Origin of the sequence: Paenibacillus sp. FSL P4-0081 (assembly GCF_000758565.1) — a bacterium.
Classification (GTDB): domain Bacteria; phylum Bacillota; class Bacilli; order Paenibacillales; family Paenibacillaceae; genus Paenibacillus_AQ; species Paenibacillus_AQ phytohabitans.
The window spans coordinates 980418-1211103 of sequence record NZ_CP009280.1; the positions used below are offsets into that span (position 1 = coordinate 980418).

The 230686-nt window shown below is 52.6% G+C and carries 177 protein-coding genes, 14 tRNA genes, 3 rRNA genes and 2 pseudogenes (2 of these 196 only partly in view); 140 read left to right on the forward strand and 56 right to left on the reverse strand.

The features are described from left to right. On the forward strand, positions 1 to 1583 hold the final stretch of the coding sequence (locus P40081_RS04265) for a hypothetical protein (protein WP_042133578.1). 1780 nt of this gene lie to the left of the window's left edge; the window shows 1583 of its 3363 coding nt (coding positions 1781-3363); its start codon lies off the left edge, out of view; it ends in the stop codon at positions 1581 to 1583. Positions 1584 to 1626: 43 nt separating this feature from the next. Then, positions 1627 to 2238: a pyroglutamyl-peptidase I gene (pcp, locus tag P40081_RS04270; protein ID WP_042133580.1), complete on the forward strand. Its 612-nt coding sequence runs from the start codon at positions 1627 to 1629 to the stop codon at positions 2236 to 2238. Here pcp and P40081_RS04275 read toward each other — a convergent pair. Beyond that, a complete protein-coding gene (locus P40081_RS04275; RefSeq protein WP_042133582.1) occupies positions 2207 to 2656 on the reverse strand; it encodes an acetyltransferase in 450 nt (149 codons plus the stop codon). The two genes, pcp and P40081_RS04275, sit on opposite strands and share 32 nt — an antisense overlap. Before the next feature lie 95 nt (positions 2657 to 2751). On the opposite strand from P40081_RS04275, the gene P40081_RS39710 reads away from it, so the two are divergent. From P40081_RS39710 to P40081_RS04330, 12 genes are all read left to right on the forward strand, one after another. Further along, positions 2752 to 2874 (forward strand): hypothetical protein, encoded by a 123-nt coding sequence (locus tag P40081_RS39710; protein ID WP_269323228.1) that lies wholly within the window; start codon positions 2752 to 2754, stop codon positions 2872 to 2874. 481 nt (positions 2875 to 3355) lie between these two features. Beyond that, positions 3356 to 4483: an ROK family transcriptional regulator gene (locus P40081_RS04280; RefSeq protein ID WP_042133584.1), complete on the forward strand. Its 1128-nt coding sequence runs from the start codon at positions 3356 to 3358 to the stop codon at positions 4481 to 4483. A 268-nt stretch (positions 4484 to 4751) separates the two neighbouring features. Then, entirely contained in the window at positions 4752 to 6263 is a 1512-nt protein-coding gene (locus P40081_RS04285; protein ID WP_042133586.1) for a sugar ABC transporter ATP-binding protein, read from the forward strand. 10 nt (positions 6264 to 6273) lie between these two features. Continuing rightward, complete coding sequence (locus tag P40081_RS04290; RefSeq protein WP_042140737.1) at positions 6274 to 7308, forward strand: ABC transporter permease; 1035 nt, start codon at positions 6274 to 6276, stop codon at positions 7306 to 7308. 78 nt (positions 7309 to 7386) lie between these two features. Then, on the forward strand, positions 7387 to 8388 hold the full coding sequence (locus tag P40081_RS04295; protein ID WP_042133588.1) for a sugar ABC transporter substrate-binding protein: 1002 nt from the start codon (positions 7387 to 7389) through the stop codon (positions 8386 to 8388). Positions 8389 to 8435: 47 nt separating this feature from the next. Beyond that, positions 8436 to 9476 (forward strand): NAD(P)-dependent alcohol dehydrogenase, encoded by a 1041-nt coding sequence (locus P40081_RS04300; RefSeq protein ID WP_042133589.1) that lies wholly within the window; start codon positions 8436 to 8438, stop codon positions 9474 to 9476. Between the two features lie 287 nt (positions 9477 to 9763). Further along, the gene (locus P40081_RS04305; protein WP_042133591.1) at positions 9764 to 10399 is read left to right on the forward strand and encodes a glycoside hydrolase family 11 protein; all 636 of its coding nucleotides are present in this window, start codon (positions 9764 to 9766) and stop codon (positions 10397 to 10399) included. Positions 10400 to 10613: 214 nt separating this feature from the next. Then, entirely contained in the window at positions 10614 to 11453 is an 840-nt protein-coding gene (locus P40081_RS04310; protein WP_042133594.1) for a formylglycine-generating enzyme family protein, read from the forward strand. A 111-nt stretch (positions 11454 to 11564) separates the two neighbouring features. Next, on the forward strand, positions 11565 to 13847 hold the full coding sequence (locus P40081_RS04315) for a helix-turn-helix domain-containing protein (protein ID WP_042133596.1): 2283 nt from the start codon (positions 11565 to 11567) through the stop codon (positions 13845 to 13847). Between the two features lie 299 nt (positions 13848 to 14146). Continuing rightward, positions 14147 to 15106: an ABC transporter permease gene (locus P40081_RS04320; protein WP_081969822.1), complete on the forward strand. Its 960-nt coding sequence runs from the start codon at positions 14147 to 14149 to the stop codon at positions 15104 to 15106. A gap of 15 nt (positions 15107 to 15121) precedes the next feature. After that, positions 15122 to 15994, forward strand: a complete 873-nt coding sequence (locus P40081_RS04325) for a carbohydrate ABC transporter permease (RefSeq protein WP_042133598.1) — start codon at positions 15122 to 15124, stop codon at positions 15992 to 15994. Positions 15995 to 16065: 71 nt separating this feature from the next. Next, positions 16066 to 17739 (forward strand): ABC transporter substrate-binding protein, encoded by a 1674-nt coding sequence (locus tag P40081_RS04330; RefSeq protein WP_042133600.1) that lies wholly within the window; start codon positions 16066 to 16068, stop codon positions 17737 to 17739. 235 nt (positions 17740 to 17974) lie between these two features. On the opposite strand, the gene P40081_RS04335 is transcribed toward P40081_RS04330, so the two are convergent. Beyond that, positions 17975 to 18391 carry a VOC family protein gene (locus P40081_RS04335; RefSeq protein ID WP_042133602.1) on the reverse strand — a complete coding sequence of 139 codons (417 nt, stop codon included), beginning with the start codon at positions 18389 to 18391 and terminating at the stop codon, positions 17975 to 17977. A 489-nt stretch (positions 18392 to 18880) separates the two neighbouring features. Here P40081_RS04335 and P40081_RS04340 point away from each other — a divergent pair, with 489 nt between their 5' ends. Further along, positions 18881 to 20473: a glycosyltransferase family 39 protein gene (locus tag P40081_RS04340; protein ID WP_042133604.1), complete on the forward strand. Its 1593-nt coding sequence runs from the start codon at positions 18881 to 18883 to the stop codon at positions 20471 to 20473. Next, a complete protein-coding gene (locus tag P40081_RS04345) occupies positions 20439 to 20711 on the forward strand; it encodes a hypothetical protein (RefSeq protein ID WP_042133606.1) in 273 nt (90 codons plus the stop codon). The genes P40081_RS04340 and P40081_RS04345 overlap by 35 nt, the downstream gene beginning before the upstream one ends. Positions 20712 to 20750: 39 nt before the next feature. On the opposite strand, the gene P40081_RS04350 is transcribed toward P40081_RS04345, so the two are convergent. Then, positions 20751 to 21278, reverse strand: coding sequence for a ClbS/DfsB family four-helix bundle protein (locus tag P40081_RS04350; RefSeq protein WP_042133608.1), 528 nt, complete (start codon positions 21276 to 21278; stop codon positions 20751 to 20753). Positions 21279 to 21345: 67 nt separating this feature from the next. Then, positions 21346 to 21906 (reverse strand): histidine phosphatase family protein, encoded by a 561-nt coding sequence (locus tag P40081_RS04355; RefSeq protein WP_042133609.1) that lies wholly within the window; start codon positions 21904 to 21906, stop codon positions 21346 to 21348. A 66-nt stretch (positions 21907 to 21972) separates the two neighbouring features. On the opposite strand from P40081_RS04355, the gene P40081_RS04360 reads away from it, so the two are divergent. Both P40081_RS04360 and P40081_RS04365 read left to right on the forward strand, forming a co-directional pair. Beyond that, positions 21973 to 22890: an AraC family transcriptional regulator gene (locus P40081_RS04360; RefSeq protein ID WP_042133611.1), complete on the forward strand. Its 918-nt coding sequence runs from the start codon at positions 21973 to 21975 to the stop codon at positions 22888 to 22890. Positions 22891 to 22914: 24 nt separating this feature from the next. Beyond that, positions 22915 to 23487 (forward strand): GNAT family N-acetyltransferase, encoded by a 573-nt coding sequence (locus P40081_RS04365; RefSeq protein ID WP_042133613.1) that lies wholly within the window; start codon positions 22915 to 22917, stop codon positions 23485 to 23487. Positions 23488 to 23565: 78 nt separating this feature from the next. Here the strand turns inward: P40081_RS04365 and P40081_RS04370 are convergent, their stop codons facing one another. Together P40081_RS04370 and P40081_RS04375 are read right to left on the reverse strand one after the other, a co-directional pair. Further along, positions 23566 to 25341 carry an ABC transporter ATP-binding protein gene (locus tag P40081_RS04370; RefSeq protein WP_042133615.1) on the reverse strand — a complete coding sequence of 592 codons (1776 nt, stop codon included), beginning with the start codon at positions 25339 to 25341 and terminating at the stop codon, positions 23566 to 23568. Beyond that, complete coding sequence (locus P40081_RS04375; protein ID WP_042133617.1) at positions 25328 to 27103, reverse strand: ABC transporter ATP-binding protein; 1776 nt, start codon at positions 27101 to 27103, stop codon at positions 25328 to 25330. The genes P40081_RS04370 and P40081_RS04375 overlap by 14 nt, the downstream gene beginning before the upstream one ends. A gap of 233 nt (positions 27104 to 27336) precedes the next feature. On the opposite strand from P40081_RS04375, the gene P40081_RS04380 reads away from it, so the two are divergent. Then, complete coding sequence (locus P40081_RS04380) at positions 27337 to 28716, forward strand: amino acid permease (protein ID WP_042133619.1); 1380 nt, start codon at positions 27337 to 27339, stop codon at positions 28714 to 28716. A gap of 354 nt (positions 28717 to 29070) precedes the next feature. On the opposite strand, the gene P40081_RS04385 is transcribed toward P40081_RS04380, so the two are convergent. Then, positions 29071 to 30057 carry a DUF4003 family protein gene (locus P40081_RS04385; RefSeq protein WP_042133621.1) on the reverse strand — a complete coding sequence of 329 codons (987 nt, stop codon included), beginning with the start codon at positions 30055 to 30057 and terminating at the stop codon, positions 29071 to 29073. Between the two features lie 170 nt (positions 30058 to 30227). Between P40081_RS04385 and P40081_RS04390 the strand changes: the two genes are divergently transcribed. Together P40081_RS04390 and P40081_RS04395 are read left to right on the forward strand one after the other, a co-directional pair. Continuing rightward, complete coding sequence (locus tag P40081_RS04390; protein ID WP_042133623.1) at positions 30228 to 32615, forward strand: GH36-type glycosyl hydrolase domain-containing protein; 2388 nt, start codon at positions 30228 to 30230, stop codon at positions 32613 to 32615. Positions 32616 to 32685: 70 nt separating this feature from the next. Then, positions 32686 to 33141, forward strand: coding sequence for a putative immunity protein (locus P40081_RS04395; RefSeq protein WP_231575283.1), 456 nt, complete (start codon positions 32686 to 32688; stop codon positions 33139 to 33141). A 57-nt stretch (positions 33142 to 33198) separates the two neighbouring features. Here the strand turns inward: P40081_RS04395 and P40081_RS39715 are convergent, their stop codons facing one another. After that, the gene (locus P40081_RS39715; protein ID WP_269323229.1) at positions 33199 to 33330 is read right to left on the reverse strand and encodes a hypothetical protein; all 132 of its coding nucleotides are present in this window, start codon (positions 33328 to 33330) and stop codon (positions 33199 to 33201) included. Between the two features lie 281 nt (positions 33331 to 33611). Between P40081_RS39715 and P40081_RS04400 the strand changes: the two genes are divergently transcribed. The 6 genes and pseudogenes from P40081_RS04400 (at position 33612) to P40081_RS04425 (ending at position 44044) form a co-directional block, all read left to right on the forward strand. Continuing rightward, positions 33612 to 34634 carry a LacI family DNA-binding transcriptional regulator gene (locus tag P40081_RS04400; RefSeq protein ID WP_042133626.1) on the forward strand — a complete coding sequence of 341 codons (1023 nt, stop codon included), beginning with the start codon at positions 33612 to 33614 and terminating at the stop codon, positions 34632 to 34634. 429 nt (positions 34635 to 35063) lie between these two features. Continuing rightward, the gene (locus tag P40081_RS04405; RefSeq protein ID WP_039292428.1) at positions 35064 to 36317 is read left to right on the forward strand and encodes a PTS ascorbate transporter subunit IIC; all 1254 of its coding nucleotides are present in this window, start codon (positions 35064 to 35066) and stop codon (positions 36315 to 36317) included. Between the two features lie 57 nt (positions 36318 to 36374). Next, positions 36375 to 36716, forward strand: a complete 342-nt coding sequence (locus tag P40081_RS04410; protein WP_042133628.1) for a cupin domain-containing protein — start codon at positions 36375 to 36377, stop codon at positions 36714 to 36716. Positions 36717 to 37050: 334 nt separating this feature from the next. Further along, positions 37051 to 42081, forward strand: coding sequence for an AAA domain-containing protein (locus P40081_RS04415; RefSeq protein WP_042133630.1), 5031 nt, complete (start codon positions 37051 to 37053; stop codon positions 42079 to 42081). Positions 42082 to 42165: 84 nt separating this feature from the next. Further along, positions 42166 to 43005 (forward strand): annotated as a pseudogene (locus tag P40081_RS04420) (aldo/keto reductase). A 142-nt stretch (positions 43006 to 43147) separates the two neighbouring features. Beyond that, the gene (locus P40081_RS04425) at positions 43148 to 44044 is read left to right on the forward strand and encodes an SDR family oxidoreductase (RefSeq protein WP_042133632.1); all 897 of its coding nucleotides are present in this window, start codon (positions 43148 to 43150) and stop codon (positions 44042 to 44044) included. An 847-nt stretch (positions 44045 to 44891) separates the two neighbouring features. Here P40081_RS04425 and P40081_RS04430 read toward each other — a convergent pair. Continuing rightward, the gene (locus tag P40081_RS04430; RefSeq protein WP_042133634.1) at positions 44892 to 46085 is read right to left on the reverse strand and encodes an IS256 family transposase; all 1194 of its coding nucleotides are present in this window, start codon (positions 46083 to 46085) and stop codon (positions 44892 to 44894) included. A gap of 426 nt (positions 46086 to 46511) precedes the next feature. On the opposite strand from P40081_RS04430, the gene P40081_RS04435 reads away from it, so the two are divergent. From P40081_RS04435 to P40081_RS04465, 7 genes are all read left to right on the forward strand, one after another. Next, complete coding sequence (locus P40081_RS04435) at positions 46512 to 47213, forward strand: ABC transporter ATP-binding protein (protein WP_042133636.1); 702 nt, start codon at positions 46512 to 46514, stop codon at positions 47211 to 47213. 13 nt (positions 47214 to 47226) lie between these two features. Next, the gene (locus P40081_RS04440) at positions 47227 to 49794 is read left to right on the forward strand and encodes an ABC transporter permease (protein ID WP_042133638.1); all 2568 of its coding nucleotides are present in this window, start codon (positions 47227 to 47229) and stop codon (positions 49792 to 49794) included. Between the two features lie 629 nt (positions 49795 to 50423). Continuing rightward, positions 50424 to 52166 carry a peptide-binding protein gene (locus P40081_RS04445; protein ID WP_042133640.1) on the forward strand — a complete coding sequence of 581 codons (1743 nt, stop codon included), beginning with the start codon at positions 50424 to 50426 and terminating at the stop codon, positions 52164 to 52166. A 123-nt stretch (positions 52167 to 52289) separates the two neighbouring features. After that, on the forward strand, positions 52290 to 53261 hold the full coding sequence (locus P40081_RS04450) for an ABC transporter permease (RefSeq protein WP_039306525.1): 972 nt from the start codon (positions 52290 to 52292) through the stop codon (positions 53259 to 53261). A 59-nt stretch (positions 53262 to 53320) separates the two neighbouring features. Next, positions 53321 to 54280: an ABC transporter permease gene (locus tag P40081_RS04455; protein ID WP_052422169.1), complete on the forward strand. Its 960-nt coding sequence runs from the start codon at positions 53321 to 53323 to the stop codon at positions 54278 to 54280. Continuing rightward, positions 54247 to 55263, forward strand: a complete 1017-nt coding sequence (locus tag P40081_RS04460; RefSeq protein WP_042133642.1) for an ABC transporter ATP-binding protein — start codon at positions 54247 to 54249, stop codon at positions 55261 to 55263. The genes P40081_RS04455 and P40081_RS04460 overlap by 34 nt, the downstream gene beginning before the upstream one ends. After that, entirely contained in the window at positions 55260 to 56285 is a 1026-nt protein-coding gene (locus tag P40081_RS04465) for an ABC transporter ATP-binding protein (RefSeq protein ID WP_042133644.1), read from the forward strand. The genes P40081_RS04460 and P40081_RS04465 overlap by 4 nt, the downstream gene beginning before the upstream one ends. Before the next feature lie 129 nt (positions 56286 to 56414). Here P40081_RS04465 and P40081_RS04470 read toward each other — a convergent pair whose 3' ends face one another. Continuing rightward, positions 56415 to 57062: a TetR/AcrR family transcriptional regulator gene (locus P40081_RS04470; protein WP_042133647.1), complete on the reverse strand. Its 648-nt coding sequence runs from the start codon at positions 57060 to 57062 to the stop codon at positions 56415 to 56417. Between the two features lie 173 nt (positions 57063 to 57235). On the opposite strand from P40081_RS04470, the gene P40081_RS04475 reads away from it, so the two are divergent. The 3 genes from P40081_RS04475 (at position 57236) to P40081_RS04485 (ending at position 60257) form a co-directional block, all read left to right on the forward strand. Further along, entirely contained in the window at positions 57236 to 57988 is a 753-nt protein-coding gene (locus P40081_RS04475) for an SDR family NAD(P)-dependent oxidoreductase (RefSeq protein ID WP_042133649.1), read from the forward strand. 140 nt (positions 57989 to 58128) lie between these two features. After that, the gene (locus P40081_RS04480) at positions 58129 to 59580 is read left to right on the forward strand and encodes a hypothetical protein (RefSeq protein WP_042133651.1); all 1452 of its coding nucleotides are present in this window, start codon (positions 58129 to 58131) and stop codon (positions 59578 to 59580) included. 23 nt (positions 59581 to 59603) lie between these two features. Then, complete coding sequence (locus tag P40081_RS04485; protein ID WP_042140741.1) at positions 59604 to 60257, forward strand: M48 family metallopeptidase; 654 nt, start codon at positions 59604 to 59606, stop codon at positions 60255 to 60257. A 23-nt stretch (positions 60258 to 60280) separates the two neighbouring features. Here P40081_RS04485 and P40081_RS04490 read toward each other — a convergent pair whose 3' ends face one another. Together P40081_RS04490 and P40081_RS04495 are read right to left on the reverse strand one after the other, a co-directional pair. Beyond that, entirely contained in the window at positions 60281 to 61165 is an 885-nt protein-coding gene (locus P40081_RS04490; RefSeq protein WP_042133653.1) for a GNAT family N-acetyltransferase, read from the reverse strand. Positions 61166 to 61178: 13 nt separating this feature from the next. Continuing rightward, on the reverse strand, positions 61179 to 61766 hold the full coding sequence (locus P40081_RS04495; protein WP_042133655.1) for a GNAT family N-acetyltransferase: 588 nt from the start codon (positions 61764 to 61766) through the stop codon (positions 61179 to 61181). Between the two features lie 279 nt (positions 61767 to 62045). On the opposite strand from P40081_RS04495, the gene P40081_RS04500 reads away from it, so the two are divergent. The 6 genes from P40081_RS04500 (at position 62046) to P40081_RS04525 (ending at position 67748) form a co-directional block, all read left to right on the forward strand. Beyond that, complete coding sequence (locus P40081_RS04500; protein WP_042133657.1) at positions 62046 to 63971, forward strand: asparagine synthase-related protein; 1926 nt, start codon at positions 62046 to 62048, stop codon at positions 63969 to 63971. A 29-nt stretch (positions 63972 to 64000) separates the two neighbouring features. After that, positions 64001 to 64126 carry a paeninodin family lasso peptide gene (locus P40081_RS38190; RefSeq protein ID WP_039306512.1) on the forward strand — a complete coding sequence of 42 codons (126 nt, stop codon included), beginning with the start codon at positions 64001 to 64003 and terminating at the stop codon, positions 64124 to 64126. 116 nt (positions 64127 to 64242) lie between these two features. Further along, positions 64243 to 65178 (forward strand): phosphoenolpyruvate carboxykinase (ATP), encoded by a 936-nt coding sequence (locus P40081_RS04510; protein WP_042140742.1) that lies wholly within the window; start codon positions 64243 to 64245, stop codon positions 65176 to 65178. Between the two features lie 2 nt (positions 65179 to 65180). Further along, positions 65181 to 65480 (forward strand): lasso peptide biosynthesis PqqD family chaperone, encoded by a 300-nt coding sequence (locus tag P40081_RS04515; protein ID WP_042140743.1) that lies wholly within the window; start codon positions 65181 to 65183, stop codon positions 65478 to 65480. Beyond that, a complete protein-coding gene (locus P40081_RS04520; protein WP_042133659.1) occupies positions 65477 to 65935 on the forward strand; it encodes a lasso peptide biosynthesis B2 protein in 459 nt (152 codons plus the stop codon). Before P40081_RS04515 ends, P40081_RS04520 begins: the two co-directional genes overlap by 4 nt. Positions 65936 to 65948: 13 nt before the next feature. Further along, positions 65949 to 67748 (forward strand): ABC transporter ATP-binding protein, encoded by a 1800-nt coding sequence (locus tag P40081_RS04525; RefSeq protein WP_042133661.1) that lies wholly within the window; start codon positions 65949 to 65951, stop codon positions 67746 to 67748. A 477-nt stretch (positions 67749 to 68225) separates the two neighbouring features. Here the strand turns inward: P40081_RS04525 and P40081_RS38195 are convergent, their stop codons facing one another. Both P40081_RS38195 and P40081_RS04530 read right to left on the reverse strand, forming a co-directional pair. Then, on the reverse strand, positions 68226 to 68378 hold the full coding sequence (locus tag P40081_RS38195; protein ID WP_156118524.1) for a hypothetical protein: 153 nt from the start codon (positions 68376 to 68378) through the stop codon (positions 68226 to 68228). Then, positions 68359 to 69549 (reverse strand): nucleotidyltransferase domain-containing protein, encoded by a 1191-nt coding sequence (locus P40081_RS04530; protein WP_042133662.1) that lies wholly within the window; start codon positions 69547 to 69549, stop codon positions 68359 to 68361. The genes P40081_RS38195 and P40081_RS04530 overlap by 20 nt, the downstream gene beginning before the upstream one ends. A 330-nt stretch (positions 69550 to 69879) precedes the next feature. On the opposite strand from P40081_RS04530, the gene P40081_RS04535 reads away from it, so the two are divergent. Further along, complete coding sequence (locus P40081_RS04535; RefSeq protein WP_042133665.1) at positions 69880 to 70590, forward strand: DUF554 domain-containing protein; 711 nt, start codon at positions 69880 to 69882, stop codon at positions 70588 to 70590. Between the two features lie 156 nt (positions 70591 to 70746). Here P40081_RS04535 and P40081_RS04540 read toward each other — a convergent pair whose 3' ends face one another. Continuing rightward, positions 70747 to 71688: an NADP-dependent oxidoreductase gene (locus tag P40081_RS04540; RefSeq protein ID WP_042133667.1), complete on the reverse strand. Its 942-nt coding sequence runs from the start codon at positions 71686 to 71688 to the stop codon at positions 70747 to 70749. Between the two features lie 246 nt (positions 71689 to 71934). Here P40081_RS04540 and P40081_RS04545 point away from each other — a divergent pair, with 246 nt between their 5' ends. The 5 genes from P40081_RS04545 (at position 71935) to P40081_RS04565 (ending at position 76392) form a co-directional block, all read left to right on the forward strand. Next, the gene (locus P40081_RS04545) at positions 71935 to 73188 is read left to right on the forward strand and encodes an MFS transporter (RefSeq protein WP_039306503.1); all 1254 of its coding nucleotides are present in this window, start codon (positions 71935 to 71937) and stop codon (positions 73186 to 73188) included. Positions 73189 to 73323: 135 nt separating this feature from the next. Then, positions 73324 to 73764, forward strand: coding sequence for a HEAT repeat domain-containing protein (locus P40081_RS04550; RefSeq protein ID WP_042133669.1), 441 nt, complete (start codon positions 73324 to 73326; stop codon positions 73762 to 73764). Positions 73765 to 73840: 76 nt separating this feature from the next. After that, on the forward strand, positions 73841 to 74800 hold the full coding sequence (locus P40081_RS04555; protein WP_042133671.1) for a DUF561 domain-containing protein: 960 nt from the start codon (positions 73841 to 73843) through the stop codon (positions 74798 to 74800). Between the two features lie 20 nt (positions 74801 to 74820). After that, complete coding sequence (locus tag P40081_RS04560) at positions 74821 to 75393, forward strand: hypothetical protein (RefSeq protein ID WP_042133673.1); 573 nt, start codon at positions 74821 to 74823, stop codon at positions 75391 to 75393. 108 nt (positions 75394 to 75501) lie between these two features. Then, positions 75502 to 76392 carry a CPBP family intramembrane glutamic endopeptidase gene (locus tag P40081_RS04565; RefSeq protein WP_042133675.1) on the forward strand — a complete coding sequence of 297 codons (891 nt, stop codon included), beginning with the start codon at positions 75502 to 75504 and terminating at the stop codon, positions 76390 to 76392. Between the two features lie 158 nt (positions 76393 to 76550). Here the strand turns inward: P40081_RS04565 and P40081_RS04570 are convergent, their stop codons facing one another. Then, a complete protein-coding gene (locus P40081_RS04570) occupies positions 76551 to 78086 on the reverse strand; it encodes an acetate--CoA ligase (protein ID WP_042140744.1) in 1536 nt (511 codons plus the stop codon). Positions 78087 to 78381: 295 nt separating this feature from the next. Between P40081_RS04570 and P40081_RS04575 the strand changes: the two genes are divergently transcribed. The 3 genes from P40081_RS04575 (at position 78382) to P40081_RS04585 (ending at position 80776) form a co-directional block, all read left to right on the forward strand. Further along, a complete protein-coding gene (locus P40081_RS04575; RefSeq protein ID WP_042133677.1) occupies positions 78382 to 79209 on the forward strand; it encodes a methyl-accepting chemotaxis protein in 828 nt (275 codons plus the stop codon). 189 nt (positions 79210 to 79398) lie between these two features. Then, on the forward strand, positions 79399 to 79938 hold the full coding sequence (locus P40081_RS04580; protein WP_197074382.1) for a GNAT family N-acetyltransferase: 540 nt from the start codon (positions 79399 to 79401) through the stop codon (positions 79936 to 79938). A gap of 121 nt (positions 79939 to 80059) precedes the next feature. Then, positions 80060 to 80776 carry a stalk domain-containing protein gene (locus tag P40081_RS04585; protein WP_042133678.1) on the forward strand — a complete coding sequence of 239 codons (717 nt, stop codon included), beginning with the start codon at positions 80060 to 80062 and terminating at the stop codon, positions 80774 to 80776. A 157-nt stretch (positions 80777 to 80933) separates the two neighbouring features. Here the strand turns inward: P40081_RS04585 and P40081_RS37240 are convergent, their stop codons facing one another. Further along, positions 80934 to 81059, reverse strand: coding sequence for a DUF4023 family protein (locus tag P40081_RS37240; RefSeq protein WP_076248006.1), 126 nt, complete (start codon positions 81057 to 81059; stop codon positions 80934 to 80936). Positions 81060 to 81338: 279 nt separating this feature from the next. Between P40081_RS37240 and P40081_RS04590 the strand changes: the two genes are divergently transcribed. From P40081_RS04590 to P40081_RS04690, 20 genes are all read left to right on the forward strand, one after another. Beyond that, positions 81339 to 81986, forward strand: coding sequence for a TetR/AcrR family transcriptional regulator (locus P40081_RS04590; protein ID WP_052421666.1), 648 nt, complete (start codon positions 81339 to 81341; stop codon positions 81984 to 81986). 40 nt (positions 81987 to 82026) lie between these two features. Then, a complete protein-coding gene (locus P40081_RS04595) occupies positions 82027 to 83202 on the forward strand; it encodes an Acg family FMN-binding oxidoreductase (RefSeq protein ID WP_231575284.1) in 1176 nt (391 codons plus the stop codon). A 504-nt stretch (positions 83203 to 83706) separates the two neighbouring features. Further along, positions 83707 to 85264, forward strand: a 16S ribosomal RNA gene (locus P40081_RS04600). 300 nt (positions 85265 to 85564) lie between these two features. Further along, positions 85565 to 88493 (forward strand): 23S ribosomal RNA (locus tag P40081_RS04610). Positions 88494 to 88570: 77 nt separating this feature from the next. Further along, positions 88571 to 88687: ribosomal RNA gene (rrf, locus tag P40081_RS04615) — 5S ribosomal RNA — on the forward strand. The 16S, 23S and 5S rRNA genes sit together here with 14 tRNA genes alongside, the layout of an rRNA operon. A gap of 63 nt (positions 88688 to 88750) precedes the next feature. Beyond that, positions 88751 to 88827: transfer RNA gene (locus tag P40081_RS04620), tRNA-Ile, on the forward strand. A 3-nt stretch (positions 88828 to 88830) separates the two neighbouring features. After that, positions 88831 to 88906 (forward strand) — tRNA-Asn (locus P40081_RS04625). Positions 88907 to 88909: 3 nt separating this feature from the next. Further along, positions 88910 to 88999: transfer RNA gene (locus tag P40081_RS04630), tRNA-Ser, on the forward strand. A gap of 146 nt (positions 89000 to 89145) precedes the next feature. Continuing rightward, positions 89146 to 89220 (forward strand) — tRNA-Glu (locus tag P40081_RS04635). Positions 89221 to 89336: 116 nt separating this feature from the next. Then, positions 89337 to 89412 (forward strand) — tRNA-Val (locus P40081_RS04640). A gap of 33 nt (positions 89413 to 89445) precedes the next feature. Beyond that, a tRNA-Met gene (locus P40081_RS04645) sits at positions 89446 to 89522 on the forward strand. 4 nt (positions 89523 to 89526) lie between these two features. Further along, positions 89527 to 89604: transfer RNA gene (locus P40081_RS04650), tRNA-Asp, on the forward strand. Positions 89605 to 89698: 94 nt separating this feature from the next. Further along, positions 89699 to 89773: transfer RNA gene (locus P40081_RS04655), tRNA-Gln, on the forward strand. A gap of 27 nt (positions 89774 to 89800) precedes the next feature. Next, a tRNA-Lys gene (locus P40081_RS04660) sits at positions 89801 to 89876 on the forward strand. A gap of 16 nt (positions 89877 to 89892) precedes the next feature. After that, positions 89893 to 89976 (forward strand) — tRNA-Leu (locus tag P40081_RS04665). A 7-nt stretch (positions 89977 to 89983) separates the two neighbouring features. After that, positions 89984 to 90058, forward strand: a tRNA-Gly gene (locus P40081_RS04670). A 10-nt stretch (positions 90059 to 90068) separates the two neighbouring features. Next, a tRNA-Arg gene (locus tag P40081_RS04675) sits at positions 90069 to 90145 on the forward strand. 153 nt (positions 90146 to 90298) lie between these two features. Continuing rightward, positions 90299 to 90372 (forward strand) — tRNA-Pro (locus tag P40081_RS04680). 12 nt (positions 90373 to 90384) lie between these two features. Beyond that, positions 90385 to 90455: transfer RNA gene (locus P40081_RS04685), tRNA-Gly, on the forward strand. A gap of 218 nt (positions 90456 to 90673) precedes the next feature. Further along, on the forward strand, positions 90674 to 91624 hold the full coding sequence (locus P40081_RS04690; protein WP_042133682.1) for a helix-turn-helix transcriptional regulator: 951 nt from the start codon (positions 90674 to 90676) through the stop codon (positions 91622 to 91624). Between the two features lie 93 nt (positions 91625 to 91717). On the opposite strand, the gene katA is transcribed toward P40081_RS04690, so the two are convergent. From katA to glgP, 3 genes are all read right to left on the reverse strand, one after another. Further along, a complete protein-coding gene (katA, locus tag P40081_RS04695; RefSeq protein ID WP_042133684.1) occupies positions 91718 to 93169 on the reverse strand; it encodes a catalase KatA in 1452 nt (483 codons plus the stop codon). A 340-nt stretch (positions 93170 to 93509) separates the two neighbouring features. Beyond that, positions 93510 to 94034 carry a discoidin domain-containing protein gene (locus P40081_RS04700; protein ID WP_039310145.1) on the reverse strand — a complete coding sequence of 175 codons (525 nt, stop codon included), beginning with the start codon at positions 94032 to 94034 and terminating at the stop codon, positions 93510 to 93512. A 390-nt stretch (positions 94035 to 94424) separates the two neighbouring features. Continuing rightward, positions 94425 to 96041, reverse strand: coding sequence for an alpha-glucan family phosphorylase (gene glgP, locus P40081_RS04705; RefSeq protein WP_042133686.1), 1617 nt, complete (start codon positions 96039 to 96041; stop codon positions 94425 to 94427). A 320-nt stretch (positions 96042 to 96361) separates the two neighbouring features. Between glgP and rbsK the strand changes: the two genes are divergently transcribed. The 6 genes from rbsK (at position 96362) to P40081_RS04735 (ending at position 102280) form a co-directional block, all read left to right on the forward strand. Continuing rightward, a complete protein-coding gene (gene rbsK, locus P40081_RS04710) occupies positions 96362 to 97303 on the forward strand; it encodes a ribokinase (RefSeq protein WP_042133687.1) in 942 nt (313 codons plus the stop codon). A gap of 324 nt (positions 97304 to 97627) precedes the next feature. Further along, a complete protein-coding gene (gene aroD / locus P40081_RS04715) occupies positions 97628 to 98392 on the forward strand; it encodes a type I 3-dehydroquinate dehydratase (RefSeq protein WP_042133690.1) in 765 nt (254 codons plus the stop codon). Positions 98393 to 98835: 443 nt separating this feature from the next. After that, the gene (locus tag P40081_RS04720; RefSeq protein WP_042133691.1) at positions 98836 to 99528 is read left to right on the forward strand and encodes a response regulator transcription factor; all 693 of its coding nucleotides are present in this window, start codon (positions 98836 to 98838) and stop codon (positions 99526 to 99528) included. Next, entirely contained in the window at positions 99525 to 100889 is a 1365-nt protein-coding gene (locus tag P40081_RS04725) for a sensor histidine kinase (RefSeq protein WP_042133693.1), read from the forward strand. The genes P40081_RS04720 and P40081_RS04725 overlap by 4 nt, the downstream gene beginning before the upstream one ends. After that, entirely contained in the window at positions 100886 to 101518 is a 633-nt protein-coding gene (locus P40081_RS04730) for a PepSY domain-containing protein (protein WP_052421668.1), read from the forward strand. Before P40081_RS04725 ends, P40081_RS04730 begins: the two co-directional genes overlap by 4 nt. Positions 101519 to 101710: 192 nt before the next feature. Beyond that, positions 101711 to 102280 carry a PepSY domain-containing protein gene (locus P40081_RS04735; RefSeq protein ID WP_052421669.1) on the forward strand — a complete coding sequence of 190 codons (570 nt, stop codon included), beginning with the start codon at positions 101711 to 101713 and terminating at the stop codon, positions 102278 to 102280. A 73-nt stretch (positions 102281 to 102353) separates the two neighbouring features. Here P40081_RS04735 and P40081_RS04740 read toward each other — a convergent pair whose 3' ends face one another. Next, on the reverse strand, positions 102354 to 103118 hold the full coding sequence (locus P40081_RS04740; protein ID WP_042133695.1) for a MerR family transcriptional regulator: 765 nt from the start codon (positions 103116 to 103118) through the stop codon (positions 102354 to 102356). A 341-nt stretch (positions 103119 to 103459) separates the two neighbouring features. Beyond that, positions 103460 to 104212 (reverse strand): 3'-5' exonuclease, encoded by a 753-nt coding sequence (locus P40081_RS04745; protein WP_042133697.1) that lies wholly within the window; start codon positions 104210 to 104212, stop codon positions 103460 to 103462. Positions 104213 to 104401: 189 nt separating this feature from the next. Between P40081_RS04745 and P40081_RS04750 the strand changes: the two genes are divergently transcribed. The 3 genes from P40081_RS04750 (at position 104402) to P40081_RS04760 (ending at position 110587) form a co-directional block, all read left to right on the forward strand. Further along, positions 104402 to 105061: a hypothetical protein gene (locus tag P40081_RS04750; protein ID WP_042133699.1), complete on the forward strand. Its 660-nt coding sequence runs from the start codon at positions 104402 to 104404 to the stop codon at positions 105059 to 105061. A 98-nt stretch (positions 105062 to 105159) separates the two neighbouring features. Then, a complete protein-coding gene (locus P40081_RS04755) occupies positions 105160 to 105579 on the forward strand; it encodes a hypothetical protein (protein ID WP_042133701.1) in 420 nt (139 codons plus the stop codon). Between the two features lie 28 nt (positions 105580 to 105607). Then, positions 105608 to 110587, forward strand: coding sequence for a DUF4132 domain-containing protein (locus P40081_RS04760; protein WP_042133703.1), 4980 nt, complete (start codon positions 105608 to 105610; stop codon positions 110585 to 110587). A 557-nt stretch (positions 110588 to 111144) separates the two neighbouring features. Here the strand turns inward: P40081_RS04760 and P40081_RS04765 are convergent. The 4 genes from P40081_RS04765 to P40081_RS04780 all read right to left on the reverse strand — a co-directional run bounded on the left by P40081_RS04765 (position 111145) and on the right by P40081_RS04780 (position 117107). After that, entirely contained in the window at positions 111145 to 112713 is a 1569-nt protein-coding gene (locus P40081_RS04765; protein WP_052421670.1) for an ABC transporter substrate-binding protein, read from the reverse strand. Between the two features lie 31 nt (positions 112714 to 112744). After that, positions 112745 to 113638, reverse strand: coding sequence for a carbohydrate ABC transporter permease (locus P40081_RS04770; protein WP_042133704.1), 894 nt, complete (start codon positions 113636 to 113638; stop codon positions 112745 to 112747). A gap of 17 nt (positions 113639 to 113655) precedes the next feature. Continuing rightward, complete coding sequence (locus tag P40081_RS04775) at positions 113656 to 114645, reverse strand: ABC transporter permease subunit (RefSeq protein WP_042133706.1); 990 nt, start codon at positions 114643 to 114645, stop codon at positions 113656 to 113658. Positions 114646 to 114782: 137 nt separating this feature from the next. Further along, complete coding sequence (locus P40081_RS04780) at positions 114783 to 117107, reverse strand: helix-turn-helix domain-containing protein (RefSeq protein ID WP_042133708.1); 2325 nt, start codon at positions 117105 to 117107, stop codon at positions 114783 to 114785. 314 nt (positions 117108 to 117421) lie between these two features. Here P40081_RS04780 and P40081_RS38205 point away from each other — a divergent pair, with 314 nt between their 5' ends. From P40081_RS38205 to P40081_RS04810, 6 genes are all read left to right on the forward strand, one after another. Then, positions 117422 to 120514, forward strand: coding sequence for a fibronectin type III domain-containing protein (locus P40081_RS38205; protein ID WP_197074331.1), 3093 nt, complete (start codon positions 117422 to 117424; stop codon positions 120512 to 120514). Positions 120515 to 120766: 252 nt separating this feature from the next. Further along, positions 120767 to 122959 (forward strand): right-handed parallel beta-helix repeat-containing protein, encoded by a 2193-nt coding sequence (locus P40081_RS04790; RefSeq protein WP_042133710.1) that lies wholly within the window; start codon positions 120767 to 120769, stop codon positions 122957 to 122959. After that, the gene (locus tag P40081_RS36180) at positions 122925 to 125270 is read left to right on the forward strand and encodes a YyaL domain-containing protein (RefSeq protein ID WP_052421672.1); all 2346 of its coding nucleotides are present in this window, start codon (positions 122925 to 122927) and stop codon (positions 125268 to 125270) included. Before P40081_RS04790 ends, P40081_RS36180 begins: the two co-directional genes overlap by 35 nt. 121 nt (positions 125271 to 125391) lie before the next feature. Beyond that, on the forward strand, positions 125392 to 127782 hold the full coding sequence (locus P40081_RS04800; RefSeq protein ID WP_042133712.1) for a helix-turn-helix domain-containing protein: 2391 nt from the start codon (positions 125392 to 125394) through the stop codon (positions 127780 to 127782). Between the two features lie 126 nt (positions 127783 to 127908). Then, entirely contained in the window at positions 127909 to 128268 is a 360-nt protein-coding gene (locus tag P40081_RS04805; RefSeq protein WP_042133714.1) for a nuclear transport factor 2 family protein, read from the forward strand. A 37-nt stretch (positions 128269 to 128305) separates the two neighbouring features. Next, positions 128306 to 128503, forward strand: a complete 198-nt coding sequence (locus P40081_RS04810) for a DUF4177 domain-containing protein (RefSeq protein WP_042133716.1) — start codon at positions 128306 to 128308, stop codon at positions 128501 to 128503. Between the two features lie 366 nt (positions 128504 to 128869). Here the strand turns inward: P40081_RS04810 and P40081_RS04815 are convergent, their stop codons facing one another. From P40081_RS04815 to P40081_RS04840, 6 genes are all read right to left on the reverse strand, one after another. Next, positions 128870 to 129655 (reverse strand): spermidine synthase, encoded by a 786-nt coding sequence (locus tag P40081_RS04815; RefSeq protein ID WP_156118526.1) that lies wholly within the window; start codon positions 129653 to 129655, stop codon positions 128870 to 128872. Continuing rightward, complete coding sequence (locus P40081_RS04820) at positions 129627 to 131123, reverse strand: response regulator (RefSeq protein ID WP_042133718.1); 1497 nt, start codon at positions 131121 to 131123, stop codon at positions 129627 to 129629. The genes P40081_RS04815 and P40081_RS04820 overlap by 29 nt, the downstream gene beginning before the upstream one ends. Positions 131124 to 131174: 51 nt before the next feature. Beyond that, positions 131175 to 132986, reverse strand: a complete 1812-nt coding sequence (locus tag P40081_RS04825) for a sensor histidine kinase (RefSeq protein ID WP_042133719.1) — start codon at positions 132984 to 132986, stop codon at positions 131175 to 131177. A 25-nt stretch (positions 132987 to 133011) separates the two neighbouring features. After that, positions 133012 to 133845: a carbohydrate ABC transporter permease gene (locus P40081_RS04830; protein ID WP_042133722.1), complete on the reverse strand. Its 834-nt coding sequence runs from the start codon at positions 133843 to 133845 to the stop codon at positions 133012 to 133014. A 2-nt stretch (positions 133846 to 133847) separates the two neighbouring features. Beyond that, entirely contained in the window at positions 133848 to 134741 is an 894-nt protein-coding gene (locus tag P40081_RS04835) for a carbohydrate ABC transporter permease (RefSeq protein ID WP_042133723.1), read from the reverse strand. A 249-nt stretch (positions 134742 to 134990) separates the two neighbouring features. Further along, a complete protein-coding gene (locus P40081_RS04840) occupies positions 134991 to 136343 on the reverse strand; it encodes an ABC transporter substrate-binding protein (RefSeq protein ID WP_039310194.1) in 1353 nt (450 codons plus the stop codon). Between the two features lie 292 nt (positions 136344 to 136635). Here P40081_RS04840 and P40081_RS04845 point away from each other — a divergent pair, with 292 nt between their 5' ends. The 13 genes from P40081_RS04845 (at position 136636) to thrC (ending at position 154097) form a co-directional block, all read left to right on the forward strand. After that, positions 136636 to 139173, forward strand: a complete 2538-nt coding sequence (locus tag P40081_RS04845) for a beta-mannosidase (RefSeq protein WP_042133726.1) — start codon at positions 136636 to 136638, stop codon at positions 139171 to 139173. Positions 139174 to 139499: 326 nt separating this feature from the next. Beyond that, entirely contained in the window at positions 139500 to 139646 is a 147-nt protein-coding gene (locus tag P40081_RS38210; RefSeq protein ID WP_156118527.1) for a hypothetical protein, read from the forward strand. A 183-nt stretch (positions 139647 to 139829) separates the two neighbouring features. Continuing rightward, complete coding sequence (locus P40081_RS04850) at positions 139830 to 141983, forward strand: alpha-galactosidase (protein ID WP_042133728.1); 2154 nt, start codon at positions 139830 to 139832, stop codon at positions 141981 to 141983. Between the two features lie 1256 nt (positions 141984 to 143239). Continuing rightward, positions 143240 to 143584, forward strand: coding sequence for a hypothetical protein (locus P40081_RS04855; RefSeq protein WP_039310202.1), 345 nt, complete (start codon positions 143240 to 143242; stop codon positions 143582 to 143584). A gap of 315 nt (positions 143585 to 143899) precedes the next feature. After that, on the forward strand, positions 143900 to 144991 hold the full coding sequence (locus tag P40081_RS04860; protein WP_042133730.1) for an ABC transporter substrate-binding protein: 1092 nt from the start codon (positions 143900 to 143902) through the stop codon (positions 144989 to 144991). 2 nt (positions 144992 to 144993) lie between these two features. Continuing rightward, positions 144994 to 145965, forward strand: a complete 972-nt coding sequence (locus P40081_RS04865; RefSeq protein WP_042133732.1) for a nucleoside hydrolase — start codon at positions 144994 to 144996, stop codon at positions 145963 to 145965. After that, positions 145958 to 146776, forward strand: coding sequence for an ABC transporter permease (locus P40081_RS04870; RefSeq protein ID WP_039310210.1), 819 nt, complete (start codon positions 145958 to 145960; stop codon positions 146774 to 146776). Before P40081_RS04865 ends, P40081_RS04870 begins: the two co-directional genes overlap by 8 nt. 4 nt (positions 146777 to 146780) lie before the next feature. After that, positions 146781 to 147569, forward strand: a complete 789-nt coding sequence (locus P40081_RS04875) for an ABC transporter permease (protein ID WP_042133734.1) — start codon at positions 146781 to 146783, stop codon at positions 147567 to 147569. A 30-nt stretch (positions 147570 to 147599) separates the two neighbouring features. Further along, entirely contained in the window at positions 147600 to 148673 is a 1074-nt protein-coding gene (locus P40081_RS04880) for an ABC transporter ATP-binding protein (RefSeq protein WP_042133735.1), read from the forward strand. Positions 148674 to 148695: 22 nt separating this feature from the next. Then, positions 148696 to 150417, forward strand: coding sequence for an adenine deaminase (locus P40081_RS04885; protein ID WP_042133737.1), 1722 nt, complete (start codon positions 148696 to 148698; stop codon positions 150415 to 150417). A 936-nt stretch (positions 150418 to 151353) separates the two neighbouring features. Continuing rightward, complete coding sequence (locus P40081_RS04895; protein ID WP_042133741.1) at positions 151354 to 151899, forward strand: hypothetical protein; 546 nt, start codon at positions 151354 to 151356, stop codon at positions 151897 to 151899. Positions 151900 to 151993: 94 nt separating this feature from the next. Next, complete coding sequence (locus P40081_RS04900; RefSeq protein ID WP_042133743.1) at positions 151994 to 152488, forward strand: CYTH domain-containing protein; 495 nt, start codon at positions 151994 to 151996, stop codon at positions 152486 to 152488. A gap of 220 nt (positions 152489 to 152708) precedes the next feature. Then, complete coding sequence (thrC, locus tag P40081_RS04905) at positions 152709 to 154097, forward strand: threonine synthase (protein ID WP_042133745.1); 1389 nt, start codon at positions 152709 to 152711, stop codon at positions 154095 to 154097. Between the two features lie 442 nt (positions 154098 to 154539). Here the strand turns inward: thrC and P40081_RS04910 are convergent, their stop codons facing one another. Beyond that, positions 154540 to 155826, reverse strand: a complete 1287-nt coding sequence (locus tag P40081_RS04910) for a PucR family transcriptional regulator (protein ID WP_042133747.1) — start codon at positions 155824 to 155826, stop codon at positions 154540 to 154542. A gap of 119 nt (positions 155827 to 155945) precedes the next feature. Between P40081_RS04910 and P40081_RS04915 the strand changes: the two genes are divergently transcribed. The 7 genes from P40081_RS04915 (at position 155946) to P40081_RS04945 (ending at position 163955) form a co-directional block, all read left to right on the forward strand. Then, complete coding sequence (locus tag P40081_RS04915; protein ID WP_042133750.1) at positions 155946 to 157886, forward strand: oxidoreductase; 1941 nt, start codon at positions 155946 to 155948, stop codon at positions 157884 to 157886. A 24-nt stretch (positions 157887 to 157910) separates the two neighbouring features. Next, positions 157911 to 158732, forward strand: coding sequence for an acetoacetate decarboxylase family protein (locus P40081_RS04920; RefSeq protein ID WP_052421673.1), 822 nt, complete (start codon positions 157911 to 157913; stop codon positions 158730 to 158732). Positions 158733 to 158809: 77 nt separating this feature from the next. Then, on the forward strand, positions 158810 to 159583 hold the full coding sequence (locus P40081_RS04925) for an SDR family NAD(P)-dependent oxidoreductase (protein ID WP_197074332.1): 774 nt from the start codon (positions 158810 to 158812) through the stop codon (positions 159581 to 159583). 314 nt (positions 159584 to 159897) lie between these two features. Beyond that, positions 159898 to 160884, forward strand: a complete 987-nt coding sequence (locus P40081_RS04930; RefSeq protein WP_042133752.1) for a Gfo/Idh/MocA family protein — start codon at positions 159898 to 159900, stop codon at positions 160882 to 160884. Positions 160885 to 160939: 55 nt separating this feature from the next. Further along, entirely contained in the window at positions 160940 to 161815 is an 876-nt protein-coding gene (locus P40081_RS04935) for a radical SAM/SPASM domain-containing protein (RefSeq protein ID WP_042133754.1), read from the forward strand. Positions 161816 to 161916: 101 nt separating this feature from the next. Beyond that, positions 161917 to 162591: a response regulator transcription factor gene (locus P40081_RS04940; protein ID WP_042133756.1), complete on the forward strand. Its 675-nt coding sequence runs from the start codon at positions 161917 to 161919 to the stop codon at positions 162589 to 162591. Then, entirely contained in the window at positions 162588 to 163955 is a 1368-nt protein-coding gene (locus P40081_RS04945) for a sensor histidine kinase (protein WP_042133757.1), read from the forward strand. The genes P40081_RS04940 and P40081_RS04945 overlap by 4 nt, the downstream gene beginning before the upstream one ends. 887 nt (positions 163956 to 164842) lie before the next feature. On the opposite strand, the gene P40081_RS04950 is transcribed toward P40081_RS04945, so the two are convergent. Beyond that, entirely contained in the window at positions 164843 to 166036 is a 1194-nt protein-coding gene (locus P40081_RS04950; protein ID WP_042133759.1) for an IS256 family transposase, read from the reverse strand. Positions 166037 to 166675: 639 nt separating this feature from the next. Between P40081_RS04950 and P40081_RS04955 the strand changes: the two genes are divergently transcribed. Next, positions 166676 to 167614, forward strand: coding sequence for an alpha/beta fold hydrolase (locus P40081_RS04955; protein ID WP_042133762.1), 939 nt, complete (start codon positions 166676 to 166678; stop codon positions 167612 to 167614). A gap of 96 nt (positions 167615 to 167710) precedes the next feature. Here the strand turns inward: P40081_RS04955 and P40081_RS04960 are convergent, their stop codons facing one another. Together P40081_RS04960 and P40081_RS04965 are read right to left on the reverse strand one after the other, a co-directional pair. Next, a complete protein-coding gene (locus P40081_RS04960; RefSeq protein ID WP_042133764.1) occupies positions 167711 to 168214 on the reverse strand; it encodes a hypothetical protein in 504 nt (167 codons plus the stop codon). Between the two features lie 344 nt (positions 168215 to 168558). Beyond that, positions 168559 to 169563 carry a LacI family DNA-binding transcriptional regulator gene (locus P40081_RS04965; RefSeq protein WP_042133765.1) on the reverse strand — a complete coding sequence of 335 codons (1005 nt, stop codon included), beginning with the start codon at positions 169561 to 169563 and terminating at the stop codon, positions 168559 to 168561. 491 nt (positions 169564 to 170054) lie between these two features. On the opposite strand from P40081_RS04965, the gene P40081_RS04970 reads away from it, so the two are divergent. The 10 genes from P40081_RS04970 (at position 170055) to P40081_RS05015 (ending at position 184954) form a co-directional block, all read left to right on the forward strand. Further along, a complete protein-coding gene (locus P40081_RS04970; protein ID WP_042133768.1) occupies positions 170055 to 171416 on the forward strand; it encodes an ABC transporter substrate-binding protein in 1362 nt (453 codons plus the stop codon). A 138-nt stretch (positions 171417 to 171554) separates the two neighbouring features. Beyond that, positions 171555 to 174440: an extracellular solute-binding protein gene (locus P40081_RS04975; protein ID WP_042140759.1), complete on the forward strand. Its 2886-nt coding sequence runs from the start codon at positions 171555 to 171557 to the stop codon at positions 174438 to 174440. 54 nt (positions 174441 to 174494) lie between these two features. After that, on the forward strand, positions 174495 to 175367 hold the full coding sequence (locus tag P40081_RS04980; protein ID WP_081970408.1) for a carbohydrate ABC transporter permease: 873 nt from the start codon (positions 174495 to 174497) through the stop codon (positions 175365 to 175367). Positions 175368 to 175372: 5 nt separating this feature from the next. After that, positions 175373 to 176272 carry a carbohydrate ABC transporter permease gene (locus tag P40081_RS04985; RefSeq protein WP_042133769.1) on the forward strand — a complete coding sequence of 300 codons (900 nt, stop codon included), beginning with the start codon at positions 175373 to 175375 and terminating at the stop codon, positions 176270 to 176272. A 13-nt stretch (positions 176273 to 176285) separates the two neighbouring features. Beyond that, a complete protein-coding gene (locus P40081_RS04990; protein WP_063779777.1) occupies positions 176286 to 177794 on the forward strand; it encodes an NHL repeat-containing protein in 1509 nt (502 codons plus the stop codon). Then, a complete protein-coding gene (locus P40081_RS04995) occupies positions 177775 to 178395 on the forward strand; it encodes a YIP1 family protein (protein ID WP_042133771.1) in 621 nt (206 codons plus the stop codon). Before P40081_RS04990 ends, P40081_RS04995 begins: the two co-directional genes overlap by 20 nt. Positions 178396 to 178409: 14 nt before the next feature. Continuing rightward, complete coding sequence (locus P40081_RS05000; protein WP_042133773.1) at positions 178410 to 180989, forward strand: DUF5696 domain-containing protein; 2580 nt, start codon at positions 178410 to 178412, stop codon at positions 180987 to 180989. After that, positions 180986 to 181885, forward strand: a complete 900-nt coding sequence (locus tag P40081_RS05005) for a carbohydrate ABC transporter permease (RefSeq protein ID WP_042133775.1) — start codon at positions 180986 to 180988, stop codon at positions 181883 to 181885. Before P40081_RS05000 ends, P40081_RS05005 begins: the two co-directional genes overlap by 4 nt. Before the next feature lie 24 nt (positions 181886 to 181909). Next, positions 181910 to 182920 carry a carbohydrate ABC transporter permease gene (locus P40081_RS05010; protein WP_042133776.1) on the forward strand — a complete coding sequence of 337 codons (1011 nt, stop codon included), beginning with the start codon at positions 181910 to 181912 and terminating at the stop codon, positions 182918 to 182920. A 102-nt stretch (positions 182921 to 183022) separates the two neighbouring features. Continuing rightward, positions 183023 to 184954 carry a cellulase family glycosylhydrolase gene (locus P40081_RS05015; RefSeq protein ID WP_063779778.1) on the forward strand — a complete coding sequence of 644 codons (1932 nt, stop codon included), beginning with the start codon at positions 183023 to 183025 and terminating at the stop codon, positions 184952 to 184954. 89 nt (positions 184955 to 185043) lie between these two features. Here the strand turns inward: P40081_RS05015 and P40081_RS05020 are convergent, their stop codons facing one another. Beyond that, positions 185044 to 185877, reverse strand: a complete 834-nt coding sequence (locus P40081_RS05020) for a helix-turn-helix transcriptional regulator (protein ID WP_042133778.1) — start codon at positions 185875 to 185877, stop codon at positions 185044 to 185046. 117 nt (positions 185878 to 185994) lie between these two features. Between P40081_RS05020 and P40081_RS05025 the strand changes: the two genes are divergently transcribed. After that, positions 185995 to 186837, forward strand: coding sequence for an NAD-dependent epimerase/dehydratase family protein (locus P40081_RS05025; RefSeq protein WP_042133780.1), 843 nt, complete (start codon positions 185995 to 185997; stop codon positions 186835 to 186837). 177 nt (positions 186838 to 187014) lie between these two features. Then, positions 187015 to 189099 (forward strand): class I SAM-dependent methyltransferase, encoded by a 2085-nt coding sequence (locus tag P40081_RS05030; protein ID WP_042133782.1) that lies wholly within the window; start codon positions 187015 to 187017, stop codon positions 189097 to 189099. Positions 189100 to 189185: 86 nt separating this feature from the next. On the opposite strand, the gene rarD is transcribed toward P40081_RS05030, so the two are convergent. The 3 genes from rarD to P40081_RS05045 all read right to left on the reverse strand — a co-directional run bounded on the left by rarD (position 189186) and on the right by P40081_RS05045 (position 191641). Further along, a complete protein-coding gene (gene rarD, locus P40081_RS05035) occupies positions 189186 to 190064 on the reverse strand; it encodes an EamA family transporter RarD (protein WP_042133784.1) in 879 nt (292 codons plus the stop codon). Positions 190065 to 190257: 193 nt separating this feature from the next. Then, positions 190258 to 190608 (reverse strand): nuclear transport factor 2 family protein, encoded by a 351-nt coding sequence (locus P40081_RS05040; RefSeq protein ID WP_042133786.1) that lies wholly within the window; start codon positions 190606 to 190608, stop codon positions 190258 to 190260. A gap of 115 nt (positions 190609 to 190723) precedes the next feature. Then, entirely contained in the window at positions 190724 to 191641 is a 918-nt protein-coding gene (locus P40081_RS05045) for an AraC family transcriptional regulator (RefSeq protein ID WP_042133788.1), read from the reverse strand. Between the two features lie 127 nt (positions 191642 to 191768). Between P40081_RS05045 and yicI the strand changes: the two genes are divergently transcribed. The 3 genes from yicI to P40081_RS05060 all read left to right on the forward strand — a co-directional run bounded on the left by yicI (position 191769) and on the right by P40081_RS05060 (position 196032). Continuing rightward, positions 191769 to 194090 (forward strand): alpha-xylosidase, encoded by a 2322-nt coding sequence (gene yicI / locus P40081_RS05050; RefSeq protein WP_042133790.1) that lies wholly within the window; start codon positions 191769 to 191771, stop codon positions 194088 to 194090. A gap of 394 nt (positions 194091 to 194484) precedes the next feature. Beyond that, positions 194485 to 195660, forward strand: coding sequence for an SGNH/GDSL hydrolase family protein (locus P40081_RS05055; protein WP_042133792.1), 1176 nt, complete (start codon positions 194485 to 194487; stop codon positions 195658 to 195660). An 87-nt stretch (positions 195661 to 195747) separates the two neighbouring features. Then, positions 195748 to 196032 (forward strand): hypothetical protein, encoded by a 285-nt coding sequence (locus P40081_RS05060; protein WP_052421674.1) that lies wholly within the window; start codon positions 195748 to 195750, stop codon positions 196030 to 196032. 52 nt (positions 196033 to 196084) lie between these two features. Here the strand turns inward: P40081_RS05060 and P40081_RS39210 are convergent, their stop codons facing one another. The 3 genes from P40081_RS39210 to P40081_RS05070 all read right to left on the reverse strand — a co-directional run bounded on the left by P40081_RS39210 (position 196085) and on the right by P40081_RS05070 (position 199815). Next, positions 196085 to 196180 (reverse strand): YjcZ family sporulation protein, encoded by a 96-nt coding sequence (locus P40081_RS39210; RefSeq protein ID WP_231575287.1) that lies wholly within the window; start codon positions 196178 to 196180, stop codon positions 196085 to 196087. 138 nt (positions 196181 to 196318) lie between these two features. Then, positions 196319 to 197980: a response regulator transcription factor gene (locus P40081_RS05065; RefSeq protein ID WP_042133794.1), complete on the reverse strand. Its 1662-nt coding sequence runs from the start codon at positions 197978 to 197980 to the stop codon at positions 196319 to 196321. Beyond that, a complete protein-coding gene (locus P40081_RS05070; protein WP_042140763.1) occupies positions 197977 to 199815 on the reverse strand; it encodes a cache domain-containing sensor histidine kinase in 1839 nt (612 codons plus the stop codon). The genes P40081_RS05065 and P40081_RS05070 overlap by 4 nt, the downstream gene beginning before the upstream one ends. A gap of 134 nt (positions 199816 to 199949) precedes the next feature. On the opposite strand from P40081_RS05070, the gene P40081_RS05075 reads away from it, so the two are divergent. The 4 genes from P40081_RS05075 (at position 199950) to P40081_RS05090 (ending at position 205252) form a co-directional block, all read left to right on the forward strand. Then, entirely contained in the window at positions 199950 to 200831 is an 882-nt protein-coding gene (locus P40081_RS05075) for a carbohydrate ABC transporter permease (RefSeq protein WP_042133796.1), read from the forward strand. Further along, complete coding sequence (locus tag P40081_RS05080) at positions 200832 to 201665, forward strand: carbohydrate ABC transporter permease (RefSeq protein ID WP_039305922.1); 834 nt, start codon at positions 200832 to 200834, stop codon at positions 201663 to 201665. Between the two features lie 58 nt (positions 201666 to 201723). Then, the gene (locus P40081_RS05085) at positions 201724 to 203025 is read left to right on the forward strand and encodes an ABC transporter substrate-binding protein (RefSeq protein ID WP_081969826.1); all 1302 of its coding nucleotides are present in this window, start codon (positions 201724 to 201726) and stop codon (positions 203023 to 203025) included. 214 nt (positions 203026 to 203239) lie between these two features. Further along, entirely contained in the window at positions 203240 to 205252 is a 2013-nt protein-coding gene (locus tag P40081_RS05090; protein ID WP_331281705.1) for a beta-galactosidase, read from the forward strand. Between the two features lie 28 nt (positions 205253 to 205280). Here P40081_RS05090 and P40081_RS05095 read toward each other — a convergent pair whose 3' ends face one another. Next, a complete protein-coding gene (locus P40081_RS05095) occupies positions 205281 to 205517 on the reverse strand; it encodes a hypothetical protein (protein WP_144026175.1) in 237 nt (78 codons plus the stop codon). A 150-nt stretch (positions 205518 to 205667) separates the two neighbouring features. On the opposite strand from P40081_RS05095, the gene P40081_RS05100 reads away from it, so the two are divergent. Both P40081_RS05100 and P40081_RS39995 read left to right on the forward strand, forming a co-directional pair. After that, complete coding sequence (locus P40081_RS05100) at positions 205668 to 206582, forward strand: LysR family transcriptional regulator (RefSeq protein ID WP_042133800.1); 915 nt, start codon at positions 205668 to 205670, stop codon at positions 206580 to 206582. A gap of 271 nt (positions 206583 to 206853) precedes the next feature. Beyond that, positions 206854 to 207037 (forward strand): annotated as a pseudogene (locus P40081_RS39995) (IS1182 family transposase); the annotation flags it as partial. Positions 207038 to 207488: 451 nt separating this feature from the next. Here P40081_RS39995 and P40081_RS05105 read toward each other — a convergent pair. Further along, positions 207489 to 208325 (reverse strand): AraC family transcriptional regulator, encoded by an 837-nt coding sequence (locus P40081_RS05105; RefSeq protein WP_042133802.1) that lies wholly within the window; start codon positions 208323 to 208325, stop codon positions 207489 to 207491. Between the two features lie 118 nt (positions 208326 to 208443). Between P40081_RS05105 and P40081_RS05110 the strand changes: the two genes are divergently transcribed. Next, positions 208444 to 210474: a beta-galactosidase gene (locus P40081_RS05110; RefSeq protein ID WP_042133804.1), complete on the forward strand. Its 2031-nt coding sequence runs from the start codon at positions 208444 to 208446 to the stop codon at positions 210472 to 210474. 63 nt (positions 210475 to 210537) lie between these two features. Here P40081_RS05110 and P40081_RS05115 read toward each other — a convergent pair whose 3' ends face one another. The 4 genes from P40081_RS05115 to P40081_RS05130 form a co-directional block, all read right to left on the reverse strand. After that, the gene (locus tag P40081_RS05115; RefSeq protein WP_042133806.1) at positions 210538 to 211737 is read right to left on the reverse strand and encodes a Ger(x)C family spore germination protein; all 1200 of its coding nucleotides are present in this window, start codon (positions 211735 to 211737) and stop codon (positions 210538 to 210540) included. Then, positions 211730 to 212833: a GerAB/ArcD/ProY family transporter gene (locus tag P40081_RS05120; protein ID WP_042133808.1), complete on the reverse strand. Its 1104-nt coding sequence runs from the start codon at positions 212831 to 212833 to the stop codon at positions 211730 to 211732. The genes P40081_RS05115 and P40081_RS05120 overlap by 8 nt, the downstream gene beginning before the upstream one ends. A 32-nt stretch (positions 212834 to 212865) precedes the next feature. Next, positions 212866 to 214539 (reverse strand): spore germination protein, encoded by a 1674-nt coding sequence (locus P40081_RS05125; protein WP_442950221.1) that lies wholly within the window; start codon positions 214537 to 214539, stop codon positions 212866 to 212868. 280 nt (positions 214540 to 214819) lie between these two features. After that, positions 214820 to 215557 (reverse strand): hypothetical protein, encoded by a 738-nt coding sequence (locus P40081_RS05130; protein ID WP_042133812.1) that lies wholly within the window; start codon positions 215555 to 215557, stop codon positions 214820 to 214822. Positions 215558 to 215805: 248 nt separating this feature from the next. Between P40081_RS05130 and P40081_RS05135 the strand changes: the two genes are divergently transcribed. Both P40081_RS05135 and P40081_RS05140 read left to right on the forward strand, forming a co-directional pair. Beyond that, positions 215806 to 216363 carry an SLOG family protein gene (locus P40081_RS05135; RefSeq protein ID WP_042133814.1) on the forward strand — a complete coding sequence of 186 codons (558 nt, stop codon included), beginning with the start codon at positions 215806 to 215808 and terminating at the stop codon, positions 216361 to 216363. 13 nt (positions 216364 to 216376) lie between these two features. Continuing rightward, the gene (locus P40081_RS05140) at positions 216377 to 216697 is read left to right on the forward strand and encodes a YciI family protein (protein WP_052421675.1); all 321 of its coding nucleotides are present in this window, start codon (positions 216377 to 216379) and stop codon (positions 216695 to 216697) included. Positions 216698 to 216715: 18 nt separating this feature from the next. Here P40081_RS05140 and P40081_RS05145 read toward each other — a convergent pair whose 3' ends face one another. Then, positions 216716 to 218173 carry an amidase family protein gene (locus P40081_RS05145; protein ID WP_042133816.1) on the reverse strand — a complete coding sequence of 486 codons (1458 nt, stop codon included), beginning with the start codon at positions 218171 to 218173 and terminating at the stop codon, positions 216716 to 216718. A 208-nt stretch (positions 218174 to 218381) separates the two neighbouring features. Here P40081_RS05145 and P40081_RS05150 point away from each other — a divergent pair, with 208 nt between their 5' ends. Next, the gene (locus P40081_RS05150) at positions 218382 to 219284 is read left to right on the forward strand and encodes a DUF6612 family protein (protein WP_042133818.1); all 903 of its coding nucleotides are present in this window, start codon (positions 218382 to 218384) and stop codon (positions 219282 to 219284) included. A gap of 83 nt (positions 219285 to 219367) precedes the next feature. On the opposite strand, the gene P40081_RS05155 is transcribed toward P40081_RS05150, so the two are convergent. The 4 genes from P40081_RS05155 to P40081_RS05170 all read right to left on the reverse strand — a co-directional run bounded on the left by P40081_RS05155 (position 219368) and on the right by P40081_RS05170 (position 223219). Then, positions 219368 to 220108 carry a hypothetical protein gene (locus P40081_RS05155; protein ID WP_042133820.1) on the reverse strand — a complete coding sequence of 247 codons (741 nt, stop codon included), beginning with the start codon at positions 220106 to 220108 and terminating at the stop codon, positions 219368 to 219370. A 437-nt stretch (positions 220109 to 220545) separates the two neighbouring features. Beyond that, on the reverse strand, positions 220546 to 221040 hold the full coding sequence (locus P40081_RS05160; protein WP_042133822.1) for a hypothetical protein: 495 nt from the start codon (positions 221038 to 221040) through the stop codon (positions 220546 to 220548). A gap of 98 nt (positions 221041 to 221138) precedes the next feature. Next, positions 221139 to 222551, reverse strand: coding sequence for a sensor histidine kinase (locus P40081_RS05165; protein WP_042133824.1), 1413 nt, complete (start codon positions 222549 to 222551; stop codon positions 221139 to 221141). Beyond that, entirely contained in the window at positions 222539 to 223219 is a 681-nt protein-coding gene (locus P40081_RS05170; protein ID WP_042133826.1) for a response regulator transcription factor, read from the reverse strand. Before P40081_RS05170 ends, P40081_RS05165 begins: the two co-directional genes overlap by 13 nt. 189 nt (positions 223220 to 223408) lie before the next feature. Here P40081_RS05170 and P40081_RS05175 point away from each other — a divergent pair, with 189 nt between their 5' ends. The 6 genes from P40081_RS05175 to P40081_RS05200 all read left to right on the forward strand — a co-directional run bounded on the left by P40081_RS05175 (position 223409) and on the right by P40081_RS05200 (position 228052). Beyond that, positions 223409 to 224125: a YceI family protein gene (locus P40081_RS05175; RefSeq protein ID WP_042133828.1), complete on the forward strand. Its 717-nt coding sequence runs from the start codon at positions 223409 to 223411 to the stop codon at positions 224123 to 224125. A gap of 615 nt (positions 224126 to 224740) precedes the next feature. Continuing rightward, positions 224741 to 225070 (forward strand): nucleoside triphosphate pyrophosphohydrolase, encoded by a 330-nt coding sequence (locus P40081_RS05180; RefSeq protein ID WP_156118529.1) that lies wholly within the window; start codon positions 224741 to 224743, stop codon positions 225068 to 225070. Between the two features lie 105 nt (positions 225071 to 225175). After that, positions 225176 to 226174: a Gfo/Idh/MocA family protein gene (locus P40081_RS05185; RefSeq protein ID WP_042133831.1), complete on the forward strand. Its 999-nt coding sequence runs from the start codon at positions 225176 to 225178 to the stop codon at positions 226172 to 226174. Then, the gene (locus tag P40081_RS05190; protein WP_042133833.1) at positions 226167 to 226541 is read left to right on the forward strand and encodes a hypothetical protein; all 375 of its coding nucleotides are present in this window, start codon (positions 226167 to 226169) and stop codon (positions 226539 to 226541) included. Before P40081_RS05185 ends, P40081_RS05190 begins: the two co-directional genes overlap by 8 nt. Continuing rightward, positions 226538 to 227461 (forward strand): ADP-ribosylglycohydrolase family protein, encoded by a 924-nt coding sequence (locus P40081_RS05195; protein ID WP_042133835.1) that lies wholly within the window; start codon positions 226538 to 226540, stop codon positions 227459 to 227461. Before P40081_RS05190 ends, P40081_RS05195 begins: the two co-directional genes overlap by 4 nt. An 84-nt stretch (positions 227462 to 227545) precedes the next feature. Then, a complete protein-coding gene (locus P40081_RS05200) occupies positions 227546 to 228052 on the forward strand; it encodes a hypothetical protein (RefSeq protein WP_144026173.1) in 507 nt (168 codons plus the stop codon). Between the two features lie 501 nt (positions 228053 to 228553). Here the strand turns inward: P40081_RS05200 and P40081_RS05205 are convergent. Together P40081_RS05205 and P40081_RS05210 are read right to left on the reverse strand one after the other, a co-directional pair. Continuing rightward, positions 228554 to 229255 carry a class I SAM-dependent methyltransferase gene (locus P40081_RS05205; RefSeq protein ID WP_042133840.1) on the reverse strand — a complete coding sequence of 234 codons (702 nt, stop codon included), beginning with the start codon at positions 229253 to 229255 and terminating at the stop codon, positions 228554 to 228556. Positions 229256 to 229290: 35 nt separating this feature from the next. Beyond that, positions 229291 to 230400, reverse strand: coding sequence for an ATP-binding protein (locus P40081_RS05210; RefSeq protein ID WP_042133841.1), 1110 nt, complete (start codon positions 230398 to 230400; stop codon positions 229291 to 229293). A gap of 283 nt (positions 230401 to 230683) precedes the next feature. On the opposite strand from P40081_RS05210, the gene P40081_RS05215 reads away from it, so the two are divergent. Next, positions 230684 to 230686, forward strand: the 5' portion of a protein-coding gene (locus P40081_RS05215) for a Na-translocating system protein MpsC family protein (RefSeq protein ID WP_179093602.1). It continues 372 nt past the right edge of the window; the window shows 3 of its 375 coding nt (coding positions 1-3); the start codon lies at positions 230684 to 230686; its stop codon lies beyond the right edge, outside the window.

Consider the following 230686-nt stretch of genomic DNA (forward strand, 5'->3'; position numbering starts at 1 on the left):
GAGTTAAGGAACTTTTGGCCTCGGATAAATCGTATATTACGATCCATGAAGTGTTCCGGCACCTGCACTTGAAGCGTCAGGAGTGGCTCGATCCATTCATTTCGGGGGCTGTGATCAAAGGCAGGTTCCTGTCAGGCAAAACGATTTATCCCGTGCCGGCGGAGAGCGGATTCTACCGGTGGCTGCCGCGTCAGCAGCAAGCTTACAGTTCCCTCTTAGCGAAAATTGCGGATGATCCTAAGCGCAGTCTGTCCGAACGTGCAAGAGTGATCAGGATTATGGCCGGTATGCCTGATCTTGGCCCGGACAGGCTGCTTGGACTGGTACAGGATGGGGAAGTCGCTGTAGCAGAGGCGGCGCTTCATGCCCTGTCACTGCTGGAAGAGCCGGAGAAGGTGCTCCCCGTGCTGCTGGACAATCTGGATGGAGACCGGGCACGTGTAGCGATGTACTCCATACCAAGGTGCATCCGCAGAGTGAATCCGGTGTTATTGGTTACCTTGCTGAAGGAGCTGCTAAACCGGGATAAGCTGAAGATTACGGTCCGGAAAGAAGCCATCCGCTTGCTGGGCGCGTATAGAAGTGAGGACAGCCTTCCGCTGCTCCTGAACGAGCTCGGCAAACCAAGCGCCCATAAGGATGTGATCATCGCCATAGGGCATGCTGCAAAGCAGCTTTTGGATGATGAACGCAGCTGGGAGATTCTAAGGGCCATCGCTGCTTCCCCGCAAAGTGATATCGCACTAAGCTTATTATCCCAGCAGCCTAATGCTCTTCCGCTTGACTATAGACCGCGCTATCTGGCCTTAATCATTGAGATTGCCAATCATCCGGATACATCCGTTGGCAGGTATGCTTTTGCTGCTATGATTTGGTGGACTAATGTAAATGAAGATGTGATTGCTGCTGCCGCTGCTCAGGCGATTACGGACCTGGAAGACAGCACGAGATGGGAAGCTGCGGTGAACACGCTGATCGAAACCTGCCGCGACGGCAAGGTCAACGAGGTTGTAATTGGTGTTTGCCGGAAGCTGGCCGGTACAGGGATAAGCGGGGATTGGAATGCAGCTGCGGGAAGAGATTTGCCTCACCGGCAGCGCCTCCAGAAATTAATTAACCAGCTGACCTCGTTGCCGAAGAATACACGGATCCATCTTATCCCTTTGTACCTGGGACTGATCGCCTGCCACGCACCCGATGAGACTTTACAGCAGCTTGTGATGAAGTTGTATATCGCAGCCATGGACTGGAATAACGTGGTGGAATCCGCCGCGTATCTGAACCGGTTGGTTGATGGTATGTCAGATCAGCCGCAGCTGTTAAGCGAAGCGTACAGCCAGATCGCCCATAGTATACAAGACAGCGCAGGATACTGGAATCCGGAGATTCTGCTCGAAATTGTGGATGTGCTAGGAGCTGAACAGCGTTACGAATCCCCGTATATGGGACTTTCATTGCTGGAAGTAGCAGGACAGGCTCTACATTGGAGCCCGGAACCGGCAGAGCGTTTGCGGTCGTTCAGAAATCACACGAACCTTGCGGTCCGCTCGCGTGCGCTGAATATTTGGACAGCGAGGGAGTAGAGGTTAAGCTGACATGATCAGAAAGAAAGAGAGGCTACACGCTATGAAAATCCTTATAACAGGCTTCGAGCCGTTTGGCGGAGAGCTTGTCAATCCTTCGCTGGAGGCGGTACAGCGTCTGGAGAATTACATTGGCGGTGCGGAGATCATCAAGCGGTCTCTGCCCGTGGTGTTCCAGAAATCGGTGGAGACACTGATCGGGTATATCGGGGCCGAAAGGCCGGATGCGGTGGTCTGTATCGGACAGGCGGGCGGGGTCAGCGGCATTACGGTGGAACGGATTGCCGTTAATCTGATGGATGCTTCCATTGCCGATAACGAGGGCTGCCAGCCGGAGGATGTGCCGGTCTGCGCGGACGGACCGAATGCCTATTTTTCCAGCCTGCCTGTCAAAAGAATGGTTCAGACGATCAAAGACAACGGCCTGCCGGCCTTCCTCTCGAACAGCGCTGGAACTTATGTCTGCAACAACACCATGTACGGTCTGCTCCATCACATTGAGCAACATTATCCGGCTATGCGCGGCGGCTTCATCCATGTGCCCTATATCCCTGAGCAGGTGCTCGATAAACCGGGCAAGGCCAGCATGGCGCTGGGTGATATTGTTAAGGCTACCCGGATTGCTATATCTGTGATAGCTTCATATGCAGAATAGGCCAAGGCTGGCCTTGTTCATCCCGTTCAGACCGGTCATAGACCTGGAATCCCAGATGCTCGTAGAATCCGAGAGCCTGGGGATTTTGCTCATTCACATCCACGTAGAGTACGTTTAGAGTGTGCAGGGCATAAGTGACTAGCTGCTTACCAATGCCTTGTCCTCTGACGGCGGGGTCTACGAACAGCATTTCAATCTTCTGCTCCTGAACGCCGATGAAGCCGAGATAATGCTCCTGACCGGTATAGGCAAGCAAATGGGAGATATGTCCGATACCTTGATGAACCAAGGGACGTAATCCTTCAATATCCTGTTCTGTTAGGAAAAGATGCGTGGCACGGACCGCTGATTCCCAAATGTCCAGCAGCTCTTGTGATATATTCTGATCTCTATCTGTAATTTTTTGAATCCGGTTCATAGGCTCCTCCTGGCAATTTTGCTATGATTATAGCATACGACAAGGAATGGATTCTGAGGCTGATTTCATATATAACTGAATCGAGATGACGCGGCTTGAGACCAACGGTTAACCTGATTAAGTTTGGCGGAATCACATTCATTCTTTCCGGCATTCTCTTTTTTGCCCAGTATCTGTTTATGATGCCTATGCCTGCTCCCCCGCTGCCGGATGCTTAGCTGTTGTCCTGGCTTCATTCAGGCTCAACCGTTCGCTGTCATTTCTACCCTACTAAATCCTGCACGAAATACAACATTTCTCTATTAATATCAGTCCTATTCGGGAATTGTTGTATAAAAGGCAGGATTTCGCCTTCCAACAGGCGGTTGAGCAGGACAATTCTTGTAATTCATACAACAATTCTGACGAGGTGCCTATTATTTAGGGAGCAGAGTTGTAATACGTACAACATTAGGGTGTTTATGCGGTTGAATGTAATAGTCCAGCTAGTCTAGGGGCCGTAATTCGGACAAAACAACGCAATCCGGTGTGCAAGTGTGAAAAGACTAATGACGGGGAAATAAATACTTGATACAATGACCGTATATTAGTGAAAATATTCACAATTATAACATACATATGATTGCAAAAACGGATGTGATTGTATATTATATTTATATACATTATTAAAGTACATTTATAAAAGTCGGAGGCTATATAATGGCGACACATCGCTTGAACAGTATGGAAGTTAAAAAGATGAACCGGAACGCCATTTACCGATATCTGTATCACCGTGAATCTACTTCTATTCAAGAGATTGCGCAGGCGCTCAATCTAAGCCTGCCTACAGTTACCCAGAATCTTAAAGAGCTGCAGGAAAGAGAGCTGATCGAGGAGACCGGGTTGTTCGAATCCACCGGCGGCCGCAAAGCCAAGTCGATGGCCTGCAACAGTGTGGCGAGATATGCCATCGGGCTGGATGTGACCCTGAATCATGTGGGGATAGTCATCATTGATCTAAGCGGCAGAATCGTTAAGAATGTCAGAAACCATTTCCCCTTCGCGAACAGCGAGGTTTATTTCCAGGGGGTGGGCAAGCTGGTGGAGGATTTTGTGGAAGATTGTCAGCTTGACCGCAGCCGGATTCTGGGCGTGGGAATTGCGCTGCCCGCGATTCTGTCCGATGACCGCCAGACGGTGAGCTATGCCACGGTTATTGATTTCAAGGGGGGAAGTGTCCAGCGGTTCGCGGAATTCATCCCTTATCCTTGTATTCTCAGCAATGATGCGAATGCGGCCGGCTTCACCGAATTGTGGGGGGAGCAAGACATTCACAATGTAGTCTATTTATCCCTTAACAACAGCGTGGGCGGTTCAATTATAGTTAGTAACCAGATCTACGCCGGTCAGAACCACCGTGGCGGAGAGTTCGGACACATGACGATTATGCCTGAGGGCCGTACCTGCTATTGCGGGCAGAAGGGCTGTGTGGATGCCTATTGCTCAGCTAGAATACTATCGGACAGCACCGGGGGCAGCATTTCTGAATTTTTCCGGCTGTTGCGGGAGGGGAATGAGCCGCAAAAGGCTATATGGCAGGAGTACCTTGGCTACCTGGTGATTACAATTAACAACCTGCGGATGCTGTACGATTGCGATGTAATTCTCGGCGGTTATGCCGGAGCGTACATGGAGGAATACATTGATGGTCTCCAGGCGCTCGCGGCCCGGAAGAACACCTTCGAGCAGGACGGCACCTACCTCCGGGTCTGCAAATACAAGCTGGAGGCTACCGCCGTGGGAGCTGCGCTGGAACTGGTAACGGAGTTTATTGACAGCATCTAGATATACCCTTAATCAAAAGAATATCGTGTTCTTCTCCCGCTCCTCCGGAAGAGGGACGGTGCTGCATCTGCGGCTCCGCCCTCTGCCGGAGGCGTTTTTGTATGTCCGCCTTCAGAAAACCGCTAATTGAATGCGTTTCCATCACGCTTTAAGTTTTTGTTGACTTCAATACAAAACTGGCTATAATCTTATTTAGAAGGTTTTATAAAAGTACTTTAGTAACAATTGGAGCAGGCGGGAAATCAGTTCATCATTTGGGGGGAAAGGAATGGAACAGAGCATTAAACTCAGGGTGTCACAGATCGAGAAGTCCTTTCCGGGGGTCAAGGCGTTAGACAAGATTGATTTCAAGGTAAGAAAAGGTTCGGTGCATGTCCTGTGCGGCGAGAACGGTGCAGGTAAATCAACCCTCATGAAGATCATCAACGGCATTCACCAGCCGGATGGCGGGCAGATCTTCATAGACGAGAAGCCCGTCAGAATCAGCAACCCGATTCAGGCACGGAGCCTGGGGATTTCGATGATATTCCAGGAGCTGAATTATGTGCCGGAAATGACAGTGGAAGAGAACATCTTCCTCGGGAATCTGCCGGCGAACCGGTTCGGCAAGGTGGACTGGAAGCAGGTCAGAGCGCGTACCAAGGAGCTGCTGCGTGCAGAGAATCTGCCGTATTCCCCGACTACCCTGCTCAAGGACCTGACGGTGTCCGATATTCAGATGCTGGAAATTATGAAAGCGATTTCGTACAAGTCAGATATCATCATCATGGATGAGCCTACCTCTGCGATTACCCACGAGGAAGTAGATAAGCTGTTCGTGAAGATCAGGGAGCTGCAGGCCCGGGGCGTCAGCATTATCTACATCTCGCATAAGCTGGACGAGATTTTTCAGATCGCCGATGAGATTACCGTATTCCGGGACGGAACGGTAGTGGAGAGCCATCCCAAGGAGAAGCTGGACATTGAGACGGTGATCTCGCTGATGGTCGGCCGCAAGCTTACCAATACCTACCCGAAAGAAGAGGTAGAGATTGGCGACACCTTGCTGAAGGTAGAGAATCTGAGCGGTCACGGCGGTTATGAGAATGTAAGCTTCCATGCGCGCAAGGGGGAAATGGTCGGCTTCGCCGGACTGATCGGGGCAGGGAGAACCGAGGTGATGCGTTCGCTCTTCGGGCTTGATCCCATCGCCTCCGGGCAGGTGTACATCAAGGGCCGCGAGGTCACAATCAAGAACGTGGAGCAGAGCATCAGGCATGGTATGGTCATGCTCTCCGAGGACAGACGCAGATACGGGATCATTCCTATGCGGTCGGTGAAGGAGAATACGACCCTGTCTTCCCTGAAGAGCGTGTTCTACCGCTTCCGGCATCATGCCAAGGCCGAGCAGGATATCGTGTCGGAGATGTTCCAGAAGATGCGGGTGAAGACACCCTCGATGGATACAGTTATCGCCTCGCTGAGCGGAGGCAACCAGCAGAAGGTGGTGCTGGCCAAATGGATGATTCTGGGTCCGGATATTCTTATTCTGGATGAGCCTACCCGGGGCATCGACGTGGGTGCCAAATACGAAATCTATAAGCTGATGACCGATCTGGTCAAGGAGGGCAAGGTCGTCATTATGGTCTCCTCCGAGCTGCCCGAGCTGCTGGGGATGTGTGACCGGATTTACGTGATGGCCAAGGGCACGATTACCGGGGAGATCAGCCGGGAGGATTTCACCCAGGAGCAGATTATGAAGTACGCCACCGGAACGATTACATCAAATGAGGTGAACTGAATTGAAAGAGATGAATTGGAGCCAATTCTGGAGCACATTTAAAAAGACGTACAGCATCTATCTGGTGCTGCTGGCATTATTTATTGTCTGTTCTTTTGCCAACCCGAACTTTCTGTCCATTAATAACCTGACCAACATCTCCACCCAGCTGGCGGTAACTACCATCCTGGCGTTTGGCCAGACCCTGCTGATTATCAGCGGGATGCTGGATTTATCGCAGGGCTCTGTGCTGGCCCTTTCCGGAGTGTTTGCTGTATCCGCTTACAAATCTACAGGTTCCTTTACAGCCGCTATTGTAGTCGGCATCGTGACCGGCGTGGTGTGCAATATTGTCAATGCCGTGATGGTCAGCACCTTCAAGACGCCGCCCTTCATTGCGACACTGGCCATGCTGACGATGGCCCGCGGGGTTGCCCTCCTCTTCACCAAAGGACAGAACATCCTGCAGCTGGGGGATTTCACCGTCCTCGGCCAAGGCTCCATCGGCTTCATTCCTATCCCCGTGCTATTTCTGATTGCCTTTGCCCTTATCACCTGGTACATCTTGCGGCACACCAGGTTCGGACGCTCGCTGTTTGCAGTGGGCGGGAATGAAGAAGCGGCTACGGCTTCAGGTATCAACGTATCCAAGGTCAAATACACCGCTTTTATCATCAACGGTATCTTCGTAGGGGTTGCCGGAATTCTCTTCATGTCCCGGGTGAATGCCGGGCTTCCCAACGGTGCAATCAACTATGAATTCACGGCGCTGACGGCGGCGATCATCGGGGGCACCAGCTTCTCCGGCGGAATCGGTTCGGCGGGCGGCACCCTGGCTGGCGCCTTCATTGTAGGCTTCCTGGATAACATCATGAACCTGACCAATGTCGACTCTTACATGCAGCAGATTATCCGCGGGGCCATCATTGCGCTGGCGGTAATCTACGATATCCGGTCCAAGAACCGCAGAACCAAGAACACACTTGGCAGAATTGAAGACAAGAATGGCAAGAACGGCAAGAGCAGCGGACTCAAGAGGGAGCAGAGTCCGGGAATCGCCAAGTGACCCGGTACAGGTAAGAGGATGTCCAGGCAACCGGATTAAACAGCGGCGCTGTTTAAAATAAATAAAAGGGGAAAAACAATGAGAAAAACATGGATCACCTTAGTTTCGATGCTGTTGGTACTGGGATTGCTCGCAGGCTGTGGCAACTCGAATACGGCAAGCTCATCCGATTCAGGAGCGCAAGGAAGTAACAGCGGTGAGAAAGTATATAAGGTTGCCTATATCGCCCGCGCGCAGTCGGACTCCTTTGCCGCCTGGCTTGCCAACGCCGTGAAGGAAGAAGCCAAGAAATATCCGAACATCAAGCTGGAGGTCTTCGACGGGCAGGCCAGTGACGATAAAGAGAATTCCATGATCGAGAATGCCATCACCAACAAGTTCGACCTCGTCATTGTGCAGCCGAATAACGGTGAGGCCCAAAGACCTTACGTAGAGAAGGTAATCAAAGCTGGTATTTATGCCATCACCACTAATGCACGCATCTCCGGCATTGAAGGAGCATCCACTGTGGATGCCGATCCTTACGAGCAGGCCGGAGTCAATGCCCGCGCAGCGCTGGAACAGATTCCGCAGAATGCCAAGGTCGTAGTACTCAACGGCCCGTCCGGGAACTTCCACGCCGATAAGCGGAGAGAAAGCTGGCAGAAGGAATTCTTCGACAAACGTCCGGATGTGCAGATCGTCGGCGAACAGATCGCGAACTGGAACAAGGATGAAGCGATGAAATATATGGAGGACTGGGTTCAGGCCAACGACAAGATCGACGCGGTAGTTTCCATGAACGACAATATGGCGGCAGGCGCGATTGAAGCGGTTAAGGATAATGCCAAGTTCAGCAGCATGCTGGCTTATGGAGTGGATGGAACGGCTGAGGCGTTTCAGCTGATCAAGGAGGGCAAGATGACCTCCACTTGTCTGCAGAATGCTTTTGAGCTGGCAGAGAAGCTGCTCGATACCAGCAACAAGCTGCTGACCGGCGCGGAGAAACAGATCGACACCGATATCGGTAACCCGCTGATTGCCAAGGATAATGTGGATGAGTATATCGCATTGCTGGAGAAGGCAGAGGCCTTGAAGTAATTCAGATGGTTATACAGAACGCTAATGCCCCTGAGGAGGAGAAACTTGTGAAGAACAGAGCCTTTTATATGACAGAGCTGAAGAAGCTGGAAATGAATGAAATTGATATGCCGGTAGCCAAAGAGGGCGAGGTTGTTGTAAAGCTGGAATATGTCGGGATTTGCGGCTCAGATGTGCACTATCTGGAGTATGGCCGGATCGGTGACTTCGTGGTCGACGGAGATTTCATCCTGGGGCATGAATGTGCCGGAGAAGTGGTGGAGCTGGGACCAGGGGTGAAGCATCTGAAGGTGGGGGACCGGGTTGCGCTGGAGCCTGGAGTGACCTGCGGCCAGTGTGAGTTCTGCAAGAGCGGCAAGTATAATCTCTGTCCGGATGTACAGTTTCTGGCGACTCCGCCTTACCATGGCTGCCTGATGGATTACATGGCTTTTCCGGAGAACATGGCCTTTAAGCTGCCGGACAACGTATCTTCGGAAGAAGGGGCATTGGTGGAACCGCTGGCGGTGGGCCTGCATGCTGCGGCACAAGGTGGAATTAAGCTGGGTGACCGTGTCGTGATCCTCGGAGCGGGGTGCATCGGGCTTGTCACACTTCTGGCCTGCAAGGCGTACGGAGCAACGGATATTGTGGTCGTAGACATCATTGAGAAGCGGCTGGAAGCGGCGAAGAAGCTGGGCGCCTCCCTGGTTATCAATGCGAAGCAAGAGAATGTGTTGGATGTCATCGCTGCACTGACAGACGGTCAGGGCGTGGATAAGGTCATTGAAACCGCAGGAAGCGAGCATACCGTGAAGCAGACCCCTTATCTGGTCAAAAGAGGCGGAACGATTGTGCTCGTCGGACTCGCAGCCAAGGATATCATCGACTTCGACTTCATGCAGATTATGTTCAAAGAAGCCGATATCAAATCGGTATTCCGTTACCGCAACCTGTATCCTGCCGCCATTGGAGCGATTGCCGGCGGTAAAATTGACGTCAAGGGTATCGTGACCCATGAATTCAACTTCGAGGATACCCAGAAGGCTTTTGATTTCGTCATCAATAACAAGGAAGATGTGGTGAAGGCCGTAATCAAGATGGGCTGATGGATCCATAAGATTGCTGATGCAGAGCCGTCCTTTAATGGGGCGGCTTTTTTAATTGATAAGTTATGCCGTCTCGTCTCCATAAGACCTATAAAAAGTGGGATTAAACCTTTAATTTGCAGAGAGAAATGTAAACGCTTACCTTATATAATTTACTCGTGAAGGAGGACAAGTAAATATCTGGGAGATAACTCAGGATAAGTTAGATTCTGCGGACAGAGGCTACGGGCAAGTGAGGGCGGGGAAGAAAGGCTGTACACAACAAATTATTCTTAGGAGGTAATTCAATGTTTAAGCTAAACAAGAAAATTCTAACGGTATTCATGGCAGCCACAATGAGCTTCAGCGCGTTTGCAGCGACCTCAAGTGCAGCAACAGATTATTGGCAGAACTGGACTGATGGCGGAGGTACAGTCAATGCTACGAACGGAACAGGCGGGAATTACAGTGTGAACTGGTCCAATACCGGCAATTTCGTGGTCGGCAAAGGCTGGAACGTTGGATCGCCAACACGAACAATCAACTACAATGCAGGCGTCTGGGCGCCGTCCGGCAACGGGTATTTAACCCTGTACGGCTGGACAAGAAATTCACTCATCGAATATTACGTTGTTGACAGCTGGGGTACTTATAGACCTACCGGAACGTATAAGGGCACCGTGACCAGTGACGGGGGCACCTATGATATCTATACCACTATGCGCTACGACGCGCCTTCCATTGATGGTAATGCCACATTCCCTCAATACTGGAGTGTAAGACAGTCGAAGAGAGCGACGGGAAGCAATTCTGCTATCACTTTCAGTAACCATGTTAACGCATGGAAGAGCAAAGGGATGAATCTGGGAAGCAGCTGGTCCTATCAGGTGCTTGCAACAGAAGGCTATCAGAGCAGCGGCAGCTCTAACGTAACGGTGTGGTAACAGGCGGCTGACAGGCACTAACCGGGTTCCGGTTATTCAGAAAGACGGCTGATCATTGATAGGACTGAGGCCTGCCGGTCACACAGCCGGCGGCCTTAATAAGCCAGCTATATAGGCTGAACTCCACATGAAATCTCTATAACTACTGTGCTTCCTATATAGAGGCTATCAGCAGGTCCGTACCTTTCCCAATCGGTTCAAAGGAGATATATCCATGCGAAAACTATCGATTGTCTTTTTAATAGCGTTAACGGGTATTGCCGCTGCCTGCTCGCAGGAGAAGCCTGCCAGGGAAGAGCGTCTTGTATGGGTCGAGGGCGGTGCCTTTGTAGACACAAAATCCAATTATTACGGAACAGATGTGACCCTCCCTGATTTTTATATCAGTAAGTATGAGGTGACTCAACAAGAATGGCTGGAGGTGATGGGGAATAACCCTTCCCAGTTTCAGGGGGATAATCTGCCCGTAGAGAGTGTAACCTGGTATGATGCTGTGGAGTACTGCAATCAACGGAGTATGAAAGAGGGCCTGAAGCCCTATTACAATATAGACAAGAACACTGTTGATCCGAATAATACAAGCGACAGAGATTTCATGAAATGGACCGTAACGGTCAATGCAGGAGTGAACGGCTACCGTTTGCCGACTGAAGCGGAGTGGGAATATGCAGCAGGTGGAGGACAGATGAGCAAGAGCAGCAGCTATAGCGGAAGCAGCAAGGCTGATGAGGTAGCCTGGTATTGGAGGAATTCCGGGGATCAATTCTTAACCGGGGATTGGAACTGGCCGGCGATCGAGAATAACCATAACCAGACGAAAATTAGCGGCCTCAAGAAACCCAATGAGCTGGGGCTTTACGACATGTCAGGTAACGTGAGGGAATGGTGCTGGAACTGGTACGAAGGCCCGGACAGCAACAGCGGCTCCCTCAGACTGGTGAAGGGCGGCGGGTGGATCGGCGGCGTTAACAATACAGAGGTATCTTTTCGGGGCAAGTTTGAGGGGAGCAGCAGGGGAAATGACCAGGGTTTTCGTGTGATCCGCAGTGAGTAAATAGCCAAACCTGCTTAAACTGTACATCAGATTTCAAATTGTACATATGAAGCTTACCCCAATTTCATTTATGATTGAAATGTACAAAAAAGGGAATTAGGGGGATTGCAATTGAATTTGGAAAGGGGTCACTTCACACAAAGTGTAGTTTTCCGGTTAATTGTCTCGTATGCGGTGATTCTGTGCATACCTGTCATTCTTAGTGTGATCATCTATGGTCAGACGAGAGAAGTTGTGAAAAATGAGATTAAGCTGGCAAGCAGAGCGATGCTTCAGCAGGTAAGATATATTGTGGACGGGGAGCTGCTGCAGACAGAGAGCCTTGCTACGCAGCTGGCCGTTCATTCCGAAGTGAAAGGCTTTCTGTCTTCATCCACACCTGATAACGCTTACAAAATATACGGGCTGAAGCAGGAGCTGGGCAAAATGTTATCTGCCAACAACTTCATTAAGGAGATTAACTTATATTCGAAACCGCTGCAGTCGGTGCTTTCCAGTGAGACCTATATAGAAGAACAATCTTTTTATGAGATGAAGCTTCAGACGGATACGTTCGCTTACGATGATTGGCAGCAGCTTATGGGCCAGCATCATTCGGGTGAATACGTGCTGCTTCCGCTCAAGAATCCGGATAAAAAAGTTACGTATACCCCGTTCTATATCCGTTCGTTGCCGATTCAGGCGACTGCCGAACTAACAGGCGCACTCATCATACCGCTTAATGTGGAGAAGATGATGACGATGCTCGCGAATATCGACTGGGTAGAGCGGGGCCGGGTATTTATTATGGACACAAACGGCCAGATTATGATTCAGAATGCTGGAGATACGCTGATCGAACCTTCGGCTTATCAGGAATGGAATGACCGCGGCACCGGCACCTTTACGAGCACCTTTCAGGGAGTTAAATCGATGATCACCATCGAGTCGTCCGATACGACAGGCTGGAAGTATATCAGCGTGTTTCCGACCGATGTCTTCTGGGAGCATATCGGGGGAATGCGGACGATGAACATGTACGGATTATTGCTGTGCTTTGCGGTAGGCAGTGCGGTTATCTATTATTTCGCCCGCAAAAACTATGATCCGATCAAAGAGCTGGTCAGCGTATTCAACCGCAATCCGGCGCAGGGCACCGGTGAATACCTGGATGAATATACCTTCATCCGCAGGAATGTTCTGGAGACGATCAGGGAACGGGATGATACGAACAATAAGCATGATCAACAGCTGCGCGTGCTGCAGAATTACTATTTAGGGAGGCTCCTGAAAGGTCAGGCCGACCGTAACGTCCCGTTCACGGAGCTGGCGAAGATGTATAAGCTGAATTGGACGACTGATCATTTCGCAGTGCTGCTGTTCTATATCGATAGCGATGACGATGGGATACAGGATCTCGCGTTATCCCAATTTATTGTATCCAATATTGTTGCCGACCTGGTCAGCAATCATTGGACGATCAATTTCACAGATATGGACGGCATGCTGGCGGCGGTCGTGAACGTAGCTCCGGAGCGTGCAGAGCACTGGAAGGATGATATCGAGGATGATCTGGCCCAAGCCTACGAATTCATTACTCTCCGGTACAAGCTCCGCTTCACCACAGTGGGCAGTGAGCTGCAGACAGGTCTGAACGGCGTGAATCTCGCGTTCCTTCAAGCCCTGGAAGCCCAGGAATACCGCAGCGTGCTCGGAGATGAGATGCTGATCTGGTATGGAAGCATCAAGCCAAGCGCCGGCAGTTATTTCTTCACGGTGAATGACCAGATGATGCTGATCAACTTCCTGAAGGCCGATGAATTTGATAAGGCCAACGAGATGATTAATAGTATCTTACAGCAAGCGTTCCAAAGAGAGAGGTCGCATGAAATTTCGAAATGCATCCTGCTTGATGTAGCGGCTACGATGATTAAGGCCATTCCTGATCAAGAGCAGGCCAGCATCGCCTGGGATGAATGGCGGCCGCTCAAGCGGCTGCTGTCCTGCAGCACGAAGCCTGAATTCGAGCAGGAGCTGCTCGATATCTTTGAGCGGGTATGCACGGTGCTCCGCAGTAAGCCTAATCTGCAGACGAGTGCCGGTATCGGCGAGAAGGTTACAGCGTTCGTGCAGGAGAACTACAGCGACAAGAACCTGAGTGTGTCACAGATCGGCGATCATTTCGGATTGACGCCGCAGTATGTATCCCGGTTGTTCCGCGAACAGACAGGGCAGGTCGGACTGCGTGATTATATCAGCCAGAGCCGGGTTGAAGCAGCCAAGGTTCTGCTGCTCGAAGGGGCCAGCATCGACGATACCGCCGAGAAGGTTGGATTCGCCAGCAGCCATGCGTTTATCCGGGTATTTAAGAAGTATGAAGGGATTACGCCGGGGAAATACAAGGCGATCCAGTGAAACAGGATAGTGAAACAGGATAGTGAAGCAGAGTGACAGATGATCTCCGGTTGCCGGAGGTCATCTTTTTTGGTTTCCAGAGCGGAAATACGCGAAACCGTCTATCCGTTTCAAGATGTCAACCGCCATTTGCAGGTTAACGTACATCATTTCCGGTATTGAACATTGATGAGCCGCCGGGTTAGCAAGTACATTGATGGAGCAGAAAGCGATTACATCCGGACGGCCGCGAACCCGCCCGCAAGCGTCAGGCAGCCGTCACTGCTAGAGTGAATTATTCGTGAGGAAGTGATGATGACATGGCAGTTCCTGCTAAAGCCAAGACAGCAGGCATGATTCCACGCAAGAAGGCGGACAGAATTCCCTTATGGAAGCATGTTAAACAAGAATGGAAGCTATATTCGTTTCTGGTCATCCCGGTAATCTACTTCATTATTTTCAAGTATGCGCCGATGCTGGGGAACATTATTGCTTTCCGGAAGTACAGAGGCGGGCCTAATATCCTGGGTACGGAATGGGTCGGGTTTACGTACTTCGAGATGTTTATGAAGGATCCGACATTTTGGCGGGCTTTTTTCAATGATCTTACTTTAAGTGTTAGTTATCTGCTGGTAAAATTCCCTGTTACTTTGTCATTTGCGCTTCTGCTTAACGAAATACGGAGGATCAAATGGAAGAAATTCGTCCAGACGGTATCCTATCTTCCGCATTTCATCTCCATGGTTATCGTCGCAGGGATGATTAAAGAGGTGGTTTCTTTAACGGGCCCCCTGAATAGCGTTCTGACGTCCTTTGGACTGGAAACAATCTCCTTCATCTCCCTGCCGCAGTGGTTTCCGGTGATCTATGTTACCTCCGGCGTCTGGCAGAGCCTGGGCTGGGGAACGATTCTCTATCTGGCCGCGATGACCGGCATCGATCCATCATTGTATGAGGCAGCGAAGATTGATGGCGCTAACCGCTTCAAGCTGGCGAAGCATGTGACCATTCCCGGCATTCTGCCGACGATTATGGTGCTCCTGATTCTGGATATCGGCAGTATTCTGGGTTCCAATTTCGAGAAAATCCTGCTGCTGTACAATCCGCTCACCTACGAAACCGCTGATGTTATCTCTACCTATGTGTACCGGATGGGGATCACCGGAGGGAACTTCAGCTATGCGACAGCGGTAGGCTTGTTCGAAGGGATTATTGGACTGATCCTGGTGACGATTGCCAATACCGTATCCAAAAGAACTACGAAATCAAGCCTGTGGTAGAAAGGAGCCGAACCCGTGAAGCGAACCTCAACCTTTAACTTGTTTAACATTTTGAACAGTATATTTATGATTCTGATTGTCATCTTCACCTTATATCCATTCGTCTATCTCGTAGCCCAGTCCTTCAGTTCGGAAGCCGCTATCTATGCAGGCAAGGTGACCTTATTCCCGGTAGAATTCACGACCAAAACGTATGAGGTGATCTTGAGCAAGCCGGATTTCTTCCATTACTACTGGAACACCATTGTATATTCCGTAACAGGCACTTTAATCGCGGTGGCCGCAACGGCAGTGATATCCTATCCGCTGTCCAAAGAGAAGCTGAGGCTCAACAAATTCTTCATTCCATTCGTACTATTCACGATGTATTTCGGAGGCGGGCTCATCCCGAACTATATTCTGGTGGCCAAAACTTTAGAGATGCGGGATACGATCTGGGCGATTGTCATTCCGGGGGCGATCAGCGCCTTCAATGTCATCCTGATGAAGACGTTTTTTGCCAGCCTGCCTTATGAATTAGAAGAAGCGGGAAGAGTTGACGGTCTGGGGGTATTCGGGATTTTCACCAAAATCATTCTGCCGTTATCGAAGCCCATTCTGGTAACCATTATGCTGTTCGTGATGGTCGGCATGTGGAACAACTGGTTCGGACCGTCACTCTATCTGCAGTCGAAAGAGAAATGGCCGGTCGCCCTATATCTGAAGCAAATCATCGACAACGCGGTCAGTCCGACCGAAATCGGGGCATCCTCCGATCAGACGAGCCAGATTGCGGCTAGCATCAAATCAACGGCCATGGTGTTAACCTCACTGCCTATCATCTGCGTGTATCCTTTCGTGCAGAAGTATTTCGTACAGGGCATGATGATCGGCGCGGTCAAAGGATAAACGGTATAACCGGAGGGGGTTATGGCCCTCTCTGTTATATATAGCTCTATACACAAAAAGGGAGGCAAACAATGAGATTCAGTAAACCACTTGCAATGGCATCGCTGGCGTTGATGTTGTCTATGACAGCTTGTTCATCCGGAAATAAAGAGGCTTCGGGCACCAGTAATTCCACAGCACCGAATGCTGCGGGTACGAATGCCCCTGCAACAGCCGGGGCGGAAGATTATACCTTTGGCGCAGATCAGACCTTCCACTCGAATGAACCGGTAACCTACTCCATGATGTACAGCGACCATGAGAATTATCCATATAATAAAGACTGGCGGCTGTGGAGTGCGATCCAGGAGAAAACGAATGTAAACTTCGATCTGGCCATTACGGCAAGAACCGAATATGAGAACCAGAAATCCCTGCTCGTGAACAGCGGAGATGCTCCTTATATTATTCCCAAGACTTATGATGAATCCGCTTTCGTGGCCACAGGCCAGATTGTACCTGTCAGTGACTGGGTGCAGTACATGCCGAACTATATGAAGGCCGTGAAGGATTGGGGAATGGAGGAGGACCTGAAGGCTAAGCTCAAGGAGGACGGCAAATATTACGTGCTTCCAGGCATGTGGGAGATTGCCGGCGGCGGTTATTCCTACATTATCCGCAAGGATGTGTTTGAGGCTGCGGGAGTGGATGTTGAAGGCCAGCAGGGCAACTGGACCTACGAAGACTTCTATGAAGCGATGAAGAAGGTCAAGGACTTCACAGGCAGCAATTATGTCATCTCTGACCAGTTCAAGGGAGATTCCGCACTGAACATTGCTGCGGTTCAATATGGCGTTACTGCCGGCTGGGGATTATCCAACGGTCTGGTCTTTGACCAGGATAAGCAGCAGTTTGTTTTTGCCGATGCCTCCGATGACTTCAAGGACTATCTGGGTTACTTCAACAAGTTAGTCAATGAAGGCATTATGGACCCTGAATCCTTCACTCAGGAAGATGATGCGGCACAAGCCAAGTTCTTCAAGGGTGACACCTACGTGATCAGCGGAATCTATCAGGTTATGGCCGATTTCAAGAGCAAGATGCAGGTTCCGGATAGCGAGCTCTACATGATCACCCAGCCGGGCGGCCCGAAAGGGAAGCTGCAGGTTGAAACCTCCCGTCTGGAGAACGGAATCATGATCAGCCAGAATGCGCTGGATGACCTGGGCGAAGAAGAGTTCATTAAGATGCTCCGTTTCGTCGACTGGTTCTGGTACTCTAATGAGGGTCAGATGCTCAGCTTATGGGGCGTAGAAGGGGAGACGTATACACTGGATGCAGACGGAAATGTAGTGCTGAATCCGGATATCTATTATAACGGAATCAATGAAGGTGCTGCTAAGCAGCTGAATGTGGATTACGGCTTCGCCGGCGGGATGTTTGCCTACGGCGGCTCTGAGAAGCTGAAGCTGTCCAAGATGACCGATGGGGAGAAAGACTTCGTGAGCCGCGTCCAGTCGACACGGGATACCCGCAAGCTGGCACCGCCGATCATGGCTACTCCTGAAGAGAATGAGCAGATGAAGCTGATCTCGACGCCGCTGATGGATTACGTCAAGACCATGACGCTCAAGTTCGTGACCGGCCAGGAAAAGCTGGACAACTGGGACCAGTATACGGCTCAGGTTGAAGCGAATGGCAGCACGCGGTATACGGAGATGGCCAATGACATTTTTGCGAAGACAAAGAGTCTGTTAGGGTATTAATGATTAACTCGCTTAAGTAAATAGATTCAAGCACGGCAGATCCCCTTCAGGCAGACTTTCCGGCAGCAGCATCTTAGGATGCGGTGGCTGGAGAGGGCTTGGAGGGGATTTCTATGTGTATTCCTAATAGTCAGCATCCATTCTCTATTAATGCTGTCATAGTAGCACAACATATTTGGAAAATATTGCACTTTCCTGATCAGTTATTGCTGATTATTGTCGTTAGGGTGCACGGCTATGCCTGCTCCGTCATAAGCCCCCAGCGAAATTCAAATTTGTCTATGACGGAAGCCATGCAGGAACTATAGGTTGTGCTGCGTAAGGGCTGAAGGATACTCCCCTCCCTCGTTAGAACCTCGTAAGCCAGCTTTACCTGAGCCTCAGCTTCAAAAGTAACCGTGAGAAAGAATGAGCGGCTTCCGGCAGATTGCAGTTCAAGCTCATCTGCCAGCATCAGGCGCTGCTCACCAATATAAGCCTCTGAATGATATACATAGCTGAGCTGTTCGCTGGTGAAAGGGATATCCCAGTCCCGTTTGTCTGCGTCAGAGTAGTGCAGGATATAGTTTGTTCTTAAGTCAAAAGCCTGCGTGTATAAAGCGATCGCCTCTTCACATTGCCCGTTAAAGTGCAGGGTGGGGGTAATTGGCATCGGGGTCATCTCCTGGTAAGAGAATTGTTTTATTATACATATTTTAACATCATAAATCGTGAAAGAAAAACAGATCCAGGAGGCAACCTGAAGGGTTAGTAATATATAATCCTGCACCAAATACAACATTTTCCTCAATAAATTGGCCGATTTTCAAAATTGTTGTACAGAATGCAACATTTCTCCTCCTACTGGCAGTTCAGCGGGGGGATTCTTGTATTTTGTACAACAATTCTCCCAAACACCCGGTTATCTACGACTCGAAGTTGTAATACGTACAACATTATTATTTTCTGAGGGTGAAATTGTGGGATTTACTCTGCTGCTGGGCGGGGGAGCGTGCTATCCAGCTTTATCCATGTATATTGGCGCACCTGAAATTCACCTTAACCCCATCTTCATCTGTTATTCAGGTTCGGTGTTTATACTACTTCTATAAATCAAGGCATGTGCGGATGGAGAACGGACGCTGCCGTAGAGGAGGTTAACATGGTAAAAGGAATCCAGCGAATTTTATACGTCCTGCTTGCCTTTTTCATAGGGCTGTTTATTGCTTCCTCCTTCTTTATCAGGGCGAAATATAACTATGCAATCTATGGTGATACAACAGTGCTGGAGAAACAGAATCTCTTGCTCTTTATCCTGCTGATCGCAGCCGTTCTGGGACTGAGCTATGTGCTGTACAGGCTCTGTCTGAAGCTTAATAAATATAGCAGGCAAATAGTCATCCCTGCGGTCCTGTTATTATCTGCCGCCATTCAACTCGTGATCATCTTCCTGTTCACCCGCATGCCGACGGACGATTCGCAAACGGTGCTGTCGCTGGCGTGGGATATGCTGTACAACAAGGATTATTCATCCTTCCAGCAGGGCGGATATCTGTATATGTTCCCATTCAATTTCTCAATCGTTCTGTACCTGAAGACGCTGCTGTTCCTGTTCCCGGACAATTATCTGGTCATCAAAAGCTTCAATATCCTGTTCTCGCTGGTCACCACGCTAATGATCTACCTGCTCTACAAAGAGCTGAATACCAAGTCCCGATCGAATGACTATGGTGTCCTGGTAATTGCCGCGACCTATATTCCATCCTTGTTTATGAGCAACTTTATCTATAATGATGTGATTGCAACCGCTCTGCTGACCAGCGCTTTGTACTTTGCCGTTACGTTCATCCGCAGAAGATCCATGAAGGATATCGTGTTCGCGGCCATCCTGCTGGCCATCGGCAACTATTTCCGGAGTACCGGCATGATCTTTCTGATTGCCGTGCTCATCTGCCTGCTAGTTAACCTGCGTCATCTTGGGCTGAAAAAAGCCATCGCCTCCATAGCCATAACACTGCTGATATTTAACATTCCGGGCTGGACGCAGAACGCTGCGCTCCAGGCCACAGGTATCGTGGACGAATCGCCGTCCAGCAATGCTGCGCCGGTCTATATGTGGCTGAATATGGGGATCAATCTGGAGACGCTCGGCTTCTGGGATAACCGGGAGAGCTATAATATCTATCAGCAGGATGCCGGATACAATAAAGCGGAGAGTGTGGAGCTGTTCAAAGCGTCCATCAGCAATAAGCTCTCTGAGGCTACTCTAGGGGAGCTTGCCGGAATGTATTATAAAAAGCTCGTATGGATCTGGACCGAAGGAACGTATCAGTTTGAACGGTACGGCATCGGGAATGATGGAACCTCTATCGGCGGCGGGGGACGAAACGGCTTTGTGATGGACCGCTATATCTATTCCACCTCTGCATCAGAGCTGCTTAAGGGAGATTCGAATTACCGGAGCGGGCTGCAATGGGTGGTGTATATGCAGAATTTACTGATGTATGGCTTTATTCTCTTCCGGCTGATCAGTAGTATTCGGGCTAAGCGGTATGCGGAAACCTCTTTGGTGCTGGTGATTCTGGGCTTCATCGGCTTCTATCTGCTCTGGGAGATCAAGGCCCGGTATATTTATCCGGTATATCCGCTGCTGATTGTTTTATCCTATATGGGCTTTAAAGATGTCTATGAACTTCTGACCACGAAAAGGGGGCTTGGGCATGCGGCTCAACATGCGGCTAAAGATGCAGACTAAGAAATTTCGCATCACCTTACTCATTGCTGTGCTTAGCTGTTCGCTGGTGCTCACCTCTTGTGAGGCAATTACTGCCCAGAAGATCTCAAGTGACGATTTCAACTCCAGGTCGGGCGGGTTCCCCGGCATGAACGGCGGCACGAATTTCAATGGCGGCGGCCGGGGGATGGATCAGGGAGGCACGCGCAGAGGCGGCAGTCAGGGGACGGATAGGGGAACGGGCAGCAGCCAGCAATAGAGAGCAATAGCCAGCAATGAGCCGGCCGGGTAGTGGAGGTTATGCCAGCGTGGCGGGGAAATGCTTTTTCCACTTTCTGATCTTCCCCCGGAAGGATTTGAACGGAGCTGCTGAGTTGATGTGAATCCACCGGGCCATGGGCCAGTTGTCCTTGGTTCCGGTCCATTTACGTGAGCCCTGGATGAACAGCTCTTCTTCCGTTAATGTGCTGACCCAGTCCAGCCACTGCTGCTCTGATTGCCGGAATAGGCTGCGCAGTTCAGTCAGTGAATACTCAGAATATGTGCTGTAAAAGGACTGATATAATCCGCCCAGCTCATTCCACTTATAATCCTGGGCGGGCATTAGGAAGGCCTGTCCTTCCAGCTCTTTCTGATCCCAGCTCCTCACCAGCTCCAGCCATCCCAGCTGATAGGCGATGATCTCGGCGGGGGTTTTATCCACTTCAGGAATTCGCGTATCCTTATACTTATCGTCAATACCGTCATACTCGGCGTCCAAGAGCAGGTAGAGGGTATGGATCGTTTCCATCAGCTCCTGTTTGGACGAATATTCATAGCTTGCCATAGCGCTCACTCCTTTACATTGGTTATACCATAGAGCTGTGACAGCAGTCTGTCCAGTTTAACCAGAGTCAGGTCCTGTTCCAAATCCGCTGCACGCCGGTAAGTGTGTCTCCATTGAAGCTTAGCTTATAGATATCCGGCATATCCAGCTGCTTCCAGAAGCCGTAATCATAACGCTTATCCAGCGCATTCATGATTAAGACCATAATGTTACCGTGAGTCCCGATGACGGCGTTACTGCCTTGGTATTGCTGCAATACTTTGTGGAGTGCCTGAACTCCCCTGTCCTGGGCAATCAGGTTAGATTCTCCGCCTTCCCAGGCAAAAGAGGGATTCTCCCATACCTTCGCAACGGCCTGGCCGAAGTCACTGACGGGTCCGCCGGACAATAATCGTTCTCTGAAATCCTCTTCGATTACAGGTTCAAGGCCCAGGGGGCCGGCCAGTCCTTCAATGGTCTGTATTGCCCGTTTATAGGGACTGGAGATCAGGACATGAATATTCTCTTGGATGAGCAGTCCGCTGACCTTCCGCGCATCTGCTTGTCCGCGTTCAGATAAAGGTCTGTTTAATTCATCGGCAGAATAAGCCGAGTGCGCATGCCTTACCAAATACAAATTTGTAACCATTATTTATCACCTCATCTGCTAATATTTGTAATGCATTGTATCATGAATGAAGCGGGGAATTCAGCGATGAATCTTGATTATAGAGAGCGGATCGATAAGGTCATTGCCTACATAGAGGAACACAGCAGTCAGCCGCTTAAGCTCGATACGCTGGCGGAGATCTCCCATTTCTCCAAATATCATTTCAGCAGAATATTCACAGCTATGGTCGGTGTGACTCCCATGGCCTTTGTAAACAGGAAGCGTATACAGCACTCACTGGTGCTGCTGACCGAAACGAATAAGACTATTCTGGAGGTTGCAGGTCAAAGCGGTTTCGAATCGGTATCGGTCTTTAATGCCCATTTCAAACGGTATTATGGCTGTACACCGGGCAGTATCAGGAACAGCAGCCGGAGAAATAGCAATTTCGCATCATCCCTCAGCAATATGCAGGCAGAATCAGCTTCCCTGGCAGATTACAATAGAGCAAGAAGTAATCCGCTGTTAAGGAGGGCTTGGGATAGTATGGTAGAAATCAGGCAGATCCCTGAGGTTGAAGTTGCTTATATCAGGCATATTGGAAGTTACCTGGATACGTATAGCGCATGGGACAAGCTAAGCCGCTGGGCATACCAGCGGGGTATTCATGGAGGGAATCAGCAGTTTATCGGAATATCGTTGGATGACGGGGATCTCGTAGAGGAGTCTGCGTGCCGGTATGATGCCTGTGTCACCCTTCCGGAAGGGTTTGATCGGGAGACGCACCGGCTGCAGGTGGAATTCAAGACAGTATCCGGCGGCATGTATGCAGTGTATTCATACTACGATACGGTGGACAAATTGGTTCTCGCGTATGACAGCATGTTCAGTGTATGGTTGCCCCGCAGCGGATATGAAGCGGACGACAGGCCCTGCCTCGAATTCTGTCTGAATGATCCCATGAAGGATCAGGAAGGCAAGTGTAAGGTTGATTTGTATATCCCCATTAAGCAGCGCGTATAAGTTTCGGAGAATGGAGTGGCGGGAATGAATTTGGATGTTGTATTTGAACGGTTTCCTGTACTAAGATCAGATGAACTTGTATTGAACAGAATTGAGGAGACTCATCTGGACGAGCTGTTTGATATTTACAGCAACGATAGAGTTTTTGAATATTGCGGGATCATCCCGAAGCATAACAAGGCTACAGTCAGCAATATGATAGGACATTTTGAACGGGACTACGCCAAAAGATCAAGGATCAAGTGGGGCATCTTTGCCAGTGGTGAGGAGGGTCGTCTGCTCGGAATTATTGAAGCCTGTGATTTCAATCAGAAGGTGAATATGGTGACGATCGGCTACTTCCTGGCGGAAGCCCATTGGGGGCAAGGCATTGCCTCTAAGGCTGTTGAAATCCTGCTGGATTATATCTTCAGGGAGGTTCAGGTGAACAGAATTCAGGCCGAAGTCATGCTGATGAATGAACCGTCCAAGAAGGTGCTCCTGAAGACCGGCTTCATCAAGGAGGGGATGCTGCGGCAAGCCGCCTTGTGGTCAGGCAAAGGAATTGTCGATCTGGAGATATACAGTATGCTTAGGGAAGATTATATTCAGGTGTGAAAATAAGAAAAAAAAGCTCAGGCCCGTTAATAGGCTTGAGCTTTTTGATGCGTTAAGAACTAAATTTGCGGGGGAGGCTTATGCTTCCATCTTCTGCGCCGTATAGAGCCGGTGGTAGAGGCCGCGGCGGGCGATCAGCTCATCATGCGAGCCGCTTTCCGCAATGCCCTTATTCGAGACATACATGATGCGGTCGCAGTTCTTCACGGTGGACAGCCGGTGCGCGATGATGAACGAGGTACGTCCCTTAAGCAGCTCATTCAGACCCTTCTGGAGCAGACGCTCGGTCTGCGCGTCAATGGAAGAAGTGGCTTCATCCAGAATGAGAATGCGCGGATTGGCCAGCAGGGTTCTGGCGAACGAGATGAGCTGCCGCTGTCCCTGGGACAGCTTGGAGCCGCGCTCATTAACCTCCGTCAGGTAGCCCTGGTCAAATTCACGGATGAAATCATCGGCGCAGACAGCCTTCGCAGCGGCGATGACCTCTTGCTCGGTGGCATCCGGTCTGCCGTAGCGGATATTATCCAGAATCGTTCCCGAGAAGATGAAGCTGTCCTGCAGCATAATCCCCATCTGGCTGCGCAGCGATTTCAGCGTGATCCCGGCAATATCCTGCCCGTCGATCAGGATTCTGCCGCCGGTAAGGTTATAGAAGCGCGAGATCAGATTGACGACCGTAGTTTTACCTGCACCGGTCGGACCGACCAGGGCGATGCTCTCTCCGGCTGCGACATCGAAGGAGATGTTCTCCAGGATGTTCAGCCCCGGATCGTAGGCGAAGGTTACATCGTCGAAGGTAACCCGGCCCTGAACGGGCGGCAGCTCCTTCGCCCCGGGAATATCGCTGACGGTAACCGGCTCATCCAGCGTTTCGAAGATACGCTCTAGATAGGCTACCGCATTGATGAAGTTATTGTACAGCTGGGATAGATTCAGAATCGGCTGCCAGAAGCGGGCGGCATAACTGCTCATCGCGAGAATGACACCAAGCGTCATGCTCTGCGGGTTCAGAGTCAGCAGGCCGACCAGGAAAATCATTGCCGTAACCATGGTAGACAAGTTATCGACAGTAAACGGAATAAGCGTGTTGTAACGCAGCGCCCGCATCCATTCCGTGCGGAAATTACCGGCCAGGCGCGTAAAGACGCCCTCATTGCGCTGTTCCCGGGAGAACATCTGGGTTACACCGATACCGCTGATACTTTCCTGCAGATAGGCGTTCAGATTGGAGCTTTTGTTCGATACCGCCTGCCATGCCCGGCGCTGCCGGGTTTTGATGAGCAGCATGACACCGAGGAATACAGGCAATCCGGCAAGGATGACGAAGGAGAGCCGGACATCAACGGCGAACATGAAGGCAGCGATGAAAATCAGATTCACGATTTCCAGGATAAAGTTAATAATTCCGTTCGACAATACGTCGGATACCGCATTAACGTAGTTTACAACCCGGATCAGGATCTTGCCCTGCGGCCGGTCATCGTAATATTTGAACGGCAAATCCTGCAGATGCTTGAACAGATCGGTACGGATATCGAAGATAATATCCTGCCCGACACTGGTCATAATCCGTGAGCGGATAGTAGCCAGAATTACGCTGACCACAATGGTCGCCAGCATCAGCGCGGACCAGCCGACCAGCGCGCCCATATCTTTGGCGGGAATGGTTACGTCTACCACATGCTGCATAATCAGCGGGGCGGATAGGGCGATAGCCGCTGACAGTGCGCTAAGCACGAATGCGAGAATCATCGGTTTCTTCTTGCGTCTGATATAGACCATAGCCCGCCGGAAATGCTTAATATTAAACGGCGATTCCAGATTCTCATCGACATCGAATTTATTCCTGGCCACTCTCGGTCACCTGCCTTCCAATGCCCTCGTTCTGCAGCATGAATACATCGTAGTAATACCCCCGCTTGGCCAGCAGCTCGGCGTGGGTGCCTTCCTCAATCAGACGGCCGCCCTCTAAGATCAGGATGCGGTCTGCCTGGGCGGTAGTGGATACCCGCTGTGCAATGATAATCTTCGTGCAGGGATACTCCAGCTCACGCAGACTCCGCTGAATATGCTCCTCCGTCTCCAGATCGACCGCAGACGTCGTATCATCCAGGATCAGGATTGGACGGCGGACTGCCAGCGCGCGGGCAAGCGCAATACGCTGCTTCTGTCCCCCGGACAAGCCGACACCGCGTTCGCCGACTACCGTGTCATAGCCTTCCGGCATTTTGACGATGAAGTCATGGGCTGCTGCGAGGCCGGCATAGGCCTGCGCTTCTTCTTCCGTAAGCTCAGGGTCGCCATAAGCGATGTTGCCGTCGATCGTATCGGAGAACAGGAGGACGTCCTGCGTAGCCATCCCGATATTCCCGCGCAGTTCATCAAGCTCAAGCTCACGGACATCTCTGCCGTCTACCAGCACGCGGCCTCCGGCCACATCGTAGAACCGGGGGATCAGGTTGATCAGCGATGTCTTGCCTGAGCCTGTTGCGCCCATAATGGCGATCGTTTCGCCGGGTTCAATCGTGAAGCTCAGATCATCCAGCACGGTAGCGCTGTCATATTTGAACCGGACATGCTCGAACTCAATCCGGCCCTCATAGCGGCGGCTCTCTGTGACATTGTGCTCGTTCACAATAGCGGGGCGGGCATAATAGATATCAACGATTTTGGATAAGCTGGCAAAAAAGCGCTGGATATCATTGATAATAATCCCGATATTGCGCATAGGGTTGGATACCGCCCAGATAAGCGAAGAGAAGGCTGCGAATTCACCAAAGGTGATCCGGCCGTGCATCAGGAAGTAACCACCGGCCAGCATCAGGATGACGTTGAAGGCTTGGGCGAAGGACTCCAGATAAGGAAAGTAATCGAGCCAGACGAGGGCCGCCTTCTTGTTCGCCACAGAGTAGTTGACGTTCTTCTCCGTGAATTTGGCAATCTCAAACTCTTCACGGGCGAAAGCTTTGACTACACGGTTGCCTGAAATGTTCTCCTGGGTCGTCGTGTTAAGCTGGGACAGCCGCTCGCGCAGATCAATGTACATGGGACGGACACGTTTGGCGAAGATAAAGGCCACGACAAAAATCGGTGGCGACAGGATCAGCATCCACAGCGTCAGCTGGACATCGATCGTAAGGAAATAAATAACGGCCGCCAGAAAAATCGTCAGCGATTCAATGATCGTCTTGAAAATCCACGCCATCGAATGCCGGACCATATCCAGATCGCCTGTCATCTTGGTCATAAGATCACCGGTACGGTTGCGGTCATAATACTCCCGGTCCTGCCCCTGAATCTTGTTGTACAAATAAATGCGGATGTTGTACATCATATTCTGGGAGGATATTTCGTACTGCATGGTCGTTAGATAAGCCAGACCTGTACGGAGCAGGGAAAAGCCAATCATGCCCAGGCAGAGCGCGATGAGCAGACCCCTCTCTGTAGCAAGATTCTGCCCTGCATGGTCGCCGGCTATAAACGTATCGACGATACGCTGGCTGAGGTAAGGGTTCACAATCGTTAGACTTGAGCCCACTACCGAGAGACAAAGTGCCACGATATACCGTGCCCGGTTGCCCTCCAGGTTTTGCCACAGCCATTTAAGTTCAAACATCTGATCACCTGCTTCTGTTTTTCTTATTTCGTGTGAATAAATCAAAGTGATTATAACACTATGAAACAAAATGTATAGGTTTACAGCTAATTTTCTTGTTACAATCGACCGAACTTTTGGTGGAGTAATTCTGCATTGCGTTAATGTATGTCACAGCTTACAATGATTCTGACATACTATGATAGTTTTGCGTTCTACATAGGCAAGGAACATATATGAGGGGGAGCATTTTTTTGGAAACGAAACAGTTAACAAGAGGGCTTAAGCCGCGCCATATCGAGCTGATCGCACTCGGCGGTACGATTGGTGTAGGGTTGTTCATGGGCTCTGCAAGTACGATTAAATGGGCGGGGCCGTCGGTGCTGCTGGCCTATCTTTTGGCGGGAATAATCATGTTTTTTGTGATGCGGATTATGGGGGAGATGCTGGTGCTCGAACCGGTCACCGGCTCCTTCGCCACCTTTGCCCACAAATACATCAGTCCGCTGGCCGGATTTCTCACTGCCTGGAGCTATTGGTTCCTCTGGGTGACTGTAGGCATGGCGGAGGTTACGGCAATCGGGATTTACGTGGGATATTGGTTCCCGGACATACCGCAGTGGATTCCGGCTCTGATTGGTGTAGGTATTATTGCGGCAGCCAATCTGGCAGCTGTGAAATTGTACGGGGAGTTTGAATTCTGGTTCGCGATGATCAAGGTGGTCGCCATTGTCGTGATGCTGGTGATTGGAACGGGAGTAATCTTCTTTGGTCTGGGGAACGGCGGACAGCCGCTCGGCTTGTCGAACCTGTACAGCCATGGAGGCTTTTTTGCGGGAGGACTGAAGGGCTTCCTGTTTGCGCTCTGTATTGTCACGGCCGCCTATCAGGGGATTGAGCTGGTGGGCATTACCGCAGGGGAAGCCGAGGATCCTAAGCAAACGCTACGAAAAGCGATCAAAAATATCATCTGGCGTATCCTGATTTTCTATGTGGGGGCAATCTTCATCATTGTAACAATCTATCCATGGAACGAAATTGGCGGAATCGGCAGTCCATTCGTGATGACCTTTGCCAAGGTGGGAATTGTCGGCGCTGCGGGCATCATCAACTTTGTCGTGCTGACAGCGGCCATGTCGGGCTGCAACAGCGGAATCTACAGTGCGGGCAGAATGCTGTACACCTTAGCCCAGAACGGGCAGGCTCCGAAGTTCTTCGGGAAGGTCTCGGCAAGCGGGGTGCCCAGAAACAGTATTATTACAACCATCTCCCTGCTGCTGGTCGGGGTGCTGTTCAACTACCTTATGCCGGATTCCAAGCTGTTTCTCTATATTTACAGCGCCAGTGTGCTTCCGGGAATGATTCCTTGGTTCGCTCTGGCCTTCAGCCAGTTCCGGTTCCGGGACAAGTGGAAGGGCGAAATGGCAGATCATCCGTTCAAGTCGCGCCTGTTCCCGATAAGCAACTACATTATCATTATCTTCCTGTCGCTCGTGATCGTCGGCATGTGGTTCAACCCGGACACACACCTGTCGCTGATTGTGGGGGCTTCGTTCCTGGCCATTGTTGTTGCCGGCTATTATGCCTTCGGCATTGGCAAGCGTGAGCGTCCGGAGGAGGCGGGGGAAGCTTAGATGATAATAAAGAGCCTGTCTCCAATAAACTGGGGACGGGCTCTTTTTCTGGAACCACTTTTATAGAAATGTCGCCGGAATACATCCCGGCAGAATTGAGACTTTTAGGTAAACACTGTATCGGCCTAATGTTGTACGTAATGCAACTGACTTTGGCTCATAGTTACCCGTGTGTTTGAGAGTATTGTTGTACATAATACAAGAATTTTCCCGTCATACTGCCTGAAACTGAAGAAATGTTTCATTTTGTGCAACAATTCTGGTTTACGGCCGATTTTTCGAAGAAAATGTTGTATTTGATGCAAGAATTCCATCACATAACCGGTCTCTGCCACACACGGCAGGCCTATAAATCTAATTCGAAGCAGACGAGGCTGCCGCAGCAGATGCGGCTGCAACCGCAATTGCCGTCTGCTGGGCAATGATGATGTTGGTAAGGCTGGTAGATAACGCGGAAGTGATAATGCCGCTTTTCACGTCGTCTACATACGTATAGGACACCAGTGCAGCAGACAGCAGGAGCAGCTCCTGCTTGTTAATCGACCAATTTCCGAAGCCCTTCCGGGTGCGCAGTAACTCATACGTCTCCGAGACATCGCTTACCAGCTCTTTCTGTTCATAAGGGAGCAGCGACAGGATGCCAAGCGAAGGAAGGGTATATTCCTTGTCCATCCGGATGTCCTGTGCACGGAAGGCCTCACGCAGGCTGAGCACCCGTTCTACAGATCCGCCATCTTCCTCCCCAAGCAGCATTACCTGTGTCAGAGCCTGAACGCTGTTGCCGGAGAAAAACTCAGGCTTCAGAGCTACATAGAGCTGTTCCAGGCGCTCTACTCCGTGCTCGATTCCGATATTGGAAATTCCGAGCATGGCAGCGAAGATATAGTCATCCTGTCCAGTCAGGAAAGGGTGCTTCGCTCTCATACCATCGAAGAATGCCTTCGTGCGTTCGATCACCTGGATATATTGCTCGGATGTAGTGTGGGCAGCAATCTGATAGGCGGCAATAACGAGATAGTCAGAAGCCCTGAATTTGACATCCTTCATCAGCTCATACACGGCTAACGTTTCGGCAAGCTGCTGCTCCGGTTTAGCAGAAAGAGAGAGCAGGGTGGCAATACTGATGGCGGAAGTCCCGCGGAAGGAAGAGAACATCCGGGTGTTCTCCTTGATCAGCGCATGGTGCGCACGGATCGCTTCAGGATCGGCTGTTTTGTTCTCCACGGTGTAGAGCAATGCCGCCAGGCGGTTCACCTGAACATTTTGCCAGGAGAATTCTTTCTTGATTCTCTGTGCATTTTCAGCGAACAATTCAAGTCTTGCCAGGTATTGTTCCTTCATCGGGTACACCTCTCATTTATACTTGGACACTTGGGCTAATTCTACTATACAAACCCAAATGATGAAAATGAATCTAATCTCATAGACTTGCCGTGTAACCTATGAGAGCGTATTCTTGAACATAGAGAAGGTACATCAGCGCATTATAAACCTGGAAGAGAGGCATGAGAATGATAAGAGCATCTGAAGATAACGAGTATTATGAGTTGTCGAGCCCGACAATTCTGCCCAAGGCTTCAGGATTTCTATGGAATGAGCAGATGATGATTCATATGAATTGCCGCGGGTATGCGGTAGCCCAGTTCATGCAGCCCGAGCCTGCCAAGTACTCCTATGCCCCGAATCTGGAAGCCAAGACCTTCATGCAGCCGGAGCAGCCCTATTATGCCCACCATCCCGGCCGGTTTGTCTATGTGAAGGATGAGGAGAGCGGTGAGCTATTCTCTGCCCCGTATGAACCCGTACGTATGCCCCCTGATCACTATACCTTTGCAGTAGGCAAACATAATATTGTGTGGAAAATAGAGAAGAGCGGTATCGCCATCGAGATGACGCTGAGCCTGCCCAAGGATGAGCCGATGGAGCTGTGGCGGGTGAAGGTAACCAATCTGTCTTCTGCTCCACGGAAAATAAGTATCTATCCCTACTTCACCATCGGCTACATGTCATGGATGAACCAGTCCGGCGAGTATAAGGAAGCTTTGCAGGGAATCGTCGCTACAGCCGTTACTCCTTACCAGAAATATCAGGAATACGACAGAATCAAACACCTGAAGGACAAGACCTTCCTGCTGGCTGATCACGCTCCGGCATCCTGGGAGGTGAACCAGGAAGCATTCGAAGGGGAAGGCGGGATCAGCTCGCCGTCAGCGCTGAGAAGCAGTCTGCTATCCCGGGGAGAATCCCGTTACGAATCGCCGGTTGCAGTTCTGCAATATCGGCTCGGCCTCGAGCCAAGTGAAGAGCGCGAATACCGGTTCATCTTCGGTCCGGCTCAGACAGAGCAGGAGATCGCTGATATCCGCCAGCGGATGTTCCAGAATGCTGATGCCGACGGCGAAGACGGATTCGAGCTTGCAGAACGTGAATATGCGGAATACATCCGCGAAGGCAGAGGCTGCATTGAGATCACGACTCCGGATGCGGATCTTGATAATCTGGTCAACCACTGGCTGCCCCGGCAGATGTACTATCACGGGCAGACGAACCGCCTGACGACAGACCCCCAGACCCGTAATTATCTGCAGGATAATATGGGCATGAGTTATATTAAGCCGCAGATAGCCAGGCAGGCTTTTCTGACTGCTCTAAGCCAGCAGGCGGTAAGCGGAGCCATGCCGGATGGCATTATTTTGCATGAGGCTGCTGAACTGAAATATATTAATCAGGTCCCGCACACGGACCATTGTGTCTGGCTGCCCATTTGCCTCAGTACCTATCTGGATGAGACGGATGATTACAGCATTCTGGAAGAGGTTGTCCCTTATGCGGGGAGTGAGGAAACCGGATCAGTCTTCGAGCATATTGACCGGGCGATGCACTGGCTGATTCATGAGCGGGATGAACGGGGTCTGAACTATATCAATCAGGGTGACTGGTGTGACCCGATGAATATGGTAGGCTACCGGGGCAAGGGAGTATCCGGATGGCTGACGATAGCTACGGCTTATGCCTGCATGATCTGGGCGGATATCTGTGATCACAGCGGCCGGCTGGAGGCTGGCAAGGCATTCCGCCTTGCGGCGGATGAGACGAATGCGGTCGTCAATCAGTATTTCTGGGATGGTGAGTGGTACGCACGGGGAATCACCGATGACAATGTCGTGTTCGGAATTAGTGAGGATAAGGAAGGGCGGATCTTCATTAATCCGCAAGGCTGGGCGCTGCTCAGCGGTGCGGCCGATGAAGAGAAGCGGGAGAAGCTGATGAAGTCGGTCACGGAGCAGCTGGAGACACCCTACGGAGTGGAAAAGCTGGCACCCTCCTATACCGCCATGCGGGAGGATGTAGGCCGGGTCACGCAGAAGCATCCGGGCACTGCCGAGAACGGGGCAGTCTATAATCATGCTGCAGCGTTCTATATCTATGGCCTGTATGCGGTAGGAGAGCAGGATCAGGCGTACCGCCTGCTGCGCAAAATGCTCCCGGGACCTGACATCGGGGATATCATCAGACGGGGCCAACTGCCTGTCTTCATCCCCAACTATTACCGCGGTGCTTACAAGCAATTCCCGAAGACTGCCGGACGCTCCAGCCATCTGTTTAATACTGGCACCGTTCCGTGGGTATACCGCTGCCTGATAGATGGCCTGTTTGGACTCCAGGGCATGCGCGAAGGACTGCAGGTGAAGCCGCAGCTCCCTTCCGATTGGCCGGAGGTTACGGTTAAGCGTAACTTCAGAGGTGCCGGGCTGCATATCAAGATGCAGCGTGAAGCGGGGGTTAAGGCGACAGAAGTCTATCTGGACGGCCAGTTAGCGGAGGGTGGTATTCTTAAGGATCTGGAACCAGGTATGGAGTATACTGTGCTGGTCAAGCTTCCGCCTGACAATGCCTGATAGAAATGAATACTAACCGAAGGGCCGGAATCTCAGGAAGATTCCGGCCTTCTTCCAAGGGAGGAATATAGTGAGAGCGAAACTGGCCGCGGGCGGACTGGATAAGTCCATCGCCGCGCTTGCAGGCACAAGTAATCATCAAGTGTTAGCGCTCTGGGCTGCCGACTGCGCCGAGCGCGTGCTGCCTTATCTGGAGGCAGCATGCCCGGAAGACAACCGGCCCCGGCAAGCGGTTGAAGCCGCGCGGGCCTGGGTGCGCGGTGAGCTTAAGATGGCCGCAGCCCGCCAGGCAGCGTTTGCCGCTCATTCAGCGGCACGTGACGCCGGTCCGGCAGAGGCTTGCGCTGCAGCCCGCGCAGCCGGACATGCTGCGGCAACTGCGCATGTCGCCGCCCATGCAGTGCATGCCGCAACCTATGCCGTCAAGGCTGTTCATGCCGCGGCGGCCCCTGACGGAGCGGAACTCGCCGTCACGCAGGAGCGTGAATGGCAGTACCGGCATCTGGCCCAGCTTAACGAGGACTGATTAGTTGAGGGGGAGGACTGGTAGAAGTCCTCCTGCGATCCTTTTGGCGGCAGTCAGTTACACTGACTTGAAATCCTGCACTAAATACAACAATTCCTTGATTAAATCGACCGTAATCAGAAATTGTTGTACAAAAGGCAACATTTCTCCTCTTGCAGGCGGCTTAGCGGTAGAATTCTTGTATTTCATACAACAATTCTCCCAAACACCCAAATATGATTGAATCAAAGTTGCAAAACGTACAACATTTATGATTTATTGCTTTGCCGGCTGCAAAAGATCCCGCGATTCGTTTAAAGAATGAACTCTGAACAAACTGTGTCGTTCCCGCCTGGGCAAATTTATGCCTGATTTCCTACCCGCCCAAGAAAGTATATAATACAGTAGAACTCACATGCGTCGTGAAAACACTTTGGCACACGGGCGAAGTGTCTTTTTGCATAAGGGAAAGTGTTGTAGGGGGCTGGATCATGGCAGTTACGATGAAGGAAGTTGCCGAACTTGCAGGGGTATCCAAAAGTACGGTTTCGCAATTTCTGAACAAGAGATTCAACTATATGAGTGTGGATACGAAGAAGAAGATTGAAGAGGCCATTGAAGAGCTTAACTATATTCCCAATGAGGTGGCCCGCAGTCTCAAGCATAAGAAGACGTTCATTGTAGGTGTGATTTCCTCAACCATTCTATCAAAATTCACTACGGAGGTTGTGCGTGCCATCGAGGATGAATGCCAGCTGAAGGGGGTGCAGGTGATCGTCTGCAACACTGATGATGACCCGCTCAAGGAGAAGAAATACGTTCAGTCGATGATTGCGCGGCAGGTGGACGGCCTGATTATTTTTCCGACGGAAGAGAATAAGAAGATGTATTCCTCGCTGGTTAAGAATGGTTATCCATTTGTATTTGTTGACCGTAAAATAGATGATATCAGCGTGGACACCGTACTGCTCAATAACGAAAAAGCCAGCGAGCTGGCAGTCGAAGCCTTCGTCCTTCATAACCATACCCAAATAGGAATCATCACCTTCCCGCTTGGCAAAAAGGCAATTACCACGCGGGTTGAGCGCTTGTCCGGTTACAGAAATACGCTGGAGAAGCATGGTCTTCCGGTGAATGAGAGCTATATCAAAAGCGGCAGGCTGGACGAAATGCCGGCGCTGATCGGGCAGCTGTTCCATATGGACAATCCGCCTACTGCTATCATCGCCACCAATGACATGATTCTGGAGCAGGTGCTGATCTACGCCAAGAATAACCGCTTAAGCATACCGGAGGATTTCTCCCTGATCGGGATCGATGATGTATCCTTTGCGTCCTTCTACAATCCGCCGATTACGACCATATCCCAGCCAAGCTTTGAAATGGGGAAGAGGAGCGCCCGGCTGCTGCTGGATCTAATTGACCAGAAGGAAGAGGAGCAGGCAGGGCGGCCCGAGCTGGTCCGTTTGAACCCTAAGATTAACCATAGGGAATCGGTCCGCACGCTGGATTGAATGATTAGTAGCATAGATTATTGCTTCGCGTAGCTTACTTTCTTTTGGACCGGAGACAGAACCGGAGAAGGAGAGTAAGTCTTTTTTTGCTTTGGAAACGGTTTTATTTTTTCTGTTGCAAAAAGCAGATATCACGTTATAATGATCGTATGATTCGAGTAATGAATACCCTTGCATTCCTGATTGTTCCTGTTTTTAACAATGATAGCGTGTTCTTTTGAAGAGGGGGAACCGGATGGCGGTTAATGAGTGAAGTGTTTGATTCTGGTTGTGATTTTGTTCACAAACAAACGGAGTAGTTTTATTGCACAATGTTAAGGCATGTTGTTTCATGGTTTACGGGAAGACCAAATTTTTTTGGAATTCTACTAAATCGATTTAGTAACGAGTTTAAAACTATAACTTTGAGAAAGAAGTTGGAGACCCGCCATGCATATGTTTATGAGTATTATCAAAGAGCCATCAATTATTATTGCCATTGTGACGCTTCTCGGCCTCATCTTCCAGCGTAAGAAGATTCCTGAAATTATTACGGGCACAACCCTTTCCTTCATGGGCTTCACCATGATCAAAGTAGGCGGCGGTATCCTGGGCGGCGTGCTCACCAACTTCAGCAAAATGTTCTCATATGCCTTCCACCTCAAGGGTGTTGTGCCGAGTAACGAAGCGATCATGGCGCTGACCATTGATCAGATTGGTGCAGACGCTGCGCTGATCCTGCTGTTCTCCATGATTCTGAACATTGTGCTTGCACGGGTAACGAAGTTCAAATACATCTATCTGTCTCTGCACCTTGTTCTGTTCATGAGCTTCGCCGCTACTGCGGTTATGAAAGGTCTGGGGCTAAGCTCAGTAGTGACTGTTATTGTCGGTTCCCTGGCCATAGGCAGTTACATGGCGGTATTTCCTTATCTGCTGCGCAATGCCAGCCGGAACATCATCAAGTCGGATGAATATACCATCGCTCATGCTTCCATGACCTCCTACATCATCGGTACGTACCTGGGCAAAGTGTTCGGCAACCGTGAGAATGATACGGAGAACATTAAGATTAACGACCGGATCAGCTTTTTGCGCGATCCCAATGTGGCTACTACCTTAACGATGCTGGTGCTGCTGCTGGTGTCAGGACTCGTCGCCGGTGCTGATTTTGTTAACGAATTATCGGATGGCAAGGAATATATCGTCTTCATTCTGGAGCAGGCTGCAATTTTCGCCGCCGGGTTGTATATCGCCAAAGCCGGTGTTAAGCTGTTTACTACAGAAATCGTCCCTGCCTTCAAAGGCTTCTCCCAAGTGTTCGCTCCGGGCGCAATCCCAGGTGTGGATGTCCTGGTCCTGTTCGACAAATCGCCGAATTCCGCTTTGGTCGGATTCCTGGTCAGCTTCTTTACGGGTGTGGCCTGCGTGTTCCTGTTCCCGCTCGTTGGATTGCCGGTAATTGTTCCTGGAATTATGGCCTGCTTCCTGGCCGGCGGTGCTGCTGCGATCTTTGGGAATTCCAGCGGAGGCTTCAGAGGGGCTGTCATTTCCAGCTGTCTGAACGGTTTCCTGCTGTGTCTGCTGCCTGCTCTTACGTTGCCGCTGTTCTCCTACCTGGGAGCTGAAGGGGTAACATTCGCTGATCCGGACTTCACTTCTTTGTCGGTTATCCTATGGGGGATTTTCCGCTGGTTCCATTAATTTTTTTGCACACTAACTAAATCGATTTAGTGACTATTGAATAGGAGGTATTATTTTATGTTTTATCACGATCAAGAGATTCAGGCTGTAACTGTAGACAGCAATACTACCCGTAAGGTGCTCGCTCACAGCGACCAGATTATGTATACGAAGGTGATGTTCGCCCAAGCCCAGGAAGGAGAAATCCCGCTGCACAAGCATGTGCATGAACAGGTTACCTATGTGCTGCAGGGCAGCTTTCAGTTCATGATCGATGACGGTGAAACGCAGGATGTACAGACCGTCAAGGCTGGCGACAGTATCCACTTCCCGTCCAATGTGCTTCACGGCTGTATCCCGCTGGAGGATGACGGCGTTCTGTTAGATGCTTTTACACCGGCACGGGCGGATTTTCTCTAGAAGAGTAATTGAAAAGCAGATAAAGCTGATGAGGGGCGCGGGGAATCCGCGTCTCTTTTTTTGGAAATAATTATAATATGGGGTCTACACAAAATACCTGATTAAACATCGTAGTTAAAGCCACACCTTGCGGGGGTATTTGAAAATATAAGAATTTATATGTTTCACATGATAAATTATCCTTCTATTTCTCGCTGAAACGGTACCGTCCTTTAAAGACGGTACCGTTTCTACTTGGTATGAAAATACTGGTATTGTAACCTGGCCGATTATATTATAATTAGTTCAAAAAACAGGATCTTTGTCGCAAAAAGACAGAGAAGAAGGGCTTTGTATGGGAATTAGTGAAGATCTGCGAATCGCAGCGAAACAGAAGCTTATTCAGGTATTCACCTATCTGCAGGCTCTGCACCAGCTGAAGCAGCCGATAATCAAGCATATATCCGGGCAGTTATGGTCGCAGTCCCTTGCGGATCTGCCGGTTCATTCTAATGTGACCTGTGATTTCACAGAGGGGATAAGTCCCTCTGAACGTATAGACGAGGAGATGCCTGAGGTTCTGCTGCGCGTGAAGCGGCCTGACCGGACCGCCTGTCCGAAGCCGCCGGAGCTGCTGCAGCGCTGGCTGAAGCCGGATTGGGAGAAAATTCATACCCGCCCGGAACGGCTGGAGAGCATGGACAGCTACCGGGAAGCTGCGGATTCCGGGGAATATGAGGCTTATGTTGAACGTTTCGATCAGGACGAAGAGAGAGTGCGGCTCTGGGAGAATTGGACTCAGGAGCGTGAGGCCTGGCAGGAGCGGGAGTGGCCTGTCCGCAGAACGATTAAGTTGTTCGAGGATTTGTACATGCTCTATTCGTGGATTGAGCGGGAGCGGGACGCTGTGGAGCTGATGATCGGCGATGGGATTCTGCACTGGGAGCTTACACCGGAGACGATTCACCATCCGGTGCTGCTACAGAGGATCGAGCTTGTATTCGATCCTGAGGGACCCGAATTTACAGTTATAGCCTCCGAAGCCGCCCCCGAATTTCATGGCTCCTTGTTCAGAGATGTGCCTGAAGTCAGTCCGGGGTCGATTAAGAAATGCACCGCGGATTTGCTCGAGGCTGCATGCTCCCCCTTGGATTTCACGGATACGGATGAATATTTGCGCAAAGTATCCGGATACTTGTCTGCCCAGACTGCGTTTATTCCTTATAATAGAACATCTGCACAACCGGCTCAGGACAAGACAGCAGTGTATATCCGGAGAGAACCGGTTATTTTCCTGCGCAAGCGGTCGGCCGGTTTCGATCATGCCTTCGAAGAGATCATACAGGATTTACAAGATAGAGAGGAACTCCCGCAGGCGATTGCCAGAATTACCGGCATTGATCCGGGGGAGGCTTCGGACGGAACGCAGGTTTTTTCGTATTCGAATTTGAATGTGAATGGTGAGAACGAAGAGATTCTGTTCACCAAAGAAGCGAACTCTGAGCAGCTGGATATTGCTCTTAAGCTGGGCAGATACGGTTCTGTTCTGGTGCAGGGCCCGCCGGGTACCGGGAAGACGCATACGATTGCCAATCTGCTGGGCCATTTCCTGGCGGAAGGCAAAAGCGTACTGGTCACCAGCCACACCTCAAGGGCACTCGCCGTGCTGCGTGACAAGGTGGCAAGGCCGCTTCAGGATCTGTGTGTCAGCATGCTGGATGATGCCAGCGGGCAGAAGCAGCTGGAGAATTCCATCGATAAGATTACTTCCACCTTAAGCTCCATATCCATTGAACAGACGGAAGCGGAAGTAGAGCAGCTGACTGCCGGACGCAAATCCATTCTGGAGCAGATCAGAGGCATTGAAGACAGATTGCGGCTCTCCAGAGAGAACGATTACCGGTCTATTGTTATTTTTGGCACTTCCTTCGATCCATCCGCAGCTGCCAAAATGATCTCCGCAGGCCGGCATACGATGGAGCTGGTGCCGGGAAGGATAGCGGCCGGACAGGCTTGTCCGCTTACCCCTGACGAGCTGGAACAGTTATATAGAAGCTCTGGGGAAATCAGTGCGCTGGATGAAGCGGAATTCCGGTACTTACGCAATCGTATAGAACTGCCTGTCACTCCTGAAATTTTCCATGAGCTTGTGCTGGAATATCAGACACTGTCCACTACAGATACCGTCAGACATCTTCCTTACTTCAAGCCCGGTATGGCTGTACATCCCGGGAAGCTGAACGCCGCTCTCCAGCAGCTGCGTGAGGCGTTTGGTGCCGTTACTGAGGAAGAGTGGAAGCTGAATCTGATCTCGGCAAAAGATAATGATAAGCACGATTGGACCGATCTGCTGGAAGAAGTGGAGAAGTGGCTTGAGCTATACCGCGCCGCCAGAACTGCGCGGTACAGATATGGTTTTGAACATTTGGCCGATACGGATCTGCAGCCGCTGCTGCCTGTACTGGAGGAGATGAAGCGGTATCTGGAAGACGGGGGGAAGCTGAGCACGTTCCAGCTGTTGCTTAAGAGACCGTGGAAGAAGGCCTGCGAGCTTATAGCGCCTCCCGGCAAAGGAATTGAAGAGGTCAACGCTGCCTACCTGGAGGCTCTGCTTACTGTCGGTACGTATCAGGCGCAGCGGGCCAAGTCCGTCATCCGCTGGAAGCGTCAGGTTACGGACGGGGGCGGATATGATCTGGCCCGGTTCGGACCGCAGCCCGAAGAGTATATGGATAACATTATTCAGGAGATCCGCAGCCTGCTGGACTGGCGGCAGACAAGCTTTGATCCGCCGCTTCAATCCCTCGAGAGCGAGGGGCTGCTGTGGAATGTTCTGCTGAACGCCAAGCCTATGACGGTAGGCAAACATATGGATTGGATTCATATGCGGGAGCTGGTAGAGCAAGAGCTTCCTTCTATTATAGGTGCCAATATTAATGCAGAGAAATGGAGAACAGTTAAAGAGCAGATCGCGGAAGCAGGCAGGGCTGCAGAGTCGCTGGCAGATTCGCGTTCCGCTATAGCCTGCCGGCTGCAGGAGAGTGTAGAGCGGCTGGACCCGCAGTCCTATGAGCAAGCGTATCAGGCAGTTCAGCAATTATGGGATAAAAGTGCGCGGATCAGCCAAAGGGAAGAATGGCTGGAGCGGTTGCAGCAGAGTGCTCCGGATTGGGCGGAGGCGCTCAGGCACAGAAGCGGAATCCACGGAGAGCACCGGGCCCCCAATGGACTTGAAGCGGGTTGGCTGCTTAAACAATTGGATATGGAGCTTGATCAGCGGGCGGGTATCTCCGCACAACAACTTCAAGAAGAACTGGTGGAGATTCGTAAAAAGTTCAAAGCGGCCACACTTCAATTAGTGGAGAAGAAGGCCTGGCTGGCGCTTGCCCGGAAAACTACGCTGAAGCAGCAGAACGCTCTTCACGGCTGGAAGCTGCTGATGAAAAAAGCCGGCAAGCGTACGGGAAAAGCGGCTCCCCATCTGCTTGCCGAAGCCCGGAAGCTGATGCCGGTCTGCCAGACGGCTGTTCCTGTCTGGATTATGCCTACGTACAGAGTGGTCGACAGCTTCACTCCGTCCGAGAACCGGTTTGATGTGGTTATCGTGGACGAAGCCAGCCAGGCAGATATTATGGCGTTGACAGCACTGTATCTGGGCACACAAATTGTCGTGGTAGGTGATGATGAGCAGGTGAGCCCGGAGGCCATCGGCCAGCGGCTGGATGAGACCAGAAGACTGATGGATGCCCATCTGGAGGGGATTCCCAATGCCGCACTTTATGACGGCAGCACCTCAATTTATGACTTAGCCAAAACCTCATTCGCGGGCATGACGCAGCTTAGGGAGCATTTCCGCTGTGTGGAGCCGATTATCCAGTTCAGCAACCTGCTCTCCTATAATGGTTCCATTCTTCCGCTCCGCGATGCCGGCGGAGTAACCACGAAACCGTATACCGTGGAATACCGGGCCCAGGGCGGGAGCCGGGACGGTAAACGCAATGAGGCAGAAGCAGAGGCCATTGCTTCGCTAATTCTGTCTGCTATCCAGCTGGAAGAATACAAGGATGCTACATTTGGCGTGATTACGCTGCTTGGCGAAGAGCAGGCCATTCTGATTGACCAGTATTTGCAGAAGTATATTCCGGCAACGGAATACAAGCGGCGGAAGATTCGCTGCGGCAACTCCGCCCAGTTTCAGGGGGATGAGCGCGATATTGTGTTCCTGTCCATGGTGGACGCTTCAGAGGAAGCTGTGCCTCTGCGCCTCATCTCTGATCCGGGGAACCGCACCAAGAAAAGGTATAACGTAGCTGTAAGCCGCGCCCGCGACCAGCTATGGCTGGTGCACTCACTTGATTCCGTAGCCCAGCTCAAAGAAGGGGATTTGCGGAAACGGTTAATTGAATATGTCAGAAATCCGTATGCAGCGGATGAAACGTATAAACAGCAGGAGCCCGTGCTGGAGTCCGAATTCGAGCGGCAGGTTATGCGGCGGGTGCTGGATGAAGGCTATAGAGTACTGCCTCAATGGAAAGTAGGGGCGTACCGGATTGATATGGTTGTTGAAGGCGGCGGGAGACGTCTGGCGGTGGAATGCGACGGAGACAAATGGCATCCGGCAGAGAAGTTTAAGGAAGATATGGACAGACAAGCCATACTGGAACGCCTTGGCTGGAGTTTTGTGCGGCTTCGGGGCGGTGAATATTTCCGGAATCCGGAGCAGGCGCTGCAGCCGCTGTTCCGCAGACTGGAGGAGCTCGATATTCCCCGTGAGCTTCACCGGCAGGAGGCGGATGCGGATGACGGGGATGCCGGACAACCTGCGCTGAAGACGGTTATCGTAAACAGGGCAGCGCAGATCCGGCGGGAATGGCAGGAGCTTGAACGCGAACCTGGTGTTGAAGATTCGAGCTCTCCGGGGTCAGCGGCGGAGCCGGCGGGGTTCATTGCTGCGGAGCAAGTGCACGAGGAGACGGCGGAATTCTTTTATCAGGAAATCAGCCGGCAGCCGAATTTGACGGACTATTGGACGGAAGAAATGCGAAGCAGGGAAGAAGACAGACAGGCGGTGCTGGAGCAGGAGCTTAGCTTGCTGGAAGCGGATGCGGGTCTGGAGCTTCCTTACTGGCAGGGCTTAACAGCGGACAGTGCTGAATTGGGAGAGGACGGGGACTCCGGCTCCGGATTTAACCTGGTGGAATATTTGCACAGCCGGGGTCTGCAGTTTGTAGATACCAGAGATCAGGACGGTGCAGTCTGGATCATTGAAGACCTGAACCTGATCCGCTATTTGCCGGAATTACGGCGGAAGGCTGTACCGTTTAATTATCTGAAGGAAGGGGTGTATGCTACCCGCTGGAGAGCCGCCTGGTATAGCAGATCATGAGAATAATGATATGGGGCTTTTTGATATTACCCTCATTCTCTGCGATAATGTAAGCAACTATCTTAATAGGGAGGCTGCATCATCATGGCAAATCACATTCCAGAAGTAGTGTTGAACGACGGATTGAAAGTGCCTGCGATTGGCTTTGGAACGGCGTGGATTAAAGGCACGGAGGGAGTACAGCATCTGAAGACTGCCCTTGATTTGGGCTACCGCCTGATTGATTCAGCATTTAACTATGAGAACGAAGGCGTTGTCGGGGAAGCAGTGCGGCAGAGCGGAGTGCCCAGAGACCAGCTGTTCATTACCTCCAAGCTGCCGGGACGTCACCACAAGTATGATGAGGCGATCGTGACCGTTCAGGAATCGCTGTACCGCGCGGGACTTGATTATTATGATCTGTATCTGATCCACTGGCCGAATCCGAAGGTGAACCTGTATGTAGAAGCATGGCAGGCACTTATCGATGCCCAGAAGCAGGGGCTGATCCGCTCGATAGGGGTAAGTAATTTCCTGCCGGAGCATCTGGATCGTCTGGTTTAGGAAACAGGCGTAGCACCGAGCATCAATCAGATTGAGCTGCATCCGTATTACAATCAGGCAGAGCAGCGTGCTTACCACGGGAAACACGGGATTATTACAGAATCCTGGAGTCCGTTGGGACGCGGCACGGAGCTGCTGAAGAATGAACAGCTCGGCGCAATTGCCGCAGCGCACAATAAATCCATCTCACAGATTGTTCTGCGCTGGCATGTGCAGCTGGGTGCAGTTCCGATTCCGCGATCCTCTTCGGAAGAGCATCAGCGGGAGAATATTAATATTTTCGACTTTACGCTGTCAGACGAAGAGATGAAGCGGATTGCGGAAATCCCGGCAACCGGACCGCTGTGGGATCAGGACCCTGCGGTGTACGAAGAGTTTTAAGAAGGGTTGAATGGGAAGTGTTAAGCCTCTTGCTTATTTAGCAGGGGGCTTTTTCATATTCCTGGTCATACATAATTCGTTTAGGAAAATGGGAAGCTGGTTACATAGAAAGAGTCAGAAGCCTACAGAGGAGGAATACACAATGAGCGATCAGTATACGATTCAGGACCCTGCGAAGCAGTATGAAAAAGCTACGCCTGAGTTTGAACAGCAGCAGCCGAGTCCCGGCCTGGAGAAGAAGATGCATCCGCGTCCCGATGACGGGGCGGGAACGTACCGCGGCAGCGGACGGCTTACCGGCCGCAAGGCTGTTGTAACCGGAGCGGACAGCGGAATCGGGCGGGCGGTAGCCATTGCTTTTGCCCGTGAAGGAGCTGATGTGGTTCTTGCCTATCTGCCGGAGGAAGAAGCTGACGCGAAGGAAGTTGTCCAACTGGTGGAGGAAGCCGGCCGCAAAGCCGTTGCTGTGCCAGGCGATCTGAAGGACGAGAAGTACTGTGAACAACTGATTGAGGAGGCCGTGGAAGAACTGGGCGGGATTGATATCCTGGCCAATATCGCGGGCAAGCAGCAGTTTGTACCGGATATCGCTGATTTGACCACCGAGCAATTCGATGCAACCTTCAAGACCAATGTATATGCGCTGTTCTGGCTCTGTAAAGCGGCGGTGAAGCATATGAAGCCGGGCAGTACGATCATTAACACTGCTTCCATTCAGGCTTATGAGCCTGCGCCGATTCTGCTGGATTATGCCACCACCAAAAGCGCAATTAACACCTTCAGCAAATCGCTGGCTCAGCAGGTAGCTGCCAAGGGAATCCGGGTTAATGTTGTAGCACCTGGACCTGTATGGACTCCGCTTCAGGTAAGCGGCGGACAGCCGCAGGAAGCGCTGAAGGATTTCGGAGCCAAAACACCACTCGGCCGTCCCGGCCAACCGGCTGAAATGGCCCCGGCCTATGTATTTCTGGCCAGCCAGGAATCCAGTTATGTCAGCGGCGAGACTTTGAATGCTAACGGCGGCATGCCGACACCTTAAATCAGCGTATATGCTCAAACCTCCGCAAGGAGGTTTTTTGTTATATTTGGAAATTATGAAATTCATCTGTAATGGATAAAGTCGGTCGGATTAGGAGCAGATTCGTCTGACGGACGAATGTGTTCTTATAGCAGGATTCCCAGTGAATCCGCCGGAAGTGGGCGATATGGAGAAATCGAAGGGATAAGTCCCTCTAAATCCGCCGAAAGTGAGCGGCATGGGGAAATTAAAGGGATAAATCCCTCTAAATCTGCCGAAAGTGGGCGGTACGGGAAAATCAAAGGGATAAATCCCTCTAATACCGCCGGAAGTGGGCGACATGGGGAAATTAAAGGGATAAATCCCTCTAAATCTGCCGAAAGTGGGCGATATGGGAAAATCAAAGGGATAAGTCCCTCTAATACCGCCGAAAGTGAGCGGCATGGGGAAATTAAAGGGATAAATCCCTCTAAATCTGCCGAAAGTGGGCGGTACGGGAAAATCAAAGGGATAAGTCCCTCTAAATCGGCCGAAAGTGGGCGGTACGGGAAAATCAAAGGGATAAATCCCTCTAAATCTGTTGAAAGTGTGCGATATGGGAAATCGAAAGGATAAGTCCCTCTAAATCCGCCGAAAGTGGGCGGGAGGCGGAAATGAAGAGCAAAAGTGCCCCTGATTTCATCGAATGCAGGCAAAAGGAGAAAATGAAGAGCATTAGTGCCCCTGAATCCGCCGAAAGTGGGCGGGAGGCGGTAGCGTCAAGAAGTTTGTGTAAGAGAGTAGAAGTACCTCCCCGGGTTACGGGTTGGGGGTGCAGGTGTTTCTGGGGGTCGGGGGAACCCCGACCCCCAGAAACTGGATTCATCCGCTATTCTTCTTCGGGTGTGGGCAAGGAAGGGTAGCGTGCTTCAAATAACTCGTTTAGCTTCTTTTTGACGGGTTCCATCCCAAAGCCAGGAACGACCCGCTGCCCATGACGTTCATTGTAGTCAAGCATTTCGAGATACACGATTTTCTCTGCTGCATCCATATTCGTCAAACTGTTCATCGGTTTAAGGCGTTTGCGGATTTCCTTGTTCATTCGCTCAATCGGATTCGACGTATAGATCGCTTTGCGAATGGGCTCCGGGTACCTGTAGAACGTCAGGAGTGTGCACAACTGCTCCTCCCAGGACTTCATTTCTTTCGAATACAGCTTGTTCCACTTGGCTTTGACCGTATCAAAGTTAGCCCGGGCCACGACCTCATCCGGTGCGGTATACACGGTCTTCAGGTCTTCAAGGACATCGGTTTTGTGCTCGATCCGGATTTTGGGGAACGTGGCCCGCACCTTGTGCACCACACAGTGCTGCACATCCGCCTGCGGGTACGTCTCTTTAAACGCCGCATCCAGCCCGGGAAGCCCGTCAAACACACCGAGCAACACTTCCTGCGCTCCACGGTCGTACAGGTCTTTCAGCACCTCCCGCCAGCCGTTCGAACTCTCTTGACCGCCGACGTAGAACCCTAGGATTTGACGTTGTCCCTCTTCGTCAATCCCCATCGCAAAATAAACGACCTCACCGCGGACCGTACCCCGTTTGAGCTTCACGTACAGCCCATCCAGGTAGATCACGCTGTAGCGCTTGCTCAGCGGCCGTTTCTGCCACTGGTGGATGTCGTCCAGGACGGTAGCCGTAATGTTGCTAACGGTCGTTGGAGAGTAAAGGCTTCCAAACATACTTTCAATAAACCGGGCCACATCCCGCGTCCCCATGCCGCTTTTATACATCTGGATGACCGCTTCCTCCAGCCACCCGTCCCGCCGCTGGTACGGCTCAAACATCTGAGTTTGAAACAATCCTTGGCGGTCGCGGGGGACCTCCAGGTCCTCTAGATTGCCGTATTTCGTGTGCAGGTTTCGGGTGTAGTATCCGTTACGGCTATTGCGTGTACCTGCTTCCTCGCTCGCCATGAACGCCTGCATTTCTGCACGCATGATGGACTCCAAGTGGTCTTTCACAAAATCGTTAACAAGTTTTTCAAATAGATTATTCAGTGAGCTTTCGGGTAAAATAGTCATTGGTAGGGTTCCTCCTTGGTGGTTTCGCAATCCTGAGGATACCCTACTTTTTTGTTGCCTGACTAGGCTCCAAATACTGGTACACAACTTATTTTACGCCATCCGGGAGGCGGAAATGAAGAGCAAAAGTGCCCCTGATTTCACCGAATACGGGCAACAGGAGAAAATGAGGAGCATTGTGGAGTAGCCTTTATATCTACATAAGCTGCACAGCCCGCATAACCGCATAGGCTCCAGCTTGATTTAGCCGTTAGGGTAATTTTGTTCTGATTCCGTTATTCCGGCAAGGAACGGGGCACGGGATTGCCGCATAATCCCGCTTTTGTATTTATAGGGGGCTCTTGTGCTAAACTTGAGAGCAGGGCTGCATTGCCGGCATGTATGCCCAAGCAAAGGCGGTTTGTGGAGAAGACAGGAGGAGATGGCATGGCGTTTGTTACTGTGAAAGGCGAATATAAGCGGTATAAGATGGGGGAGACCCTGATTGTAGCCAATGACGGAATTGATTTTGAAATTGAACAGGGCGAGTTCGCTGTGATTGTAGGTCCCAGCGGAGCGGGGAAATCGACGGTGCTTAACATACTGGGCGGGATGGATTCCGCCGACGAAGGCCAGGTCATTGTGGACGGTACCGACATCGCTCGTTTCAGCGCCAAAGAATTGACCGGCTACCGCCGTAATGACGTGGGTTTTGTGTTCCAGTTCTATAATCTTGTGCCCAATCTGACGACGCTGGAGAATGTTGAGCTGGCATCCCAGATCTCTCCGCGTGCGCTGGATGCCCGCAAGGTGCTGGAGGATGTAGGACTTGGAGAGCGGCTGAATAACTTTCCGGCCCAGCTGTCCGGCGGGGAGCAGCAGCGTGTCGCCATTGCCAGAGCGCTGGCCAAACAGCCGAAGCTGCTGCTCTGCGATGAGCCGACAGGTGCGCTCGATTACAATACCGGCAAACAGGTACTGAAGCTGCTGCAGGATACCTGCCGCAATACCGGAACCACGGTTATTGTCATTACGCATAACTTGGCTATTGCACCGATGGCGGACCGGGTTATTGAAATCAATAACGCGAAGGTACGGAAAATGGTGAGGAACGCAACACCGGTATCCGTGGAAGATATTGAATGGTAAGGAGCCGGAGGACATGAAGAAACGGGCATTATGGAAGGATGTTTTTCGGGAAATCCGTCATACGAAAGCAAGGTTTCTCTCGATTTTTGCGATTATTATGCTGGGGGTAAGTTTTTTTGCCGGGATCAAATCAGCGGGGCCGGATATGCTGGATACCGCAGCGACTTATTATAAGGATCATAGGCTGATGGATTTACGCGTTCAGTCCACTTATGGGCTGACAGAGAAGAGTATTGATAATCTTCGGGACATTCCCGGAGTGAAGACTGTTCAGCCTGTGTACAGCTCGGATGTGTTTCTTGGTGAGAGCGGACTGATTGCTAAGGTGTATTCCTATGCTGACGATAATGAACTGAACGGGTACAAGATTACCTCCGGGCATCTGCCTGAGGTATCCGGGGAGATCGTACTTGACGCTTATCTGCTGCAGGAGGAGAAGTTCTCGCTGGGAGATTCAATTACCTTCAGCGGCGAGGCAGGGGATGATCTGGCGGGGAACTTCCAGACATTGAGCTATACCGTGGTCGGCTTCGCGCAGAGTCCGCAATATATTGAAACGTCGACCCGAGGAACGAGCCGGATCGGCAAAGGGACAGCCGATGCGTTTGCTGTCATCCCGGAGGATGACTTCAGCCTCCCGGTGTACACAGAGGCCTATCTCAGCTTCACGGATACGGCTGCAGAAACAGCTTATACTCCGGCTTATGATGCTCTCATCGAGCGGCATCTGCCGGAGACCGAGGAAGCGCTGAAGGATTACCCGCAGCAGCGTCTGGAAGAGCTGAAAGCGGAAGCCGCAAAGCTGCTGGCTGCGGGCCGGCAGCCTATGGACGAGGCGCAGCAACAGCAAACGCAGCAACAGCAGGCGGAGGCCTCAGCAGCGCAGAACCCGCTGGAGCTGCCGAAGGTGTATGTGACAGACCGGACGATTAACCCGGGTTACGCCGAATACAAGGATAATGCGGACCGGCTGTCGGCGATTGCCACGGCGTTTCCGGTGTTCTTTTTCCTGATTGCGGCACTCGTCAGCTTAACGACGATGACCCGTATGGTTGAGGAGCAGCGTCTGCAGATCGGTACTTTGAAGGCCCTGGGGTATGGTTCCATGGATATTATGACCAAATTCCTGGTGTATGGCACACTCGCTAGTCTGGCGGCATCCATTGCGGGCCTTGCGATCGGCTTTACCTTATTTCCGGGCATTATCTACAATGCCTACAGCCAGCTCTATAACCTGCCGGGCGTGATCAAAAGCTTCTATCCCGCCTACGCCATTATTTCCATAATAGTAGCGCTGGTATGTACAGCAATGACGGCGATGATCGCTTCCCGGGTGGAGCTGCGCAGTAATGCGTCGGTACTGATGCGGCCCAAGGCCCCCAAGAGCGGACAGCGCATTATGCTGGAACGGTTCAGCTTTTTGTGGAAACGGCTTAGTTTCGTGCAGAAGGTGACGGCCCGCAATCTGTTCCGCTACAAGCAGCGGATGTTCATGACGGTAATCGGGGTGGCGGGCTGTACCGCGCTTATTCTGACCGGCTTTGGGCTGAAGGATTCCATTGGCAGCATTGCCGACCGGCAGTTCGGCGGGATTATGAAATATAACGCCCTGGTTGCGCTGCATGACAATGCAACAGCCGGAGATAAGGCGTCCTACGCAGAACTGATTAAACAGGAGTCCGCAGTTACGGGAACGCTGGATGTGCTTCAGGAAGCAATGACTGCCCGGGCCAAAGGGGTTAACGATCAGGAGGTACGGATTTTTGTTCCTGCGGCTGCAGATCAGCTGGCTCCGTTCGTTGTACTGAAGGACCGAATAACAGATGAACCGAAGATGCTTACTGACGAGGGCGCAATCATTACCGAGAAGCTCGCCAAGCTGTACGATCTGGTTCCGGGAGACAGCCTGACTGTTCTGGATAGCAACAATGAGGAATATCAGGTCAAGGTGTCGGCGGTTACCGAGAACTATGTGCTGCATTATGTGTATATGACGCCGGCTTACTATGCCAAGGTATTTGGCGGCGGGGCGGTCTATAACACTCAGCTGCTGAACTATAGCGCGCAGGATAAGCAGTGGGAAGACCACTTCGGGGAAAAATTAACCGCCAACGGGCAAGTGGCGCTGGTCAGCTTTTCCAGCGGGGTGGGCGAAGCTTTTGACGGAACCATGAAGAGCATGGACGTTGTTATAGTAGTACTGATCGTGTCCGCTGCTGCGCTGGCCTTCGTGGTGCTCTATAATCTGACCAATATCAATGTGTCTGAACGGGTCCGTGAGCTGTCTACGATTAAGGTGCTGGGCTTCTATGATAAGGAAGTCACCATGTATATATACCGGGAGAATATTCTCTTAACACTGCTCGGGATCATCTTCGGCGGTGCACTGGGGATTCTGCTGCATGGCTTTGTCCTGTCAACGGCTGAGCTGGATGCCACGATGTTCGCTCCGCTGATCAAGTGGCAGAGTTATCTGTACGCAGCCTTGCTGACCGTGCTGTTCTCGGGGATTGTAATGGCGTTCATGCACCTTAAGCTGAAGCGGATTCATATGATTGAAGCGTTGAAATCGGTGGAGTAACGTAGTCACTATTTTGTCAAAAACATAAAAAGAGCAAGAAAATGAGGAAGAAAAACAGGCTGCCGGAAGAGTTCTCCTGGCCTGGTTTTCTTCCTTTTTGTGTATTGAAATATAGAAATCACTATGCGACCAAGCTCGCAAAAAAGATAATCATGCTGAAAGATGTCGAATTAACACGAAAATGATAACATTAAGTCATGAAAACTAACCGTATTAAACATAGTTGAATAGTTTGAAAAGAGGTTTAAGGTGAGTTTTTTTTACTATATTGGAAGGAATTATTTTTTGTACACATAAATAAGATATGAAAGTGATAAAGAAATATATTGACGTAAGATATATTCACATGTAATATAAACCATAATTTATAGGGAATTGTTAAGACTCCCAGCCGGGAAAGTTGCCCCTGCCTCTAATTGACCTGCGGTCTATTTGATCTCTGAATGTCATAGGCATTGCATGTGATGTTATATTACATGAATTGCAGATGTCAGCTGAATTATAGCGGCAGGGGTAGAATCATCCAGAATACCCAGTCTCCCGGAAGCTTTGAAGAGAAGGTGGCGAACCGGACCTGTGGTTCCGGGTAACGCTCACTACACGCACTTAACTAAGGAGGAGTAAAAGGAATGGCGAAAAAGAGAAAATGGTGGTCTAGTTTACTTGTTGTATCGTTGGTAGGGGTTCTATTTACGGGTTGCAGCACCAATAACACTGCAAGTTCTCCAACTAATGCTCCTGCAGCAACAACAGCCGCTGAGAGCGCAGCACCTGATGCTACAGCTGAACCGGCCGCAGATGCACCGGTTGACGGCGGAACAATTGTACTCAGCACATTCTCCGATATTGTTAATATTAATCCTCTCTTAATCAATGACACCTCTTCAGGCGATATTGCCCAATTCGTATTCGCCTCCTTGTATGATCTGGACCGTGGAGGGAACGTAACTCCGGAGCCTTGGTCACTGGCTGCAGAGCTTCCGGTTATCTCTGAAGATGGTCTGACTTATACCGTGAAATTGAAAGATACAATCAAATGGAGTGACGGCCAGCCGATCACTGCCGATGATGTGGTGTATACAATCGAAACCGGCAAAAATCCGGAGACAGGTTCACCGCTGACCAGTGCATTTGACAAGGTGAAGACCGTTGAGAAGGTCGATGACCAGACTGTGAAATTCACATTGTCCCAAATCTATGCGCCGTTCCTGTACGCCCTGTGCCAGGCTATCGTGCCAGCGCACATTCTGAAGGATGTAAAGCCGACTGAAATCCAAACCAATGCCTTCGGTACAGACCCGGCCAAGACCGTAACCAGCGGACCTTGGAAATGGACAGCCTGGAAACAAGGCGAAAGCCACACCCTTGATGCCGATCCGAACTACTGGGGTACTGTTAAGCCGCATATCGCTCAAGTGGTTTACAAAATCTACGCCGATCAGAACACTGAGGTTCAGGCTATCATGAAGGGCGACACGGACCATATCAGTGCGATTCCGGTAACGCAGGTTGAAGCCGTTAAAGCTGACGGCGATATCGACATTATTCAGAAGCCGGGCGCACAGTATGAATATGTAATGTTTAACTTCGACGGCAAGAACTTCCCTGATAACTATGGCCTTTTCGCCGGACAGAAGACCAGACAGGCAATTGCACATGCACTGAACCGTCAAGGTATGGTAGACAATATTCTAAAAGGCGTAGGCGCCCTGATGAATGCCCCATTCCTTCCGGACACTTGGGCTGACCCGGGTGATGCCGCTGTGAACTATGACTACAACGCCGAAACTGCCAAGAAGCTCCTGGCAGAAGACGGATGGGTTGCCGATGCCAAAGACGGTATTCTCACTAAAGACGGACACCGCTTCTCCTTCGAGCTGCAATACAATGCCGGCAACAGCCGCCGCGAGCAAGTAGCCGCTGTTATCCAGCAGAACCTGAAGGATGTTGGTATCGAAGTAACACCTAAGGCGATCGACTTTGCAGCTTGGATTGACCAGAACGTAACACCGGGTAAATTCCAGGCCCTGCTGCTGGCATGGTCTCTGAATACACCGGATCCGGATGCAGAGAGCATTTTCTCCTCCAAATACTTCCCGCCTGCCGGCCAGAACAGCGGCTGGTATAAGAATGAGAAGCTGGATCAGCTGTGGGTGGACGGTTATTCCACTGTTGACCAGGATAAACGTAAAGAGATCTACAAAGAAGTAGGTAAAGAAATTTCTACCGACCTTCCTTATGTATTCCTGTATCAATATGGTCAGGCTATCGGAACAGGACCTAGAGTACACTGGGCAGAGGAAGATGCTCCTGAGCCGTCACTGGGCTACGGACAGTTCTTCCACGCTATCAAATGGTGGGTAACCGACTAACGAACCGAACAAACTGAATAGAATTACGGGAGGTGAAAGAGAATTCTCTTTCACCTCCCCCTTTTGTATGAATGGGGGAGCCTTCCGTAATCTATCGCCTTACCATCTCTAGGAGGATAGCCCATGACAGAATATCTGATACGACGCGTGCTTCAATCGGTATTGGTCATCTTTCTGATTACCATACTGACCTTTCTTCTCATCCATGCTGCTCCGGGCGGACCGACGCAAGTCATGCTTTCTCCGGGCTTATCCCCGGAAATATTTGAACAGCAAGCCAAGAACCTTGGGCTGGATCAGCCTGTTCCGGTACAGTATGTGCGCTGGATCGGCGACCTGCTGCAAGGAGACTTGGGTTACACCTTCAAGAACCATATTGCGGTATCCGATCTTCTCTGGCCGCGTATTGGCAACACCGTGATTCTGATGGGTGCGGCTTGGCTGGTATCACTGCTGATCGCAATTCCTTGGGGAATCTATAACAGTACCAAAGTGTATGGTCTATCTGACCAGACGGCTTCATTCATTTCTTACTTAGGCTTCGCAATGCCAACCTTCTGGTTCGGAATACTCCTCCAGCAATGGTTGTCACTGAAGCTGGACTGGTTTCCGTTGTCGGACATGTATACCAGAGGCAAGGAAGGCAATATAGGCGATTTGTTCATGCATCTGGTGCTGCCGATAACAGTGTTGGCACTTGGTTTCCTGGCCTCTTATATGAAATATGCGCGCGCAAGTATGCTGGAAGTGCTCGATCAGGATTATATCCGTACGGCGCGTGCCAAGGGCGTCAAAGAGCGTAAGGTCGTCTTCCGCCATGCGCTGCGCAATGCACTGATTCCGATTATTACGATACTCGGCCTTGATCTTCCCATACTGGTGGGAGGGGCCGCTTTAACTGAGAATGTATTCAACTGGCCGGGAATGGGCCGTTGGTTTGTTGAGATGGCAGGTGCGCGCGAATATTCGGCACTGATGGCTGTTACTATTGTGACGGCTGTTATAGTCGTTATCGGCAATCTCCTGGCAGATATACTGTATGCCGTAGTTGATCCCCGGGTGAAGCTCGGTAAGCAAGGGGGCAAGACGGCATGAATACAGAGAATACTGAGTTTACCAAAGGGGCTGTATCTAAGCCGTTTGGAACCCCGGACATGAATCCGATGCCCGGAGGGACAGACCCTGAGATTGCGGTAGTGGATTCCAAGCGGCCGCCGGGTCCCTGGAGTGTTTTATGGAAGAAATTCTCGCGCAATCCGTTCGCAATGGGCGGTTTGGTAGTCCTGATTATATTTGTGCTGCTGGCGGTCTGCGCATCCAAACTGACCCAATATAGACCGGAAGCGATTGATCTGATGTTCGCCAATCTGAAGCCGGGAGCAGAGGGGCACCCTCTTGGCACAGACGAGCTGGGCCGCGATATTCTCAGCAGACTGCTGTACAGTGCGCGTGTTTCACTCGCTATCGGATTCTCCGTTGCGTTTGTTTCCGTAGTTGTCGGATCGGTTATCGGTGCCATTTCAGGGTATTTCGGCGGGTTTGTAGATACGGTATTCATGCGTATTGTAGACGTGATGAACTCTGTGCCGACCCTGTTCCTGAACATCCTGATTATGGCGCTGTTCGGCACACAGATTAAATACATGATTCTTATTCTGGCATTTACCAGCTGGATGAGTATTGCCCGGCTCGTCCGGGGGACCTTCCTGCAGCTGCGTGAAATGCAATATGTGGAGGCGGCCAGGGCGATTGGAGTATCCAGCTGGGGCATCATTTTCCGGCATCTGCTCCGTAATGCAAGCTTCCCGATTATCGTAAATGCGACCCTGATGGTCGGCGGTGCGATTCTGAGTGAATCTGCGTTGTCGTATCTGGGCCTCGGCATTCAGGCACCGGCTACAAGCTGGGGGCTAATGCTCAGCAACGCTCAGGAATTCATGCTGGTTGACCCGATGCAGGCAGTGTATCCGGGCTTCTGCATCCTGCTCGTAGTGCTGGCAGTTAACTTTATCGGCGACGGCATCCGGGATGCTCTAGATCCCAGACAGCAAGTGACCAAATCCCGGAGGAGGCTGGAACAATGGCGGAAAAACTACTCGAAATCCGGAAGCTGACCGCCGGCTTTGCAACCGAGAAGGGCCTTCTCAAAGCAACCGACGGCATCTCCATTTCTGTGAACAAAGGCCAGACTGTCTGTATTGTCGGTGAATCCGGCAGCGGTAAAAGTGTAACCTCACTCGCAATTATGCGGTTGATTGATTATGCCGGAGGGATGATTCTTGACGGAAGTATTGATTTTCACGGCCAGGATTTGGCGGCGAAGAGCCAGGAAGAGATGCGGGAAATCCGCGGGAATCAGATTGCCATGATCTTTCAGGACCCGATGTCGTCGCTGAATCCGGTATTTACGGTAGGCGAACAGATTGCGGAGAGCCTGCGGCTTCATCAGAACAAGAGTGATGCCGAAGCCCTGAGGATGGCGGTTGATCTGATCAAATTAGTCGGTATCCCGGCTCCGGAGATCCGTGCCAAGCAGTATCCGCATGAGCTGTCCGGCGGGATGTGCCAGCGCGTCGTCATTGCTATTGCGCTGGCTTGTAATCCTGAACTGCTCATCGCCGATGAGCCGACAACCGCACTGGATGTTACGGTGCAGGCTCAGATTCTGGATCTGCTGCGCAAGCTTCAATCCGAACTCGGGATGTCCATTCTGCTGATCACCCATGATATGGGAGTAGCGGCAGAGATGGCTGACCGCATTGCTGTTATGTATGCCGGAGCCATCGTGGAGGAGGGGACGGTCGAAGAGATTTTCGACCACCCGAGCCATCCATATACGGTCGGGCTGCTCCGGTCGATTCCGGGGTTTGAAGGCGGACGGGGAGGCGAGCTGTATACCATTCTCGGGACGATTCCTCCGATTGGCCAGCTGCCTTCCGGTTGCCGCTTTAATCCGCGCTGTCCCCATGCCATGGATATCTGCAGGAACCAGGAGCCGCCGGATTTCATGATCTCGGACGATCACCGGACGGCCTGCTGGCTATTCAAGGATAAGCCGGTGCAGGCAGATTACAGCAATGAGGTGAAACGCGCATGATGAATGAAACGGCAACCCAACCGGTAAGAGAACATATGCCTTCTTCGGAAATATTGCTGGAAGTTAAGGATGTGAAGAAATATTTCCCGATCACCAAGGGTCTGCTTAACCGCACCGTCGGACAGGTCAAGGCTGTGGATGGTGTTAATTTATCCATCCGCAAAGGCGAGACCTTCGGGCTGGTCGGCGAATCCGGCTGCGGCAAATCCACGTTCGGCCGGGTGCTGCTCCGGCTGCAGAGTGCAACAGGGGGAGAAGTGTTATTCAAGGGGAAGGATATCCATTCCCTGAGCTCCGGTGACATGCGGAAGCTCCGGGAAGAAATGCAGATTATCTTCCAGGATCCGTTCGGCTCGCTGAATCCGCGGTTCCTCGTCAAGGATATTATCGGAGAGCCGCTGCGCATTCACCGGAGCATGTCGGCTAAAGAGATCGATGCCCGGGTAGTGGAGCTGATGGAGCTGGTGGGGCTGGATGCCAGCCGCCGGAACCGTTACCCGCATGAATTCTCCGGCGGACAACGCCAGCGGATCGGGATTGCCCGGGCGATTGCCCTGAATCCGCAGTTTATCGTTGCCGATGAGGCTGTATCGGCACTGGATGTATCGGTACAATCCCAGGTGATCAACCTGCTCATGAAGCTGCAGAAGGAACTCGGGTTAACCTTCCTGTTCATTGCGCACGGCCTGAATGTGGTCCGGCATATTTCGGACCGCGTCGGGGTAATGTATCTGGGCAAGCTGGTGGAGGTGTCTGAGACGGAGGAGCTGTTTGCAGCTCCGCTGCATCCTTACACTGCCGCCCTGCTCTCGGCGATTCCGAAGCCGACACCAAGACGCAAGCAGGACCGCATTGTGCTGGAGGGGGATGTGCCATCCCCTGCTAACCCGCCGTCCGGATGCAGGTTCCATACCCGCTGCCCGTTTGTCCAGGACAAATGCCGCCAGGTGGAGCCGCTGCTTGAAGAGGTTGTTCCAGGCCGTCCGGTGGCCTGTCATTTCCCGTTGCTTCCGAATTCATAGATAATCCGCGATTTCCTAAGGATATCCCGCAGATTAAGGGGGTGACCCCGCAGCCATATCCACAACTGGCTGCGGGGTCACCCCCTATTTTTTGTATCCCTGAAATAGTCATTGCCCTGCATATGTGCTCTATACGAGGGGCTTCAGATAGTCGAGAAACACCCGCTTGAGGATATCCAGCTGGAGCTCTGTTGGAAGATCCGCTTCAAGCATAGGGATGTTCTTCTGCAGCGAGAGCTTCTTCGAGAAAATGCCGAACGTATTAATTAATGTAGTTAAAGTATCCCTCACCTCAAGGTCGGAGCGGACCGAGCCGTCCTCAATGCCATTCTGAATGATCCGGGAATAGACCTGCGAAATCCGGCGGGTCAGAGCATTGAAGTGATGAATATCCTCCAGCGGTTCCGGGAAATGGGCGGCGTAGCTTTCGAAGTCAACCATGAAGGTTGTGCTTAATTTATAGTGATCCTCAATGAAAAAATCGAATAATGCTTCAAGCTTGTCCAGGCATGGCACAGGCAATCCGGCCACATATTCAAACCGCTCCAGCATCGGCTCCAGCAGCCGGGTAGCAATGGCAACAATCAGCTTTTCTTTCTTGGGGAAATACCTGAACAGGGTAGCAATGCCGATATTCGCGTCAGTTGCAATATCCTGCATCGTGGTTTTCTCAATCCCCTTCTGGTTAAATACGCGTTCTGCTGCTTCCAGAATCAGGGATAAGCGCTGCTGTTTGCCGTCAAGGCGTTCCTTCTCGTATCTTGTTTTGGGATCCATAAGAGCTTATACCCTTTCACTATCGGTATTTGAACTACAAGTAGTATAGCTAGTGCTTATTCTTTAAGCAAGGAGGGTTTGAGTTTATCCGCACAAAGTGATATGATAAATATCACAGTGATAGTGTAACTATCACCATACATTTTAATTCACACAACGAAGGGGATACAGCTATGAATCGACTGAAGGATAAGGTTGCCATTATTACCGGAGCCGGCAGCGGCATGGGACGTGAAGAAGCACTGCTTTTTGCGCGGGAGGGTGCCAAGGTTGCCGTTACCGATATTAATGAAGCTGCGCTGCAGGCTGTAGTGAAGGAAATTGAAGCTGACGGCGGTCAGGTTACAGCTTATGTTCATAATGTGGTCTCTGAAGAGCAATGGGTCCATGTGATCGAAGAAGTGATGAAGACTTACGGCAAAATCGACGTGCTGGTCAACAATGCGGGAATTTCGCTTGCAACCGGACTTCTGGATACAACTATGGAGCAGTGGAACAAGGTCATCAGCATTAACCTGACCAGCACCTTCCTTGGGATGAAATATGTGGTTCCGCATATGCAGGAGAATAATGGAGGCTCAATTGTCAATATTTCATCGATCGCAGGTCTGACCGGAAGCAGCGGCGCAGGCGCTTATACAGCCTCCAAAGGCGGGGTCCGCATGCTGAGCAAAGCGGCGGCTGTTGATTTCGGTAAAGATCATATCCGGGTCAACTCTGTGCATCCCGGCTTTATCGAAACGCCAATGAGCGCTGAGTTCGTGAATGACGAACAAAGGCTGAAATGGTTCCTGTCCCAGACGGCGCTGCCGCGTGTCGGCCGTGCCTCCGAAGTGGCGGAAGCCGTGCTGTTCCTCGCTTCCGATGAGTCGGCTTATATCACTGGTGTAGAACTGCCGGTAGATGGCGGCGTTACAGCGAAATAAGAGCCCGAAGCCCCGGCTGCCGGGAGGGACAAACTTGAAATAGATGAAGAGGAGTGCTGCCGGGTTTATGGGCAGCGCTCCTCTTTGCTTTTGATACCGCCGTAAACTAATTATTGTGTAAAAGCCACTTCTATAAGAAAATGAGAAAAAGACTGATTATTGTAATTCTAATCCTAATCAATGCCGCAATGGATGCGGAACCGGAGGCTATGGTGAAAAAGGTCGACAAAGCAGTTTCAGCTCTCTTTATTCTTATAATGATAGTGGCCGTATGGATATGGGCGGTGTCCGTGCATGCGTGGAGCCTGATGGGCACCCTTGCCTCGCTAGTCTGTCTGGGGCTGTTTATCTGGACGGGACTGCGGGCCATTCCCGCTTTGACCGGATACATAAGTTCATGGAATATGCAGGAGCCGGTACGTATCAACAGTCTGCCTGAGGAGCGGCAACGGACATGGTGGAAGATTGTGCTCTGGGTGGTGGCCAGCCGTGTGCTGCTCATTCTGATAGCCTATGTCTTCTGGATGCTTAAAGACGGGGTTTCCGGAAGCTTATTCTCCCGTTTTACCGATACCTGGCATATTCGCGGAATAGACGCCATGTCTTATCTGGGGATCGCTGAGCACGGGTATGTCACGGAAGGAGACTCCCGGTTCCACATTGTGTTCCTGCCTTTATTTCCAGTCATTATTAAGCTGGCGCAGTTTTTTACAGGCAATTATATGGCCGCCGGCTTTGTAGCCGCTAACCTTTGCACCCTTGCTGCAGCGTTGTTCGCTTATGAGCTTGCCAGGCTGGACATGGGACGCAGCAATGCGCTGCGGGTCGTGAAATATATTTTCATCTTTCCTTCGGCGTTCTTTTTCTTCATCCCCATGACGGAGGCGCTGTTCCTGCTGCTCTCCCTGATGGCATTGTATTATGTGCGCCAGAAGCGCTGGCTGCTCGGCTGTCTCTGTGCGGCGCTGGCCGGCTTCACCCGTTCTCCGGGGATACTGCTGGCTGTACCGGTTGTCGTGGAATTTGCCCGGGATTTGGCAGCAGGCTACAGACAGCTGGAGCGGAAGGCTTTTATTAACAGACTGATCCAAGCAGGGGTCTCTCTGGCTACAGTGTCCTTTGGTCTGCTGGCCTATCTCTATATCAATTACAATGTTACGGGCAACGTGTTCCAGTTCAGTATTTATCAGCGGGAGCATTGGTCGCAGCAGTTCTACTTCTTTTTCGATACGGTGAGATATCAGATGGAATATGCCGTGAATACCTTCAAGGATGCGGACTTCCGTTCCTTCCTGGGGCTGTGGCTGCCGAATCTGATCAGTATCTTCCTGGTGCTCTTGATGATGTTCAAAAGCGCGAAGAGACTTCATCCTGCTTATATGGCGTATTTAATCGTCTATTTCGTCTACGTTGTGGGTCCGACCTGGCTGCTGTCCGCTCCGCGTTATTTCGCCGTGGCTTTTCCGCTGGCCTTCGCGGCAGTAGTATTGACCCAAGATAAGAAATGGAAGGATATCGCGCTTACCTCCTTATTCATTGCGGGGAGTCTGCTGTATTTGGCAGTGTTTGTAGCCGGGTATCCGGTGTATTAGAAATTACAGAAATGATGGTGGCTATGCAGATTCAGCTCGAAGATCAGATGATTACGCTCCATGTTCAATATGCCAAGCGCAAGAAAATGTCCGTTCAGATTGACGGATCGGATCTCATTACCGTTAAGGTGCCTACAGGAACAAGTGAAGAGAGTATCCGCACTGCGGTGGAAGGGCTCGGCCCGAAGATACTGGAGAAGCTGCGCAGCAATGCGGCGGCCCGGCAGGTGCCGAAGATCAAGGAGTATCAGGGGGAAGAAACATACCTGTATCTGGGGAAAGAGCACGCGCTGCATGAGCTGATTGCGACCGGCGGTATGAATGCGGAGGAGCTGAAGCTTGCGCTGAAGAAGTTCTATATGGCCAGTCTGAAAAAAATCGTTGCAGAGCGCATTACCCGTTATCAGGCCCAGCTGAAGGTGAAGCCGAAGAGTATCGAGATTGTGGAATCGCGGACCAAATGGGGGAGCTGCAGCTTTGATAAAAAACTGACGTTTAACTACCGCCTTGCCATGGCGCCGCCGGAGGTGATCGACTATGTCATCATTCATGAGCTCTGTCATCTGCTGCATATGAATCATGACCGGTCCTTCTGGCGCCGCCTGGGAAGTGTAATGCCGGACTACAAAGAGAAGGAAGCTTATCTGGCCCGGCAGGGGCAATTCATGACACTCTGAATCCTATGTGATGACGGCGTGGCTTAAGCGATGGATGTTGCCGGAAGTTTGACGTTCGCAGGGTACTGCAGACTGCTCTGATTCCGCACGAACAAACCGCTTGGGCAGCTGCTGCCCGCCAGTTCAAGGTCATCGTCACTAGGCGTGAAGTGGAAGACTATAGCCTCCGTGGCGCTGTCCGCAAGCTTCATTGCGATTTCGCGGACGGCGACGGGCTTCGTGCTGATCAGATCGTAAATCTCTAACCGGCTGCTCTCCTGCCGGCAGATGGCGATGACCTCCTCGTCCTCCAGGTAATATAGATCGCCGCTGAAGACGTTCAGGCAGTAGAACATCAGCAGTCCATCGGCACCGCTGACGCCAAGGCGTTCGGATACCGGCTGCCGCTGCGCTGCGAAGGTGGCGACCAGGCTCAGATCACAACTTATGGACAGATCCAGCTTGCGGATTTCCGGAGATCCGGTGGACCCGGCTGAACCGGGAGGGCAGTTCATGGAGAAGAGCTGCTCCTCCACGGGCTGGAATCCGAACTTGGGATAGAAGTCCAGCACCGTATCGTTGGCAAAAAGATACATGAATTCACACTGTAGTCCGTAATCCTCCAGCACTTTGTTCATCAGCCGGGCGGACAGGCCCTGTCCCCGGTAGTCAGGATGCGTCATCACCGTCCCAAGCTGCACGGCGCGGGACCTCACGCCATTAATAGTCAGCTCAAGCAGGTTCACCGAGACATTAGCAATTACCCGATTACCCTCTGCGTAAGAATAAGGAATGTACCGTTCCCCCCAGAAGCCCTGCTCATACCAGCGCTCCAGCTCAAGTTCAAACGTATCAGCAGCCAGCGCGAAAAAGCTGTTTCTTAGCGGCTCCCGATCTTTATAATTGCAGACAAATTGAAGATTATCCATGGCAGCTGCTCCTTCAGTAATATTCAACCCCGCGAACCTTCGAATAAATCATAGTGTCTCTTAAGGCCCCTTGTACATCTAATTTGTCATTCCGCAGAATGCCTTCCAGAGTGAAGCCTGCACGTTCAGCCACCCGCGCACTCTGTGTATTGCGGGAATCACAGCGGATCTCCAGCCGGGCCGCCTGCAGCTTCTGTACGGCGAAATCGGCAATGGCCCTCACCGCTTCCGTGATATAACCTTGTCCGGCGCAGGAGGTGCGGACCCAATAACCGATTTCAAACTTCCGCACCTGCCAGTCGATCCGGTGCAGACCGCTGCTGCCGACCAGCTGACCGGTCTTCTTATTCACGAGCAGCAGCCGGATATCCTTGCGTTCCAGAAATTGCAGCCGTGACTTCCGGATGGAGGCTTCGGATTCCTCCACAGACGGGATATGCTGTGCCCAGGGCATCCAAGGGCTTAATTCGGCTGTGCTCTCCTGAACGGCTTCATTTACAGCGGCGCCGTCTCCCCATAGAGCGGCACGGATCAGCAGGCGGCGGCTTTCAAAGCTCTCCGGCATGGAGAGGAGGATCGGGTCAATCGGATGAATAGGCATAAGTTCAGCTCCTAGAGAGATATGTAATCTGAGCGTGAGTATTATATATAGCTGCATATAATGAAGCTTTTCAATGAAGCTACTTTTATAGCAACTTATATAGGTCTTCACTCAGCTGCTATATATCATATAACTATTGATAAGTCAATACGCTAAAGGCTACCTAAAAGTACTCTCTGGTACTATTCACAATCAATGGAAAGAACGTTATCTTATATAGTAAGAAGTGTTCATTATTAAGAACGAATATCGAATTCTTAGACAGCTGGAGGTCGTACAATGAGCGCAATCGCCGGGATCTATTCTATGCAGCATGGGCCGCTGGACCCGGAGCTGGGTCCGCGCCTTATGCAGCAGCTGCAGCGTTATCCGGCTGATGATGCCAGGGCCTGGAGGGCAGAGGGACTCTTCCTCGGCTGCCGCTCGCAGTGGATCACCCCACAGTCAAGGAATGAGATTCTCCCCTATTATGATCCGGAACGCGGGCTGGCGATTGTGGCCGATGCAATCATTGATAACCGCAGCGAACTGTTCGGACAACTTCAGGTTGTCCGGGAAGATCGTGATTCCATTCCAGACAGTCTGCTGATTCTCTTGGCCTATGAGAAATGGGGGGGAGAGGCTCCGGTTCATCTGGTCGGTGACTTTGCCTTCATGATCTGGGACGCGCGCAAGCGGACGCTGTTTGGGGCGAGGGATTTCTCGGGTAACCGGACGCTTTACTTTCGCCGTTCCGGCAAAGAGTTCTCCTTCTGTACCGTAATTCATCCCTTGCTGGCCTTGCCTGATGGTCAGCAGGGTCTGAACGAAGGCTGGATTTCAGAGTATCTGGCGAGCCAGGCCCGGAACGATGTGGCTGATATGTTCTCCACGGTTTATCAAGGGGTGGAACAGCTGCCGCCTTCCCACTCGGTTACAGTCAGCGCGAAGGGGGTTACCTTCTCCCAGTATTACACCTTCCGGACTCCGCCTCCATTAAGGCTTCGCGGCAACGGCGAATACGAGGAAGCGTTCCGTGAGGTATTCGGGCAGGCAGTCAGAGACCGGCTGCGGACCCACCTCGCAGTAGGCGCCAATCTGAGCGGCGGACTGGATTCCGGCTCAGTGGTCAGCTTTGCTGCAGAGGAGCTCCGCCGCCGCGGCAAGCCATTATTTACATTCAGCTCTTATCCGCTGGACAATTTTACAGGCTTTAAACTGGGCCAGCGGGTCACCGATGAGCGTCCATATATTCAAGAGACCATCGACCATGTGGGGAACATTCAGCCCAGCTTCTTGAACTTTCCTGACCGGAGCCCTTATGGTGAAATTGACGAATGGCTGGATATTATGGAGATGCCCTACAAATTCATTGAGAATTCCTATTGGCTCAAAGGCATATATGAACAAGCACAAATGAAAGGCGCCGGTGTTCTGCTCAGCGGACAACGGGGCAACTGGAGTATCTCCTGGGGGCCTGCACTCGATTACCAGGCGAAGCTGCTGCGCGAATTTCACTGGATTTCCTTCTACCGCGAGAACAAGCTTTATAGTCGTTCGATGGGGGCAAGCCGCAAGAAAATGCTGAAGATTGTCGGCCGCAAGGTGTTCCCCGGCCTTGGTCAGCTGATCTCCGGGAAGCAGGAGGCCCCTCCAGAGCTGATTCATCCTGAATTCGCACGGCGGACAGGGGTGCAAGAGAAGCTGAGAGAGCTTGAAGGAGTTGCTTCGTCCCAGACGGTGTACGATATCCGCAGACAGCATTTCCAGCAGCCGCATATCTGGAATGTGAATGGAACGGCAGCTACCAAGCTGTCGCTGAAGTACAGGGTATGGGATCGTGACCCTACGAATGATCTGCGTGTCATCAACTTCTGTCTGTCTGTCCCTGAAGGACAGTACGTCCAGAACGGAGTGGACCGGTCGTTAATCCGCCGGTCCATGGAAGGACGGCTGCCGGACAAGGTCAGACTAAACCAGACGCGGCGCGGTATACAGGGAGCAGATGGGATTACACGTATGCTGCCCCAATGGCAGATGTTCCTGCAGGAGCTAAGGGAGATGCTTCAGGACCCCCGGACTTCCTCTTACTTGAATCATGCCGGGCTCGCCGGGTGTTTAGACCGGCTGGGTAGTGAGCCCGCACCATTATTAATATTCAACACGGATTTCCGCCTTCTTACGAGAGGACTGGTGTTCTACCGCTTTCTGAAGCGTGTGACCTGATGGATGTTTCTTGAAAGGGGGTGACAAATATGAAAAAGGAATACAGCAAGCCTGCATTGGAAGTTCTGGATGTTAAAATGACTATGGCTGGACCTGGGATCGCTATTGCCGACTCCTTCCAATCGGATCCGGAAGAAATCGTTAGTCACTCCTAGTTTTGCTTGGCAACATCCCAGCCCTCATCCCTCTTAGCTTGCTGGAGGGGGATAAGGGCTATCCTCACATCACCGGCAGGCAGCCGGGTGAAATTGATAAAGATGGAGTGAACCGTATGGCGAGCACAGTGCAATGCCTGGGGTATAAGGCTTTTGGTCTGCAAATTCTCAGTGAATTCCCCTTGCCGGAACTTCCCCGTACGGAGCAGCCCGGAAGGTTGGGCAGCGTATCTGTTGTGGAGGCTGATTTGTCCGAGCGCTGGGAGGCGATACCGAAGATTTCACCGAATCTGGGTATGGCAGAGCAAGAAGTGATGTTCATGGTTAAAGGCACAGCTGTCTTTTCCATACAGAATGGCAGTACCATTACCGTATCTCCCGCAGTCCATGCCGATCCGGATAGCATCCGCCTGTTCATTCTGGGCAGCTGCATGGGTGTTCTTCTGATGCAAAAAGGCGTATTGGCTCTTCATGGAAGCTCACTTGTTCTGGAGAATAAGGCATACGCGCTGGTCGGGCGTTCGGGAGCGGGGAAATCTACGCTTGCCTCCTATTTAATGGATCAGGGACATCTCCTGGTCAGTGACGACGTTATTCCCGTGTTGGTGCATAATGGAACTCCATTAGCTGTTCCAGGTTATCCGCAGCAGAAGCTGTGGCAGCAAAGCTTGGACTATTTGGGAATGAATTCGTCTGCGTACCGCCCGCTGTTTAAGCGGGAGACCAAGTTTGCCATACCCGTTCATGACCGGTTCCAGGCTGAACCGCTGCCGCTTGCAGGAATATTTGAACTGTCTGTACAGGACGGGCCGGTGTCAGTAGAGGCTATCAGCGGCTTGGAGCGGCTTCATACCTTATATAATCATACCTATCAAAAAGCGCTGGTGGACCCCATGGGGGTCAGGGAATGGCATTTCGGTATGCTGGCCTCATTCGTTAACCGGCTGCCGATGTACCGGCTGACCCGTCCGGAGCAGGGCTTCAGTGCACCGCAGCAGACGGAGCTGATCTTTGAGACGATTACCCAAAAGGTGAAGGAGATGAAAATATGAATATGGATACAGCAGCAGTCCTGTCCCTTGATTCGGTTCTGGTTCAGCGGGAAGGCAATATCGCCAGTGACATGGATGGCGAGAAGGTGATGCTGAATGTGAAGAACGGTAAGTATTACAACCTTGGCGAGGTCGGGGGCGAGATCTGGGAAGCTCTGGCTTCACCGGTGTCCATCCGCCGGATTGCCGAGATCATGCAGGAGATCTTTGAGGTTCCGGCGGAGCTGGCACAGCAGGATGTATTTGATTTTGTGCAGAATCTGCTGAATGAGGATCTCGTCGCCATCGTCAACGGGCCATGATTACCCTCCGGCGCATCGGTTTACTGCTGAAGTATGACAAAGCCGCGCTGGCGCTGATTCCTGAGGCGTTATGGCGGCTTTTCCTGGTTAGAATCCAGCTGCTGTTTCCTTTTGCCAAGACGGCTCCGCAGCTCGGGGTGAAATCCCTGGAGACTCCGGCGGTATCCAAAGACACGGATATTCCCCGCATTCAGCAGATCACGAAGGCCATTCGGGTGATCAGCCGCTATACGCCCTGGAAAAGCACCTGTATGGTCAGAGCCGTAGCCGGTCTGAAGATGCTGGAGAAGCGGGGGATTGAGAGCACACTCTATATGGGGGTGGCGCGGGATAAGCAGGGGCAGATGATCGCCCATGCCTGGCTGAGAAGCGGGGCTTATTATGTCTCCGGTGATGATGCCATGCAGGGATTCGTGGTTGTGGAGAAATTCGCCAAAGTGTTACAAGCTGAGTGATCGAGGTGGGCCCATGCAAGCGATAATCTATTATTTCCGGCAGCTTCAGCGCTTGTCGGGAGCTAAACTATATCTCAACTTGTCCGGTATGGTGATCAGTGGTCTGCTGGAGAGCTCTGCCATATTGCTGCTTGTACCTATGCTGGGTATGGCTGGTATTCAGTTAGGCGGCACAGCCACGGCCGGTCTTCATCTTCCGATGCTTGGCTTCATCTCCGAACTGCCGCAGACCACGGCGCTCCTGCTGGTGCTTGGCGGTTATGTGCTCATTGTACTCTGCCAGAATCTGATCTCACGGTCCGTGGCCATCCGCAATGTGGAGATTCAGCAGACCTACGGCAGACAGCTGCGTTATGAGGTATACAGCGCGTTGCTGCGGGCCGAATGGTCTTTTTTTCTGAAAAAGCGCACCTCCGATCTGATCAACGTGATGACTACGGAACTGGCCAGAGTGCTTGCCGGCATCAGCTGCTTCCTGCAGTTTCTTACCTCGCTGCTGTTCACGCTGGTGCAGATCGGCTTCGCCTTCTGGCTGTCCCCCAAGATGACGCTCTCCGTACTCGTCTGCGCTGTTCTGTTGTCCCTGTTCTCCCGCCGCTTCATCCGTAAGGCTAAGAAGCTGGGCAGCCGCAGCACGGAGCTCGGCAAGACCTACTTGGGCGGAATAACGGATCAGCTGAACGGAATCAAGGATATCAAAAGCAACAATCTGGAGCATTCCCGGCTGGAGTGGCTGCATGCCTTCACCGGAGAGGTGAAGCAGGAGCAGCTGGACTATACCCGTCTGCGTTCGAACTCGCAGCTGCTGTACAAGTTGTCCTCTACACTGCTGATTGCCGTGTTTATCTTCGTCTCCTTCCGGTTCATGCAAGCAGAGGGTCCTAATCTGCTGCTGGTTATTCTGGTATTTACCCGGCTGTGGCCGACATTCTCTACCCTGCAGTCGCTGATGGAGCAGCTAGCCTCCGTACTGCCCTCCTTCAAGCAGCTGCAGCAGCTGCAGGACGAATGTCTTGCCGCTGTGGAGCATGACCGGGTGGAAGGCGGGGAAGCTGTAGCCCCTATGATCTTGAAGCATGGTCTTGAAGCCAGAAATGTTGACTTCCGCTATCATCCGCATGAACCGGAATATTCGCTTCAGAACGTAAATGTCTCGATTCCGGCCCGGAAGATGACCGCCATAGTCGGACGTTCGGGCGCAGGGAAGAGCACGCTCGTTGATCTGCTCATGGGACTGATGCAGCCGGAGACCGGAGAGATCCTGGCTGACGGCGCGCCTATCACAGGTGAGAGGCTGCTGTCCTACCGGAGATCCATCGGGTATGTTGCGCAGGACCCTTTTCTGTACAATGCGACCATCCGTGACAATCTGACGATGATCAAGCCGGATGCGGAGGAAGCGGAATTGTGGGAGGCGCTGGAGTTTGCGTCTTCGGCTGACTTTGTGCGCAAGCTGCCGGACGGACTGGATACGCTGCTCGGCGACCGCGGCGTACGCCTGTCCGGCGGGGAACGGCAGCGTCTGGTACTGGCGCGCGCGATTATCCGCAAGCCGTCCATCCTTGTGCTTGATGAAGCGACGAGTGCGCTCGATACCGAGAATGAGAAGCGGATTCAGGAGGCGCTGGAGCGGCTGAAGGCATCGGTGACGGTCATCGTCATTGCCCATCGCCTGTCCACCATCCGGGGAGCCGATCAGATTCTGGTCATCGACCAGGGACGGGTGATCCAGCAGGGAATATACAGCGGCCTGGCTTCAGAGAAGGGCGGCATGTTCAGCCGTCTGCTTAGCGGGCAGGAAGAAGCAATATAGGGGAGGGGCTAATTAGCCCCTCCCCTATATTGTCTTTAGCCTACGCTGGACATCACTGCGGTGATCTTGGACTTCCGGATGGCTGATGAACTGTAGTATGAATTTCTGGATTCATCCGCTAATCCTTCGCTAATCCTCCGCTAATCATCCCCTGTTCGCGGTAGTGAACCTGTAACTTTATAAAATCCTGCACAGAATACAACATTTTCCTCATGTTACCGGCTCAAATCCAATATTGTTGTACAAAATGCAGCATTTCACCTTATTCAAGCGGCTTTGTTGGATTATTCTTGTATTTTGTACAACAATCCTCCCGCAAACCCTGCAATCCAGAAGTCAAAGTTGCAAAACGTACAACATTTATGCCTATATTGCTTATTTAAGGTTACATTTATGCCCGCATAGCTTACTTAAGAGACTCAATTCTGCCGGAAATCAATCAGAAGTGAGGATTTAAGTGTTTAAGTGTTTAAGTGTTTATTCCGTTAGTCCCGCAAGTCCCGGCAGTCCGACCAGTCCGACCAGTCTGACCAGTCCCGCCAGCGATCGACCGATATTGACCGCAACTCGTGCGGTTGTTGAGGAAAGTGCGGTTCCCGCATCCCGCCCGCTATATCCGTTTCTCTGCACCCGTTACCTTCCGCCAGCTCCACAGGAAAGGACGGAGGGGGAAATACAAGAAATGCAGCGCCTCCGGCAGCGGCAGTGTCTTCGCATCCGCTGCATAAGGGTACATAAAGCCGGTTACATAGAGTACCTGATGCCAGGGGGATAGAATCGCCGGCTGGTAATATTTATAATGACGCTCGACCTCCGGCTCCAGCGGAGGGTTGTGCAGATTGACCATCCGCGCCACATAGAACAGGGCGCGCTGTGCTAATCTGCGGGCTTTGGGTTGGTCCGTCAGAGCGGACAATCCGGGCTCTATCTCCGCGTCCAGCAGACCGGCTGCCAGAATAAGTGCCTGTCCGCCTACAGCGCTGTAATTGTAGCGCCGCAGCAGGCGGGTCAATACAGCGGAGTCCGGCTGCTGCAACAGCAGCATTTTGATGTCCAGCAGCCATCTCAGCCGGGACCATCCATGTCTGGCTCCATGGGCAGCCAGGAACAGGAACAGATCCTCCTGGCCCAGATAGTGGACGTTGCGGCCGAAGGGGCTGCTTGTCCGCGCATGCTTCCAAAGGGTATCGAAATCGGGTTCTTTGGACGGCCCCGGGCTTAATCTCCAGTGTACCTCCGCCTTGATCTTACTGACCGGATGATTGAATGTAGTATGATGCTCCCGCCATTTCCAGTCTCCGAGTATGCTCTCGAACGTTTCTTCCTTCACATACCCCAGACGGATCAGCAGGGCTTCCGTATCCTGCAGCTGCGCCATCGGCACCAGGAAATCAAGGTCCCGTGAGGTCCGCAGCGAGATATCTCCGTACAACGCCTGCGCAAGCACCGGACCCTTGAGGAACAGGCAGCGGATATTCAATTCGGCCAGCTGAGTGCCGAGGTTACTCATTTCACCGCTGAGCTGAAGCATCTGGACGGTATTTCGGCGATACTCCATTTTTATCCGCTCCAGGACGCTGGCAGGAATCACATCCCCATCCATCCGGCTGAGCTTGGGGTACAAATATGGATATACCCGGTGATGTAAGGTAAGCCGCAAGAATACATCCCAGTCCAGGCCTGTGAACAGCTGCGGATTCTGGTGTGCCGTTTCATTGATATTCTCAGAAGTTAAAAGCGCAAGAAGAAGTAATGTTTCCTTAGATAAGCTCCCCTTATCGAGGGTAGGCCGTTCATTCATAGAGACTCTCCTTACTTGGCTTTGAACAGATCCGCACCGGATTTGTTCAAAGATAAGAATATATATGCCTGACGCATTAGAATGTCCTTATCTTTCCCGCTGAAACGGATACCGTTCTTCTCAGGAAGGCTGGCCGTTTCTACTTGTATTTAGAGAATGATATTAGTGAGCGTACCATCGTTAACAGAAATCTGTCAATTTAATCTGGCGATGTAATCCTGATGGGCCATATGCATCTGCTCGGCCGGCAACACTCTTGACGCTACAGTGCCTGTTACCCCTATAATGCTAGGATAAGAGAGAAATTATAGTTGGGGGAACTGCTGAGCGATGGTGCTGTTGGGAGCTTTGGTGAATGGAGCAGCTATTATTATCGGAACAATGCTGGGCAAGTTGCTGGAACGGATACCGGAGAGTATGAAGAATACGGTGATGAACGGGATTGGGCTGGCGATTGTTGTGCTGGGGGTGCAGATGGGCCTCAAAAGCGGGAATTTCCTGATCGTTATTCTAAGCCTCGTGATCGGGGCGGTAGCCGGTGAATGGATCAACATTGAAGACAGGTTCACCCGTGCAGGGAATTGGCTGGAGCGTAGAGTGGGGGCAGGCGGACAGGGGAGTATCTCGCTGGGATTCGTCACGGCAAGCCTGGTGTTTGTGGTGGGTGCAATGGCCATTCTCGGAGCCCTCGACAGCGGCATCAAAGGTGATCATCAGATTCTCTATACCAAAGCGATTATGGACGGATTCATTTCCATTATTCTGACCTCGACGCTGGGAGTCGGTGTTCTGTTCTCGGCGGTCCCTGTTGTTCTATATGAAGGGATTATTGCTCTGCTTGCTACACAGATTACCCGGTTTGTGCCTGAAGCACTGCTGAACGACTGTATTGCTGAGATGACCGCAGCGGGAGGGATTATGATCATGGCGATCGGCCTGAATCTGCTGGGAATTACCAAGATCAAGGTAGCCAATCTTCTGCCCGGTATTCTTGTGGCTGTACTGCTGGTCGTGCTGGTGCATGGATTTCAACTGAATTGAGGCAACCTGGGCCATACGGGATTTCCTCCGCTTGAACTTGTGGTGAGACGGCTAATATTTCTATAATCAACTACCCCCACTTAGCCCATAAAGGGTCTTGAAGTGGAGGTATCCTTGCCTTATATCAGATGAACGGGCATGCGCATTGCCGGACCGTTATTTGATAGTGATAGCGACTTTGCCCTGAGTCTGCCTGCCTTCGCACAGCAGATGTGCGCTGCGCAGTCCTTCTGCAGTGAGCGGGAAGGACTGGCCAATTATCAGCTTCAGCCGGCGTTCGGCCGTCAGCCGGGCCAGCTCGGCCAACTGGAACGGGTCAGCGGCGGGAGTGAGGTACGCTGCCGTGATGTCCCCAGCCGCCGCTTGTACCGGGTCAGGCCGCTCCGCAGTGGAGATCAGCCTCCCGCCGGGTGCGAGAACCGCGAAGCTCCGGTTCAGGATCAGACCTCCGGCGGTGTCGATCACAACATCTATGCTCTGCCCGAGAATAGCGGCGAAATCCTGCTCTTGCCGGTCTATCGCCTGGTCGGCTCCGATGCCCCAGGCCAGATCAAGCTCATCACCGCTTACCGTCGTAATCACGGTAGCTCCCCGGAGCTTGGCGAGCTGGACAGCCAAGCTGCCGATATCTCCCGCGCCGTCGTGAACCAGCACGCGGTCCCGGCTGGAGACCCTGGCACTGGCCAGCGCCTGCCAGGCGGCAAGTCCGGCAGCAGGCAGAGCGCCAGCTGCTTCAAAGGATAATCCCGGGGGAATCGGTGCCAGCACCTGGCCGTTTGCCAATGTATATTCTGCGTAGGCCCCGCCCTCCTTAACCTGCATCAGCCCAAATACCGCATCACCCGGTTTGAACCGGCTTACTCCGCTGCCTGTACTCACTACCACTCCGGCAACGTCTATTCCGGGGATCAGCGGAAAGGCGGCAATATGGCCGCTGCCGGCAGGCAATGAGCCCTCCCTGACCTTCAAGTCCGCCGCATTAACAGAAGTCGCATACATTTCAATCAGTATTTCATGCTCACCCGGAATGGGAACAGGGATATCAATCTCTGTTAAATTTCCAGCGGGGCCGAACTCATGAATGGCGATGGCTTTCATTGATGGTAACCTCCTATACTGCTTGCAGATTCGTTTGTACATACTATACTTTTGCAGATGTATTTAAAAGCTAAGAATTTATATGCTCTGCGCATAAATTATCCTTATCTTTCCCGCTGAAACGGTAGCGTCCTGAAAAAGGACGGCAAACCATTCCTGCTTGGTCAAAATCCATTAGGTAGCGCTGTGGAAACTATGCTAGAATATGACTCTAAAGTGCTGAGAAAGAGGAGGAATCCCCTGACAATGAACACTGACTGGAAGAAAAATATTGCCTTTTTCCTTACCAGCCAGACCGTCTCGCTGTTCGGATCTTCACTGGTCCAGTATGCGATTCTCTGGTATATTACCCTGAATACACAGTCCGGAGTAATGATGACGTTAGCGATTATCTGCGGATTTGTGCCGATGTTTCTCTTGTCGCCCTTTGCGGGGGTCTGGGCAGACCGTTACAGCCGCAAATGGTTGATTGTCCTCTCGGATTCTATTATTGCAGCTTCGACGCTGGTTCTGGCGATATTGTTTCTGCTGGGATACGACCAGATGTGGCTGCTTTTTGTGGTGTCTGCCCTGCGGGCGCTTGGAGGCGGAGTGCAGACACCGGCTGTAGCGGCCATGCTGCCGCAGCTGGTGCCGGAAGACAAACTGACCCGGATCAGCGGAATCAACGGCAGCATTCAGGCAATGGTGATGCTGCTGTCCCCGATGCTGAGCGGAGCCCTGCTGAGCATGGCAAGTATTGAAATTATATTTTTCATCGATGTGATCACTGCTGCAGTGGCGGTTATGACGATGTTCTTCTTCGTGCAGGTGCCGCTTCATGCCAAAGCTGCTGCAGAGCAGACACTCAGCTATTTGAGTGATCTGCGCCAGGGCTTCAGCTATATCCGGCAGCATGCTTATATTAGAAGCTTTTTTATTTTCTGTGCCTTTTTCTTTGTGCTGGCGGCCCCGGTGTCGTTTCTGACTCCGCTGCAGGTTACACGAACCTTTGGCGGGGATATCTGGCGCCTGACCGCCATTGAGATTACGTTCTCGATCGGGATGATGCTTGGCGGACTGCTGATGGCAGTCTGGCCGGGTTTCCGGAACCGGGTTCATACGATGACCCTATCGGCCCTTGCCGTCGGGTTATGCACGTTTGCGCTGGGAGTAATTCCGGTCTTCTGGATTTATCTTGCCGTAATGGGGCTGGTGGGACTGGCGCTGCCGTTCTTCAATACCCCCTCCACAGTTCTGCTGCAGGAGAAGGTGGAGCCGGATTACCTGGGCCGGGTCTTCGGGGTGCTGGGCATGATTTCGAGTTCGATGATGCCGCTGGGCATGCTGGTCTTCGGGCCGTTGGCCGATCTCATACAGATTGAATGGCTGCTGATCATTACGGGGATGCTGCTGTTTATCCAAGGCTTTTTCCTGCTGGGTAATAAGGTGCTGATCGAGGCAGGTAAGCCTGCTGCTGTTCCTGGTGCTGAAGCGGAGAATGCCGGAGGAAATGAGTAAGATCTGCCGGTTGCTCCGGAATCGCATGAATGTTTGTACAAAAGATTGAAATCAAGGAGTACAGTACTGTAGAATTGCACTATGTAAGATAAACGTTCTATATATCAGATTTAACCAAGAAGGGGATTGTATCGTTTGAATAATGAAGAAGTAATCCAAGAGCTGCCAGAGAATTATGAGGAACTGAAGAAAGCCGCCGGCCGCTCCGCGGATTGGAGAGCGCGTCTTGAAGCAGTGGAAGAGCTGGGCCGCTACAACCACAAACAAATTATTGATATCCTTAATCGTCTGATGATCAGCGATCCTGTATATACCGTTCAAGAAGCCGCGTACAACAAGCTGAGAGCCTTCGGCGAAGAGGTCAAGGTTCCGTCGAAGAATAAGGCCGAGCTGTTCAGAGGGGTATCGAAGATTATTCTGCGGATTAAGAAGAGTCTTCCGAAAGACCATTCTTACGAAGAGTTCAAAGAGAAGCTGAAGAAGATGCGGGTTGACGTCTACGATGCCTATGAAGGCGAGAAGGGCGAGAATTTCGATGAATGGCTGGAGAAAATGTGGGTTTCGGCCACCAAATAGGTAGAGCACAGCAAGCGGAGAGATGGGGGAGCCTTCCTTATCGATCCGCTTTTTGATGTGATAAGGGGGAAGGATTATGAGTATTGCAAGAATGCTGGGGATCACCTACCCGATAATCCAGGGGGCCATGGCGCAGATTGCCTACGCCGAACTGGCAGCAGCGGTGTCGAATGCGGGGGGGCTGGGAGTCATTGCCTCCGGCGGGATGAGTGCGGACCGGCTGCGGGAAGAAATTCATAAGTGTAAAAGCCTGACGGCTAAGCCCTTCGGCGTCAACCTGATGCTGATGGCTCCCAACCGGGATGAACTGGCGCAACTGGTGATAGACGAAGGCGTTAAGGTCGTGACCACAGGAGCGGGTTCGCCCAAGAATTACGTGGGGATGTGGAAGGCAGCAGGTATAGTGGTCATTCCTGTAGTTCCTTCTGTGCAGATTGCGCGGAAAATGGAGGCGCTGGGAGTCGACGCGATTGTGGCTGAAGGCACAGAGGCGGGCGGTCATGTGGGCGAGACTACAACCATGGTGCTTGTTCCACAGGTTGCCGATGCTGTAGCCATTCCCGTTATTGCTGCCGGCGGAATCGCCGATGGCCGGGGAGCGGTGGCAGCTTTTGCACTGGGAGCGCAAGGGGTGCAGGTGGGCACACGCTTCCTGGCGACAATCGAATGTCCGGCCCATGAGCAGTTTAAGCAGGCGGTTGTTGCCGCACAAGACGGCGATACGCTGGTAACCGGCCGTTCGCTTGGTGTTCCTGTGCGCAGCATTAAGAACCGTATGACGCTGGAGTACATGAGGCTGGAGAAGGGCGGGGCGGGTAAAGAGGAGCTGGAGGCACTGGCAATGGGCTCTCTGGGCCTTGCGGTCCGTGACGGGGATACAGAGAACGGTTCGGTAATGGCCGGCCAGATTGCAGGGCTGGTACGTGAGATTACCACCGTGCAGGAGGTCATCACCTCCATGTTCACAGAGGCTAAGACCGTTGGCCGCAAAGTATATAAAATGACCGATGATGTTCATACAGGCGCACTACATTAATCCAAGAAAAGGATGATTTCATGCTTACCCATAAATTTCAGGAATTCCTGGAGCTGTCCGCGCAATTGCGGCCTGGCTACACCGCCAGTCTGGGCAAGGCCCCGGCAGGAGGCAGTGCCGCTATTTCAGAGTATGCCCCCGAGGTTCCTCCGCTTTTACAGGCAATCTATGACACCGTTCTGGGAACGGGCAGCAGCGAAGAGGACCCCAGCCTGGTTGAATTCATTCCGGGCTACCGGCTGATTCATATCGGGGAATACGGCCAGGAAGTGGCGCTACTGTCAGGCATCCTGCAGGAGAAGGGCTATGCCCGCGGCGGGGTCGTGCTGCCGCTGCTGACTAACTACGGCAGTGATTTTATCTGCTACTACCGGTCTGAGGATGGGGTCGAGCGGGTATGCGACCTGCTGCATGACTACGGCGATTTGGTGACCATGTATGATTCACCGGGGAAATTCCTGGAGACCCTGTGCGAATTCTATAAGCAGGAGGTATATTTCCTGGATGAAGAGGGTTACCTGGACTGCGATCTGGTAACGGAAGGCGAGGTAGGAGCGGCGCTGAATCCGGATGCGAAGTACTGGTCGGAGTAAGCAGCTGCGGCTCTGGATTATTTTGCATATATTCAATTGTTTTGCAGGGCCCTTCCCTTTCGGTCCGTCTAACGGATGAGAGGATGAGGAAGGGAAGGGTGACTGCACATGCAATTTCTATTCAGGAACCGGAACGGGCAGCTCAGAGCAGGCTGGGAGATTTTATGGGTCGGCGGGGCTATTGCGCTTCTGACGGTAATAGTCTCCTTTGGTCTATCGCTGCGCGTGGGTTCCACAGGACTATTCGATCCGGACGGCTGGGTGCGTGTCTTCAAATCTACAGCCATCTATTCGTTTATTGTCGTGTGTTATACGGTACGAATAATACATAAGCGTCCGCTGTCCAGCATTGGACTGTCCAGGCCTGACGGCAAGCGGTTCGCTGCCGGCTTCGCAGGCGGAGCACTGCTGCTATCCTCCGTTCTGCTGGTGTTATGGGGTCTGGGGAATGCTGTGGTTCAGGGAGAGTGGTCACAGCCCCGGTTCGGACAGCTCGATGCGGCGGATATTGTGATTACGGCACTGCTGGCCGGAATCTGCGAAGAGGTGATCTTCAGAGGATACCTTCAGCATCTGCTGTCCTCAAGGCTCGGTATTCCGGCCGCAGTGGGCCTGACCTCCATCTTCTTCTCGCTTGCCCATATGGCGAATCCAGGATATAGCTGGATCAGTGGACTGAATATCGTGATTATCGCTTTAATCTTCTCTTGGGTGACTCTCCGGACAGGTAATTTGTACGCTGCGATGGCGCTGCATATTTCCTGGAATCTGTTCCAGGGCTACATATACGGCGTTGCGGTGAGCGGGAATACGCCCAAAGGTATCTATTCGGTATCCTTACAAGGAAATGAGCTGCTGACCGGGGGCAAGTTCGGCCTGGAAGGGAGTCTGGTTACCACACTCATTCTTGTCATTCTGTATACAGCGTTGCTGCTTCTGTCCAGCGGCAAACGCGGTACAAGGATACAGAGACAGGAAGGTTCGATTCGTATTCGTTAGAGCTTAAGGCTGTCTTGAGGTAAAAGCACAAAAATCCCCGTTCCTACATCACTGTAGGGACGGGGATTTTATTGTTTCTCCAATTCATTAGGAACTGCCCTTATCGGCGCGCTTCCAGTCAACAGGAGCCAGCCTGCTGCTGCCGGCCAAGCTGCTGCTTACTCTTGCGCAGCCTTCTTCTCCTGCTCACGCAGCTCGATTCTGCGGATTTTGCCGGAGGTCGTCTTCGGCAGATCCGTAATGAATTCGATTTTGCGCGGGTACTTGTAAGGTGCAGTCTGTTCCTTGACATGGGACTGCAGTTCTTTGGCCAGCTCCGGTGTGCCGGCATGGCCGTCCTTGAGCACGACAAAAGCTTTGACGACCGAGCCGCGGATCTCGTCAGGACTGGCTACCACTGCGCATTCCTTGACAAGGTTATGTTTCATTAATGCTTCTTCTACTTCAAACGGCCCGATGGTATAACCAGAGCTGATGATGATATCATCCCCGCGGCCTTCGAACCAGAAGTAGCCGTCCTCATCCTTGCGCGCCCGGTCGCCGGTTACGAAATACTCCCCGTGTGAGCAGTTTGCTTTGCGCTCCGGATCTTTGTAGTAATTCTGGAACAGGGCAGGCATGCTCAGGTGCACGGCGATATCACCTACGACCCCGGCAGGCAGCGGATGTCCTTCCTCGTCGATTACTTCAACAATACCGGGAGCAATCGATTTGCCCATGGAGCCGACACGGATCGGCTCATCCTTCAGCGCCGCGATGATCAGGGTGCTCTCTGTTTGTCCATAGCCGTCGCGGATCGTAATATCGAAGTGCTGCTGGAAGGTGTGAATGACTTCCTGATTCAGCGGCTCACCGGCGGATACCGCACAACGCAGATTCGACAGATCGTACTGGGCGAGGCCTTCAGTCTTGGCCATCAGACGGTACTCTGTAGGTGTGCAGCACAATACCCCGATCTTCTCATCCTGCAGCAGCTGAAGATAACGGTCCGGATGGAAAGGGCCATTATAGACGAAGCCGGTAGCCCCGTTGCCGAGTACAGTGAGGAATGGACTCCAGATCCACTTCTGCCAGCCCGGTGCGGCCGTTGCCCAGACGGTATCCGATTCACGGATATCCAGCCAGAGGGAGGAGGTGATCCGCAGATGCGCATATCCCCAGCCGTGGGTATGGACTACGGCCTTCGGGTTGCCGGTTGTACCGGAAGTATAGGCCAGGATGGCGATATCGTCCCGGCGGCTGGCAACCGCAGGGAAGGAGTCAGATTGTCCGTCCATCAGGCCTTCCAGGTCTACCCAGCCGTTGCCAAGCTCAGCTTCGCCGACAGACAGGCGATAGTCCAGGGCAGGCAGATCTTCGGCGATCTTGTTCACTTCGCCGGTAACCTCCGACCAGACAATGACCGCGCGGGCTTCGGAATGGCGCAGCCGGTAGGACAGATCCTTGGCCCGCAGCATTTCAGAAGATGGAATAACGGCAAGTCCCAGCTTCAGGCAGGCCAGATAGATGACGTAGGCGATAATGCGGCGTGGTACCATAACCAGGACACGGTCCCCTTGCTTCAGACCGAGGCCTGACAGCCCCCCCGCCAGACGGTTAGCCTGAGCCATAAGCCGTCCATAGGTGATTTCTTCGAAATCCCCGTTCTCTTGTAACCATTTAAGAGCAATCTTATCTCCAGGATGCTGCTCCATTTCCGAAGTGAGATTGTAGAATTCAGGTGCGATCCAGCGTTGATTATCCAATTGAACCTCTCCTATGCAAACATGATGATGTATCTGATAAATATAGTATAGCACGTTCTCCTAGTACCAGATGCTAAATCCCCGTAACGATACAGAAGAATGTTCTGTGACAGCTTTTATTTTGAACATTCTAATCTTGAAGGGGAGAACCACATGATTTTCAGAAAAATTCAATTCCCCTTTTCATTAAGTGATATAATCAGACCTGAATATTTGAAAATTACGGAACAGGCGGTCGATAGTTATGCTGGAGGATAAACAGGAGGATAAGCTTGGGCAGCTGCAGAATGTGCTCAGTATGATTCAGAATACGTACCCCGAGGATGCTGCCCTGGTGCTCGCGGATACGGACAAGGTGCTTGCTTATCTTCCCGGTGAGAAGATTGATCTTAAGGTTCCGGTAGGCGCACCTATTGAGAAGTTCAGAGGTACTGTGTCGTATGCAGCCCTGGAGACGGGCAAAGTGCAGCGCGAGGAACGCGGCCCGGAAGCTTTTGGCATATCCTATCTCTCAACGGCAGTCCCGGTCATGCGTGAGGGTGAAGTCATTGGTGTTATTGCAGCGATGGTATCCATTCACAAGGCGGCAAGGCTTCAGGAGGGTGCACAGGAATTGTCCTCCCTGGTGGAAGAAATGACGGCGACCTCCGAAGAAGTGACCCGTTCCTCCATGGGAATTACCCAAAGACTGGACGAATTGGTGAGCAGCTCGAATTCTATGGTTCAAGATATCGAGAGCAGCTTTGAGATTCTGTCCACCGTCAAGCGGATCGCTGACCAGTCCCATATGCTCGGGCTTAATGCGGCAATTGAAGCGGCGAGAGCCGGTGAGCAGGGACGGGGATTCGGCGTGGTGGCGACGGAAATCCGCAAGCTGGCTAATGACAGCCACGCACTGGTGAAGAACATCCACAGCCAGCTGGCAGGGATGAAGCAGTCTATTCTGCAGATGGACCAGTCTATCCAGCACATCATGTCATTCTCACAGCATCAGGGACAATCCATGCAGGAGTTAAGCCGGGCGTTTGAGCATGTGGCCGGGACCGCGAATGATTTATCCAATATGGACTAGGCCCGGACGTATATTATAAACTGCAGCCGCAACAACCCTCAGATGATGCCTCCGGGCATCTTTTTTATATAAGCAGGTCCAGACATGTCTAATGTTGCTTCCCATGAAGTTATTCATACAGGAATTACGGGTAAAATAAAGAGCAAGACGCTTCACACAACAGAAACAGCAGAAAGCGGGCAGCAGAAAATGAGTAATCAGTCGCCAATCAGCGGAACAACCTTTGATGAGATATTCGCAATTATGGAAGCTTCTTTTCCGGTAAGTGAGATCAGAACCTATAGCGGGCAGCGGGCTTTGCTGGCGAATCCGAATTATCACCTGTATACCGAAAAGGATGCAGAGGACCGGACGCTCGCTTTTATGGCCGCCTGGGAATTCCCTGAATTGCGGTTTGTTGAGCATATTGCCGTTAACCCGGATATACGGGGCGGGGGAATCGGCAAGAAGCTGATGAACCGCTATATCAGTCGTTCGGACAAGCCGGTGGTGCTGGAGGTGGAACTGCCTGAGGGGGAAATGGAACAGCGGAGGATCGGATTCTATGAACGGCTGGGCTTTTATCTGAATCCGTACCCTTATGTGCAGCCGCCGCTGCGCGCGGGTCAAGCTGATCTGCCGCTGCGCATTATGACCTATCCCCGGCCAGCTACCCTGAAGGAATTCCAGCGGTTTAGGGATATCCTCTACACCGAGGTGTATCAGATTACGGTCCCGAACAGCCGTTAACACCTGGTGCAGATTCGGAATTACTTCTTTACAATCCGGATACAAGTTAGAAACAAGTTAATGGTTTAATGAATCTATAGCAAGGAACACTACAACAACACACACAAGGGAGACGATATTAATGAAGAGCAAAAAAATGATCATAGCAACCATGGTATTCGGAATGGCTATTACGGGTTCAGCAGGTGTATACGCAGGAACGAATATGCAGAAGATCAGTGCGTACCTGAACCACAGCATCGGCTTCAAAGTAAACGGAGCGGCTTACACGCCGGTAGACGGCAATGGCAAAACACTGTCACCAATTACTTATAATGATACAACGTACCTTCCGGTCCGGGCACTGGCGGATGCACTGAAGGTGCCGGTAACATTCAATGCTTCTACTAACCAGGTCATTCTGGGCGGCGGAAAGGTAACTACAACACCGGATAACGGTTCAGCTATTGCTTTAGCGGCAGTACAATACAGTGCAGCACAAAAAGAAGAGATTACCAAGGCGTTCGCCGCCTACCAGGGCTTTGAAACAGCTTATGCTCCGGCCCAAATGATCAGCGGGGATGCATTCCAGAAGGTTGTGGGCGGAGATGACGGCGTAAGCTTCCTGTTCAATAAAATGCGGGTGAATGTATCCCCGCGTGATTATTCTTACGATTATAACGGAACTACCGTGAAGCTATCCAACGGAACGGAAGCGAAGTGGTACACCCCTTCAGATACGGCTATGCTGACCTTTGCGCTGGCAGACCGTTTTGTGACTATCAGTTCGCCGGATAAATCACTCAGCAAAGCACAAATCGAGAAAGTAGCTGTAAGTGTAGCGAAATTGAGCAAATAATCACTACTGCTTCTATAGAGATAGAACACACAGAGAAATCTTCAGAAGCATATTTATAGAATGTTCTTATAGTAAAAAGGGATGTCCGCAGAGCCAGCTGAACTGGTCCTTGCAGACATCCTTTTTTGGTATACAGCTCCTGGCTGAACGTTGTAGCCTATTTATTGGTGCTGTGCTGTTTGTTCGCCAGGCGGGCACCAGGTGTTCCTTTGCCCCGGTTTCTGTTCTTCAGCGCTTTCCGCTGATTCTCCTGGAATTTCTCCACGAATTCATGAGTGTCCATTGCGGCGGTCCTCCTAATAGTTTGCTCAGCTTAACCTCTGTGAATGTACTTCGATCAATACCCACTTCGGAATCATGAGCTTCAGTGTTATTAAGCATGGCTTTAAAAGCAAACGCTTAAGTTTGGTATGTTTACTTTATCCACTTCGGACCCTTCTCATGCATGGCTTGTTTCTTTCGAATGTAACCAACCTCATAGACATCAGGACCCTAAGAAGCGCAAAGTAAACTAATAGTTTACTTGACTGCACTGCCGTGCAGATTGAAAGGAGGCGAGACTGTGGGAAGCAGCGAACGCAAAATGAAAGAGAAGGAGCTCCGCAGGAACGACATTATAGAAGCTGCGGAGACAGTCTTCTTTGCCAAAGGGTATCAGAATACGACCATGGATGACATTGCCAAAACAGCGGAATTCAGCAAGAGAACGCTATATGTATATTTCAACAGCAAGGAACAGCTTTACTTTGAGATCATGATCAGGGGCTATAGATTGATGCAAGGGATGCTGCAGCAGGAAATGCTCGAGACGAAGACCGCGAATGCCATAGACAGCCTTGTGCAAATGGGCAATGTTTTTTACCGTTTCAGCAAAGTGCACCCGGAATACTTCAAGGCCATTATGGAATACGAGACCGCAGAGATTGACTTCGATAGGGGAATCACGGACGCCTCCAGAGAGGAATGTTATGCCTTGGGTGAGACGATGACAGAGTACTTAATCGGGCTAACCCGCAAAGGGATAGAAGAGGGCGTAATCCGTAAAAGCCTGAATCCAGTCGAAACCGCGCTGGTGCTGTGGTCTTGTGTGATCGGTGTTTTGAATACGGTCCGGAAGAAGGAGAATTATCTCAGGCAGATGCATTCGACAACACCGGATGAACTCGTAATGGCAGCCTTCCATCTGATGGTTGAGTCTATAAAAGTCTAGAGGAGGGGGTCCATTGAAAGGAAAGAGGAGTTTTAAAATATTGAAGCTAATTATTTCGTTTACTGCCGGGCTGGTCCTTGCCGTGTTTGCCTTATTAATGTTCCTTAGCGGAGTCTTCAGGCAGCAGGATTACTTGCAGCCGTGGAGTCAAGGGTACTCCGCAGCTATGACAGATCCCAGAGTGAGACTGGCCGCACATGGTCTGCTGGCCGCAAGCGGGCATAATATGCAGCCTTGGTTAATCAAGCTGGATCAGAAGAACGATAAAGTGTTTACACTATATGCTGACAACAGACGCCTGTCTCCGGCGGTGGATCCTGAAGCAAGACAGTTAATGATTTCGCAGGGAACCTTTCTGGAATATGTACGGATTGCAGGACAACAGCTTGGATATCAGGTAGACATCAAACTGTTTCCTGAGGGACGCTATGATGAGAGCAGGCTGGAAGAGAGTATGGCCAGCAAACCGGTTGCACGTCTTACGCTCAATAGCATAAGTCTGGTGAGCCAGCCGCCGCTCTACAATTATTTATTCCAGCCGGATACCAATAGGGGACCTTATACTTCCGATAAGCTCAGCCCGGTTCAATTGAAGGGACTGCAGAGTATTAATTATATCAGCGGTCTGAAAATGAACATCGTTCAGGATGCCGGCAATATGAAGATATTGGGAGACTACGCCGAGAAAGCGGCAGTAATAGAGGCTGGTGTAGATTCTGTGATGCAGGAATCCGCACGGATCTTCCGCACCAATGAACGGGAGAAGAATCAATTCCGCGATGGATTCTCTGTAGAAGGACAAGGAACTAGCGGTATTATGCGACATATCCTTCAGGGTGCAGTAACTCTGTTTCCATCCCTAAATGAAGGAAAAGCTGCTTCGAAGCAGTTTATCAACTCCACAACTGCTTCGGTCGAGAGTACTCCCGCGTACGTGCTAATTATCAGCAATGACAACAGCCGGGTCAGCCAAATCCGGAGCGGCATGCTCTACAGCCGGTTAACCTTGACCGCCCACCTTCAAGGGCTGGCTATGCAACCATTAAGCCAGGTGCTTGAGGAATATCCGGAGATGAGCAGATTGTACAGCGGGATTCACCGCGAATATGCCGCTCCCGGTCAGACGATTCAGATGCTGGCCCGTGTGGGAACTCCGCTTAAGACAGGGCAGCTTAGCATGAGGCGTGATGTGCTAGAGCTGCTGGACGATAATTAAGGCCGTAATTCTGCTAGAGAGTAATAAGCCTTCACTCTGTGGATATTATCTATCCTGTTGGATTAACTGATACATTGTGTCGGAAGGAGTACTGTGAGTGCGGTTCGCCGCACTCCACGCATTATGGGCACAATCCGTGAAGAATCTGGCGTTCAAGGGAATGCACAAGATAGTTTCAAAATAAAGCTTGCAAAGAATTCCTATACATGATATATTCTATTTCTGGCCGCGAAACATCAACGCCGAGCTCGAAAAGAGGTTGAAAAAAAGAGCTTGCATTGATCGGTTGGATGTGATATATTATAAGAGTTGCTGGTGACGCGGTAAGCGGCGCTGACAACGAGCTTGATCTTTGAAAACTGAACAACGAGTGAGTGGGAATTCACGAAAGTGACTTCCAAAAATGATGAGTTTCACAGCGTCTTGTACGCTTTGGAAATCTCATCGTGAGAATGAAAATTCTCGTCAGATGTTTCAAAATGAGCAATCGCTCTTTCTAAATACAATTTGGAGAGTTTGATCCTGGCTCAGGACGAACGCTGGCGGCATGCCTAATACATGCAAGTCGAGCGGAGTTTGAATGGAAGCTTGCTTCCATTCATGCTTAGCGGCGGACGGGTGAGTAACACGTAGGCAACCTGCCCTCAAGACTGGGATAACTACCGGAAACGGTAGCTAATACCGGATAATTTCTTTCCTCTCCTGAAGAGAGAATGAAAGGCGGAGCAATCTGCCACTTGGGGATGGGCCTGCGGCGCATTAGCTAGTTGGTGGGGTAACGGCTCACCAAGGCGACGATGCGTAGCCGACCTGAGAGGGTGAACGGCCACACTGGGACTGAGACACGGCCCAGACTCCTACGGGAGGCAGCAGTAGGGAATCTTCCGCAATGGGCGAAAGCCTGACGGAGCAATGCCGCGTGAGTGATGAAGGTTTTCGGATCGTAAAGCTCTGTTGCCAGGGAAGAACGTCCGGTAGAGTAACTGCTACCGGAGTGACGGTACCTGAGAAGAAAGCCCCGGCTAACTACGTGCCAGCAGCCGCGGTAATACGTAGGGGGCAAGCGTTGTCCGGAATTATTGGGCGTAAAGCGCGCGCAGGCGGTCATTTAAGTCTGGTGTTTAAACCTTGGGCTCAACCTGGGGTCGCACTGGAAACTGGGTGACTTGAGTACAGAAGAGGAAAGTGGAATTCCACGTGTAGCGGTGAAATGCGTAGATATGTGGAGGAACACCAGTGGCGAAGGCGACTTTCTGGGCTGTAACTGACGCTGAGGCGCGAAAGCGTGGGGAGCAAACAGGATTAGATACCCTGGTAGTCCACGCCGTAAACGATGAGTGCTAGGTGTTAGGGGTTTCGATACCCTTGGTGCCGAAGTTAACACAGTAAGCACTCCGCCTGGGGAGTACGGTCGCAAGACTGAAACTCAAAGGAATTGACGGGGACCCGCACAAGCAGTGGAGTATGTGGTTTAATTCGAAGCAACGCGAAGAACCTTACCAGGTCTTGACATCCCGATGAAAGCATTAGAGATAGTGCCCCTCTTCGGAGCATCGGAGACAGGTGGTGCATGGTTGTCGTCAGCTCGTGTCGTGAGATGTTGGGTTAAGTCCCGCAACGAGCGCAACCCTTGACTTTAGTTGCCAGCAGGTGAAGCTGGGCACTCTAGAGTGACTGCCGGTGACAAACCGGAGGAAGGTGGGGATGACGTCAAATCATCATGCCCCTTATGACCTGGGCTACACACGTACTACAATGGCCGGTACAACGGGAAGCGAAACCGCGAGGTGGAGCCAATCCCAGCAAAGCCGGTCTCAGTTCGGATTGCAGGCTGCAACTCGCCTGCATGAAGTCGGAATTGCTAGTAATCGCGGATCAGCATGCCGCGGTGAATACGTTCCCGGGTCTTGTACACACCGCCCGTCACACCACGAGAGTTTACAACACCCGAAGTCGGTGGGGTAACCCGCAAGGGAGCCAGCCGCCGAAGGTGGGGTAGATGATTGGGGTGAAGTCGTAACAAGGTAGCCGTATCGGAAGGTGCGGCTGGATCACCTCCTTTCTATGGAGAATCGTCACCTGCAACGGTGACATTCAAATCGGAAGTATTACTTCCAAAACGAACCTTAGGGTTCAAACACTCACTCGTTGGTCAGTTTTGAGAGTTTAAGCTCTCATCTTTAAACTGTCTGAATTTTCGAACATCACAGTCGTGATTGTCCCGAAACTTCAGCACCTTGATCCTTGAAAACTGGATACCGAAACGAATTTGCGTTTTAGAACATCTTTTAGCTGAAACTTGTGTAAGCAAGTTGAAATAGTTATTAGTTGCTACAGCGATTTTCCTAACGGAAAACGCATTGGTTAAGCTAATAAGAGCACACGGAGGATGCCTAGGCGCCAGGAGCCGACGAAGGACGTGGCGAACAACGAAACTGCCTCGGGGAGCTGTAAGCAAGCTTTGATCCGGGGGTGTCCGAATGGGGAAACCCAGCTGTGGTAATTCGCAGTTACTCGTATCTGAATACATAGGATACGCAGAGGCAGACCAGGGGAACTGAAACATCTAAGTACCCTGAGGAAGAGAAAACAATAGTGATTCCGTCAGTAGCGGCGAGCGAACGCGGAACAGCCTAAACCAAGGGGCTTGCCTCTTGGGGTTGTGGGACGTCTCACATGGAGTTACAAAGGAATATGGTAGGCGAAGAGGTCTGGAAAGGCCCGCGATAGAGGTAAAAGCCCTGTAGCCTAAACTGTGTTCTCTCCGAGACGGATCCCGAGTAGTGCGGGGCACGTGAAACCCCGTATGAATCCAGCAGGACCATCTGCTAAGGCTAAATACTACCTGGCGACCGATAGTGAAACAGTACCGTGAGGGAAAGGTGAAAAGCACCCCGGAAGGGGAGTGAAATAGAACCTGAAACCGTGTGCTTACAAAAAGTCAGAGCCCTATTAATGGGTGATGGCGTGCCTTTTGTAGAATGAACCGGCGAGTTACGTTTAACATGCAAGGTTAAGGTGAGAAGCCGGAGCCGCAGCGAAAGCGAGTCTGAATAGGGCGATTGAGTATGTGGACGTAGACCCGAAACCGTGTGATCTACCCCTGTCCAGGGTGAAGGTGCGGTAACACGCACTGGAGGCCCGAACCCACGCATGTTGAAAAATGCGGGGATGAGGTGGGGGTAGCGGAGAAATTCCAATCGAACTCGGAGATAGCTGGTTCTCCCCGAAATAGCTTTAGGGCTAGCCTCGGTGAATGGAGTGGTGGAGGTAGAGCACTGATTGGGTGCGGGGCCCGCAAGGGTTACCAAGCTCAGTCAAACTCCGAATGCCATTAACTTCTTGCCGGGAGTCAGACAGTGAGTGCTAAGATCCATTGTCAAAAGGGAAACAGCCCAGACCATCAGCTAAGGTCCCCAAGTGTGTGTTAAGTGGGAAAGGATGTGGAGTTGCACAGACAACCAGGATGTTGGCTTAGAAGCAGCCACCATTGAAAGAGTGCGTAATAGCTCACTGGTCGAGTGACTCTGCGCCGAAAATGTAACGGGGCTAAACACACCACCGAAGCTATGGCTAGATGCTTTGCATCTGGGGTAGGGGAGCGTTGTATGCAGGTTGAAGGTGTACCGTAAGGAGCGCTGGACAGCATACAAGTGAGAATGCCGGTATGAGTAACGAAAAGATCAGTGAGAATCTGATCCGCCGAAAGCCCAAGGTTTCCTGAGGAAGGCTCGTCCGCTCAGGGTAAGTCGGGACCTAAGGCGAGGCCGAAAGGCGTAGTCGAAGGACAACAGTTTGAAATTACTGTACCACCGTAATCCGCTATGAGCGATGGGGTGACGCAGGAGGGTAGTGACGCGGACTGATGGATGTGTCCGTCTAAGCAGTGAGGCTGATGTGTAGGCAAATCCGCACATCACTAAGGCTGGGCTGTGATGGGGAGCGAAAATTGTAGTAGCGAAGGTCATGATCTCACACTGCCAAGAAAAGCCTCTAGCCAGGAGAAGGTGCCCGTACCGCAAACCGACACAGGTAGGCGAGAAGAGAATTCTAAGGCGCGCGGAAGAACTCTCGTTAAGGAACTCGGCAAAATGACCTCGTAACTTCGGGAGAAGAGGTGCCTCGGTAGGGTGAATAGCCCGAGGGGGCCGCAGTGAAAAGGCCCAAGCGACTGTTTAGCAAAAACACAGGTCTGTGCGAAGCCGCAAGGCGAAGTATACGGGCTGACGCCTGCCCGGTGCTGGAAGGTTAAGGGGAGTGGTTAGGAGCAATCCGAAGCTGTGAACCGAAGCCCCAGTAAACGGCGGCCGTAACTATAACGGTCCTAAGGTAGCGAAATTCCTTGTCAGGTAAATTCTGACCCGCACGAATGGCGTAACGACTTGGGCGCTGTCTCAACGAGAGATCCGGTGAAATTTTAATACCTGTGAAGATGCAGGTTACCCGCGACAAGACGGAAAGACCCCATGGAGCTTTACTGCAGCTTGATATTGAATTTGGGTACGATCTGTACAGAATAGGTGGGAGCCGGTGAGGCAGGAGCGCAAGCTTCTGCGGAGGCGCCGTTGGGATACCACCCTGATCGTATCTAGGTTCTAACCTAGTGCCCTAATCGGGTACGGGGACCGTGTCAGGCGGGCAGTTTGACTGGGGCGGTCGCCTCCTAAAGAGTAACGGAGGCGTTCAAAGGTTCCCTCAGAATGGTTGGAAATCATTCGCAGAGTGCAAAGGCATAAGGGAGCTTGACTGCGAGACCTACAAGTCGAGCAGGGACGAAAGTCGGACTTAGTGATCCGGTGGTACCGCATGGAAGGGCCATCGCTCAACGGATAAAAGCTACCCTGGGGATAACAGGCTTATCTCCCCCAAGAGTCCACATCGACGGGGAGGTTTGGCACCTCGATGTCGGCTCATCGCATCCTGGGGCTGAAGTAGGTCCCAAGGGTTGGGCTGTTCGCCCATTAAAGCGGTACGCGAGCTGGGTTCAGAACGTCGTGAGACAGTTCGGTCCCTATCTGTCGTGGGCGCAGGAAATTTGAGAGGAGCTGTCCTTAGTACGAGAGGACCGGGATGGACGTACCGCTGGTGCATCAGTTGTTCCGCCAGGAGCATGGCTGAGTAGCTACGTACGGACGGGATAAGCGCTGAAAGCATCTAAGCGTGAAGCCCCCCTCAAGATGAGATTTCCCAACTAGTAAGACCCCTTGAAGACGACGAGGTAGATAGGTTGGAGGTGGAAGTGCAGCAATGCATGGAGCTGACCAATACTAATCGGTCGAGGGCTTATCCAAATTTCTTAGAGCGCAGATTCGTTTCGGATTCAGTTTTCAGGAATCAATTCCTGAAGCATTTACGCTGTAAATGCCCGTTTGGTGGCGATAGCGGAGGGGTTCCACGCGTACCCATCCCGAACACGACCGTTAAGCCCTCCAGCGCCGATGGTACTTGGACCGAAGGGTCCTGGGAGAGTAGGACGCCGCCAAGCGGACAATCCACACACACTGTGGTATTTTTTTTGCCCTTATTAGTTGCATAGTGGTATGAGAACGGGCCTTTAGCTCAGCTGGTTAGAGCGCACCTCTGATAAGGGTGAGGTCAGTGGTTCGAGTCCACTAAGGCCCACCATATTCCCTGATAGCTCAGTTGGTAGAGCACTCGACTGTTAATCGAGTTGTCACAGGTTCGAGTCCTGTTCGGGGAGCCATCTGGAGAGGTGTCCGAGTTTGGCCGAAGGAGCACGATTGGAAATCGTGTAGGCGCCACAAGCGTCTCGAGGGTTCGAATCCCTCTCTCTCCGTAGCATTACCTTCTCTGTAAAGGGATGAGAACCCTCAGTGGTTCGTTGGAGCATTGGCTTCGTTAGCACAGCTTCGCAATCTCGTAACGAAGTGAAGAGTATCCCTCTCTCTCCGTAGCTTTACCTTACAAATATTTAATCAGCATGGCTCGTTGGTCAAGGGGTTAAGACACCTCCCTTTCACGGAGGTAACATGGGTTCGAATCCCATACGAGTCACCAATTTCTTCTTGGATTTATGGGATGAGAATTCCCTGGGTTCGTTGAAGCATAGGCTTCGTGAGGAATACTTCGCAATCTCGTAACGGAGTGGAGAGTATCCCATACGAGTCATATATGGAGGCTTAGCTCAGCTGGGAGAGCATCTGCCTTACAAGCAGAGGGTCGGGGGTTCGAACCCCTCAGCCTCCACCATCTATCTTTAACAGAATAGATCTTTAACATTGACGCGGGGTGGAGCAGCCCGGTAGCTCGTCGGGCTCATAACCCGAAGGCCGCAGGTTCAAATCCTGCCCCCGCAACCAATTTGGAACCGTGGTGTAGTTGGCCTAACATGCCTGCCTGTCACGCAGGAGATCGCGGGTTCGAATCCCGTCGGTTCCGCCATTTTTATTGTATGAAGGTATCAGGGATTGAGCATCCTATATCTCGAAGTATAGAGTATCCACCCGATTCCGTAGTGTTTGCTAATTATTAATATTGGGGATTAGCCAAGCGGTAAGGCAACGGACTTTGACTCCGTCATTCATAGGTTCGATTCCTATATCCCCAGCCATTTCATTTATGATTGCTTCTCTTATGAGAGCCATTAGCTCAGTTGGTAGAGCACCTGACTTTTAATCAGGGTGTCGAAGGTTCGAGTCCTTCATGGCTCACCATTTTCTTATAAAGTGTGCGCGTGTGGCGGAATGGCAGACGCACCAGACTTAGGATCTGGCGTTTCACGACGTGGGGGTTCAAGTCCCTTCACGCGCACCATGTTTTTGCGGACGTGGCTCAGCGGTAGAGCATCGCCTTGCCAAGGCGAGGGTCGCGGGTTCGATTCCCGTCGTCCGCTCCATATAGATTTTGCGCCCTTAGCTCAGCTGGATAGAGCGTTTGACTACGAATCAAAAGGCCGGGAGTTCGAATCTCTCAGGGCGCGCCATTTATAACTTCATTGAATCATCAAAGTGTCCTCAGGATTCGAACGAGTTCGTTGGAGCATCAGCTTCAATAGCACAACTTCGCAATCGGATGCGAAGCATCCGTATCTCTCAGGGCGCGCCATTATTACTTTGCAGTATAGCTTTTATATTAACGGGATGTAGCTCAGCTTGGTAGAGCACCTGGTTTGGGACCAGGGGGTCGCATGTTCAAATCGTGTCATCCCGATATTTCACCTTTGCGGGTGTAGTTCAATGGTAGAACTTCAGCCTTCCAAGCTGATAGCGTGGGTTCGATTCCCATCACCCGCTTAAATAATAGTTACAGCAACCCTTGATATTCAAGGGTTTTTTTGTTTTTTTAGCATGGGGCGGAAGTATTGCTTACTAAAAATACATAGTATATGCTGGTGGCCGCTCTATGCGCTGGTAATGCTATATTATGCAGACAGCCATGTTTATATAGACCTGTTATATTAGAACTATGGAAGAACAGGCACTATTTACTTGGAAGTTGAGGAGCATTTATTATGACAGACAAAGTAATACGGATCTTCAAGATCATTAACGCCATCCAGTCGAATCCCGGGATTACGGCTGCGGATCTGGCATTCCGGTGCGAGGTGAATATTAGAACGATTTACAGGGACTTGGATGTAATCAGTCATTTTGCACCGGTGATGAATGAGGGGAGAGGAACGGGTTATAAGTTTATGGGGAAATTCTTCTTATACCCGCTGGATTTCTCCGAGCAGGAGGCAATGGCCTTCTCTCTGCTGCCCTCCGTGCTGGCACCCGGCAAAATCCCCCCAGGTTTTCTGTCTGCCTTTGACAAAGTCATGGGCACACATCTGAAGGAGAAATCCAAACAGAATGGAATGCTTGAGAATATTTCAGATATTATCCAAATGGGCAAGCCTGCTTACCGCAAGGAGAGCCGGAATTTCCTGCAGCCGCTGATCGGGGCGATTATGGAGCAAAGGCGGATTCGTACGGTATATCACTCGCAATTGCGTAATGAGACAACGCAGCGGGAGATTGATCCTTATTATTTGATTCCGCGTGACCAGAGATTCTATCTGATTGGCTATTGCCACCTGAAGAGGGCGATCCGGACATTTCGCATCAGCCGTTTTCAGCAGGTAGAGGTGACGGATACCCCCTTCGACAAAGGGGATTTCAATATTAAACAGTATCTGAAAAATACCTGGTCGATCGACCGGGGCAACAAGAATACCACCTTCAAAGTGCGGTTTCATCCGGAGGTAGCGCGTTACATCAAAGAAGAGGAATTGTTCGTGCACCCGCGAATGACCGATGAGGAAGACGGAAGTCTGCTGTTTGAAGTCACCGTCAATAACGACAAGGAATTTATTAAGTGGATTCTGCAATATGGCCCTAACGCCGAGATTCTTGAGCCGGTATCCGCGAGACAGGGACTGAAGCAGCAGCTGGAGCAGTGGATGAATGTGTATCATTAGGCAATATACATAGAAAATGTAAATACGATAATCCCAAGAAACCCCTGACTGATGAAGTCAGGGGTTTCTTGGCGCTGAAGGGTGCAAGTGGAGTTACTCCGGTACCACCAGTCCCAGTCCGTCCGCGATACGCCGTCCAAATTCCGGATCGGCTTTGTAGAAATGGCCAATCTGGCGAAGCTTGATCTCATCCGACTCGACTGGAGTCATCGCGCCTACAATATTGCGTACGAGCCGGGCACGCTCCTCTTCATTCAGCAGACGATAGAGATCACCCGGCTGGGTGTAATGATCGTTGTGATCATAAGGGAGACTGTCTGCTTGACCGGAGACTGCAAAAGCGGCCGGTCTATCCTGCGGCGACTCGGTTGCCCCGCCGAAGCTGTTAGGCTCGTAATACACGGAGCCTCCGCCGTTATTGGTATGATTCAGCGCGCCATCCCGCTGATTATTGTTCACCTCGGCGATGGGCCGGTTAACCGGCAGGTGGTTGTGATTCGCTCCTACCCGGTAACGGTGGGCGTCTCCGTAGGCGAAGAGGCGGCCCTGGAGCATTTTATCAGGAGAGGCTTCTATCCCTGGCACAAATGATCCCGGGGAGAAGGTAGCCTGCTCCACTTCGGCGAAGTAGTTCTCCGGATTGCGGTCCAGCACCATGCGGCCCACCTCAATCAGCGGGTAATCCTTCTGGGACCATACCTTGGTGACATCAAACGGGTCGAAACGGTAGGTGTCAGCATCCTCTACAGGCATGATCTGCACATGCAGTCTCCAGGCGGGGAAATCCCCTTTGTCGATCGCATTGAATAAGTCCTCAGTATGGTAATCCGGGTTGTCACCGGCAATCTGCGCAGCCAGATTAACATCGAGATTCTTGACGCCCTGCTCTGTTTTGAAATGGTATTTCACCCATACTGCGGCGCCTTCTGCATTCACCCACTTGAACGTATGGCTGCCGAAGCCGTGCATATGACGGAGGGTGGCCGGTATGCCGCGGTCAGACATCAGAATCGTAACCTGGTGCAGGGATTCAGGGGAGAGCGACCAGAAATCCCATACAGCGTTCGGGTTCTTCAGATGTGTCTGCGGGTGGCGTTTCTGGGTATGGATAAAGTCCGGGAATTTGATCGCATCACGGATGAAAAAGACAGGTGTATTGTTGCCGACGAGGTCGTAGTTGCCTTCTTCGGTATAGAATTTCACGGCAAAGCCGCGCGGATCGCGCACGGTATCAGCAGAACCCAGCTCCCCGGCTACGGTAGAGAAGCGGATGAACATCGGTGTGCGCTTACCGACTTCAGATAAGAAGGCAGCTTTTGTATATTGGGAGAGATCTTTGGTGACTTCAAAATAACCATGAGCACCGGCACCTTTGGCATGGACAACACGCTCAGGAACACGTTCCCGGTTAAAATGGGCTAATTTCTCCAGCAGATGAACATCCTGCAGCAAAGTGGGTCCGCGGGAACCGGCTGTCATAGAATTCTGGTTGTCACCTACCGGGGCACCCCAGCTTGTCGTTAGTTTGTTATTGCTCTCACTCATGAATACAGTCACCTCGTATTAGGATTTGATTTTAGATTAAGTATAAGTTTTATAATAACAAAAAATTAAATAAAATCAATCCTTTTTTATAATCATTATAATTAACAATATGCGGAAGAAGGTAAAATCATGATAGGGCTGACGCCTCTGGACTAGAATATATCTCGCATTATTAGAAGGCAAGGGCAAGGGCGAGTGAGAGGGAATGGGAATGGGAGGTATGAGCTGAAGCAGTAGGGTGACAACGTCAAAAACCCTCTACGTTAGGCGTAAGAGGGTCTCTATTGCTGCTATCAGTCAGGAATGCGGCCTGTCTCTGATAAGCGCATGTGAGCGTTAATTATTCGTACAGTTCCAGCTCGCCTACAGAAGTGGAATAAGCGCCGTTGTTGGCGGTAATGACCAGCCTGTAGCTGGTATAGTCACCTGTAGAAGAGAGGTTGAAGTAGTAAGAGGAACCCGGATAATAAAGGCCGGACTGGCTGCTCAGAACAACCCAGCTGCTGCCGTTACTGGAGCCCTGAAGGGTCCAGGTTTTTGGCACATTCGCCTGAGGCTGGGATGAGGTGGTGAGCCTATAGCTGCGGACCTTTTTGGAAGTACCAAAGCTGTATTGCAGATATCCTGAGCTGCCGCTGGAAGTGGAGTAATAGGTGCTGTAATCATGGTCAAAAGCTTTGTAGGCTTCATGGAATGCCCATTCGCTGCTGGCGGAGGCGGTACCCGCCGGACTTGTGTTGGAGGTCATCACTGGAACAAGATTGCCGGCAGCACTGGCTCCGGTTAAACTGATCGCGGAAGCCATAAGCAGAGTCCCCAAGCCGATACCTACTTTTTTGAAGCTGCCCATTCGTTGCAATTGCATTTGCCCATCTCCCTTTGTAGTGGTTTTACCTGCTTCACTTGTGCGTGTTTGGCCTAAATAAACTCCCCGGGAACTTCTAGCCGCTCATCGCTTACCTTATTGTGCAAACGTTTGTAGCACACTATCACTGTAACCCAAGTGAACTGAAAATATTGTCGGAATTGGACAAGCAGCCAAAAAAAATTAGTTTGAGAAACTGGTTTCACCAAGAGTAGGATATTTACCCGGAATTCTGCTGGAAAGCAGATTAAATGAAGATGATTAACGTTATTAAAGATAAAGAATATTGACTGAAAACTCGTGGAACCTAAAAATTCCCGCCCGCTGAAGCGGGCAGGAGGGAACGAAGAAAGGGCATATAGGAGGAAGCTGCAGAACTGCGGACGCGAATCAGCCTTTGATGTACATCCGGTTATAGTATTCATCCAGCATGCGTTTGGTGGCGAACTCGGTGCGGGTGGTCTCAATGCTGCGGTGCATCATCTGCACCCACTTGTCCTTGTTCTCATAGAAGGTCGGCAGAACACGGTTCAGGAGTGTATCATACAGGGCATCGCTGTCGTGCTGATCAAGCACCGCGAAGTCCGTAGTCTCAAAGCCGTCCCCGATCTGCCAGCCGTTCTCGCCGTCTATACAGGCTTCCGGCCACCAGCCGTCAAGGATGGAGCAGTTGAGGACGCCGTTCATGGCGGCCTTCATACCGGAGGTTCCGCTGGCTTCCAGCGGTCTGCGCGGATTGTTCAGCCAGATATCGGAGCCGCGGGTGAGCTGGGCACCAATGGTCATATCGTAGTTTTCCAGGAAAACTACGCTTTTCGGGTATTTTTTCATCATGGCTACGAGGTTGCTGACGATTCTCTTGCCGTTATCATCCAGCGGATGCGCTTTGCCGGAGAAAACAATCTGAATTCGGCCGCTCTCCAGGTATGGCTCAATCACCTCAGGCTGGGAGAAGATCAGGTCGCTGCGTTTGTAGGGAGCGGCGCGGCGGGAGAAGCCGATGAGCAGGTTGTCGGCATTCAGGGCAATCCCGGAGCGTTCCTCGATGAAGCCGATCAGCTCCTGCTTGATCTTCTTATGCACAGCCCAGAGGTCGCCGCCTTCTTCAAAAGCACGCGTCATCCGTTCATCCACCCAGGTAGGCGTATGAATTGCATTAGTAATGCCGATGATCTCGGACCGGCCGGCGACCTCTTTCCACATTTTATTGGCGGTATCGGCATGGAGCTGGGCAACGGCGTTCGAGATACGGGACAGGCGCAGGCCTGCCACAGTCATGTTGAATGGCTCTCCGCCGATCCGCTCCATCTGAGCGCGGGTTAAGCCGTTAAAAGCACCCATGTACTCCAGACGGTCGAGCGGATGGGTCTCATTACCTTCCTTGATCGGTGTATGTGTAGTGAACACAACCTCTTCCCGTGTAGCTTTCCAGGCTTCCTCAAAAGTACTGCCGCCGGACATCTTCTCACGGATCAGCTCAATTGCTGCAAGCGCGGCATGCCCCTCGTTGAAGTGGTAGACATCAATCGGAATGCCCAGGGCACGCATGGCCTTGACGCCGCCGATCCCCAGGACAATCTCCTGGGCAATGCGTTCTTCCCCGAACCAGCCGTACAGCTGGCCTGTAATCCAGGCATCACTGTTCTCGGGAATATCGGTGTCCAGCAGATAAAGCGGGCTGTTGCCGAAATGCTCTGTTTTCCACACTTTGCAGACGACATCGGTTTTTCTGACTTTTACCGTAACCTTGACGCCGGTATCTTCAAGGAACTCATACACATAATTATGGTAGGAGTCGTACGGATTGCCGTTTGCATCAATTTTCTGGTCCGTGTACCCTTGTTTCCATTTGAGTCCGATGGGGATGACAGGAGCGCCTATATCCTTGGCACCTTTGATGTAATCTCCGGCCAGAATACCCAGGCCTCCGGCGTACATTTTGAAGTCTGAATGGAGCCCGTACTCCATGCTGAAATAAGCTACTGACGGCAGTTGGTTCTCGTTCACTTGATAAGCCTCCTAAATATGATTTAGATTATTATTGGCCAAGCTGCAGGCTTTATCTAAGATGCAAACGTTTGCTCAAAAGAATGTGTCAGGCTCTGGAAGCGATTGCACACCTATTCTAGCATATTTGTCTTTAAAAAGCACAGCGAAGTTTTGATGAAAAAAAGCTGCCAAAGCTTCTATTCATAAAAATTTGATTAACCCGGCTGAAGGCCATAAGATAAGAGGATAACAACCAGTAACGCCGGTGCCGTCCCTTCCATGGAGAAGGTAGCCTTAATGGCGAAGAAACAATGGAAATAAACCAAGTGGTGGTGTTCATGTTGAGTATAGTCGTAATTGGAAGTCTGAATATGGATATGGTAGTACGCACGAAACGGGCTCCGGAAGCGGGCGAGACGCTGTTTGGTCAGGAATTTGCATTGTCCCCGGGCGGAAAAGGTGCCAATCAGGCCGTTGCTGCAGCCAGACTTGGCGCGGAGGTAACCATGATCGGCAGAGTGGGCCGGGACTCTTTTGGCAGCGGACTGCTGGAGGTTATGACACAGGAGCAGGTTCACACCGGATATATCACGCAGAGTGAGTCACAGGCTACAGGAGTCGCCTCCATTGTGGTGGACGGAGAAGGCGAGAACCGGATTATCGTGGTCCCCGGTGCGAATGTTGAGATGAAGCCGGCCGATATTGAAGCACTTGAACCGGTTATCCGCCAAGCCGGAATTGTCGTCATGCAGCTGGAGACGGATCTGACTATGGTAGAGGCTGCGGCTGCCGTTGCTTCCCGCCATGGAATTCCGGTGATCCTTAACCCGGCACCGGCTCAGCCGCTCGGAGATGAATTACTTCATCATGTGACTTACCTGACTCCGAATGAAACAGAGGCGGGCATTCTGGCCGGTATTTCCGTAGAGAGTGTGGATGATGCGGAGCGTGCGGCACGGATTTTGCTGCAAAAAGGGGTTCAGCACATTATTGTCACACTGGGCTCCAAAGGGGCGCTGATTGTGAATGCCGCCGGCAGCCTGCATGTTCCCGGGTTCCCGGTACAAGCTGTAGATACAGTGGCGGCGGGCGACTCCTTCAACGGGGCGCTGGCCTGGCAGCTTACCCGCGGGAAAACGCTGGATGAAGCGGTTAGATTCGCGAATGCGGTCGGTGCACTGGCGGTTGGCAAAGCGGGAGCGATTCCTTCGCTGCCAAGATTGCAAGAGGTGAAGCAGTTCCTGCAGGAAGCTGCTGATGCCGAGCCGGGCGCACAGTAAATTTAGCGTAAGGATCGTGTAAACGGTCCTTTGAGATTCGTAAGTTCACTCTGTATAGGCAAAATGTTGCAGGTATTACAACTTGAATCCATAAATACCGCGTTGTCCGGACGGATTGTTGTATGAAATACATGAATTGTTTCTTTATTCTGCATGGTAAGGGGAGAATATTGCCTTTTATACAACAATTCCGGATTCTGGTTAATATATTGCGGGGATTGTTGTATTCTGTGCAGGATTGTTTGACCAGATACAGAATGCTGCGGACAAGCGAGCCGGGCGGTTAATTCACAGGCTTAGCCTGATACATAAGGAGCTGAAACGATGAGCGGTACAGTAACCGTTAAGAATGTAACCCTTGGGGAGGGGATGCCCAAAATCTGTGTTCCGCTGGTCGGAACAACGTTATCCGAGCTTCGGGAAGAGGCGGAGGCCCTTAAGGCTCTTGCTCCGGATGTGGTGGAGTGGCGGAGCGATTTCTTCAGCCAAGTGGAGGATATCGCAGCGGTAACGGAGGTATTGGGGGAAATCCAGCAGCTTCTGCCGGAGATCCCGCTGATCTTCACGTTCCGCAGCGCCAAAGAGGGCGGGGAGAAGGAAATCTCCACAGAATATTACTTCCGGCTCAACAAAGCCGCTGTAGAGAGCGGATATGTTGATATTGTGGATGTGGAGTTGTTTAACGGGGAACAGGAGGTCCGCGGGCTGATTGCCACAGCGCATGACAATGCGGTATTCGTGATTATATCGAATCATGATTTCCAGGGCACGCCGTCACAGGATGAAATCGTCTCCCGGCTGCGCAGAGCACAGGAGCTTGGCGGAGATCTGCCGAAGATTGCTGTGATGCCGCAGAGTGCGGGGGATGTGCTTACCCTGCTGGCGGCAACAAACGTGATGCAGGAGCAGTATGCGGACCGTCCGATCATTACAATGTCGATGGCCGGAGAGGGCGTAATCAGCCGGCTTGCCGGTGAAATCTTCGGCTCAGCGCTGACCTTCGGGGCAGCGCATAAGCCTTCGGCTCCGGGACAGGTAGCGGTTGCCGAGCTGCGCAGTGTGCTGGAGCTGCTGCACCGCAGCTTATAACTTCTTGCTGCTGTTGCGTGTGCATACGCAGTAGAAGAGAATGGGGTGTTTCCGAGCCGCTTAAGCGGCCTGGAGCACTCTTTTTTGTTTAATCCGCAGAGAGTGGGCAATAAGCGGGATTTGGCGGTAGGCAGGCAGAATGAGGAAATGAGAGGGATAATTTCCTCTGATTGAGCGAAAGGCGGACAGAATGAGGAAATGAAAGGGATAAATCCCTTTGGTTGAGCGGTAGGCGGGCATGTGGAGGAAGAGGGGGAGGGGGCCTTTGTTAAGGGGATATATAGTTCACACTATTAAGAATAAACTGGAGAATTACGAGGAGCGAGGGGACGGTGGCCAGTTGTAGAGTTTGAATCTGCGCCTGCCTATGCCCTACAATGGAGGCAGCCGGATTAAGAATAAGCATGCATACACGTGCATGCAGGCAGAAAGGCGGAACGCCAATGACAGAATCTATCCTGGTTGTTGAGGATGAGGTGAGAATAGCCCGTCTGCTGCAGATTGAGCTGGAGTGTGAGGGATACCGTGTATCCATTGCCGGCAGCGGCCATCAGGGACTTGAGCTGTATCAGGAGCAGCAGCCGGATCTGCTGCTGCTGGATGTAATGCTGCCCGGATTCAGCGGAATAGAGCTGCTGCGGCGTATCCGGGCGAATGATGCCGATACTCCTGTGCTGCTGCTTACGGCTAAAAGCTCGGTGGAGGACAAGGTATCAGGGCTGGATTTAGGGGCAAATGACTATATTACCAAGCCTTTTCAAATAGAGGAGCTGCTGGCGCGTGTCCGCGCTGCGCTGCGGCTGGCATCAGGACGTAAGACAGCGGAAACAGACTCATGGCTGAGAGCGGATGATCTTGAGCTGAACGAAGCTACACGTGAGGTAATGCGGGCGGGCAGAAGGATTGATCTGACTCCGCGGGAGTTCGATCTGCTGGTGTTCCTGCTGAAGAATAAGCGCCAGGTGCTGAACAGGGAGCAGATTATGACAGCCGTCTGGGGATATGACTATTACGGGGATACGAATGTCGTGGATGTCTATATCCGGTATGTCCGCAAAAAGCTTACGCAGGGTAATCAGGAAGAACTGATCCATACGGTGCGGGGCATCGGTTATGTGCTGAAGGACTCCCTATGAAGCTGCGGAGCAAAATCTATCTGTACTCCAGTGTGCTGTTTGCCGTACTGCTTGTCATCATGAACCTGTTCATTTACCTGATGTTCAGCCGGTTGTCGACAGATAGCCAGCTGGAACAGGCTGCTGCCGAGACAGCCAGGGTCGCTGCTGATATGAGAAGGGCGGGAAGCGGGGTAGCGGCACCGGAGCTGCTCCGGGCCTATGTGCCGATTGAAGGGATGCTCCGGCTGCTCGCGCCGGACGGGAGCGGTCCTGCGCCTGTCACTTCAGCCTCCGAACAGGAGATCAGCCGGCTGAAGCCGGTCTATCATCCTGAGAAGCACACTGGAATTATACAGGCGGGCGGGCGCTCCTATGCATTCGTGAGCACTCCGGTCATCTGGACGGACGGGAACGTCATGAATGTCCAGATGACCAAAAGTCTGGAGAGCACCATGAGTACACTGCGGGTGCTGCGGATTGTGCTTGCCGGAGCCACGCTTGTTGCGCTGCTGCCGCTGCTGCTCTCCAGCCGGTTGCTGTCGGGACTGATTATGCGCCCCATTGTGCAAATGACAGTTACCATGCGGGAGATCAAAAACAGCGGGAAATTCCGCAGGCTTGCGCTGAAGGAGACCTCCGGGGATGAGCTGGTGGAGATGGGGCGTACGTTCAACGAGATGATTGCCCTCCTGGAGAGCAATCATGTGAAGCAGGAGAAATTCGTCTCGGATGCTTCACATGAACTGCGCACACCGCTGACGGTAATTGAGAGTTATGCCAGTCTGCTGAAGCGCAGAGGGCTGGAACATCCCGAGTTGTTCAATGAATCGGTTGAAGCCATTCATTCTGAAGCTGTACGGATGAAGGGGCTGACTGAGCAGCTGCTGCTGCTGGCGAAGCATCATGAGCATTGGGATCTTGAGATGAAGATGATCGATTTGGAAGAGCTGGCCCGAGCTTCGGCCAGGGTATTCCATAATGCATATGGGAGAGAAGTGACCGTCCAGTCCAAGGGCCCGGTTGAAGGCTACAGTGATGAAGCGAAGCTGAGGCAACTGCTGTTCATCTTCCTGGACAATGCCCGCAAATACAGTGATGAGGCGATAACTGTCAGCCTTGAAGCTTCCGGGCAGGAGCGGGTTATAGTCATTACGGACCGGGGGATCGGGATTCCTCCGGAGGAGCTGCCTAAGATATTCGACCGTTTCTACAGAGTGGATGAGGCAAGAAGCCGCGAGGGCGGGGGTGCAGGCCTGGGGCTGTCGCTTGCGGCAGAGATCGCAGGTGCGATTGGTGCCAAGCTGTCCATGAATAGTGCAATAGGTCTGGGAACCTCGGTGATGATCCGGATTGCCGCTGAGAGCAGGGGAGGACAATGAACAAGCAACGTGAGAATACGAAACGAGTGAATAATAAACGATCGACCCAGAGCCTTCTGTATAAGGCGGTCATTATTTTGGCTGTGCTCCTCGTGCTGGTATTTGCTGCACTGCGGATATTCGGTAATGAATCCGAACAGCTGCTGTCCAGGGAACAGGCGGAACAGGCCGTGCTGAAGGAATATGCCGGAACGGTAGAGAGTCTGAGGCTGCAGTCCGGGAAATATGTGGCAGAGCTGGAGACTGCGCAGGGATTATATGAGCTGAAGCTGGATGGAGCAACAGGTGAGATCCTCTCCATAGTGTTGCTGAAGCGCGCAGCAGAGCCAACTGTTCAGCCTACACCCGCAGCCTCTCAAGCCCCTGCGGGCGGAGCAACTGCTGCACCATCACCAGCTCCGTCCCCGTCCGCGCAGCGTGTGGTCTCAGAAGACGAAGCGGTCCGGCTCGCATTGCAGGAAGTAGCGGGGGAACCGGATGATGTGGACACCGGAATCAATGACTCAGGCGCATTTTATCTGGTGGAGATTAAAACTTCAGACGGACGAGAGGCCGTAGTTCAGGTTAACGCCATCTCTGGCAGCATTATGTCAGTAACGTGGGAAGAACCGGATGGAGATAACTCCTGAGCCTTTTTCTAAGTCAAGAATTTATATGTTTTGGGGCCTTCGCAAAATACCTGAGTAAACATCGAAGTTATAACTCCACTTTGTGAGGTTAATTTTCTCATCAAATTCTAATGTTCCTCCCGCTGTCCTCTCATGTTGGACCGTTATAGTTACTACATGAGCAGCACAGATTGAACTTAGGAGGCGGCAAAGATGAAGAAAAAAGTATGGAGCAGTATAGCGGCAGCAGCATTGATTCTCGGAGGTGCCTACGGTATCGGCGAGGTTAAGGGCGGTACTGCGGTAGCCGCCGCATCGGTGCAGAGTCAGAGCAAAACGCTGATCGGTGTAAGCAAAGCCGAAGAGATTGCCTTGAAGGCGGCACCGGGACAGGTAGAGAGCATTGATCTGGATAAGAAACTCAGCGGTACGTATTACGATGTCGAGATCCGGCAGACCAAGCAGGAGATGGATGTCCGGGTAGATGCGTACACGGGTAAAGTGATAAGCGTGCGCAAAGAAACAGACGATGACGACGATGATAACTATGAAGTTGCTGCTACAGCACCAAGCGGAACGCTGATTACAGCGGCCAAAGCGGCCGAAGTAGCATCAGCCTCAGTGAAAGGAACGGTAGCTGAAATTGATTTTGACCGGGATAATGGCGGAGCCGTGTATGAGGTGGAGATCAGAAACGGACGGGTCTCGACGGAAGTGGGAGTCGATGCGTATACAGCCAAGATTGTGTACACAGATGTAGACTCCGACGACGATGATGATTGAGCCATACAGCAGTAAAAAAAAGAGGCAGCCGTGCAATCCGGCTACCTCTCTTTTTTATAAGGGGAACATCACATTACTGCTTCGCTCCCGTATACACATGTACAGCATCCCGCAGGAACCCGGCCAGTCCGGGACGGCGTTTGTCGTAATAGGCGGTAAAGCGTTCATCATCGACATACATTTGCGCTACCCCAGCGTGAGCTTCCTTGGTGTAGGTATCCCAGTAGAAGCTAAGCCACTGGCGGTGCAGATCAGCTGCCTTCTGCGCAAGTTCACCTGCAGAATCTCCTTCCTCCATCGCCTGCTCCAGCGAAGCGAACATGTCCGCTTCAAGCTGCTGGATGGCAGCATACTGCTCCTCGGTCATGTTCTTCAGCTTGCGGTTCGACTTCTCTACGGCATCTTCGCCGTACTTCTCCCGGATTTCCTGCCCGTACTTCTGCTCGTTATCGTCAATCAGCTTCTGCTTAAAGCCTGTGAATTTCTCATCATTGCTCATTGTAATTCTCCCTTCGGTGTGTGCAAGTGTCTGCTCGACGTTCGCGATCAGCCGGTCCAGCTGCTGTCTCCGCTGAAGCAGCTTGTCATGGTGCTCACGCAGCGCGCGGGCCCCATCGAAGGAAGGTGATGTGACAATGTCCCTGATCCCTTCGAGGCTTAAGCCCAGCTCCCGGTAAAAGAGAATCTGCTGCAGCCGGTCTACCTCGGCCTGGCCGTAGATGCGGTATCCCGAGGAATTGATTCTGGCCGGCTTCAGAATCCCGAATTCATCGTAATACCGCAGTGTCCGCGTACTGATCCCCGCGAGCGCTCCCAGCTTCTGAACAGTGTACTCCATTGTCATTTCAGCCTCCAACTCTGTCTTGGCGTGTACAGCTGGACGTGCTCTAGCGTCCCCGCCGTGTAAGCTGCTGCTTACAAAAATTACTGTACACCTTCACGTAACGGCAATGTCAAATCCTAATTTTAGGATAACCCGAGGGCTGGCCGGATAACCGGATAACCTCGCAAACACCAAACAGCAAACAGCGGCAGTCTCCCCGATGAATGTCTAAGGGAAAGCTGCCGCTGTCATGTGCAGGGTAAGCCTTGGAAGATAAGAATTTAAGTGTTTTGGGGTCCCCGCAAAGTACCTGAGTCATCCTCGAAGCTAACGCCCCACTTTGTGGGGGGGATTGTCTATTTCTTGCCGACCTGGGCGGCGAAATACGCCTGCAGTTCCGCGAGCTTCCGGGGGTCGGCCAGAGCATCTTCAGCAGGGAAGTAATGCTCGGCTACAAGCTCCCAGGTGGGAACGATCTTCTGGGAGGTCATGGCTTTGATGGCGATCTTGACGGTCTTGCGTTCTCTGGCGTTGGAGAAGGTGTCGATATAGTGCTGGGAGCGCCCGAAATCCAGCTCGCTGAAGACCGCACGGAAAATATCGGCCGTCATCTTGGCATCATCCAGCGCGCGGTGTGCAGAGCCGGAAGGCTCAAGGCCAAACAGGGCCATAGCGCCTTCAACGCTGATGTCATTGCTTAGGCCGCGGGCGCGGAGTACGCCTTTGAGCAGATCGAAGTAGGTTGCTTCCATCCAGTAGGCGTCATCGATTTTGTGCATCCGCACGTCCTGGATGATCCGTTTCATATCCTCGCCGCCCCAGGTCAGCAGCAGCACGCCGTCCGTGCTCTGGTCAAGCCAGGCTCTGAAGGCGGCTATCACCTTCGGGAACCGGTCGGCGACATCGATATCCTCTTGGGGGATGCCGGTTTTTTTCTTGATGAAGGAATTGAGGGTGGAGAAGTATATGGGTTTGATTAAGGCAGAGAACTCGCCCTTATATTGCAATGAAGCGTCTAGACGGACAGCTCCGATCTCAATGACCTCCATAGGGTGCTCACTGGCAAATTTGCGGCCGTTGAATTCGATGTCCAGAATAATATAATCCACAGGTAATGCCTCCGTTTCAGTGACTGGCGCCGGATTGCCCGTAATTGCGCCGACATTTCTATTTTAACAAAAAAAGTGCTTGTGTGGGGAATTCGGCGGTGAAATGGCAGATTGATGCAGGAACGGCGGCAATCCGGTGTCGAATAGCTCAGTATCAGGTAATGCCGGAGAACAAAGGAGCGGATGTACATGAACAGACAAATCTATTGGATCGGCGGTTCGGCCTGTGCCGGGAAAAGCACGCTCGCGGGGCGCCTCGCGGAGAAATATAATATGACGCTTTACGCATGCGATGAGCATTATGAGGATCACCTGCAGAGAATTACAGGGAAGGCGCAGTCTGCAATGTACCGGGTATCGCAGATGTCGATGAATGAAGTGTTCTTCACCAGGGATGTGACTGAACAGCTGGATGTCTATACCGGGTGTCTGCGGGAGGATTTCAATTATGTGCTGAGCGATCTTGAGTGTTCGGGCGATGGCCCCATTGTTGTGGAGGGGAATCAGCTGCTGCCGGCGCTGGTGGCGCCTCTTCTGAAGCCGATGGATAAGGCAATCTGGGTGATCCCGGCGGAACCGTTCCAGCGGGAGCAGTACAGCAAGCGGGAATGGATTCAGGGAATCCTGCAGGCAACAGAGAATCCGGAGGTTTCGTTCAACAATTGGATGAAGAGAGACGCGCTGTTCGCTGCGAGGATCAGGAGTGAGGCAGGGGAACGGAAGCTGAAGGTGCTGGAGGCAGATGGCAGCCGGACGCTGGAGGAGAATTTCGCTGAACTGGAGCGCTGGTTCGGATTGCAGGGGGATGGCGGGACGGAATCGATGTCCGCTCCGAATTTCATCGTGTGAAATCTAGCCGAAGCGCGGCAGAGGGGCCGGAATTGGGTATTAATCTAAGATGGTCTGTTTTCCGGTAAGGCTTGTCTGTAGAAACAGGAGGGATAGATGTGCGGCTGTATGTTACTGTCAAAAGCCTGGGCAAACGCAAACCGGTGCTTGCCCGGCAGGAATTAGTACTGCAGGGGGCTCCTGCTACACTGCAGGAGCTGATTACTGAGATCGTAGTCCGGCAGGTGCAGGGACTTGTGGACAAGCAGGGGCGGGGAGATATTATTCCTTATCTTACAGGCAATGAGATCCAGGAGCAGGGAGAGAACGGCAAGGTCGGCTTCGCGACCATTTATAACGGTGAACCGCCGGATACCGGTGAAGCGGTTGCTGCTGCACTGCTTGCTTTTGAGGACGGATTATATAAGGTGTTCCTGCAGGAGCGGGAATGTGCCCTATTAGAGGAGCCGCTGCAGATCCAGGACGGGGATGAGCTGGTATTCATCCGGTTCACTATGCTGGCCGGAAGACTATGGTAGGAAGATTAGGTAGAAGGGGGAACAGGATATGGCGGTAAGTAAAACTGAGGATCTGGAAGCACAATGGTATGCGGAGATGGAGAATAAGGCCAAAGGGCTGGATGAAGAAACATCGGGTCTTGCGTCTGTCGTTATTGGACTCAGCCGTTTGAATTATTATGGCGGCCAGGAGGACGAGAGCAAGGCGTGCATGGAACAGCTCAGGACACTGGCCGGCGGCAGGACAGAAGGATTCTATGAACCGCTGCTGACGGCTGTCAGGAAGCTGTTCAGCCCGTATACCGCAGAAGTGATGACTTACATAGTGGAGCATTGTACGGAGTATCCGTACAGCAGGGGATACGTGCGCAGACCTTACCGTACCCGTAATCTTGAGCTGCACAGCGCACAAATTCTGAGCAAACTGAGCTCGCTGATCTTCATGGAGCGGCAGGGTTTCGTCCTTGGAGAGTATCTGCGCAAAAAGGACAACGATACGGATTACAATGTGAGTTACCGCTTCAGGCTGGTCTTAAGCGATGTCATTGCCTATGAGCTGGACCGTGAGGACAGCAGCGGTATGCTGGACGACCTCAAGGAAATGGTCTACGGCGATAACCAGGCAGCGGTGCTGAGCTACGAGGTGATCAAGGGCGTATTCATGAGTCACCGGAAGGAAGCTGTGGTGATGCTGGGCGAGCTGCTGCTGGCTGCCAAGCTGCAGGAGGGGCTGCGCCAATCGCTGGTGGAACGGATGGATGAAGGAACTCTGGATAACAATCTGTACGTGCTGAAGCTGATTCTGGACAATGATTTCATCCGCTACAGCTCTGTCGTGCGCGCGCTGGGCGTGTGGACGGGCATGGGGCTGGAAGCCCAGAATCAACGGGTGGCCAAGAGCCTGATTGAAGGCGCATACCTGGTGCTGCAGGATGAAGCGGTGCGGGCAGCATGGCTGGAGGATGCGAACGCCCATCATGTCTACCTGAGCCTGTGGGCAACAGCTGTGCATGAGGAAGAGGATCTCTATGGACGGATTGGGGTTCTGATGGCCGGAGGGCAGCTCTATCAGAAGATTGTGGCCCAGTATGTGCTGGCGAACAGCCAGAACAGCGAGCTCCGGCTGGAGAGCGCCCGGCAATCTCTGGAGGAGCAGGACCTGGAGCTGCAATACTGGGTTCTAAGTAACTATAGCTACGGCTACAGCAGGCTGTGGAGACCGGACAAGAACGGGCCCAAGCTGGAGCTGCAGCGTTCACCGCAGCTGGGGGAGAAGGCGGCACGAGAGCGGGATTTCACTGCCCTCAAAGCGATGTTCCTGCGCACTCCCCATCGTGAATTAACCGGGGAATCCAAAGTGCTGGATTTCATCCAGGTGAACTACACCCCGGAGCTTCCGGTGCGCAAAATGCTGTACCTGACCGCGTATGATATGGACAGCGCCTGGATTGCCGAGCTGATTGCACTCAAGGATGAGTTCTCGCCGGATCTGCGCGGCGAGCTGCTGGCCAGCTTCATTAGCGACCCGCTGAATCCGGTGCAGCGTGAATTCGTGTTCGCCAGCCTTGGCGATAAAAGCATGAAGAACCGTGAGCTGGCCCTGGAGCAGGCCAAGGAATGGACACTGGATGCGGAGGAACTGGTGCAGGCCGAGGCGCTGCTGAAGCTGAAGACCGGATCGCTGCGCCAGAACGTGACCCGGCTGCTGCTCAGCCAGCCGGATTCGGCGCTTGAAGGCAGCATCCAGCGGCTGCTGCAGGAGAAAAACAGCCTGCAGCGCCTGGCCGCGCTGGAGATGGTGACGGTGCTCTTCGAGGATGAGCAGCGCAGCAGCCTGTATGAGGCGGTGCGTCCACAGGTGGAAGCGATTGCCGAGCCTGCGGCGAAGGAACGGGAGCTGATCGCGAAGCTTAGCCGCAGGAATGAATATACGGCGGCGAGCGGGTTCGGGCTGTTCAACCCGGGGGAGACGGAAGCATGGCTGACCGGGGGGCCGCAGCCCGGAGAATTCAGCTGGGATAAGGTGTTCTCCCTGCCGCTGGAGGAGATCAGGACCTTCCTGCACGGGCTGGATGAGCAGATTCATGGACAGCGGGACACGGAATATGTCAGCGAATATTATTCCGGCCAGAAGGAGACGCTGCTGGTCGGTGCGGTGCTGCGCACACTGAAATGGACTATGGCTAAGGACAGGGACAAATCGGCTTCTCAACTGGAGGAGTATCCGCTCCATGAGCTCTGGTCCGCCTATCTCCAGCAGAGCGGCTGGAATCCAAAGATGCTGCTGGAGCTGAACTTTTACAACCAGCTTGATGATCTGGATGGAACGATGGAGAGCTATTACCGGTACTACAGAGGCTCTATGGATTATAGGGAGCTGAAAAAACATAAGCTGCTGGAGGGCTGGAGAGCGGAATTCACGGAGCAGGTATATCCGCTGCAGACCATCAGGGATGTAGCAGAGCTGTTTGAAGGGCTGCGGTACGGCAATCAGGTGAAGACTCTGATCGGTGCCTTCTATGCAGACAGTGATAAACAGGATAACTTCAGCCTGGCCGCCGGGGCGCTGAATGCGCTGATGGCAGCGATGCCGGAGGATAAGCTGGAAAGTGAGGCGGCGCTGCTGAATGTTCTGGCCCAGCCATGGCTGAGGATGATGCGGGACCGGGCGGACGGGCCGGAGGATTTCAAGGAGCTGTTCAGATCCTTGTATGTCTTCGACCGGATGAACCCGGAGGATGCCGGCACCAGGCTGGAGCTGTACGATTATCTGAAGGCTTACGAAACGGGATTAACCGGTGAAGGTGAATTGTACAAGGAGCTGCTTGCCGGCCATGACAACCGCCATCACATGCGCACCCTAACCGGCCGGAATGTGGAGTGGATTGACGACAGTGAGCGGGTTGCCGGAATCCGCACCGTATTGATTGACCGTCTGCTGGAAATCGAGCTGGCCCGCGGGGAGCTGCCGACCGAGGTAACCCCGCTGGTGATGGGGCTGCAGCGGATCCAGGGAATGGAGTATTTCATCCGTATTCTGGCGGGGCTCGACAAGGAGACCTTCATCCGGGGTTATGTATATGGCTACGGCGACAGTATCACGAAGAAGGAATCATTCAGCCATCTGCTTAAGGTTAGCCATCCCCGGGAGGGTGAAGACTCTGCACTCCTGCGGACGCTGCTGAAGGATTCCGGTATCACGGAGAAGCGGCTGCTGGAAGCCGCCATGTATGCGCCGCAGTGGATTGAGATTATCTCCGGCTATCTGGATTGGGAAGGCATCCGCAGTGCCGCGTGGTATTTCCACGCCCATATCAACGAGAGCTTCTCGGCGGAGAAGGAGACGGTGGTGGCGCATTACTCGCCGATTACCCCGCAGGACTTCAATGACGGCGCTTTTGATATGAACTGGTTCCAGTCGGCGTATCAGACGCTTGGACAGAAGCGGTTCGATCTGCTCTATGACTCTGCGAAGTATATCTCCGCGGGTGCGAACCACCGGCGCTCCCAGCTGTTCGCTGATGCCACCCTTGGCAAGCTGAAGCTGGAGGAAATGAAGCAGTCTGTGGAACAAAAGCGTAACAAAGACCATCTGCTCAGCTACAGCCTGATTCCGCTCCGTAAGGACCGGGAGCAGGATATCCGGGAGCGCTATGAGCTGATCCAGCGCTTCCTCGCGGAGAGCAAGAAATTCGGCGCGCAGCGGCGGGCGAGCGAGGGGCTGGCGGCACGGATTGCCCTTGGCAATCTGGCCCGCAATGCCGGATATGCCGATGTCACCCGGCTGATGTGGGATATCGAAGCCCGCAAGCTGGATGAGCTGAAGCCATACTTCGAGCCGCACGCGCTGGATACCGACACCTTCGCCCAGCTGGTCATTGATGAGCAGGGTCAGAGCGAGCTTGTCATTACCAGCAAAGGCAAGGTGCTGAAATCGGTGCCTGCCCGCCTGAAGAAGGATGCCTATATCGAGGCGCTGAAGGAAACGCGGAGCGAGCTGACGGCCCAGTTCCGCCGGGCGCGCCTGGAGCTGGAGCGCTCGATGGAATCAGGCAGCAGCTTCACGCTGCAGGAGATTACCGGGCTCAGCCGGAATCCTATTCTGGCGCCGCTGCTGCGTGGTCTTGTCCTGAAGAGCGGCAGCGCACTGGGTTACTTCGCGGCCGTTCCGCCTGCGCTGGAGAATCCTTCCGGAGCGCAAACTGCTCTTACGGATAAGGATGAGCTATTCATCGCCCATCCGCTTGATCTGTATAACAGCGGGCAGTGGAGCCTGTACCAGAAGGATCTGTTCGACCGGCAGCTCAGCCAGCCGTTCAAGCAGATCTTCCGGGAGCTGTATCTGCCGAATGTGGATGAACTGGCGAATGGCGGCGTATCCCGCCGCTATGCCGGCCATCAGGTGCAGCCGCGCAAGACGGTTGCACTGCTGAGAGAACGGCAGTGGACGGTCAGCTATGAAGAAGGGCTGCAGAAGGTATTCTATGGCGAGAATCTGATTGCACGGCTCTACGCCATGGCGGACTGGTTCTCCCCGGCGGATACGGAAGCACCAACGCTGGAGACGGTCGAGTTCTTCGACCGGACTACGTATAAGAACGTCATGCTGGATAAGGTGCCGCCCCGCCTGTTCTCCGAGGTGATGCGCGATGTGGATCTGGTAGTGAGCGTAGCGCATGTGGGAGGCGTCGATCCGGAGGCCAGCCTGACGACTATAGAGATGCGCCGGGTGATCGTCAGTGAGTCCCTGCGTCTGCTGAAGATCGGCAACGTCCGCGTGGACGGCAGCTATGCCCGGATTACCGGGACGCTGGGCGAATATGCAGTGCATCTGGGCAGCGGCATGAGCTATAAGCAGGCCAGCGGGGCGCTGCATATTATCCCGGTCCATTCGCAGCACCGCGGCCGGCTGTTCCTGCCGTTCCTGGACGAAGATCCGCGCACGGCGGAGATTCTCTCCAAGGTCGTGCTGCTGGCTGAGGATACGAAGATTAAAGACCCTGAGATTCTGGCGCAGCTGAAAGCTTAAGCAGCTGAGTAGGGGGTGAGTCGTGCGGCTGAGCCTATGCTTCAGCTGTAGAGAACCTATAGCAGGTATGCAAAAAGCACCGGCGCTGAAACAGAGCGCCGGTGCTTTTTACTATAGTGTAAATTGAACAATACCAAAAACGCGGATAACTCCGAAGAAGCGGCTAAAGAAGCCGGGAGCAGCATTGGCAAGGGCTTGACTGCGGATGTGGCTGTGGCTGTGGCTGTGAATGCGGGTGTAGCCGGATATAGTTGGATATTGTCCACTTGCTTATGAACGGAGGGACCCTTGCCGGGCAACAGTTGGATAATCAGCACTTAATAGGCTGCAAATAGATCAGAGCAGGGGAAATGCATGAAATTAAATGACGTTTCTCCAACTAATACCCCCGACTCCCTCAAAACACCCAAATTAAGATACGTTTATCCAATTAAAAATGCTGGGGGGATGCTCCCTGTGACCACCATTTTATAAAACTGCTAATTTTAATGGGAAAGTAACAGGGAACGGTGTTAGCCCCCGGAGAAGGCCTATCGCCGTTCCCTGACATTCGCAGCTTACTGTTTGTTTTTCAGAAACTCGGTCCACTGGGCAGTGATCTCAGCCTCTACCTTCTCGATGCCTGAGGCTTTGAGCTTGGCGATATAGTCGGGAAGGACTTTGTCCGGATCAACCGCACCGGTCTCCAGGGCAGCTTCAAACTCATTTTTGACGGCGTTGATGTTGGCGGCCTCTGCCTTGATCTTATCCTCGCTGTACTGGAAGCCGTTGCTGGCAGGCACGATTGCATTGTTGTTCAGCTCGATGGTCTTCTCCCAGGTATCTGCGGCCTGGCCCGGCTTCAGATAAGCATTGAACTGGTTACCGAACACCCAGTCGCCGTTAGGCGCATAGCCGGAATTCTCAATCGGAGCGATGTTCTGCTCGTCGACCTTGGTGTAATGCGTGCCTTCGATACCGTTACAGATCAGGTTATAGAGATATTGGTCGGTGTTGAGCAGATTGATCAGCATCAGGGCACGTTCAGGATTCTTGGAGTTCTTGTTGATGACCTGAATGGCGCTGGCAATCCCGGTGAAATAGCTGTCAGAGATCGGAGCGTATACGACATCATTGCCGCCGTTAATCGCTTTCTCACCAATCTCTCCGCCCGGCTTCGAGGTGAATTCAATCGCTACAGCCACATTGCCTTTGCTCTTGAGATCATTGATATTCTGCAGCACAGGCGCATCCTGGTTGATGTACCCTGCCTTGTACCAGGCGTTCATCGTCTGGAAATATTCTTTCTTGTTCTCCAGCTGTGTAATCTTGGAGATGAACTTCATCTCCGGATCGTCTTTCTTATAGAATACGGAAGAGCCGTCGGCGCCGACTTCAGTGCGGTCAATGTAGATGCCGTTGGAATTCTGGGCGAGACCGAGCGGTATGATGCCTTTTTCATTGTCCTTCAGTGTCTTGAGGAACGGCTCAATGTCTTTGTACGATTGAATAGACGCGAGATCAAGATTGTATTTGTCGGCAAAACGCTTCTGGATCACCAGACTCTTCTGCTTGGCTGCGATCTGATAGATCGGGAAGCCGTAGACTTTGCCGTCGGCGGCTTTCATGTCCGGCCAGAATTTGTCAGGAATATTGGCGCGGGCTTCGGGTGCATAGCTGCTGATCATCTCATCTGTAATTTCCAGATAAGCGCCCCGGTCAATATAAGGCTGATAGTTGCCGAGCCAGCCCTTGGAGCTGAAGGCAATATCGAAGTCTTCCTGGGCGGCGAGCATGGCATTCAGCTTTGGCTCATATTCGTCAAAGGTCAGCGGTTTGAGCTCGACGGTGGCGTTGATTTTGTCCTTGATGTATTTATTAATCTCATCGTTCACCAGCTGCTGGTCTTTGCCCGGGTCAGCGGCTACCGGATAAATGAAGGTCAGCTTAACCTCAGGAAGCTCGGTGGCGGCAGGTGTGGAAGCGGGATCGGTGCCGCTTGTGGCGGACGGTTCGGTTGTGGCATTGCCTGTGGCTGCTGCGCCGTTGTCTCCATTATTATTGCTGTTGCCGCAAGCCGCGAGAACCGACAGACACAGCAGGAGTACACACAGCAGCACAGCGGTGGATTTCGTGTGTTTGATCATTCATGAACCCTCCATTATTTTAGAATAGAAGCTATTCTTTCAGGGAGCCTACCGTAATGCCTTTGACAAAGTACTTCTGGAAAAAAGGGAAGATCAGCAGCATCGGACCGCTGGCTACAATAGCCATCGCCATCCGCACCGACAAGGTCGGGAAGCTCGCATACTTCAGCTTATCCGAGACCTCCGCCATCGGCGAGTTGGCCAGGAAGTCGGCCTGGGACAGGATGCGCACGAGCAATAGCTGCAATGGGATGAATTTGTCATTATCGATGAAGAGCAGGGCATTGAACCATTCATTCCAGTAGCCGAAGGATATCAGCAGTCCGAGCGTAGCCAGAGCAGGCGTGGACAGCGGCAGGATAATCTGGAAGAAAATCCGGAACTCCCGGGCGCCGTCAACCTTGGCCGACTCGATGATTTCCTTGGAGAGTTTGTCCAGGAAGCCTTTCATAATCATAATGTTGAAGGGGCTTAGCAGACCGGGAATGATCAGCGCAGCCAGCGTGTTCTTCAGATGCAGATACTGGGTCATCAGGATATAGAACGGAATCAGTCCGCCGTTGAACAGCATGGTGAAGAAGACGAAGAAGGTCAGCTGGCGGTTGTAGCGGAAATCTCTGCGGCTGAGCGGATAAGCCATCATGGCCGTCAGCAGGAGCGAGAGCACGGTGCCGATTACAGTAATCAGTATCGTTACCCCGTAACCGCGCAGCAGGGTAGTGGGCTTCTCAAACACAATCCGGTAAGCCTCGAAGCTCCACGCCTTGGGCAGAAGGTTATATCCGAACTGGCTCAGCGCATCCTCCGATGTCAGCGAGATGGAGATGACGAGCAGGAACGGAAGAGCGATCATAAGGCAGACTATGATGAAAAATATATTGATGCCGAAGTTAGACGGTGCGGATTTGGCTGTGTTCATGTTCATGTGTGTGCTCCTCCTGTTCAGAAAAGTGCGCTGTCATCGTCGATTTTGCGGACGACATAGTTGGCAGTGACGACTGTGATCAGTCCGACTACCGATTGCAGGAAGCCGACAGCTGCCGCGGAGTTGATATCCCCCAGCTTGGTCAGTGCCCGGTAGACGTACGTATCAATAATGTCGGTGGTCGGGAAGTTCGGCCCTACGTTGTTCGGCAGGAAATAATGCAGGCCGAAATCGCCGCGGATAATATTACCGAGCCCCAGGATGAAGAGAATAATGATCAGCGGCCTGATCAGGGGCAGCGTAATTCTGCGCATCATCTGTACACGGGTCGCCCCGTCCAGGGTGGCAGCTTCATAGTAGTCCGGGTTAATGCCGGTCATGCCTGCATAATAGATCAGGGTAGAGAAGCCGATGCCTTTCCAGAGTGAGACCAGCGGGAGAATGAAGATCCAGGGGGTCGTCTCCAGATACCAGTTATGCGGGTCGATGCCCACATAGCCGAGCAGCGTGTTAAGATATCCGTTCTGGAAGTCAAAGAAAGCGTTACCAATATAACCGACGATAACCATGGAGATGAAAAAAGGCAGGAACATCGTCGTCTGGTAGACCTTGACCAACCGGCCTGACAGCTCATTCAGCAGCAGTGCGAGCAGCAGGGCGGAGACCGTCCCCAGGATAATATAAGAAAAATTGTACAGCAGCGTATTGCGGATAATGCGGAAGGCGTCCTGCGCCTTGAAGAGGAATTCGAAATTCTGCAATCCTACCCATTTACTTCCGAAGATCCCCTCGTCATATCTGAAAAACTTGAATGCCAGAATCAGACCCACCATTGGAAAGTACGCGATCACCAGCTTGAATAGTATTCCGGGCAAGGCGAGCAGCAGCAGTTCGCGGTTCTTGCGCAGATGCCTGAATTCGCTTATCACCCATCGTAGAACAGCGGGCTGCCTGCGGCCTGTGTTCCCCGGAAGTGTGCTTAGTTCGGCCGGCTCAGGCTTTCCCATCTTCATCTCCTCCTCCGTTCTGTTATGAATCCATCATGCCATGGAGGGAAGAGGGAGGATACAATGTCATGTTCGAAAAGCTGTGCAGCGGGAGTATACAATATGAGAATTCCTGTGTATTCTTGGAATCGGCACGTTCAGGACAGTGATTTCTTAAGCCGGTAATCCTTCGGAGTGGTGCCGAACCGGGTCTTGAACAGCCGGAAAAAGTAACTCTGATTGGCATAGCCGCATTTATCCATAATCTCTGAAATCGTATAATCGCTCTGCAGCAGCAGCTCCTGTGCATGCCGCAGCCGGATATCGTTGATATATTCGGTAATGGATACGCCGCAGCTGTCCTTGAAGAGCTTGCCGAGATAGGCGGAGGTCAGCTTGACGTTCGCTGCAATGGACTGCTGGCTCAGATTAAGGTCGTTGAACTTCTGTTCAATGACCTCTTTGACAGTGCCGATAATCAGCTCATTACGTTCAGGACTGGCCGGCCGCTGGCCTTCACAGATGGTGGCACACAGCGACAGAAGAGCTACGTAAATCTCCTCCAGCGTCTCATGCGCCTGGGGAATCCGGTGAATCTGGTCGATGTCGAGGGGCAGGGAGCCTACCCGGTTGCCGGCAATTTCCGCCGCTGTATTCTGCACCACCCAAGCCAGGTCGGCAACGACACGCCGCATCTCTTCATACTGGAATGTGGCGAGGAGCGAGAAGGCTTTCTCCAGTTCGCTGCCTGCGGCCGTGAGCTGGCCTTTCTTCAGCGCCTCCGACAGCTTGCGTTCAATATCCGGCGGCAGGGTCTTACGTTTATTTCCGAGATTCTCCCGGACATCCTCCGGCAGGATGATCGATTTGTATCCCGAAGCGAAGGTATACAGAGATAATTGATAGGCCTGGTAGTAAGCAGCGGAGAGCTGCGGAAGCTGGGAGATTACGCTGCTGATTCCCCCGGACAACGACAGGCCGTAATACTGGCCGATCGTATCCTGAATCTCCCGGATGAGCGGCTTCGTGCCGGCAAAATCAGATGTGCTGCCGGTAGCTGATACAATTAGCACGATATGGTCGCCCTGAAGATCTACAGCTTCGCAGGGGTAAGCACGGGACATAATCTCCTGGGCGATATTGACCAGGGCGAAGCTGTGCAGCTTCTTGGAAGAAGGCGGCGTCGCCAGGTCATAAGCGGCATAACGTTCGATGCGCAGCACACATACGAGCAGGGATTCCCGGGCGGAGATCTGCAGCCCGTGCTTCTCAATCAGCAGCTGCATGTCATTATGGGAGAAGATCCGGCTGTCCGTCAGGAACTTGCGGATGTAATATTTGTTCACGATCTGCTCGGAGCTGATCTCCTGCAGCTTCTCCTGCATGCGCTGATAATGCCCGCTCATGAGATCCAGCTCGTTACCGTATGGTTCATCCGCTTGCTGCGGATCTGCGGACAGCGGGCGCATCCGCCGCAGCATATTCTCAATAGGGTCATAGAGCTTGTAGGAGAGCCAGACGGATACGGCAATCGACAGCAGCAGGAAGCCGCCGGTAATCAGCAGCGATTTCGTGCGGGCATCGGTCACATCCTTCATGACGGAGGCATACGGCTGGACATACAGGATCGTCCAGTCGCCGATGCCTTCCATATAGGTGATAATGCTTTTGCTGTTGCCGGTATTGCCGGTGACTGAACCGGAGCCTGCGCCGGTCATGGCCTTATGCTGCCGGATCAGTTCGGTAATACCGTCCAGGTCCGGTTGATTACTCTGCGCGAGGTTCTCGCCGGACAGCAGCTGTCCGCCGGAAGTCTGGATATAGATTTGGCCTTGGGCTCTTGTGCCTGCATCATTCAGTTTGGCGAGGCTGTCGAAGACCCAGCCGGATTTAATATAGAGAATGAGTGCAGACCGGTCGCCGGTAAAGGGGATGTAGGCATCGGTTACGATGAAGGCGAAGGCATCGATTCCGCCGTCCGTCCGCTCCAGGCTCACCGGGATCAGGCGTGAGGTCGGATGCGGCTGCGCCGGATGCAGCAGCCACTCTGTCATCCGTTCTTTGGTGACACCGCCGTCGACCAGGAAGTTGCTGGTCGAGCCGTAAAGCTCGTTGCTTGAAGCGTTGTAGACGGCAATGGAGTGCAGGAACGATGAGCTTTTCATCAGATTGGCCATTTCACGGTAACCGCGGATATAGTCCATTTGAGGCAGGGGTTTCGAGAATAGCAGCGGGATTAGCAGATTATCGTTATAAGCGAAGGTGGAGAGGTGGGTAATAATTTCATTCATGGAGGAGAGATTATATTGGGTCTGTGTCAGCACCTTAAGGTTGGAATTCTCCTGCACATTCTTGATCGAACGTTCCAGCACATAGGTATTTACAACGGCTAAGCCGGTCAGAATCAGGGCCATGGCAAGCATGATGGAGAACATGACGGATTGGAAGTATTTTTTCGATTTATAAAATGAGAACGGTTTCATAAATCCAGCCCCTTCGGCGCAGACATAGTTGTGAGAGTAGGTATGATATAGTTTTAAACAAATTTGCCTAGAGGTGCAAGGCTTTTGTCAGACGCCTGGATGATATTCTGTAAAATTAAAGCTTTTGGCGTTTTATACAGTGTGTAAAACATGCTTTTTGATAAAATGAACAGTTTCTCCCCCTGTAGAAGGCATGGCAAGATAAGGAGGAGATGTCCCGGCTCACATTCAGTCTGCCCTGCCGGAAGCATCGGATCATGCGGAAAGCCGGAAGCCAGTCTTGCAGCCGATTCAGAATTGAAGGGGAGGGATTTATGAAGATGACAAGCAAGCTGAAACACGCCTCAAAACTGAAAGTGCGGATACTCTGTATTCTTGGTGCTGTATCGCTTCTCCTGCCAGCCGTGCCGGCAACTCCGGCGTTTGCCGCAACAGTGAATGTAACCGCTTACGGTGCGAACGGCGGGGATACCGCAGACGACAAGGCGGCGTTCCAAAGTGCTGTAGATGCAGCGGTCAGCGGAGACACTGTGCTCATTCCGGCGGGAACCTACTATCTGTCAGGAACCGTCAACAGCAAATCCGGCGTCAAAATTGCCGGGGCCAGCCGGGATTCGGTAATTATCAAGTTCACTCCCGGCGCCACGGCCGCAACCTTCTTCTACCTGCATAATGCGCTGAATGCTGAAGTATCGGACATGACCCTCGATGGAGGCAACAACACCGCAGCCCAGTCTGCCGTTACTTCCGAAGACAGCGACGGCAACAAGATGCGTAATTTGCGGGTCAAGGATTTCGTCGCATCGAGCGGTTTCGGACCTTTTGCGCTATATGCTGTAAGATCGACCCATATTGAGATTTCGGGCAATACAATCACCAACACCGGTGTGAATTCCGACTGGGGAGGCGGGGTACGGGCCGGCTGGGGCTCCAGCTATGCGCTGATTGAGAATAATACGATTGCGGATACGGGCCGGGGCGGGATTTTTGTGAATGATGACAGTCCTTACGCTATCGTCCGCGGCAACACCATCACCGGCACCGGTAAAAAAATGGAGGGCCTCGGCATCGAGCTGCACACCAACGTCGACTATTCGCTGATTGAGAACAACAACGTCGATCACTGGATCAGCGCCGTCCGCTCGAAGTATATTGCGGTGCGCAACAATGTAGTTAAGGCAACGGACGGCTCAGTCGGCCACATGGGGCTGGAGGTTATGGTTGACCATGGTGTCACCTCGGGCAATCTCGTAGACGGGGGACAGCAGGTGGGCATGCAGCAGTCGCCGGGTACGGGCTATCAGCTGTGGAACTACAATACGGTGCAGAACATCGTGATGTGGGGTATGCAGCTTCAGGGTGCCGGCACCGGACAAACCGAGCAGTATCAGTACTTTTACAAGAATATCTGGAAAAATGGACCGGCCGGCAACCCTGCCGCCGCTTATCCGGGGTATGACGGCAATGCCGTGCGGATTCACGGGGATACGCGGAACATTACTTTTGACAGCAACCAGATTCTGAATAACGGCCGGAAGGCTATTGAGATTACGACAGCTTCCGGGGTGGACCGGATCAGCTTTGTTAATAACACCATTACTGGAAACAGTGGACCATCCATTGACCAGTATCCGTCAGCGGCTGCTGATCTGGAGTGGAGCGGCAATACCGTCAGCGGCAACGGTACGAATACGCAGCTTACCAGCCGGGGCTTCAGTGATCCGAAGCCGGTAGCCAATTTCACCGCACCGCTGACCGTTCAGCTCGGCCAGCCCGTCACATTCACCAATACGTCCACAGACAACGGCAGTATTGTGGAGAATCTGTGGGATCTGGGTGAAGGCATTCCGGTTACCACGGTGAGTCCAACCTATACGTACCAGAAGGCAGGCACCTATAAGGTCATACTTGGTGTCTGGGATAATGGCGGCCGGGCCAGTGTGAAGGAGCAGACGGTGACCGTATACGCTGGTCCGCCGGATACTACAGCGCCTACCGCACCCGGCAGCTTAAGCTCGCCTTCCAAAACAGATACCACAGTCAATCTGACCTGGTCGGCATCCACCGACAATGTGGGGGTATATGGCTATACGATCTATAAAAATGGTGTAAGCACTGGAACTACAGTAGGTGCAGGGGCAACCTCTTATACGGTAACCGGGCTTACAGCGAATACAGCCTACAGCTTCACGGTGAAGGCCAGTGATGCGGCGGGCAATCTGTCGGCGGCAAGCAATGCGCTGAGTGTAACGACAAATGGTCCGGATACGGTGGCGCCGAGTGCTCCGGCGAATCTCGCTTCACCGGCCAAGACGGACATCAGTGTCAGTCTTACCTGGAGCGGATCAACCGATAATATTGGAGTCACGGGCTACAATGTCTATAAGGGGGGCGTACTGGCCGGGTCGACCACGGGAGCACTCAGCTTTGAGGTGACGGGTCTTGCGGCAAGCACCGCCTACAGCTTCACTGTCAAGGCGAAGGATGCAGCAGGCAACCTGTCGGCCGCGAGCAATACACTAAGCGTAACGACGCTGGTATCCTCGGCTAACTGGGTTCCTTGTGCCGGTGAGAACAATCCTTGTAACTTCACAGGCACCAAGCAGGTGCGCTTCGGGGCGAACAACAGCTACGCCTACGGCACCTACACCAATACCGTCATGTGCTCGACGAATGCCTTCGGCACCGATCCGGCCGTGGGTTTCTACAAGACCTGTGATGTGAACCAGGGTGGAGGCAGCAACCCGACACCGACACCAACACCGACACCGACAATGATGCCAACACCAACGCCGACACCGACGGCAACGCCAACGGTAGCACCGACACCAACGGCGACAGCGACACCGACGCCAACGGTAGCACCGACACCAACACCAACGGCGACGCCAACAGTAACACCAACACCGACGCCTGGTGGTTTGACTCAGGTCGGGACGATTACCCGTGAATACTGGACCAATGTTACGGGAGGCTCAGTTTCAGCCATCCCGGTAGGGACGACACCAACCGGGGTTACGGCCTTGACGAGTTTTACAAGTCCGTCGAACTGGGCCAACAGCTACGGGGAACGCGTAAGAGGATATATTGTGCCGACGGTTACAGGTGTTTATCAGTTTGCCATTGCCGGAGATAATGACTGTGAGCTCTGGCTCAGCACGACTAACAGTGCGGCCAATAAGGTCCTGATCGCCACCGTAGCCGGCTGGACGCCAGCGGGAAATTGGACCTACCAGCCTTCGCAGAAGTCCGGCCAGATTACATTGACCGCAGGACAGCGCTATTACGTAGAGGCGCTGCACAAGGAAGATCAGGGCGATGACTCCCTGTCCGTAGCCTGGACCGTTCCGGGTGGCGGATCAACGTTCACGGTCATTGACGGGGCGCATCTGGCTCCAATTCAGTAAGGTAAGCAGGATACAGCTATAAGTTACGGAGGCTTTCGCAGGGCTAAAGGCGGCCCCGCGAAAGCCTCTTTGCTGCGGAAATGAATAGTAAATCTCATAAAGTACAGTATGAATGCGGGTAATTGCCATATTGAACAGTAGCGCCGGAGGTGGATTAGATTGCATGCTGGAGACAGGAGCTGAGGCGGTATATCAGGCTTTCGGAGAAGCTATATATCCGTGTGAATATGGGTGAAGAAGGGAAGATGAGCGATGAAGGAAATGATCTCAGCAGAACAGCAAACAGACAGTGAATTGCAGCTATATGTAGACCCGCACAGCGGGAATGATTCCGGCAGCGGAAGCCGGGAAGAACCGTACCGCACAATTCCCGCCGCGCAGAGTGCGGTGCGCGATGCCCTAGCCGGAGGGCACACAGGGCAGATAACAGTCTTCCTCGGGGGCGGTATCTACGAGCTTGGCGAGCCGCTGCGCTTCGGGTGCGGGGATGCAGGGGGTACCTGCTGCCGTGTACTCTACCGCAATGCTGAGGGAGAGAAGTCGGTTCTCGCGGGAGGCGCCGTGCTCTCCGGCTGGGAACTGTGGCAGGACGGCATCTGGCGTACAACGCTGCCGCAGGGAACCCGGTTCCAGACGCTATATGCAGGCGGGGAACGGGTAGTGAAAGCCCGTCTCCCGGCGGCGGGGTATTACGAATCCGCCGCCTCGGTTGAGGGAAGAGAGCATGACGGAATCATTGCCCGGAAAGGGGATGTGCCGGAGCAGCTGGATACGGCGGGACTGCAGATGTTTGTGTGGCCGGGGGAAGGGGAGTGGAACTGGGCCTCGGAGACAATTCCGGTGCGGCGGATCGATCACTCTTCCGGCTGGATTGAGCTTGCGCGGCCCACCATCTGGGGAATTGGCGCAGGCTCACGCTTTTTCCTGCAGGGCTCGCTGTCGTTCCTGCGTGTACCCGGCCAATTTCATCTGGATGAGGCAGAGGCTATGCTGTATTACCGGCCCAAGCGCGGCACTCCGCTGGAGGAGCAGGTTATCGCCCCGTCTGTCCTGCGGCTGCTTGAAATTCAAGGGGAAGATGATTCCCGGCGGGTATCCGGTCTGGCCTTCCAGGGTCTGACTCTGGCCTGCACTGATTTCTATGAAGACTATAAGATGATGCGCAGTGAGCCGGGCATGGATAATGTTGAACCGGATGAACAACGTAACGGAGTGGTCTATATCCGCAATGCGGAGGAAATTGAAATCTCGGATTGCCATATCCGTGAATCCGGCGCCTGCGGCTTCTTCCTAGACCGCAGCGCCGAACGGATTGTGCTGGACGGAAACATTATACAGACCGTTGGACACACGGCCATTTACGCCTCAGGTTATGCCCCGGGGGAAGGCAGCTTCCGTGAAGTGGAGGATGCCAATCAGAATAAAGGACACCGGATCACGAACAACCGGATTAGCCATGGCGGAGAGCTTGTCGGCCATGGAAGCGGAATTGTCCTGTATCAGTGCGGGGACTGCGAGGTCGCGCATAACCGCATCTCACATATGCCCCGCTACGGGATATCCCTCAAAGGACAACGTCATCAGCAGTTGCCGGAATCTCTATGGGGTGTAGCCGTGACGCGGGAGAACCATTGGGATTTCCTCTTTACCCGGGCCAACCGGATCAGCTATAACGATATCTCGGAGGTGATGACCGATAGCCAGGACGGGGGGCTGATCGAATCCTGGGGAATCGGCCGCCGGAACGTCATCCATGGCAACCGGCTGCATCACAGCGGTATCTATTTCTCCTTCGGCTTCGGCATTTATCTGGATGATGCCTCCGATGATGTAACTGTGACACATAATGTGCTTGATCATCTCTACAGCACTGGTGAGGGAAAGCTATGGATGACGATTTTCTCCAAAGGCGTCGGCAATGTCATCCGCAACAATCTGATGGCGGATAATCCCCAGGCGGTCAACGCTATAGGCTCGCAGGAGATGGTAGGGGAAGCGAACCGGGATATTACGGTCGAAGGAAATATCATCTCTAATTCAGGTCATCTGTACTGCTTCGTCAACTGGAGTCCGGAGCGGTTCCGGGCTGCTGACCGCAACCTGTTCTGGCGCGGTGGGGCCGTCCCCCGGATCACCGGCGAGCTTCCGGCAGAGTCTTTCGGCCCCAATAGTGTATGGGGCGAAGAATACACATGGGAAGCCTGGCGTGCTGTACTGGACGGCAAATATGATGCCGGTACCGTCTTGGCCGATCCCGCTTTCGTTGATGGTCCGGCAGGGGACTACCGGCTGCTGCCTTCTTCGCCGGCTTATGCCTTAGGCTGGGAGGATATCGATTTCTCGCAGTTTGGCCCGCGTGACAGAGCTTCAGAAGCAGGTTTGGCGGAGAGAGAAGAGAGGGGGGCGGCAGATGCAGATGCAGATGCAGATGCAGAAGAAGCTTGAGCTGCTGCTTGAAGAAGCCGGAGCGAAGCTGGCTTTCGCTTCGCACACCTTCGAGGAGGCCGAGCCGCTTATGGAATATCACACTGGCTGGGCGGCAGACGCAGGGGATGCAGGAGATGCAAGAGATGCAGGAGATGCAGGAAATGCCGGAGAAGCTGGGCAGACCCTTCTGCCTGCCGGAGAAGCAGCGGCTTGGGAGATTACGCTCGGCTGCGCCGGGATAGGCGGCAGCAGTGATGGAGCCAGGCTCGAAGTGAACTGGTTCCACCGGGGACAGTCGCTGCAAACCGCAGCGGAGGTCCGCTTTGAATTTGCTGCCTGGGACCGCACCAATTATGTGCTTGTTCCCGGCGCTATATATAACGGTAACCGCTTCGATGTGCGCAGCTTCAGCTATCCGCCCTGCTGGAGCAAGCTGCCGGAGCACGGCCCGGATACTCCGGCGCTGATTACCGATGTGCCGCGGCTGTCCGTAGGGCCCGGCCCTTCGGCCTTCCACCTGCTGGCCGGGGACGCAGCTACACCGGCGGTGGGAGTATATGATCCGGTCCGCAGACAGGGAATCCTGATTCTAACCTGCCAACAGACCGGCTGCGGGGAGACCTCGATTCATGTGCAGGAAGCGGAGGACAGAGGCTCTGCTGTTATATCCTTCCGTGCTCCGGGCGTACGGCCGCGGATCAAATACGACATGTGTACCACCGGAGCCCCTTCCCCGGATAGAGGGGCGGACTTCGGGGAAGGCGATAAGCTCAGCCTGAGCTTTGAGGTATACAGCTTCCCTTGCGGCAGTGTAGACGGATTGTTCGCCAGATTCGCCGGGGTGCGCAAGTCGCTGGCGGGAATTCCGGCGCTGTCCTCCAGCCTGCCGTTCTCGGCGGCATGGGCCATTCAGGAGCAGAAATATAACGAACTGAATTGGAAGGAGCCGTACGGCTATTACGCCGTAGGCACCGTGGATATGAAGCATCAGGACTGGCAGCTGGGCTGGGTCGGGGGCGGGATGTCCAGCTATGCGCTGCTGCTTGCGGGCGGCGAAGAATCGGTCCGCAGAGCCGGCCGGACCCTTGATTTCATCTTCGGCGGGCAGACGGAGGCCGGATTCTTCCCCGGTGTATTCTATAACGGCCGCTACTACGGCGATGAGTTCAATGAAGATCCGCAGCGCGATCATCCGGAGCAATGGCATATTGTGCGCAAGAGCGCAGATGCGCTGTACTTTCTAGTGAAGCATCTCATGGCGATGAACACACTGCATCCGAATGAGCCTGTACCGGAGCGCTGGCTTGAGGGCACGCGGCGGCTTGCCGATGGCTTCCTCCGCTTATGGGGCCGGTATGGCCAGTTCGGCCAATGGGTGCAGGCGGAGACCGGAGAGCTGCTGGTCGGCGGCTCTGCCGGAGGTGCGATGGCGGTTGCCGGACTGGCGCTGTTTGGCCAACACCTGAATGAAGAGGTGTATCTGGCGGCGGCGAGGGCAGCCGGGGATTATTATTACCGCCAGTATACCCGGGAGGGTGTGACCACGGGCGGGCCCGGAGAGATTCTGCAGTGTCCGGACAGCGAGTCGGCCTTCGCCCTGCTGGAAGCGTTCATCGTCCTCCACGAAACGACAGGGGAGGAGAAGTGGCTGCAGCGGGCAGAGGAAGCGGCCCGGCAGGCAATCTCGTGGTGTGTGTCGTATAATTTTGTTTTTCCGCAAGAATCGACCTTCGGACGGCTGGGGATTGAAACGGCAGGCTCGGTCATTGCCAATGTGCAGAATAAGCACAGCGCTCCGGGCATCTGCACCCTGTCTGGCGATTCGCTTCTGAAGCTGTTCCGGGCCACCGGTAATCCGCTGTATATGGAGCAGCTCAGGGATACTGCGCATCAGCTTCCGCAATATCTCTCCCGCCAGGACAGACCTGTCATGGGCTGGGACGGGAAGGAGCTGCTGCCCGGTTATATGAGCGAAAGGGTGAATATGAGCGACTGGGAGGGCACGGAGCTGATCGGGGAAGTGCTGCCGCTCTCCTGCTGGTGTGAGGTCTCGAATATGCTGACCTATGCGGAGGTTCCGGGCATCTATGTGCAGCCCGACACAGGGCTGCTGTGGATATTTGATCATGTGGAATGTTCACTGGAGCAGGAGGAGGGGAGGCTGGTTCTCACTGTTGCCAACACCACTAATTATCCGGCTGAGGTGTCCATATTCGCAGAGCTGTCGACCGCAGCGGGAGTTCCGCTCGGGCAATGCGCTTCAGCCGATTGGCCGCGCATTACCTTAGAGCCCGGCGCTGTCCGCAGGGTTCCGCTGGCTTTTCACTGAAACCAAATCGCAGTCTGAGATCGGAGAGCAATTCGCACATTGTACAGTAGATAGCCCCATCCGCTATATGTCATGCTGGTTACAGGCGGCATAATGCATCTTAGTAGAGGGGGGACTGCTGATGTGGCAAGCTTACAGGTCCAGGAAGTACCTGCTGCGCATTATAGGCTCTGTAACACTGCTGATGGTGGCTGTTCTCGCCGGTTCTTCGCTGCTCCTGCAGTATAATGCGGAACGCAGCGCGATCCGGATGCAGCAGGAGGTCAGCCGCAAGGCTATGAAGCAGATTCAAATCAACCTGTCCTATATGTCAGGGGTAATGTATAATCTGGCTGTCTCCCTGTACATGGACCCTAATATTGTACCGCTGCTGAATTTGCGCGATCCTGATGAAATGCTGGTGATCCGTTCGATGAATTCGCTGAAGCAGGCCTACCTCTCCTCTTCGTTCCTGCATTCGATCCTTGTCTATAACGGTTATGACGACCGGACCTATACCGTAGGGGAGCTCAGTCTGAACAAACCGGATGCCCCGATGAGCGGGGAGATTGCCCTGCTGGTGAAGAATAAGCAGAAGCTTCCCCGGATGAAGCTGATTCCGATGAATTTCAGCGGAGCAGACCAGCCCGTTGATTTCTTTTCGCTGGTGATGTATCAGAATTTCACGGACACCGGCACCAGTAAGGAGAGTGCGCTTGTCGTCAATATCAAGCCCGAATGGCTCTATGAGAATCTGCGCTCGTTCAATGACTTCGCTATTCCTGAGCAATCGGGCGTCTATCTGCTGGATGAGGCAGGCAAGCTGCTGCTCTCGGGTAACCCGGAGCTGCTGCCTAGTCAGGGGGAGCTGATCCGGGCGCTGGGCGGGCATACGCCGGGGGATGCCGAAGCATTCGGCACCTTGTCCGGCAGGTTCGGCGGCAGCACCAGACTGCTGGTCAACTATCTGAATATGCAGGGGACGAACTGGAAGGTCGTCAGTGTGCAGCCGTATGAAATTATCCTTCAGCCTATACGGGAGCTGCGCGGCACCTTTCTGTCCGTCATTATTGCCGTTCTGCTGCTGGCTGTGGTTCTGGCTACCCTTGTAGCACACAAGCTCTATAAGCCTATTGGACGTCTGATAGGCCAGCTGGGGATGCAGCCGGGAGGGAAGGCGGCGGCTGGTAAGGCCACGGGGCAGAATATGGAGAAGGGTAAGGAGAAAGATAAAGATAAGGATGAATTATCGGCCGTGGCCAGCCTCTTCAGCACAATGGCCCAGCAGCTGCGGAGCGTCTCAGACGAGCAGGGCAAACAGCGGCATATTATTACAAGCTATTACCTCCGAACCCTTCTCTCCGGTGGCAAGGCGTTGTCCGCGAAGGAATTCGAGGATAATATCAGGCAGAACGGCCTGCAAATCAGCCGCAGCGGCCCTTACCGGGTAGTCCTGATTCAGGTGGACGGATATTCCGGGTTCAGCAGCAGGACCAGCCATGATGAACGCAGCCTGTATTATTTTGCTATCCGCAATATTGCAGAAGAGATCCTGCGTCCCGGACGATATCTCTGTGAGCTGGCAGATATGCGCAGCAGTCATCTGGCCCTACTGATCAGCCGGGCGGAAGGCAGCAATAGTGAAACCGAAGATGAGGAAGCGCTGCATGAGCTGTTCCGTAACATCCAGCAGGTGGTCAGCAGCTATTACCAGCTGTCACTGACCCTGACGGCCAGTGAACCCTGTGGCAGCCATGAACAGATTCCGGACCGTTATGCGGCGGCTGTTCAATATTCGATGTATAAGCTGGTATACGGCCGGCAAAGCATCATTACGAAGGGGCGAGTGGACGGCAATCTCCGGCAGCAGGAGTATAGCTTCCCGGCGGAGCTGGAGAAGAGGCTGGGTGAGAGTATCCGCACCGGTCATCTGCCTGCCATGGAGCAGGCCATCGGGCATATGCTGGCTCCGCTGGGGCATTGCCATTATGATGCCATTGTTCACAGCCTGCTGCATATCACGGGCATTATCAAAACCTCCGTTAAGGAGATTAACCATAACCGTGTTATTCCGCTGAATGTGGAGCTGAGCACGCTCAGCCGCCAGGTGCTGGAGCAGGAGACGCTGCAGGAGACCGCTGAATTATTCGGCAGGGTATGCCGGGATATCCATGATCAGCTGGACCGGACGGGCAGCGGCAAGAATGCGGCTCTGATGGACGCGATTAAGGAAATCATTGAGATGAATTATAAAGAGCCGAACCTCAGTCTGCAGGGGATTGCCTCGATGCTGCATATGACTCCTGCCTACGTCGGCAGAATGTTCAAGCAGAGCGAAGAGGTATCGGTGAGCGAGTATCTGAACGATATCCGCCTTCAGCATGCCCAGACTTATCTGGAGACGAAGAATATCAGCATCAAGCAGATTATGGAGCTCGTCGGATACGTCAATGAGAGTACCTTTTTCAAATTGTTCAAAAAAGCCTTCGGCGTTACCCCCAAGGAATACCGCCTGAAGCGGTCGCTGGAATAGGCTTCATTCACTTGCGGAATCCCGGTTGCGCTGTGCCTCCTGCAGAACGGACCGGGATTTTTGCTGTCTGGAGAGGATATTCCGGTGCCCATCCAGAATAGTAAATGTAAAAAGGAGGGAATTGATGTGACAGCTAAAGAATTGCTGGCAGAGCATATCTGCGATCTCGAGGAGCAGCTGCTGAGCAATGAAGTGCGTACGAATCCTGAAGCGGTGGCGCTGCTGATCGCAGATGATTACACTGAATTCGGAAGTTCAGGCAGGGTATGGCGGAAGCACGATCAGGTTGGCGAAGGGGGAGCAGGTGAGGTACGGATGACCTTGAGTAACTTCGAACTCCATACGTTGTCTGAGGAGGCTGTCCTTGCGACCTACCGGACCTTCAATGAAGATTCCGGCATTCACTGCCTGCGCAGCTCGGTCTGGAGGTTGCTTGAGGGACGCTGGCAGATGTTTTTTCATCAGGGGACGCCTGTGAAGGATTAACATGCTTAAGTAGAAAATTACAACAGGAGGAAGATCAATGTTTGAATACAAATTTGTACAAATGAAAAAGAAGAATACTGGATTTCTCCAATTGCCAACGGAGAATTATCAGGAGATTATACATACGCATGCAGCAGAGGGCTGGCGGTTCGTTCAGTTCGTTATCATGCCCAGCGCCCAGGCTGTGGGGTTTCCGGAATATTATGAGCTCATTTTTGAAAAGAAAATGGAGTAGGCCTATTCAGCGGCTGATCGAGTGGTGCGAAGCGGAGCCGAACGGACTCAAGGTGGAGTTCGGCCACAAGCGTATCCCTTCAATGGGCGGACATTTCTCCCCCGGCAGCGCCTGCCTGCGAGTACCGAAAGCGGAGTGCCTAGCATTTAGTTGTATTTCCTGCAGTTAAAAGACGGCGAAAACCCGGATTTGCCGGGTTAACTGTATTCTGTACAATTAAAAATAGCGGTAAGCCTTCTTTTATGAAATATGAGGATTTTTAATTGTAGAAAATACAACTAAAACCTTCGCAGCGCAATAATCGCTCGTTTTAGTTGTACAAAATACAGTTAAAGCTAGGGCGGCGCAACTCCGGTCATAGGCCAACTACCGGCGGTCCCGGATCACATGCCCAAGCTCCGGCGTAATTTCGCTGAATCCGGCCATGTGGCGGGACTGATAGGTGACTGGCCGGCTGCTGCCAACCATAATAATGTTGCGGAGATCGGCGTTGCCTTCTGCCGGGAGGGCGAAGGTCTTAGTGTGGGGATACACCTCGTTAAGCGTCGTGTGGATCGCACTAATCAGCCGGTCGTTATCGCTGCGGCCCATCAGGTTCATGATAATCGCGCCGTGTCCGTGCAGCTTATCCCGGGTAAGCCCGAAGAACTCCAGCGAAGTGAAATGCGCCGGTGTTCCGGCAGCGGTGAAGGCATCCAGCAGAATGTAATCATAGCTCCGGTCTGCTTCATTCTCCAGCAGGCTGCGGCCGTCACCGATCAGTACATTGTCCTGACTGTAACCAAAGCGGGTTCGGCTGTATTCCACAACCTGCTCATTGACCTCAGCGACCTTAAAGCGCTTCTCCGCAAAATACCCGGCAATCGTTCCAATCCCGTGCCCGATCAGGAACACATCCTCGAAATAAGGATCGCCCGCCTCCATCAGATGGATCATCGCCCGCGGATATTCAAAGATGACCCGGCGAGGATGCTCCAGATCCAGCGCGCCTTGAATCGCTTCACCCGAGAACTGCAGCACACGGAACCGTCCGGTCTCGCCATACAGCTCGGTTGTATCATATACCTCGATTTCCTGAGAGTCATGTGTAGTTCGGGACAGCGGATGCAAGTGATCAGACTCCTTACACAGATGAGATTCGTTTATATTCATTCGGCGTGACGCCGACAACTTTTTTGAACAGTTTATTGAAATAGGCGGGGTCGGGATAGCCGACTTCGGTGCCGATTTCATGGATTTTGAGGTCCGGGGCATTCTTCAGCAGCTGCTTGGCCTTGCGGATGCGGATTTCAATTATATAATCAGTCAGCGTAAGACCGGTCTCCTGCTTGAACAGCTTGCTCAAATAACTTGGCGTAAGATACACCATCCCCGCAAGGGTGTTCAGATCTGCGTGCTGGTTATAGTTGGCTGAGATCCAGCGCTTGATGGTCTCGACGGCGGTACCGGACAACTCCAGCCGGTGGGCACGGATACTGCTTAGAGCAGACGACAAGGAGGAAGCGAACAGCTTTTCCATATCTGCAAAAGCCAAACAGCTCTCCAGCTGTTCCTCCAGCGCCATAGTCACTCCGTTACGGTAGACCGCTTCGAATTCCTGCACTTCCTTACGGGCAAGCTCTTCCATCTCCCGGCACATGCGGAGAATCTGCTCGGGATAAGCACACTGCGATGCAAGCTCCGAGAATAGCTTATGAATTCCTGCAAGTACACCCTCGACATTGAGGATCTGTAAATCATGGACCAGCGGTTCACGATAAGGCGCAAAAAGCTCAGACCCTGCCTTATCCGGCAGGATGAGCTCTTCAATAGTAACATAATGCAGCGGCCGGGATTGGTATATTCCGCAGTCACAGGCATGTTTGGCTTCCAGATAAGCCGTTCTGAGCCTGGCTGCATCCGCGTAGGAGCGGCTTATGCCCACATGCAGAGTATGCCCTGCACTGGCAGCCTGCAGATATCTGCGGATCTCGCTTAATTCAGCAGATTCCAGCGGCTGCGCAGAATACCAGATCCAGACCTGCAGTCCCTGGCGGAGTTCCAGCACATCGAATCCGTTATCCATCTCTTGCCGCAGACTGTCTGTACAGGAGCAGACGGTTTCAGGCGAGTCTCCTTTGAGGACAAACACCGAGAAATAAGGCTGGGGCAAAATAAGGCCGCCGATCAGCACAGCGGAGGGCTCTTCAATATGCAGCATGGAGAGCAGCATCCCGGAGCGGTGCCGTTCTTCCTTCTCACGCAGCAGCGTGCGTTCCTTATCCAGGCTGTAGAGCACGTCGAACAGCTGCTCTTTATTGATCGGCTTCAGCAGATAATCTACCGCCGAGCTGCGGATGGCTTCCCGGGCATAATCAAATTCAACGAATCCGCTCATCAGCAGGGAACGAATATGGGGATGACTGGCTTTGAGCAGACGGATCAGCTCAAGGCCGCCAATCTGCGGCATGCGGATATCGGTAATCAGGACATCGAACTGGAGGGCAGGCAGCGCATCCAGCAGCTGTTTGCCGTCAGGATAAGTGCGGATGACGGCGAAATCGCTGCTCTCCTTGCTGATCATCCGGGCCAGACCTTCGCGGATCAGGACTTCATCATCTACGATCACAATACGCAGCAATCCGGATATCCCCTTTCAAAAGACATAATGTGCAGGTTGCCCTGTTTCCGGTTAATCTTCAATACGGTGGGAGAGATTCTCGATTCTTAGAATGACACGGGTGCCTTGGCCGGATTCGCTCTCTACACGCAGTCCATACGGGCTGCCGTAGTCCAGGCGGAGCCGTTCGTTCACATTGCGCAGGCCGATACCGAATTTCTCGCCGTCAGCTCCCCCCGTCAGGGTATGGTTCAGCGCGCGCAGCGTACCTTCATCCATGCCGACACCATCATCCTCCACGCAAAATACAGCTTTGCCCCCCTCTGCCCAGCCGGTGATGCTGATGGTGCCCGGGCCTTCCTTGGGCTCCAGGCCATGAAAGACGGCGTTCTCGACGATCGGCTGGAAGACCAGCTTAATGACCGGGAAGCTCAGCAGAGCATCCGGCACGTCAATCTTCAAGCTGAATTTGTCCGGGAAACGGATTTGCAGCATATCCAGATAATTACGGGTGTGATCAAGCTCCTGCCCGATGGTCACCATCTCCTCGCTGCGGACAATCCCGTAACGCATCTGCATCCCCAGCAGGTACGTCAGCTTCGCGACCCGGGGATCATCACTGCCTTCAGCCAGCATGCGGATGGATTCAAGCGTGTTGTAGATGAAATGCGGATTGATCTGGTTCTGCAAGGCCCGCATATCGGCTTTTTGCTTGCGTTTCTCCGTCAGCTTCACTTCCTGCAGCAGGTCCTTCACGCGGATGATCATCCGGTTGAAGTGGCTGCCCAGCATTCCGATCTCATCATTGTACCGGGGATGCAGCCATACCTCCAGATTGCCATGCTGCACCTGCTTCATCAGGCGGACCATGGATTTCAGCGGCTTCGTCAGGGCATGGGAGATGAAGGTGGCTACAATCAGGGCGAAGGCGATTATCGCCAGCGTGGTCAGCACCTGCGCGTTACGGGTTTTCTCCACTGGTGACAGTATCCGCTCCAGCGGGATAGAGACCATTGTAGTCCAGCCGGTCTTGGCCGATACAGTATATACCGCGAGATATTCCTTGCCGTCCAGAGTGATCTGGAAATGGCCATCGGGTCCGTTCACCTGCTGCAGGAACTTGTCCGTATACTTCTCCAGCATGCCGGACCCACCGCCTGAATCATCCGGGCTGGCGTACATCATTTCCCCCTTGTCATCAACAATCAGGGTACTCCCCTGGGTGACTGCATTGACCGGGTCCACGATGCCCTTGAACAGGCTGATATTGATATCGAACACAATAATGCCGATCTTCTGCAGCGAGCTGACCGAACTGACGGTACGCAGAATGCTGAATACCTCCCGGTGATCCCCCGCATTTACACGGATCATATGCCTGCCCTGAACTATGGAAGCTACTCCGGACTCGGTGAGACTCTGCCACTGCGCCAGACGTTCTTCCGGGAACAGCTCGCTGATGCCCGAGCTTTTGTCATAATAGACGGAGCCGTATTTATCCACCAGGTATACAGCAACAATCTCTTCTTTCGTATGGTTCAAATAGCTTAGGAACATGGACATGCCCGTATTTTTTTCCCAATCGGTCTGCTCCTGCTCCAGATAGAACTGGACATCGGTATTGTAGAGCGGGAGCGCAGTGTACCTCTTCAGGTCGGCTACATAACGGTCGATGGTATCCGAGGCGCTGTCTGCCATCTGTCCGGCGCTTGCTGTTGCATTAACCAGGACGGAATTGAAGGTGGAACGGGACGATAGATAACTGACATAAGTGATCGGCATGGATATCAGAAAAATAAACACGACAATCAGCTTGCGCTCCATAGGCAGATTGGCCAGGAACAGCCAAAGGGTACGCGGAAATCTCCGGATATAGGATACCACTGTGTTGTTCCTTTCCGTACATCCCCTATTTCACCGCGCCGTTCGTTACGCCTTCAAAGATATAACGCTGCAGGAAGAAGTAGAGGATGACTGTCGGCAGCAGGATCAGCAGGATCGCCGCACAGATCAGGTTCCACTCGCCTGAATTGACCCCCTGGAAACGCATGAGGATCGTCGTTACAACACCCAGGCTCTGCTTGGGCATATAGAGGTAAGGGATGTACATGTCATTGTAAATGCTGATCGTCTTCAGGATGACCAGAGTGGCCGTCGCCGGTGTAAGCAACGGGAAGATGATCGAACGGTAGATTTTGAACAGGGAAGCGCCTTCAACCATGGCATTCTCGTCGAGATCAAACGGAATATTGCGGATGAACTGTAAATAGAGAATGATCTGGATCACATCGGCCCCGATATAGAGCACAATGGGAGCGCCGAGCGTGTTGTAGAGCCCCATATTTTTGATGATGCCGAAGGTGGCGACCTGGGTGGTGATGCTAGGAATGATGGTGGCCACGAGATATGCACCGAACACAACCGGCTTCAGCTTAAAAGAGAAGCGGCCCAGTACATATGCCACCATTGTGCCAAACAGAATGTTCAGGGTCAATGTAATTATAATAATGACGAGTACATTGCCGAAGCCGCTGAGCAGCCCGCCGCGCTGGAAGACAGCGATGAAGTTGTCGAAGTTCAGGAAGCTGTGCGGCAGAGCCATAGAGCTGCTGCTGTTGAACTCATCTGTGGATTTGAACGCATTGACGATCACGACATACGGCGGGAATAACACTACGAATACGCCGATGAGCAGCGTGAAATATTTGAACAGGTCTTTGAAGCGCAATTTGGAATGTTCCATGGCTACTTATCTCCTCCCCGGCTAAGAACCAGCTGTTGAATCAGCAGTACGATGACTACAAAGAAGAGCAGGATAACGCTCATGGCCGAGGCCAGGCCGTAATTGTTGAAGGCAAATGCCGTATCCACCACGCGCTGGACATACGTCTGGCTGGCGCCCGCTGGGCCGCCTTTGGTGAGTACGAACGGAAGGTCGAAGACTTCGAGTGCGCCGGTCACGGTCAGGAACAGATTGAGCTGAATGACGGCCTTCATATTCGGCAGCGTAATTCTCCAGAGGGTCTGCATCGAGTTTGCACCGTCAATCTTCGCAGCTTCATAAATATCACGCGGAATGGCCTGCAGGGAAGCAATATAAATGACCATATTGTAGCCCATGAACCGCCAGAAGCCGGTGGAAGCGAGCGCGTAGTTCACCAGTCCTTCGGTGCCGAGCCAGCTGGTCTGTCCAAGGCCGGTCAGGCCGATGCTGTTCAGGAACAGATTCAGTGAACCGTTGGTAGTGTCGAAGACATAACCGAACATGAAGGCAACGGCGACACCATTCATAATGTAAGGCAGGAAGAGCATGATGCGAAAAGCATTCCGGCCCCGCAGCTTGCTGTTCAGCACAACGGCGAAGTAGATCGCCACTATATTCTGAACGAGACCCATGACGAAGTAGGCGAAGTTATGGGTGAATACTTTGAAAATATCAGGGGTGTTAAACACCTCGCGGTAATTATCGAGGCCGACCCAAGGCTTCTCGGGGCTGTAGCCGTCCCAGTTGGTGAAGCTGTAATAGACCAGCTTCAGCGCCGGATAATAAGTGAATGTGGCGAGGAGGATCAGCGGGATCAGCAGAAAGGAGACTATGATAATAGTTTTCTGCTTGTTGTAAGACAGTGTTCCGAACATCGCATACCCTTCTTTCGTGAAAGCTTAAGTGGGATTGACGACAAAAGGGATTATCCATGAAGGCGATAATCCCTTTTGCGCCGGAAGTTTAGTGCATCTGGCTGCTTAGTGCAGCAGGGTAAATCATTTTATACCTTGAAGCTAAAGCTCCACTTCGTGGGGCTGTTTTAAAAGAATTTATATGTTTCGGGGTCCCCGCAAAGTACCTGAGTCATCACCCGAAGCCAAGCTCAACTTTGTGGGGTTATTTTAGTAGCCGAGGTCTTTCTTGGCTTTGGCCCAGGCTTTGTTCCATTTGTCGAAGACGGTTTGCGGATCTTTGGCAAGCACGAACTCTTGGACCATAGCAGGCAGGTCGAGCTGTGCTTTGTTGGTGATTTCGGTAACCTTGGCGTCATCTACGGTACCTTCCTGCAGGACTACACCCGTCGACTGGAATTCCTTAAGCTGAGTCAGCTTGGATTCTTTGCCTTTGAGCGGGGAGATGAAGCCGGCGAAGTCCTCGTATCCGGATTCTTCGATCATCCATTTCACGAAGGCCTTGGCAGCATCGACATTCTTGCTGTTCTTAGCCACGGCATAGAAGAAGTCCGGGCTGAGCGGAGCCGTCAAAGTGCCCGAGTTGTCATAAGGAAGCGGGAAGAAGCCTACGTTATCGGAAGTGGTACCCGCACCGATCACCTGATTGATGACCCAGTTACCCAGGAAGTACATGGCGAATTTACCCGATGCGATGTCTTTCTTGGATTGCTCCCAGTTGGTGGAGTTGATGTCTTTTTCCAGGTAGCCTTTTTCATTCAGCTCTCTGAGCAGACCGAGCGCTTTGCCGTATCCGTTGTCCATGGTGAACGGAGCATCTTGTGTCAGCTTCTCATTCGGGAAGTCAGGGTTGCCGGCAATCACGCGGGGAACAGCATATACCCAGTCATTAAGCGGCCATTTGTCTTTGAAGTTGGAAGCGAGCGGAACGACACCTTTAGCTTTGAGCTTCTCGCAGGCCGCGAGGAATTCATCCCATGTCTTCGGAACTTCGGTGATTCCGGCATCGGCGAAGGCTTTTTTGTTATAAACAATCCCCGAAGTGGAGTTACCGGTAGTGATCCCGTACAGCTGGCCGTCAAAGGATTTGAAATCTTTGAAGGTGAGCTGGTCATTCAGTCCGAGATCATCGAGTGAGGCGAAATATTTAGGCAGATCGGAGTTCGGAATGTTAGGGACGAACATCACGTCAGGCAGCTCGCCGCTGGCCATTCTAACTTTTGCCTGCTGGTTGTAGTCGGTTTGGGAAGCTTCGAATTCTACCTTGATGTTCGGATATTTCTCATTAAAGCGCTTAACATATTCGTCATACTCTTTGCCGATCATGTCGGTTCTGTTGGTCAGGAAAATGATTTTGCCGCTGATGTCAGCGCCGCCTGCCGCTGCAGGTTCAGTAGCAGGTGCAGCTGTTGCCTCTCCGGCGGCAGTCTCAGGAGCGGTGGTTGCTGCCGGCTCATCTGTAGCCGTCGCTGCGTTGTTATTGTTGTTTGAACCGCAGCCTGTCAGGGATAAAGAGAAGATCATGATGATAACAAAACATAACGAAAATAACTTATTTCTCATTGTGTAGTCCCCTTTTCGTTTATTGTTAGCGTTTACATGATTATTATAGCGCTAAAGTATCCAATGAGAAATGTATTCATTTATTATTTATTGTCTTTATTTGTTCTGTTTATAAGATTATAATTAAGTTATTGCTAACAATAAAATAACAAAATACAATGAGGGTAATTAAAACGTAGGCTATTTAACTTAAAGCTTATGCTATTAAAACTTAAAGCGTATACTTCCGATGCGGGTTCTGTACGAAGCAATCTCAGGGAAGTGTACGCTCACAAAACTTTTAGGAGGACTTATGAAACAACTGCACATCAACCTGACGAACTGGGAATTTAGAGCCTGTGGAGATGAAGCCTGGCTTCCAGCCATTGTACCGGGAACGGTACATACGGATCTGCTCCGGAATGGAGTTATAGATCAGCCCTTTTATGGAACCAATGAACATGACCTGCAATGGATCGACAAGAAGAACTGGGAATACAGAACCGTATTTAAATTAGAAGAGAACTGGCAGACACTGGCGGTTACGGAGCTGGTATTCGCCGGACTGGATACGTATGCAGATGTATATGTGAACAATGTTCATGCACTGTCCGCAGACAATATGTTCCGCTCCTGGACCGTGAATGTGAAGGGCCTTCTGCAGGCTGGGGAGAATGAGATCCGCATCGTATTCCGCTCGGTGGTGACCGAGGATCTGCCGAAGCTGGCCCAGCTGGGCTATGATCTGCCTGCACCGAATGACCAGTCCGAGCTCGGCGGGCTTCAGGAGCAGCGGATCAGTGTGTTTGCCCGCAAAGCGCCGTATCACTATGGATGGGACTGGGGCCCGAGATTCCTGACCAGCGGCATCTGGCGTGAAGCCGTGCTGGAGGGCCGGGACATTGCGGTCATTAAGGATCTGTACATCCGCCAGAATGCGGTGAGTCCGAAGGAAGCGCGGCTGACGGCTGTAGTTGAAGTGGATGCTCCGGAAGCTTGGAGCGGCATGCTGCGGGTGACTGCTGAAGGGCAGGAATGGATGAAGGCAGCTTCGCTGGTTCCGGGCAATCAGGTGGTGGAGCTGGAGCTGGTCATCGATACGCCGCGCCTGTGGTGGTGTAACGGGCTGGGTCTACCTGAGCTGTACCAATTCCGTGCAGAGCTGCTGGAGGGAGAAGAAGCTGTGGCCGTGTCGGAGATTACGACCGGACTGCGGGAAATTAAGCTGGTCCGTAAGCCCGATGAGCGCGGGGCTTCGTTCCATTTTGAGCTGAATGGTGTGCCGGTCTTCGCTAAAGGATCGAATCATATTCCCAATGATAGCTTCATAACTGAGGTTACGGAGGAACGTTACCGCCATGAGATTGCTACGGCAGTGGAATCCAATATGAATATGCTGCGTGTGTGGGGCGGCGGATTCTATGAAGAGGAAGTTTTCTACCGTCTGTGTGATGAGTACGGCCTGCTGGTCTGGCAGGACTTCATGTTCGCATGCAGCATGTACCCGGGGGACGAGCCGTTCCTGAACAATATCCGTGAGGAAGCGGTATATAATGTCCGCAGATTGCGGAATCACCCGTCTATTGCTGTATGGTGCGGGAACAATGAGATTGATTCGGCCTGGTCGCAATTCGAGGAGAATATGGGCTGGGGCTGGAAGGAGAAGCTGAGTGCTGATATCCGTGAGACCTTATGGGCCGCGTATGAAGAAATCTTCCACAAGATTCTGCCTGAGGCTGTTGCCGCGAATCATCCGGGTGTGGATTATTGGCCTTCCTCACCGCTGCGTGAGCTTACCCGCGGTCAGGATCAGCATGCTACGCGGATTATGGGCGAAGGCGATATTCACTACTGGGGAGTATGGCACGGAATCGAGCCATTTGAGAACTATAACCTTAAGGTTGGCCGCTTCATGAGCGAATACGGCTTCCAGTCCTTCCCGGAGCTGAAGTCGGTGCTCAGCTACGCGGAAGAAGAGGATATGGAGCTGGAGTCCAAGGTGATGCTGGCCCATCAGAAGAACGGACGGGGTAATCAGCTGATCAAGGAATACATGGATATGTACCTGCCGCAGCCTAAGGACTTCAGAGGCTTCTTGTACATGAGCCAGGTGCTTCAGGCGGAAGCGATCCGCATCGCAATTGAGAGCCACCGCCGGAACAAGCCTTACTGCATGGGCACGCTGTACTGGCAGATGAATGACTGCTGGCCGGTAGCTTCCTGGGCGGGTATGGATTATTACGGACGCTGGAAGGCGCTGCAATATACCGTGCGCAAGTCCTTCAAGGATGTGCTGCTGTCCATTGACGGTACGGACGGGGATACGCTCAAGGTTCACGCTGTCTCCGACCGGCGTCAGGCGCTGGACGGCGAGCTCGTAATCCGGCTTCATGACTTCAGCGGCGCGCTGCTGCGGGAATGGTCGCAGCCGGTAACGCTGGCTGCGGATTCGGCAGCGGTGGTATTCACACTGCCGGTTGCTGAATTGCTGGAAGGCCGCGAGCCGGCACAAGTGTTGCTGGTGGCTTCCCTGGTGGAAGGCGGACAGGTGCTGGAGTACAAGGAGCATTACTTCGCGGCAGCCAAGGATATTCCGCTGAGCAAGCCGGTAATTACGGTGACGGAAGTGCCGGGCAGCGCCGGGAAGAGCTTCACGCTCAGCAGCGATGTGCTGGCGAGAGGCGTGCATCTGACCGTAGAAGAAGAGGGCATCTTCTCCGACAACTTCTTCGATCTGCTCCCTGGCGAGCCGAAGACGGTAGAGTTTGCACTCAGCGGAAGCGGTGAGGCGGACTTCACGCCGGCGGCTCCAACGGGGCTGGTGGTCCGCTCGATGGCGGATTATATCTAAATATAAAGAAGCGGGTGCTACGCAATCCTTCACGCTGAATCGGATTCCGTCCCTTGATGGACGGGATGGCCGTTGCTACTTTAGGGAAGCGGGCAGGCTTGCGGACTGACAAGACCTTATTGTTTGAAATAAAGCATTATTTCCAGTCTTGCGGACTCAGAAGACCTTAATTCCCGCTCAGAAGGCCGTTTGGACGCTGAAGCGGTGCAATAGGGGCTTCTGAGTCCGCTTGGAAGGAAAAAGTGGCATTTTCAGCGAAATAACGGCTCTCCATTCCGCTTGGACTTGTCTCGTAGAAGCAGGCGGGGCTTGGTGAAGAACAAAGAATGCTGGAGAACGTGGAAGTGGAAGCAGCGGAAGTAGCAGAAGTAGTAGAAGTAAGAGTGGCAGCAGTAGAAGTAGTAGCGGTAGTAGAAGTAGATCACCGCCGAAGACCGGTAAGACCGCCGAAGCTTAGGGTTATCGGTGGGTGACTGGGCGGAGTTCGGCTTATCGTTAGGTGAGAGGCGGAGGTTCGTGCGTGTTGTAGGCTGAAACAAATAGTAAATGGCAGATATTAGATATTAAATATTAGATATTAGATAGTAAGCTGCAGGTTGTAGCTATAGGTTGCAGGTTGCAGATAATTAATCCTTAGGAGAGAAGGAGTCAGGACCATGGCGATATGGGTTCAGGAAGACAAGGGGATATTCCACCTGCAGAGCACAGGGATGAGTTATGTGATCGGACTGGTGAATGGTTATCCAGCGCATCTCTATTGGGGAGGGCGGCTGCGTGAGGGCAGCAATCTGGACGGTTTGCTCCTGCCGGTGGCCCATGGCTCGCTGGACCGGCTGCCGCAGGAATATCCGCAATATGGAACCGGGGATTTCCGCGTTCCTGCCTATCAGGCCAAACTTGAGGATGGAACACGGGTCACTGAGCTGCGCTACAGCGGGTACCGCGTGACGGAAGGCAAACCGGAGCTTGCCGGATTGCCTTCCGTGTATGTAGAATCGCCGGAGGAAGCAGATACGCTTGAGCTTATTCTGAAGGATGATTACGCCAAGCTGACCGTGAAGCTGCGATATACGGTATATAAGGAACGGAATGTCATAGCGCGTTCCGTGGAGTTCTCCAATGACGGCCCGGATACGCTGCAGCTGCAGCGCGCCCTTAGTGCCTCTGTGGATTTCCCGGCGGCTGACATGGATATGATCTACCTGTCCGGTGCCTGGTCGCGGGAGGCCCAGATTACCCGCAGACGCCTGGAGCAGGGCAACTCTGCGATCCAGAGCCGCCGGGGAATGAGCAGCCATCAGCATAATCCGTTTGCTGCATTGGCCAAGGCCGGAGCCGATGAGAACCAAGGCGAGGTGTTCGGCTTCTCCCTGGTATACAGCGGCAACTTTGAAGCTGAGACAGAGGTAGATCCCTTCGGAACCACCCGGTTTACCATCGGTCTGAATTCCTTCGATTTCTCCTGGAAGCTGGAGCCCGGCGGGCATTTCCAGACCCCGGAAGCGGTTATGGTCTACTCGGGACAGGGGATCGGAGAGATGTCGAGAACGTATCACCGTCTATACCGGACCCGTCTCTGCCGAGGACAGTACAGGGACAAAGAGCGTCCGATTCTGGTCAATAACTGGGAAGCCACTTATTTCGACTTCAACACCGACAAGCTGGAGGCGATTGCCGCCGAAGGGGCGAAGCTCGGCATTGAGCTGTTCGTGCTGGACGACGGCTGGTTCGGCAAACGGGATGCGGATAATTCCTCGCTGGGTGACTGGGTAGAGGATCTGCGCAAGCTGCCAGGCGGGTTGGCTGACCTGGCGCAGCGGGTGAACGGCCATGGGCTCAAATTCGGCCTGTGGGTTGAGCCGGAGATGATCTCGCCTGATAGCGATCTGTACCGCAGTCACCCGGACTGGTGTCTGCATGTGCCGGGCCGCCGCCGCAGTGAAGCCCGCTGGCAGCTGGTACTGGATTATACAAGGGCTGAGGTACGGCAGTATATTTTCGAGTCGCTTAGCCGTATCTTCTCTTCAGTTCCGGTAACCTACATTAAATGGGATATGAACCGCTGTCTGACCGAGATCGGCTCGGCGCAGCTTCCGGCAGACCGGCAGGAAGAAACTGCGCACCGTTATGTACTCGGGCTGTACGAACTGCTTGAACGGCTGACGTCGGCATTCCCCCATATATTGTTCGAGAGCTGCTGCAGCGGGGGCGGCCGTTTCGATCCCGGCATGCTCTACTATATGCCGCAGACCTGGACCAGCGATGATACCGATGCGGTAGAACGCCTGAAGATTCAGTATGGAACCAGCCTAGTCTATCCGGCCAGCTCGATGGGAGCACATGTCTCTGCGGTGCCGAATCATCAGGTGGGCCGGTTCACGCCGCTGTCCTTCCGGGGAGATGTAGCTATGTCCGGCAACTTCGGTTATGAGCTCGATCTGACGAAGTTCACTCCGGAGGAGAAGGAGCTGGCAAAGGCGCAGGTGGCGAATTATAAGGAAATCCGCAGCCTGGTGCAGCAGGGCAATCTGTACCGGCTGGAGAGCCCGTTCGAGGGCAATGATACGGCCTGGATGTTCGTCTCGGATGATCAGCGCGAGGCGCTGGTCTATTACTTCCGGGTACTGGCCATGCCGCACCCGCCGCGCCGGATGCTCCTGCTCGGGGGACTGAACCCGGACCTCGACTACCGTATTGAAGGCAGCGGCGAAGTCTACGGCGGGGACTGCCTGATGCAGGCCGGTCTGCTGCTGCCGGAGGTCCAGCGGGACTTCGTGAGCGGCTGCTACCACCTGAAGGCTGAAGGATAAACAACAGGCAGATCATAGGGAATAGGGGAAGCCGGGGAAACCTTGGCTTCCCCTATTCTGTATAGAAAGCTGTAGCATGTGAATAATTAGGGATGCGGCGAAGGGGACGTAGCAGAAGTAGCAGACGTAGCCGGATGTAGCAGATGAGGTAGCATTAGCAGATGAAGCAGACGTAGTAGCAGACGTGGCCAGAAGTAGCAAATGTAGCAGCAGTAGCAGACGTAGCAGCATTAGCAGTCGTAGCCAGAAGTAGCAAATGTAGCAGCAGTAGCAGATGAAGCAGACGTAGCAGTAGTAGCAGTAGTAGCAGATGAAGCAGACGTAGTAGCAGACGTTGCCAGAAGTAGCAAATGTAGCAGTAGTAGCTGTAGTAGATGAAGCAGAAGCAGCAGAAGCAGAAGTAGCAGACGTAGCAGCAGTAGCCAGATGAAGCAGATGTAGCAGATGTAGCAGATGAAGCAGACGTAGCAGCAGTAGCCAGATGAAACAGATGAAGCAGCAATAGCAGACGTAGCCGGATGTAGCAGCATTGGCAGTCGTAGCCAGACGAAGTACTATTAGCAACAATACTCCCTTTGCCGTTATTTGATGGTTTTTGTAAGCTTCCGGTTGGATCTGGAATTAAGCAGGTTAACTGTAAACAGGCTGAACCTTATTTCCCGAGAACCGCGGCTGAGTCGGGCTAATCATCCTCCGATAGATTGGAATTGAAACTTGAACATGTACCTTTCTGTGGAAGCCAGCGCTTGCCAGTTTATTTGGAGTAACCCATATGCAGCGTAAGCGGTTAATTGTATTTTCTGCAACTAAAGAGCGGAAATTGGACCGGATTCCCGGGTTAACTGTATTCTGTACACTTAAAAATAGCGGAAGCACTTCTTTTGCGGAATTTGGGGATTTTTAACTGTACAAAATGCAATTAAAACGCCCGCAGCGCGATAAATGATCGTTTTAGTTGTACGAAATACAGTTAGAACAGAGCTGGAGTAGAGCTGGAACGCTGGTCTAGCAGCGAACTGCTGCAATCCAATTCCAGTAAAACATTTGGTGTGAGTCCCGTGTGAGTCCGGTGGTAATGGGGTGTCGATCCGGAGGATTTCAGTTCATTTTACATAACTGTTAGCCAGGCATCGTTCGGGTTTGGCGTTACTTTCATGTTATATTCAGCTTTTTTCTTGCCGGAAAAGCTAGAATTATGTATAATAGCAATTATTATCGATGTGAATGTACGATATTCTGTTTTCGAAGGTGGTTTCATGGCAGAACTGGAAAACAGCGAGCAGAAGAAGAAGATGTGCCAGATCTACAATGAGATCTCCAAGGAATTGTTTGGTTTCGGGACGACCCTGCTCCGCGTTACTGTCGATCAGCGGGTCATTACCTTTCACGCCAAGCACCGCAGGTCTCCACGGTCGACCGCCCTGGAAGGGGAGGCGCCGGAGCTTAAGCAGGAAGTGGACTTCCGGATGTCGCTGCTGTTTAAGAAGAGATTCAAAGAACGGCTTGAAGCAGAGATGGGCTTAACGATTGAGGTTCTGCTGAGGGATTATGATGCACCAACCGGATGGGCTTTTACCAATATGATATTGGCCGGTGAATGAAGCATTTCAGTCAATGAATTTTGAATATCACGGATTTTTGCTTTTGATCTATCTTAAGCGAAGACCGTCCTTCTATAACGGGGTAGCTCTTTCCTTTGTTTATACAAAGAAAGGTGTTCTTGTTCCTACAAGAATGCTTTTCTTTTTTTTGTGAAAAAATAAGGCAAACCAAGTTTTTATTACCAACAGGGGGTGCTGCTGATCCGTTGTCTGCTGCCGATTGCTTAATGGAAGACTGACAGAACATGCCGTTTGTATAGGATGACCGCTGGAATTGTACCGCATATTTAATTACATTTGGGAGGTTATTTACTAATGAATAAATTAATGACTACAGGCCTTGCTCTTGCTTTGACTTCTCTGCTTGCCGCTTGCGGCAACAACAATACCGCTGCGACAAACGGCGCCGGTACGGACAATGCAGCTACACCGGAAGCAACATCTGGGGGTGCGCCAACGGAATTAGTGGTCTCAACCTGGGGATTCTCGGAGGACTTCTTCAAGGAATCCGTCTACGCTCCATTTGAGAAAGAGCATAATGTCAAAATCGTCGTCGAGATCGGCAACAACGCCGAGCGCCTGAACAAAATCCGTCAGGGCAGCTCCGATGTCGATGTAGTCTATCTGTCTGACTATTATGCGCAGCAGGCTATCAATGAAGGTCTGTTCGAAACGATTGACCGCAGCAATATTCCGAACATCGATAAGATCTATGATATCGCCAAAGCGCCGCTCGGCGAAGAATATGGTCCGGCGTACACCGTTGGGCGTCTCGGAATTGCCTATAACCCGGCACTTGTTGAAGGAGAAGTCGGTTCATGGGCAGATATGTGGAGTAAGTTCGACAAGAACCTGGCGCTGCCGGCGATTACTGCCACAGCGGGTCCAATGATTGTGGATGCGGCATCGCTCGTGTCGGGCGGTACAGAGTTCAATGAAGACGGAGCCTTCACGAAGCTGAAGGAGCTGGACAGCAATGTGGTCAAATATTACTCCCAGACTTCGGAGTATGTAAATATGTTCGGCCAGGAGGAAATTGCCGGCGGTCCGATTATGGAAATGTACTTCAAGGATCTCCAGGCAGCCGTGCCGGATGCCAAGTTCGTTGCACCGTCTGAAGGTGCTTATGCCGTAATGAATACGGTCAACGTGGTCAAAGGCAGTGACAATAAAGAGCTTGCCGAAGAGTTCATCAACTGGCAGCTGAGCCAGGAAGTGCAGGAGAAATCGGCCAAAGCCAAAGTCGATTCCCCGGTAAACACAGAGGTTGTGCTAACGGATGAAGAAGCAGTAGGGGTAACGTACGGTGCAGAGGTAATCAGCAAGCTGCGCAAGCTGGACATGTCCTTCGTGAACGAGCATATCTCCGTGTGGACAGACCGCTTCAACCGTGAGATTGGCGGCTAAGGATGACTGGACGTAAAAAAGTCATTCTCGATGTAGATACAGGGGTGGATGACGCGCTGGCAATTATGCTGGCCGTCACGAGCGGACAGTTCGATATTCTGGGGATTACCACAGTCAGCGGCAACGTTTCGCTGGATCAGGCGACCCTGAATACCTGCAAAATTCTGGAGCTGCTCGGCGTATCCGGGCAGATTCCGGTCTTTCGCGGAGCGGACAAACCGCTTGTCCGTGATACCGTGTTCGAACACCGTGTGCACGGCTCGGACGGCATCGGCGGTGCACTGCGCGACATGACGGTAACGAAGCAGGCGGAAGCAGAGCGGGCGGAGGACTTCATCATCCGCCAGGTGCTGGCGCATTCCGGTGAGGTCACGCTGATTATGACCGCGCCGCTGACCAATCTGGCGCGCGCGCTGCACAAATGTCCGGAGCTTACGCAGCATGCCGCCGAAGTGATTGTGATGGGTGGTGTGGTGCAGGGCTTCGGCAACATCACGCCGACCGCGGAATACAACATGTATGTCGATCCGGAGGCGGCCAAGCTGGTGCTGGCTGCGGGCTTCCCGCAGCTGACGCTGGTCGGGCTGGATGTAACCCGCCGGGCGCTGCTTAGCGCGGAGGATATCGCGAAGCTGCGTATTCCGGCGGTTCGCGAATATGTGGAGCAGAGTACGGCGGACTACCGTACGCGCTATTTTGAACGTAACGGTGTGCAGGCCTGTGCGCTGCATGATCCGCTGGCGGTAGGTGTGGCGCTGAACCGGGAGTTTGTTAATGTGCAGAAGTATTACGTGGACGTGGAAACCCGCAGCGAGCTATGCGACGGGCAGACGGTCTGCGATTTCCAGAACAGGCTGAACAAGCCGGCCAATGCCGGTGTCTGTCTGGAGGTGGACGCGCCGGCTTTTCTGGAGTACTTCATTAATAGCTTGAATCAAGAACCGAAGAAGGACGGGAGTCATGAGAATGAATAAAAGAGTGCTGCTTCTCCTGCTGCCGGGCCTCTTATTCCTGGCGGCCTTCATGCTGGTCCCGATCACGCTGACCATTGCCTCCACCTTTGTGCAGGACGGAAAGCTGACGCTGGAAGGGTATTTGTATTTTTTCCGCGACGGGTACTTTAACCGCATCCTGCTGACTACGCTCCGGGTAAGTGTGGTGACTACGCTGGTCTGCATGGTGCTCGGGTATCCGGCGGCTTATTATATCTCGCGGGCCAGCGCGCGTAAGAAGAGCCTTCTGCTTGCGCTGTCGATTTTTCCGCTGCTGACCAGTCCCGTTGTGCGCTCGTTCAGCTGGATGATTATTCTCGGCAAAAAAGGGCTGATCAACTCGTTCCTGGTGAACACAGGATTGATCGCGAAGCCGCTCGACATTCTGTATACGCCGACCGCGATGATGATCGGGCTGGTGCATCTGTTCCTGCCGCTGATTATTATTACGCTGCTCGGCGTGATGGAGAATCTGGACCATGAGCTGGTCCGGGCGGCGCGCAGTCTGGGTGCTTCCCCGTTTGCCGCGTTCCGCAAAATCACCTTCCCGCTGACCGTGCCGGGACTGATCATCGGCGGGATTCTGGTCTTCGTCGGCAGTCTCACGGCGTATACCACGCCGGCGCTGCTCGGCGGTAAGGAACGGGTGGTCTCCACCTTCCTGTATCAGAACGCGATGACGCTGAATGACTGGCAGGCGGCTTCGGTGATCGCGGTAATTATGATCGTTATTACATTTGTGGTGGTTGGGCTGATGAATGCCTGGGCTAACCGCCTGAATCCGAAGGGGTGAGAATATGAAGGAAGGTAACCGCATGCTGTCCCTGTACACGCTGCTGGTCTTTATTTTTCTGCTGGGTCCGCTTGTGATCATCTCCATTACTTCCTTTGAGCCGGGCACGGTCCTGAAATTCCCCCCGGAGGGCTTTTCGCTCAAGTGGTACAAGAACATCTTTGAGGTCAGCGCCTTTATGGAGACCTTCAGGACTTCCATTGTAATCTCGCTGCTCGGCAATCTGCTGGCGCTCCTGCTGGGTGTGCCTGCGGCTTACGCGCTGAGCCGTTACCGGTTCCGCGGGCGGGACACGCTGAATGCGGTATTCCTGTCGCCGGTGCTGATTCCCGGGATTGTGCTGGGCTTCACACTGCTGCGTTATCTGATTGTGGTGTATAATCTGCCGATTGTGGCGGGGCTGCTGATCGGACATACGGTGATTATGCTGCCTTTTATTATCCGGGTGATTGCTTCGAGTCTGGAGAATTTCGATTTCGCGGTAGAAGAGGCGGCGCAGAACCTGGGGGCGACCCGAGTATACACTTTCTTCAAAGTCGTGCTGCCCAACATCCGGTCAGGAATTCTGGCGGCTATTCTGATCGCTTTCCTGGAGTCGTTCAATAATGTGGATATTTCCGTGTTCATGACAGGCCCGGGGATCAGTACCCTGCCGATTCAAATGCTGACCTATGTGCAAAATTACTTCGATCCCACGATTGCCGCGATTTCGGTCATTCTGATGGTGCTCACGGCAGCGCTGATGTTCATCATCGAGCGGCTGATGGGCTTCGCCTATTTCACCAAACGATAACCTATTCAATGATAATGGGGGCCTAGAGCAATGTCACTACTCAGTCTTGAACATGTATCGGTTGCTTATGACAACCGTTTGATCTTAGAGGATTTCAACCTGTCGCTGCAAAAAGGCCAGCTGCTCTCCCTGCTCGGACCCAGCGGCTGCGGCAAAACAACCACACTGCGGCTGATCGCCGGCTTCCTGAATGCCGAGGCAGGGAATTTCATGTTCTCCGGCAAGGATTATACCAAGGTTCCGGTGGAAAAGCGGAATTTCGGCTTCGTGTTCCAGAGCTATGCGCTGTTCCCGCATCTGTCGGTGTTTGACAATGTGGCGTTCGGCCTGCGGCTGCGCAAGCTGAAGGAAGCGGAGGTCAAAAAGCGGGTGAACCGGATGCTGGAGACGGTCAGCCTGGGCGGTTTTGAATCCAGACTGCCGGGCGCCCTGTCCGGCGGTCAGCGCCAGCGGGTAGCGATTGCCCGGGCGCTTGTCATCGAGCCGGATCTGCTGCTGTTCGATGAGCCGCTGAGCAATCTCGATGCCAACCTGCGGGTCAACATGCGGGTGGAGATCCGCCGTATCCAGCAGGAGCTCGGCATCACCACCGTCTACGTCTCCCATGACCAGGAGGAATGCTTCTCGATCTCCGATCAGGTCGCCGTTATGAATAACGGCAAGATCGAGCAGCTGGATCATCCGGCGAACATCTTCAAATATCCGGCCAGTGAATTTGTGGCCCGGTTTATCGGGTTCGGGAACTTTATTGCTTTTGACGGACGGAATGATGAAGGTTCGGATATTGAGCTGAGCCGTGGTGAGCTGAAATTCCAGGCGGCTAAGCGGCCGGGCGGCGAGGGAAATACCGGGCTGCTGGGTGCGATTCGCCCTGACGATCTGCAGTTGCTTGGCGGCGGCGTGGCGGATACGGGCACAGGCATGGAGGGGAATGTTTTGACCGGTAAAGTGCAGGTCAGCACGTATCTCGGCCGCAGCTACCAGTATCAGGTAGAGACTGAGCTTGGGGTATTCACGGTCAATCAGGAGATGGAGCAGCCGTTCATTCAGGGACAGCAGGTCACGGTTTATTTTCCAAAAGAGAAGCTGGTGCTGGTGCAGTAGCGCGTCATAAGGAGCATACACGATGAATACAGATCAACTTATACTGAACGCTAAGGTCTACAACAGTTACTATAAAAGATTCGAGACGGCGAATGTGGCCGTTAAGGAAGGACGTTTTCTCTACGTAGGTCCTCTTGGTGCAGAGACGTTTGTGGCTGCCGAGATCATTGATGCTACGGGGCAGTATCTGGTGCCCGGCCTCATCGATATTCATCTGCATATTGAGAGCACGATGATTACACCGGAGACGTTCTCCTACGGTATTCTGCAGCACGGGGTAACCACGATTGTTCCCGAGCCGCATGAGATGGCCAATGTGTTCGGGGTAGAGGGCGTCCATGAGATGATCCGGGCCAGCCGGGATTGCCAGGTGGACATGTTCTATGCGATTCCGAGCTCGGTGCCGGCAACTCCGCTGGAGACTACGGGAGGCTCCATTGAGATCTCTGATATCGACGAGCTGATGGAGACGCAGCGGATGATCTGCCTGGGCGAGGTCATGAACTTTGTGGATGTGATCCGTGATCCTGAGGGGAAAAGCAACCGCATCCTCCAGCATGTCCGCAGCCGCTATCCGGGCCTGGTCATTGAAGGGCATACGCCGAAGCTGCTGGACCTCGATCTGCACCGCCTGATCTATGCGGGGATTGATTCCGATCATACCCACCAGAGTATCGAGGGGCTGACCGCACGGATCGCAGCCGGAATGTTCATCGAGATCCAGGAGAAATCGATGACACCTGAAGTCGTGGAGTATCTGATCGGTCATCCGGTCAGTGAGCATTTCTGCTTCGTGACGGATGATGTCATGACCGATTCGCTGGTGCAGACCGGCCATCTGGATCACCTGGTCCGCAAAGCCATCGCCATGGGCATGACGCCGGAGGACGCAGTCTATGCGGCTACGTTCACCCCGGCGCGGCGGATGAAGCTGGATGACCGCGGCGTAATCGCACCGAACAAAACCGCCGATTACCTCCTGCTGTCCGATCTGGACAGCTTCGCGATTGAGGCGGTGTACAAGCGGGGCTTGCAGGTCTTTGACCGCAAGCGCCCGCAGGCACAGGTCATGAGTGAGCCGCAGTTCCCGGCTCACTTCTATAAGAGTGTGCAGCTGGAGCCGCTGGCGGAGGCTGACTTCACGGTGCCTGCTGCGCTACCGGACGGCCGCTATGGCGCCCGCGTCATGATGGTCAACAACGTGTCCACGTTTACCGAGGAGAAGCATGTGGAGGCCGGAGTGAAGGACGGCCTCCTGCAGTGGGAGGAGACCGGCTGCGGTCTCATCGCGACCTTTGAGCGGTACGGCAAGAACGGCAACCGTGCCTATGGCCTGATCGGCGGAGACACGATCAAGCGCGGCGCGGTCGCGACTACGTATTCACACGACAACCACAATCTGCTGGTTGTCGGACATAATGCGGCGGACATGGTACTGGCCGCCAATACAGTGATCGCCGGGCAGGGCGGCTTCTGCGTCGCCTGCGGCGGCGAGGTGCTCGCGCTGCTGGCGCTGCCAGTCGGCGGCATCCTGACCGAAGCGCCGCTGGCCGAGACTGCGGAGCAGGTGCTGGCGCTGCGCACGGCGATGGAATCGCTGGGCTACAATCACTACAACCCGATTATGTCCATCAGCACCCATTCGCTGCCGGTCAGCCCGGCGCTGAAGATTACGGACCACGGCCTGATTGATGTTGGTGCCGGTAAGGTAGTACCGCTGCTGTTCCCGCTCGGGGATGAGTAAGGGGAGCCGGGGATTGAAGCGGGATTAGGCGTAAGAGTTGGCAGAGGGCTAGCGGGGGAGCTGGCGGAAGAGCTGGAGGAGAAGGGTGTCCCGATGGGATGCCCTTCTTTGTTATTCAGCAGTACCTCTGTATTCACCGCCTGAAGTGGGCTGTATGGAAGAATGGAAGGGATAAATCCCACTAAATCTGCTAGAAGTAGGCTGTATGGAGGAATGAAAGGGATAAATCCCACTAAATCCGCTAGAAGTGGGTTGTATGGAAGAATGAAAGGGATAAATCCCACTAAATCCGCTAGAAGTGGGTTGTATGGAGGAATGAAAGGGATAAATCCCTTTGAATCCGAGGGAAGTGGGCTGGAGAGAGGAATGAAGTTCGCCGGAAGTGGGCGTCAGGCGGGAACGAGGGGCAAAAGTGCCCCTGAATCCGCCGAAAGTGGGTTGCGGGCAGGGGTGAGGAGCAAAAGTGCCCCTGAATCTGCCGAAAGTGGGCCTTAGTGGGATCGCCGGTGGAGTGAAGCGGACTGAGATTCCGTTATCTTGTGACTTCGGGCTTAAAATGAGGGATTTCGGAACACATAGCGGAATCTCAGTCCGATTGGCCAGTGATTTCGCCTGATCTGACCAAATAACGGAATCTCATTCCTCATACTAGTCGAGGGGTGGCAAAGCCTTAGCAAGTCCCGCCGTCCCGCCAAATCCGGCAATCCCCGCCGTCCCGCTAAGCCGCAGCTCTCGCAAGCCGCAGCTCCCGCCAATCCCTCACCCATACTTTATGCTTCCGCTAACATCCACCCGCATTTGCCCAACGAGCGGTTTTGTACCTGTACACCCGGGCAAGAGCGGGTTTTAGCATACATAGCTGGCAAGCGAGGTTTTTACTGTAACCAATATTGTATATAATGGAAGCAATGCTTGATTTCGGAGGAGGTGCTTGGAGTGACGGAGACGGAACGGTTGAACGGGCCGGAGAATGTGGAGCAGCCGGGAGAGCGGGGAGGGCCTGGAAGGCGGGGGAAGCCGGAAAAGCGGAAGAAGCTTACGCTGGGCCGGGTCTTCCTGATTATTTTCCTATTGGGGCTTGCGGTTTATCACGTAGGTACGATTGTACAGATGTTCACCTCTTTCGAGGCAAGGGTGTCCAGCCGCATCAGCCTGCAGGATATCACCTCGATAGAAATTACCCGGTCTTTGCCGGAAACGGCTGATGACGTCGTGGTCACGGTGACCGATCCGGCAGAAATCGCGGGGATCATGAATGCTTTTGCCGGCGTGAAGTTAAGAAGCTCTTATGCTTCCCATGATTTCACCAGAAGCTACTGGATTCATATCGATGTGAACAAATATTACCGATTCTCGATTAGAGTGGATGACGCCAAGTATATCTCAATCGGTGACTCCTCCCGGCGAGACAAGTACAGCAGCGGATCTTTTAAAATCATCAACGATTATGACATCGGGTCGATCGACCGCCTGTTTCCGTGAGAATCCGCCGCTTCCGGTTGACTTGCGTAGGACCCGCCCCTATGATGATAAATAATATGTAACATTAGGCTCGTACACAGAGGAGAGAAACAGCATGGCTATGGAGATTGAACGCAAATTCCTGCTGCCGGAATACCCGGAGCGGCTTATTGAAGAAGGACAGCTGAAGGTGCTCACCCGGCACAGCATTGACCAGACGTATTTAGCGATTGAGGACGGGCAGGAGCTGCGGGTACGCAAAATTACCGACCTGGATACGGGCGAAGTTTCTTATACACATACGTTCAAGGATGGCAAAGGCATCAGCCGCCAGGAGATCGAATATTCCATTTCGGCAGGTTTATATAATCAGATGATCGAGGCTGTGAAAGCTGTAGCACTGGTCAAAACCCGCATCACAGGCGTATGGAACGGCACAACGGTGGAGATTGATCTCTATACTCAGCTGGAGCTTACGGTGCTGGAGGTTGAATTCGATTCGCTGGAGGAAGCGGAGAGCTTCATCGCCCCGGAATGGTTCGGCCAGGATGTCAGCACAGAGAAGAAGTACAGCAACAAAACCGTCTGGAAGCAGCTGCAGAACAAATAGTGTCCATAGGCATAATGCGGTGAATAGGATGCGTGCGAAACTTCGCTTTATTTTAAAAATAACGCCAATAATTAACGGACTTTAACGCGTAAACGTGTTACTATGTAAAGTAAAATTAAGCACCATATAAGCTGAACTTAAGAATGATGGCGAGTATTGTTATATGGTCAGTTAATATCAGCTGGTTAAATAAAGAGGGGTTCAGGAGGATGAGACGGGTATGGAGTATGTAAGCACAAGAGGCAAGGTGGAAGCAAGAGGCTTTATTGACACGGTTCTGATGGGACTGGCGGATGATGGCGGGTTGATGGTGCCTTTTCAGATTCCTAAGGTTTCCCCTGAAAAGCTTGAAGAATGGAGAAGCCTCAGCTTCCAGGAGCTGTTCCTTGAGATTTTCTCCTACTATACCAATGATGAAATTCCCTATGATGACTTGAAAGAAATGGTCTACACCAGCTACGGCAATTTCCGCGCTCCGGAAGTCACGCCGCTGCACAAAGTAAACGACTCCCTGTATGTGCTGGAGCTGTTCCACGGGCCTACGTTTGCCTTCAAGGATGTGGCGCTGCAGTTCATGGGTGAGCTGTATTCCTATATTGCCAAGGTACGGGGCGAAATTATCCATATTCTCGGCGCAACCTCGGGCGATACCGGAGCGGCTGCAATCCAGGGCGTACGCGGCAAGGAAGGCATCAAAATCTGTATTCTCCATCCGCATGGCAAGGTCAGCAAGGTGCAGGAGCTGCAAATGACGACCGTGGATGACAGCAACGTGCTGAACCTGTCCGTAGAGGGTAACTTCGACGATTGCCAGAAGATCATCAAGGAGCTGTTCGCCGACCTCGACTTCAAGGGACGGTATCACCTGCGGGCGATCAACTCGATCAACTTCGTGCGTATTCTGGCGCAGACGGTCTATTATTTCTATGCCTACCTGCAGCTTCCGGAGAGTGACAAGAAGAAGGTGAATATCAGCGTGCCTTCGGGGAACTTCGGCAATATTTTCTCAGGCTTCCTGGCGCAGAAAATGGGGCTGCCGATCCACAAGCTGATCATCGCCACCAATGAGAACAACATTCTCGAACGGTTCGTGTTAACCGGCGAATACAAACCGGGCAGCTTCACGGGCACCTACAGCCCGTCAATGGATATCCAGGTAGCAAGCAACTTCGAGCGTTATCTGTATTATTTGCTCGGTGAGGATACAGTGAAGCTGTCCGAATATATGGCTGCGTTGCAGAGTGAGGGGGCCATCACGGTTGACGGCGAACTGTTTGCCCGGGTGCAGGCCGACTTCTCGGCGCTGGGTGTCAAGAATGCGGAATGCCTTGCGACGATCAGCAAATACGAGCAGGAATCCGGCTATCTGCTGGACCCTCATACGGCCTGCGGGGTTGCGGCTTACGAGAAATTCAGCGCCCCTGGTGAGACAAGCATCGCCTTCGCGACAGCGCATCCGGCCAAGTTCGACGAGGCGATTGCCCTGACCGGCATCAAGCAGGAATTCCCGGCACAGATTGCTGCCCTGTTCGAGCTACCGCAGCATCAGGTTGTGGTCGATCATGATAAGGCGGAGATTGTGCGCCAGCTGCAGGCTTTTTACGGTTAAAAAGGTTCGGGGGTCTATACAGGTCCCCGCTCTCTGAATAGGAATAGTACAGCCCCCGCTCTCCTTCTGGAGCGGGGGCTGTTTATGTTCTGTGCTTAGTGTCTTGTAACGAATAGTGCTATAGCCGCCGCGCTGCATCAATGCTGCGGCTAGTCTCGGGGAGACTCTATATAGTTATGAAATCCGGCCAGGCAGCTTCCTGGCTGAGTAAGAGCGTGGGCGTGTGTATGAGTAAGAGGAGGGGGATGGGTAAGAGTGTGCGTGTGTATGAGTAAGGGTAAGCGCATCGCCCATCAAGCCAGCGTTAGCAGCAGAGCGCACCGCCCAGCAAACTTGCTTGGCAGCCTTCGCCGCCTGTCAAGCCAGCATTGGCAGCGCCCCGCCCATCAAGCCAGAGTTAGCAGCAGCTCCTCGCCACCCGGCCAATATACCGGGCCTTCCCTTACCGCAAAGGCAGCGCCTCCTGCTGCGCTTGCTGCTCCCGGGCCTTCTCGCAGAAATCGGCGATTTTGTAGGAAACGTAGTAGGCGAGCATTTTCTCAGAATCGCTGAAGCCGGTCTCCAGCAGTCTGCTGATCTGGTCGAGCTTGTACCGGAGGGTATTCCGGTGAATGTACAGCTCTTCGGAAGCGAGCTGCATATTGCGGTTATGCTTGAGATAGATGTAGAAGGTGTGGTACAGGCTGGACTGATGGGCGGCATCGTATTCCTTCAGCTTCCGGAGCTCCGGATGGCGGTAGCGCTGCTCCCCGCCTGACAGCACCTCTGCAGGCAGCAGCTCGTAGAGCTGGACATCGGCATAATAGGTCAATTGGCGTTCCGGGCAGAGAATCCGGCCGATCCGGATAGCGCTCTGCGCCTGAAGATAGTGCAGTCTGCACTGATTGAGACTGGAGAATATGCTGCTGATTCCCAGACTGACTCCGGTCTGGCCGAGGAATTCCTGCAGCGGCCCGAAGGCGAGCTCCCGGGAGAGGCTGCCGTTATGAATCAGCACAATCCGTCCCTCATAATAGGCGCAGGGACTGCCGGGAAATAAAAGTTGCAAGCGCTCTCTTAAATAGTCATCATAACGCCCCGGATCGACGTATCCGGTCAGATCGAACAGCAGCACAAGCAGGTCCTTCCCGAGTCTTAGGTCAGCTGACTGCAGCCGCTCCTGAAGGGTATTGCTGTCCTGCAGCTGCTGCTCCAGCAGCCCGCAGATGATATCCTCTACTTTTATATTCTTGGCGTTCCGGTAGTAGCTGCTCTTGCCCATTTCTTCGGCAAGCACGGTGGCGGTGAGGGACAGCAGTTCACTGTCTATGGGCCGAAAGGGATGTTTGCAGCCCAGGAGCAGCACATTGCCGATTGGTTTGCCGCCTACTTTTATTTTGGAGATCAGCTTGGTGTTGGAGGTTTCTTCACAGGCCACTTCGTAGGAAGCATCGCTCTGCTTGCCCCGCCGGACACTCTCCATTCTGTTCACAGCCGCAATGAAATCATAAGAGCAGTACCCTTTGCGGATGTTCTCGCTCCAGATGTAATCATCGATATCCTCACGCCCGGAATGGGCGACAATTCTGAAGCTTGCGTCAAAAACAATCACGGGATTACGCAGCAGTCCTGCAGCCGTCTGCACGATGCCGGCAAGGCCGGCCCCTGAGATGAATGCCGTGAACAAGGCTGCGGTGAAATGCTCGGTTTCGAGTCTTTTACGCTGCGGTTCATTTAAGGAAATATCCATTGGTATCGCCCCCTTATTATCATAGTGCACTGTGCACTATAAAGAAGTGATTTTTGGCGCTTGTAAATATATTCACAAAGTCTCGGCGGACTTACACTAAGGGTGGAGGTGCTGAGCAGATGAAATACGAGAAACTGTTTGCAGCAGGAAGAATAGGACGCCTTGAGCTGAAGAACCGGATTGTGATGCCTGCTATGGGCACATCACTGGCTGCGGCCAGCGGCGAAGCCTCGGATGAGATGATTGCTTACTATGAAGAACGTGCTGCAGGGGGCTGCGGTCTGATTATTACGGAAATTACCCGTGTAGACAACGAGACGGGAGTGGGCACACCCAATCAGCTGAACGCAAGCGACCTGCTGTATGTTCCCCGCCTGGAAAAGCTGGCCCGGGCTGTACACCGCCATGACAGCCGGATATTCCTACAACTCCAGCATCCGGGCCGGCAGAATCATGGCCGACTGATCGGCGGCAAGCAGATTGTCGCCCCGAGTGCAGTCATGTCCTCAGCCATCGGTGAAATGCCCCGGGAGCTGGCGACAGAGGAAGTGGAAGTGCTGGTGGGCAAATTCGTCTTCGGGGCGTACATTGCCCAGCTGGCAGGAATCGACGGGGTTGAAATTCACGGCGCCCACGGCTATCTGATCGGTCAATTTCTCAGCCCGCTGACCAATCTGCGGACCGACAAATACGGCGGAGCACTGGAAGGCCGGATGCGGTTCCTGTGCGAGATTGTGCAGGGGATCAAGAAGACCTGCGGAGCAGGCTTCCCGGTCTCTGTGCGGATTGACGGGGATGAATTCGTGCCGGGCGGGATTACGCTCGAAGAAGCGCTGCTTACCGCGCAGCAGCTGGAGAAGCTCGGTGTGGACTGCATTAATGTAAGCGCTGGCACTTATGAGTCGTCGAATACGATTATCGAGCCGATCTCCTATCCGCAGGGCTGGAAGAAGCATCTTGCCGCCGCAATGAAGCAGGCCGTGCAGATTCCGGTCATCGCCTGTGATGTGATCCGCAAACCGGATTTTGCCGAGAGTCTGCTGGAAGAAGGCAATACCGATTTCGTGGCGCTTGGCAGAGCATTGCTGGCTGATCCGCAGTGGGGCAATAAGGCTGCGGAAGGCCGGGAAGCAGAGATCAGAACCTGTATCTCCTGTCTGTATTGCATCCAGGAAGTGATGGAGTGCAAGGTGATCAAATGTGCGGTCAATGCCAGGGCAGGCCGGGAGCTGGAATTCCCTGAGCCGCAGCAGAACGGAGACGGCAGAGTCGTGGCCGTGGTCGGCGGCGGACCGGCAGGCATGGAGGCAGCCCGGGTTCTGGCGCAGCGGAAGTTCAAGCCTGTGCTGTTCGAAGCGCGCGATGTGCTGGGCGGCAGTGTGGAGCTGGGCAGCCGTCCGCCGCTGAAGGAGAAGCTGAACTGGTTCCTGGACAGCATGGAGCATCAGCTGGAACAGCTGCATGTGGATGTGCGGCTGTCAGAGAAGCCAACGCTGGAGGAGCTGCAGGCGCTTGACCCGTACGCGGTATTCGTAGCTGCCGGGGCCCGGCCAATTGTTCCGGCAATCCCCGGAGTGACTGGTGAGCATGTCAGCACAGTGGTGGATGTGCTCAGCGGGGCGGCAGTAATCAGGGATAAGCGGGCTGTGGTAATTGGATCAGGAATGACAGGTCTGGAGACGGCGGAATATCTGGCTGAACAGGGGAATCAGGTCACTGTGGTGGAGATGCAGCCGAGGGTCGGACCCGATGCCTATCTGCCGAACCTGATCGATATCGTCACCCGGCTGAAGAAGAACGGTGTACAGCTGCTGGCCTCAACGAAGCTGGTGGAGGTGCGGGAGGGTGCTGTAGTGCTGGAGAATGTATCAACGGGTGATATTTCCGTTCAGGATACCGATGCCGTAGTGCTGTCCATCGGTGTTAAGCCGGAACGCGGTTTCGTGGATGAGCTTAAGCGGGCGATGCCGCAGGTGAAGGTGCTTGGCGACGCCGCGAAGCCGGGCAGAATTGGCCAGGCCATCCAGTCCGGCTTCGAGACCGCTTATGTGCTGAAGTAATACCAATTCGAGGAGGGATCATGTATGGGGAGTTTTGTGAAAAGCCTGGCCGATATCCGGCAGTACGGAGGCAAACCGACGACCTTTTATGATGCGGAGATGCTGACGGTCTACTGGGAGACGAAGCCGGAGATTATTGAACGGCTGCTGCCGAAGCCGCTGAAGCCTGCGGGCCGGCCGCTGGTGAATGCCTTTATAGCCGATTACCCGGCAACGAATTTCTGTCCGCCTTACCGTGAAGCCGGATTGTTCGTGCTGGCCGATTACAACGGGGAGCTGGGCAACTATTGCCTGTCGATGCCGATCACCAGCGACATTGGCATGGCGATGGGCCGTGAGGTGTGCGGGCTGCCGAAGAAGATGGCGGATGTCCGCATGCAGGTAGAAGGTGACTCCATCAGCGGCTCGATCGGCCGGCAGGGGATTGATTTTTTCAGCATACACGCTCAAATGGGTGAAGTCTTCAATGATCCTGAAGCTGAAGGGATTCTGGAGCAATTCTACGGCAGGGACATCCCGCTGTACAATATCAAATATTCCAATGCGGTGGACGGAAACGGGTTCGACCTTATGCCAATCCTCGTGACCCAGCGTCTGGTCAGCGACGTCAAGGTGTATAAAGCTGCGGAAGCATCGGTTATGTTCCAGGAATCCCCGCATGATCCGTGGAGCGAGCTTGAAGTCGTTAAGATGCTGGGCGCCGTCTATACCGTCAGTACCAATGTGCTGGAGAAGGGCAGGGTGCTGGAGCCGCTACATCCGATGGAGTTCCTGCCCTACTGTTATCTCCGCTGGGACTGGTGGGAGAACAAGCTGCAGCCTCAGGCTGCGGAGAGCTCCGTATAACGGGAAACTCCGGTGCGGGATCAGAGCAGATGCATTCATTGTTATAGGCTAATCTGACAAATTTGAGGAGGATTCTGATGATCAACCTTTTTGATTTAACAGGCAAGACAGCCATTATTGCCGGTGCGTCCAGCGGAATCGGTGTGCAGTTCGCTGACATGCTGGCTGATCAGGGTGCGGATGTGGCCATTCTGGCCAGACGATACGAGAAGCTGGCAGCAGTGGCCGAAGAGCTTCGTGCCAAATATCCGGAGCGGCGGATTATCCCTGTTGAATGTGATGTGAGAAAAGAAGATGAGATTATCGCCGCAGTCTCTAAGGTGATGGAGGCTTTTGGCCAAATTGATATTCTGGTGAACAACGCCGGTGTGGTGGACTCTGTGCCGATTGATGCATTGGAGGAAGAAGCCTGGGACCGCGTCCTCGATACAGATTTGAAGGGTGTCTTCCTGATGTCGAAGCATGTCATCCGCCACATGAAGGATCGCAAATACGGCAAAATCATCAACACCGCCTCCATGCTGGGCCTCACGGCATCGGCTTCGATTCCAACCCATTCCTACAATGCGGCCAAAGGCGGAGTGATCCACCTGACCCGGGGTGTGGCGGCTACGTATGCCAAGGACGGCATTACTGTAAATGCGATCGGCCCCAGCCTGTTCCATAGCGAGATGACGGAGAACACTTTGTTCACCGAGCAGGCGCTGCGGATGTACAATGCGGTCTGTCCGATGGGCCGGCCCGGCAATCCGGGGGAGCTGAACGGGGCGGTGCTGTATTTTGCCTCGGATGCCTCCAGCTACACTACCGGTCAGACTCTGTTTGTAGACGGCGGCTGGACGATTGTATAGAAGCTGCATCGTATAGAAGCTGTATAAAAGATTGCATAAACACTGCATAAACATTGCATATTAGACGAAGCGCCTGCATTTATGCAGGTGCTTTTTTTCACAAGCGGAATCTAGCGGAATTTGTCGGAAATTACGGCTGAAAAGTGGACATACCTACCACGGAATGAGAAAATAGCAGTTATAGATCAGTATGACATGCTGAAACCCTTCTGCTGTCCTGAGTAAGGATGGGATAGGCTCGGCGGTAAATAGAAGGATATTTAATTGTGTTCGGATATATAGTCTTATATTTATAAAAAAGGACGGGATCATTCATGACAATTCGTTTCGGGGTCGTAGGCACTAACTGGATTACTGACCGCTTCGTTCAAGCCGGACTGGAGAATGAGGAATTTATCCTCACAGCCGTGTATTCCCGTACAGAGGAGAAGGGACGGGCTTTTGCCGCAAAATATGCAGGAGCTTCGATCTATACGGATCTGGAGGAGATGGTATCCGGCGCAGAGGTGGACGCGGTCTATATCGCCAGCCCCAATTCGATGCATGCGGAGCAGTCCTTAATCTGTCTGAACCATGGCAAGCATGTCATTTGCGAGAAGCCGGCTGCCTCTAACAGCACAGAGCTGAAGGCAATGATTAACGCGGCGCGCAGCAATGATGTGCTGCTGATGGAAGCGATGAAATCAACCTTTATGCCGAATTTTGGCGTAATCCGGGATAATTTATATAAGCTGGGTCAAGTGCGGCGATATTTCGCCGGTTATTGTCAATACTCATCGAGATACGATGCTTACCGCCAGGGCACGGTGCTGAACGCCTTCAATCCGGAATATTCGAACGGCTCGCTGATGGACCTGGGCATCTATTGCCTGTATCCCATGGTGGCGTTGTTCGGCAAGCCGGACTCGGTGAAGGCAGTGGGCATGATGCTCTCCTCCGGAGTGGACGGCGAAGGCAGTATGGTAATGCGTTATCCGGATATGGATGCCGTGGTCATGCATTCCAAGATCGCCGACTCTTATCTGCCGGCTGAGATTCAGGGTGAGAACGGAACGATGGTCATCGACAAGATCAATCAGCCCTACCAGGTCAAAATCCATTACCGTGACGGGACCATCGAAGAGCTTACGCTGCCGCAGGTGTTCGAGCCGATGTATTATGAGATTCAGGAGTTCATTCATCTCTTGAAGAGCGGCCAGCGGGAGAGCGGAACTAACAGTCATGCCAATTCATTGGCGGTTGCCGAGCTGATGGAGGAAGCAAGAAGCCAGATCGGCCTGCGCTACGCCTCGGATCTATAGCTGTACGGGCTGCATGGCCCGGATTAGGATGTACGATTGAAAAGGGGAGCGGAACTTGAAGACTTTCAAAAAGGTATACATCGAGATTACAAGCGTCTGCAACCTGGCCTGCAGCTTCTGTCCGCCAACCGAGCGGCAGAAGAATTTCATGAAGCTGGAGACGTTCAATACCATACTCGATGAGATTAAACCGCATAGCAATCATATCTACCTGCATGTCAAAGGCGAGCCGCTGCTCCATCCGAAGCTCGGCGAGCTGCTGGATGCAGCGCATGCCAAAGGCTTCAAGGTCAACATCACGACCAACGGCACGCTGATCCATAAGGCGGGGCCGAAGCTGCTGGGCAAGCCGGCATTGCGGCAGATGAACTTCTCGCTGCACAGCTTCGACGGCCATGCGGGCTCCGAGAACCGCGAAGGCTATGTGTCGGAGATTATCAGTTTCGTCCGGGAGATATCCGCCCAGGGCGTCATTGTCTCGTTCAGGCTGTGGAACCTGACGGAGGACAACCGGACGAATCTGGAGAAAAGCCGCAACCGCGAGACGCTGGCTCTGCTGGAGGAGGCCTTCGGGCTCGACTTCCGGATTGAAGAGAAGGTCGTCCCCGGCAGCGGGGTGAAGATTGCCCCGCGTGTCTATCTGAACCAGGATCACGAGTTCAGATGGCCGGCTCTGCACGAGCCGGAGGACGACGGCAAGGGCTTCTGCCATGCGCTGCGCAGCCAGGCGGCGGTGCTGGTGGACGGCACGGTTGTGCCGTGCTGCCTCGATGGCGAAGGGGTAATCAATCTTGGCAACATTCACGAGAAGCCGTTCTCCGAGATTGTTGAGGGTGAGCGGGCGAACAACCTGTTCTATGGCTTCTCCCGCCGGGAGGCAGTCGAGGAGCTGTGCCGCAAATGCGGGTACCGGCAGCGGTTCGGAACTTAGCGGGTTAGCGGGTGCTGGTGAATACAGGAAGCTGCCGCAGGGGAAGTTAAGCTTATTTCTGAATATCATTACAGGCCGGACAATGCGAAAAGAGGGAACGGATGCCTACTATACTTGTTGCAGACGACGATGCGAACATCCGCGAACTCGTCTGCCTATTTCTGCGTAATGATGGATACACAACAGCTGAAGCCGCGGACGGCAAGGAAGCACTGGAGGTCTATGCCAGAGAGCATGTCGATCTTGTCGTGCTCGATATTATGATGCCGGTGATGGACGGCTGGACGTTATGCAAGGAGCTTAGAAAAGCCGATCCCGATCTTCCGCTGCTGATGCTGACGGCCAGAGGCGAGACATGGGAGAAGGTGAAGGGGTTCGAGCTGGGCACGGATGATTATCTGACCAAGCCGTTCGATCCGCTGGAGCTGACGGTCCGCGTCAGGGCGCTGCTCAAACGGTACCGGATTGGCAGCGCACAGATGATCCGGATCGGCAACACTACACTTGACCGGCAGACTTACAAGGTGATCAGCGGGACGGAATCGCTGTCGCTGCCGCTCAAGGAGTTCGAACTGCTGTACAAGCTTGCCGGGACACCCGGACAAGTCTATACGCGTGAGCAGCTGATCGATCAGATCTGGGGAATTGATTATCCCGGGGATGACCGGACGGTAGATGTGCATATCAAGAGGCTGCGGGAACGGTTTACGGCTACACCTGATTTTCGCATCGAGACTGTGCGCGGGCTGGGCTACCGGCTTGAGGTTACCGAATGATCAAATCCTTATATACCCGGGTTGTCCTGACCTTCCTGGTCTCCGTAATCGGGGGGACGGTTATTTCCTTTTTTGTGGCTACATGGCTGTTCAGAGATAAATTAAACGAGAATCTGCAGCTCCCCCTGCTGCGCTTCGGACAGGATATTGTGCGGATCTATGACGCCTTCCCGCTGAGTGAGGCAGATGCGTTCGTACATGGAATGCAACAACTTGAATCCTACCATATCCGGATTTATGAACAGACGGGCCAGTTTCAGTCTTTCGGTGAGCTTAACGGAAATAAGCCGGCTAGAGTGACTATGGAGCAAGTGAGGCAAGTATTGGCCGGGGACATTGTTCAAGTCAATCCGAGCAGGGTATCCACTATTCTTCTGGGGCTGCCGCTCCCTACGGATGCAGGAACGAAAGCGCTGTTTGTAGAATCCACCGGTCCCCCGTCCACCCCTTTTTTGCTGAAATGGCTTCTGAACTTTTCGCTCTATTCGCTAGGATCAGGAAGTCTTGTGATTCTGGTGGCTGCTATGTTCCTCGTCCGGCCGATCAAAAAGCTGACCACCGCGACCCGGCGGATCGCAGCCGGAGACTTCAATGTGAAGCTGAATATTAAGCAGAAGGGTGAGCTTGGTACTTTGGCGCGCAGCTTCGAAGAGATGATGCGTGATCTGCAGCAGCTGGAGCAGATGCGCAGGGAATTCGTCACCAATGTGTCGCATGAGGTTCAGTCACCGCTGACCTCCATATCCGGGTATGCGCTGGCGCTTAAGCAGATGAATATCCCGGAGGGCGAGCGGAACCGTTATCTGGATATTATCATCAGCGAAGCGGAGCGGATGTCCAAGATGAGCGACAGTCTGCTGAAGCTGAGTCTGCTTGAATCGCAGTCACAGCAGCTCCAGCTCACCACGTTCAGCCTGGATGAACAGATCAGACGGGTGATCGTGGCACTCCAGCCGCAATGGTCGGCCCGCAGCATCAGCTTCGAGCTTCATCTGAAGGCCGTCCGGCTGACGGCTGACCATGATCAATTCAATCAGGTGTGGACGAATCTGCTTGGGAACAGCATCAAATTCTCCAGGGATGGCGGTGTGATCAGCGTCAGTATTAAGCAAGATTATAAGAACGTGACCGTGCGGATATCCGACACGGGCATCGGGATCTTGCCTGAGGACCAGAAGCGGATCTTCGAACGGTTCTTCAAGGCCGACCGTTCCCACAGCCGCCAGTATAACGGAAGCGGTATGGGACTGGCCATTGTTAAGCAAATCGTCTTGCTCCATCAAGGTGATATCCGGGTGGAGAGTGAGCCGGGACGGGGCGCGAGCTTCATTGTCACCCTGCCGGTATCTGCACCGGCGGATTAGTCTGTTCATGCTGAGGCAACCTGCTCAAGCTTTGGCTTGTGCAGGTTGCCTCAGCTTTTTTTCATTGACTGGAAAATCATGCTACTCGTCTATTGTGGATAATATGTGCATAATATTGTGGATAAGTTACATTGGAATTTGGAGCAGGAACTGTCTGTAGAGGACGAATTAGTGCTTGTGACCGGAATCCCACTGATTCCGCCGAAAGTGGGCGACATGGGTAAATTAAAGGGATAAATCCCTCTGGTTCCGCCGTAAGTGGGCAGTATGGGGAAATCAAAGGGATAAATCCCTCTAAATTCGCCGAAAGTGGGCGGCAAGAGGAAATTAAAGGGATAAATCCCTCTGAATCCGCCGAAAGTGAGTGGCATGGGGAAATTAAAGGGATAAATCCCTCTAAATCCACCGAAAGTGGGCGGCACGGGGAAATTAAAGGGATAAATCCCTCTAAATCCGCCGAAAGTGAGCGGCATGGGGAAATTAAAGGGATAAATCCCTCTGATTCCGCCGAAAGTGGGCGACATGGAGAAATTAAAGGGATAAATCCCTCTGAATCTGCCGAAAGTGAGCGGCATGGGTAAATTAAAGGGAAAAATCCCTCCGGTTCCGCCGAAAGTGGGCGGCACGGGGAAATGAGGGGCAGAAGTGCCCCTGAATCTGCCGAAAGTGGGCGGCAAGCAGGGATGAGGGGCAGAAGTGCCCCTGAATCCGCCGAAAGTGGGCGGCAAGCAGGAATGAGGGGCAGAAGTGCCCCTGAATTCGCCGAAAGTGGTAGCGTCAAGAAGTTTGTGTAAGAGAGTAGAAGTACCTCCCCGGGTTACGGGTTGGGGGTGCAGGTGTTTCTGGGGGTCGGGGGAACCCCGACCCCCAGAAACTGGATTCATCCGCTATTCTTCTTCGGGTGTGGGCAAGGAAGGGTAGCGTGCTTCAAATAACTCGTTTAGCTTCTTTTTGACGGGTTCCATCCCAAAGCCAGGAACGACCCGCTGCCCATGACGTTCATTGTAGTCAAGCATTTCGAGATACACGATTTTCTCTGCCGCATCCATATTCGTCAAACTGTTCATCGGTTTAAGGCGTTTGCGGATTTCCTTGTTCATTCGCTCAATCGGATTCGACGTATAGATCGCTTTGCGAATGGGCTCCGGGTACTTGTAGAACGTCAGGAGTGTGCACAACTGCTCCTCCCAGGACTTCATTTCTTTCGAATACAGCTTGTTCCACTTGGCTTTGACCGTATCAAAGTTAGCCCGGGCCACGACCTCATCCGGTGCGGTATACACGGTCTTCAGGTCTTCAAGGACATCGGTTTTGTGCTCGATCCGGATTTTGGGGAACGTGGCCCGCACCTTGTGCACCACACAGTGCTGCACATCCGCCTGCGGGTACGTCTCTTTAAACGCCGCATCCAGCCCGGGAAGCCCGTCAAACACACCGAGCAACACTTCCTGCGCTCCACGGTCGTACAGGTCTTTAAGGACCTCACGCCAGCCGTTCGAACTCTCTTGACCGCCGACGTAGAACCCTAGGATTTGACGTTGTCCCTCTTCGTCAATCCCCATCGCAAAATAAACGACCTCACCGCGGACCGTACCCCGTTTGAGCTTCACGTACAGCCCATCCAGGTAGATCACAGAGTAGCGCTTGCTCAGCGGCCGTTTCTGCCACTGGTGGATGTCGTCCAGGACGGTAGCCGTAATGTTGCTAACGGTCGTTGGAGAGTAATGGCTTCCAAACATACTTTCAATAAACCGGGCCACATCCCGCGTCCCCATGCCGCTTTTATACATCTGGATGACCGCTTCCTCCAGCCACCCGTCCCGCCGCTGGTACGGCTCAAACATCTGAGTTTGAAACAATCCTTGGCGGTCGCGGGGGACCTCCAGGTCCTCTAGATTGCCGTATTTCGTGTGCAGGTTTCGGGTGTAGTATCCGTTACGGCTATTGCGTGTACCTGCTTCCTCGCTCGCCATGAACGCCTGCATTTCTGCACGCATGATGGACTCCAAGTGGTCTTTCACAAAATCGTTAACAAGTTTTTCAAATAGATTATTCAGTGAGCTTTCGGGTAAAATAGTCATTGGTAGGGTTCCTCCTTGGTGGTTTCGCAATCCTGAGGATACCCTACTTTTTTGTTGCCTGACTAGGCTCCAAATACTGGTACACAACTTATTTTACGCCATCCCGAAAGTGGGCGGCAAGCAGGAATGAGGGGCAGAAGTGCCCCTGAATCTGCCGAAAGTGAGCGGCATGGGTAAATTAAAGGGATAAATCCCTCTGAATTCGCCGAAAGTGGGCGGCAAGCAGGAATGAGGGTCAGAAGAGCCCTTGAGTCCGCCGAAAGTGAGCGGCAAGAGGAAATGAGGGGCAGAAGTGCCCCTCATTTCCCAGGGACTGCCCAGAAAGTATTCAGAGGGGAGTATTGTGAGGTAGCCGTAGTACCAGCATGAGCTGCACAGGCTGCATAAACACCACCTTGATTCACCCATAAAGGTGATTTTGTTCAAATATAAGAATTTATATGTTTCGCACGGTAACTTATCCTTCTATTGCTCGCTGAAACACCCCGTCCTTATAGGACGGCGTAGCCGTTTCCACTTGTATGCAGCTGTTCATATTCAGTTCATATTGCCGTCACGGGGAGTACATCTTCATTGTGTAAGCTTACCTTATTGGTTCGTAAGGATCTTAATCAAACGATAAGGACAGGTGCATGTATAATGAAAAAATGGCTTAGGGTTACGCTTAAATCTATTGCGGCCATAATGATCGCCATAGTGCTTTTTTTAGCTGTTGTGTTTGTAGTGAATATTATCAGCAGCAAATCGGAGCAGGGGAAAATTGAGTCTTACGGCCAGCTGGTGCCTGTAGACGGCAAAAAGATGAATGTACTGATTCAAGGGACGGGCGAGGAAACTGTGGTGCTGCTGCCTGGTTATGGCACGGGCGCTCCGGCACTGGATTTCAAACCTCTGATCGATGAGCTGTCTCCGCATTACACGGTAGTAGCGGTTGAGCCGTTCGGCTATGGATTAAGTGATGGAACCGATAAGGAACGGACTAACGATAATATTGCCAGTGAAATTCATGAGGCATTGCAGCAGCTGGGTATTAACCGTTACACGCTGATGGGGCATTCCATTGCCGGCATATACGGACTGGATTATGTGAACAAGTACACAGACGAAGTGACTGCTTTTGTCGGAATCGACAGCAGTGTGCCGACACAAGGCGGGATGGATGCTGAAATGCCCATCGGACTGTTTAAGTTTCTGGACAACTCAGGTCTGATGAGAATGCTCAAGAAGCTGAGCGGTGACCCGTATGCCGGACTGCCATATGATGATCAGATCAAGCAGCAGATGAAAATGATCTCGAATAAAAACTCCAGCAACGACACTACTATGAATGAAATGAAACATTTCAATGATAACTTTACAGCGGCTCAGGCTTTGGCATTCCCTAAGGAGCTCCCGCTGCTCCTCTTCATACAGGCTAATAATACAGATGTTGAGGGCTGGCAGACGCTGCATGAAGGGCAAGTGAAGGATTCTGTGCACGGCAAACTGATCCCGCTTGAAGGGGAGCATTACCTACACCACACCCTGTCTAAAGAGATCGTCCAGGATTATAAGGCGTTCATGGAACAGGTTAAATAATAGAAGCTTTGCGCTATATTCTGGTAAACAGAAACAGCGGCAGCCCGGGACAGTAACAAGTCTTGGATTGCCGCTGTTTTGTGATGATAATTGTAGTTAGCTTAGTTGATTATTTACGGGATTAAGAAACCAGGCAAGCTTCTCTTTATAGGCTTCAATGTCATGAAAAGTCTGAAGCTCATGCTCCTGTAACAATTGGTGTAATTCCACCAGCTTATTAATCAATCCCTCCGCAACACGTACGATATTGTCCCTTGTGAAAATGTACTTGGTGAAAGTAGCTTGTTCTGTACCCCAAATGACTGTTTCTTTCTTATACAGAACATCAATATAAAATCCTCCACAACCAAAAATACCACAAGAGCAGGTATACATCGGGATTCTCCCTTGACGGGTAAGGGATTCGAAGAACTCAGTGACTACAAATACTTCACCCTCGTCTTCATTTAACCTAAGTCCATTTACATATAGAGATATAGTTGAAGTAACTACCGGAGCTAATACCCGTTTATGCTTAGAGAGATTCGTATATTTCTTGGATATATCAATCAACATTTCAAAAGTCAGGGTGTCTAAGCTGTTATCTTCTGAAGCAGCCATATATCATTACCACCTTTAGATGGAGGTCTGAGCGGACTGAGATTCCCTTATTCTCCAAAAAACCTCATAATAAGGCTGAAACGGACTGAGATTCCGTTATGTTGTTCTTTTGAGCTTAAAAGGAGGATGATTAGGAGACTTAGCGGAATCTCAGTCCGAATCCCCCGCAATATCCCCAGATCGTGCAGGATAGAGGAATCTCAGTCCGTTTCACAGCTGGATGGGCCATGAGGCCCCGCCGAAGTTCCAGTGGTAGAATGGCTAGCTCCATGCGCAGCCGCTAAGCTCCCTCTTGATTTACCCGTAGTAATTATGTTCGGCAACATACGCCCGGCTTACCTTCCTCAGTCCCTGACAATAAGATCTGCCTGAATCAGGATCTTCTCATAGCTTGTACCCGGATTCAGGATTCTCCACAGCATATGATCTACAGCTCTTGTACCGAGCAGCTGCTTGTTTACATTAACGGTTGCCAGGAACGGCAGGTTGGGGTGCGTATTATCGAAACCGGTAAACAGCAGATTGTCAGGAACGGGCATACCCATAATCTCCATCGTCTCCAGGGCGAACAAAGCGTAGATATCATTAGCACATACAAAAACCTCGGGCAGACCGTGTTCGGTAACAGCCGCAGTGAAGGTTTCCCGGAAATTATCAATCTCCGGCCCGTTAAGGGAAGGGTTCTGCTTAAGTTCGATCTCGTTATCCTCAAGTGAGGCCCGGAAGACCAGGAACCGTTCATAGAAGCTCTGGGCATCACGGATGTTGCCGAGGAACTGGTAGTTGCGGTAGCCCTTTTTGATGACAAGGTTCATCAGTTCTCTCATGCAGGACAGATTATCGGTAAAGATAGAATCGCACGGAAAGCTGGGATCGTAGTGATCCACCATCATGACCGGAATGCCGAGACTCCTGATCTCTGCCAGAATCGGTGTGGAAATGGAGCCGACTGTAATGACCCCCATGATGGCCTCGGGATTGAGGAGCGAGAACATTGAATCATCTTTAGGCTCTGTCAGCGTTAGCACATTAATGCCCCGCTGATCCAGCCGGGTAGAGATGCCGTTGAACAGCGGGCCCCAATATAAGGAGTCCGGATTCTGGTAGCGGATGTTGGGAAATAAGATCAGAATGGTTCCCGACCATTTGCGGGCATCCAGATCAATAAGCTCACCCGGAGGCTGCGCAGCGGTTGAGTCTTTAAAGTATCCGAGTTGCCCTGCGGCTTTGAAAATCATATCTCTGGTCTGTGTGCTTACACCGGGTTTGCCGGATAATGCCCGTGACACTGCAAATTTAGATAGCCCCGTAAAATCTGCTATGGATTGGATAGTTACTTTACGCCGCATGAAATCATCCTACTTTAGTCAGTTTATTTAGTCTCTTCAGAAGAACTACATTCCAATTTTACATGAAGAAGAGTAGACTAACACTTGTTTTTTTAGTTTTCTGAAAATGGTTTTGCCTATGAATCTATCTGTTATTATGATTATAGTTTTATATTATATTTTTGTTTTTATATAATGTTATTTTGTTATGATAAAGATAACACTGTTGTACGACTTCAACAAGAGATAAGCGGTTTTCCCACGTAAACAAGCCTTTATTATGTTAAAATAAGGATTTTTAATAAAATATTATTGACCATATTCCTGCCCGGTGGTAATATTTGTTATGCTAAGAAAAACAAATAAACAATAACAAATAAGGGCGGTGTGAAAAACAAACAAAGGTAAATGGGCTTTTGTTATTTTTTTAACCAGCATTGTAAGCGCTTTATAAGAGATGTGGCAGTACTGACGTATTCATCATTTATCAATTATCATGGGAGGTTTGACGGATGAGAAAGATAAAGGGGTATTCAGTTTTATTATTGTGTTTTGTTTTTTTACTTACAGCCTGCAGCGGCGGCAACAATGCAGCCAATAATACCAAGGCCAATGCGACGGCTGAGCCTGCTGCTACAGAGGCAGTGGCAGAAGCAACAGCGGAACCGACGGCAGCACCTGTTGATATGGGCGGACGTGTAATTAAGGTAGCGGCCTGGTGGGATCTGAAGCCTGCGGGCAATTCCGCATCCGAGAAGGAACGTCTGGCCAAGATTACTGAAGTGGAGCAAAAGTACAACTGCAAGTTCGAATTTGTAAATGTTCCCTTCGAAGAATTCATGCCCAAATTCACGGCAACCGCGCTTACGGGTGAACCTTTTGCTGATATCGTAATTATGGAGTACAACTCGGCCTGGCCTGCGATCCTCAAGGGACAGCTGATGAAAGTAAGCGAATATACAACAGCGGCTTCCAATATCAACAACGAGGCTAATCTGCTGGTGAAGGCGCCTAAAATTGCTAATGAGGACTATGCCTTCGCTGAACCTGGCGTTGGGGGAGCCGGTATTCACTACAACCGTGATTTGTTCAAGAAGCTGGGGCTTCCTGACCTGCAGGAGCTGTATGCCAGCGGACAGTGGAACTGGGATAAGTTCGTTGAAGTTGCCAAGCAGGCCACCAAGGATACGGACAATGACGGCAAAATCGATACTTACGGCTTCTCGGGCTGGGCAATCGATATGCTGCGCAACTTCTCCGCTGCCAACGGCGGCAAGCTGGTGGATGAAGCAACAAGCACTCAGGGTCTGACTGATCCGAAGGTTATTGAGGCGGCTGAATTCATTAACCGTCTGTACAACGTAGAGAACGTAGTCAAAGTCAAAGGCGCAGACAAAGTCGGCTATGACGAGTTCAATACCTTCAAGGATGGCGATGTAGCGATGTTCCCGGCTCCGATCTGGAACCTGGGCGATCTGACCTTCGATTTCGGTGTGGTTCCTTTCCCTAACGGACCTTCCGGATCGCCTGAAGTTACCTATGCCGATAACGGCAAGAATGCATTCTTCGTTCCCAAAGGTGTGAAAGATCCGCAGGCTGTCTATCAGGCTTTTGAAGATACCTATGATATTACACAAACCGGTGATTTCCCTAGCCAGGAATGGCTGGAAAGTATCTACGCACATGAAGAAGATGTCGCTATGATGCATGAACATATCAATAACACAGGCCAGATCCTGCTTGAAACCGCTTACCCGGAATATCCGACTTACGGTTATATGAAGGACATTATTGTAGACAATCAATCGGTTACTGCGACTGCCGAGAAGTATAAGCCGGAAGCAGAAGCTTCCATTGCTAAGCTAGGCAAGTAATAGGAGGGTTCCGGATCGTCATAACAACGGGGGGATGTCTTGGTGACTCCCCCTATTGTATGGATATAAGATTTCCGCTTGTAAGGAGGACTTCTGGTGACAGATAAAAAGCGTCAATCCAAAATAGCCAAGAATATAATGCTTGTTGCTGTAGCATTGCTGATCATGCTTCCGGCAGGCTTGAATGTACAGGCGGAGACTGGCACGAAGAAGGCTGTCTCTGCAGAAGAGCAGGTTCCCGGCGTTACCTCCGGGATTGCGGCGAATACCGGGAATAAATACGTTGCCTATCTGGCTGAACATAAGGACGCTCCCAGACCTGATCAGGAAATTATTCTGGAGGCGGCTGACTATAGTCATGTAGAAGGCGGCGGCTTCGAGAAGTGGTCCGATTACGAAGGTATGGCCGGTGAAGCGCTGTTAACCGGTGAAACCGGCAAGGCCGAGTGGACTGTTCAAATTAAGGAAGCCGGCTTCTATAACTTGTCGATGCTGTACTATCCCGTCGAAGGGAAAAGTTCGGCTATTGAGCGCGCCTTCTATATTGACGGGCAGCTCCCTTTCAAGGAGGCGGCGTTCCTGCAGTTTGACCGGATTTGGGATAATCAGTCGGATCAGCTGATCCAGGACAACCAGGGCAATGATTTGCGGCCAAGGCAGGTGGAGCGGCCGGTCTGGAGCGAGAAGGCGTTTCAGGACTCTGACGGTTATGAGAATGAGCCGTTTTTATTTTATTTCAGCGCCGGCACACATACCCTAACGCTGGAATCTTCAAGAGAACCTGTACTGATTAAGCAGCTGAAGCTGTTCAGGCAAAGTGCGCCGTTGCCGTACGAAGAAGCGAAGAAAGCGTGGGACTCCGAAGGCATTCAGGCCGTAAGCGGCCAGCTCCTGACCGTTCAGGCAGAAGACGCAACGGCGAAATCCTCCCCGACGTTGTACCCGCTGAATGAGCGTTCGAGCCCGGCAGTGACTCCGTACAGTTCTTCTGTAATTAAAATTAACACTATTGGCGGGCTGAACTGGCGGATACCGGGTCAGTGGATCGAATGGGAAGTGGATGTGCCTGAGACCGGATTCTATAAGCTGGCCTTCAAGACGCAGCAGAATTATGTGCGGGGAATCTATTCAACCCGGAAGCTGACCATTGATGGTACCGTCCCGTTTGCGGAAATGGCCAAGGTTCCTTTCCGGTATAAAAGCTCTTATCGGCTGGACATTATGGGCGGCAATGAGCCCTATCTATACAAGCTCGAACAAGGGAAACATGTCGTAAGGCTTGAGGTTAGCCTTGGCGAGTTCGCCCCGCTCATCCGTGAGGTAGAGAACAGCCTGTACAATCTCAACTCCATGTACCGCAAGATTCTGATGATTACCGGAACGAAGCCGGATGAGTACCGGGATTACCAGCTGGACCGGAAGATTCCGGGCCTCCTGGAGGTATTCGCTGCGGAGCGCGACCGCCTGAAGGGGATTGCGAAGGAACTGGTCCGTTTATCCGGACAATCCAGTGATCAGGAAGCGCTGCTCAAGACGATGGCCGAGCAGCTGGACGAGATGATTGAGGACCCGGATACGGTCCCCAAAAGACTTACCGCCTACAAGACGAATACCGGCGGACTCGGCACCTGGGTCCAGACGGCAAGAGAGCAGCCGCTTGAAGTGGATGCGCTCTACATAGCTTCACCTGATCAGAAGCTCTCGAAGAAAGGGATGGGCTTCGGCGCGAAGCTGAAGCATGAGACGGCGTCCTTCTTCACGTCCTTCTTCACCGACTACAACCAGATCGGCAATGTGTCGGATGAGGATGACCAGAAGTCGGTAACCGTATGGATCGGCAGCGGACGGGATCAGGCGAATACGATGAAGGCGATGATCGATGAGACGTTCACCGCAGCCACCGGGATTAATGTCAATCTGAAGCTGGTCAACATGACCACGCTGCTTCCGGCGACCCTGGCCGGACAAGGGCCGGATGTGGCAATGCAGATCGGCAATGATCTGCCGGTTAACTTTGCAATGCGCAATGCGGCGGCAGATCTGACGCAGTTTGCGGATTTCGGGGAAGTGAGCACACGTTTCCGCGAGAGTGCGGTGCTGCCTTACCGGTATGACAGCGGTGTCTATGCCCTGCCTGAGACCCAGACTTTCAATATGCTCTTCTACCGCAAGGACATTCTGCAGGAGCTGGAGCTTGAGGTTCCGCAGACCTGGGATGAGGTATCCACACTGCTCGCGGTGCTCAGCAAGAATCATATGCAGTTTGGCCTGCCCGTAGTGGTCCAATCGGCAGTGCAGGGACAGAACATCCCGCCGAACTCGATGTTTGCCGCACTGCTGTTCCAGAATGGCGGGCAATTCTACCGCGATGGCGGCAAAGCGTCAGATCTGGATTCGCGTACCGGAATCGAGACCTTCAAGCAATGGAGCGAATTCTATACCGATTACAAGCTGGAACGCGAATATGACTTTGCCAACCGTTTCCGTACAGGTGAAATGCCGATCGGCATCGCGGATTATACCTTATATAACCAGCTGTCTGTCTTTGCTCCGGAGATCAGGGGCATGTGGGGCTTCGTGCCGATCCCCGGAACCGTGAAGGAAGACGGTACGCTGGACCGCACAGTCTCCAGTGGCGGCAGTGCAGTCGTAATGCTGGATAAAGCAAAGGACAAGGATGCGTCCTGGGAATTCATGAAGTGGTGGACGAGTGAACAGACCCAGACGGTGTTCGGGCGTGAGATGGAAGGCTTGATGGGCGCTGCCGCACGTTATCCGACAGCGAATATCAAAGCGCTGGACAGCTTGCCTTGGCCGATCGCCGATTACGAGAATCTGAAAGCCCAGTTCGAATGGGCGGAAGGGGTTCCTGAGGTTCCGGGCGGATATTTCACAGGCCGGCATTTGTTTAATGCTTTTTACAAAACAGTGGTCGGCGGTGTGGAAGCCAGGGAATCCATCATGGACTATGTCCAGTATATTAAGGACGAAATCACCACCAAACGCAAAGAGTTTGGTCTATAGCGGTAAGGGGGAGAGTCAAGCGTGCAAACTTGGTGGAGCCTGAAATGGCAGCAGATGAGAGCGAATAAGCATTCGTACATTCTGATGGCGCCGTATATGCTGTTGTTCGCCGTATTTACGGTGCTGCCGGTATTGGTCTCGGTTGTACTTAGCTTCACATATTTCAATATGCTGGAATTTCCGAAGTTCATTGGGTGGCAGAACTACACGCGTCTTTTTTTGGAGGATGATGTATTCCTGATTGCCCTCAAGAACACACTGCTGTTCGCAGTAATTACAGGTCCGATAAGCTATATCGCCTGTTTCGTGTTCGCCTGGATCATCAATGAGCTGTCACCGAAGCTTAGAGCTGTAATGACGCTCGTGTTCTATGCCCCGTCCATCTCGGGAAATGTCTATTTCATCTGGCTGATGATCTTCTCCGGGGACCGGTACGGGATCATGAACGGGTTGCTGCTGAAGTTCGGCTTCATTCTGGAACCGATCCAGTGGCTGAAGACAGAAGGCTATATTATGCCGATCATCATCCTGGTCCAGTTATGGCTCAGTCTGGGAACGGGCTTCCTGACCTTCATTGCCGGACTGCAGACCGTGGATGGAACCTTATACGAAGCGGGAGCCGTGGACGGAATCAAGAACCGCTGGCAGGAGCTCTGGTATATCACCTTGCCTTCCATGCGCCCGCAGCTGATGTTCGGTGCTGTCATCCAGATTACGACCGCGTTCGCCGTAGCTGATGTTTCGATTGCCCTGGCCGGGTTCCCGAGCGTGAACTATGCAGCGGAGACCATCGTGACGCACCTGATCGACTTTGGCACCACAAGGTTCGAGATGGGCTATGCTTCAGCGATTGCTACTGTATTGTTCTTCATCATGGTAGGCACCAACCTGGTGGTGCAGAAGCTTCTTAGAAAGGTGGGTGAATAGAAGACATGAATACCCCCTTTCAAATAGGTTCCAAACGGTTAAACCGGCCTTTACGGATGCCCAAGAAGCGGGTGAACCGCTCTGCCTGGGGCACCTTCTCTTTATTTGCCCTGCTTACTGTATTCGGGGCGTTTATGATTTTGCCGCTGGTGTATGCGATTAATAATGCGTTCAAGCCGCTGGACGAAATCTTCATCTTCCCGCCGACCCTGTTTGTCCGGCACCCGACGATGAACAACTTTATCGATCTGTTCAACCTGCTGGGGAATTCATGGGTGCCGTTTTCCCGGTATATTTTCAACACGGTGTTCATTACCGGTGCTGGGATTATCGGGCATGTCCTGCTGGCTTCGGCGGCAGCGTACCCTCTGGCCAAACATCATTTTCCCGGCAAAAAAGCACTGTTCAGCATCGTTGTCCTCTCGCTGATGTTCACACCGGCGGTGACGGCTATGCCAAACTATATGATCATGTCCTGGCTGGGCCTCATCGATACGTACTGGGCAGTTATCATACCGGCCTTTGCCTATTCACTGGGGCTCTATCTGATGAAGCAATTCATGGAGCAGATTCCCGATGTGCTGCTGGAAGCGGCCAAAATTGACGGGGCGAGTGAATACCGCATTTTCTGGTCGATCGTGATGCCTAACGTCAAGCCGGCCTGGCTGACGCTCATCATTCTGTTATTCCAGATTCTCTGGGGCAGTGACGGCAACGGGTTCATCTACAGTGAACAGCTGAAATCACTGCACTTTGCAGCGGGCCAGGTGGTTGCAGGGGGGATTGCCCGTTCCGGTCCGGCGGCAGCGGTGGCCCTCATTCTGATGAGCGTGCCGATCACGCTGTTTGTGTTCTCGCAGAGCCGGATTATAGAGACCATGGCAACTTCGGGAATGAAGGATTAAGGGGGGAACGCAGTTGATCGCAAAAAAATGGCTGCTGTCACTTATGGCGGCATCCCTGCTGATTGTGTATGCAGCTCCCGCGCCGGCGTATGCAGAATCTGCGCCTTATGAGAGCTACAACTATAACTATTGGGAAGAAGCGGTGCCCGCTCCTGCGGCGTATATCCCTGACCGGACCCTGTCCGGCAAGGATCTGGGGGTAGGTGATTTCCGGGAACCCGGCGACATGGCCGTGGCGGCAAGCGGACTGATCTATATAGCCGACAGCGGGAACGGGCGGATTATTTGCCTGGACCCGGACTGGAAGGTCGTTAAGGTCATTACCGGATTCGATAATCTGGGCACGGAGGATACATTCAAGAATCCATCCGGATTGTACATTACGGAAGACGGCAATTTGTATGTTGCCGATACGGATAACGGGCGTGTGGTGATCCTGTCCCCGGAAGGGGAGCTGCTCGGCATGGTGGAGAAGCCGGCGTCTGATATTTTGCCGGCAGACTTCAAGTTTATTCCCGTGAAAGTGACTGTGGATCAGGCTAAACGTGTCTATGTCATCGCTAAAGGGATCTTCGAAGGGATCATGCAGTTTGATAAGAACGGTGAATTTATCGGCTACGTCGGCACGAACAAGGTACAGCGTGACTATACCGAATATCTGTGGCGGCTGGTCTCAACCAAAGCGCAGAAAGCGCAGATGGCGCTGTTCGTGCCTACAGAATTCTCCAATGTTGATGTGGATGCCAAAGGTTTCCTCTATGCGACGAATATTGATCCGGGCTCGCAGGAGCCGGTCAAGCGGCTGAATCCCTCCGGGGAGGATGTACTGAAGCGGTTCGGATATTTCGACATTAAAGGCGATATCCGGTACCGGAGGGCGGATGGACCGTCCAAGTTCACAGATATTAAAGTGCTGGGGAACGGGATGTACAGTGCGCTTGATGCCAATCAGGGCAAGGTGTTCACGTATAACGATGAAGGTGATCTTCTCTATGTCTACGGAGGCAAAGGCAACCAGACCGGGACCTTCAAAATACCGGTAGCGGTAGAGTTCTCCCAAGGGAACCAGCTCGTACTGGACCGGGGGAAAGGCAACATTGTCGTGTTCAGGCCGACCCGGTTCGGCACAAGCGTCAATGAAGCGGTGGGGTATCACTACAATGGTGAAGATACGCTCGCTGTGCCGGTATGGAGGGAAGTCCTGAAGCTGAACTCCAACTACGATATCGCGTATATCGGCATTGGCAAGTCCTTGCTGATGGACAAAAACAACAAAGAGGCGCTTAAATATTTCAAGCTCGGAATGGACCGTGACGGGTATTCAGTAGCCTTCAAACGGTACCGGAGAGAAGTCATGCAGGAGCATTTCGGAACCTTCCTGACAGCGGTAATGATCCTGGTGCTGGCTTGGCTGTCTTATAAGCTCTTCAGCTTCTGGAGAAGGAAGCGGCGGTTAACCGCGTCCAGGCAGGCTTCGCCAAACCTTAAGGAGGGGAACGCCCATGAGGCAGGATTTCATTAAATTCCCGCTGCACCTCATTGTGCATCCGTTTGACAGCTTTTGGGATATGAAGTACGAAGGCAAAGGGAAGGTCCGGGTCGCGTTGACGATTCTGCTGCTGGTCGTGATTTCGATGATCCTGAAGGATCAGTTTGCGGGTTTCCTGGTGAATTATAACGACCCCCGGCATCTGAACAGCATCACGCAATTGTTCACGATTATCTTTCCCTTCTTCCTGTGGTGCCTCTCCAACTGGGCGATCACCACACTCATGGACGGGGAAGGCAAATTCAAAGAAATTATGATGGCTACAGCCTATGCGCTAGTTCCGATTGTAATCATTTATGTGCCGATGATCCTGGCCAGCCGGTTTATGGCGGAGGAAGAAACAGCCTTCTATTATCTGATGATGACGATATCCTCCATATGGTTCGTCGCGTTATTATTCGTCGGCATTATGACCGTTCATCAATATACCGTGCTCAAAACCATAGTCACGATGCTGCTCACGGTTATTGTCATGGGAATTGTCGTGTTTCTGGGGACGCTCGTATTAAGCATGCTTCAGCAGATTATAGAATTCTTCGTTAACATTTACCGGGAATTAATTTTCCGTACGTAAAGGAGGCCGCACCTGTGAAAAATCGTAAAATGCTGGTCGCGGTGCTCGCCTGTGCCGCAGTCATGCTTATTCTTGCCGGTTCTGCCGTATTCTTCTCCTCACGCGGAGTGAAGGCGGTGGAAGCCTCGGCCTATATGGAAGTAACAGATGAGCTGGAGGCCGGAACCGGGTTCACCGCACTGCCGGATTCGTCCGGGGGTATACCGGGCATGCAGCTTGCAGCAGATGAATCTGAGCTGTCCTTATACTTCAATCCTGAGACAACGGAAATTGCCGTGAAGGATAAAAGCCATGGTCAGATCTGGTACAGCAATCCGTCGGGCCGCGGGCAGGATACCCTGGCTTCGGGATTCGAGAAGGAGCTGCTGTCCTCGCAGCTGAACGTACTGTTCCGCGACTCTATAGGGACGCTTGAATCCTATACGAACTTCGCCCAGAGTATCAGCAGCAAACAATTCACTGCTGAGAGCATCAAGAACGGGCTGCGGATTGTATATACGATTGGAGATACATCGATCGGGATTGATGCGCTGCCTAAGTTCATCAGCAAGACAAGAATGGAAGAGAAGGTCCAGGCTAATCTGGATGCGTCCAGCGCCAAGTATGTAGGGCAGCGTTATTATCCGAAAGAAGGTGACCCGGAAGTTCTGGAACGCATTGATGCCCAGGTCTCGAAGCCGCTGGTGCTGAGCAAAATGACTGCGGCCTTCAACAAATCCGGTTATTCTGCGGAAGATCTGGCCTTCGATAATGAGGAGAACGGAGTGGAGGGCGGCTCCGGAGCAAGCAAGCCGAACTTCATCATTCCGCTGGAATACCGGCTGGATGCAGGGTCGCTGGTAGTAACTATTCCTGTGAACCAGGTCAAGGAGAGCGGTGAATATCAGATTCGCAGCCTGGAGCTGCTGAATATGTTCGGAGCTGCGGATCAGCAGAGCGACGGCTACATGTTCGTTCCGGACGGCTCCGGCAGCCTGATCTATCTGAATAACGGAAAAGTGAAGGAAGAGCAGTATGTACAGCGTGTATACGGCCCGGACCCGAATGATAACAGCTATAGACGCGGGCAGGTCAGCGAGAGTGCCAGAATGCCGGTCTTTGGCCTGAAAACAGAGGATGCCGCATGGTTTGCCGTGATCGAGAAAGGCGATGCCATAGCCAGCATTGCCGCAGATATCAGCGGCAAGAAGAACTCCTACAACTTCATCCACAGCAGCTACACCCTGCGGGGAGAAGATGAGCTTGAGCTGTATACGGGTTCTACCATTCAGGAAATCCAGCTGTTAAATGAAGAGATTTACAAAGGAGATATTGAGGTCCGCTACAACTTCCTCGGTAAAGATAAAGCCAATTATTCAGGAATGGCTGAGCTGTACCGGAATAAGCTGGCGGCGGAGCAGGTGCTGCAGCCTCTGGAGACCGGACAGGATGTCCCCTTCTATCTCGATATGCTGGGGGCGGTCGACAAGCAGAAGTCGTTCCTCGGCGTCCCTTACCGGTCCGAGATTGCCATGACCACCTTCGGACAGGCGGCACAGATTGCTGAACAACTGAAGCAGGATGGCGTTGACCGGCTGCTTATGCGCTATACCGGCTGGTCTGCCAAAGGGGTGAATCATGCTTCACCGGATAAGCTGAAGACGGAAAGTGTGCTGGGCAGTAAAAAGGAGCTTCTAGAATTATCAGAGAAGCTGGAACAAACGGGAGGCATGTTATTCCCGGATATTGCTTTCCAGAAGATTTATCACGATGATGGCGGCTTCACGCCTTCCTCCGATGCCTCGCGGTTCGTGACCCGGGAAGAAGCGGAGCTCTATCCGTACAACCGGGCCTTGAACCGGATGGATATGACGCTAGGAAGCTACTATCTGTTGTCCCCGGCCAAGCTGCCCTATTATGTAGACACATTCATGAGCAAGTATAAAGCTTATGGGTTCAACGGCGTATCCCTGCGGGATCTCGGCAGTGTGCTCAGCTCGGATTTCCGGGTCAGCCGGGTCATTCAGCGGGAGACGGCCAAACAAATTGTAGAAGAGCAGCTGGGCAAGCTGGATCAGAGCATCGGCCGGACGATGGTCGCCGGAGGCAATGCGTATGCATGGCCTTACTCGGATCATCTGATCAATGTACCGACCGCCTCCAGCGGCTTCGTGCTGACGGATGAAGAAATCCCGTTCTATGAAATGGTTGTCCATGGTTACATCAGCTATACGGGGACGCCGGTGAATCTGAACGATGAGCAGGATCTCAAGGTGCAGCTGCTCCGCTCTATTGAGCTTGGGGCTGCGCCGCATTTCTCCTGGTCGTATGAGCCGTCCTCCCAGCTGAAATACACTCATTTTGACGACATGTATGCCACAAGTTATCAGGATTGGTACGGTCAGGCGGTTTCGCTGTACAAGGAAGTCAGTAAAGTGCTCTCTCCGGTACAGAACGCGCAGATTGTGAATCACATACGTCATCAGGAGGGTGTTGTGGAGGTGCAGTACAGCAACGGGATTTCAATCTATGTAAATTACACAGACATGCCAGTCTCCGTACACGGCTTCACTGTCGGAGCCGGACAATATGGGATAGAAGGTGGGCAGTCATGAGGGGGAGCAAGCTCAGCTTAAATCACAAGCGCTCTTGGCTGGGAATCGCCTTTATTACGCCGTGGCTGCTTGGATTCGTATTCATGTTCGCGGCTCCGCTCATTCAGTCCATCAAATTCAGCTTCAGCAAATTAAATGTCGATCCGACCGGGTTCACACTGGACTGGGTGGGCTGGTCTAATTTCAACAATGCGTTGTTTGTAGATGCCACCTTCAACCGCGTACTCACCGAATCCGTCAGGGATATGGTGCTTAACGTTCCGATGATCCTGTTCTTCAGCCTGTTCTCGGCAACGCTGCTGAATCAGAAATTCCGGGGGAGAGTTCTGGCCCGTGCGATATTCTTCCTGCCGGTTATTCTGGCTTCGAATGCGATATCGGCGGCAGAAGCTTCCGGACTGATCAATCTGGTGGGGGATGCCACGGCTGTGAATGAACTCGGTCAATCCGGCTCGCAGTACAACGTCATGGCGATGGTGATGATTCTGAGTGATATCGGGTTGCCGCTGTCGTTCGTGGATTACATTGTGGATGCCATCCTGCGGATTTATGAGATTATTACGAGCTCGGGTGTACAGATTCTAATCTTCCTGGCCGCGCTGCAGTCTGTGCCGGGGGCGATGTACGAGGTAGCGAAGATTGAAGGGGCGACCGCTTATGAATCCTTTTGGAAAATCACCTTCCCGCTGGTAAGCCCGCTTATCCTGACCAATGTGATCTACACCATTATTGATTCCTTCACGGGCAGCAAAGTAACGCAAATGATCTTCACCACCGCGTTCACCACCCAGAACTTTGGTCTCAGTGCGGCCATGTCGTGGATCTATACGCTGATTATTAGCATCGTCCTGATTATTGTAGGATACGTACTGTCCAAAAGAGTGCATTACAATTGATGAATCGCAAAGGAGGATATGGCTATGCAAGCTCCTCAATCTGTTCAGCCTGCTCATAGGGAGGCGAATCACCATAGAGTCCATAAGCTAAAAGGCAAAGCAGTGGATCTTCTATACGCACTGTTCCGCTATGCGCTGGTCATCGGGATATCCTTCATCATTATTTACCCGCTGCTTATGAAGTTCTCCATCGCCTTCAAGGATAAAGCGGATATCTACAATCCGACGATTTATATGATTCCGGTCCACTACACTATGGATAACATCAGAATGGCGATGCAGATTCTGGACTACTTCCCGCTGCTGGGGAATACGCTGCTCTTCGTCGTAGTGACTACGGTGCTGACCACGGCTTCCTGCGCTTTGGCCGGTTACGGCTTCGCCCGGTTCAACTTTCCGGGAAGCAACATCCTGTTCGCGCTAGTCATTCTGACCCTGCTTGTCCCTACCAGCACGCTGATGGTGCCGATGTACCTGCATTTCAGAAGCTTTGACATTATGGGGATTATTCATTTGATTACTGGGAAAAGCGGCATAAATCTGCTGAATACGTATTGGCCTTCAATGATTACATCCGCGACAGCCATCGGACTTAAGGCGGGGTTGTTCATTTATATTTTCCGCCAGTTCTTCAAGGGGATGCCGAAGGAGATTGAGGAAGCGGCGCTGATTGACGGTGCAGGGGGAGTGAAGACATTCCTGCGGATCATGCTGCCCAATGCGGTCTCGCCGATGATTACGGTGATCCTGTTCTGCTTCGTCTGGCAGTATAACGATACCTTCTTCACCTCGCTGTTCATGAGTGAAATTGCACTTATGCCTACGAAGGTCAGCTCGCTGGCCGCGCAGGCCAATGCCCTGCTGCCGGGACTGCTGGGGGTAGGCGGGGGATCGGGTGTCAAGGCAGACCCCAATCATGTAGCGATGATTATCGATACCGGCATCCTGCTGGCGATTCTTCCGCTGATTACCTTGTATATGGTGGTGCAGCGTTACTTCGTAGAGAGTGTGGAACGCAGCGGAATTATCGGCTGATCCAGACGAAGGATGAGCTGCCAAATCTGAGGGACGAGGACGAATTAAGCAGCAGTTGAATGAGCTCGTATATTTTAGAAGTGACTAGGAAGGGAGCCTGAGATGAAGCTGAAACGCTCATTCTTCATTACCTGTATACTGCTGCTGGCTGTCATGGTGACGGCAGTTCCTGCGCAGGCGGAATCCCAAGAGAAGAAGAGTGCCCTGCAGGCTTATGTAGAATCGCTCGGACCGGGCTGGAACCTGGGGAATACCTTCGAGGCCTCCGGGGACGAAACTTCATGGGGGAACCCGGCCGTGACCCAGGCCTTCATCAGGCAGTTGGCGGAGGAGGGCTATAAGAGCATCCGTATCCCGGTTACCTGGAAGCACAGGATGGGCGATGCTCCTGATTATGCAATCCGGCAGGACTTCATGGCCCGGATTCAGGAGGTTGTTGACTGGTCGCTGGCTGCGAACCTTCATGTGATTATTAATCTTCATCATGACAGTAACTGGGTGATGAACATGGCGGCGGAGCATGATGAGGTGCTGGCCAGATTCAATGCCGCCTGGACACAGATTGCCGGGTATTTCAAGAATTATCCGGACAGCCTGATGTTCGAGAGTCTGAATGAGCCGCGGTTCTCCGACGACTGGAGCAAAAACAGCCCGGAGTATTTCACCATGCTGGATGAACTGAATGTGTCCTTTCATACTATTGTCCGGCATTCCGGAGGGAACAACAAGCAGCGGCCGCTGGTACTTTCTACGCTCACTGCTGCCCCTACCCAAGCCAGACTGGATGCATTAGCCGAGACTATCAAGAAATTAAATGACGATAGACTAATAGCAACGTTCCATTACTATGGTTATTATGCGTTCAGTGTGAACCTTGGCGGGTCGACCACGTTCGATACCACGGCCAGGGAGGATCTGATTCAGGCGTTCGACCGGGCTTATGATGCCTTCACGGCCAAAGGCATTCCTGTAATCGTCGGGGAATTCGGCCTGCTCGGGTTCGATAAATCGCTGAGTACGGTCCAGCATGGCGAGATTCTGAAGTTTTTTGAATATGTTACCTACTATGCCTATGAGAAAAAAATGCCGCTGATGTTATGGGACAACGGGCAGCATTTCGACCGGCGCACGCTCAAGTGGGTAGACGAGGAGCTTCATCAGGTGATGAAGCAGGGCTGGAAAGGCCGTTCCTCCAATGCGGAGACGGATTCGGTCTATATTCTAAAGGATGCGGAAATGAAGGATACCGCCATTCCCCTGAATTTGAACGGCAACACGTTCACGGCGCTGCTTAATCAGGAACAGGCGTTAGTCAAGGGAACGGATTATGAGCTTGAGGGAGATAACCTTATCCTCAAATCCGCGCTGCTTCAGAAGCTTATTACGCAGAAGTACGGAATTAATGCAGTGTTGACTGCCAGATTCAGTGCGGGTGCTGACTGGAGAATGAATCTTATCTATTACGACACGCCGAGCTTGATCAGTGCGCAGGCTCCGGAGGGGATATACACGATTCCGGTCTGGTTCAACGGGGACAGCCTGGCAACGCTGGAGGCTGTCTATACGGCTGGCGGTACTGCCGGACCGAATGACTGGACTCCCTTCAAGGAGTATTACAAATCCTTCTATCCGGACTATACCACCGGAGAAATCAAATTCACGGATGAATTCTGGAAAGAAGTGAAGGATGGGGAAGTGCAGCTGAAGATGCATTTCCGCAGCGGTGCAGTTATCCCGTATACGATTACCAAGACCGGCAGTCAAATCGTTGGTGTCTCTGTAGAGGATGCAGAAAAGGCGGCAGCGCTGGCTGCGGAAGAAGCGGACGGGCAGGCTATAGAGGTGCTGGCGGAATCCGCTGAACCGGCATCAACAGATACTGCAGCAGCAAATTCAGTGGAGAATTCTGCTGAAGCTGTCCAGCCAGAGGAAGCCAGCCAAGGCAGCGATACCTTAATGTTCCTGCTCGCTGGATCGGCGCTGATCGTTGTAGCGGCAGCGGTCATGTACCGGCGGAGAGCGGGTAGAAGATAGGCTTAGCGGATAACGAAACAGCAGCAACCATGGACGGGAGAATCATGTCCTCGTTTGCTGCTGTTATTTTTGAACCCATAAACGCATGATTAATGTTCGCTGGTGTTCATTTGACTTTGCAGACGCGCAGCTGTTTCGGCAGTAGCTGTATAAATCATCAGCTTCAGATCCGGATGGCCCTGGGGCTGTAGGGTCATATGTTCGAACTCCAGCTCCCCGATGCCCGGCGCATTCCACTGTTTGTGGCAGTCCGTTACAACCTGAACATCATGCAGCGGCCATTTCTCGCGGAACAGCGGGCTGCTCTGCATAAATTCCCCGATAAGCTCTTTAAACCTTGCATCATTAGGGAAATGTGCGTAATCCGCACGAAAGCGTGCAACGATGACTTCTGCTTTACTCTCCCAGTCCTCTGGATTCATTCTTCGTTTCCCGCCCGTCAATAACAGTCTCATCCAATTGGGACGCTCCTGCTCACCCTCTGAGAATGAAGGAAAGCCGAAAACCAGCTCCGCTGCCTGATTCCATAACAGCAAATCCCAGCATCTCCCGATTACGAAGGCCGGATTAGGCTCCAGGGCCTTAATCATCCGTTCCAGGCCTGTGTTCAGTTGCTGATCTACTACTGCCTGCTGCTGCACCGGTCTGGCAAGAAGATGAAGATGGTGGCGTTCATCTTCGGTCAGCCGCAGCGCCTCTGCTATGTTATTCAGTACATCCTCTGAAGGGTTGATGCTTCTGCCTTGCTCCAGAGAGGTGTACCATGATGTTCCGATATGGGCAAGCTGGGCCACTTCTTCCCTGCGGAGCCCCGGAGTCCGCCGCCTTCCATAAGACACTAACCCGGCTTCTTCAAGAGTCAGACGTTCCCGGCGCGAACGCAGAAATTCTCCTAACGGCATTCTGGAAGAAACCTCTTCCATGTTGAACTCCTCCTTATCCTGACACTGACAGTCCTACGATAAACACAGGAAGGATGCCAGTTACACATTCTATTATACTGCCAGTATAGCATCTATAAACTTAGGAGGATTTGAACTATGAACATATTTGTAACTGGAGCCACTGGTAAAGTAGGAAGCCGTTTTGTTCCGCGTCTGCTGCAGCGCGGTCATCACGTTAAGCTGTTGATTAGGGATGCTGCCAAGGCAGAGGGGCTTAAGCAGCTGGGGGCTGAGATTGTAGAAGGCGAGCTTCTGCAGTCGGACCATTATGTGGAGGCTCTCCGGGGGATTGATGTTGTATTTCATCTGGCAGCTCAGTTCCGCGGTGTAGACGAGAATACCACCTGGATATCCAATTTCGATGGCAGCATCGCTCTGGCCAAGGCAGTGCTGGAGGCGGGGGTGCCAAGGTTTGTTTTTGCGAGCACCAATAATGTCTACGGCTCCGGAAGTAACGCGGGACCCAGTCAGGAGGATGACGAGCTGAAGCCTGCGTTTGCTTATCCGCAGTCCAAAGCCAAGGCTGAGGCAGCGCTGCTGCAGCTCCACCGCGAACAGGGATTAGGCCTGCGCATTGTAAGGCTGCCTTTTGTCTATGGTGAGCGTGACCCGCATATCACAGAATTTCTGCCGCTCGCAGGCAATTGGAATCCGGCGAAAAGAATGCATATGGCGCACCATGCCGATGTAGGTCAGGCCCTGCTGCTCGCAGCTTCCGCAGACGGGATAGATGGCCGGATCTACAACGTCGGCGACGACGCACCGATCTCCATTGCGGAGCTGCAGAAGCTGCATCATTTTGAAACCTCCCCGGAAGCGCAGCAGCAGGAATTCAATCCATGGGAGGGTGTCATTGATACCACCCGGATCAGAGACGAATTACATTACCGCCCGATTTTCCCGTCATTCTATACGGCTAGGGATGCAGGTGCACTTTAAATTGGATTTATCTTCTCCCGGCAATCTGGTATACAATATACAATAGTAGTGCATTTTCTTGACCGCAGGCTTCTCTTCAGAAGCTTGCGGTTTGTTATATGAACAGTGTATTTCTGATTCAACCGCAGCCAGCAGGGCTATTGTATAGAGATCGTTATTACATAGGGAGGCAGGCAAATGCTGAAATCATTGCAGGCTATTGAAACATACCGCGAAGAAGGAAGACTCCCCGGTGAAGGCTGTTTGTGGCTGGAATATATCGTTCAGGCCGAGCAGACGATTGTGAACCTCGAACGGGTAGAGTCGCTGGGGGAACTGGAGCAGCAGAGTCCGGTGCTGGATTACGTAGAGCGCAGCCTGCGCGTACTGGACAGTCTGCCGCTATCCTACTGGATCAGGGAATTGGCTGAAGAGACGCTGATCTGGTCGGAGACTGCCAAGGGCGGTACGATCCGGCAGCGCAGGAGCTGGCAGGAAGAAGGCATTAATATATTTGTGCATAATATTGGTTCGGCACAGCTGTACTTGCGTTATGCAGAGGATGACCGGGAGGACGCAGCCTCTGAGGATAAGCGGCTGATCGTGCACCGGCTGATCGAAACCCACGGGCTGATCGGGCAGCAGATCCGCGGCGAGGTTCCGCCTTCGGTCAATCTTCCGTTATCCGGACTGGTGGAGCAGGGGCTGCTGACCGCAGATGAGCTGGAGCGGCTGCTGTTCGCGCTGAATCACTGCATTATCTCTGCCGTAGCCCCGGAGCTGTGGCAGGAGGTTCGCCCTCAGGTGATGGAGCTGATTGCTGCAATCTCCTCAGGGAATCTGCATGCTGAAGTCCCGATGAAGGAGCGCCTGCGGAGAATGCGCTCCGGATCCATCGCTCAGGGCGAGGATTATGAGACGGAGTGGAGCAGTCTTGTGCAGGAGGGCTTCAATCCTGCTGTACTGGAGCCGCTGCAGCCTGTCACCTTCTGGTATGTGGAATCAGCACTGCAGACCTTCTCGCTGGAGCAGTTCCTCAAAGTAGTAAGCCTCTCCGCTAGCAGTGATTTGTCCGCTCTGAACCATATCAGCTTCGAAGCGGTGATGAATAGCATTTATTATGACTACAAGGGCAGCAAGAAGATCAACGTGTACAAGAAACGGATCATTGAGAAATACTTGTCTGAGCTGGACTGGACTGAGATCTACAGCGGGGAGCAGCCCTCCGGCAATCCGCATCTGTTGCACCGGCTGCTGCGGAAGGAGCATTTGCCCGACACGCTGTTCTTCAACTTCGAATTCTCCCCGGCGGCTGAGAAGCTGATTGAATTCTGCATAGAGGCCGAGAAGTCGGCGCTGTATGAACGGGCGGTGCTGCTGCTGTTCGATCTGTTCGATCTGCGCCGGGATGCGTTCGACCGCTTCCATAACGAGGATACGTATTTAAGCCAGATGAATGATACGGCAGATTATAAGGCGGTTATTCTGGATTACGTCACCGGCCGCAAGGTGCTGGACATCGGGCCGGGCGGCGGGGTGCTGCTGGATCTGATCGAGCAGCGGATGCCGGACGTGATTCCGGTGGGTATCGATATCTCCAGCAATGTCATTGAAGCGTTGCGGCAGCGCAAGCAGCGGGAAGACCACCGCTGGGAGGTGCTCCAGGGCGATGCGCTGAACCTGAAGGATTACGTGGAGGCGGGGACGGTCGACACAGTGATTTTCTCCTCCATCCTGCATGAGCTGTATTCCTATGTCCCGCTGGACGGGAAGAAGTTCAATCACGGGACGGTTGCTGCTGCGTTAACCAGCGCTTTCGGGGTGCTGGCGGACGGCGGAGTCATTATTATCCGCGACGGTATTATGAGTGAGCCGGAGGATCAGCAGCGGAGAGTGCGGTTCCTGGAGGATGACGGAATGGCGTGGCTGGAGCGGTATGCGAAGGATTTTGCCGGCCGGAGTATCCGGTATGAGCAGCTTGGCTTCCGGGAGGTCCTCATGCCGGTGAATGATGCGATGGAGTTTCTGTACACGTATACCTGGGGCGAGGAAGCCTATATACATGAGGTACAGGAGCAGTTCGGATACTTTACACCGGCGCAATATGCCGCGTTCATTGAGCAGACGCTTGGTGATCAGGCGAAGATCGAAGTCTTCCGCCATTACCTGCAGGAAGGGTATACGGAGGCGCTGCAGGATCGGGTCGTGGTGATGGATGAGAGCGGGCAGGCGGCCGCACTGCCGGACAGCACCTGCTTCATTGTAATCCGTAAGGCGGGCTGAAGCCGGGCGCTTGAGTGGAACATAAAAGGGGCATTACCACAGCCGTGTCCGGCGCTGGTAATGCCCTTTTTCGATAAACTGACCGATCAGTTGGTGGCCGGCAGCCTGGATTTCCTGAAGCCGGCCACACTGTAGACAATCAGGGCAACCCAGATGAAGGAGAAGCTGACCAGCCTTCCTTGCGAGAAGGGCTCACCAAGCAGGTATACTGCCAGCAGCATACTCGTCGTCGGCGAGATGTACTGGATGAAGCCGACCATGGAGAGCGGGAGCAGCTGCATAGACTTGGCGAACCAGAACAACGGCATCGCCGTAGCGGCTCCGGACAGCAGCAGGACGATCATCAGCAGGGGAGACAGCGAAGCGAACGTTCCTGTGCCCTGCGACTGAATGTAGATCAGATAGCCCAGCGCAACTGGCATGGCCATCAGTGTTTCCCCGGTCAGGCCGAGCAGAACATCGAGCCCTGCAAGCTTTTTGGCCAGACCATACAGGGAGAACGTTACCGCCAGCGCAATTGCCACCCATGGAGCCTGCCCGTACTGGACTGTCATAATCCCTACTCCGGTGCCTGCCAGAAGAATAGACGCCCATTGCCACGCTGACAGCTTCTCCTTGAGGAAGATGACCGCAAATAGAACGCTGATGAGAGGATTCATGTAGTAGCCGAGGCTGGTCTCCAGCACGTGATTATTGTTCACGGCCCAGATGAACAGGAACCAGTTCATGCTGATGAAGAAGGAGCAGAGGACAACTGCTACGGTGCTTTTGGTGCTTGAAAAGATAGTCCTCAGCCGCCCCCACTGCCGCGAGCACGTAACCAGTACGGCTACAAAAACGAAAGCCCACACAATCCGGTGCCCAAGTATTTCCCACGCGGGCATAGCCTGGAACAGCCGCCAGTAGAGCGGCAGAAACCCCCAGATGAGATAGGATAGAACGGCATAAATAATGCCTTTTTTCATAATGACACCCCTGCCCGAAGAATCAAATGAATGGAAATATTAGGTTCAATCCGTTCATTATATCAGGCATTCCGCATCATGTATTTAGCTGAGCTTCGCTCCGTAAGCACGATAGACGAAATGCTCTGTGTCGAACAACAAAAAGGAGCCGCGCGACTGCGGCCCCTTCACATTATTAATGAAATCTGTATCGCTACTTAAGCGTGATGTTAAGTAAGCTGATTTTACCGCCCTGCACCTTGAACTCGTGTCTGAACAGCTGCGGAGCGGGAACGCGGTTCTTGTTAAATTCCCCTTCCATCTCTGTTGTCACAGCGACGGACTCCCCGGCTTCTTCTATTTCCATGATCGTATAGCGGACCTTGGCAGAGAACAGCTCTGATTCTCCCCAGGCTTGTATAGCCTCCCTGCCCGCAATCTCTTTACCGTTATCCTTAACGCTGGCGCCGGGAGTGAACAATTCAATAAAGGCCTCAGGCTGATATTGGTTAATGGCATTGTAGAACTCCTGTACCTCACTCGGCATAGTGACATGTTGATTCATGGTGATCTGCCTCCTGTAAGTAGAGTAGCGGAAGCGGCATGGCTCCACCCTTACACGTAACTTAAACGTATCCGGGCATCGGTAAGCAGACAATGTAATCTGTACGGAGCTGATCTTACGGATAAAGCTGGCCCTGACCGGCTCCCGGAATAGCATCCTTGCGGAATTCGGAAGGCGAGCAGTTCATCGCTTTGCGGAAGACTTTAATGAAGTAGCTGACGTTGTCGAAGCCGACATCCATGGCGATATCGGAGATTTTGCGGTCACTCTGCTGCAGCAGGGCTGCGGCCTGGCGGATCCGGTAGGAGTTGATATAATCGACGGGCGTCTTGCGGGTCATGCTTTTGAAGAACCGGCAGAACTGCCCCTCGCTCATCGGAATCAGTTCGGACAGATCGCGCGTGCGGATCGGCTCATGATAGTTGTCCTGGATATAGAGGATGACCTTCTTCAGCCGGTCGATCTTCGTGGTATCCGCGCCTGCCGACTGGCTGTAGTTCACCGAACGTCCCGGCGGCGCAATCTGTGAGAGCATGATCAGCAAAGTTCCTTTCATAAAGGACTCGAATCCGGGCATTTTATTATCATATGCCTCCATCATCCGCTCCAGGTGCAGCAGAAGCTCCCCTTGCCAAGGCACGGAGGAGGTGATGTGACGCGGAAAGCTCTGGCGTTTCTCCTGAAGCGGCAGAATTACAGTCTGCTGGATGGTATCATATTGGGCGCTGGCCAGGAGATCGGGGTGAAAGACAAGGGCGCAGAACCGGCAGGGAGTGTCCAGAGCCGCATAGGCGGCATGAATATCACCGGATTCAATAAAGACGGCTTCGCCGGGGCGGAGCGTGAAATAATCCGTATCCACCTGAAAGAGAATCTCGCCTTCAAGCAGCAGGAAGAACTCCGCTTCCTCATGCCAGTGGGTATCCAGGACAGGGGCTCCGGCCGGGAGCTCTATCCAATAGGCGGCCAAGGGAAACATAACATCCCCGTGTTCACGGTCTTCTTTGAGCAATCGCTGCGATGTGCGGTCCATTAAAGCCCTCCTTGTGGGAAAAACATCAAAATAGTGTTATAAATAAGCTATATTATAGTAGTTTTGTGATTTTGTTATCGTTATAATGCAACTATAAACACCAAATTGAAGGGTGGCAAGTGCACACATGAAATTTACAGACGGCCTTTGGCTGGTTCGCGACGGAATCACAATCAATGGTGCAGTTCAGAACTATGCGGTGGAAAAAACTGCAGAAGGTCTGACAGCAATTACGCAGACAACTCCGATTACAGGACGTGCAGCAACACTTAACTCCACACTGCTTACCGTAAAATTCCATTCCCCGCTTCCGGGTGTGGTTGGGATTAAGATTATTCATAATGACGGCGTTATCGACCGCGGTCCTTCTTTTGAATTGACCCAGGGAACTGGCGACCACGTTCAAATCGAAGAAACTGAAGCACAGACCGTGCTGATCAGCGGCGGACTCCGCGTGGTCATCAACAAGGGAACTCACTGGTCGGTAGACTTCTACCGCGGCGACGAGCGCATTACAGGCAGCGGTTACAAATCGATGGCCTATATCACTGATCAGGACGGCAACACGTTCATGCGTGAGGAGCTGGATATCGGCATCGGCGAATTCGTGTATGGTTTGGGTGAACGCTTCACTGCTTTTGTGAAGAACGGCCAGGTAGTTGACCTGTGGAACAAAGACGGCGGTACAAGCTCCGAGCAGGCTTACAAGAACGTTCCATTCTATGTTACCAGCAAAGGCTACGGCGTATTCGTGAACCAGCCTGAACTGGTGTCGTATGAAATCGCTTCTGAGAAGGTGAAGAAAGCCCAATTCAGCGTAGCTGGAGAGAGCCTGGAATACTTCGTTATCGAAGGGCCGACTATCAAAGAAGTTATTACTAAATATACTTCCCTGACCGGCAAGCCTGCGCTTCCACCGGCATGGACCTTCGGTCTGTGGCTGACCACTTCGTTCACTACGGACTACGATGAAGCTACGGTTAACTCCTTCGTAGAAGGTATGGCTGAGCGCGATCTGCCGCTGCATGTCTTCCACTTCGACTGCTTCTGGATGCGCGAATACCAATGGACCGATTTCCAGTGGGATTCCCGTGTGTTCCCGGACCCTGTAGGCATGCTGAAACGCCTGCATGAGAAAGGGCTTAAGATCTGCGTCTGGATCAACTCCTACATCGGACAGCGTTCACCGCTGTTTGAAGAAGGCAAGAAGAACGGCTATCTGCTCAAAAAACCGAGCGGCGACGTTTACCAGACGGATCTGTGGCAAGCGGGCATGGGACTCGTGGACTTCACGAACCCTGCGGCTTGTGAATGGTATGCGGGTTACCTGCGTGATCTGGTTGACATGGGCGTAGACAGCTTCAAGACCGATTTCGGCGAGCGCATTCCAACGGATGTTGTATACTTCGACGGCTCCGATCCGCACAAAATGCACAACTACTACACACAATTGTATAACAAGGTTGTCTTTGAAGTACTGGAAGAGAAGCTTGGCAAAGGCGAAGCAGCCGTGTTCGCACGTTCGGCAACCGCCGGCGGACAGCAGTTCCCGGTTCACTGGGGCGGCGACTGCTACGCTGACTATGAATCCATGGCAGAAAGCCTGCGCGGCGGCCTGTCGCTCGGCCTGTCCGGCTTCGGCTTCTGGAGCCATGACATCGGCGGCTTCGAGAACACTGCTCCGGCGCATGTCTTCAAGCGCTGGCTGGCCTTCGGCCTGCTCTCCAGCCACAGCCGTCTGCACGGCAGCACCTCGTACCGTGTGCCTTGGGCTTACGATGATGAAGCCGTTGATGTTACCCGCTTCTTCACCAAGCTTAAGTGCAGCCTGATGCCTTACCTGTATGATGTAGCCGGACAGGCGCATGAACAGGGCTGGGCTTCGATGCGGGCGATGGTGATGGAATTCCCGGAAGATCCAACCTGCGAAGTGCTGGACCGCCAGTACATGCTGGGCGATTCCCTGCTCGTGGCTCCGATCTTCCAGGAGAACGGCGAAGTGAAATACTATCTGCCGGCTGGACGCTGGACGCATCTCCTGAACGGTGAGACCGTAGTGGGCGGATCATGGCGCAAAGAAAAGCATGACTTCTTCAGCCTGCCGCTGTTCGTACGCCAGAACTCCCTGCTTGCCGTGGGCAGCGAAGACAGCCGCCCGGATTATGATTTTGCCGAAGGCGTGAAGTTTGGCTTGTACTCCCTGGAGGATGGCAAGGCTACAACTGCAACCGTACGCGACATCAACGGCGCTCCTGAGCTGAAGGTGGAAGCTGCACGCAGCGGCAATACCATAACTGTAACTGCAGAAGGCAGCGGCAAAGCATTCACCCTGGCTGTGAAGGATCTCGGCGCTATCGCTTCTGTAGAAGGTGCTGAACAAGCAGATGAAACTACAGTGAAAGTAAACGCCGGAGCCAAATCCGTATCGTTCACTATTACACTGAAATAAGCTTATACCGCCTTATACTCAAGCTCTCTGATGACAGGGGACATTCGTCCCCGGTGTATCAGAGAGTTTTTTGAGGATTAAACAGCGGGTACGGTATTTGAGGCTATTGGAACTTCAAGCTGTTCTTGTCGCGCAAATCTTGCAAGGAATACAACATTTTCCACTTATTATCGATCCAAATCCGGAATTGTTGTATGCAATGCAGCATTTCTCCTTCTCTCGGCTGCTTTGCGGGGGAATTCATGTATTTCGTACAACAATTCTCTCAAACAGCCTGTTATTCATGCATGGAAGTTGTAGAACGTACAACATTATTGCCTTTTTCCATTTATTACAGGTAAGCTGTGAACTAATAATCTCATTTCTGTCAGCAACGATAGGAGAATTGAATGCTATGAACAATAAAGTTAATACCAGTGTGTACAGCCAGTCTGGATTCACTTCAGCAACGGCAGTATCCGCAGCCGCTAATCATATAATGAACTCGCCCGAGCCGTTCACCCATACCTACCGGACCTATGTCCGCCTGCGGGAGAATGGCAGCCTGACACTGAAGTTCTGGCACAGCAATGCTGTGGATTCGACATGGGACTTGGGCGCGGAGTCAGCGGCCAGTGAACCGGGCGGGGAGTGGAGCATTGAAGCGGCATATGTAGCCGATGGCGGAGCCGTGCCGGATGGTACAGTTGTGCCAGGTTCGCAGGTTCCGGTAACCTTCGGTGGCGAAGCCTCGCGGAACGTTGCTCCGGGCGAGCAGTTCTGGAGCGATGAAGCGCTGCTGGAGCTGCCGGAAGGGCATTACCTGGCCTTCACCTGGACGCTGAAGACGGCAGCTGCCGGCAAGTCGATCCCCTTCAATGTGGAGGGCATGCTGGTCTCCGGCTACGATGCGCCGGGCAATCTGGCCGCTCAGGAGACAGCCGAAGCGTTCAGTGAGTCGGACAAGCTGCAGGTACTGCCAAGCTTCCTGGGGTATAAGAAGAATGTAACGAAGAAGCTGGTCTTCCTGGGGGATTCAATTACGCAAGGCGTACGGACCGCGAAGGATGAGTATTCCTACTGGGCGGCAAGAATTGCCGAAGGATTAGGAACGGAGTACGGGCTGTGGAATATCGGCTCCGGCTGGGGCCGGGCCTATGATGTCGCCACCGATGGAGCCTGGCTGCACAAGGCGCAGCAGGGCGATGAAGTACTGATCGTGCTTGGAGTGAATGATCTGGATATCGGGCAACGCTCGGGGGCGGAGCTGCTGGCAGACCTCACGCATATTATCTCCGCGATCAAGAAAGCGCGGCCTGAGACTGCCGTGATTCTCAGCACCGTGCCGCCGTTCAATTTCGAGGGGGAACGGGAAGCATACTGGCGCAAGGTGAATGAGACGATCCTGACGAACCCTCCTGCCGGGGTGGACCGCGTGTTCGATATCGCGGCGGTACTGTCTGTACCTGCTCCGGCAGATCACAGAATCAGACCGGAGTATATGAGCGATGAGTTCGATCCGCATCCGAACGGCACCGCCGGCAAGGCAGTGGCGGATGCTTTTCTGGAGTGGTACGGGAAACAATTGTAACGAACTTCTTGAATGCACTAGGCATACTATGTAGTACTTTATCAGAAGGGTAGTGTGCCTGTAGTGAGCATTCAAGCGGGAGTACCAATGCAGCCCAAAGTGCTGTATCAAGCAGATCAAAATTATATTCAGAGTCTGAAGTCTGTTCGGCATCACTTGCACAGTGTATGCAGACAACATGTGAACCAGATTGTCCGGGTGCAGACGATTGACGGCCAGGTCGTTACTGGGAGAATTCTCGGCTGCGATAGAGGATTGTTATACATGGGGGTACAGAATCATCATGGAGCAGGACGCGCCTTCGGAAGCAGCGATGAAGCCATCCTGACCCTGGTACTGTTCGAATTGCTGGTTATAGTTTTATTGTCTTAACTCAAAAGATAAGAGCCTGCGTAAGCAGGTCCTTATCTTTTTTTATGATTGGTTAGAATGTTTTGAGAATGATCACCAGCAGAATGTAAAGGACTAAGATTGTAGTGGTAGAAGTAAAAAGTCCACCGACATTTCCGCAACCGCTCATCGTCTTACCTCCTTCGCAATATCATCTTTCAGAACCATGATATGCACTTTTGGTCATTCGGGTATAGACCATCGGCCAATTTAAAGCTCAAAGCCGGGTAAGAAATAGAAGCGGGAATGGATAATGTCTTCAATGCATTCAATGCTCCGCCTGCCCCCGGAAATCCTTCGGCGGGCAGCCGACCTGCTTCTTGAAGACCTTGCTGAAATATTTGACGTCGTGGAAGCCGACCATCTCCGAGATCTGCGCCAGCTTCAGGTTGGGATTCTGCATCAGCAGCTTGGCCTTCTCAATGCGGACGCTGCCGATGTAGTCGGAGAAGTTGATGCCGTATTCCTGTTTGAATTTGCGTGAAATATACTCGCGGCTGACATAGAATTTGCCGGCAACCTCCTGCAGGGAGAGGTCAGACGGGTAGTTCTGCTCAATATATTTAACGATCTCCGTCATCGGGTTCCGCTCTTTCATTTGTCTGGCCGAGAGCGTCTGGGACAGCTGCTGCATCAGTGCAAAGGACCAGTCGCGCCAGGCGAACAGGGAGAAGGAATAACCGCTTGGCGGCGGTGAAGGACTCAGCAGATCAGCCTGCTCAAGCTCGGCCAGCATACTGTCCGACTGGTTCCCCAGCGCTTCCCGGACCAGCCGCGAACGGAACAGGAGAGCATCGGCCTTCCACGAATTCAGCATTTGCGGGGTAACGACACCCCGGCGGCTGAGCTCGTGGGTCCAGTGCTGCGCGGCAGCGGATAGAGCTTCTGCTGTGCCGCTGATGACCGCCATCCGCCAGTCCTCCTGGACATCGGCGAAGTTCAGCGGTGCCTCCGCCTCCGTGTTGGCGGAATCACGGCTGTCTGCCGCCATGCCGCCGGCTCCCGCACCCGGGGAGAAATGGCAATAATCCTCATGCCGTAACAGGTTCCGCCGCAGCAGGGCTTCGGCGGCTTCTGTGCGCTGCGCCGGCAGCTGTCCCGGGAACGTGCCTGCGGTGCTGATTCCGAAATGCATGCGGAACTGCAGGGTACGGTAGATCCCCTGATTAATCCGGCTGATCAGCTCGATAACAGACTCCTCCAGATCCCAGAGAATGATGGCAATCTCCGGCGGACCGCCCCAGTACCGGAAGGCAACGCCCTTACGCTGCAGCTGCAGGAATTCATTGCAGATGTTCACGATGGCGTAGTACATCAGCTCACTGTCTCCCCCGAACCGTTTGAGCAGCGGATTGTTGCCGCTGTCCGTCTGCAGAAGGATCAGCCGTGCATCCTGTATACTCTGCGGAATGATTCCATCACCGGTCAGCCTGCGCAGCGAGGCCTCGGCATTGACCTTGTCATCAATCAGCGCGGAGAGCAGCTTCTCCCCGTAGATCGGCTTGATCTCATTCAGCCGGAGGCTCTGGAGCTGACGGTGGCTGCGCTCCTCTTCTTCGGAGCGCCAGGCGGCAACTGCCTTGGACACTGCGTTATTAATCATATCTGCTTCGATCGGCTTAAGAATATAGTCAATGCCGCCGTGGCGGACGGTCTGGCGCACGAAGTCGAAATCATCATGCCCGCTGACAACAATGAATTTGGTGTTGCCTGCGAATTCATCCACCCAGGTCATCAGCTCAACGCCGCTGCCTGACTCCATCATCATATCCATAATCACCAGCGCCGGCTTCTCCTTGCGGATCAGCCCGATGGCTTCATTGCCGTTCCCTGCTTCCAGAATCTCATCAATCTGATGCGCATCCCAGTCCACCAGCAGCCGGACGGCCTTCCGGACTCTTGCTTCGTCATCCACAATAAGCGCCTTCATATCCGTTCACTCTCCACTAATATCTCAATTTCCAGCCGGATGATAACCCCGCCGGTCTCCAGATTATCTACCGTCAGCAAAGCATCATCCCCGCAAACCAGCCGCAGCCTGGCCAATACATTACCCAGGCCGATTCCCGCACCGGGAGCATCACGTTTGCTGTAGCTGTCCTGACCTGAGTTCTTTATCATGTCGAGCTCTTCAACAGCTCTGGGCTGCTGCAGCTCCTTGCGCAGCGTCTCCAGCTTCACGGCCGGAATCGAGAGGCCGTTGTTCCGGATACTGATCTCCATCCGGCTAGGGCTAAGTCTGGCTGCCGTAATCTCAATGAATCCGTCCGTGCGGGCAAGGTTGAACCCATGCTTGAAGTAATTCTCCACAATCGGCTGCAGGATCATTTTGGGCATCAGCGCGTGCAGCAAGGAGTCTTCCATATCGTAGCGGAAACTGAACTTGTTTTCAAAACGTTCCTTCTGCAGCTCAATATACGCTTTAACATGCTCCAGTTCATTCTGGATCGTCACAATCTTCTCATCATTGTACATGCTGTAGCGCATCATCTTGGCCAGTGCCGAGAGCAGACCATAGATTTGCGGCACCTTCAGCTCAAGGGCTAGTGTACCGATAATCTGAAGGGTGTTGTTCAGGAAATGCGGGTTGATCTGCGACTGCAGCGCCCTCAGCTCATTGGTTTTGTTCGACAGCTCCAGCCTGTACTCGCGCAGAATCAGGTTGTTGATCGTGTCCATCATACTGCGGAAATGCTCCGTGACCACACCGATCTCATCTTTTCCTGCCGGACGGATATCAATCTCAAGATTACCGGTCTGCACCTGATTCATGTACCGGGTCAACTGCTTGATGGGGGCGGTGATCCGGAAGGAGATCAGAATCGTCAGGGCGATGATCATACTCATCAGCACGAAGAGCAGAAGCAGGTTAATGCCGGCGGCCTCCTTGGCTTCACGGAACAGATAGGAGACAGGGATTTGCTTGACGAGCGTCCAGCTCAGTCCTATGCTTTCGATCTTTTGATAGATGAACACAGAGTTGTCCTGCTCAAAATGCCCTTGGGTCACCATGCTGTCAGCCATCTGTTTATTGTACCATGCTGCATCCAGCGGTTGGCCGAATGTGCCGGCGTCAGGTCCGTATACGAGCTTGCCGGCGCTGTCCACCAGATAGATGTTTTCCTGATCCTGGTCGTATAGCTGGTCTACTATATCACCAAGAGCTGCGAGCTTGACATCAATCGAGAGATAGCCGAGTGCTTCAGAGGAAGGAATACGCTCAATTCTGCGGTGCATCGTAAAAACAGGCTCCGGTACGAACTGCGTTAGTGGCAGACTTAATCCGTAGGCGTCGCTTAGATGGGTGCTTTGCACTTTTACCGGGGAGCTCCCTGTAATGTTGGATTCCTGGTAGGGTGTGTCTCCCAGCCAGCGCTTGGGTGTCGTATTATCGGTAATCAGTGTAGCTTTACCGTCTTTGACGCCATATAAGTACACCTGTGAGATATTAGGCAGCGAGGTGGAGATGTAGCTGAGCGAATTGTAAATTGCGATGTCGGAGGACAGATCGTCGTGCCCGGCTTCAAGCAGCCGGTAGAAATCCGAGTCAGAGTACACACTGAGTGACAAACGGTTGATCTCCCCAATCAGACTGTTAATGTTCTTGGAGCCCTGATAGAGCAGATTCTTATTCTCGTCGACAGCCCGTGTTCTGAGGGAGTTGGTCGTATAGGAATAGCTGACGAACATAGTAGCCATAATACAGATTAATGTTGGCAGGAGTAAAAAAACGATCAATTTGGTACGGATACTGTTCCATTTCATGAGGCTCGCTTCACATCCGATCAATATTTTACACCCTAAAGATCACTTGCGTAGGTGTAAGGGACTCTGTAAAAAACAGATAATATGTTTAGATCATAAACAAGTGAGTGAGTAAAAGAAAGGGGGACCATTACATGCGCGGCAATAAGTTGTCCCAATTAGGTCAACAAGTATTTTTCGTTGGCCCGGCATTGTTGTTTTTTACCTTGATCACGATTATTCCTTTTCTGATGGGGATGTACTATTCCTTCACGGACTGGAACGGCGTATCGGGTAATGTTAGCTGGGTCGGCTTTGAGAACTTTAAAATGATTTTTACCAATGATCCAGATTTCTGGTCATCCTTCTGGTTCACCGTGAGATTCACGGTCCTTGGAGTTGTATTGACCAATGTAGTGGGCTTTTTCCTGGCCTATCTGCTGACCAAACCTCTAAAAACACGCAATATGCTCCGGACCATTTTCTTCATGCCGAATGTCATCGGGGGCTTACTGCTTGGGTTTATATGGCAGTTCATCTTCATCAAGGGCTTCGCCACAATGGGCGATATGACAGGCTGGTCCTTCTTCAACCTTCCCTGGCTCGGGGATGCAACAACCGGCTTCTGGGCGATCGTCATGGTGTTTATCTGGCAGTCCTCCGGTTATCTGATGGTTATCTACATCGCTTCGCTCAGCAACGTGTCCAAAGAAGTGCTTGAAGCCGCTGAGATTGACGGCGCATCCCGGATGCAGGTGCTGCGCAACATTATCGTGCCGCTGATTATGCCTGCGGTGACCATCGGCTTGTTCCTGGCAATTTCCTGGTCCTTCAAAATGTTCGACCTGAACCTGTCGCTGACCAAAGGCGGGCCGTTCAAATCGACGGAATCTGTTGCTATGAATATCTACAATGAAGCCTTCCTGAACAACCGTTACGGTCTGGGTACGGCAAAAGCGCTGTTATTCTTCGTGATTGTCGCACTGATTACAGTGATTCAGGTCCGTGTTACGAAGAGCAAGGAGGTAGAAGCTTAAATGAATGCTAAATCAAAAGGCAGATGGAATATCGGAATTGAAGTGATTATGATTCTTCTGGCGCTTCTGTTCCTCTCTCCTTTCTATTTCCTGCTGGCGAACTCGGTGAAATCCTTCGGCGAGATCCTGAGCGATGCGGCCAGCTGGCCGCAGACCTTCATGTGGTCAAACTATACTAATGCCTGGAAGCTGGCCCGGTTCTCCGAAGCCTTCCGCAACTCGCTGATTGTTACGATCATCAGTGTGGTGCTGATCTCGCTGTTCAGCGCAATGGCGGCTTACCGCATGGTGCGTGCCAACAACCGGTTCAACCAGGTTCTGCTGCTGCTGTTCGTAGCCGCTATGGTCGTTCCATTCCAGACCATCATGATTCCGATCCTGAAGGTTGTTAACATTCTGCATGTGAATAACTCCTTCACGGGACTGATTATTTCCAATCTGGGACTTAGTATTCCGATGGCGATCTTCCTGTTCCACGGCTTCATCAAGTCCGTGCCGCTGGAAATTGAAGAAGCGGCAACCGTGGATGGCTGTAATCCGATCTCGGCCTTCTTCCGGATTGTGCTTCCGCTGCTGAAGCCAATGCTGATGACGATTATCGTGCTGAATGCGCTAGGCATCTGGAATGACTATCTGCTTCCATCGCTGATTCTTCAGGCACCTGAACTGCGGACCATTCCGCTGGCGACCTTCTCGTTCTTCGGGCAGTATACGAAGCAGTGGGATATGGCGCTTCCGGCACTGACTATCGGGGTTGCTCCCATTGTGATTTTCTATCTGTTCATGCAGCGTTACATTGTTGAGGGAATAGCGGCTGGCTCGGTGAAGGGTTAATTCACCGGGCTCCCGTTCCACATATTAAGCAGTTAACTTATTCAAGGGGGAAATAAAAATGATGAAAAAACGCTCTGCAGTGATGCTGTCCAGCGTCATGCTGATGTCTGTCGTGCTTGCAGCATGCGGCGGTAACAACAATACCGCTTCAAATAATGCATCAAATGGAAGTGCTGGCAACTCCGGTGAAGTGAAAACGGTTAAGATTTTCCAGTTCAAAACCGAAATCGTAGAAGGCCTCAACGAGCTTAAGGTTGAGTTCGAGAAGGAATATCCTAACATTAAGCTGGATATCCAGACTGTCGGCGGCGGCGCTGACTATGCGGCAGCCCTGAAGACTAAGTTCGCTTCCGGCGACGCTCCAGATATTTTCTCCAACGGCGGTTACGCTGAATTCGATCTGTGGGGAGACAAGATCGAGGATCTGTCCGATCAGCCTTGGGTCAAGGATCTGATTCCTTTGGCTGCAGAGCCTATGACCAGAGACGGTAAAACCTATGGTATGCCGATGAACCTTGAAGGTATCGGTTATGTATACAACAAGGACCTGTTCGCGAAAGCCGGTATCACTGAAACGCCAAAAACGATCACTGAGCTGGAAGAAGCGGCTAAAAAGCTGCAGGCGATCGACGTTATTCCTTTCGGCAACGCATATCAGGAATGGTGGCTGCTGGGGATCCAGGGCATTAGCGTAGCTTTTGCACAGCAGGATAATGTAGATGAATTCATCAGCGGCCTGAACGCCGGAACTTCCACCATCGTGGGCAACGAGAAATTCAAGGATTGGAGCAACCTGCTTAACCTGACTGTGAAATACGGCCAGAAGAATCCTCTGACTACAGATGCCAACACTCACTTGGCTATGTTCGCCAATGGCGAAACCGCTATGATGCAAGAAGGAAACTGGGCGCAGACGCTGGTTGATAACATTACGCCTGACATGAACATCGGCATGTTCCCTATGCCAATCAGTGACGATCCTGAGTTGAACGATAAGCTGTCTGTAGGTGTTCCGGCGAACCTGGTCGTAAACAAGGATTCCGGATCTAAGGAAGAAGCTAAAACCTTCCTGAACTGGCTCGTAACTTCTGACATGGGTAAAGAATATATCTCTAAAAAGTGGAAATTCATCCCTGCCCTGTCGACTATTCCAGTAACAACTGAAGATGTAGGCCAGCTTGGTTCCGATGTATGGAACTATGTTCAAGAAGGTAAAGTTTACGGTCTGCAGGCTTCGAAATTCCCTGATGGTGTAACTCAAGAATTCGCAAGCAGCATCCAAGAGCTGATCGCGGGCAAAGTGGATGAAGCCGGCTGGGAAAAAGGCATGCAGGCGGGTTGGGACAAGCTGAAGAAATAATCAGTACCTGCAAGCAAATCATTCTAATGTAATACTAAACAGAGAGTCCTTCTAGGGACCTAACCCGGATAAAGTGGATTTGCCAGGACGCTCCAGTCTATCTCAGCATATGAGGTGAGGCGGGGGCGTCCTTTGGGTTATCCAGAAAACAGGCGGCTGGCTGAGATATACTCTATTTATAAAGTGTCTGTGCATGAATGAGGAGAGGGAGCTGATGGAGGTTATGGAGCTGAACAACTACAGCAAGGTGCAGATCGGTGTGGACTATTATCCCGAGCACTGGGACGAGTCTATGTGGGAGAGCGATATCAGGCTAATGAAGGAAACCGGAGTCAAAGTAGTCCGGGTCGCGGAGTTTGCCTGGAGCCGGCTTGAACCGGAGGAAGGGAAGTTTGATTTCGCCTGGCTGGACCGGGCGCTGGACTTGTTCCATGCGTATGGGATTCAGATTGTCATCGGGACGCCGACAACGACACCGCCGCGCTGGCTGACCTCCGCTTACCCGGATGTGCTGCCGGTATATGCCGATGGAGGCGTGTACCATCCGGGCGTGCGCGGACACCGCTGTTACAACAGCGCATCGCTGTGTAAGTATGGCACCCGGATTGTTGAAGCGCTGGCCCTTCATTACTGCAGCCATCCTGCTGTCACCGGCTGGCAGACGGACAATGAATTCGGCATGCTGGATTGCCATTGTGACAGCTGCAACCTGGCGTTCCGCAGCTGGGTCCGGGAGAAGTACGGCACCACGGAACAAGTGAATGCAGAGTGGGGAACTGTGGTCTGGAGCGGGGAGTACAGCAGCTGGGATGAACTGACGGTTCCTTATGGCGGCTCGCCGTTCCAGAACCCTTCGATGCTGCTGGATTTCCAGCGGTTCCAGTGGGAGGCGGCGGTTGCCTTCCAGAAGACGCAGACGGAGGTGCTGCGCGCGATCTGCCCGCAGCACTTCATCACCCACAATTTCCACAGCTATCCGCAGCGGCTGGATATGCACGGGCTGGCCGAGGATCTTGATGTCGCGTCCTTCGACTATTATCCGAACCCCTCGCCGCAGAAGCAGGCGACCGCGCCATACAGCGGGGCGTTATCCCTGGATCTGACCCGGGGCATCAAACGCCGCAATTTCTGGATCATGGAGCAGCTCAGCGGTCCGCCGGGCTGCTGGTTCCCGATGTGGCGGACACCTTATCCGGGGCTCATCCGCGCGTACAGCTGGCAGGCAATTGCCAGAGGTGCGGATACCGTGGTGCATTTCCGCTGGAGAAGCGCGGCTGCCGGAGCGGAGCAGTTCTGGCACGGGCTGATTGACCACAGCAATGTGCCCGGGCGGAGATTTACCGAATTCGCGCAGCTGTGCAGCGAGGTGAACGGTCTGGCTCCGCTGCTGGAGGGGACCCGGGTTATTAGCCAGGCGGCTATCCTGTATTCGCATGAGCAGATGGCGGCGCTGCGTATTCAGCCCCAGGCGGAAGGGCTGGACTACTATGAGAACATTAAGCAGTACCACCGGGCGCTGACCAGGCATGGTATCGGCTGTGATATCATAGGCTGGCGGCAGCCGCTAGCGGGATACAAGCTGGTGATTGCCCCAAGCCTGTATCTGCATGATGAAGCAGCCGCGCAATTGCTGGAGGACTTTGCAGCAGGAGGCGGTACAGTAATCCTTACCAGCCGCAGCGGTGTTAAGAATATGAACAACATCTGTATGATGCAGCCGCTGCCGGGACTCTTCTCCCGGGCGGCTGGCGTAACGGTGGAGGAATATGATCCGGTCGGAGGCGAGGTCCACTTGCTTCGCGGCTCTGACGGAACCCGGTATGAATGCAGCCAGTGGTGCGACATTCTGCGGCCGGAGGGAGCCGAGGCGATCGCCTGGTATGAGGATGATTTCTTTGCCGGTGCTCCTGCGGTTACGGTGAACCGCTTCGGGGCGGGCAGGGTTTATTATATCGGTACCCATGCGGAGGAGAGTTACTGGTTGAAGCTTCTGGGGGATATCGCACCGGATGCGGGACTAACGCTGTTCCCGGAATTGCCGGACGGCGTGCAGGCCTTCACACGCACAGGATCAAAGGGAGAGCTGCTGTTTCTGCTGAATCTCAGCCGGACGTCTCAGACGGTGGGGTTAGACAGGCTCTACCGCAGCGCTCTTACCGGTACCCCGATATCTGGTCCGGTAGAGCTTGCGGCATATGGTGTAGAAATTCTGGAGACTCACGGCTGAAGGCTGAAGCTTGGCGGGGTGTTGACACTCAGGCGGAAGGATGGCGTCTCTTGTCCAGCATGCGCGAGATCAAGGGGATTACCACTGCTCTGGATTGCGGAGGATTCAATCCTGGCTGCTGTTCCTTCTGCGGAGTCTGAAGCTCTTCTTGCCGGAGCATGTCCAGCAGGTCATAGACCGTTGTGATTTGATTCGTATCTATAGTTAATTCTTTACCATCCGGGTTCCCGGGGATCTTGAAATTCCATTGTTTATTTCCCATCATAATCACTCCTTATTAGTTTGTGCCATCCGGCAGAGGCAGAGTGTTTCTTTTATATTTTCATCATAATCTACGAAGCGGATCATGTATAATGAAGGGAAATGATGGTGGCCATCACTGTGGCTGATGGGTGATCCGGGGGAGAGATGCGGTATGGATATGGGTCTTCTTAAAGTATTTCAGGCGGTTGCTGAAGAAGGTAGTATCTCTAAAGCAGCCCAAAGCCTAAACTATGTGCAGTCGAATGTGACAGCCAGAATTCAGCAATTGGAGCAGGAGCTGAAGACTCCGCTCTTCTACCGTCATAGCCGGGGGATCACGCTGACTTCAGCTGGACAGACGTTCATGGAATATACGGTCAGGATTCTTAAGCTACTGGATGAAGCCAAACAGGCGGTGCTGGATTCGCCGGTGCCCAAAGGCTCGATAACGGTCGGCTCGGATACGACGGCTGCTGTAAGGCTGCCTGCCATCCTATCCGCTTACCGGGTCTGTTACCCTGATGTTGAAGTTCATCTGCAGGTGGGACGGGCGGGGGAGCTTATTGATTCTGTCCTGCAGCATACCGTGCACGGAGCCTTTCTCGACGGACCGGTTGAGCATCCGGAGATTGTCCAGGAGCTGCTCATCCATGAGCGGATCGGACTTGTCATTCCGGATACGATGGATTATCAGGGCATCCGCTCTGTACATGACAAGACACTGCTGATGCTGAATTCAGAGTGCCTGTACCGGAGCAGGCTGGAGAAATGGCTCGCCGAAGAGGGCGGCCGGCTGGGCAAGGTGATGGAATTCGGGACGATGGAGGGACTCCTCGGCTGCGTGAAAGCGGGAATCGGCTATGCGGTGCTGCCTTTATCCTATTTCACCCGGATGAATGTAACGGAAGGCATCCGCATTTATCCGTTCCCGGAGAAGTATGCGGAGGTCCCGACGGTGTTCATCCGGCGGCGCGATCTCTATATGACGAGTGCTTTCCGGGAGTTCATAGAGGAGCTTAAGGCAGGGCTGCCTGAAGCGGTGAGCGGGGCAGATATGACGGCGGACAGCGGCAGAACTGTTAAGTGACAGATGAAGCATACCGCATGTACCTGGTCCATCCTTCTGGAGATTGTGGGCAAGGTGTTCCTTTATCTTTCTTGGGGCTGTCCCAAAAGCCATATATTGGCTTTGGGATAGCCCTCTGTTTTTAAGCAGGATCAACGTGAGCACTTGGATGGACGCTCTGCGAACGGACCGTTGTTTGGGGCGCTGTGCTCTCCAGACTTTTTTTCATTTCACTTAGCGGAGACAATCCGGAGCCTGCGAATGCTTTCGAAATGAGCTTTCCTACAGAAAGCTTTCAGGGGACTCACCTTTGAACCACCTCGTTCGTATAGTGAGTGCAGCCGTCAACCGGCTGAACGACACCCTCTTTGACGTTGCCTATTCCCGGTGGCGGCCGCGACAGCTACCCTCCTGAAAGGCTCACCAAAGTCATCATCTACGCCTATACCCGGCGCACCTATTCGTCCCGCCCAATCGTTTACAGTGACCCGATTACGGTATGGGGTGAGATATGCTTAATTGCACTTCGTACAACTAAATCGTCTGATTTACAACCGATTATCCGTTTAGTTGTATTTCGTACAATTAAACGGCCATTTGAACCTTCATTTTCACCAATCGGGCAAATATAGTTGTACAGACTACAGTTATAAGAGACAAGCATACCTTTTCGCTGTTTTTAATTGTACAGAATACAACTATCACTGAACTTGAACTTGCGACGCGGGATATGGGGAAGATAGAGAACTGGACATACGACGAAGCCGGAGATACGTGGACGTATAAAGCCGGACAGAAGCTTTTTTCGCTATGAGAGTAAGGAGAAACTGAAAATCTGGGGGCTGTCAGTCTGGAAGGGATGCGGTACCGAAATCAGGCCAGATAAATCATATAACCAAAGTGCTTGTCCCGGATTGGGCGGGAGAATTAATGCAGCTTCCTGAACTGCTCCGGCGTAATCGCCGACTGCTTGCGGAACGTAGCCACGAAGTGGCTGACGTCGCGGAAGCCGACGCGCTGTGAGATTGCTTTTACCGTAAGCGCAGGCTGGGTGACAAGGAGCTCCTTGCTCTTGCGGATTCGCAGCCGGACGAAATAGGCATAAGGGGAGAGGCCAAACGTCTGCAGGAACAGGCTGTTCAGATAGCGCCCGGATACATCGAGCTGGCCAGCGAGATCATAGAGACCGACCTCGGGATCGCCGTAGTGGCTGTCCATCCATTTCAGCAGCGGCTGCAGCTTGTCCACATTGCGGGAGATCGCTGTGTTATTGTGCAGCTGCCCGTATTTGTTCAGCGTCAGCAGGAAACGGTAGGCGTCGGTAGATTCACCCAGATTGAACATGTCGCTTGAAGCATCATGGCGGTCGAGCATCTCCTTCAGCATATGGCGGAGCGGTGATTCATTCTCCCAGCGGTACAGAAGATTGGTATTCATCGCGAGCGAATCCAGAATATGCCGGGCTGAAGTCCCGCCGAAGGTGAGATAATAGGTGCACCATACCTCGGAAGAGAGGGATTCATAGCCGTGCGGCATACCCGGCATCAGCAGAATGCCGCTGCCTTCAGCGAGTGTTATCTTTTTGTTATCGAAATGAATGATGCCTTCACCGTACGCGGTTTGCAGCCAGTGATAGGTATGATAGCCTTGCGGGCGGGAGACCTTCTCCTGATCGGGGTTATAGCCCATACTATCCAGGGCAATCGGAAGCTGCTGTCCGCTCTCCTGAGCGAACACGATTCTGCGCACGGTGCTAACTGGCATAAATGTCAACTCCTGTAGTTCCATATTATTATATGATAGGTTTTTTATTTTATATATAAAGCGCTTATTTTAATGCTTAAAATAAGAATATACTTATACTATAAAGGATGTGCAAAGTATGATCAACGAGAAATTGCCGAAGGTTTGGTATGGTGGAGATTATAACCCGGAGCAGTGGGATGCCCCGGTATGGGCAGAGGATGAACGGATGTTCAAGCTGGCAGGTATCGATGTCGCTACGATCAATGTGTTCAACTGGGCAACGCTTCAGCCCGCTGAGGATACGTACGATTTCAGCGGTCTGGATGCATTAATCGACCGTCTATATAAGAATGGAACCTATATATGTCTGGCTACCGCAACCGGTGCGCATCCGGCCTGGATGGCTCACCGCTATCCTGAGGTTACACGGGTGGATGTCCAGGGCAGAAAGCGCAAATTCGGCGGACGCCATAACTCTAATCCGAACAGCCCGGTGTACCGTGAATATGCTGCACGGCTGGCTGGCAAGCTGGCGGAACGCTACAAGGATCATCCGGCGCTGCTGATCTGGCATATCTCCAATGAATACGGCGGATATGATTATTCCGAGCAGTCTGAAGCGGCCTTCCGCGTCTGGCTGAAGGAGCGTTACGGATCACTTGATGCGCTGAACAAAGCCTGGAATACCCGTTTCTGGGGCCATACCTTCTATGACTGGGAAGAGATCGTAGTCCCGAACGAGCTCAGTGAAGAGTGGAACGGCAACCGGACGAACTTCCAGGGGATTTCGCTGGATTACCGCAGATTCATGTCCCACAGCCTGCTGGAATGCTATAAGCTTGAGCATGCCGCAATCAGGGAACAGAGCAAGAGTATTCCCATTACCACTAACCTGATGGGCTTCTATCCGGAGCTGGATTATTTCGAATGGGCTAAATATATGGATGTTATCTCCTGGGACAACTATCCGGCTCTGGACACACCGGTCAGCCATACAGCCATGACGCATGATCTCATGCGCGGGCTGAAGAACGGCCAGCCGTTCATGCTGATGGAGCAGACGCCAAGCCAGCAGAACTGGATGCCTTACAATTCCGTGAAGCGTCCGGGTGTGATGCGCTTGTGGAGCTACCAGGCGGTGGCGCGCGGCGCAGATACAGTGCTGTTCTTCCAGCTGCGCCGGTCTATCGGTGCATGCGAGAAGTATCACGGTGCGGTCATTGAGCATGTCGGACATGAGCATACGCGGGTATTCCGTGAATGTGCCGAGCTTGGCCGGGAGCTGGAGCAGCTGGGCGATGAGCTGCTGGATGCACGCAGTGCGGCGCAGATCGGGATTATCTATGACTGGGAGAACCGCTGGGCGCTTGATCTCTCCAGCGGCCCGACCGTAGCACTGGATTATGTGAAGGAGATTCACAGCTATTATGATGCACTGTATCAGCAGAATATTGAAGCGGATATGATTGGCGTAGAAGAGGACTTAACGAAGTACAAGGTTGTAATCGCACCGGTGATGTATATGATCAAACCGGGGTTTGCCGCGAAGGTGGAAGCCTTCGTTCAAGCGGGCGGAACGTTCATTACAACCTATTTCAGCGGTATCGTTAACGAGAACGATCTGGTTACCGTTGGAGGCTACCCTGGCGAGCTGCGCAAGGTGCTGGGCATCTGGGCTGAAGAGATTGATGCCCTGCTGCCGGATATGCGCAATGAAATTGTGATGAACCAGGAATGGGGTCAGCTTAACCGTTCCTATTCCTGCGGTCTGCTCTGCGATCTGATTCATTCCGAAGGTGCGGAAGTACTTGCACAGTACGGCACTGACTTCTATAAGGGGATGCCGGCCCTGACCGTGAACCGCTTCGGCGAAGGCAAAGCCTATTATGTAGCCACCAGTCCCGATGCTGCGTTCCTGCGCGCATTCCTGGCTACGGTGAGCGCAGAGAACGGCATTGTCCCGCTGGTGAATGCGCCGGAAGGCATTGAATCCGTTCAGCGGGTGAAGGAAGGCGTATCCTACCTGTTCCTGCTGAATCATTCCGCAGAGGAGCTTAGTGCAGATATCGGCACCGGCGAGCGGACAGATCTGCTGACAGGCAAGAAATGCAGCGGTTCCACTGTAGTGCCGGGCCGCGGAGTAATGATTCTGTCGGATAAACAGTAATTTAGAGAAGGCATATTGCAACGCCGCCGCCCGTACGCTAGGGGCGACGGCGTTTTTGCCATCTTATTTGGTAAAGGAGCCGAATTCCGTAATCTTCAGCTCAACATTGATATGAATGGGGGTCCGGCTGAATACATCATCCCAGTGGTCCTCTGACTTTCTCCATAATGCCGGCTTCTGGATACTGAGCCTGTCGCCGAATCCGGCGACATCGGCCTTGTAGTCGGACTGCAGCTTCTGAATCAGCGCCTGCATCATTTGCTCCAGCTTTTCCTTGAACAGCTTTTCTGCTTTTTGTGCGTGCTTTGTGGCGGAAGGGTATTCCTCGGCGTTCCAGGTTTCGCTGAGCCTTCCTTCCGTTGTGATTTTAACGTCAAAGGCCAGATTGCCGCCGTCGGTGACGGCAGTGATTTTACTTTTCATAGCCTTCATTTCATAGGTCATCGGCTGATTGTTCCAGTCGTGGGTTTTGATGACCCCGGTCTTGCCCTCGTTGGTGAGCCAGGACAGACATTCGGTATCCTCCTGGTTCAACGCCCCTACCCAGTGCCCGGTATCTCCTTTAATAATACCTGCACCCGAGAATTCTACTTCGCCATTCGCCGTCACCAGATTTTGTAGCGCAAAGCTTCGCTTGGAATACATCAGGGCATCCATTTTGGATAAAATGACCGGGTCCAGCACCTTGCTTGTCCGTCTCTGATTATGAATCATATCCCTGATATGAAATGAGGGAATTTGATTTTTTTGTTTGGAAACCAGCGTCTGCACTGCCTGGCCTTGACTTAAGAACACCATCGTACTGGGGCGGATGTCATTATCACGAAGCACAAAGTCCATTAACTGATTTATTTTCTCCTGCTTAAGCAGCTCGGTCGTGACCACAATAACCTTAAGGTGATGCCCGATAATCGGCCGGTCCAGGCGGAGCGAGTACTGGCGGAATATTTCCAGCAAAGAATCTCCTGTGCCCGTTACATTCAGATAGGGAGCATCACTGCTACTACTACTGCTGCTCTGACGACCTGTCCCTCCTACGGAATTTGCCGGAACGAGCTGTATGGTGGCTGTAATTGTATTCCGTTTGGGATAAGTCGCCCCCTGATCCTCCAGCGCCTGCTCCGTCACGGTGGGCTCCCCGACATCCAGAGCCAGGCCGGAGTATAACGCCAGATCTTCAATCTCCTTGCTGCTCCAGCAGGAGGTCTGAGTGGCGAGAAGCATCAGACAGCACAGCATAAGGAAGAATCTCCGTCTACACATGCTGCTTCAGCCCCTTCACACGGATGAGCCAGATAACCGAGAGCAGCACAGGCAGCAGCAGGAACAGTACAATCCCCATTTTGCCGATGGCATCCCCGAGTGCGAACAGATCGGTCATGGATTTGGGCAGCATCGCCGATAGGAACAGAACGGGAACCATAGCATAAATAATCGGATGAACCTTAATCTTGAAGATCTGTGAAATGCCAAGCGTGGACTGGAAAAAGAAGCTGCTGAAGTTGCAGAACATCTGCATCAGCCAGATGACCATGAACGGGAATTCCATACGCTCGAAGAAAAAACCGGGCACCTCGAAGCTGCGCATCAGATCGATGGTAGGCCAGGTACTGGTGATGGCGGAATTAACGGAAATGCCCCCGATAACCATGATCACGGTCAGGAAATAGAGCCCCAGCGAGACCGCGAGGCCTCCAAGCATGGCTTTGACCGCCAGTTTGGGCTTCTCCATGAATGCTACAAGTGTCATCGTAACTTCTATACCGGTGAATACGAGCACAGTGGATTTCAACCCTGCGAATACAGGAGGCAATCCGTTGCCCAGCACGGGACGCAGATGGTTGATATCAAACAGCCGTACGCTGAGTATAAAGGAAATGAGCAGTATCATAATGCTAATCGGGAACACAATCGTAAAGGCCCGGGCAATAGAGTTAATGCCTCCGTATACCAGATAGGTGCTGAGCCAGAGAAAAGGAAGGATGACTGCCCAGATGGGGGTTCCCTCCAGCAGAAAAAACAAGGTGACCTCGGCCAGCGTGCGGATTTCAAAGCCGGCAATAATGATGAAATAAAGAACCAGCAGCAAACACAGGCATCCGCCGAATACCCGGCCTGTAATCTGAGCGGCATATTGAAATACAGTTTTGCCCGGGAACTGCTGGCTGATCTTCACCATAATGAATACAACCAGCATCACAATGGCTCCGCCTAGCAGGACGGATATCCAGGAATCAGGGGTTTTGACTGATTCGCTCACACTGCGCGGAAGCGTAAGAATCCCCGCGCCAAGCAATGTATTGTTCAAGAAAACGGCCGCTTGTGTAGCCGTGATTTTATCATCGGTGCGTACGAACATTAAGTCCTCTTCCTCCTTGCGCGCAGGCGCGGTTATGATTTTCGTTTATCCTGTTTGGTTTTCATCATCACCGGTCTGCGTTTCATCAGAGCCATCGGAGCACGCAGGAACAGATCTTTCCAATCACTCAGCCGGAAAGGGGATACCGGCGTCAGATAAGGTACACCGAAGCTTTTGAGCTTGGTGAGATGACAGCAGATTAGCAGGAAGAATAGAATGGTGCCGTACATTCCGAGCACTGCTGCGAACAGCATGCCGGCGAAGCGCAGCAGCCGGAGTGTGATTCCCGCACTGTACATGGGAATAGCGAAAGACGAGATAGCCGTGACAGCAACCACTATGACCAGAAAAGGGCTGACGATGCCCGCCTGAACTGCAGCATCCCCGATGATCAGACCGCCGACGATACCCATGGCCGGGCCGATCGGCTTCGGCAGCCGGATGCCGGCTTCCCGCAGAATCTCGATGGCGACTTCCAGAATCAGCACTTCAATTAATGAAGGAAAAGGCACACCCTGCCGGGTCTTAATGATGCTGATCGCCAGCTCCGTCGGTATCAGCCCCGGATGAAAGGAGATGAACGAGATATACAGGGACGGGGCCATCAGCGCCAGGAAGGCCGATGCAAAACGGAGCAGCCGCAGCAGTGTGCCGGGAAGCCACCGCTCATAATAATCCTCCGGCGATTGCAGCAGCATACTGAAGGTAACCGGTACAATCAGTGCGAACGGTGTTCCGTCCAGCAGAATCGCAATCCGTCCCTCCAAGAGGGCGCTAATGACCCTGTCCGGCCGTTCAGTATCCTGGACCTGCTGGAAGGGGCTGAGATAGTTGTCTTCAATCAGCTGCTCGATATAGCCGGATTCGGCGAGGAAATCGATATCGATTTTGCGGATGCGGTTCGTAACCTCCTCCAGCAGCTCGGGATTGACGATATCCTTCATATAGGCCAGGACTATATCCCGCTGAATGGTGTTGCCTGCCCGGTAGGTCTTCATCTCGAGCTGGTCACTGAAGCCCTGGCGCCGGAGCATGGAGGTGTTCTCGCTTAATACTTCAGAGAAGCCCAGTCTAGGCCCGCGCAGCAGGGCCTCAGAGACCGGCTCCCCAATCGTGCGGTTGGCTCCTCCGGGCAGCTCAATCAGCAGACCACCGGGCAATCCTTCAATCAGCAGGGCCGTGTGGCCGAAGAGGACAGATTTATTGAAGCTCTCCACACTGTCCGCTTCATTAAGCTGGCTGAAGGGCAGCAGCTGGTTGGCAATCTCTGCAGAAGACACCGGGCCGGCGGGTATCTCGTACATCAGGAACTGCATAATCCGCATATTAAGAATCCTGTCATTCTGCATGCCGTCTACGTAGATCAGCGCTCCCCGGCCTCCGCCATTCGCGATCGTGAATTCCCGGATATGCAGGTCACTGTTGGCACCGATAGCGTTCTTCACCGCCAGCAGGTCGGTAGTATAGTTGCCGCTGAAGGGGATTGAAGCCGGTGTGCCAGATTTTGCCCCAGCTGCAGACTGTGCTTGTGACCGGGGAACGGTTTTGGTGCCGTAGCCAGACTGCCCCCGTCCGCTACCTACCAGCAGGTACAATGATTTATACAAGTATCCGAGGACAAGCGGAACGAGCAGCGCAACACCCGCCTGACCAAAGATTGCCCAGCCGGGTATATAGGATACAATGGTAGCAAGCAATCTGATCATCCCCCAGCCGCAGAAATTAAGAATCCGTGTTAATGAAGTTTTCCAAAGTTTGCTTCGATTTAGTCATTTCTCTGAAAAATATAAATAAAAACCGGAGGTGCTCTTGTGGAAGCGCCTCCGGTTTTTATTTAAGATAAGAATTTAATGGAATGACGGGTGCCGCCTTTCCGCCAGGTATCGGACGCCATACAGTCCGTATGAATCGGGAGATGGCTGACGTGATGGCCTCCGGAATTACCGAACACCGGGTCACCGGACTACTGGAGGCGGGCTCTTACCGTCACTTGCCGGTAGCCGAGCCGCTTGCCGCGGCATCGCCTGCCGGTGCCTTGCCTTGACCCCGTCCGCCGCCGCCCATTCCACCACCGCCGAAGCCTCCTGTACTGAGCGTGATTTTCTCTGCCTCGGCAGTATCCGTCTTCAGCGTATACTGGATAATGTCGTCAGCCTTCAGATCGGACAGGGAGAGTGCTGTCTCCGTCTGAGCGCCGTTGTCGAAGGTGACCGATACGTACTGGGTATCACTTCCGGTTGTGATATCGGTGGTCTCTTCGGAGAAGTTCTGCATCATGCCGCCACCCATCATGCCGCCGCCTTGACGTCCGCCGCCCTGCGCAGAGTCCTTTCCTCCCCCGTCTGTGGGCTGTCCGCCTTCAGGGGGAGTACCTTGCCCCTCCGCCTGGGCGCCTGCCGCGTTGCCGGGAGCCGCTGCCCCGCCCTCCGGTGCGGTTCCCTCTCCGCCGTTCTGCTGCCGTGCCGGCATATCAGCGGTGTAGATTGTGATGGTGTTTCCGCTGATGCTCTTGATTTTGCCGATATTCATCCCGGCCCGGTCCATCCGGTTCTGGCCTGCCCCGGCAGTCCCGTCCGGCTGAGCCGCCTCGCTGCCGCTCTGGGTCTGGGCTGTCTGAATGTCGCCTGAGGTTGCTGCCGCCGGAGCTGTATCCGAGCTGCAGCCGGCAAGCAGGATCGCAGCAAGCAGGCTGCCGGCCATCATATAAGGCACATGTTTTTTCATATTCATAGTCCTCCTAAACTGTATGGTGTGTATAAACTTCATCGCCTGTTGTCGTATAATGCTGGCATAAAAAGCCTGGGATTAGGTTTAACACTATCCTGGAGGACAATATATCAGACGCTCCTGAAAACAAGCTTAAAGTTAGGCAGAGCTTTCCCGGAAGTATCGCTTGGTGAAATGTTATATAATGCATAATAGAGTGGATTTGACAGAGAACAGGAATGAAGCGTTCAGGAAAGAGGCAGCACATGAAAACCTTACTGGTAACAGGCTACCGTGCGCATGAGCTCGGGATTTACGACAGCAAACATCAGGGGATTCCTTATATCAAAAAAGCGCTCGCCAACCGGCTCGTTCCGCTGATAGAAGATGGGGTGGAGTGGGTTATCACTCCCGGCCAATACGGCGTCGATCTATGGGCCTGCGAGGTTGTGCTTGAGCTGAAACGGCAATACCCCGGACTGAAGCTGGGGATCATTACAGCCCATGCAGCCCCGGAAGAGAAGTGGAAGGAAGAGAAGCAGAATGAATACCGCCGTATTATTGCCGGAGCAGACTACTACGGAGCTGTGAGTAATGCACCCTATGACGGCAGCTGGCAGTTCAGGGCGAGAGATGATCTGCTGTTCCGCAAAAGCGACGGGATTCTGCTGTTCTACGACGAGGATGCTGCGGAAGGCAGTGCGAAATTCACCAAGGAACGGGCAATGAAGCTGCATGCTGAAGGTGATTATGAACTCTATCTGATGCATGCAGAGGAGATTCAGAACATTGCCGACGAAGAGAGCCAGCGCGGTTACGAATGAGGAGGAGAGCAGGTTGAGTGAAAAGCAGGCTGAAGAGGATATTTGTTATGTAATATTGCTGAGCCCGACTGCACAGGACCGCAGAGATATGGATATCATCCGGGCGCATGTCAGACATCTGCAGGAGCTGGAGCGCAGTGGACAGCTGGTGCTGTGCGGGCCCTTCAGTGACAGTCCCGGCGGAATGGTCATTATCCGCGCCGCTTCCCGTGAAGAGGCAGCAGAGATTGCCGGGCGGGACCCCTATGTACTATCGGGTATCCGCAGCTATGAACTACGCACCTGGGGCCTGTCCCATGAAGGCAACAGGCACATGGGCATAGCCGCCGATTAGGCGGCTTACAAGAAAATTTTAGATGAAGCTCTGCAGCGAAGGCGCCTTGCGGACCTTGTAATTCTGCTCGTAGGCATAAGCCAGCCGGATGAGCACCGGTTCCTCATAAGCCCGTGCCGAGAAGGTTACGCCAAAGGGAGCGCCAGCCGATGTGTAGCCGGACGGTACTACAATGGACGGGTAACCGGCTCTTGACGTGATTCGTGCGCCGAAGTCAGCCGGGAATAAGAGGGCATCCAGCTGATGCTCCCGCATAGTGGCATCGATACCCAGTTCCTTGCAGAGCCGCAGATCCGTCGCACGGTCACGCAGATACTGCGGCTCCGTGAGGGTACCGGAGGTGGTATATTCGGCATCCAGCAGGGTGGCTTGCCCGAACTTCAGTGTCTCTACCGGATGGGCATGATTGAAATCAATGATATCCTTCAGGGTTCGCATGGGAGCGCCCGGGCCCAGTTTTGCCAAATAGGCGTTAAGTGAGGTTTTGAACTCATTCAGCACCACTGAGGAATAGCTGATCTCCCGTGCAGTTGTAATCTCAGCCGGATCAATAATGGTCGCCCCGAGCTCGCGCATTCTGTCCACTGAGGCATTGAACAGCGCGAGCTGTTCGTCTGTAAGCTCCTCGAAATAATAATCCCGCGGAATCCCGATGCGCGCACCCTTCAGGCCGTCTGCATCGAGGAAGACCGTATAATCCGCATGCAGTCTGCCTGTATTCGTACCCATTGCGGCATCGCTGTCGTCCTGTCCAAGCAGGGCATTCAGCAGAAGTACAGCATCGCGGACGGTTCTCGCCATAGGTCCGGCGGTATCCTGCGTATTGGAGAGCGGAAGAATGCCGGAGCGGCTGATCATTCCTACAGTAGGCTTGATGCCGATGACCGATCCAAGGTTGCCGGGATTGAGGATCGAGCCCGAGGTTTCCGTTCCTACGGACACGGCGCAGAAATTGCAGGCAACCGCCACTGCAGATCCGGCGCTGGAGCCGCCTGTCGGCGTGGAGATATTGTAAGGGTTAAGCACCTGACCGCCCCGGGAGCTGAAGCCTGAGGGCATGCCGTTCGTCATGAAATTGGCGAATTCCGTCATGTTGGCCTTGCCCATAAGAATCGCCCCGGCTTCGCGCAGCCTGGTAACAATGAAGGCATCCTCCTGGGCAAAAGAATCCGCCAAAGCCAGCGAACCCGCACTGGTATGCATTTTATCCCCTGTGTTGATATTGTCCTTCAGCAATACCGGTATACCGTGCAGCGGTCCCCGGGGCCCCTGAAGCTGTCGTTCCACGTCCAGGGATTCAGCGATGAACAGCGCATCCGGATTAATCTCCAGCACGGAATTGATCGTCAGGCCGTTTTTGTCATGATCTGCAATGCGTTCAAGATACATAAGGACTAATTGTCTGGAAGTGATTTCTCCGGAATCCAGAGCGGCCTGAATCTCCGGTAGGGTAGCCTCTACGATTTCAAAACTCATGCGGGTTCACGCTTCTTTCCCTCTAGGTTATAGGTTTTCTCCTTCATCTAACCATAGTTTTCCCTGTCTTCATAGTGTTGTTTTTGCTGTCCGGGTTACTCTTACAGTTCATGTTAGTTCTTAAAGAAATGTTAGAGGCGTATCTCCCGTGGTTAATAGTTGACATGCACTAACACATCTTGCCAATAACGATTAGGAGGATTACAACTTGAGAAAATGGACTGCATTATTCATGGGGGTTATTCTGTCTGCTGCCTTAACCGCATGCGGCAACAATGAAACGGCTCAGCCGGCTGCTGATGCTTCTGAAGCCCCGGCAGCAGCTGCCGGTACTACCGCCACTACAGCCCCAGCCGAACAGACATCCGCCGGCGTTCCGGCTCTGGAGGAACTGCTGCAGAAGACGGCTGCTGCACAATCGGAATTGAAGAGCTTCGCCATGAACTCGCAAATTCAGCAGAATATGGTGGTTAAGCAGGGCGAAACCAATCAGGAACAAGCCATTGAGATGGCAGTGAAAGCTGAATATACTAAAGATCCGCTGGAAATGCATCAGGAGATCGTTATGACTCTGGCAGGCCAGGGAGAACAGAAGATGGAGCAGTACGTAACCGCAGACGGTTTCTTCTCGCTGACGAACGGGCAGTGGGTTAAGATGCCGGCTGCGATGACTGACCAGTTGACCGCTGCCATGCAGCAGTCTGCAAATCCTGAGAAGCAGCTGGAGCAGTTCAACCAAATTGCTGACCAGACGAAAATCACCGAGGAAGGTGACAATTATCTGATAACAGCAGAAGTATCTGGCGAAGAAGTCAAGAATCTGGCGAAGAGCTATCTGAACCAGAGCGGAAGTGTAGACAGCCAGATGACTGCGATGATGGAGCAGATGAATATCAAGAGCATGAACATCGCTTACACCGTGGACAAGAAGACTTATTTCCCGACTTCATCGGATGTTAATCTGGTCATGGATATGAGCAGCGGTGAACAGACCGTCTCGATGGATATGAAGATGAAGGCAACCATTAGCGATCATAACAAGATCACGGAGATCAAGGTTCCGCAGGAAGCTCTGGAGGCGCAGGAGGCTCAAATGCCGGCAACCCAGTAACAGGCCCCAATATAAATCATACAGAACAGGAGGACCCGTACACCGGGTCCTCCTGTTTGGTCATGGCAATGCTGATTACATGTTTACAGGCCAAAGGGGGACATGCTGTTGAACAGTCCGTAGGCTGCTCCGGCCAATACCGAAATTACCAGCTTGTAGAATATATATCCGGTTGCAACGTTTGCAGTGGCAATCAGGTATAGGGTATCGATTCCGCGGTTGGAGGTGTTTAGCGGATATTGAAACGCCACGGTGTTGATGCTGACAAAGACGAAAAGAAAGGACAGAATAAGCAGGAGAACCGAGAAGGAATACAGGCTGAGGATCAGCGACAGGATAGCCAGAACCAGCAGCGCTACAGCGGGAACGAGCAGAGTGCCGAATCTTGCGATCAGCAGCTTGAGATCAAAGCTGACTTTCTCCAGCCGGAGTGCGGCATAAGTAGTCCCGCAGCCAACGGCAATTCCTGCAGCCGTTAATAGAAGCGGCTTCAGAAATCCGGGGCCTATGATTGGCGAGATATCCCATTTGATGAACCAGGTGAGAAAATATAGTGCTGATAGTATTACCGTCAGTCCAAATGTAATCAGACTGTTCAATAATTGGGCGGCCTGGACCTCTTTCATCGTACTGTAAGGACGGGTTAGAGCACTCAAGAAGAATCCCCAGTACTGTTTACTGACCTGCTTAGCCTGCCTGACGCGTTCATCCTGGAGCAGATTGTCCCATTGCCCGGATGTTCTGCGCTGGGGCTGCGGTTGCCCGTTATCTGAATTTGGTCCTCCGGGATTCGTAAAGGGCGCTCCGCCTTCCGGATTGTTCATTGCTCATCCTCCTTAAGAAAAATATGGAAATCATAGCATTGGCTATAGTATAAGGGGGTTGCCCTATAAATACTATAAATTTGCCAAAGACATAAACCGCCCATACCGGATTCGTTGCCGGGAGAACCTGGAATTTTTATGTTTCATAGGGTTTAGGCTTAATGGGCTTAATTGTTGTACGTAGTACAACTTAGCTTCCTAAATCCCTGGGTGTTCGGACAGATTGTTGTATGAAATACAAGAATTGTCCCGCTTCATGCTATGTGGGAAGAGGAATGCTGCCTTTTGTACAACAATTTCCGATTATAGCCGGGATTACGAGGGGAATGTTGTATTATGGGCAGGATTTTAAAAAGCCTGTATTCCGCAGATAAAATGCGGTTTACAGGCTTTGCGTTGAATGTACCTTACAGGAAAGCTGGCGGGTAATCAGGAAGTTACTCCTGTTCCCGGACAAATCCCTCTTCCGCCAAATACTCCTCGGCTTCTTCTACGGTTTCGAAGGCCATCTCCAGCTGGAGGCCTGCATACAGGTACCACAGATCTTCCTCGAATCTTAGACTCAGCGTGTGGCCATCCTCATTCTTCCATAGAGATTCAGTACCAGTCTGCGCTTTTTTCTTTCTTTTGGCCGGAGCAGGGGCATCGGGAATGAACATGGATAGAGACGTAATCGAAGCATTTACCAGTTCCCGCAGTTCAGCTTCCGAATAATCCCTGATGTTCACCAGACCTTTGTCATCACTCTCATAGCCACGCAGCAGGCCGGCATAGACGAAGCCGTTGCCGTTCGGGTGGAGATGGGAAGCGACGGTCTTCTTGTCATGCCGGCTCTCCTCGAAGTGGTAGTTCACCCGCCCAAGCGAGACATTCCGCCGTTCCAGCTGGGGGTAGGAATCAAGAATAGCTAATTTCTGTTCAAAAGTAAGCATATGCAGCCTCCGGTTCGCATTTTCGTCAGTTGATTATACCATGCCGGCGGGCAGTGGACTATATAGCCTGCCGGAACTGTTACGGCCCTTAAGCCGGCTCAACCGGCAAGCGGCAGCCGCAGCACGAACGAGCAGCCCTGCTGCGGGGCGCTGCCCAGCTCAAGGCTGCCACCCATGCCTTCGGCGAGCAGCCTGCTGAAGGTCAGGCCTAGCCCGAGTCCGCGCAGCACGCTCTGCTTGGCAGTGCTGCGGAAGAAGGCTTCGAAGATCAGCTCCCGGCTCTCCGGATGAATACCCGATCCGTTATCTGTCACCGTAATTTCGGCGCTGCCCTGAGGCGTGGCCGCAAGCTCCAGCGTTAATTGAAGCTTGCGGTCCTGTGCCTTCGCCTGCACGCTGTTGTTCAGCAGATTGACGATAATCTGCTGGATACGCAGCGGATCTCCCCGCAGAAACAGCCGGCTCTCCGGCAGATGAAGGATGGGCTCGCAGACATCCTCGCCTTGGGTCAGCTTCCATTGATAGAGGATTTCCTCCAGCAGCGGAGCGGCCTCCAGCCTATCATGACGGACAGCAACAATGCCCGCTGTCAGCGCGTTATAGTCGAGCAGATCCGCGACCATGCGCTGCAGCCGCTCGGCTTCGAGTAAGGCGATATCGAGGAATTCCCCGGCCTCATCTCCCTCGACCACACCCTCGCGGACCGCATGAAGCAGTCCTTTAATGGAGGTGACCGGGGTCTTCAGTTCATGGGACACTCCTGCCAGCATGACGGCCCGGGACTGCTCGAACTGCTGCAGCTTGCCCGCCATCTCCTGGAAGGATACCAGCAGTTCATGGATTTCCCGCTCCTTGGCTCCGGTCTCCAGCACGATGTTATACTGGCCGCCGCTGATCTGTGCAGCAGCGGCAGCGACCCGCTGAATCGGCTTGGCCAGCTTGATCGACAAGAGGTAGATCGTCAGCCAGCTTAAAATGATCAGGAAGACAATGATGATCGAGAAGAAGGTGATCTCTTCCTGCGGGATATGACGCAGGGAACGTTTGGACTGCAGGACGATTACCTGCCCGAGCGTTCCCTGATCTCCCTGGATCTGCGCAGCGGCGGCCTTGAATTCCGGGCTGCGGGAATCCGTCAGCGTATCATTCAGCTTATGCCGCATCTCTTCATCCGTCAGAGGAGGCTGGGAATACAGCAGCTCGCCCGAAGGTCCGGTAATGATCACGCACATTTCCATGGTTACCTTGAAGAACCGCTTGCGGGCCTCGACCAGCTTGTCGAGGCCCTGGGTGATGGCGAGCTGTCCGTCCGTGCCGACGCTGCGGTCGGCAATCTCCTGGGCCAGCAGGCCGGTGGTCTGCATCCGGTTGTTCATCGCCTCCTGCTGAATCCACCAGAAGGTTACCAGCGCCGTCAGCAGCAGCCCGATACTGATAATCAGCAGGTAACGGACGGTCCAGTAGGAGAGGATCGAAGTGGGTTTCTTTGTTCTGTTGTTCATGTTGTCCATAATTGATAACCTGTTCCTCTCAGGGTACGGATCTCTCCTTCATTGTCCGGCCAGTGCGAGAGCGCCTGGCGCAGTCTTTTGATGGACAGATCAACGGCCCGGTCACTTCCTTCGTAATCCATTTCCCATACATGCTCCAGCAGCTGGTCCCGGGTGCAGATCTGATTCGGGCGCTCCGCCAGGAACAACAGCACCGACATGTCGCGCGGGCTAAGACTGACCTCGGCCCCGTTCAAGAACACACTGCGCGCAGAGTAATCAATGAACAGGCTGCCGAAATGACGCTTGCGGCTGCCGTCCGACCACTGCGAGGGGCGGCGCAGCACCGCATTCACGCGGGCGACAACCTCCTCGGGGATGAACGGCTTCGACATATAGTCATCGGCACCGCCGTCCAGTCCCGCCAGCCGGTCATTGATGCCGTCCCTGGCCGTGAGCATAATGACAGGACAGCTGCTTTTCTCGCGGATCAGTCCCAGCAGCTCGAAGCCGTCCATGTTCGGCAGCATAATATCGAGCAGAATCAGCGAGGGCGGCGCCACCTCGAAGGCTTCCAGGGCACTCCGGCCGTCGGCGGCACGGGTGACGTGGAAGCCCGCTTTTCGCAGATAAGCACTGAGCACCCGGGCAATCGCCTCCTCATCCTCAACAATCAGAATGGATTTCATCTATTCAGCCTCCTTCTCAGTCCCGGCGGGGAATGCTTCTCCCAGGGCTACGGCTATGTGTTAGTTAAAATTACGACAATTCTACCATACTGCGGGCCGGTGTGCTTTGACTTCTTCCCGACATATTGCTTTGTTAGAATGGGAACCAAGCCTAATAGGGCATACAGAGAATTGGATGGAGGGAATAAGATGAAGAAGAAAACAATCGCCTTAATCGCAGCCGTAGTCGTTATCGCAGGAGCCATCACAGCATTCATGTTACTTAACAATAGCCTGGGCAATAATGTTGAGATCGAATCTGTTATTCCTGCGCAGAATCAGGGAACTGAAACCCAGGAGGCGGGAACTGCAAACGCGGCGGCAGCGACTGGTGCTGCAGTTACGGCAGAGCAGCTGAACGGTGCCTGGAGCATTGCGGATACGTCCAAAGTCTACTGGTCCGTGACAACTTCCAAAGAAACTGTTAACTTCGTAGACCCTTCCGTTACCGGAAACTGGAATGTGAACCTGGAGGATGCCAGCTCGATGACGGGCGAAGGAACCGTAGAGATGAGTGCGCTGGATTCCGGCAACGGCCAGCGGGACGAGCATGTCAAGGGAGCAGACTTCCTGGCAGTGACGGAGTTCCCGGAGTCCACATTTACCGTGAGTTCCTTCTCGGAGCTTCCGGCGGAATGGACGGAGGGCACAGCGGTGCCGGTTGAGCTCCAGGGTACGCTGACAGTCAAGGGGATAGAGAAGGATGTTACGTTTGACTCGCAAGCCGTATACAGCGGCGGACAGCTCATGCTGTCGGGCACAACCATGGTTACCTTTGAAGATTTCGGCATGAGCAATCCGCATTCGATTGTGCTGGATACCGAGAATAACCTTGAGGTCCGCCTGGAGCTTGTACTGAGCAAATAATATAGGATTAGATTGTTAATAAGAAGCTCTCCCCGTCACTGCGGATTCGCGGCTGACGGGGAGAGTTTTTGGTTCGGATATATATACAAACCTAACAGTGGCCGGAAGTCAAACATTCTCTGCAGCCACGGCTAATCCCCACAGTGGAATTTTCCCGGTTCAATCTATATAGTGCCTTTATCTTTATATGGAATGAACCGGACTTAGAATCACTTATCTTGTTTTTTATGCCCGATACGGGGTGTGAACCGTCAATTAACTGAGTCCGTTTGGTTAGCGAATACATCTGATTTACTGGAATAGAGGATTCTCAGTCCTTTTCACCGGCGGATGAGTTGATTTGTTGAACATTTGATGGTGTACTAGAGGAGAAATCTCTATGCCCTATTGCGGGTCCGGAACAAACTCTTCACCCTCCATTTCGAAGGCGGCACTGCCCGGCGGAACAAAGGGAAATTGGTGTGACTGCTGGTGATAATGCTTCACCTCTGAAGTATGAGCTGGCTTCAATGGATTATGTTTGATTCAATGGATTATGATTTGTAGTTGGATTAATCCGCAGATCGTACATAAAAATGTCTATAAATTCAATACATCCCGAAGGAGACAATGAAATTGGCTGATTATCCGAAACTGGTGCGTGACGGAATACCGGCGCTGATTGCGGCGAACGGGCAAACCTGCAGGACAAGAATCATGGACGAGGAGGAATATATACGGGAGCTGCGTGCGAAGCTACATGAGGAGCTGGCAGAGTATCTACGGGAGGACAATGACGGACAGGCGCTCGAGGAGCTGGCGGATCTGCTGGAAGTCATCCGGGCTTTGGCGGTAACCCATGGCGGGGACAGCGGTATTCTGGAACAGATCCGTGCTGACAAAGCGGAGCGCCGCGGCGGGTTCAAGGAACGGATTCTGCTGCTGCAGGTGGAGAACAGGGGCTGATAGTATTAACCCGGCGGACGGCGGGAAGCGGGCAACATGTACACACCAGGCACATTTTGATAGAATCATAGGGACTAAGTTTCATTTAAGAGGAGGATTTAACTAATGACAGAAGATAACGCTTACACGATAAAATGGGGCATTCTCAGCACAGGCTGGATCGCCCATCAGTTCGCTACAGATTTGGCACATGCCAGCAATGGTGTGGCTTATGCGGTTGGATCACGCACTCAGGAAAGCGCAGATGAGTTTGCCCGAAATCACGGCATCCCTGTGGCATATGCCACCTACGAGGAATTGGTCAGCGATCCTGAAGTGGATGCGATTTATATTGGAACGCCGCATCCGTTCCACAAAGAGAATGCGCTGCTCGCATTGCGTGCCGGTAAAGCCGTGCTCTGTGAGAAGCCTTTTACCGTGAACAGTGCAGAGCTGGAAGAAATCGTGGCGTATGCCCGCCAGCAGAAGCTGTTCCTGATGGAGGCTATGTGGAGCCGCTATATTCCGGCCAATGCCAAGGTTAGAGAATGGCTCGCAGCAGAGCGTATCGGCGAAGTGCGGCTGGTCAAAGCGGATCTTGGTTTCCGCGCGGACTGGAATCCGGAGGGGCGTCTGCTGAACCCGGCCCTTGGCGGCGGAGCCCTGCTGGATGTCGGTATCTATCCCATCTCCTTCGCGTCGATGGTATTCGGACCTCACCCGGAAGCCGTCTCCAGCACCGTACATATCGGCGAGACTGGTGTGGACGAGCACTTCTCCCTGCTGCTGTCTTATGGGGATGGCAAGTCGGCTTCCCTGAACGGCGGGATTCGCCTGAAGCTGCATGAAGAAGCCTATGTCTATGGAACTGAAGGCTATATCGTGGTCAAAGGCACGCTGGTAAATCCGAAATCGGCTGAGCTGTATATCGGCGGGGAGCTGGTGGAGACCTTTGAGGATGACCGTGCTTCGATCGGGTATTCTTTTGAAGCTGAGGAAGTGGGACGTTGTCTCCAGGCAGGGCTGACGGAAAGCCCGGTGATGACGCTGGATGAGTCCGTTGCGATTCTTAAGCTGCTGGACGGTGTGCGTGAACAATGGGGGCTTAAGTATCCCGGTGAATAAACTGAACCTGACGCCATTATCCCGCAAGCTTCTGCTTCACACTGTAGTCTATCTTGTATTGTTTCTGGTGATCCCGTATTTTCAAAGCGGCGGTTCCGGGGTAATGGAGGATCTTGGCAGCTGGCTGCTGCTGCTGGTTCTGGTGAATCCCACAGCCGTGCTGATTCTTGCTGCGGATTCGGGACTTAAGCTGGGTTTCAACCTGCTGGTATGCCTGTTGCCGTTGCCGCTGTTCGTGTTATCCATCTACGTGTTGTTTGACGGAAGCGGTGCGTTGTTCTATGGCATCATGTACTCCGTAATCGCTCTAATCAGCAATAGTATAGCTGCAAGCGTAAGAAGGAGGAAAAAGGGGGAAACCAAATGACATTGAATGCTGACCGCTACCAGGGCTGCCTGCAGGGTCTGGCCGCTGGAGATGCGCTGGGAACGACCGCTGAGTTCAAAGCACCCGGAACCTTTGAGCCGCTTACGGATATTGTCGGCGGCGGGGTATTTGGTCTCCAGCCGGGACAGTGGACCGATGATACGTCAATGGCGCTCTGCCTTGCGGAGAGTCTGCTTACGAAGCAGGCATTTGATCCTGTGGATCAGATGCAGCGTTATGTGAAGTGGTACCGCGAAGGAGAGCTCAGCAGTACCGGCGAATGTTTCGATATCGGCAATGCGACACGCGCAGCGCTGCATCAATTCGAAGCCGGCGGCGAAGGGTTCAGCGGATCGGAGGATCCTCATTCTGCCGGGAACGGCTCCATTATGCGGCTTGCGCCGGTGGTCATGTACTACGCAGAGAATCCTGCAGAAGCTATCCGCTATGCGGCGCTCAGTTCAAGAACGACGCATGGCGCAGTTGAATGTCTGGATGCCTGCCGTCTGCTCGCGGCGTACATCCTTGCCGGACTGCACGGGTGGAGCAAGCAGGACATGCTGGCCCCGGAGGCTTACCGTGATTGGCTGAATGAAGACAGCCTGACGCCGCATATGCTGAATATTAAGTATGGCTCCTACCGGATCAAGGAGCCGCCTGATATCCAAGGCTCGGGATATGTAGTAGAGTCGCTGGAGGCGGCACTGTGGGCTTTTCACAAATCCTCCAGCTTTGCGGAGGGCGCACTGCTCGCTGTGAATCTGGGCAATGACGCCGATACCACAGGGGCGGTCTACGGCCAGATCGCCGGAGCGTATTACGGGCTGGATGGTATACCGGCAGAATGGCGGAGTAAGCTGGCCATGCGTGAGCTGATCAGTGACTACGCCGGCCGGTTGTTTACAGAACGGGTGGAATAGAAGGAAATAGGCTGCATGAGACAGGCTGAGCGCATCTATAACGGGCACTCAGCCTTTTTTAATTATGGAAAGGGGAGAATGGATATGGGCAAGGGTTGGCGGAAACTGCTGATATGGCTGCTGATTAACATCATCCTGGTAGTATTGACGGATGGGATGACATTCACATATAAAACCGGCGGAACGATATCCGGCAACGGCAATCCGGGAATTATCATGCTTGCGGCGGGATGGCTGTTTGGCATTATTCTTTTGTGCAGTGCGGGCATGGTGCTCTACCGATTATTCCGGATGAAATCCGTATTCAGCATACCAAGTCTGTTGATTGCCGTCTCAGCGCTTATTGTGCTGCCGCTCGCCATCTGGCTGGAAACCGGATATGTCGATGCGTTGAGAGTACATCTGAGAGGTTTCACCAGAGATGAGGATTCCGTCGTATTCCGCTTCGGCTGGATCAATCAATATACCAACAACCTGTTCTATAATGCTTATATTCTGGCTGGCGGGATCGCACTGGTTATCCTTGTAGCGTGGATTGCAGCACTGCTGCGGCGGAAAGCCGGTACACAGTCACGGAGAAATTCCGGTTAGTCGGAAGCGGAGAGCAGCGGCACTCCTACGTACGGCGATCCTTTCGGCGGGGGCTTAAGAGAAAGACAGGTAGAGATGAGCCGAATATATGCGAAAAACCGAGTACAATGTGCTAACGATAGGGTTGATGAGCCGAATGTATACGAAAAACCGAATACATTGTGCCGACGATAGAGTAAATGAGCCGAATGTATGCGAAAAACCGAATACATTGTGCCGACGATAGGGTTGATGAGCCGAATATATGCGAAAAACCGAATACATTGTGCCAGCGATAGGGTAAATGAGCCGAATGTATACGAAAAACCGAATACATTGTGCCAGCGATAGGGTAAATGAACCGAATGTATACGAAAAACCGAATACATTGTGCCGACGATAGGGTTGATGAGCCGAATGTATGCGAAAAATCGAGTATAATGCATCAACGATAGAGTAGATGAGCAGTACACTTACGCCAAACCTGACATGGTGTGGATGTGGAAGAAGAGAAGTACGCCGTTAATTTTTTCTGAACAAGGCAGTCCACAGAAAAGCTTCACCAAACAGCGCATCCTCCTGATCCATCTGGCGCATGCGTCTGAACTCTATAAGCTCGAAACCGCTGAAGAAGCTCTTAAGCTTGTCTTCGGTGAATCCTAATCCACCCCGGAGGCTCCGCTGCCGGTACACCTCCCAATCAGTGATCTCCGCACCCATGGCGCCAGCCGCGAAGCAGACCAGTCCGAAATGCCCGCCAGGCTTGAGCGTGCTGTTCAACAATTCGAGAAAGGTAACTCTCCGGTGGGGGTAGATGTGATGGAAACATCCGCTGTCATAGATGAGGTCGTAGCTGCCTCGCTCCAGGCTCAGGTCAAAAATATTGCTGCGGGCGAAATTCACCTCCACCTGATGTTTGCGGGCGCGTTCCCTTCCCCAATCTACCGCTGCCTGAGAGATGTCAATGGCATCCACGGCGTAGCCCTGCCGAGCCAGATAAACCGCATTTCTGCCGCCCCCGCAGCCTAATTCCAGCACCTTGCCGGGTGTAATATGCCGCTTGCTTACGTATTCAACCAAATTCTCATCCGGACGATCCTTGAAGAAAGGAATCCCTTTATTCCGGTCCCCGTAGAACTGATCCCACCATTGCCCTTCTTCCCGAAAAAGAGAGTCAAGCATCTTCAGCGTATCCTCATGACTATAGATCGTTTCATGTTTCATATAGCAGCAGTCTCCTTTCATTTCATTCACCCGGTTTAGTTGTTAATGAAGATGGAGAGCCCCGGATATGCCTTCATCAGCTCATGACTGTGTTCATTCAGCCGTGCCTGTTCAAAGCCTGTGCCCAGAAATTCCTGATCCGGCTTAAACGTCACACTTGTCCCCGTATCCTTCGCGATTCCAACCGTCATCAGTCCGGACTGTGGCACACCATGCCTATATTCCTGGCGGTACATTCTGCCGCCGCGCCGGATATCAACGGTAAGTCTGCCGGAGAGGGCGTTGACCACGGCAATGCTGATTCCCTGCTCAGCACCAGGCACCTTAAAAGCTCCGTCTCCATTAAATCTATGAATATCGGTCAGAATGGATTGCGCAGCTGGTATGTTGGAATTCGGTAGAGACGCTACCGGAATTCCCCGTCCATTGTCTGTTACGGTGACACTCCCGTCATCATGCAGGAATATCCCGATTTCGCTGCAATATCCGGCCGCATGCTCCATCACCGGATTCTCGATAACAGCCCACAGCAGATGGTGGACATCGAAATTGTGTGCAGGACCCAGATAAATCCCCGCGTTATTTCTCGTTCTCATCGTGTCCATATAGTCACTTGTATCCTCTAGAGTACTAACCGAAGCCAGCAGCAGGAGGAAGGGGAGGAGGCGGTGGGAAGGGAAGGCATAACGGCCTCCGCTCTCCTGCACTAATAAATCTGCGCCAGTCAATGCTTTGAGATGATGATACAGCTGGCCGGTAGTGCCCATACCCAGACGCTCCACAAGCTCGGTGCCCGTAAGCGGCTCCTGGATGACGGATTTCAGAATGTCCAGCCGTTGCCGGTTGCTTAATGCCGCCAGTACTTTGGCTGATTTCTCGTTGTTCACTTCGAGCAGCTGTTCCATCGGACGCTCATGGGGTTCCCAGCGGTAGCTTTGTCCGTTAAGACGGGCATGGCCGGAATAAAATACAGATCCGCGTCCCGCGCCGGGCAGCCCCGCTTCTGCGGCTGAATTCACAGATTCCGGCGGATCAGCATGGCCTGCCAAGCTTCTCCGCTCAGTGTTCCAATGCTGGACGGCCGCCTGAAGCTCGGCAACCTGCTGCTTCAGCGTATCCAGTTCGCTGCTTAAGTCACGGGTCATGAAGGAAGATCACCTGCTTTCGAAATTATGTAATTACGTAGTTACGTAGTGATTGTAATTCATTAGCGTTATTTTGTAAATATTTAGGATGATATCTTTTTATGTGTAAACTAACATTACATATATTCCGAAATATTAATTAACGTGTTAATTTATCTTACGTAAATTTATTGACAACTCTACCTTTTTATCTATAATGATGTATAAGCGGTGGACAATGATGCAGTTGTTGACGTACTTGTGACATAATGTAACATTCAATAGCTATGAAGGTGTGATCGCAATG

What these genes read in the sequence shown, in the direction of transcription:
- P40081_RS04530 (WP_042133662.1), bottom strand. Translation starts at nt 69,549, where the DNA reads ATGAATGAACGGCCTACCCTCGATAAGGGGAGCTTATCTAAGGAAACA.
- P40081_RS05025 (WP_042133780.1), top strand. Translation starts at nt 185,995, where the DNA reads ATGAACATATTTGTAACTGGAGCCACTGGTAAAGTAGGAAGCCGTTTT.
- P40081_RS04340 (WP_042133604.1), top strand. Translation starts at nt 18,881, where the DNA reads ATGGTAAAAGGAATCCAGCGAATTTTATACGTCCTGCTTGCCTTTTTC.
- P40081_RS04390 (WP_042133623.1), top strand. Translation starts at nt 30,228, where the DNA reads ATGATAAGAGCATCTGAAGATAACGAGTATTATGAGTTGTCGAGCCCG.
- P40081_RS04885 (WP_042133737.1), top strand. Translation starts at nt 148,696, where the DNA reads ATGAATACAGATCAACTTATACTGAACGCTAAGGTCTACAACAGTTAC.
- P40081_RS38190 (WP_039306512.1), top strand. Translation starts at nt 64,001, where the DNA reads ATGAAAAAGGAATACAGCAAGCCTGCATTGGAAGTTCTGGATGTTAAA.
- P40081_RS04750 (WP_042133699.1), top strand. Translation starts at nt 104,402, where the DNA reads ATGAACAGACAAATCTATTGGATCGGCGGTTCGGCCTGTGCCGGGAAA.
- P40081_RS04690 (WP_042133682.1), top strand. Translation starts at nt 90,674, where the DNA reads ATGACAGACAAAGTAATACGGATCTTCAAGATCATTAACGCCATCCAG.
- P40081_RS04870 (WP_039310210.1), top strand. Translation starts at nt 145,958, where the DNA reads ATGAATAAAAGAGTGCTGCTTCTCCTGCTGCCGGGCCTCTTATTCCTG.
- P40081_RS04730 (WP_052421668.1), top strand. Translation starts at nt 100,886, where the DNA reads ATGAACAAGCAACGTGAGAATACGAAACGAGTGAATAATAAACGATCG.
- P40081_RS04470 (WP_042133647.1), bottom strand. Translation starts at nt 57,062, where the DNA reads ATGGATCCCAAAACAAGATACGAGAAGGAACGCCTTGACGGCAAACAG.
- yicI (WP_042133790.1), top strand. Translation starts at nt 191,769, where the DNA reads ATGAAATTTACAGACGGCCTTTGGCTGGTTCGCGACGGAATCACAATC.
- P40081_RS04475 (WP_042133649.1), top strand. Translation starts at nt 57,236, where the DNA reads ATGAATCGACTGAAGGATAAGGTTGCCATTATTACCGGAGCCGGCAGC.
- P40081_RS04520 (WP_042133659.1), top strand. Translation starts at nt 65,477, where the DNA reads ATGATTACCCTCCGGCGCATCGGTTTACTGCTGAAGTATGACAAAGCC.
- P40081_RS04500 (WP_042133657.1), top strand. Translation starts at nt 62,046, where the DNA reads ATGAGCGCAATCGCCGGGATCTATTCTATGCAGCATGGGCCGCTGGAC.
- P40081_RS04310 (WP_042133594.1), top strand. Translation starts at nt 10,614, where the DNA reads ATGCGAAAACTATCGATTGTCTTTTTAATAGCGTTAACGGGTATTGCC.
- P40081_RS05200 (WP_144026173.1), top strand. Translation starts at nt 227,546, where the DNA reads ATGGGCAAGGGTTGGCGGAAACTGCTGATATGGCTGCTGATTAACATC.
- P40081_RS04855 (WP_039310202.1), top strand. Translation starts at nt 143,240, where the DNA reads ATGGCAGAACTGGAAAACAGCGAGCAGAAGAAGAAGATGTGCCAGATC.
- P40081_RS04920 (WP_052421673.1), top strand. Translation starts at nt 157,911, where the DNA reads ATGGGGAGTTTTGTGAAAAGCCTGGCCGATATCCGGCAGTACGGAGGC.
- P40081_RS04980 (WP_081970408.1), top strand. Translation starts at nt 174,495, where the DNA reads ATGAGAGCGAATAAGCATTCGTACATTCTGATGGCGCCGTATATGCTG.
- P40081_RS04585 (WP_042133678.1), top strand. Translation starts at nt 80,060, where the DNA reads ATGAAGAGCAAAAAAATGATCATAGCAACCATGGTATTCGGAATGGCT.
- P40081_RS04490 (WP_042133653.1), bottom strand. Translation starts at nt 61,165, where the DNA reads ATGGATAATCTTCAATTTGTCTGCAATTATAAAGATCGGGAGCCGCTA.
- P40081_RS36180 (WP_052421672.1), top strand. Translation starts at nt 122,925, where the DNA reads ATGCAGATGCAGATGCAGATGCAGAAGAAGCTTGAGCTGCTGCTTGAA.
- P40081_RS05040 (WP_042133786.1), bottom strand. Translation starts at nt 190,608, where the DNA reads ATGAATCAACATGTCACTATGCCGAGTGAGGTACAGGAGTTCTACAAT.
- P40081_RS04320 (WP_081969822.1), top strand. Translation starts at nt 14,147, where the DNA reads ATGGCAGTTCCTGCTAAAGCCAAGACAGCAGGCATGATTCCACGCAAG.
- P40081_RS04570 (WP_042140744.1), bottom strand. Translation starts at nt 78,086, where the DNA reads ATGGAGCAGCATCCTGGAGATAAGATTGCTCTTAAATGGTTACAAGAG.
- P40081_RS04575 (WP_042133677.1), top strand. Translation starts at nt 78,382, where the DNA reads ATGCTGGAGGATAAACAGGAGGATAAGCTTGGGCAGCTGCAGAATGTG.
- P40081_RS04545 (WP_039306503.1), top strand. Translation starts at nt 71,935, where the DNA reads ATGAACACTGACTGGAAGAAAAATATTGCCTTTTTCCTTACCAGCCAG.
- P40081_RS04940 (WP_042133756.1), top strand. Translation starts at nt 161,917, where the DNA reads ATGCCTACTATACTTGTTGCAGACGACGATGCGAACATCCGCGAACTC.
- P40081_RS04950 (WP_042133759.1), bottom strand. Translation starts at nt 166,036, where the DNA reads ATGACTATTTTACCCGAAAGCTCACTGAATAATCTATTTGAAAAACTT.
- P40081_RS04830 (WP_042133722.1), bottom strand. Translation starts at nt 133,845, where the DNA reads ATGGAACATTCCAAATTGCGCTTCAAAGACCTGTTCAAATATTTCACG.
- P40081_RS04360 (WP_042133611.1), top strand. Translation starts at nt 21,973, where the DNA reads ATGAATCTTGATTATAGAGAGCGGATCGATAAGGTCATTGCCTACATA.
- P40081_RS04275 (WP_042133582.1), bottom strand. Translation starts at nt 2,656, where the DNA reads ATGAACCGGATTCAAAAAATTACAGATAGAGATCAGAATATATCACAA.
- P40081_RS05060 (WP_052421674.1), top strand. Translation starts at nt 195,748, where the DNA reads ATGCAGCCCAAAGTGCTGTATCAAGCAGATCAAAATTATATTCAGAGT.
- P40081_RS04900 (WP_042133743.1), top strand. Translation starts at nt 151,994, where the DNA reads ATGGCTATGGAGATTGAACGCAAATTCCTGCTGCCGGAATACCCGGAG.
- P40081_RS38210 (WP_156118527.1), top strand. Translation starts at nt 139,500, where the DNA reads ATGCTGGAGAACGTGGAAGTGGAAGCAGCGGAAGTAGCAGAAGTAGTA.
- P40081_RS05055 (WP_042133792.1), top strand. Translation starts at nt 194,485, where the DNA reads ATGAACAATAAAGTTAATACCAGTGTGTACAGCCAGTCTGGATTCACT.
- rarD (WP_042133784.1), bottom strand. Translation starts at nt 190,064, where the DNA reads ATGAAAAAAGGCATTATTTATGCCGTTCTATCCTATCTCATCTGGGGG.
- P40081_RS05015 (WP_063779778.1), top strand. Translation starts at nt 183,023, where the DNA reads ATGAAGCTGAAACGCTCATTCTTCATTACCTGTATACTGCTGCTGGCT.
- P40081_RS04515 (WP_042140743.1), top strand. Translation starts at nt 65,181, where the DNA reads ATGGATACAGCAGCAGTCCTGTCCCTTGATTCGGTTCTGGTTCAGCGG.
- P40081_RS04405 (WP_039292428.1), top strand. Translation starts at nt 35,064, where the DNA reads ATGCATATGTTTATGAGTATTATCAAAGAGCCATCAATTATTATTGCC.
- aroD (WP_042133690.1), top strand. Translation starts at nt 97,628, where the DNA reads ATGAGCGGTACAGTAACCGTTAAGAATGTAACCCTTGGGGAGGGGATG.
- P40081_RS05065 (WP_042133794.1), bottom strand. Translation starts at nt 197,980, where the DNA reads ATGAAGGCGCTTATTGTGGATGACGAAGCAAGAGTCCGGAAGGCCGTC.
- P40081_RS04525 (WP_042133661.1), top strand. Translation starts at nt 65,949, where the DNA reads ATGCAAGCGATAATCTATTATTTCCGGCAGCTTCAGCGCTTGTCGGGA.
- thrC (WP_042133745.1), top strand. Translation starts at nt 152,709, where the DNA reads ATGGAGTATGTAAGCACAAGAGGCAAGGTGGAAGCAAGAGGCTTTATT.
- P40081_RS04720 (WP_042133691.1), top strand. Translation starts at nt 98,836, where the DNA reads ATGACAGAATCTATCCTGGTTGTTGAGGATGAGGTGAGAATAGCCCGT.
- P40081_RS05185 (WP_042133831.1), top strand. Translation starts at nt 225,176, where the DNA reads ATGACAGAAGATAACGCTTACACGATAAAATGGGGCATTCTCAGCACA.
- P40081_RS04930 (WP_042133752.1), top strand. Translation starts at nt 159,898, where the DNA reads ATGACAATTCGTTTCGGGGTCGTAGGCACTAACTGGATTACTGACCGC.
- P40081_RS04880 (WP_042133735.1), top strand. Translation starts at nt 147,600, where the DNA reads ATGTCACTACTCAGTCTTGAACATGTATCGGTTGCTTATGACAACCGT.
- P40081_RS04430 (WP_042133634.1), bottom strand. Translation starts at nt 46,085, where the DNA reads ATGACTATTTTACCCGAAAGCTCACTGAATAATCTATTTGAAAAACTT.
- P40081_RS05155 (WP_042133820.1), bottom strand. Translation starts at nt 220,108, where the DNA reads ATGAACAATCCGGAAGGCGGAGCGCCCTTTACGAATCCCGGAGGACCA.
- P40081_RS04305 (WP_042133591.1), top strand. Translation starts at nt 9,764, where the DNA reads ATGTTTAAGCTAAACAAGAAAATTCTAACGGTATTCATGGCAGCCACA.
- P40081_RS05135 (WP_042133814.1), top strand. Translation starts at nt 215,806, where the DNA reads ATGAAAACCTTACTGGTAACAGGCTACCGTGCGCATGAGCTCGGGATT.
- P40081_RS05125 (WP_442950221.1), bottom strand. Translation starts at nt 214,539, where the DNA reads ATGATCAGATTGCTTGCTACCATTGTATCCTATATACCCGGCTGGGCA.
- P40081_RS04495 (WP_042133655.1), bottom strand. Translation starts at nt 61,766, where the DNA reads ATGCCTATTCATCCGATTGACCCGATCCTCCTCTCCATGCCGGAGAGC.
- P40081_RS05160 (WP_042133822.1), bottom strand. Translation starts at nt 221,040, where the DNA reads ATGCTTACTTTTGAACAGAAATTAGCTATTCTTGATTCCTACCCCCAG.
- P40081_RS05115 (WP_042133806.1), bottom strand. Translation starts at nt 211,737, where the DNA reads ATGTGTAGACGGAGATTCTTCCTTATGCTGTGCTGTCTGATGCTTCTC.
- P40081_RS04725 (WP_042133693.1), top strand. Translation starts at nt 99,525, where the DNA reads ATGAAGCTGCGGAGCAAAATCTATCTGTACTCCAGTGTGCTGTTTGCC.
- P40081_RS39210 (WP_231575287.1), bottom strand. Translation starts at nt 196,180, where the DNA reads ATGAGCGGTTGCGGAAATGTCGGTGGACTTTTTACTTCTACCACTACA.
- P40081_RS05110 (WP_042133804.1), top strand. Translation starts at nt 208,444, where the DNA reads ATGATCAACGAGAAATTGCCGAAGGTTTGGTATGGTGGAGATTATAAC.
- P40081_RS04850 (WP_042133728.1), top strand. Translation starts at nt 139,830, where the DNA reads ATGGCGATATGGGTTCAGGAAGACAAGGGGATATTCCACCTGCAGAGC.
- P40081_RS04350 (WP_042133608.1), bottom strand. Translation starts at nt 21,278, where the DNA reads ATGGCAAGCTATGAATATTCGTCCAAACAGGAGCTGATGGAAACGATC.
- P40081_RS04480 (WP_042133651.1), top strand. Translation starts at nt 58,129, where the DNA reads ATGAGAAAAAGACTGATTATTGTAATTCTAATCCTAATCAATGCCGCA.
- P40081_RS05045 (WP_042133788.1), bottom strand. Translation starts at nt 191,641, where the DNA reads ATGGACCGCACATCGCAGCGATTGCTCAAAGAAGACCGTGAACACGGG.
- P40081_RS04465 (WP_042133644.1), top strand. Translation starts at nt 55,260, where the DNA reads ATGATGAATGAAACGGCAACCCAACCGGTAAGAGAACATATGCCTTCT.
- P40081_RS05130 (WP_042133812.1), bottom strand. Translation starts at nt 215,557, where the DNA reads ATGAAAAAACATGTGCCTTATATGATGGCCGGCAGCCTGCTTGCTGCG.
- P40081_RS04385 (WP_042133621.1), bottom strand. Translation starts at nt 30,057, where the DNA reads ATGAAGGAACAATACCTGGCAAGACTTGAATTGTTCGCTGAAAATGCA.
- P40081_RS05070 (WP_042140763.1), bottom strand. Translation starts at nt 199,815, where the DNA reads ATGAAATGGAACAGTATCCGTACCAAATTGATCGTTTTTTTACTCCTG.
- P40081_RS04765 (WP_052421670.1), bottom strand. Translation starts at nt 112,713, where the DNA reads ATGATCAAACACACGAAATCCACCGCTGTGCTGCTGTGTGTACTCCTG.
- P40081_RS04700 (WP_039310145.1), bottom strand. Translation starts at nt 94,034, where the DNA reads ATGCAATTGCAACGAATGGGCAGCTTCAAAAAAGTAGGTATCGGCTTG.
- P40081_RS04965 (WP_042133765.1), bottom strand. Translation starts at nt 169,563, where the DNA reads ATGCGGCGTAAAGTAACTATCCAATCCATAGCAGATTTTACGGGGCTA.
- P40081_RS37240 (WP_076248006.1), bottom strand. Translation starts at nt 81,059, where the DNA reads ATGGACACTCATGAATTCGTGGAGAAATTCCAGGAGAATCAGCGGAAA.
- P40081_RS05080 (WP_039305922.1), top strand. Translation starts at nt 200,832, where the DNA reads ATGAATGCTAAATCAAAAGGCAGATGGAATATCGGAATTGAAGTGATT.
- P40081_RS04295 (WP_042133588.1), top strand. Translation starts at nt 7,387, where the DNA reads ATGAGAAAAACATGGATCACCTTAGTTTCGATGCTGTTGGTACTGGGA.
- P40081_RS04735 (WP_052421669.1), top strand. Translation starts at nt 101,711, where the DNA reads ATGAAGAAAAAAGTATGGAGCAGTATAGCGGCAGCAGCATTGATTCTC.
- P40081_RS04845 (WP_042133726.1), top strand. Translation starts at nt 136,636, where the DNA reads ATGAAACAACTGCACATCAACCTGACGAACTGGGAATTTAGAGCCTGT.
- P40081_RS05210 (WP_042133841.1), bottom strand. Translation starts at nt 230,400, where the DNA reads ATGACCCGTGACTTAAGCAGCGAACTGGATACGCTGAAGCAGCAGGTT.
- P40081_RS04540 (WP_042133667.1), bottom strand. Translation starts at nt 71,688, where the DNA reads ATGAAAGCCATCGCCATTCATGAGTTCGGCCCCGCTGGAAATTTAACA.
- P40081_RS04815 (WP_156118526.1), bottom strand. Translation starts at nt 129,655, where the DNA reads ATGAATATAAACGAATCTCATCTGTGTAAGGAGTCTGATCACTTGCAT.
- P40081_RS04915 (WP_042133750.1), top strand. Translation starts at nt 155,946, where the DNA reads ATGAAATACGAGAAACTGTTTGCAGCAGGAAGAATAGGACGCCTTGAG.
- rbsK (WP_042133687.1), top strand. Translation starts at nt 96,362, where the DNA reads ATGTTGAGTATAGTCGTAATTGGAAGTCTGAATATGGATATGGTAGTA.
- P40081_RS04740 (WP_042133695.1), bottom strand. Translation starts at nt 103,118, where the DNA reads ATGGAGTACACTGTTCAGAAGCTGGGAGCGCTCGCGGGGATCAGTACG.
- P40081_RS04835 (WP_042133723.1), bottom strand. Translation starts at nt 134,741, where the DNA reads ATGTTCGGAACACTGTCTTACAACAAGCAGAAAACTATTATCATAGTC.
- P40081_RS04440 (WP_042133638.1), top strand. Translation starts at nt 47,227, where the DNA reads ATGAAGAAACGGGCATTATGGAAGGATGTTTTTCGGGAAATCCGTCAT.
- P40081_RS05010 (WP_042133776.1), top strand. Translation starts at nt 181,910, where the DNA reads ATGCAAGCTCCTCAATCTGTTCAGCCTGCTCATAGGGAGGCGAATCAC.
- P40081_RS04410 (WP_042133628.1), top strand. Translation starts at nt 36,375, where the DNA reads ATGTTTTATCACGATCAAGAGATTCAGGCTGTAACTGTAGACAGCAAT.
- P40081_RS05030 (WP_042133782.1), top strand. Translation starts at nt 187,015, where the DNA reads ATGCTGAAATCATTGCAGGCTATTGAAACATACCGCGAAGAAGGAAGA.
- P40081_RS04415 (WP_042133630.1), top strand. Translation starts at nt 37,051, where the DNA reads ATGGGAATTAGTGAAGATCTGCGAATCGCAGCGAAACAGAAGCTTATT.
- P40081_RS04535 (WP_042133665.1), top strand. Translation starts at nt 69,880, where the DNA reads ATGGTGCTGTTGGGAGCTTTGGTGAATGGAGCAGCTATTATTATCGGA.
- P40081_RS05120 (WP_042133808.1), bottom strand. Translation starts at nt 212,833, where the DNA reads ATGTTCGTACGCACCGATGATAAAATCACGGCTACACAAGCGGCCGTT.
- P40081_RS05205 (WP_042133840.1), bottom strand. Translation starts at nt 229,255, where the DNA reads ATGAAACATGAAACGATCTATAGTCATGAGGATACGCTGAAGATGCTT.
- P40081_RS04800 (WP_042133712.1), top strand. Translation starts at nt 125,392, where the DNA reads ATGTGGCAAGCTTACAGGTCCAGGAAGTACCTGCTGCGCATTATAGGC.
- P40081_RS05100 (WP_042133800.1), top strand. Translation starts at nt 205,668, where the DNA reads ATGGATATGGGTCTTCTTAAAGTATTTCAGGCGGTTGCTGAAGAAGGT.
- P40081_RS04435 (WP_042133636.1), top strand. Translation starts at nt 46,512, where the DNA reads ATGGCGTTTGTTACTGTGAAAGGCGAATATAAGCGGTATAAGATGGGG.
- katA (WP_042133684.1), bottom strand. Translation starts at nt 93,169, where the DNA reads ATGAGTGAGAGCAATAACAAACTAACGACAAGCTGGGGTGCCCCGGTA.
- P40081_RS05170 (WP_042133826.1), bottom strand. Translation starts at nt 223,219, where the DNA reads ATGAAATCCATTCTGATTGTTGAGGATGAGGAGGCGATTGCCCGGGTG.
- P40081_RS04485 (WP_042140741.1), top strand. Translation starts at nt 59,604, where the DNA reads ATGCAGATTCAGCTCGAAGATCAGATGATTACGCTCCATGTTCAATAT.
- P40081_RS04770 (WP_042133704.1), bottom strand. Translation starts at nt 113,638, where the DNA reads ATGAACATGAACACAGCCAAATCCGCACCGTCTAACTTCGGCATCAAT.
- P40081_RS05085 (WP_081969826.1), top strand. Translation starts at nt 201,724, where the DNA reads ATGATGAAAAAACGCTCTGCAGTGATGCTGTCCAGCGTCATGCTGATG.
- P40081_RS04955 (WP_042133762.1), top strand. Translation starts at nt 166,676, where the DNA reads ATGAAAAAATGGCTTAGGGTTACGCTTAAATCTATTGCGGCCATAATG.
- P40081_RS04925 (WP_197074332.1), top strand. Translation starts at nt 158,810, where the DNA reads ATGATCAACCTTTTTGATTTAACAGGCAAGACAGCCATTATTGCCGGT.
- P40081_RS04780 (WP_042133708.1), bottom strand. Translation starts at nt 117,107, where the DNA reads ATGAAACCGTTCTCATTTTATAAATCGAAAAAATACTTCCAATCCGTC.
- P40081_RS04560 (WP_042133673.1), top strand. Translation starts at nt 74,821, where the DNA reads ATGCTTACCCATAAATTTCAGGAATTCCTGGAGCTGTCCGCGCAATTG.
- P40081_RS05195 (WP_042133835.1), top strand. Translation starts at nt 226,538, where the DNA reads ATGACATTGAATGCTGACCGCTACCAGGGCTGCCTGCAGGGTCTGGCC.
- P40081_RS05105 (WP_042133802.1), bottom strand. Translation starts at nt 208,325, where the DNA reads ATGCCAGTTAGCACCGTGCGCAGAATCGTGTTCGCTCAGGAGAGCGGA.
- P40081_RS04365 (WP_042133613.1), top strand. Translation starts at nt 22,915, where the DNA reads ATGAATTTGGATGTTGTATTTGAACGGTTTCCTGTACTAAGATCAGAT.
- P40081_RS04425 (WP_042133632.1), top strand. Translation starts at nt 43,148, where the DNA reads ATGAGCGATCAGTATACGATTCAGGACCCTGCGAAGCAGTATGAAAAA.
- P40081_RS04450 (WP_039306525.1), top strand. Translation starts at nt 52,290, where the DNA reads ATGACAGAATATCTGATACGACGCGTGCTTCAATCGGTATTGGTCATC.
- pcp (WP_042133580.1), top strand. Translation starts at nt 1,627, where the DNA reads ATGAAAATCCTTATAACAGGCTTCGAGCCGTTTGGCGGAGAGCTTGTC.
- P40081_RS39715 (WP_269323229.1), bottom strand. Translation starts at nt 33,330, where the DNA reads ATGAAATACAAGAATTCTACCGCTAAGCCGCCTGCAAGAGGAGAAATG.
- P40081_RS04335 (WP_042133602.1), bottom strand. Translation starts at nt 18,391, where the DNA reads ATGCCAATTACCCCCACCCTGCACTTTAACGGGCAATGTGAAGAGGCG.
- P40081_RS05095 (WP_144026175.1), bottom strand. Translation starts at nt 205,517, where the DNA reads ATGATGGGAAATAAACAATGGAATTTCAAGATCCCCGGGAACCCGGAT.
- P40081_RS04555 (WP_042133671.1), top strand. Translation starts at nt 73,841, where the DNA reads ATGAGTATTGCAAGAATGCTGGGGATCACCTACCCGATAATCCAGGGG.
- P40081_RS04330 (WP_042133600.1), top strand. Translation starts at nt 16,066, where the DNA reads ATGAGATTCAGTAAACCACTTGCAATGGCATCGCTGGCGTTGATGTTG.
- P40081_RS04975 (WP_042140759.1), top strand. Translation starts at nt 171,555, where the DNA reads ATGCTTGTTGCTGTAGCATTGCTGATCATGCTTCCGGCAGGCTTGAAT.
- P40081_RS05020 (WP_042133778.1), bottom strand. Translation starts at nt 185,877, where the DNA reads ATGGAAGAGGTTTCTTCCAGAATGCCGTTAGGAGAATTTCTGCGTTCG.
- P40081_RS04995 (WP_042133771.1), top strand. Translation starts at nt 177,775, where the DNA reads ATGAGGCAGGATTTCATTAAATTCCCGCTGCACCTCATTGTGCATCCG.
- P40081_RS04945 (WP_042133757.1), top strand. Translation starts at nt 162,588, where the DNA reads ATGATCAAATCCTTATATACCCGGGTTGTCCTGACCTTCCTGGTCTCC.
- P40081_RS04810 (WP_042133716.1), top strand. Translation starts at nt 128,306, where the DNA reads ATGTTTGAATACAAATTTGTACAAATGAAAAAGAAGAATACTGGATTT.
- P40081_RS05145 (WP_042133816.1), bottom strand. Translation starts at nt 218,173, where the DNA reads ATGAGTTTTGAAATCGTAGAGGCTACCCTACCGGAGATTCAGGCCGCT.
- P40081_RS05175 (WP_042133828.1), top strand. Translation starts at nt 223,409, where the DNA reads ATGAAGAAGAAAACAATCGCCTTAATCGCAGCCGTAGTCGTTATCGCA.
- P40081_RS04865 (WP_042133732.1), top strand. Translation starts at nt 144,994, where the DNA reads ATGACTGGACGTAAAAAAGTCATTCTCGATGTAGATACAGGGGTGGAT.
- P40081_RS04355 (WP_042133609.1), bottom strand. Translation starts at nt 21,906, where the DNA reads ATGGTTACAAATTTGTATTTGGTAAGGCATGCGCACTCGGCTTATTCT.
- P40081_RS04455 (WP_052422169.1), top strand. Translation starts at nt 53,321, where the DNA reads ATGAATCCGATGCCCGGAGGGACAGACCCTGAGATTGCGGTAGTGGAT.
- P40081_RS04875 (WP_042133734.1), top strand. Translation starts at nt 146,781, where the DNA reads ATGAAGGAAGGTAACCGCATGCTGTCCCTGTACACGCTGCTGGTCTTT.
- P40081_RS04375 (WP_042133617.1), bottom strand. Translation starts at nt 27,103, where the DNA reads ATGTTTGAACTTAAATGGCTGTGGCAAAACCTGGAGGGCAACCGGGCA.
- P40081_RS04290 (WP_042140737.1), top strand. Translation starts at nt 6,274, where the DNA reads ATGAATTGGAGCCAATTCTGGAGCACATTTAAAAAGACGTACAGCATC.
- P40081_RS04760 (WP_042133703.1), top strand. Translation starts at nt 105,608, where the DNA reads ATGGCGGTAAGTAAAACTGAGGATCTGGAAGCACAATGGTATGCGGAG.
- P40081_RS04445 (WP_042133640.1), top strand. Translation starts at nt 50,424, where the DNA reads ATGGCGAAAAAGAGAAAATGGTGGTCTAGTTTACTTGTTGTATCGTTG.
- P40081_RS04460 (WP_042133642.1), top strand. Translation starts at nt 54,247, where the DNA reads ATGGCGGAAAAACTACTCGAAATCCGGAAGCTGACCGCCGGCTTTGCA.
- P40081_RS04280 (WP_042133584.1), top strand. Translation starts at nt 3,356, where the DNA reads ATGGCGACACATCGCTTGAACAGTATGGAAGTTAAAAAGATGAACCGG.
- P40081_RS04790 (WP_042133710.1), top strand. Translation starts at nt 120,767, where the DNA reads ATGAAGGAAATGATCTCAGCAGAACAGCAAACAGACAGTGAATTGCAG.
- P40081_RS04970 (WP_042133768.1), top strand. Translation starts at nt 170,055, where the DNA reads ATGAGAAAGATAAAGGGGTATTCAGTTTTATTATTGTGTTTTGTTTTT.
- P40081_RS04510 (WP_042140742.1), top strand. Translation starts at nt 64,243, where the DNA reads ATGGCGAGCACAGTGCAATGCCTGGGGTATAAGGCTTTTGGTCTGCAA.
- P40081_RS05090 (WP_331281705.1), top strand. Translation starts at nt 203,240, where the DNA reads ATGGAGGTTATGGAGCTGAACAACTACAGCAAGGTGCAGATCGGTGTG.
- P40081_RS04985 (WP_042133769.1), top strand. Translation starts at nt 175,373, where the DNA reads ATGAATACCCCCTTTCAAATAGGTTCCAAACGGTTAAACCGGCCTTTA.
- P40081_RS04840 (WP_039310194.1), bottom strand. Translation starts at nt 136,343, where the DNA reads ATGAGAAATAAGTTATTTTCGTTATGTTTTGTTATCATCATGATCTTC.
- P40081_RS04910 (WP_042133747.1), bottom strand. Translation starts at nt 155,826, where the DNA reads ATGGATATTTCCTTAAATGAACCGCAGCGTAAAAGACTCGAAACCGAG.
- P40081_RS05165 (WP_042133824.1), bottom strand. Translation starts at nt 222,551, where the DNA reads ATGGACAACATGAACAACAGAACAAAGAAACCCACTTCGATCCTCTCC.
- P40081_RS04860 (WP_042133730.1), top strand. Translation starts at nt 143,900, where the DNA reads ATGAATAAATTAATGACTACAGGCCTTGCTCTTGCTTTGACTTCTCTG.
- P40081_RS04345 (WP_042133606.1), top strand. Translation starts at nt 20,439, where the DNA reads ATGCGGCTCAACATGCGGCTAAAGATGCAGACTAAGAAATTTCGCATC.
- P40081_RS05075 (WP_042133796.1), top strand. Translation starts at nt 199,950, where the DNA reads ATGCGCGGCAATAAGTTGTCCCAATTAGGTCAACAAGTATTTTTCGTT.
- P40081_RS04565 (WP_042133675.1), top strand. Translation starts at nt 75,502, where the DNA reads ATGCAATTTCTATTCAGGAACCGGAACGGGCAGCTCAGAGCAGGCTGG.
- P40081_RS04960 (WP_042133764.1), bottom strand. Translation starts at nt 168,214, where the DNA reads ATGGCTGCTTCAGAAGATAACAGCTTAGACACCCTGACTTTTGAAATG.
- P40081_RS05005 (WP_042133775.1), top strand. Translation starts at nt 180,986, where the DNA reads ATGAGGGGGAGCAAGCTCAGCTTAAATCACAAGCGCTCTTGGCTGGGA.
- P40081_RS04400 (WP_042133626.1), top strand. Translation starts at nt 33,612, where the DNA reads ATGGCAGTTACGATGAAGGAAGTTGCCGAACTTGCAGGGGTATCCAAA.
- P40081_RS04285 (WP_042133586.1), top strand. Translation starts at nt 4,752, where the DNA reads ATGGAACAGAGCATTAAACTCAGGGTGTCACAGATCGAGAAGTCCTTT.
- P40081_RS38205 (WP_197074331.1), top strand. Translation starts at nt 117,422, where the DNA reads ATGAAGATGACAAGCAAGCTGAAACACGCCTCAAAACTGAAAGTGCGG.
- P40081_RS04775 (WP_042133706.1), bottom strand. Translation starts at nt 114,645, where the DNA reads ATGGGAAAGCCTGAGCCGGCCGAACTAAGCACACTTCCGGGGAACACA.
- P40081_RS04580 (WP_197074382.1), top strand. Translation starts at nt 79,399, where the DNA reads ATGAGTAATCAGTCGCCAATCAGCGGAACAACCTTTGATGAGATATTC.